General features: G+C 54.1%; 205 protein-coding genes, 5 tRNA genes, 3 rRNA genes and 5 pseudogenes (2 of these 218 only partly in view). 133 read left to right on the top strand and 85 right to left on the bottom strand.

Features of this window, described 5'->3' with window-relative positions:
• The 20 genes from cra to mutT all read left to right on the top strand — a co-directional run.
• Window positions 1-14 carry the 3' portion of a catabolite repressor/activator gene (cra, locus tag O1723_RS18070; protein ID WP_014168621.1) on the top strand. 994 nt of this gene lie to the left of the window's left edge, so only the last 14 of its 1008 coding nucleotides appear in the window; its start codon lies beyond the left edge, outside the window; it ends in the stop codon at window positions 12-14.
• A 598-nt stretch (window positions 15-612) separates the two neighbouring features.
• Complete coding sequence (gene mraZ / locus O1723_RS18065; RefSeq protein ID WP_014882537.1) at window positions 613-1071, top strand: division/cell wall cluster transcriptional repressor MraZ; 459 nt, start codon at window positions 613-615, stop codon at window positions 1069-1071.
• 2 nt (window positions 1072-1073) lie between these two features.
• On the top strand, window positions 1074-2015 hold the full coding sequence (rsmH, locus tag O1723_RS18060; RefSeq protein ID WP_014882538.1) for a 16S rRNA (cytosine(1402)-N(4))-methyltransferase RsmH: 942 nt from the start codon (window positions 1074-1076) through the stop codon (window positions 2013-2015).
• Window positions 2012-2377, top strand: a complete 366-nt coding sequence (gene ftsL / locus O1723_RS18055) for a cell division protein FtsL (protein WP_014068894.1) — start codon at window positions 2012-2014, stop codon at window positions 2375-2377. Before rsmH ends, ftsL begins: the two co-directional genes overlap by 4 nt.
• A gap of 15 nt (window positions 2378-2392) precedes the next feature.
• Window positions 2393-4156 carry a peptidoglycan glycosyltransferase FtsI gene (locus O1723_RS18050; RefSeq protein ID WP_479983845.1) on the top strand — a complete coding sequence of 588 codons (1764 nt, stop codon included), beginning with the start codon at window positions 2393-2395 and terminating at the stop codon, window positions 4154-4156.
• A complete protein-coding gene (gene murE, locus O1723_RS18045; protein WP_014882540.1) occupies window positions 4143-5630 on the top strand; it encodes a UDP-N-acetylmuramoyl-L-alanyl-D-glutamate--2,6-diaminopimelate ligase in 1488 nt (495 codons plus the stop codon). The genes O1723_RS18050 and murE overlap by 14 nt, the downstream gene beginning before the upstream one ends.
• The gene (gene murF, locus O1723_RS18040; protein ID WP_014882541.1) at window positions 5627-6985 is read left to right on the top strand and encodes a UDP-N-acetylmuramoyl-tripeptide--D-alanyl-D-alanine ligase; all 1359 of its coding nucleotides are present in this window, start codon (window positions 5627-5629) and stop codon (window positions 6983-6985) included. The genes murE and murF overlap by 4 nt, the downstream gene beginning before the upstream one ends.
• Entirely contained in the window at window positions 6979-8061 is a 1083-nt protein-coding gene (gene mraY, locus O1723_RS18035) for a phospho-N-acetylmuramoyl-pentapeptide-transferase (RefSeq protein ID WP_008501985.1), read from the top strand. Before murF ends, mraY begins: the two co-directional genes overlap by 7 nt.
• 2 nt (window positions 8062-8063) lie before the next feature.
• On the top strand, window positions 8064-9380 hold the full coding sequence (gene murD / locus O1723_RS18030) for a UDP-N-acetylmuramoyl-L-alanine--D-glutamate ligase (RefSeq protein ID WP_014882542.1): 1317 nt from the start codon (window positions 8064-8066) through the stop codon (window positions 9378-9380).
• The gene (gene ftsW / locus O1723_RS18025) at window positions 9380-10624 is read left to right on the top strand and encodes a cell division protein FtsW (protein ID WP_014882543.1); all 1245 of its coding nucleotides are present in this window, start codon (window positions 9380-9382) and stop codon (window positions 10622-10624) included. Before murD ends, ftsW begins: the two co-directional genes overlap by 1 nt.
• Complete coding sequence (murG, locus tag O1723_RS18020; RefSeq protein ID WP_014882544.1) at window positions 10621-11685, top strand: undecaprenyldiphospho-muramoylpentapeptide beta-N-acetylglucosaminyltransferase; 1065 nt, start codon at window positions 10621-10623, stop codon at window positions 11683-11685. The genes ftsW and murG overlap by 4 nt, the downstream gene beginning before the upstream one ends.
• Window positions 11686-11741: 56 nt before the next feature.
• Window positions 11742-13217 carry a UDP-N-acetylmuramate--L-alanine ligase gene (murC, locus tag O1723_RS18015; protein WP_014882545.1) on the top strand — a complete coding sequence of 492 codons (1476 nt, stop codon included), beginning with the start codon at window positions 11742-11744 and terminating at the stop codon, window positions 13215-13217.
• Complete coding sequence (locus tag O1723_RS18010; RefSeq protein ID WP_014882546.1) at window positions 13210-14130, top strand: D-alanine--D-alanine ligase; 921 nt, start codon at window positions 13210-13212, stop codon at window positions 14128-14130. The genes murC and O1723_RS18010 overlap by 8 nt, the downstream gene beginning before the upstream one ends.
• A 1-nt stretch (window position 14131) precedes the next feature.
• The gene (gene ftsQ / locus O1723_RS18005; RefSeq protein WP_014882547.1) at window positions 14132-14974 is read left to right on the top strand and encodes a cell division protein FtsQ; all 843 of its coding nucleotides are present in this window, start codon (window positions 14132-14134) and stop codon (window positions 14972-14974) included.
• Entirely contained in the window at window positions 14971-16227 is a 1257-nt protein-coding gene (ftsA, locus tag O1723_RS18000) for a cell division protein FtsA (RefSeq protein WP_006173845.1), read from the top strand. Before ftsQ ends, ftsA begins: the two co-directional genes overlap by 4 nt.
• 63 nt (window positions 16228-16290) lie before the next feature.
• Complete coding sequence (ftsZ, locus tag O1723_RS17995; RefSeq protein ID WP_008501978.1) at window positions 16291-17442, top strand: cell division protein FtsZ; 1152 nt, start codon at window positions 16291-16293, stop codon at window positions 17440-17442.
• A 101-nt stretch (window positions 17443-17543) separates the two neighbouring features.
• Complete coding sequence (gene lpxC / locus O1723_RS17990) at window positions 17544-18461, top strand: UDP-3-O-acyl-N-acetylglucosamine deacetylase (protein WP_014882548.1); 918 nt, start codon at window positions 17544-17546, stop codon at window positions 18459-18461.
• A gap of 279 nt (window positions 18462-18740) precedes the next feature.
• The gene (secM, locus tag O1723_RS17985) at window positions 18741-19244 is read left to right on the top strand and encodes a secA translation cis-regulator SecM (protein WP_072169721.1); all 504 of its coding nucleotides are present in this window, start codon (window positions 18741-18743) and stop codon (window positions 19242-19244) included.
• Between the two features lie 58 nt (window positions 19245-19302).
• Entirely contained in the window at window positions 19303-22008 is a 2706-nt protein-coding gene (gene secA, locus O1723_RS17980; RefSeq protein WP_038421283.1) for a preprotein translocase subunit SecA, read from the top strand.
• Between the two features lie 57 nt (window positions 22009-22065).
• Complete coding sequence (gene mutT, locus O1723_RS17975) at window positions 22066-22458, top strand: 8-oxo-dGTP diphosphatase MutT (RefSeq protein ID WP_023336758.1); 393 nt, start codon at window positions 22066-22068, stop codon at window positions 22456-22458.
• Between the two features lie 33 nt (window positions 22459-22491).
• Here the strand turns inward: mutT and yacG are convergent, their stop codons facing one another.
• The 3 genes from yacG to coaE are packed head-to-tail and all read right to left on the bottom strand — an operon-like array spanning window position 22492 to window position 24059.
• Window positions 22492-22686 carry a DNA gyrase inhibitor YacG gene (yacG, locus tag O1723_RS17970; protein WP_014882552.1) on the bottom strand — a complete coding sequence of 65 codons (195 nt, stop codon included), beginning with the start codon at window positions 22684-22686 and terminating at the stop codon, window positions 22492-22494.
• A 9-nt stretch (window positions 22687-22695) separates the two neighbouring features.
• Window positions 22696-23439 (bottom strand): cell division protein ZapD, encoded by a 744-nt coding sequence (gene zapD, locus O1723_RS17965; RefSeq protein ID WP_014882553.1) that lies wholly within the window; start codon window positions 23437-23439, stop codon window positions 22696-22698.
• Entirely contained in the window at window positions 23439-24059 is a 621-nt protein-coding gene (gene coaE, locus O1723_RS17960; protein ID WP_014882554.1) for a dephospho-CoA kinase, read from the bottom strand. Before coaE ends, zapD begins: the two co-directional genes overlap by 1 nt.
• Before the next feature lie 228 nt (window positions 24060-24287).
• Between coaE and O1723_RS17955 the strand changes: the two genes are divergently transcribed.
• Window positions 24288-25331: a GMP reductase gene (locus tag O1723_RS17955; RefSeq protein ID WP_014882555.1), complete on the top strand. Its 1044-nt coding sequence runs from the start codon at window positions 24288-24290 to the stop codon at window positions 25329-25331.
• 40 nt (window positions 25332-25371) lie between these two features.
• Here the strand turns inward: O1723_RS17955 and hofC are convergent, their stop codons facing one another.
• From hofC to nadC, 4 genes are all read right to left on the bottom strand, one after another.
• On the bottom strand, window positions 25372-26556 hold the full coding sequence (hofC, locus tag O1723_RS17950; RefSeq protein ID WP_023336759.1) for a protein transport protein HofC: 1185 nt from the start codon (window positions 26554-26556) through the stop codon (window positions 25372-25374).
• The gene (gene gspE / locus O1723_RS17945; protein ID WP_014882557.1) at window positions 26546-27928 is read right to left on the bottom strand and encodes a type II secretion system protein GspE; all 1383 of its coding nucleotides are present in this window, start codon (window positions 27926-27928) and stop codon (window positions 26546-26548) included. Before gspE ends, hofC begins: the two co-directional genes overlap by 11 nt.
• Before the next feature lie 10 nt (window positions 27929-27938).
• A complete protein-coding gene (gene ppdD, locus O1723_RS17940; protein ID WP_014882558.1) occupies window positions 27939-28376 on the bottom strand; it encodes a prepilin peptidase-dependent pilin in 438 nt (145 codons plus the stop codon).
• 173 nt (window positions 28377-28549) lie between these two features.
• A complete protein-coding gene (gene nadC, locus O1723_RS17935) occupies window positions 28550-29443 on the bottom strand; it encodes a carboxylating nicotinate-nucleotide diphosphorylase (RefSeq protein WP_014882559.1) in 894 nt (297 codons plus the stop codon).
• A gap of 87 nt (window positions 29444-29530) precedes the next feature.
• On the opposite strand from nadC, the gene ampD reads away from it, so the two are divergent.
• A complete protein-coding gene (gene ampD, locus O1723_RS17930) occupies window positions 29531-30082 on the top strand; it encodes a 1,6-anhydro-N-acetylmuramyl-L-alanine amidase AmpD (protein ID WP_014882560.1) in 552 nt (183 codons plus the stop codon).
• Between the two features lie 9 nt (window positions 30083-30091).
• Window positions 30092-30946 (top strand): beta-lactamase regulator AmpE, encoded by an 855-nt coding sequence (gene ampE, locus O1723_RS17925; protein ID WP_014882561.1) that lies wholly within the window; start codon window positions 30092-30094, stop codon window positions 30944-30946.
• Window positions 30947-30964: 18 nt separating this feature from the next.
• Here the strand turns inward: ampE and O1723_RS17920 are convergent, their stop codons facing one another.
• From O1723_RS17920 to O1723_RS17905, 4 genes are all read right to left on the bottom strand, one after another.
• A complete protein-coding gene (locus O1723_RS17920) occupies window positions 30965-31915 on the bottom strand; it encodes a glycoside hydrolase family 43 protein (RefSeq protein ID WP_014882562.1) in 951 nt (316 codons plus the stop codon).
• A gap of 10 nt (window positions 31916-31925) precedes the next feature.
• Complete coding sequence (locus O1723_RS17915; RefSeq protein WP_014882563.1) at window positions 31926-33323, bottom strand: glycoside-pentoside-hexuronide (GPH):cation symporter; 1398 nt, start codon at window positions 33321-33323, stop codon at window positions 31926-31928.
• A 163-nt stretch (window positions 33324-33486) separates the two neighbouring features.
• Window positions 33487-34857, bottom strand: a complete 1371-nt coding sequence (gene aroP / locus O1723_RS17910; protein ID WP_014882564.1) for an aromatic amino acid transporter AroP — start codon at window positions 34855-34857, stop codon at window positions 33487-33489.
• 45 nt (window positions 34858-34902) lie between these two features.
• Window positions 34903-35130, bottom strand: coding sequence for a hypothetical protein (locus tag O1723_RS17905; RefSeq protein WP_078309342.1), 228 nt, complete (start codon window positions 35128-35130; stop codon window positions 34903-34905).
• 263 nt (window positions 35131-35393) lie between these two features.
• Here O1723_RS17905 and pdhR point away from each other — a divergent pair, with 263 nt between their 5' ends.
• The 5 genes from pdhR (at window position 35394) to traT (ending at window position 43381) form a co-directional block, all read left to right on the top strand.
• Window positions 35394-36158, top strand: coding sequence for a pyruvate dehydrogenase complex transcriptional repressor PdhR (gene pdhR, locus O1723_RS17900; RefSeq protein ID WP_014882565.1), 765 nt, complete (start codon window positions 35394-35396; stop codon window positions 36156-36158).
• A gap of 123 nt (window positions 36159-36281) precedes the next feature.
• Window positions 36282-38945, top strand: a complete 2664-nt coding sequence (gene aceE / locus O1723_RS17895; RefSeq protein ID WP_014882566.1) for a pyruvate dehydrogenase (acetyl-transferring), homodimeric type — start codon at window positions 36282-36284, stop codon at window positions 38943-38945.
• Between the two features lie 14 nt (window positions 38946-38959).
• Complete coding sequence (gene aceF / locus O1723_RS17890; protein WP_014882567.1) at window positions 38960-40855, top strand: pyruvate dehydrogenase complex dihydrolipoyllysine-residue acetyltransferase; 1896 nt, start codon at window positions 38960-38962, stop codon at window positions 40853-40855.
• A gap of 175 nt (window positions 40856-41030) precedes the next feature.
• Entirely contained in the window at window positions 41031-42455 is a 1425-nt protein-coding gene (gene lpdA / locus O1723_RS17885; protein WP_014882568.1) for a dihydrolipoyl dehydrogenase, read from the top strand.
• A 194-nt stretch (window positions 42456-42649) separates the two neighbouring features.
• Window positions 42650-43381, top strand: a complete 732-nt coding sequence (gene traT, locus O1723_RS17880; RefSeq protein ID WP_014882569.1) for a conjugal transfer complement resistance protein TraT — start codon at window positions 42650-42652, stop codon at window positions 43379-43381.
• A 63-nt stretch (window positions 43382-43444) separates the two neighbouring features.
• Here traT and O1723_RS17875 read toward each other — a convergent pair whose 3' ends face one another.
• Together O1723_RS17875 and O1723_RS17870 are read right to left on the bottom strand one after the other, a co-directional pair.
• Window positions 43445-44236, bottom strand: coding sequence for a DUF2950 family protein (locus O1723_RS17875; protein WP_014882570.1), 792 nt, complete (start codon window positions 44234-44236; stop codon window positions 43445-43447).
• Between the two features lie 10 nt (window positions 44237-44246).
• Window positions 44247-45794, bottom strand: coding sequence for a DUF3300 domain-containing protein (locus O1723_RS17870; RefSeq protein WP_014882571.1), 1548 nt, complete (start codon window positions 45792-45794; stop codon window positions 44247-44249).
• Window positions 45795-46685: 891 nt separating this feature from the next.
• Here O1723_RS17870 and acnB point away from each other — a divergent pair.
• Window positions 46686-49283, top strand: coding sequence for a bifunctional aconitate hydratase 2/2-methylisocitrate dehydratase (gene acnB, locus O1723_RS17865; protein ID WP_014882573.1), 2598 nt, complete (start codon window positions 46686-46688; stop codon window positions 49281-49283).
• A gap of 191 nt (window positions 49284-49474) precedes the next feature.
• Window positions 49475-49837, top strand: a complete 363-nt coding sequence (gene yacL, locus O1723_RS17860; RefSeq protein ID WP_014882574.1) for a protein YacL — start codon at window positions 49475-49477, stop codon at window positions 49835-49837.
• Between the two features lie 47 nt (window positions 49838-49884).
• Here the strand turns inward: yacL and O1723_RS17855 are convergent, their stop codons facing one another.
• The 4 genes from O1723_RS17855 to O1723_RS17840 all read right to left on the bottom strand — a co-directional run bounded on the left by O1723_RS17855 (window position 49885) and on the right by O1723_RS17840 (window position 52787).
• Window positions 49885-50856 (bottom strand): hypothetical protein, encoded by a 972-nt coding sequence (locus tag O1723_RS17855; RefSeq protein ID WP_014882575.1) that lies wholly within the window; start codon window positions 50854-50856, stop codon window positions 49885-49887.
• An 18-nt stretch (window positions 50857-50874) separates the two neighbouring features.
• Window positions 50875-51324, bottom strand: a complete 450-nt coding sequence (locus O1723_RS17850; protein ID WP_014882576.1) for a lysozyme — start codon at window positions 51322-51324, stop codon at window positions 50875-50877.
• Entirely contained in the window at window positions 51317-52036 is a 720-nt protein-coding gene (locus O1723_RS17845; protein WP_014882577.1) for a DUF2589 domain-containing protein, read from the bottom strand. Before O1723_RS17845 ends, O1723_RS17850 begins: the two co-directional genes overlap by 8 nt.
• 79 nt (window positions 52037-52115) lie before the next feature.
• Window positions 52116-52787 (bottom strand): DUF2589 domain-containing protein, encoded by a 672-nt coding sequence (locus tag O1723_RS17840; RefSeq protein WP_248190944.1) that lies wholly within the window; start codon window positions 52785-52787, stop codon window positions 52116-52118.
• 312 nt (window positions 52788-53099) lie between these two features.
• Here O1723_RS17840 and O1723_RS17835 point away from each other — a divergent pair, with 312 nt between their 5' ends.
• Entirely contained in the window at window positions 53100-53720 is a 621-nt protein-coding gene (locus O1723_RS17835; RefSeq protein ID WP_014882579.1) for a LuxR C-terminal-related transcriptional regulator, read from the top strand.
• A 66-nt stretch (window positions 53721-53786) separates the two neighbouring features.
• Here the strand turns inward: O1723_RS17835 and speD are convergent, their stop codons facing one another.
• The 3 genes from speD to O1723_RS17820 form a co-directional block, all read right to left on the bottom strand.
• Complete coding sequence (speD, locus tag O1723_RS17830) at window positions 53787-54581, bottom strand: adenosylmethionine decarboxylase (protein ID WP_014882580.1); 795 nt, start codon at window positions 54579-54581, stop codon at window positions 53787-53789.
• A complete protein-coding gene (speE, locus tag O1723_RS17825) occupies window positions 54582-55451 on the bottom strand; it encodes a polyamine aminopropyltransferase (protein WP_014882581.1) in 870 nt (289 codons plus the stop codon).
• A 115-nt stretch (window positions 55452-55566) separates the two neighbouring features.
• Complete coding sequence (locus O1723_RS17820) at window positions 55567-55914, bottom strand: YacC family pilotin-like protein (protein ID WP_014882582.1); 348 nt, start codon at window positions 55912-55914, stop codon at window positions 55567-55569.
• Window positions 55915-56059: 145 nt separating this feature from the next.
• On the opposite strand from O1723_RS17820, the gene cueO reads away from it, so the two are divergent.
• Window positions 56060-57619: a multicopper oxidase CueO gene (gene cueO, locus O1723_RS17815; protein ID WP_014882583.1), complete on the top strand. Its 1560-nt coding sequence runs from the start codon at window positions 56060-56062 to the stop codon at window positions 57617-57619.
• A 133-nt stretch (window positions 57620-57752) separates the two neighbouring features.
• Here the strand turns inward: cueO and O1723_RS17810 are convergent, their stop codons facing one another.
• Window positions 57753-60143 (bottom strand): glucose/quinate/shikimate family membrane-bound PQQ-dependent dehydrogenase, encoded by a 2391-nt coding sequence (locus tag O1723_RS17810; RefSeq protein ID WP_014882584.1) that lies wholly within the window; start codon window positions 60141-60143, stop codon window positions 57753-57755.
• A 208-nt stretch (window positions 60144-60351) separates the two neighbouring features.
• Between O1723_RS17810 and hpt the strand changes: the two genes are divergently transcribed.
• The gene (hpt, locus tag O1723_RS17805) at window positions 60352-60888 is read left to right on the top strand and encodes a hypoxanthine phosphoribosyltransferase (RefSeq protein ID WP_014882585.1); all 537 of its coding nucleotides are present in this window, start codon (window positions 60352-60354) and stop codon (window positions 60886-60888) included.
• 129 nt (window positions 60889-61017) lie between these two features.
• Here hpt and can read toward each other — a convergent pair whose 3' ends face one another.
• On the bottom strand, window positions 61018-61680 hold the full coding sequence (can, locus tag O1723_RS17800; RefSeq protein ID WP_014882586.1) for a carbonate dehydratase: 663 nt from the start codon (window positions 61678-61680) through the stop codon (window positions 61018-61020).
• A gap of 107 nt (window positions 61681-61787) precedes the next feature.
• Between can and O1723_RS17795 the strand changes: the two genes are divergently transcribed.
• The 6 genes and pseudogenes from O1723_RS17795 to O1723_RS17770 all read left to right on the top strand — a co-directional run.
• A complete protein-coding gene (locus O1723_RS17795; RefSeq protein WP_248190943.1) occupies window positions 61788-62714 on the top strand; it encodes an ABC transporter ATP-binding protein in 927 nt (308 codons plus the stop codon).
• A complete protein-coding gene (locus O1723_RS17790; RefSeq protein ID WP_014882588.1) occupies window positions 62711-63481 on the top strand; it encodes an ABC transporter permease in 771 nt (256 codons plus the stop codon). Before O1723_RS17795 ends, O1723_RS17790 begins: the two co-directional genes overlap by 4 nt.
• Before the next feature lie 104 nt (window positions 63482-63585).
• Entirely contained in the window at window positions 63586-64026 is a 441-nt protein-coding gene (locus O1723_RS17785; protein ID WP_248190941.1) for a PTS sugar transporter subunit IIA, read from the top strand.
• A 63-nt stretch (window positions 64027-64089) separates the two neighbouring features.
• Window positions 64090-64986, top strand: a pseudogene (locus tag O1723_RS17780) (polysaccharide deacetylase family protein); the annotation flags it as partial.
• A gap of 33 nt (window positions 64987-65019) precedes the next feature.
• On the top strand, window positions 65020-65988 hold the full coding sequence (locus tag O1723_RS17775; RefSeq protein ID WP_000654804.1) for an IS5-like element IS903B family transposase: 969 nt from the start codon (window positions 65020-65022) through the stop codon (window positions 65986-65988).
• 58 nt (window positions 65989-66046) lie between these two features.
• Window positions 66047-66403, top strand: a pseudogene (locus O1723_RS17770) (polysaccharide deacetylase family protein); the annotation flags it as partial.
• Between the two features lie 2 nt (window positions 66404-66405).
• Here O1723_RS17770 and O1723_RS17765 read toward each other — a convergent pair.
• The 16 genes from O1723_RS17765 to thpR form a co-directional block, all read right to left on the bottom strand.
• Window positions 66406-67482, bottom strand: coding sequence for a fimbrial protein (locus O1723_RS17765; protein WP_248191246.1), 1077 nt, complete (start codon window positions 67480-67482; stop codon window positions 66406-66408).
• A gap of 25 nt (window positions 67483-67507) precedes the next feature.
• A complete protein-coding gene (locus O1723_RS17760) occupies window positions 67508-68110 on the bottom strand; it encodes a fimbrial-like protein (protein ID WP_014882592.1) in 603 nt (200 codons plus the stop codon).
• A gap of 13 nt (window positions 68111-68123) precedes the next feature.
• Complete coding sequence (locus O1723_RS17755; protein WP_014882593.1) at window positions 68124-68687, bottom strand: fimbrial protein; 564 nt, start codon at window positions 68685-68687, stop codon at window positions 68124-68126.
• 25 nt (window positions 68688-68712) lie between these two features.
• Complete coding sequence (locus O1723_RS17750) at window positions 68713-69285, bottom strand: fimbrial protein (RefSeq protein WP_014882594.1); 573 nt, start codon at window positions 69283-69285, stop codon at window positions 68713-68715.
• A 23-nt stretch (window positions 69286-69308) separates the two neighbouring features.
• On the bottom strand, window positions 69309-71906 hold the full coding sequence (locus O1723_RS17745) for an outer membrane usher protein (RefSeq protein WP_014882595.1): 2598 nt from the start codon (window positions 71904-71906) through the stop codon (window positions 69309-69311).
• A 77-nt stretch (window positions 71907-71983) separates the two neighbouring features.
• Window positions 71984-72727 (bottom strand): fimbrial chaperone, encoded by a 744-nt coding sequence (locus O1723_RS17740; protein ID WP_014882596.1) that lies wholly within the window; start codon window positions 72725-72727, stop codon window positions 71984-71986.
• Between the two features lie 81 nt (window positions 72728-72808).
• The gene (locus O1723_RS17735) at window positions 72809-73420 is read right to left on the bottom strand and encodes a fimbrial protein (protein ID WP_023336764.1); all 612 of its coding nucleotides are present in this window, start codon (window positions 73418-73420) and stop codon (window positions 72809-72811) included.
• 334 nt (window positions 73421-73754) lie between these two features.
• Window positions 73755-74135, bottom strand: a complete 381-nt coding sequence (gene panD, locus O1723_RS17730) for an aspartate 1-decarboxylase (protein WP_014882598.1) — start codon at window positions 74133-74135, stop codon at window positions 73755-73757.
• 32 nt (window positions 74136-74167) lie between these two features.
• A complete protein-coding gene (panC, locus tag O1723_RS17725; RefSeq protein WP_014882599.1) occupies window positions 74168-75019 on the bottom strand; it encodes a pantoate--beta-alanine ligase in 852 nt (283 codons plus the stop codon).
• Window positions 75020-75030: 11 nt separating this feature from the next.
• On the bottom strand, window positions 75031-75822 hold the full coding sequence (panB, locus tag O1723_RS17720; protein WP_023336766.1) for a 3-methyl-2-oxobutanoate hydroxymethyltransferase: 792 nt from the start codon (window positions 75820-75822) through the stop codon (window positions 75031-75033).
• A 121-nt stretch (window positions 75823-75943) separates the two neighbouring features.
• The gene (folK, locus tag O1723_RS17715; RefSeq protein WP_014882601.1) at window positions 75944-76423 is read right to left on the bottom strand and encodes a 2-amino-4-hydroxy-6-hydroxymethyldihydropteridine diphosphokinase; all 480 of its coding nucleotides are present in this window, start codon (window positions 76421-76423) and stop codon (window positions 75944-75946) included.
• Window positions 76420-77817 (bottom strand): polynucleotide adenylyltransferase PcnB, encoded by a 1398-nt coding sequence (gene pcnB, locus O1723_RS17710; RefSeq protein ID WP_072093610.1) that lies wholly within the window; start codon window positions 77815-77817, stop codon window positions 76420-76422. Before pcnB ends, folK begins: the two co-directional genes overlap by 4 nt.
• A 42-nt stretch (window positions 77818-77859) precedes the next feature.
• Window positions 77860-78750, bottom strand: a complete 891-nt coding sequence (gluQRS, locus tag O1723_RS17705) for a tRNA glutamyl-Q(34) synthetase GluQRS (protein WP_248191248.1) — start codon at window positions 78748-78750, stop codon at window positions 77860-77862.
• Between the two features lie 59 nt (window positions 78751-78809).
• The gene (gene dksA / locus O1723_RS17700) at window positions 78810-79265 is read right to left on the bottom strand and encodes an RNA polymerase-binding protein DksA (RefSeq protein WP_001155232.1); all 456 of its coding nucleotides are present in this window, start codon (window positions 79263-79265) and stop codon (window positions 78810-78812) included.
• A gap of 176 nt (window positions 79266-79441) precedes the next feature.
• Window positions 79442-80146, bottom strand: coding sequence for a DNA/RNA nuclease SfsA (gene sfsA, locus O1723_RS17695; protein WP_014882604.1), 705 nt, complete (start codon window positions 80144-80146; stop codon window positions 79442-79444).
• Window positions 80146-80691, bottom strand: coding sequence for an RNA 2',3'-cyclic phosphodiesterase (gene thpR / locus O1723_RS17690; RefSeq protein WP_248191249.1), 546 nt, complete (start codon window positions 80689-80691; stop codon window positions 80146-80148). The genes sfsA and thpR overlap by 1 nt, the downstream gene beginning before the upstream one ends.
• A 73-nt stretch (window positions 80692-80764) precedes the next feature.
• Between thpR and hrpB the strand changes: the two genes are divergently transcribed.
• The 10 genes from hrpB (at window position 80765) to fhuB (ending at window position 97263) form a co-directional block, all read left to right on the top strand.
• Complete coding sequence (gene hrpB, locus O1723_RS17685) at window positions 80765-83194, top strand: ATP-dependent helicase HrpB (protein ID WP_248191251.1); 2430 nt, start codon at window positions 80765-80767, stop codon at window positions 83192-83194.
• 182 nt (window positions 83195-83376) lie between these two features.
• A complete protein-coding gene (gene mrcB, locus O1723_RS17680) occupies window positions 83377-85902 on the top strand; it encodes a bifunctional glycosyl transferase/transpeptidase (protein WP_014882607.1) in 2526 nt (841 codons plus the stop codon).
• A gap of 344 nt (window positions 85903-86246) precedes the next feature.
• Window positions 86247-86819, top strand: coding sequence for a fimbrial protein (locus tag O1723_RS17675; RefSeq protein ID WP_014882608.1), 573 nt, complete (start codon window positions 86247-86249; stop codon window positions 86817-86819).
• A 42-nt stretch (window positions 86820-86861) separates the two neighbouring features.
• Window positions 86862-87575 carry a fimbrial biogenesis chaperone gene (locus O1723_RS17670; protein ID WP_023336768.1) on the top strand — a complete coding sequence of 238 codons (714 nt, stop codon included), beginning with the start codon at window positions 86862-86864 and terminating at the stop codon, window positions 87573-87575.
• Between the two features lie 20 nt (window positions 87576-87595).
• Window positions 87596-90073, top strand: coding sequence for a fimbria/pilus outer membrane usher protein (locus O1723_RS17665; protein ID WP_014882610.1), 2478 nt, complete (start codon window positions 87596-87598; stop codon window positions 90071-90073).
• A gap of 13 nt (window positions 90074-90086) precedes the next feature.
• Window positions 90087-91091 (top strand): fimbrial protein, encoded by a 1005-nt coding sequence (locus O1723_RS17660; protein ID WP_014882611.1) that lies wholly within the window; start codon window positions 90087-90089, stop codon window positions 91089-91091.
• Between the two features lie 205 nt (window positions 91092-91296).
• Entirely contained in the window at window positions 91297-93546 is a 2250-nt protein-coding gene (gene fhuA / locus O1723_RS17655; protein WP_014882612.1) for a ferrichrome porin FhuA, read from the top strand.
• 50 nt (window positions 93547-93596) lie between these two features.
• The gene (gene fhuC / locus O1723_RS17650; RefSeq protein ID WP_014882613.1) at window positions 93597-94394 is read left to right on the top strand and encodes a Fe3+-hydroxamate ABC transporter ATP-binding protein FhuC; all 798 of its coding nucleotides are present in this window, start codon (window positions 93597-93599) and stop codon (window positions 94392-94394) included.
• Entirely contained in the window at window positions 94394-95284 is an 891-nt protein-coding gene (gene fhuD / locus O1723_RS17645) for a Fe(3+)-hydroxamate ABC transporter substrate-binding protein FhuD (RefSeq protein ID WP_014882614.1), read from the top strand. Before fhuC ends, fhuD begins: the two co-directional genes overlap by 1 nt.
• A complete protein-coding gene (gene fhuB / locus O1723_RS17640) occupies window positions 95281-97263 on the top strand; it encodes a Fe(3+)-hydroxamate ABC transporter permease FhuB (RefSeq protein WP_023336770.1) in 1983 nt (660 codons plus the stop codon). The genes fhuD and fhuB overlap by 4 nt, the downstream gene beginning before the upstream one ends.
• A gap of 95 nt (window positions 97264-97358) precedes the next feature.
• On the opposite strand, the gene hemL is transcribed toward fhuB, so the two are convergent.
• Window positions 97359-98639, bottom strand: a complete 1281-nt coding sequence (gene hemL / locus O1723_RS17635; protein ID WP_023336771.1) for a glutamate-1-semialdehyde 2,1-aminomutase — start codon at window positions 98637-98639, stop codon at window positions 97359-97361.
• A 177-nt stretch (window positions 98640-98816) separates the two neighbouring features.
• On the opposite strand from hemL, the gene clcA reads away from it, so the two are divergent.
• Window positions 98817-100217: a H(+)/Cl(-) exchange transporter ClcA gene (clcA, locus tag O1723_RS17630; RefSeq protein ID WP_014882617.1), complete on the top strand. Its 1401-nt coding sequence runs from the start codon at window positions 98817-98819 to the stop codon at window positions 100215-100217.
• 79 nt (window positions 100218-100296) lie between these two features.
• On the top strand, window positions 100297-100641 hold the full coding sequence (gene erpA / locus O1723_RS17625) for an iron-sulfur cluster insertion protein ErpA (protein ID WP_008501923.1): 345 nt from the start codon (window positions 100297-100299) through the stop codon (window positions 100639-100641).
• Between the two features lie 59 nt (window positions 100642-100700).
• Here the strand turns inward: erpA and O1723_RS17620 are convergent, their stop codons facing one another.
• Genes O1723_RS17620 through mtnN form a run of 3 tightly spaced genes read right to left on the bottom strand, consistent with a single transcriptional unit; the run spans window position 100701 to window position 102842 of the window.
• Complete coding sequence (locus O1723_RS17620) at window positions 100701-101324, bottom strand: TRIC cation channel family protein (RefSeq protein ID WP_014882618.1); 624 nt, start codon at window positions 101322-101324, stop codon at window positions 100701-100703.
• A gap of 26 nt (window positions 101325-101350) precedes the next feature.
• Window positions 101351-102151 (bottom strand): vitamin B12 ABC transporter substrate-binding protein BtuF, encoded by an 801-nt coding sequence (gene btuF / locus O1723_RS17615; protein WP_014882619.1) that lies wholly within the window; start codon window positions 102149-102151, stop codon window positions 101351-101353.
• Window positions 102144-102842 carry a 5'-methylthioadenosine/S-adenosylhomocysteine nucleosidase gene (mtnN, locus tag O1723_RS17610; RefSeq protein ID WP_014882620.1) on the bottom strand — a complete coding sequence of 233 codons (699 nt, stop codon included), beginning with the start codon at window positions 102840-102842 and terminating at the stop codon, window positions 102144-102146. The genes btuF and mtnN overlap by 8 nt, the downstream gene beginning before the upstream one ends.
• 82 nt (window positions 102843-102924) lie before the next feature.
• Here mtnN and dgt point away from each other — a divergent pair, with 82 nt between their 5' ends.
• The 3 genes from dgt to cdaR all read left to right on the top strand — a co-directional run bounded on the left by dgt (window position 102925) and on the right by cdaR (window position 107311).
• Entirely contained in the window at window positions 102925-104439 is a 1515-nt protein-coding gene (gene dgt / locus O1723_RS17605; protein ID WP_014882621.1) for a dGTPase, read from the top strand.
• 131 nt (window positions 104440-104570) lie between these two features.
• Window positions 104571-106007 (top strand): serine endoprotease DegP, encoded by a 1437-nt coding sequence (gene degP, locus O1723_RS17600; RefSeq protein ID WP_014882622.1) that lies wholly within the window; start codon window positions 104571-104573, stop codon window positions 106005-106007.
• A 146-nt stretch (window positions 106008-106153) separates the two neighbouring features.
• Window positions 106154-107311: a DNA-binding transcriptional regulator CdaR gene (cdaR, locus tag O1723_RS17595; RefSeq protein ID WP_014882623.1), complete on the top strand. Its 1158-nt coding sequence runs from the start codon at window positions 106154-106156 to the stop codon at window positions 107309-107311.
• Window positions 107312-107403: 92 nt separating this feature from the next.
• On the opposite strand, the gene O1723_RS17590 is transcribed toward cdaR, so the two are convergent.
• Window positions 107404-107790, bottom strand: a complete 387-nt coding sequence (locus tag O1723_RS17590) for a DUF3461 family protein (protein WP_014168696.1) — start codon at window positions 107788-107790, stop codon at window positions 107404-107406.
• Window positions 107791-108110: 320 nt separating this feature from the next.
• Here O1723_RS17590 and O1723_RS17585 point away from each other — a divergent pair, with 320 nt between their 5' ends.
• Window positions 108111-108743, top strand: coding sequence for an ECs1377 family protein (locus O1723_RS17585; protein ID WP_014882624.1), 633 nt, complete (start codon window positions 108111-108113; stop codon window positions 108741-108743).
• Here O1723_RS17585 and dapD read toward each other — a convergent pair.
• From dapD to map, 3 genes are all read right to left on the bottom strand, one after another.
• Window positions 108740-109564 (bottom strand): 2,3,4,5-tetrahydropyridine-2,6-dicarboxylate N-succinyltransferase, encoded by an 825-nt coding sequence (gene dapD / locus O1723_RS17580; protein ID WP_008501915.1) that lies wholly within the window; start codon window positions 109562-109564, stop codon window positions 108740-108742. The genes O1723_RS17585 and dapD overlap by 4 nt on opposite strands.
• Window positions 109565-109596: 32 nt before the next feature.
• Window positions 109597-112272: a bifunctional uridylyltransferase/uridylyl-removing protein GlnD gene (glnD, locus tag O1723_RS17575; RefSeq protein ID WP_248191253.1), complete on the bottom strand. Its 2676-nt coding sequence runs from the start codon at window positions 112270-112272 to the stop codon at window positions 109597-109599.
• A 62-nt stretch (window positions 112273-112334) separates the two neighbouring features.
• On the bottom strand, window positions 112335-113129 hold the full coding sequence (gene map, locus O1723_RS17570; protein ID WP_014882626.1) for a type I methionyl aminopeptidase: 795 nt from the start codon (window positions 113127-113129) through the stop codon (window positions 112335-112337).
• 321 nt (window positions 113130-113450) lie between these two features.
• Here map and rpsB point away from each other — a divergent pair, with 321 nt between their 5' ends.
• The 20 genes from rpsB to tilS all read left to right on the top strand — a co-directional run bounded on the left by rpsB (window position 113451) and on the right by tilS (window position 136935).
• The gene (rpsB, locus tag O1723_RS17565; protein WP_003856207.1) at window positions 113451-114176 is read left to right on the top strand and encodes a 30S ribosomal protein S2; all 726 of its coding nucleotides are present in this window, start codon (window positions 113451-113453) and stop codon (window positions 114174-114176) included.
• A 117-nt stretch (window positions 114177-114293) separates the two neighbouring features.
• The gene (gene tsf, locus O1723_RS17560) at window positions 114294-115145 is read left to right on the top strand and encodes a translation elongation factor Ts (RefSeq protein WP_014882627.1); all 852 of its coding nucleotides are present in this window, start codon (window positions 114294-114296) and stop codon (window positions 115143-115145) included.
• A 150-nt stretch (window positions 115146-115295) separates the two neighbouring features.
• Complete coding sequence (gene pyrH, locus O1723_RS17555; RefSeq protein ID WP_023332129.1) at window positions 115296-116021, top strand: UMP kinase; 726 nt, start codon at window positions 115296-115298, stop codon at window positions 116019-116021.
• 167 nt (window positions 116022-116188) lie between these two features.
• Window positions 116189-116746, top strand: a complete 558-nt coding sequence (gene frr / locus O1723_RS17550) for a ribosome recycling factor (protein WP_014882629.1) — start codon at window positions 116189-116191, stop codon at window positions 116744-116746.
• 95 nt (window positions 116747-116841) lie between these two features.
• Complete coding sequence (gene ispC / locus O1723_RS17545) at window positions 116842-118041, top strand: 1-deoxy-D-xylulose-5-phosphate reductoisomerase (protein WP_023332130.1); 1200 nt, start codon at window positions 116842-116844, stop codon at window positions 118039-118041.
• A 186-nt stretch (window positions 118042-118227) separates the two neighbouring features.
• A complete protein-coding gene (gene ispU / locus O1723_RS17540) occupies window positions 118228-118986 on the top strand; it encodes a (2E,6E)-farnesyl-diphosphate-specific ditrans,polycis-undecaprenyl-diphosphate synthase (protein WP_014882631.1) in 759 nt (252 codons plus the stop codon).
• A gap of 12 nt (window positions 118987-118998) precedes the next feature.
• On the top strand, window positions 118999-119856 hold the full coding sequence (gene cdsA, locus O1723_RS17535) for a phosphatidate cytidylyltransferase (RefSeq protein ID WP_248191255.1): 858 nt from the start codon (window positions 118999-119001) through the stop codon (window positions 119854-119856).
• 11 nt (window positions 119857-119867) lie between these two features.
• The gene (gene rseP, locus O1723_RS17530) at window positions 119868-121220 is read left to right on the top strand and encodes a sigma E protease regulator RseP (protein ID WP_023336773.1); all 1353 of its coding nucleotides are present in this window, start codon (window positions 119868-119870) and stop codon (window positions 121218-121220) included.
• A 31-nt stretch (window positions 121221-121251) separates the two neighbouring features.
• Window positions 121252-123669 carry an outer membrane protein assembly factor BamA gene (gene bamA / locus O1723_RS17525; protein ID WP_014882634.1) on the top strand — a complete coding sequence of 806 codons (2418 nt, stop codon included), beginning with the start codon at window positions 121252-121254 and terminating at the stop codon, window positions 123667-123669.
• Window positions 123670-123791: 122 nt separating this feature from the next.
• Window positions 123792-124286: a molecular chaperone Skp gene (gene skp / locus O1723_RS17520; RefSeq protein WP_014882635.1), complete on the top strand. Its 495-nt coding sequence runs from the start codon at window positions 123792-123794 to the stop codon at window positions 124284-124286.
• A gap of 3 nt (window positions 124287-124289) precedes the next feature.
• Complete coding sequence (gene lpxD / locus O1723_RS17515; protein ID WP_023332132.1) at window positions 124290-125315, top strand: UDP-3-O-(3-hydroxymyristoyl)glucosamine N-acyltransferase; 1026 nt, start codon at window positions 124290-124292, stop codon at window positions 125313-125315.
• A gap of 102 nt (window positions 125316-125417) precedes the next feature.
• Window positions 125418-125873 (top strand): 3-hydroxyacyl-ACP dehydratase FabZ, encoded by a 456-nt coding sequence (gene fabZ / locus O1723_RS17510; RefSeq protein WP_010426706.1) that lies wholly within the window; start codon window positions 125418-125420, stop codon window positions 125871-125873.
• A gap of 3 nt (window positions 125874-125876) precedes the next feature.
• A complete protein-coding gene (gene lpxA / locus O1723_RS17505; protein WP_014882637.1) occupies window positions 125877-126665 on the top strand; it encodes an acyl-ACP--UDP-N-acetylglucosamine O-acyltransferase in 789 nt (262 codons plus the stop codon).
• Entirely contained in the window at window positions 126665-127813 is a 1149-nt protein-coding gene (gene lpxB, locus O1723_RS17500; protein WP_023332133.1) for a lipid-A-disaccharide synthase, read from the top strand. The genes lpxA and lpxB overlap by 1 nt, the downstream gene beginning before the upstream one ends.
• The gene (gene rnhB, locus O1723_RS17495) at window positions 127810-128406 is read left to right on the top strand and encodes a ribonuclease HII (RefSeq protein ID WP_023336774.1); all 597 of its coding nucleotides are present in this window, start codon (window positions 127810-127812) and stop codon (window positions 128404-128406) included. The genes lpxB and rnhB overlap by 4 nt, the downstream gene beginning before the upstream one ends.
• A 38-nt stretch (window positions 128407-128444) precedes the next feature.
• Complete coding sequence (gene dnaE, locus O1723_RS17490; RefSeq protein WP_023336775.1) at window positions 128445-131927, top strand: DNA polymerase III subunit alpha; 3483 nt, start codon at window positions 128445-128447, stop codon at window positions 131925-131927.
• A gap of 12 nt (window positions 131928-131939) precedes the next feature.
• On the top strand, window positions 131940-132899 hold the full coding sequence (accA, locus tag O1723_RS17485) for an acetyl-CoA carboxylase carboxyl transferase subunit alpha (protein ID WP_013095666.1): 960 nt from the start codon (window positions 131940-131942) through the stop codon (window positions 132897-132899).
• A gap of 100 nt (window positions 132900-132999) precedes the next feature.
• Window positions 133000-135132, top strand: coding sequence for a lysine decarboxylase LdcC (locus tag O1723_RS17480; RefSeq protein ID WP_023336776.1), 2133 nt, complete (start codon window positions 133000-133002; stop codon window positions 135130-135132).
• Window positions 135133-135197: 65 nt separating this feature from the next.
• Window positions 135198-135587 carry a VOC family protein gene (locus O1723_RS17475; RefSeq protein ID WP_023336777.1) on the top strand — a complete coding sequence of 130 codons (390 nt, stop codon included), beginning with the start codon at window positions 135198-135200 and terminating at the stop codon, window positions 135585-135587.
• Between the two features lie 58 nt (window positions 135588-135645).
• Window positions 135646-136935, top strand: a complete 1290-nt coding sequence (gene tilS / locus O1723_RS17470; protein ID WP_248191257.1) for a tRNA lysidine(34) synthetase TilS — start codon at window positions 135646-135648, stop codon at window positions 136933-136935.
• A 28-nt stretch (window positions 136936-136963) separates the two neighbouring features.
• On the opposite strand, the gene rof is transcribed toward tilS, so the two are convergent.
• Entirely contained in the window at window positions 136964-137224 is a 261-nt protein-coding gene (gene rof, locus O1723_RS17465) for a Rho-binding antiterminator (RefSeq protein ID WP_014882644.1), read from the bottom strand.
• Window positions 137211-137411, bottom strand: coding sequence for a YaeP family protein (locus O1723_RS17460; protein WP_008501889.1), 201 nt, complete (start codon window positions 137409-137411; stop codon window positions 137211-137213). Before O1723_RS17460 ends, rof begins: the two co-directional genes overlap by 14 nt.
• Window positions 137412-137606: 195 nt before the next feature.
• Here O1723_RS17460 and O1723_RS17455 point away from each other — a divergent pair, with 195 nt between their 5' ends.
• Genes O1723_RS17455 through nlpE form a run of 3 tightly spaced genes read left to right on the top strand, consistent with a single transcriptional unit; the run spans window position 137607 to window position 139304 of the window.
• On the top strand, window positions 137607-138152 hold the full coding sequence (locus tag O1723_RS17455) for a YaeQ family protein (protein ID WP_014882645.1): 546 nt from the start codon (window positions 137607-137609) through the stop codon (window positions 138150-138152).
• Window positions 138149-138571: an alternative ribosome rescue aminoacyl-tRNA hydrolase ArfB gene (gene arfB / locus O1723_RS17450; RefSeq protein WP_023336779.1), complete on the top strand. Its 423-nt coding sequence runs from the start codon at window positions 138149-138151 to the stop codon at window positions 138569-138571. Before O1723_RS17455 ends, arfB begins: the two co-directional genes overlap by 4 nt.
• A gap of 34 nt (window positions 138572-138605) precedes the next feature.
• Entirely contained in the window at window positions 138606-139304 is a 699-nt protein-coding gene (gene nlpE, locus O1723_RS17445) for an envelope stress response activation lipoprotein NlpE (protein ID WP_023336780.1), read from the top strand.
• A 47-nt stretch (window positions 139305-139351) separates the two neighbouring features.
• Here nlpE and proS read toward each other — a convergent pair whose 3' ends face one another.
• The 6 genes from proS to metN all read right to left on the bottom strand — a co-directional run bounded on the left by proS (window position 139352) and on the right by metN (window position 144931).
• Window positions 139352-141070, bottom strand: a complete 1719-nt coding sequence (gene proS, locus O1723_RS17440) for a proline--tRNA ligase (RefSeq protein ID WP_023332143.1) — start codon at window positions 141068-141070, stop codon at window positions 139352-139354.
• A 112-nt stretch (window positions 141071-141182) separates the two neighbouring features.
• Window positions 141183-141890 (bottom strand): tRNA (N6-threonylcarbamoyladenosine(37)-N6)-methyltransferase TrmO, encoded by a 708-nt coding sequence (gene tsaA / locus O1723_RS17435; RefSeq protein ID WP_014882649.1) that lies wholly within the window; start codon window positions 141888-141890, stop codon window positions 141183-141185.
• On the bottom strand, window positions 141887-142291 hold the full coding sequence (rcsF, locus tag O1723_RS17430) for an Rcs stress response system protein RcsF (RefSeq protein WP_008501883.1): 405 nt from the start codon (window positions 142289-142291) through the stop codon (window positions 141887-141889). Before rcsF ends, tsaA begins: the two co-directional genes overlap by 4 nt.
• Window positions 142292-142397: 106 nt before the next feature.
• Complete coding sequence (metQ, locus tag O1723_RS17425) at window positions 142398-143213, bottom strand: methionine ABC transporter substrate-binding lipoprotein MetQ (protein WP_014168729.1); 816 nt, start codon at window positions 143211-143213, stop codon at window positions 142398-142400.
• Between the two features lie 40 nt (window positions 143214-143253).
• Entirely contained in the window at window positions 143254-143907 is a 654-nt protein-coding gene (locus O1723_RS17420; RefSeq protein ID WP_479983844.1) for a methionine ABC transporter permease MetI, read from the bottom strand.
• The gene (gene metN / locus O1723_RS17415) at window positions 143900-144931 is read right to left on the bottom strand and encodes a methionine ABC transporter ATP-binding protein MetN (RefSeq protein WP_023332146.1); all 1032 of its coding nucleotides are present in this window, start codon (window positions 144929-144931) and stop codon (window positions 143900-143902) included. Before metN ends, O1723_RS17420 begins: the two co-directional genes overlap by 8 nt.
• A 188-nt stretch (window positions 144932-145119) precedes the next feature.
• Here metN and gmhB point away from each other — a divergent pair, with 188 nt between their 5' ends.
• From gmhB to dkgB, 8 genes are all read left to right on the top strand, one after another.
• Window positions 145120-145686, top strand: coding sequence for a D-glycero-beta-D-manno-heptose 1,7-bisphosphate 7-phosphatase (gmhB, locus tag O1723_RS17410; RefSeq protein WP_248191260.1), 567 nt, complete (start codon window positions 145120-145122; stop codon window positions 145684-145686).
• A 369-nt stretch (window positions 145687-146055) separates the two neighbouring features.
• Window positions 146056-147595 (top strand): 16S ribosomal RNA (locus tag O1723_RS17405).
• Window positions 147596-147665: 70 nt separating this feature from the next.
• Window positions 147666-147742: transfer RNA gene (locus tag O1723_RS17400), tRNA-Ile, on the top strand.
• 108 nt (window positions 147743-147850) lie between these two features.
• Window positions 147851-147926: transfer RNA gene (locus O1723_RS17395), tRNA-Ala, on the top strand.
• Between the two features lie 180 nt (window positions 147927-148106).
• A 23S ribosomal RNA gene (locus O1723_RS17390) occupies window positions 148107-151011 on the top strand.
• A gap of 64 nt (window positions 151012-151075) precedes the next feature.
• Window positions 151076-151191, top strand: a 5S ribosomal RNA gene (gene rrf / locus O1723_RS17385).
• The 16S, 23S and 5S rRNA genes sit together here with 3 tRNA genes alongside, the layout of an rRNA operon.
• A gap of 56 nt (window positions 151192-151247) precedes the next feature.
• Window positions 151248-151324, top strand: a tRNA-Asp gene (locus O1723_RS17380).
• A gap of 160 nt (window positions 151325-151484) precedes the next feature.
• Window positions 151485-152288 (top strand): 2,5-didehydrogluconate reductase DkgB, encoded by an 804-nt coding sequence (gene dkgB / locus O1723_RS17375; RefSeq protein WP_023336782.1) that lies wholly within the window; start codon window positions 151485-151487, stop codon window positions 152286-152288.
• Window positions 152289-152317: 29 nt separating this feature from the next.
• On the opposite strand, the gene yafC is transcribed toward dkgB, so the two are convergent.
• Entirely contained in the window at window positions 152318-153223 is a 906-nt protein-coding gene (yafC, locus tag O1723_RS17370; RefSeq protein WP_023336783.1) for a DNA-binding transcriptional regulator YafC, read from the bottom strand.
• 104 nt (window positions 153224-153327) lie between these two features.
• Here yafC and O1723_RS17365 point away from each other — a divergent pair, with 104 nt between their 5' ends.
• The 3 genes from O1723_RS17365 (at window position 153328) to O1723_RS17355 (ending at window position 156289) form a co-directional block, all read left to right on the top strand.
• The gene (locus O1723_RS17365; protein ID WP_023332149.1) at window positions 153328-154503 is read left to right on the top strand and encodes an MFS transporter; all 1176 of its coding nucleotides are present in this window, start codon (window positions 153328-153330) and stop codon (window positions 154501-154503) included.
• A 135-nt stretch (window positions 154504-154638) separates the two neighbouring features.
• Window positions 154639-155439, top strand: coding sequence for an endonuclease/exonuclease/phosphatase family protein (locus O1723_RS17360; protein ID WP_014882655.1), 801 nt, complete (start codon window positions 154639-154641; stop codon window positions 155437-155439).
• A 76-nt stretch (window positions 155440-155515) separates the two neighbouring features.
• The gene (locus tag O1723_RS17355; RefSeq protein ID WP_023336784.1) at window positions 155516-156289 is read left to right on the top strand and encodes a class I SAM-dependent methyltransferase; all 774 of its coding nucleotides are present in this window, start codon (window positions 155516-155518) and stop codon (window positions 156287-156289) included.
• Between the two features lie 52 nt (window positions 156290-156341).
• Here the strand turns inward: O1723_RS17355 and mltD are convergent, their stop codons facing one another.
• A complete protein-coding gene (gene mltD / locus O1723_RS17350) occupies window positions 156342-157706 on the bottom strand; it encodes a murein transglycosylase D (protein ID WP_023336785.1) in 1365 nt (454 codons plus the stop codon).
• A 68-nt stretch (window positions 157707-157774) separates the two neighbouring features.
• Window positions 157775-158533, bottom strand: a complete 759-nt coding sequence (gene gloB / locus O1723_RS17345; protein ID WP_014882658.1) for a hydroxyacylglutathione hydrolase — start codon at window positions 158531-158533, stop codon at window positions 157775-157777.
• A 32-nt stretch (window positions 158534-158565) separates the two neighbouring features.
• Between gloB and O1723_RS17340 the strand changes: the two genes are divergently transcribed.
• Entirely contained in the window at window positions 158566-159282 is a 717-nt protein-coding gene (locus O1723_RS17340) for a class I SAM-dependent methyltransferase (RefSeq protein ID WP_014882659.1), read from the top strand.
• Here the strand turns inward: O1723_RS17340 and rnhA are convergent.
• Window positions 159283-159860, bottom strand: a pseudogene (gene rnhA / locus O1723_RS17335) (ribonuclease HI). It lies immediately after the preceding gene.
• On the opposite strand from rnhA, the gene dnaQ reads away from it, so the two are divergent.
• From dnaQ to O1723_RS17290, 9 genes are all read left to right on the top strand, one after another.
• Complete coding sequence (dnaQ, locus tag O1723_RS17330) at window positions 159814-160545, top strand: DNA polymerase III subunit epsilon (protein ID WP_014882661.1); 732 nt, start codon at window positions 159814-159816, stop codon at window positions 160543-160545. The pseudogene rnhA and the gene dnaQ overlap by 47 nt on opposite strands.
• A gap of 132 nt (window positions 160546-160677) precedes the next feature.
• Window positions 160678-160754: transfer RNA gene (locus O1723_RS17325), tRNA-Asp, on the top strand.
• A 381-nt stretch (window positions 160755-161135) separates the two neighbouring features.
• A complete protein-coding gene (locus O1723_RS17320) occupies window positions 161136-161855 on the top strand; it encodes a FadR/GntR family transcriptional regulator (protein WP_014882662.1) in 720 nt (239 codons plus the stop codon).
• A complete protein-coding gene (locus tag O1723_RS17315; protein ID WP_014882663.1) occupies window positions 161852-162865 on the top strand; it encodes an ABC transporter ATP-binding protein in 1014 nt (337 codons plus the stop codon). The genes O1723_RS17320 and O1723_RS17315 overlap by 4 nt, the downstream gene beginning before the upstream one ends.
• Entirely contained in the window at window positions 162862-163944 is a 1083-nt protein-coding gene (locus O1723_RS17310; RefSeq protein WP_014882664.1) for an ABC transporter ATP-binding protein, read from the top strand. Before O1723_RS17315 ends, O1723_RS17310 begins: the two co-directional genes overlap by 4 nt.
• 2 nt (window positions 163945-163946) lie before the next feature.
• Entirely contained in the window at window positions 163947-165461 is a 1515-nt protein-coding gene (locus O1723_RS17305; protein WP_014882665.1) for an ABC transporter substrate-binding protein, read from the top strand.
• A gap of 18 nt (window positions 165462-165479) precedes the next feature.
• Window positions 165480-166421 (top strand): ABC transporter permease, encoded by a 942-nt coding sequence (locus tag O1723_RS17300; RefSeq protein ID WP_014882666.1) that lies wholly within the window; start codon window positions 165480-165482, stop codon window positions 166419-166421.
• Between the two features lie 2 nt (window positions 166422-166423).
• On the top strand, window positions 166424-167299 hold the full coding sequence (locus O1723_RS17295) for an ABC transporter permease (RefSeq protein WP_014882667.1): 876 nt from the start codon (window positions 166424-166426) through the stop codon (window positions 167297-167299).
• A gap of 9 nt (window positions 167300-167308) precedes the next feature.
• A complete protein-coding gene (locus O1723_RS17290) occupies window positions 167309-168910 on the top strand; it encodes a gamma-glutamyltransferase family protein (RefSeq protein ID WP_014882668.1) in 1602 nt (533 codons plus the stop codon).
• A gap of 54 nt (window positions 168911-168964) precedes the next feature.
• Here the strand turns inward: O1723_RS17290 and O1723_RS17285 are convergent, their stop codons facing one another.
• Together O1723_RS17285 and fadE are read right to left on the bottom strand one after the other, a co-directional pair.
• Window positions 168965-169735: an amidohydrolase gene (locus O1723_RS17285; protein WP_014882669.1), complete on the bottom strand. Its 771-nt coding sequence runs from the start codon at window positions 169733-169735 to the stop codon at window positions 168965-168967.
• Window positions 169736-169843: 108 nt separating this feature from the next.
• Window positions 169844-172288 carry an acyl-CoA dehydrogenase FadE gene (gene fadE, locus O1723_RS17280; RefSeq protein ID WP_248191340.1) on the bottom strand — a complete coding sequence of 815 codons (2445 nt, stop codon included), beginning with the start codon at window positions 172286-172288 and terminating at the stop codon, window positions 169844-169846.
• A 239-nt stretch (window positions 172289-172527) separates the two neighbouring features.
• Here fadE and lpcA point away from each other — a divergent pair, with 239 nt between their 5' ends.
• Together lpcA and O1723_RS17270 are read left to right on the top strand one after the other, a co-directional pair.
• Window positions 172528-173106 carry a D-sedoheptulose 7-phosphate isomerase gene (gene lpcA / locus O1723_RS17275; RefSeq protein ID WP_010427884.1) on the top strand — a complete coding sequence of 193 codons (579 nt, stop codon included), beginning with the start codon at window positions 172528-172530 and terminating at the stop codon, window positions 173104-173106.
• Window positions 173107-173152: 46 nt separating this feature from the next.
• Window positions 173153-173920, top strand: coding sequence for a class II glutamine amidotransferase (locus tag O1723_RS17270; protein WP_014882671.1), 768 nt, complete (start codon window positions 173153-173155; stop codon window positions 173918-173920).
• Here the strand turns inward: O1723_RS17270 and dpaA are convergent.
• Complete coding sequence (gene dpaA, locus O1723_RS17265) at window positions 173891-174631, bottom strand: peptidoglycan meso-diaminopimelic acid protein amidase (protein WP_014882672.1); 741 nt, start codon at window positions 174629-174631, stop codon at window positions 173891-173893. The two genes, O1723_RS17270 and dpaA, sit on opposite strands and share 30 nt — an antisense overlap.
• A 298-nt stretch (window positions 174632-174929) precedes the next feature.
• On the opposite strand from dpaA, the gene O1723_RS17260 reads away from it, so the two are divergent.
• From O1723_RS17260 to dinB, 8 genes are all read left to right on the top strand, one after another.
• Entirely contained in the window at window positions 174930-176273 is a 1344-nt protein-coding gene (locus tag O1723_RS17260; protein ID WP_023336788.1) for a Na(+)-translocating NADH-quinone reductase subunit A, read from the top strand.
• A 2-nt stretch (window positions 176274-176275) separates the two neighbouring features.
• Window positions 176276-177511: an NADH:ubiquinone reductase (Na(+)-transporting) subunit B gene (locus O1723_RS17255; RefSeq protein WP_014882674.1), complete on the top strand. Its 1236-nt coding sequence runs from the start codon at window positions 176276-176278 to the stop codon at window positions 177509-177511.
• Entirely contained in the window at window positions 177504-178298 is a 795-nt protein-coding gene (locus tag O1723_RS17250; RefSeq protein WP_014882675.1) for a Na(+)-translocating NADH-quinone reductase subunit C, read from the top strand. The genes O1723_RS17255 and O1723_RS17250 overlap by 8 nt, the downstream gene beginning before the upstream one ends.
• Window positions 178291-178929 carry an NADH:ubiquinone reductase (Na(+)-transporting) subunit D gene (locus O1723_RS17245; protein ID WP_014882676.1) on the top strand — a complete coding sequence of 213 codons (639 nt, stop codon included), beginning with the start codon at window positions 178291-178293 and terminating at the stop codon, window positions 178927-178929. The genes O1723_RS17250 and O1723_RS17245 overlap by 8 nt, the downstream gene beginning before the upstream one ends.
• Window positions 178930-178935: 6 nt before the next feature.
• A complete protein-coding gene (gene nqrE, locus O1723_RS17240; protein WP_006810004.1) occupies window positions 178936-179532 on the top strand; it encodes an NADH:ubiquinone reductase (Na(+)-transporting) subunit E in 597 nt (198 codons plus the stop codon).
• A 10-nt stretch (window positions 179533-179542) separates the two neighbouring features.
• Complete coding sequence (nqrF, locus tag O1723_RS17235; RefSeq protein WP_014882677.1) at window positions 179543-180766, top strand: NADH:ubiquinone reductase (Na(+)-transporting) subunit F; 1224 nt, start codon at window positions 179543-179545, stop codon at window positions 180764-180766.
• 2 nt (window positions 180767-180768) lie between these two features.
• Window positions 180769-180969: a (Na+)-NQR maturation NqrM gene (gene nqrM / locus O1723_RS17230; protein ID WP_014882678.1), complete on the top strand. Its 201-nt coding sequence runs from the start codon at window positions 180769-180771 to the stop codon at window positions 180967-180969.
• Between the two features lie 107 nt (window positions 180970-181076).
• Window positions 181077-182135 (top strand): DNA polymerase IV, encoded by a 1059-nt coding sequence (gene dinB / locus O1723_RS17225; protein ID WP_479983843.1) that lies wholly within the window; start codon window positions 181077-181079, stop codon window positions 182133-182135.
• Window positions 182136-182190: 55 nt separating this feature from the next.
• Here dinB and pepD read toward each other — a convergent pair whose 3' ends face one another.
• On the bottom strand, window positions 182191-183648 hold the full coding sequence (gene pepD / locus O1723_RS17220) for a cytosol nonspecific dipeptidase (RefSeq protein ID WP_014882680.1): 1458 nt from the start codon (window positions 183646-183648) through the stop codon (window positions 182191-182193).
• A 260-nt stretch (window positions 183649-183908) separates the two neighbouring features.
• Here pepD and gpt point away from each other — a divergent pair, with 260 nt between their 5' ends.
• The 3 genes from gpt to crl all read left to right on the top strand — a co-directional run bounded on the left by gpt (window position 183909) and on the right by crl (window position 186175).
• On the top strand, window positions 183909-184367 hold the full coding sequence (gpt, locus tag O1723_RS17215; RefSeq protein WP_003863205.1) for a xanthine phosphoribosyltransferase: 459 nt from the start codon (window positions 183909-183911) through the stop codon (window positions 184365-184367).
• Between the two features lie 104 nt (window positions 184368-184471).
• Window positions 184472-185716, top strand: a complete 1245-nt coding sequence (frsA, locus tag O1723_RS17210) for an esterase FrsA (RefSeq protein WP_014882681.1) — start codon at window positions 184472-184474, stop codon at window positions 185714-185716.
• 57 nt (window positions 185717-185773) lie between these two features.
• The gene (crl, locus tag O1723_RS17205) at window positions 185774-186175 is read left to right on the top strand and encodes a sigma factor-binding protein Crl (protein ID WP_014882682.1); all 402 of its coding nucleotides are present in this window, start codon (window positions 185774-185776) and stop codon (window positions 186173-186175) included.
• A gap of 113 nt (window positions 186176-186288) precedes the next feature.
• On the opposite strand, the gene phoE is transcribed toward crl, so the two are convergent.
• Window positions 186289-187341 (bottom strand): phosphoporin PhoE, encoded by a 1053-nt coding sequence (gene phoE / locus O1723_RS17200; RefSeq protein ID WP_014882683.1) that lies wholly within the window; start codon window positions 187339-187341, stop codon window positions 186289-186291.
• 305 nt (window positions 187342-187646) lie between these two features.
• Between phoE and proB the strand changes: the two genes are divergently transcribed.
• The 5 genes from proB (at window position 187647) to O1723_RS17175 (ending at window position 192732) form a co-directional block, all read left to right on the top strand.
• The gene (proB, locus tag O1723_RS17195; RefSeq protein ID WP_014882684.1) at window positions 187647-188750 is read left to right on the top strand and encodes a glutamate 5-kinase; all 1104 of its coding nucleotides are present in this window, start codon (window positions 187647-187649) and stop codon (window positions 188748-188750) included.
• Window positions 188751-188761: 11 nt separating this feature from the next.
• Entirely contained in the window at window positions 188762-190015 is a 1254-nt protein-coding gene (gene proA, locus O1723_RS17190) for a glutamate-5-semialdehyde dehydrogenase (RefSeq protein ID WP_014882685.1), read from the top strand.
• Between the two features lie 111 nt (window positions 190016-190126).
• Window positions 190127-190202: transfer RNA gene (locus tag O1723_RS17185), tRNA-Thr, on the top strand.
• 163 nt (window positions 190203-190365) lie between these two features.
• Window positions 190366-191571 carry a tyrosine-type recombinase/integrase gene (locus tag O1723_RS17180; RefSeq protein WP_023303126.1) on the top strand — a complete coding sequence of 402 codons (1206 nt, stop codon included), beginning with the start codon at window positions 190366-190368 and terminating at the stop codon, window positions 191569-191571.
• A 225-nt stretch (window positions 191572-191796) separates the two neighbouring features.
• Window positions 191797-192732: a hypothetical protein gene (locus O1723_RS17175; RefSeq protein ID WP_023303127.1), complete on the top strand. Its 936-nt coding sequence runs from the start codon at window positions 191797-191799 to the stop codon at window positions 192730-192732.
• A gap of 75 nt (window positions 192733-192807) precedes the next feature.
• On the opposite strand, the gene O1723_RS17170 is transcribed toward O1723_RS17175, so the two are convergent.
• From O1723_RS17170 to O1723_RS17160, 3 genes are read right to left on the bottom strand one after another with little or no spacing between them, the layout of a single operon-like run.
• Window positions 192808-194511, bottom strand: a complete 1704-nt coding sequence (locus O1723_RS17170) for a DUF2326 domain-containing protein (RefSeq protein ID WP_023303128.1) — start codon at window positions 194509-194511, stop codon at window positions 192808-192810.
• Window positions 194512-194784 (bottom strand): ABC-three component system middle component 6, encoded by a 273-nt coding sequence (locus tag O1723_RS17165; protein ID WP_350029641.1) that lies wholly within the window; start codon window positions 194782-194784, stop codon window positions 194512-194514. It lies immediately after the preceding gene.
• Entirely contained in the window at window positions 194768-195616 is an 849-nt protein-coding gene (locus tag O1723_RS17160) for an ABC-three component system protein (RefSeq protein WP_139152759.1), read from the bottom strand. The genes O1723_RS17165 and O1723_RS17160 overlap by 17 nt, the downstream gene beginning before the upstream one ends.
• 184 nt (window positions 195617-195800) lie before the next feature.
• Between O1723_RS17160 and arsR the strand changes: the two are divergent.
• A pseudogene (gene arsR, locus O1723_RS17155) lies at window positions 195801-196055 on the top strand (As(III)-sensing metalloregulatory transcriptional repressor ArsR); the annotation flags it as partial.
• A 140-nt stretch (window positions 196056-196195) separates the two neighbouring features.
• Here arsR and O1723_RS17150 read toward each other — a convergent pair.
• The 13 genes from O1723_RS17150 to O1723_RS17090 form a co-directional block, all read right to left on the bottom strand.
• Window positions 196196-196636, bottom strand: coding sequence for a YgiW/YdeI family stress tolerance OB fold protein (locus O1723_RS17150; RefSeq protein ID WP_135702047.1), 441 nt, complete (start codon window positions 196634-196636; stop codon window positions 196196-196198).
• Window positions 196637-196798: 162 nt separating this feature from the next.
• A complete protein-coding gene (locus tag O1723_RS17145) occupies window positions 196799-197935 on the bottom strand; it encodes a nickel/cobalt efflux protein RcnA (protein ID WP_023303132.1) in 1137 nt (378 codons plus the stop codon).
• A gap of 12 nt (window positions 197936-197947) precedes the next feature.
• Window positions 197948-198217 carry a metal-sensing transcriptional repressor gene (locus tag O1723_RS17140; protein WP_023303133.1) on the bottom strand — a complete coding sequence of 90 codons (270 nt, stop codon included), beginning with the start codon at window positions 198215-198217 and terminating at the stop codon, window positions 197948-197950.
• 104 nt (window positions 198218-198321) lie between these two features.
• Entirely contained in the window at window positions 198322-199608 is a 1287-nt protein-coding gene (ncrA, locus tag O1723_RS17135) for an MFS transporter (RefSeq protein ID WP_023303134.1), read from the bottom strand.
• Between the two features lie 235 nt (window positions 199609-199843).
• On the bottom strand, window positions 199844-200602 hold the full coding sequence (locus tag O1723_RS17130) for a hypothetical protein (protein WP_023303135.1): 759 nt from the start codon (window positions 200600-200602) through the stop codon (window positions 199844-199846).
• 53 nt (window positions 200603-200655) lie between these two features.
• Window positions 200656-201576, bottom strand: a complete 921-nt coding sequence (locus O1723_RS17125; RefSeq protein ID WP_023303136.1) for a class I SAM-dependent methyltransferase — start codon at window positions 201574-201576, stop codon at window positions 200656-200658.
• Window positions 201577-201639: 63 nt separating this feature from the next.
• Window positions 201640-202011: a hypothetical protein gene (locus O1723_RS17120; RefSeq protein ID WP_023303137.1), complete on the bottom strand. Its 372-nt coding sequence runs from the start codon at window positions 202009-202011 to the stop codon at window positions 201640-201642.
• Between the two features lie 140 nt (window positions 202012-202151).
• Window positions 202152-202841 (bottom strand): hypothetical protein, encoded by a 690-nt coding sequence (locus O1723_RS17115; protein ID WP_023303138.1) that lies wholly within the window; start codon window positions 202839-202841, stop codon window positions 202152-202154.
• Window positions 202842-202854: 13 nt separating this feature from the next.
• Window positions 202855-203592 carry a HupE/UreJ family protein gene (locus O1723_RS17110; protein ID WP_023303139.1) on the bottom strand — a complete coding sequence of 246 codons (738 nt, stop codon included), beginning with the start codon at window positions 203590-203592 and terminating at the stop codon, window positions 202855-202857.
• Between the two features lie 44 nt (window positions 203593-203636).
• Entirely contained in the window at window positions 203637-204014 is a 378-nt protein-coding gene (locus O1723_RS17105) for a hypothetical protein (protein ID WP_223259293.1), read from the bottom strand.
• A 140-nt stretch (window positions 204015-204154) separates the two neighbouring features.
• Window positions 204155-204457, bottom strand: a complete 303-nt coding sequence (locus O1723_RS17100; protein ID WP_237767850.1) for a putative zinc ribbon protein — start codon at window positions 204455-204457, stop codon at window positions 204155-204157.
• Between the two features lie 192 nt (window positions 204458-204649).
• Complete coding sequence (locus tag O1723_RS17095; RefSeq protein WP_023303141.1) at window positions 204650-205294, bottom strand: inovirus Gp2 family protein; 645 nt, start codon at window positions 205292-205294, stop codon at window positions 204650-204652.
• 357 nt (window positions 205295-205651) lie between these two features.
• Complete coding sequence (locus O1723_RS17090; RefSeq protein ID WP_023303142.1) at window positions 205652-205888, bottom strand: helix-turn-helix transcriptional regulator; 237 nt, start codon at window positions 205886-205888, stop codon at window positions 205652-205654.
• A gap of 429 nt (window positions 205889-206317) precedes the next feature.
• Here O1723_RS17090 and O1723_RS17085 point away from each other — a divergent pair, with 429 nt between their 5' ends.
• From O1723_RS17085 to O1723_RS17055, 7 genes are all read left to right on the top strand, one after another.
• The gene (locus O1723_RS17085) at window positions 206318-207583 is read left to right on the top strand and encodes a hypothetical protein (protein ID WP_023303143.1); all 1266 of its coding nucleotides are present in this window, start codon (window positions 206318-206320) and stop codon (window positions 207581-207583) included.
• Between the two features lie 308 nt (window positions 207584-207891).
• Window positions 207892-208326 carry a hypothetical protein gene (locus O1723_RS17080; protein WP_023303144.1) on the top strand — a complete coding sequence of 145 codons (435 nt, stop codon included), beginning with the start codon at window positions 207892-207894 and terminating at the stop codon, window positions 208324-208326.
• A 58-nt stretch (window positions 208327-208384) separates the two neighbouring features.
• A complete protein-coding gene (locus O1723_RS17075; protein ID WP_023303145.1) occupies window positions 208385-209224 on the top strand; it encodes a hypothetical protein in 840 nt (279 codons plus the stop codon).
• A gap of 689 nt (window positions 209225-209913) precedes the next feature.
• The gene (locus tag O1723_RS17070) at window positions 209914-210735 is read left to right on the top strand and encodes a DUF932 domain-containing protein (protein WP_023303146.1); all 822 of its coding nucleotides are present in this window, start codon (window positions 209914-209916) and stop codon (window positions 210733-210735) included.
• A gap of 65 nt (window positions 210736-210800) precedes the next feature.
• Window positions 210801-211271 (top strand): RadC family protein, encoded by a 471-nt coding sequence (gene radC, locus O1723_RS17065; RefSeq protein ID WP_023303147.1) that lies wholly within the window; start codon window positions 210801-210803, stop codon window positions 211269-211271.
• A gap of 12 nt (window positions 211272-211283) precedes the next feature.
• On the top strand, window positions 211284-211610 hold the full coding sequence (locus O1723_RS17060) for a type IV toxin-antitoxin system YeeU family antitoxin (RefSeq protein ID WP_023303148.1): 327 nt from the start codon (window positions 211284-211286) through the stop codon (window positions 211608-211610).
• A 20-nt stretch (window positions 211611-211630) separates the two neighbouring features.
• Complete coding sequence (locus tag O1723_RS17055; protein ID WP_023303149.1) at window positions 211631-211999, top strand: TA system toxin CbtA family protein; 369 nt, start codon at window positions 211631-211633, stop codon at window positions 211997-211999.
• 452 nt (window positions 212000-212451) lie between these two features.
• Here the strand turns inward: O1723_RS17055 and zorD are convergent.
• Window positions 212452-215559 (bottom strand): annotated as a pseudogene (gene zorD / locus O1723_RS17050) (type I Zorya anti-phage system protein ZorD); the annotation flags it as partial.
• A gap of 70 nt (window positions 215560-215629) precedes the next feature.
• Between zorD and O1723_RS17045 the strand changes: the two are divergent.
• Window positions 215630-216750, top strand: a protein-coding gene (locus tag O1723_RS17045) for an IS3-like element ISKpn34 family transposase (RefSeq protein WP_100245182.1) whose coding sequence is annotated in 2 segments (ribosomal slippage) — window positions 215630-215888 and window positions 215888-216750 — 1122 coding nt in all. Because the reading frame shifts where the segments join, the coding sequence is not laid out codon by codon here.
• A 225-nt stretch (window positions 216751-216975) separates the two neighbouring features.
• On the opposite strand, the gene O1723_RS17040 is transcribed toward O1723_RS17045, so the two are convergent.
• Together O1723_RS17040 and O1723_RS17035 are read right to left on the bottom strand one after the other, a co-directional pair.
• Complete coding sequence (locus O1723_RS17040; RefSeq protein WP_014882709.1) at window positions 216976-218193, bottom strand: L-dopachrome tautomerase-related protein; 1218 nt, start codon at window positions 218191-218193, stop codon at window positions 216976-216978.
• Window positions 218194-218238: 45 nt separating this feature from the next.
• Window positions 218239-219033, bottom strand: a complete 795-nt coding sequence (locus O1723_RS17035) for an SDR family NAD(P)-dependent oxidoreductase (protein WP_014882710.1) — start codon at window positions 219031-219033, stop codon at window positions 218239-218241.
• A gap of 98 nt (window positions 219034-219131) precedes the next feature.
• Here O1723_RS17035 and O1723_RS17030 point away from each other — a divergent pair, with 98 nt between their 5' ends.
• Window positions 219132-220031, top strand: coding sequence for a LysR family transcriptional regulator (locus O1723_RS17030; RefSeq protein WP_014882711.1), 900 nt, complete (start codon window positions 219132-219134; stop codon window positions 220029-220031).
• 35 nt (window positions 220032-220066) lie between these two features.
• Here the strand turns inward: O1723_RS17030 and O1723_RS17025 are convergent, their stop codons facing one another.
• Window positions 220067-221851, bottom strand: coding sequence for a diguanylate cyclase (locus tag O1723_RS17025; RefSeq protein ID WP_014882712.1), 1785 nt, complete (start codon window positions 221849-221851; stop codon window positions 220067-220069).
• Between the two features lie 118 nt (window positions 221852-221969).
• A complete protein-coding gene (locus tag O1723_RS17020) occupies window positions 221970-223079 on the bottom strand; it encodes an AI-2E family transporter (RefSeq protein WP_014882713.1) in 1110 nt (369 codons plus the stop codon).
• Between the two features lie 345 nt (window positions 223080-223424).
• Here O1723_RS17020 and mmuP point away from each other — a divergent pair, with 345 nt between their 5' ends.
• The 6 genes from mmuP (at window position 223425) to tauD (ending at window position 229378) form a co-directional block, all read left to right on the top strand.
• Window positions 223425-224825: an S-methylmethionine permease gene (gene mmuP, locus O1723_RS17015; RefSeq protein WP_248190936.1), complete on the top strand. Its 1401-nt coding sequence runs from the start codon at window positions 223425-223427 to the stop codon at window positions 224823-224825.
• The gene (mmuM, locus tag O1723_RS17010; RefSeq protein WP_014882715.1) at window positions 224812-225744 is read left to right on the top strand and encodes a homocysteine S-methyltransferase; all 933 of its coding nucleotides are present in this window, start codon (window positions 224812-224814) and stop codon (window positions 225742-225744) included. Before mmuP ends, mmuM begins: the two co-directional genes overlap by 14 nt.
• A 224-nt stretch (window positions 225745-225968) precedes the next feature.
• Window positions 225969-226931, top strand: a complete 963-nt coding sequence (tauA, locus tag O1723_RS17005; RefSeq protein WP_248190934.1) for a taurine ABC transporter substrate-binding protein — start codon at window positions 225969-225971, stop codon at window positions 226929-226931.
• Window positions 226932-226941: 10 nt separating this feature from the next.
• Window positions 226942-227709, top strand: coding sequence for a taurine ABC transporter ATP-binding subunit (tauB, locus tag O1723_RS17000; protein WP_014882717.1), 768 nt, complete (start codon window positions 226942-226944; stop codon window positions 227707-227709).
• A complete protein-coding gene (gene tauC / locus O1723_RS16995; RefSeq protein ID WP_014882718.1) occupies window positions 227706-228533 on the top strand; it encodes a taurine ABC transporter permease TauC in 828 nt (275 codons plus the stop codon). The genes tauB and tauC overlap by 4 nt, the downstream gene beginning before the upstream one ends.
• Window positions 228530-229378 (top strand): taurine dioxygenase, encoded by an 849-nt coding sequence (tauD, locus tag O1723_RS16990; RefSeq protein ID WP_014882719.1) that lies wholly within the window; start codon window positions 228530-228532, stop codon window positions 229376-229378. The genes tauC and tauD overlap by 4 nt, the downstream gene beginning before the upstream one ends.
• 88 nt (window positions 229379-229466) lie before the next feature.
• Here tauD and olsF read toward each other — a convergent pair whose 3' ends face one another.
• Window positions 229467-230686 carry the 3' portion of a bifunctional ornithine lipid synthase OlsF gene (olsF, locus tag O1723_RS16985; RefSeq protein WP_023336810.1) on the bottom strand. 484 nt of this gene lie beyond the right edge of the window, so only the last 1220 of its 1704 coding nucleotides appear in the window; its start codon lies beyond the right edge, outside the window; it ends in the stop codon at window positions 229467-229469.

Here is a 230686-nt window from a genome sequence, read left to right as displayed (position 1 = left end):
GCCGCCATAAATGAAATGACGGGGCGGTGAAAACGGCCCCTTATTGCGGGAATAATTCGCTGAGTTAATTCCCGCAATGAAATTAGGATAATTCCTGCAGGATCATAATCTCCTCATTTTCTTAATTCATTTTGGCTTTTAAACTGCCCTTTAAGGAGCCTGAAAGCGATTTTAAACCGCTATCTTTGTATTATTTTGTTACAAACCGGCTTCGGTCGATGAATATTCAGACGTTTTTCCTGGACCCTGACCAGCCAGCGTGGCAACGGCCGCCTTAACCACGCGTCTGAATGAATCTGGCGCTGTTATCCCCTGAGAATCTGTCATAAAATGCTGCCCGCGTCGCAAACTGACACTTTATATTTATCTGCGATGATATTGAGTGAGCTTTAACGCTAGTGTGCATATTCGGTTTTTTTCTTACAAATATTCATAACGTTAATTTTGCCTCGCCAGTTGTTCAGTTATTAGTCAGGTCTGTTTATCTCTGTAAATAGAGGGCTTTCGGGTCCTTATAGGGAGAGTCCTGGCTTGACAAGCTTTTCCCTCGCTCCGTAAACTCCTTTAGGTGGGAATTTGTGGGTTAAAGTGGTGAGGAGGGGTGAGACTGGCATGTTCCGTGGAGCTACGTTAGTCAATCTCGACAGCAAAGGGCGTTTATCGGTGCCAACCCGATACCGCGACCAGCTGATTGAGAACGCTTCGGGTCAAATGGTTTGCACTATTGACATCAACTCCCCCTGCCTGCTGCTTTACCCCTTACCCGAATGGGAAATTATTGAGCAAAAGCTGTCGCGACTGTCGAGCATGAACCCGCAAGAGCGCCGCGTACAGCGGCTGTTATTGGGACATGCCAGTGAGTGTCAGATGGATAGCGCCGGGCGATTACTGATTGCGCCTGTGCTGCGGCAACATGCCGGTCTGACTAAAGAAGTGATGCTGGTCGGGCAGTTCAACAAGTTTGAACTGTGGGATGAAACGACCTGGTATCAACAGGTCAAGGAAGATATCGACGCTGAGCAGTCCGATTCCGCAACTTTATCGGAACGGCTGCAGGACTTGTCTCTATAAATATGATGGAAAATTATAAACACAAAACGGTGTTACTGGATGAGGCCGTGAACGGCCTGAATATTCGTCCGGATGGCATCTACATTGATGGTACGTTTGGTCGCGGTGGTCACTCGCGTTTGATTCTCTCCCAGCTTGGAGAGGAAGGACGTCTGCTGGCAATTGATCGCGATCCGCAGGCGATTGCCGTTGCACAGACCATCAATGACCCTCGCTTTTCCATCGTGCATGGACCTTTCTCTGCGCTCGCCGATTACGTTGCCGAGCGCGGCCTGACGGGCAAGATCGACGGGATTCTTCTCGATCTTGGCGTCTCTTCACCACAGCTTGATGATGCTGAACGCGGTTTCTCCTTTATGCGTGATGGTCCGCTGGATATGCGTATGGACCCGACGCGCGGCCAGTCTGCTGCCGAATGGCTGCAGACCGCTGACGAAGCGGATATTGCATGGGTGATCAAAACCTTTGGCGAAGAACGTTTTGGCAAGCGCATTGCGCGCGCCATCGTTGAGCGCAACCGCGTTGAGCCCATGACCCGTACCAAAGAGCTGGCCGAAGTGATCGCGGCGGCGACGCCGGTGAAGGATAAGCACAAACATCCCGCGACCCGTACCTTCCAGGCGGTGCGCATCTGGGTAAACAGTGAACTGGAGGAAATAGAGCTGGCGCTAAAAAGCTCGCTCGACGTACTGGCCCCGGGTGGGCGGTTATCCATCATCAGCTTCCATTCGCTGGAAGACCGCATTGTGAAGCGCTTTATGCGTGAGCAAAGCCGCGGTCCTCAGGTTCCTGCGGGGTTGCCGATGACGGAAGAACAACTCAGGAAGCTGGGTGGTCGTCAGTTGCGAGCATTAGGCAAGTTGATGCCGGGCGAAGAAGAGGTGGCAGAGAATCCACGCGCCCGTAGTTCAGTGCTGCGAGTTGCAGAGAGGACGAACGCATGATCAGCAGAGTGACAGAAACCCTAAGCAAAGTTAAGGGATCGTTAGGAAGCAACGAGCGCCATGCCTTGCCTGGCGTGATCGGCGACGATCTTTTGCGGTTCGGGAAACTGCCACTCTGCCTGTTCATTTGCATCATTGTTACGGCAGTCACGGTGGTCACCACAGCCCACCATACACGTTTATTGACTGCGCAACGCGAGCAGATGGTACTGGAACGCGATGCGCTGGATATTGAATGGCGAAATCTGATCCTTGAAGAAAACGCGCTCGGCGATCACAGCCGGGTTGAACGGATCGCAACGGAAAAGCTGCAACTGCAGCATGTTGATCCTTCCCAGGAAAATATCGTAGTACAAAAATAAGGGAAAACGCGACGCATGAAAGCAGCGGCAAAAACGCTAAAACCAAAACGTCAGGAAGAACAGGCCAACTTTGTCAGTTGGCGTTTTGCGTTGCTTTGCGGCTGCATTTTACTGGCGCTGGGTTTCCTGCTGGGACGTGTGGCGTGGTTGCAAATCATCGCCCCTGACATGCTGGTACGTCAGGGGGATATGCGCTCTCTGCGTGTGCAGGAAGTGTCGACATCACGTGGGATGATCACTGACCGTTCTGGTCGCCCGCTGGCCGTGAGTGTGCCGGTAAAAGCGATTTGGGCCGACCCGAAAGAGCTGCACGACGCCGGTGGCATTACGCTGGACAACCGCTGGAAAGCGCTGTCAGATGCCCTGAAAATGCCGCTGGATCAGCTGGCTTCCCGCGTTAACGCCAACCCGAAAGGGCGTTTTATCTATCTGGCGCGTCAGGTTAACCCTGACATGGCGGACTACATTCGTAAACTGAAGCTGCCGGGCATTCATCTGCGTGAGGAATCCCGTCGTTATTATCCGTCCGGCGAAGTAACCGCTCACCTCATCGGCTTCACTAACGTCGATAGTCAGGGGATTGAGGGCGTTGAAAAAAGCTTCGATAAGTGGCTCACCGGCCAGCCGGGCGAGCGCATTGTGCGTAAAGACCGCTATGGGCGCGTCATCGAAGATATTTCCTCTACGGACAGCCAGGCGGCACACAACCTGGCACTGAGTATCGACGAGCGCTTGCAGGCGCTGGTTTATCGCGAGCTGAACAACGCCGTAGCGTTCAACAAAGCGGAGTCTGGCAGTGCCGTGCTGGTTGATGTCAGCACCGGCGAAGTGCTGGCGATGGCTAACAGTCCGTCCTACAACCCGAATAACTTTACCGGTACCGCAAAAGATGCGATGCGTAACCGGGCAATTACCGACGTGTTCGAACCTGGCTCCACGGTGAAACCGATGGTGGTGATGACGGCGCTTCAGCGCGGCATCGTCAATGAAAACACGGTTCTGAACACGATCCCTTACCGTATCAACGGCCACGAGATTAAAGACGTGGCGCGCTACAGCGAATTGACCCTGACCGGGGTGTTACAGAAGTCGAGTAACGTCGGTGTTTCAAAGCTGGCGTTAGCGATGCCGTCCTCAGCGTTAGTAGAGACTTACTCACGTTTTGGACTGGGAAAGGCGACCAATTTGGGGTTGGTCGGAGAACGCAGTGGCTTATATCCTCAAAAACAACGGTGGTCTGACATAGAGAGGGCCACCTTCTCTTTCGGCTATGGGCTAATGGTAACGCCGTTACAGTTAGCGCGAGTCTACGCAACGATTGGCAGCTATGGCGTCTATCGCCCGCTGTCGATTACCAAAGTTGATCCACCGGTTCCGGGCGAGCGTATCTTCCCGGAATCCATCGTTCGTACCGTTGTGCACATGATGGAAAGCGTGGCGCTGCCCGGCGGCGGCGTGAAGGCGGCGATCAAAGGCTATCGCATTGCCATTAAAACCGGTACAGCGAAAAAGGTGGGGCCAGACGGCCGCTACATCAACAAATACATTGCCTATACCGCAGGCGTAGCGCCTGCAAGCAATCCGCGTTTTGCGCTGGTGGTCGTCATAAACGATCCACAGGCGGGTAAATACTACGGCGGCGCCGTCTCCGCGCCTGTGTTCGGAGCTATCATGGGCGGCGTGTTACGTACCATGAACATTGAACCGGATGCGCTGGCGACGGGCGAAAAAAGTGAATTTGTAATTAATCAAGGCGAGGGTACAGGTGGCAGATCGTAATTTGCGCGACCTTCTCGCTCCGTGGGTGCCAAATGCACCGGAGCGAGCACTGCGAGAGATGGTACTGGACAGCCGCGTTGCGGCTTCTGGCGATCTTTTTGTGGCGGTGGTCGGTCATCAGGCGGACGGGCGTCGTTATATCCCGCAGGCGATTGCGCAAGGTGTTGCTGCCATTATTGCTGAGGCCAAAGATGAGGCAACCGACGGTGAGATCCGTGAAATGCACGGTGTGCCGGTTATCTATCTCAGCCAGTTGAATGAACGTCTTTCTGCTCTGGCAGGACGTTTTTATCACGAACCTTCCGACCAGCTGCGTCTGGTTGGCGTGACGGGCACGAACGGAAAAACCACCACCACGCAACTGATGGCGCAATGGGCCCAGTTGCTGGGTGAAACCGGCGCGGTAATGGGCACCGTGGGTAACGGCCTGCTGGGCAAAGTCAGCCCAACGGAAAACACCACCGGCTCGGCAGTTGACGTACAGCATGTTCTTGCCGGTCTGGCAGGGCAGGGGGCAACCTTTGCTGCGATGGAAGTTTCTTCGCACGGTCTGGTACAGCATCGTGTTGCGGCGCTGAAGTTTGCCGCCTCTGTGTTTACCAACCTGAGTCGCGATCATCTTGATTATCATGGTGATATGGAGCATTACGAAGCCGCGAAATGGCTGCTGTTCTCGACTCACCATTACGGACAAGCCATCATCAACGCCGATGATGAAGTCGGTCGCCGCTGGCTTGCGAAGTTGCCAGACGCGGTTGCGGTGTCGATGGAAGACCATATCAATCCCAACTGCCACGGCCGCTGGCTGAAGGCCGTTGACGTTAACTATCACGACAGCGGGGCGACGATCCGCTTTGCCTCTTCATGGGGCGAAGGTGAAATTGAAAGTCGCCTGATGGGCGCATTTAACGTCAGCAATCTGCTGCTGGCACTGGCAACGCTGCTGGCGCTGGGCTACCCAATGGCTGAACTGCTGAAGACCTCGGCACGTCTGCAGCCTGTTTGCGGTCGTATGGAAGTGTTTAGCGCGCCGGGCAAACCGACCGTGGTTGTCGATTATGCCCACACGCCGGATGCGCTGGAAAAAGCGCTGGAAGCGGCCCGCCTGCACTGTACCGGTAAACTGTGGTGCGTCTTTGGCTGCGGCGGCGATCGCGATAAAGGCAAACGTCCACTGATGGGCGCCATTGCGGAACAGTTCGCGGATATTCCGGTAGTAACCGATGACAACCCGCGTACGGAAGAGCCGCGCGCCATCATCAACGACATTCTGGCGGGCATGCTGGACGCCGGTCGCGCCCGCGTGGTGGAGGGCCGTGCGGAAGCCGTGACCAACACCATCATGCAGGCCAAAGAAAATGATGTGGTTCTGCTGGCAGGTAAAGGCCACGAAGATTATCAGATTGTTGGCAATCGTCGTCTGGACTACTCCGACCGCGTAACGGCAGCGCGTCTGCTGGGAGTCGTCGCATGATTAGCATCACCTTAAGCCGGGCCGCTGCGGTACTGCACGGCGAACTGTTGGGTCCAGATCTGACCATTGACGCGGTAACCACCGACACCCGCAAAGTGACCGCGGGTTGTCTGTTTGTGGCGCTGAAAGGCGAGCGTTTTGACGCGCATGATTTTGCCGGGCAGGCTAAAGAAAACGGCGCAGGCGCGCTGCTGGTCAGCCGTAAACTCGATATCGAACTGCCGCAAATTGTAGTGAAAGATACGCGTCTCGCCTTCGGTGAACTGGCCGCCTGGGTTCGTCAGCAGGTGCCAGCTCGCGTTGTCGCGCTAACCGGATCATCAGGCAAAACGTCAGTGAAAGAGATGACGGCGGCGATCCTCAGCCAGTGCGGCAATACACTTTATACCGCGGGCAACCTCAATAATGACATCGGCGTGCCGATGACATTACTTCGCCTGACCAACGAGCACGAATTTGCGGTGATCGAGCTAGGGGCAAACCACCAGGGGGAAATCGCCTGGACCGTGAGCCTGACGCGCCCGGAAGCGGCGCTGGTGAATAACCTGGCGGCGGCACATCTGGAAGGCTTTGGCTCGCTGGAAGGCGTGGCGAAAGCGAAAGGCGAGATCTACACCGGTCTGCCCGCTGACGGTATTGCCATTCTCAATGCCGACAACAACGACTGGCTGAACTGGCAGAACATCATTGGCTCGCGTAAAACCTGGCGCTTCTCGCCGAATGCGGCCAACAGTGATTTTACCGCGACCAATATTCATGTGACGTCGCACGGTACAGAGTTCACGCTCACGACCCCAACGGGTAACGTAGACGTGCTGTTACCGCTGCCGGGTCGCCATAACATCGCCAATGCGCTTGCGGCTGCGGCGTTGTCGACGGCCGTGGGCGCGTCACATGAGGCGATTAAAACCGGACTGGCAACGTTAAAAGCCGTGCCGGGACGCCTGTTCCCGATCCCGCTTGCGGAAAACAAGCTGCTGCTGGATGACTCTTATAACGCGAACGTTGGCTCAATGACGGCGGCGGTGCAGGTGTTATCTGAAATGCCGGGCTACCGCGTCATGGTGGTCGGCGATATGGCCGAGCTGGGCGACGAAAGCGAAGCCTGTCATATCCAGGTCGGGGAAGCGGCGAAAGCGTCAGGGCTGGACTGTGTGCTGAGCGCAGGAAAACTGAGCGAGGCGATTAGCCGTGCCAGCGGCGTTGGCGAACATTTTGCCGATAAAGCTGCGTTGATTGAGCGCCTGAAGGCGTTGATTACAGAAAAACAAATTGTGACTGTGTTAGTGAAAGGTTCACGTAGTGCCGCCATGGAAGAGGTTGTGCACGCATTACAGGAGAACGGGACATGTTAGTTTGGCTGGCCGAACACTTGGTCAAATATTATTCAGGCTTTAACGTCTTTTCCTATCTGACGTTTCGTGCCATCGTCAGCCTGCTGACTGCGCTGTTCATCTCATTGTGGATGGGCCCGCGCATGATTGCCCGTCTGCAAAAACTCTCTTTCGGCCAGGTGGTGCGTAACGACGGTCCTGAGTCGCACTTCAGTAAACGCGGTACGCCGACCATGGGCGGGATTATGATCCTGACTGCGATCGTTGTCTCCGTGCTGCTGTGGGCGTATCCGTCTAACCCATACGTCTGGTGCGTGCTTACCGTGCTGGTGGGCTATGGGATCATTGGTTTTGTGGATGATTACCGCAAAGTCGTTCGCAAAGATACTAAAGGCCTGATTGCCCGCTGGAAGTACTTCTGGATGTCGGTGATCGCGCTTGGTGTGGCCTTCGCGCTCTATCTGGCAGGAAAAGACACGCCCGCGACCGAGCTGGTGGTGCCGTTCTTTAAAGACGTCATGCCGCAGCTGGGGCTGTTCTATATCCTGCTGGCCTACTTTGTGATCGTCGGAACCGGCAACGCCGTCAACCTGACCGATGGCCTGGATGGTCTGGCCATTATGCCAACCGTCTTTGTGGCAGCCGGTTTTGCACTGGTGGCGTGGGCGACCGGTAACATGAACTTTGCTAACTACCTGCACATCCCTTATCTGCGACACGCGGGTGAGCTGGTGATCGTCTGTACGGCGATTGTCGGCGCGGGGCTGGGCTTCCTGTGGTTCAACACCTATCCGGCGCAGGTCTTTATGGGCGACGTCGGTTCTCTGGCGCTGGGCGGCGCACTGGGCATCATCGCCGTGCTGCTGCGTCAGGAGTTCCTGCTGGTGATCATGGGCGGTGTGTTTGTGGTCGAGACCCTGTCGGTGATTTTGCAGGTCGGCTCCTTCAAGCTGCGCGGTCAGCGCATCTTCCGTATGGCGCCGATTCACCACCACTATGAACTGAAAGGCTGGCCGGAGCCGCGCGTGATTGTGCGCTTCTGGATTATTTCGCTGATGCTGGTGCTGATTGGCCTGGCAACGCTGAAGGTACGTTAATCATGGCAGATTACCAGGGTAAAAAAGTCGTTATCATCGGGTTGGGCCTTACCGGCCTTTCCTGCGTGGACTTTTTCCTTGCGCGTGGCGTGACGCCGCGCGTGATGGATACGCGTGTCTCTCCGCCGGGTCTGGACAAGCTGCCGGAACAGGTTGAACGCCACCTTGGTGGTCTGAATGATGACTGGCTGCTGGCCGCCGATCTGATTGTCGCCAGCCCGGGGATGGCGCTGGCGCACCCTTCACTCAGCGCTGCGGCTGATGCGGGGGGGGAGATTGTCGGTGATATCGAGCTGTTCTGCCGTGAAGTGCAGGCGCCCGTTATTGCGATTACCGGTTCTAATGGTAAAAGCACCGTCACCACTCTGGTGGGCGAAATGGCGAAAGCCGCAGGCATGAACGTCGGCGTGGGCGGTAATATCGGTCTGCCCGCACTGATGCTGCTGGACAAAGGCTGCGAGCTGTATGTCCTTGAGCTTTCCAGCTTCCAGCTGGAAACCACCTCCAGCCTGCGCGCAGCTGCCGCGACGATCCTTAACGTGACCGAAGATCATATGGACAGGTATCCATTTGGTCTTCAGCAGTACCGCGCCGCCAAGCTGCGCGTGTATGAAAATGCCAAAGTCTGCGTGGTTAACGCCGATGATGCGCTGACCATGCCGGTGCGCGGCGCGGACGATCGCTGCATTAGCTTCGGTATCACCATGGGGGATTATCATCTGAACCGTCAGTTGGGTGAAACCTGGCTGCGCGTGAAAGGTGAGAAAGTGCTGAACGTGAAAGAGATGAAGCTCTCCGGCCAGCATAACTACACAAATGCTCTGGCAGCACTGGCGCTGGCGGATGCTGTTGGCCTGCCGCGCTCTTCCAGCCTGAAAGCGTTAACCACGTTTTCCGGTCTGGCGCACCGTTTCCAGCTGGCGCTGGAGCACAACGGCGTGCGCTGGATTAACGACTCCAAAGCCACCAACGTGGGAAGTACGGAGGCCGCGCTGAACGGTCTGCATGTTGACGGTACCCTGCATCTGCTGTTGGGCGGTGACGGCAAATCCGCTGATTTCTCCTCCCTGAAGCCGTACCTTTCAGGCGATAACATCCGCCTGTACTGTTTCGGTCGTGACGGCAGCGAGCTGGCTCAATTACGCCCGGAGATTGCCGAGCAAACTGAAACGATGGAACAGGCGATGCGGCTGATCGCCCCGCGCGTGAAGCCGGGGGATATGGTGCTGCTCTCTCCAGCGTGCGCGAGTCTCGATCAGTTTAAGAATTTCGAACAGCGTGGCGATATCTTTACTCGCCTGGCGAAGGAGTTAGGCTGATGCGTTTATCTCTCCCTCGCCTGAAAATGCCGCGCCTGCCAGGATTTGGAATTCTGGTGTGGCTGTTTGCGGCACTGAAAGGCTGGGTGATGGCTTCGCGGGAAAAAGACTCCGATAGCCTGATTATGTACGACCGCACCCTGTTCTGGCTTACGCTGGGGCTGGCGGCGATCGGCTTTATCATGGTGACCTCGGCCTCGATGCCCGTCGGACAGCGTCTGGCTAACGATCCTTTCCTGTTCGCCAAGCGTGACGGGCTGTACATCATTCTGGCGTTCTGTCTGGCGCTGGTGACGCTTCGTCTGCCGATGGCATTCTGGCAGCGGCACAGTACGGCGATGCTGATTGCGTCAATTATCATGCTGCTGATCGTACTGGTTGTCGGGAGCTCCGTTAACGGGGCATCGCGCTGGATTGCGTTTGGCCCGCTGCGTATTCAGCCGGCGGAATTCACCAAGCTTTCGCTGTTTTGCTACCTGGCGAACTACCTGGTGCGTAAGGTCGACGAAGTGCGTAATAACCTTCGCGGCTTCTTAAAACCGATGGGCGTGATTCTGGTGCTCGCGATCCTGCTGCTGGCGCAGCCTGACCTCGGTACCGTGGTGGTGCTGTTTGTCACGACGCTGGCGATGCTGTTCCTGGCAGGGGCCAAGCTGTGGCAGTTCATCGCCATCATCGGAATGGGGATTTCAGCGGTAGTGCTGCTGATCCTCGCCGAGCCTTACCGTATCCGCCGTGTGACCTCGTTCTGGAACCCATGGGAAGATCCGTTCGGCAGTGGTTATCAGCTGACGCAGTCGCTGATGGCGTTTGGTCGCGGTGAGGTTTGGGGGCAAGGGCTGGGTAACTCGGTCCAGAAACTGGAGTATTTACCGGAAGCGCACACTGACTTCATCTTCTCCATTATTGGGGAAGAACTGGGTTATATCGGTGTGGTATTGGCGCTATTAATGGTATTCTTCGTCGCTTTCCGCGCCATGTCGATTGGCCGAAAAGCGCTGGAGATCGATCACCGCTTCTCAGGTTTCTTAGCCTGTTCAATTGGGATCTGGTTTAGCTTCCAGGCACTGGTTAACGTCGGCGCCGCAGCGGGTATGCTGCCGACCAAAGGTCTGACGTTGCCGTTGATCAGTTATGGTGGTTCGAGCCTGTTGATCATGTCGACGGCCATTATGTTTTTGTTACGCATAGATTATGAGACGCGTCTGGAGAAAGCCCAGGCGTTTACACGAGGTTCACGATGAATCAACCGAAGCGGTTAATGGTGATGGCAGGCGGTACCGGCGGACATGTGTTCCCGGGGCTGGCGGTTGCGCACCATTTAATGGAGCAGGGCTGGCAGGTACGCTGGCTGGGAACCGCAGACCGCATGGAAGCCGACCTGGTACCGAAGCACGGTATTGAGATCGACTTTATTCGTATTTCCGGCCTTCGTGGCAAAGGTCTTAAGGCGCTGCTGCTGTCTCCGGTGCGTATTTTTAACGCCTGGCGTCAGGCACGCACCATCATGAAGCGTTTTAAGCCTGATGTGGTACTGGGCATGGGTGGCTACGTCTCTGGCCCAGGCGGGTTGGCTGCGTGGTCACTAGGTATTCCCGTCGTACTGCATGAGCAGAACGGTATTGCCGGTCTGACCAACAAGTGGCTGGCGAAAATCGCCACCAAAGTTATGCAGGCGTTTCCCGGTGCGTTCCCGAAAGCGGACGTGGTGGGTAACCCGGTGCGTGTGGATGTGCTGGCGCTGCCGCTGCCGGACACCCGCCTGACGGGGCGTGAAGGACCGGTACGCGTTCTGGTTGTGGGCGGCTCTCAAGGGGCACGCATTTTAAACCAGACGATGCCGCAGGTGGCTGCAAAGCTGGGTGATGCCGTGACAATCTGGCACCAAAGCGGGAAAGGCGCGCAACAGACCGTTGAGCAGGCTTACGCCGCTGAAGGCCAGCCGCAGCACAAAGTGACCGAATTTATTGACGATATGGCTGCAGCCTATGCCTGGGCCGATGTCGTGGTTTGCCGCTCTGGCGCACTGACGGTAAGCGAAATTGCTGCCGCCGGTTTGCCCGCGGTGTTTGTCCCGTTCCAGCATAAAGACCGACAGCAGTACTGGAATGCGCTGCCGCTTGAGAAAGCCGGTGCGGCGAAGATATTTGAACAGCCACAATTTACCGCCGACGCGGTCGCCACTACCCTGGCGGGCTGGAACAGAGATGCATTGCTGGAGATGGCACAACGCGCGCGCGCGGTGGCAATCCCGGATGCGACTGAACGGGTGGCAAAAGAAGTGAGCCTGGCAGCCCAGGCTTAACCCTCGCAGCGCGTGTTGCGCTGCACGAATTTTAAGTAGTCGATGGCGTTTAGAGAATGAATACACAACAACTGGCAAAACTGCGTTCAATCGTGCCCGAGATGCGTCGCGTCCGGCACATTCACTTTGTTGGCATCGGTGGTGCTGGCATGGGCGGTATTGCCGAAGTGTTAGCTAACGAAGGTTATCAGATCAGCGGGTCTGACCTGGCGCCAAACCCTGTTACGCAGCAACTGGCGTCGCTTGGGGCGACTATCTATTTCAACCATCGCCCTGAAAACGTGCGCGATGCAAGCGTGGTGGTGGTATCGAGCGCTATCTCCTCTGACAACCCGGAAATCGTTGCCGCGCATGAAGCGCGCATTCCGGTGATCCGCCGTGCTGAAATGTTGGCGGAACTGATGCGTTTTCGTCACGGCATCGCGATTGCCGGGACCCACGGTAAAACCACGACCACTGCGATGGTGTCCAGTATTTATGCCGAAGCGGGTCTCGACCCGACGTTCGTCAATGGCGGTCTGGTCAAAGCCGCAGGCGTGCACGCGCGTCTGGGTCACAGCCGTTACCTGATTGCGGAAGCAGATGAGAGCGATGCGTCGTTCCTGCATCTGCAGCCGATGGTGGCGATTGTCACCAATATCGAAGCCGACCATATGGATACCTACCAGGGCGACTTTGAGAATTTAAAGCAGACCTTTATCAACTTCCTGCACAACCTGCCGTTTTATGGCCGCGCGGTGATGTGTGTGGATGACCCGGTCATCCGCGAACTGCTGCCGCGTGTGGGGCGTCAAATCACCACTTATGGCTTCAGTGAGGATGCTGACGTTCGCGTGGAAGAGTACAAACAGGTTGGTGCGCAGGGGCATTTCACGCTGGCGCGTCAGGACAAAGAGCTGCTGCACGTTACGCTGAATGCGCCAGGGCGTCATAACGCCCTCAACGCCGCAGCGGCGGTGGCGGTGGCGACAGAAGAAGGCATCGATGATGAAGCGATCCTGCGCGCCCTGGAAAGCTTCCAGGGCACTGGACGTCGTTTCGATTTCCTCGGCGAATTCCCGCTGGAGGCAGTAAACGGTAAAGCCGGCACCGCTATGCTGGTGGATGACTACGGCCACCATCCAACCGAAGTGGACGCGACCATCAAAGCTGCACGCGCTGGCTGGCCTGAAAAAAATCTTGTCATGATCTTCCAGCCGCACCGCTATACGCGCACCCGCGATCTGTATGACGATTTCGCCAGCGTACTGTCGCAGGTGGATACGCTGCTGATGCTGGATGTTTATGCAGCGGGCGAAACTCCGATTCCGGGGGCTGACAGTCGTTCTTTGTGTCGCACGATTCGCGGACGCGGTAAAGTTGACCCTATTTTGGTTTCTGACCCGGTACAGGTGGCGGAAATTCTGGCACCGGTGCTGACCGGTAACGATCTGATTCTGATTCAGGGTGCGGGAAATATCGGCAAAATCGCCCGTACCTTAGCTGAAATCAAACTGAAGCCGCAAACTCAGGAGGATGAGCATCATGGCTGATAAGATTGCTGTCCTGTCTGGCGGCACGTCCGCCGAGCGCGAGGTTTCTCTGAATTCCGGCGCTGCCGTACTGGCGGGTCTGCGTGAAGGGGGCGTCAATGCGCACCTGGTCGATCCAAAAGAGGTCGACGTGACGCAGTTAAAAGCAATGGGCTTCGATAAAGTCTTTATCGCATTACATGGCCGTGGCGGAGAAGACGGAACCCTGCAGGGGCTTCTGGAGTTGATCGGCATGCCGTACACCGGCAGCGGCGTGATGGCGTCTGCCATCTCTATGGATAAACTGCGCAGTAAGTTACTGTGGCAGGGCGCGGGGCTACCGGTTGCACCGTGGGTGGCGCTGACGCGTCGCGAATTTGAATTGGGCCTGTCTGACAGCGTTAATACACGCATTGCGGCACTGGGCTTACCGGTTATTGTAAAGCCGAGCCGGGAAGGGTCGAGCGTAGGAATGTCAAAAGTAGATAAAGCTGAAGATATAGCGTCGGCTTTAGCATTGGCATTTCAACACGATGAAGAAGTTCTGATTGAAAAATGGCTCAGCGGGCCGGAATTTACCGTCGCGATGCTTGGCGAAGAAATTTTACCGTCAATTCGCATCCAACCCGCCGGAGTCTTCTATGATTATGAGGCGAAGTATCTCTCTGATGAGACGCAATATTTCTGCCCTTGTGGTCTGGAAGCTGAGCGTGAAGCAGATTTACAGTCCCTGGTGCTTAAAGCCTGGAATATTCTTGGGTGTCGCGGCTGGGGACGCATTGATGTGATGCAGGACAGTGACGGGCAATTTTACCTGCTGGAAGCCAATACCTCTCCGGGAATGACCAGCCATAGCCTTGTGCCGATGGCTGCGCGTCAGGCAGGAATGAGCTTCTCTCAGTTAGTCGTACGTATTCTGGACCAGGCGGGCTGATATGTCTCAGGCTGCATTGAACACGCGCAACCGCGATGACGAAGAAGAATATGCTTCTTCACGCCGGAGTAATGGAACGCGTCTTGCAGGGATTATTTTCCTGCTCGGGGTGCTGTGCACCGTGTTTATCAGCGGCTGGATGGTGCTGGGCTGGATGGAAGATGCGCAGCGGTTGCCTCTGTCAAAGCTGGTGGTGACCGGCGAGCGTCACTACACGCGTAACGATGATATTCGCCAGTCAATTCTGGCGCTGGGATCGCCCGGCACCTTTATGACTCAGGACGTCAATATTATTCAGAGTCAGATTGAACGTCTGCCCTGGATAAAACAGGCGAGTGTCAGAAAGCAATGGCCTGATGAATTGAAGATTCATCTGGTTGAATATGTGCCCATTGCGCGTTGGAATGATCAGCACATGGTTGACGTAGACGGAAATTCCTTCAGCGTCCCATCCGATCGTGTCAACAAGCAAAATTTACCGATGTTGTATGGCCCCGAAGGTAGCGAAAACGAAGTCTTGCAGGGTTTTCGTGAAATGGGTCAGGTGCTGGCGAAGGACAGGTTTACGTTAAAAGATGCTGCAATGACGGCGCGCCGCTCCTGGCAGCTGACGTTGACGAACGGCATTAAGCTCAACCTGGGGCGCGGCGACACAATGAAACGTCTGGCGCGTTTTGTAGAACTTTACCCGGTTTTACAGCAGCAGGCGCAGACGGACGGCAAACGGATAAGCTACGTTGATTTGCGCTATGACTCAGGCGCAGCAGTCGGTTGGGAGCCGGCTCCGGTCGAGGAACCTAATCAGCAACAGAATCAGGCACAGGTACAGGCAGAACAACAATGATCAAGGCGACGGACAGAAAACTGGTAGTTGGACTGGAGATTGGCACCGCTAAGGTTGCCGCTTTAGTAGGGGAAGTTCTGCCCGACGGTATGGTCAATATCATTGGCGTGGGCAGTTGCCCGTCCCGTGGTATGGATAAAGGTGGGGTAAATGACCTTGAGTCGGTGGTGAAATGCGTGCAGCGCGCCATCGATCAGGCTGAATTAATGGCGGATTGCCAGATTTCTTCTGTCTATCTGGCCCTTTCTGGCAAGCACATCAGCTGCCAGAACGAAATCGGTATGGTGCCGATTTCCGAAGAAGAAGTGACGCAGGAAGACGTTGAAAACGTGGTGCATACGGCGAAGTCCGTGCGCGTGCGCGATGAACATCGTGTACTGCACGTGATCCCGCAGGAATATGCGATCGACTATCAGGAAGGGATCAAAAACCCGGTCGGTCTGTCTGGCGTGCGTATGCAGGCAAAAGTGCACCTGATCACATGTCACAACGATATGGCGAAGAACATTGTAAAAGCCGTTGAACGTTGTGGCCTGAAAGTTGACCAACTTATTTTCGCCGGTCTGGCGGCAAGTTATTCCGTGTTGACCGAAGACGAACGTGAACTCGGTGTCTGTGTGGTCGATATTGGTGGTGGTACAATGGACATGGCTGTCTATACAGGCGGTGCGCTGCGCCACACCAAAGTGATCCCTTATGCCGGGAACGTTGTGACCAGCGATATCGCATACGCTTTTGGTACGCCACCGAGCGATGCAGAAGCGATTAAAGTGCGCCACGGCTGTGCGCTGGGTTCAATTGTTGGCAAAGATGAGAGCGTTGAAGTGCCGAGCGTGGGCGGTCGTCCGCCGCGTAGCCTGCAACGTCAGACGCTGGCAGAGGTGATTGAGCCGCGTTATACCGAGCTGCTCAACCTGGTCAACGAAGAGATTTTACAGTTACAGGAACAGCTTCGTCAGCAAGGTGTGAAACATCATCTCGCGGCGGGGATTGTATTAACCGGCGGGGCAGCGCAAATTGAAGGTCTTGCGGCCTGCGCTCAGCGCGTGTTCCATACGCAGGTGCGTATTGGTGCGCCGCTGAATATTACCGGTTTAACGGATTATGCTCAGGAGCCGTACTATTCGACGGCTGTGGGCCTGCTCCACTACGGGAAGGAATCTCATCTCAGTGGTGAAGCAGAAGTGGAAAAACGCGTTTCAGTGGGGTCGTGGGTCAAACGACTGAACAACTGGCTGCGAAAAGAGTTTTAATTTTTTTAAGAGACCGGAGAGAATTAGCGGTCTCGGGCGACAGGCACAACGGAGAGAGAAATTATGTTTGAACCTATGGAACTGACCAACGACGCGGTGATTAAAGTCATCGGCGTCGGTGGCGGCGGCGGTAACGCCGTAGAGCATATGGTGCGTGAACGCATTGAAGGTGTTGAATTCTTTGCAGTTAACACCGATGCGCAGGCACTGCGTAAAACAGCAGTTGGCCAGACTATCCAGATCGGCGGTGGCATCACCAAAGGGCTGGGCGCTGGGGCAAACCCGGAAGTCGGTCGCAACGCGGCTGAAGAAGATCGTGAAGCCCTGCGTGCTGCACTGGAAGGTGCGGACATGGTCTTCATCGCAGCAGGTATGGGCGGCGGTACGGGTACCGGTGCAGCACCTGTTGTCGCAGAAGTCGCTAAAGATTTAGGTATCCTGACCGTTGCTGTCGTGACCAAGCCTTTCAACTTTGAAGGCAAGAAGCGTATGGCTTTCGCGGAGCAGGGTATCACCGAACTGTCCAAGCATGTGGACTCACTGATCACCATCCCGAACGACAAACTGTTGAAAGTTCTGGGTCGCGGTATCTCCCTGCTGGACGCCTTCGGCGCGGCAAACGACGTGCTGAAAGGCGCGGTTCAGGGTATCGCCGAACTGATTACCCGTCCTGGCCTGATGAACGTTGACTTTGCAGACGTTCGTACCGTGATGTCCGAAATGGGCTACGCGATGATGGGCTCTGGCGTGGCAAGCGGTGAAGACCGTGCAGAAGAAGCGGCTGAAATGGCTATCTCTTCTCCACTGCTGGAAGATATCGACCTGTCTGGTGCGCGCGGCGTGCTGGTCAACATTACCGCTGGCTTTGACCTGCGTCTGGATGAGTTCGAAACCGTGGGTAACACTATCCGTGCGTTCGCCTCTGACAATGCCACCGTGGTAATTGGTACGTCTCTCGACCCGGAAATGAACGACGAGCTGCGTGTAACTGTTGTTGCCACCGGTATCGGTATGGACAAGCGTCCTGAGATCACCCTGGTGACCAACAAACAGACTCAGCAACCGGTAATGGATCGTTACCAGCAGCACGGTATGTCTCCTCTGACTCAAGAGCAGAAACCGGCCGCGAAAGTGGTGAACGACCCTACGCCGCAAACGGCGAAAGAGCCAGATTATCTGGATATCCCGGCGTTCCTGCGTAAGCAAGCTGACTAAGAATTGGCTGGAATTTGGGGATTTGCGCTCTTTGTGCTAAACTGGCCCACCGTTAGTGATATACACTTTCGGTTGGATAGTTAATTTGGCGAGATTATACGATGATCAAACAAAGGACACTTAAACGTATCGTTCAGGCGACGGGTGTCGGTTTACATACCGGCAAGAAAGTCACACTGACGTTACGCCCTGCGCCGGCCAATACCGGGGTCATCTATCGTCGCACCGACTTGAATCCACCGGTAGATTTTCCGGCCGATGCCAAATCTGTGCGTGATACTATGCTCTGTACTTGTCTGGTGAACGAGCATGACGTGCGGATTTCTACCGTAGAGCACTTGAACGCCGCCCTGGCGGGTCTGGGTATCGACAACATTATGGTTGAAGTCGATGCGCCAGAAATCCCGATTATGGATGGCAGTGCTGCTCCGTTCGTTTATCTGTTGCTGGATGCCGGCATCGAAGAACTGAACTGCGCGAAGAAATTTGTTCGCATCAAAGAGACCGTTCGTGTCGAAGATGGCGACAAGTGGGCTGAATTCAAACCGTACAATGGTTTCTCGTTGGACTTTACCATCGACTTTAACCATCCGGCGATTGATGCCAGCACCCAACGCTATGCGATGAACTTCTCTGCTGATGCGTTTATGCGCCAGATTAGCCGCGCACGTACGTTTGGCTTCATGCGTGATATCGAATATCTGCAGTCCCGCGGCTTGTGCCTGGGCGGCAGCTTCGATTGTGCCATCGTTGTTGACGATTATCGCGTACTGAACGAAGACGGCCTGCGTTTTGAAGACGAATTCGTGCGTCACAAAATGCTGGATGCGATCGGCGACCTGTTTATGTGTGGTCATAACATCATTGGTGCATTCACCGCGTTTAAATCCGGTCATGCACTGAACAACAAACTGTTGCAGGCAGTCCTGGCAAAACAGGAAGCCTGGGAATATGTGACCTTTGAAGACGAAGCGGAACTGCCGCTGGCCTTCAAAGCACCAAGCACGGTTCTGGCTTAACGGTTCACACCGTTTCGTAAAAAATCGACTGGTTAACCTGGTACTCTCTCCGACCAGGAAAACCAGTCGTTTTTATTTTTACCCGTCTTCGTTTGCCTCAGCATTCTCTCTTGTTTGTCTTGCGCAGAAAATGTGTGCGTTAGCTGCATTCTTGACCGTTTTTCCCTGCAACGATGCCTCATTCCTGCTGTTGTGTAGCGGCATTAGTGGTAATATCTGGGCGCTTAAAAAAAATAACTGAATTTAGCCTGTAACTGGCGGGCTTATGTGGTGGAGCAAGTGAGCGGAATACTGACGCGCTGGCGACAATTTGGCAGACGATACTTCTGGCCGCATCTCTTATTGGGGATGGTCGCGGCGAGTCTCGGCTTGCCTGCGCTCAGCAACAGTGCCGAAGCGGCGACGCCAGCGAAAACCTCCACAACCAAACACGATCTCAACACGCGGGTTAACTTTACTAACCTCGCGTGGCTTGAAGCCAGTCGTCGCCCGAATTTCTCCGTTGATTACTGGCACCAGCACGCTATCCGCACGGTCATTCGTCATCTGTCATTTGCGATGGCACCGCAGACAATGCCTGTTGCCGAAGAGACGTTGCCGGTACAGGCACAGCACCTTGCCCTGCTGGATACGCTCAACGCGTTGCTCACGCAGGACGGCCAGCCGCCGGTCATGGTTCGCCAGACGGCGCAAACTGTGCTCGCTCCGCCAGTCTCATTCTCTGTATCAACCTGGATTAGCCAGGCCCACGGCATCCGCGCCGGGCCGCAACGCCTCAGCTAAATTAACTTTTTCAATACCTTAATTTATCTGCCCACGATGGGGCGTTTGAGAATTTATTATGCTAATCAAATTATTAACTAAAGTTTTTGGTAGTCGTAACGATCGTACACTGCGCCGTATGCGCAAAGCTGTCGCTGTCATCAACGGTATGGAACCGGCGATGGAGAAGCTCTCCGATGACGAGCTGAAAGCAAAAACCGTGGAATTCCGCGCGCGTCTGGAAAAAGGGGAAACCTTAGAAAGCCTGATCCCGGAAGCCTTCGCCGTAGTGCGTGAAGCGAGTAAACGTGTGTTTGGCATGCGTCACTTCGACGTTCAGCTGCTGGGTGGTATGGTGCTTAACGAGCGCTGCATCGCGGAAATGCGTACTGGTGAAGGTAAAACCCTGACCGCAACGCTGCCGGCTTACCTGAACGCGCTGACCGGTAAAGGCGTTCACGTGGTTACCGTCAACGACTATCTGGCCCAGCGTGACGCCGAAAACAACCGTCCACTGTTCGAATTCCTCGGCATGACGGTCGGCATCAACATGTCCGGCCTGCCTGCGCCAGCCAAGCGTGAAGCGTATAACGCGGACATCACCTACGGCACCAACAACGAATACGGCTTCGACTACCTGCGTGACAACATGGCCTTCAGCCCTGAAGAGCGCGTCCAGCGTAAACTGCACTACGCGCTGGTGGATGAGGTGGACTCCATCCTGATCGATGAAGCGCGTACCCCGCTGATCATCTCCGGCCCTGCCGAAGACAGCTCTGAGATGTACCGTAAAGTCGACAAAATCATTCCGCACCTGCTGCGTCAGGAGAAAGAAGACTCCGACACCTTCCAGGGTGAAGGTCACTTCTCCGTTGATGAAAAAGCGCGCCAGGTGAACCTGACCGAGCGCGGTCTGGTGAAAATTGAAGAGCTGCTGGTCGCTGAAGGCATTATGGAAGAGGGGGAGTCCCTGTACTCTCCGAGCAACATCATGCTGATGCACCACGTAACGGCTGCACTGCGCGCCCACGCGCTGTTCACCCGTGACGTCGACTACATTGTGAAAGACGGCGAAGTCATCATCGTCGATGAACACACCGGCCGTACCATGCAGGGACGTCGCTGGTCTGACGGTCTGCACCAGGCTGTGGAAGCCAAAGAAGGTGTGGATATTCAGAATGAAAACCAGACCCTGGCGTCCATCACCTTCCAGAACTACTTCCGTCTGTACGAGAAGCTGGCGGGCATGACCGGTACTGCTGATACCGAAGCGTTTGAATTCAGCTCCATCTACAAGCTGGATACCGTTGTCGTTCCAACCAACCGTCCAATGATCCGTAAGGATATGCCGGACCTGGTGTACATGACCGAAGCGGAAAAAATTCAGGCAATCATCGAAGATATTCGCGACCGTACTGCCAATGGGCAGCCGGTTCTGGTGGGGACCATCTCCATCGAGAAATCTGAAGTGGTTTCCAATGAGCTGACGAAAGCAGGCATTAAACACAACGTTCTGAACGCCAAGTTCCATGCTAAAGAAGCGGATATCGTTGCTCAGGCGGGTTATCCGGCTGCCGTGACCATCGCTACCAACATGGCGGGTCGTGGTACCGATATTATGCTGGGCGGTAGCTGGCAGGCAGAGGTTGCTGAGCTGGAAAACCCAACGCCAGAACAGATTGCACAAATCAAAGTCGACTGGCAGGTACGTCACGACGCGGTTCTGGCTTCCGGTGGTTTGCACATTATTGGTACCGAGCGTCACGAATCTCGTCGTATCGACAACCAGCTGCGTGGCCGTGCGGGCCGTCAGGGGGATGCCGGTTCTTCTCGCTTCTACCTGTCTATGGAAGATGCGCTGATGCGTATTTTCGCCTCCGACCGCGTGTCCGGCATGATGCGTAAACTTGGCATGAAACCAGGCGAAGCCATCGAGCACCCGTGGGTCACTAAAGCGATTGCCAACGCGCAGCGTAAAGTGGAAAGCCGCAACTTTGATATTCGTAAGCAGCTGCTGGAGTATGATGACGTCGCGAACGATCAGCGTCGTGCGATCTACACCCAGCGTAACGAACTGCTGGACGTGTCCGACGTGAGCGAAACCATCAACAGCATTCGCGAAGATGTGTTCAAAGCGACCATTGACGGGCATATTCCACCGCAGTCTCTGGAAGAGATGTGGGATATCGAAGGCCTGCAGGAACGTCTGAAGAACGACTTTGACCTCGATCTGCCTATCAAAGAGTGGCTGGACAAAGAGCCTGAGCTGCACGAAGAGACGCTGCGCGAACGTATCTTTGAAACCGCGCTGGACGTTTATAAGCGTAAGGAAGAAGTGGTTGGCGCTGAGATGATGCGTCACTTCGAAAAAGGTGTGATGCTGCAGACGCTGGACTCCCTGTGGAAAGAGCACCTGGCGGCAATGGACTACCTGCGTCAGGGTATTCACCTGCGTGGCTATGCGCAGAAAGATCCGAAGCAGGAGTACAAGCGTGAATCCTTCTCCATGTTTGCGTCTATGCTGGAGTCGCTGAAGTATGAAGTGATCAGCACCCTGAGCAAAGTTCAGGTACGTATGCCGGAAGAAGTGGAAGCGATGGAACAACAGCGTCGTGAAGAAGCTGAGCGTCTGGCGCAGATGCAACAGCTGAGCCACCAGACTGACGAGAGCGAAGCTGCAGCGGCGATCGCCGCGCAGACTGGCGATCGTAAAGTGGGTCGTAACGATCCGTGCCCGTGTGGTTCCGGTAAAAAATATAAGGCCTGCCACGGCCGTCTGAGCTAAGTTCATAAGACAATGAAAAGGCGCAGATATCTGCGCCTTTTTTATGGAAGTGACAATATGAAAATACTGCAAATTGCCGTCGGGATTATTCGCAACCCGCAAAACCAGATCTTCATTACCCAGCGCGCTGCCGATGCCCATATGGCGAACAAATGGGAGTTTCCCGGTGGAAAAATCGAATCAGGGGAGACGCCGGAAGAGGCGCTGGTGCGTGAGCTTCAGGAAGAAGTAGGAATTACGCCAGTTGGCGCAACGCTGTTCGATAAGCTCGAATACCAGTTTCCGGACAGGCACATCACGCTTTGGTTCTGGCTGGTCGAAAACTGGGAAGGCGACCCCTGGGGAAAAGAGGGGCAACCCGGTAACTGGGTGGAGCTTCAGGCCAGTGATGCCGATAAATTCCCACCGGCAAATGCGGCCGTCATATCCCGACTGACGGACGACCTGTAGGCCTGCTAAGCGAAGCGCCAGCAGGCTTTAAAGCTATTGCTGCTCTTCACTCCAGTCATCGCTGTCCGAGAGATCGCCTTTGCTCGGAATGCGTTTCTCTTCCGCCGCCCATTCTCCAAGGTCAATTAACTGACAGCGCTTGCAGCAGAATGGACGGAACGGACTCATTTCGCCCCATACAACGGTTTTACCGCAGGTGGGGCAGTTTACGGTGGTCACTTCAGACATCGGCACTCCTTAACAACAGGCCAGTTCAAAATCGAGGCGTTCCGGCACGGTGCCATTCTCGCTGTCCAGAGGCATAAAGCGGATCGCAAAACGACTCTTATGCCCGGAAATCTGTGGGTAAAGCTGCTCGCCGAGCGATAAATTCAGACGCAGAAGATCGGCATCATCGCCGTTATCCTGATAGAAACCGTTCAGGCTGGTTTGCTTGCGGAACGGCGCCGAGTTACGGATGAGGTCGAGAATTAGCGACAGCGTCTGGTGCATGGGGGCGAGACTTTCCAGCCAGCTGTTCACCTGCGCATCACGCTGTGCTTGCGGCATATGCAGCCACATATGCAGCGTTGGCAGGTCGAAACTACAGCAGCCACCAGGAATACTCAGGCGCTGGCGCACCAGGCCGATCAGGCGATCTTCTCGCAAAAATTGCCCGACACGAGGTGCGGCCATCAGCGTACTGCTGCTGTTTTTAAGCTGCTGACGAAGTGAATCAATGCGGCTCTGATCCACGCCCGGCACTTCGGCCCAGGCCTGTAATTTACGCTGCTGGCGCTCCAGTTCTTTCAGAAGCTCTGTGCGGACGTCGCCCCGCTCAATGACATCCAGCAGATCCCCCACGTTGCGGAAGAAGTGCAACGCAGTGGCATGATCGCTGACGGGCAAATGTTGTGAAAGTTGTTGAATCAGAAATTCGATACGCAGCCAGGTACGCATTTTTTCGTTGAGCGGATGCTCAAAAAGGATGTGGGTCGACATTATGGTTTTTCCTGTGCAACGGCCTGCGCGGCGAACGCCAAATACTGCGCATGCAGGCGGGCAACATCCGATGCAATGGCATCTGGTGCGCCGTTATTATCAATAACATCATCCGCAACGGCAAGGCGCTGAGCGCGCGTGGCCTGAGCGGCAAGAATTTGTTCAGCCTGTTCGCGCGAGACACGATCGCGCGTCACGGTGCGCTGGATTTGCGTTTCAGGCGAGACATCAATGACCAGCACCCGATCGGCTTTATTGTGCAGCTGATTCTCTACCAGAAGCGGAACCACCCACAGAACATACGGCGAGCGGGCTGCGGCAATTTGACGCTGAGTTTCCTGGTGGATAATGGGGTGGAGCAGGGCATTAAGCCAGCGTTTTTCCGCAGAATCGGAAAAAATGCATTCGCGTAGCTTGCGGCGATTTAGCGTGCCATCTGCACTGATAATTGCCGGACCAAAATGGTTTTCGATGGCTTTTAGCGCGGGTGTATTGGGCTCTACCACCTGACGGGCAATGATATCGGCATCAATAATCGTGATACCCAGACGAGAAAATGCGTCCGCAACGGTACTTTTGCCACTACCGATGCCGCCGGTTAATGCGACGATATACCCCATTAAATCAAATCCTGGGAATTATTCATTATTAAAATCAGTTGGTTAAATTTCAAACGTGCATCAGCCACTGTTTAGCCCTGTTTACCGGCTTTTTACCAGGTAAATTTATAGGATTGTAGCGTAAAAAAAGAGAATTTCGCAGTCTTGCGGAGCAGGTATTAGTGCGTATGATAGCGTCACTGGAGTTGTGCTTTTAACATATTTGCCTCTAACCCCAGGAATCCGCACATGCGTATCGAAGAAGATCTGAAGTTAGGTTTCAAAGACGTTCTTATCCGCCCTAAACGCTCTACACTGAAAAGTCGCTCAGACGTTGAACTCGAACGTCAATTCACCTTTAAACATTCCGGTCAGACCTGGTCTGGCGTGCCGATTATCGCCGCCAATATGGATACGGTGGGCACCTTCGGGATGGCAACCGCCCTGGCGCAGTTCGATATTCTCACCGCAGTGCACAAACACTACAGCCCGGAAGAGTGGAATGCGTTTGTTGCATCCGCCTCTGCGGATGTGGTGAAGCATGTGATGGTCTCCACCGGCACCTCTGATGCCGATTTCGAGAAGACCAAACAGATCCTGAATGCGAACCCGGCGCTCAATTTTGTGTGTATTGATGTGGCGAACGGTTACTCCGAGCATTTCGTGCAGTTCGTCAGCAAGGCGCGTGAGGCCTGGCCAACGAAAACCATCATCGCGGGCAACGTGGTGACCGGTGAAATGTGTGAGGAGCTGATCCTCTCCGGTGCCGACATCGTGAAAGTGGGCATTGGCCCGGGCTCCGTATGCACCACGCGCGTCAAAACCGGCGTTGGGTATCCGCAGCTGTCCGCCGTTATCGAATGTGCCGATGCGGCGCATGGCCTGGGCGGCCAGATCATCAGTGACGGCGGTTGCACCATGCCGGGCGATGTGGCGAAGGCGTTTGGCGGCGGCGCAGACTTCGTGATGCTCGGCGGTATGCTGGCCGGTCATGAAGAGAGCGGCGGCACCGTGGTGGAAGAAAACGGCGAGAAATTCATGCTGTTCTACGGTATGAGCTCTGAGTCTGCAATGACCCGTCACGTTGGTGGTGTGGCAAAATACCGTGCGGCAGAAGGCAAAACCGTGAAGCTGCCTCTGCGTGGCCCGGTTGAAAACACCGCGCGCGACATCCTGGGCGGCCTGCGCTCAGCCTGTACCTACGTGGGTGCCTCCCGTCTGAAAGAGCTGACGAAACGTACGACGTTTATTCGCGTTCAGGAGCAGGAAAACCGCGTTTTCAATAGCCTGTAATGGCTTTCGCTGGCGCATGTCCGTGCGCCAGCACTATTGGCTATCCCGCGCTCATCGCATCCCCCAAATGGAAAATGGGCAAATACATTGCCACCACTAGCGTGCCGATGATGATCCCCGTGACAACCAGTAGTAACGGCTCCAGGAGTGCTGCCAGATTGTCGGCCAACTGAAAAGTTTGCTCCGTGTGATGACGAGCAAGGTTTGCCAGCATGATGTCCAGTGAACCTGACATTTCGCCCGTTCGTAAAAGCTGAATACAGAGCGGGGTAAACATTGCCGCTTTCTGAAAGGATGACCAGACGGGAAGCCCTTTTTCAATATCTTCGCGTATTCTGCGAAGGATCCCTTGCCAGTAGCGGCTTTCGACGGTCTCTTCTGCGCTCTCAAGCCCCTGTAAAAAGGCAATGCCTGCCTGCTGTGTGAGCGACAGTACGGTGAAGATCTGCCCCAGCTTTTGCCCTTTCGCCAGCGCCCCCATTACAGGTAGATGCAGAAGAAATCGCTGCCAGCGAGGCGTGTGACGCAGAGTCCAGGCTGCGGTTAACGGAACAAGCAGCACCGCGAACAGTGCGAGAGCGTAGGACTGCATAAACGCGGATATACCCATCACCATCCGCGTCAGCGCCGGAAGGGGAGTGTTAAACGTTTTGTAGATTGCGGCGAACTCGGGCAACACCAGGGTGACCATGGCGAGTACGACGAGTACCGCCAGCGTCAGGATGATCGCCGGGTAGCGCAGCGCTTTTTTCACTTTCTGACCGAGCTGCTGCTGCGCTTTTTGTTGCTGGGCGAGCTGGCGACAGCACTCTTCCAGCTTCCCTGTCAGCTCACCCGTTTTTACCATTGAGATATGCAATGGGGTAAAGACCGTGGGCCACCGCCTGAGCGCCTCAGAAAAAGGGCACCCTTCACTGAGTTCATCGGCAACGCTTTGCAGCAGTGCCCGCCACGGTTCTGATGGATGCTGGTCAGCCAGCATTTGCAGGCTATGCGCAAGCGTTAGTCCGGCCTGCAGCAGCGTGGCGAGCTGGCGAAACATCTCGTAGCAGTGATGAGGACGCCAGCGGTGTCTCTGAGGGCATCGGGAGAGGGCCAGAGGATGCAGGTCGTTCCGCATTAGTCTGGTGAAGGCCGCGTTGCGGTCTGTGGCCCAGAGTGTCCCGCTTCGGGGTTCTCCTTCTGTGGAGAGGGCTCGCCAGCGCCAGAGGTGATTAGTGGCCATCGGGCATCCCCAAAACACGCAATAACTCTTCGAGCGTGGTTAGCCCTTGCTCAATGGCCATACAGCCGTGTTCAAACAGCGAGATTAACCCTGCCTGCCGGGCACTGGCTTCTATGACCTCGGTGCCTGCCCCGCTGGCAATTGCCTGACGCAGAGGGTTGTCGATTGCCAGTACTTCAAAAATCGCCACCCGGCCGTAAAAACCGTGATAGCAACGATCGCAGCCTGTGGGTTGCCAGCGGGGAAGTGGTCGCGGCCAAACCGGGCGGGGTAAGCCCGAATGCTCCCCGTTTTGCTGTCGGCAATGTGGACAAAGACGCCGAACCAGCCGTTGGGCAATCACCATAGAGAGTGCGGAAGATATCATCCAGCGCGCGACGCCCATCTGCTCCAGGCGAATCAGGGTTTCCGTTGTCGAGTTGGTATGCAGCGTCGACAATACCAGGTGCCCGGTCTGCGCGGCATTAATAGCGATCTCTGCCGTTTCGCCATCACGAATTTCGCCGACCATAATGATATCCGGATCCTGACGCAGCAGCGCCCTTAGCACGCTCTGAAATGTCAGGCCCGCTCGCGGGTTAATCTGCGTCTGATTCAATCCCGCAAGCGGGATTTCAATGGGATCCTCTACGCTGCAGATGTTGACGTCAGGGGTGTTAAGCGCCTGTAACGCGCTATAGAGGGTGACGGTTTTGCCGCTGCCTGTGGGGCCGGTAACCAGAATCAGCCCCTGAGGCTGGTGCAGTGAAGCAGTAAAACAGGCCAGCTGCTCAGCGCTCATGCCGAGTGCTTTCGGTTCAAGAGCCTGCTGAACCTGATGCAGCAGTCGCAGCACAATTTTCTCACCGCCGTTGCAGGGAAGCGTGGCGATACGAAACGAGACCGGCTCGTTTGTCAGCTCAATGGTAAACTGACCATCCTGCGGTAAGCGGCGTTCAGCAATATCCAGATTACCCAGCACTTTTAACCGGGCGCTGAGCATCGTTGCCAGCGCGGCGGAAAGCGGAGGTTGCGGGCAAAGTACGCCATCGATACGTAAGCGAATCTGGCACGCGTGCTCCATCGGTTCAATATGGATGTCGGAGGCGCGCTGGTTTATCGCCTGTTGCAGCGTGTGGTTGAGGATATCCACCGCGGAATGTGCCTGCGAAACGTTAGGCAGATGCGATTGCGCGCTTAACTGCCGATGCTTTTCCATGCGTTCAGCGCTCCAGCACTCGATATCAATCCGTTTCTGCGTTGCGAAGCGCAGGGCTTCCATCAGTTCAGATGCGGGGCTTCCCACGACGGCGATGCTGACCATGTCACTGTCGCTGGTGAGCAGCAGAGCATGATGGCGAAGGCAAAGTGCCACGAGTTGATCGGTGTTCATTGTCCGCCCCTCAGTTATTGTCGAAGCGGAAGACGTCTTCACAGGCCTGCTTAAGCTCGCTGTCAGCACTGATGTTGCAGTCACGCGTCCAGCCTGTCATACCGTTGCCGTTATTCCACTGTGGCGTCATGGTCACCGTCAGTCCGTTGAGACTCTCCTGACCCGTCAAGGTCACGATCCCTTTTGCCACGTTCATTGCTGAGACGTAACGCGTCGTCGTCGGGGAAGGGATGCCGTTACTGCCTGCGTCACAGCTCTCCACGCCACCGTGATCGAGCGCGCAAAGCTCAATGGCAGTGCGATAGGGAATGAAGGTTTGCAGCATATCGGTGAGGGCGGCTTTACGCAGGTAGTTCTGATAGGCGGGAACCCCGATGGCGCTCAGAATCGCAATAATGCCAATGACCACCATCAGCTCAATGAGTGTGAATCCTTGTTGTCTGTCCATATCTGCTCCTTATGCAAAGTGGCGCTACTCTGGCAGCGCGAAAGGAGAGAAACGAGGGGCAAAAAAGGGAACGGGAAAGGGGCTTCAGAGAATTCATGCAGTGTTGCAGGGAAGAACAACGGATTTGCGAGCAGGACTGAAATTCCCCTCTCCGGGCGGAGAGGGGAAGCGTGTTATTTGAAGCGCATGGAGAGGTCAAGGGCGCGAACGTGTTTGGTCAGCGCGCCGACGGAGATGTAGTCCACACCGGTTTCGGCGAATTCACGGATCGTGTCAAACGTGACGTTCCCGGAAACTTCAAGCTGGGCGCGGCCGTTAGTCAGTTTTACTGCCTCGCGCATCTGCTCAGTTTCGAAATTGTCGAGCATGATGATATCGGCTCCGGCCTTAACGGCCTGCTCCAGCTCTTCCAGGCTTTCGACTTCCACTTCAACAGGGACGTCCGGGTGCAGCCAGAAGGCTTTCTCAACGGCCTGGCGCACGGAACCCGACGCAATAATGTGGTTCTCTTTGATCAGGAAGGCATCGGATAAGCCCAGTCGATGGTTGGCGCCGCCGCCACAGAGCACCGCGTACTTCAGCGCAGTGCGCAGGCCTGGCAGCGTTTTGCGGGTATCCAGCAGCTGAGTGTGGGTGCCGGCCAGGAGGTCAACATAGCGACGCACTTCGCTGGCGACGCCAGAGAGCGTTTGTACAAAATTGAGCGCGGTGCGTTCGCCGGTCAGCAAGACGCGCGAGGGACCGTCCAGCTCGAACAGCGGCTGATTGGCTGTAATCGCATCACCATCTTCAACGTGCCAGGTCACCTGCACATCATCGCCCGCCAGTTGAGTAAATACCTCTTCAACCCAACGCTTGCCGCAAAAAACGCCCTCTTCACGGGTAATAATGACCGCGTGGGAACGTGTCTCTTTTGGCAATAATTGTGCGGTAATGTCTTTATCGGCATTCACGTCACCCCCAAGGTCTTCTTTTAACGCATGGGCAACGCTTGCCGGAATATCCATATTAATACGTTCCAGAAGTGCTTCACGTCGGTGGTCGGGGTTGTAGCGGCGAGGCGGCATGATAAAACTCCAAATTGGTAACGAATCATAATATTGAAACATGCTACTCTGAACCGAGTCATTGCACCATACAGAAGGAGTTCCAGCATGTTGTTAGAAAACGGATGGCTGGTGGATGCGCGGCGTGTACCCTCGCCGCACCACGATTGCCGCCCGGAGGATGAAAAGCCCACACTGCTGGTGGTTCATAATATTAGTCTCCCGCCGGGTGAATTTGGCGGCCCGTGGATCGATGCGTTATTCACGGGAACGATAGATCCCAATGCCCATCCTTTCTTCGCTGAGATTGCGCATTTGCGCGTGTCGGCTCACTGTCTGATTCGTCGTGATGGTGAGGTGGTTCAGTATGTTCCTTTTGATAAGCGCGCCTGGCATGCCGGGGTGTCGATGTATCACGGGCGCGAACGGTGCAACGATTTCTCCATTGGGATCGAACTGGAAGGCACGGATACTACGCCCTACACCGACTCACAGTATCAAAAGTTAGCGGCTGTGACCCGTACGCTTATCGGACTCTACCCGGCAATCGCCGACAACATTACCGGACACAGTGATATCGCTCCGGCGAGAAAAACCGATCCTGGCCCGGCATTTGACTGGCCCCGCTTTCGCGCCATGCTCACCGCGTCGTCAGAATAAGGAGATAACATGACGTTGTTTACCATGCTGCTGGTTATCATCGCTGAACGTCTGTTCAAGCTCGGTGAGCACTGGCATCTGGATCACCGGCTGGAGGTGTTATTCCGCCGCATCAGGCACTTTTCCATGCTGCGCACGCTGCTGATGATGGCGGGTGTGATGGTGATTACCTTCCTGCTGCTGCGCGCGCTGTACGGACTCTTTTTCAATGTGCCGCTGCTGGTGGTGTGGATCCTGCTTGGCGTGCTGTGCATTGGTGCGGGCAAGGTGCGTTTGCACTACCACGCTTATCTTAAAGCGGCCTCCCGCGATGATGCCCACGCGCGCGGTGCCATGGCGAGCGAACTGACGATGATCCACGGCGTGCCGCCGGATTGCGACGAGCGCGAGTTCCTGCGCGAGCTGCAAAATGCGCTGCTGTGGATTAACTTCCGTTACTACCTCGCGCCGCTGTTCTGGTTTGTGGTGGGGGGCCCGGTGGGACCCGTCTTGCTGATGGGGTATGCGTTCCTGCGTGCCTGGCAGACCTGGCTTGCCCGTTATCTGACACCGCATGAACGTTTGCTCTCCGGCATTGATGCCATCCTGCATGTGCTCGACTGGCTGCCGGTGCGTCTGGTGGGAGTGGTGTACGCGCTCATTGGCCACGGTGAAAAAGCATTGCCAGCGTGGTTTGCGTCTCTGGGCGACCTACACACCTCGCAGTATCAGGTGTTAACCCGTCTGGCGCAGTTTTCCCTGGCGCGAGAGCCGCATACCGACAAGATTGAAACGCCAAAAGCGGCGGTTTCAATGGCAAAGAAAACGTCGTTTGTGGTGGTGGTGGTTGTGGCGCTACTGACCATTTACGGCACGCTGGTGTAGGCCAGCGCGCCGCAAACGCTATAGCGTATCCGCAGGCGGGATGCCGAAATCAGGCATCCCGTTTTCGTCCCAACGAACACGCTTCAGGCGGGTATGACGATTGGGATCGTAAAGCGGATCGCCTTCGATTTCGGTGTAATTTCTGGCGTGATACACCAGCACATCTTCCCCTTCTGAGGTCTTTGTGAAGCTGTTATGGCCCGGCCCAAACTGGCGGTTTTCATAACGGGTGGTGAATACCGGACGCGCAGATTTGTGCCAGTTCGCCGGCTGTTGCGGATCGGCATTCAGGTCTATCCACAATAACCCCATGCAGTAGTTCTCATCGGTGGCGCTAGCGGAGTAGCTGATAAACAGCTTGTCACCGTGAACCAGCACCGCCGGACCTTCGTTAACCAGAAATCCGCGGCATTCCCAGTCATATTCAGGTTTACTGAGCATCACCGGCTCGCCTTTCAGCGTCCACGGATTTTCCATTTCACACAGATAAAGGTTGGAGTTTCCGGCGATATCCGGCGCTTTTTGCGCCCACAGATACCAGCGTTTCCCCTGATGGACAAAGGTGGTGGCATCGAGGGCGAAAGTGTCGAATGGCGTTTTTATTTGCCCCTTCTCGACCCACGTACCGGCGAGCGGATCGCTGTCGGTACACTCCAGCGCAAACATTCGGTGCTGGAACATGCCGAGGCTATCAAGCGCCTGGGTGTGCGTCGCGGCAAAATAGATATACCACTTCCCGTCGATGTGATGCAGTTCTGGGGCCCAAATCAACTGGCTCATTGGACCGGTGTCGGGTTTGCGCCAGACCACTATCTCTTCGGCGCTGCGCAAGCCCTCCAGCGAGTCAGCACGGCGGATAGCCAGCCTGTCGTACTCCGGCACGGAGGCAATAAAATAGTATTCCCCCTCATGATGTAAAATGTACGGGTCGGCGCGTTGTTCAATAAACGGGTTTGGCCAGGTTTGCATGCAACTTTCCTTATTTTGTCTCTGCGGCTTTGAGTTCCTGATAAGCGTTCAGCTCGCGGTAGTTGGCGCGGCGCTTTTCCAGATCGGACTGGATCATCTTCATGGTTTCGCGGTCCACTTTCAGCAGGCGTACAACGCCCGCGGTAATTAAGTATCCAACGCCAGGAATAACGGTAAACAGCAGTACGATACCGTTAATGGCCTCCGCGCTTTGCGCTTTTGCGCCTGCGTCGTAACCGTACCAGGAGAGCAGAAAACCGACCATTGCCCCGGCAATCGCCAGACCCAGCTTCAGGAAGAAAATGTTGCCGGAGAAGCTGATCCCGGTGATGCGTTTCCCGGTTTTCCACTCGCCGTAGTCATCCACGTCAGCCATCAGCGACCAGTGCAGCGGAGACGGGATCTGGTGCAGGATGTTCAGCAGAACGTAGAGCACCACGATGGTGACGGTGGCTTTCGGGTCGAAGAAATAGAAGGCGCAGGAAAATATCGCCAGCACGATATTGGTCCAGAAGAAGACCTTCAGTTTACACCAGCGGTCGGTCAGCACTTTTGCCAGCACGCTGCCAAGCATCATGCCGATAACCCCCAGGCTGATAAACACGGTGGCGAAGTGGGTGCTCTGGCCCATCACCCAGGTGACGTAATACATGGTTGCCGCCATGCGGATAAAGCCCGGGCAGACGTTGCACAGGGTCAGGAGCAAAATTCGCACCCACTGGTCGTTTTTCCACACGTCTTTCAGGTCATTTTTCAGCTCGTCGTGGGTCTGCACCGCCGGGCGCACGCGCTCGCGCACGGTGGCGAAGCAGAACAGGAACATGCAGGTGCCAATCAGCGCCAGTACGGTCATTGCCATCTGGTAGCCTTTGGCTTTGTTATCCCCGCCAAACCAGTCGGCCATCGGCAGCAGCGTCAATGACAGCAGCAACGTGGCGATGCCGACCAGCACGAAGCGGTAGGACTGGCAGGCCACACGCTCTTTCGGATCGTTGGTGATCACCCCTCCTAACGAACAGTAAGGGATGTTGATGGCCGTATAGGTTAATGAGAGCAGGAAGTAGGTGACAAACGCATAGATAACTTTGCTGTTATAGCTCCACTCCGGTGTGGTGAACATCAGAATACTGAACAGCGCGTAGGGGAAGGCAATCCACAGCAGCCATGGACGAAAACGGCCATATTTACTGCGGGTGCGGTCGGCAATTGCCCCCATGATAGGGTCGGTGACGGCGTCAATCACACGGACCGACAGCAGTAAGACCCCCACCAGCGCAGGCGCGAGGCCAAATATGTCGGTATAAAAATAGTTAACAAACAGCATGATGGCGCCAAAGATGATGTTGCAACCTGCATCGCCCATCCCATAGCCGATCTTTTCTTTTACTGACAGTTTAGCGTTATCCATAGACTGCTCTCCGGGTTTCGGTATGGAGAGAATTATTTGCTGGCAAACGAATATATGCGTTGCAGTATCAGGGCGGTGATATGGATAAAAACGCTGTAGGGATGAAAGTGTGAGGGAGGTAACAACGCGCGGTACCCGCAAAAGCAGGTACCGCGGAGGAGACTTAGTGGGCCTTCATGGCCTTGCGGCTTTTCTGGCTGAAGAGATAGCCAACGCCCAGCACGGCAATCCAGACTGGGATCAGGTAGACGGAGATTGCCATACCCGGCGTGATCAGCATGATCACCAGCACGGCCGCCATAAACAGCAGGCAGATCCAGTTACCCAGCGGATAGAGCAGGGCAGGGAAGCGCGTCGTCACGCCCTGCTGCTGTTTCGCGCGGCGGAACTTGATGTGTGCCAGGCTGATCATCGCCCAGTTGATGACCAGTGCAGAGACCACCAGTGCCATTAGCAGGCCAAATGCGGATTCCGGCGCCATGTAGTTAATCAGCACGCACAGCGCCGTCACGATGGCTGAAACAATGATGGTGTTGACCGGCACGCCGCGTTTATCAACGTTGAGTAGCATCTTCGGCGCATTGCCCTGCTGGGCCAGACCGAACAGCATACGGCTGTTGCAGTATACGCAGCTGTTGTACACGGAAAGCGCCGCGGTCAGCACCACGACATTGAGCGCGTTCGCCACGACGGTATCACCCAGTTCGTGGAAAATCAGCACAAACGGACTGGTGTCGGCAGTGACGCGCGTCCACGGCAGCAGGGAGAGCAGGACCGCCAGCGAGCCCACATAGAAGATCAGAATTCGGTAGATAACCTGATTCGTCGCTTTCGGGATGCTCTGTTCAGGGTTGTCGGCTTCTGCGGCGGTGATACCCACCAGTTCCAGACCGCCGAAAGAGAACATAATGATGGCCATCATCATCACCAGACCGGTCATGCCGTGAGGCAGGAAGCCGCCCTGTTCCCAGAGGTTACGCACGGTTGCCTGTGGGCCACCGTTGCCGCTGAACAGCAGCCAGCCGCCAAAGATAATCATCGCCACGACGGCGATCACTTTGATGATGGCAAACCAGAACTCCATCTCGCCGAACACTTTTACGTTGGTGAGGTTAATGGCGTTGATAATGACGAAGAAAGCTGCAGCAGAAACCCAGGTTGGGATGTCGGGATACCAGAACTGAATATACTTCCCGACGGCAGTCAGCTCGGCCATGGCAACCAGAACGTACAGTACCCAGTAGTTCCAGCCGGAAGCGAAACCGGCAAAGCTGCCCCAGTACTTATAGGCAAAGTGGCTGAAGGAGCCAGCGACCGGCTCCTCGACAACCATTTCACCTAACTGGCGCATGATCAGAAAAGCAATGAAACCCGCAATCGCGTAACCCAAAATAATGCCCGGACCGGCAGACTGGATAACGGATGCGCTGCCCAGAAACAGGCCGGTACCAATAGCACCGCCCAGTGCGATGAGCTGAATATGGCGGTTTTTTAGCCCGCGCTTTAGCTGATCGCCGTGCTGTTGAGCTTCCATTTGAAACCTCGTGTGTGGTTGTTATGTCACGCTGTGCGTGTGTAATTATGAAAATCCATATTCTGTATTTATTTCTTTACGGTTAAACGAACCGAAAAAAGCGGAGATGACTTCCGTAAGCGCCAGAATAGTGGTAAGTGCCTGTGAATGCACCTGCTTTATGAAGGGCTGATGACGAGTTGAATAAAAAGAAAGCATTTGTAAATCACTCCGCTCTCGCTTCTTACCCCAACCTATAGAATAGAAATGCGCCTTAAGTGGGCGAATTTTCATAATTTGCCTTGTTGAATCGCTTCAGATTGCAAAAACCCTCGTTTCATTATGGTTAAAACTCCCACTTTGGGAGTAATCAACTCATTTGTGCAAAGTTACATTTCTGAAACGTTATTTCTGTAAGGTTGTTAAAATGTGCAGGGTTTACTGATTTCAATCAAAACCAATATGGACAGAAGGTGAATACTTTGTTACTTTAGCGATACGAAATATAAATTGGTAAGACCAATTGACTCCGGGCAAAAAGGCGTAAGACAGGGAATATGGCCTACAGCAAAATTCGCCAACCAAAACTATCTGATGTGATTGAGCAGCAGCTGGAGTTTTTAATCCTCGAAGGGACTCTGCGCCCGGGTGAGAAACTTCCGCCAGAACGCGAACTGGCAAAACAGTTCGACGTTTCACGTCCCTCTCTGCGTGAGGCGATTCAACGCCTCGAAGCAAAGGGCTTGCTGCTTCGTCGCCAGGGCGGCGGAACCTTTGTGCAAAACAGCCTGTGGCAGAGCTTCAGCGATCCGCTGGTAGAACTTCTCTCTGACCACCCAGAATCCCAGTTTGACCTGCTTGAGACCCGTCACGCGCTGGAAGGTATTGCGGCCTATTACGCTGCCCTTCGCAGCACTGATGAAGATCGCGTGCGTATCCGCGAGCTGCATCAGGCCATTGAACGGGCACAGCAGTCCGGCGATTTAGACGCCGAGTCCAGCGCCGTCGTCCAGTATCAAATTGCCGTCACCGAAGCGGCACACAATGTGGTGCTCCTCCATCTGCTACGCTGCATGGAGCCGATGCTGGCCCAGAACGTTCGTCAGAATTTTGAATTGTTGTATGCCCGTCGGGAGATGCTCCCACTGGTAAGCAACCATCGCACCCGAATATTCGAGGCGATAATGGCCGGGGAACCGGAGCAGGCGCGCGAAGCGTCGCACCGTCACCTGGCTTTCATTGAGGAAATCTTGCTGGACCGCAGCCGTGAACAATCGCGTCGCGAACGTTCATTACGCCGCATACAGCAACGAAAGGATTAAGCGCCAGGTACTTTTAGAGCGCGGCAACTAAACGCAGAACCTGTCTTATTGTGTTCTTGCTGAAGAGCACAATGGGACAGGTTCCAGACAAATCAACGTATTAGATAGATAAGGAATACCCCCATGTCAGAACGTCTCCAAAATGACGTGGATCCGATCGAAACTCGCGACTGGCTACAGGCGATCGAATCGGTCATCCGTGAAGAAGGTGTTGAGCGCGCTCAGTATCTGATTGATCAGCTGCTTTCTGAAGCCCGCAAAGGCGGCGTGAAGGTTGCTTCAGGTGCAGGGGCTAGCAACTACGTAAACACGATTGCCGTTGAAGACGAACCGGAATACCCGGGCAATCTGGATCTGGAACGTCGTATCCGTTCAGCTATCCGCTGGAACGCCATCATGACTGTTCTGCGCGCGTCCAAGAAAGATCTGGAGCTGGGTGGCCACATGGCGTCCTTCCAGTCTTCTGCGACCGTTTACGAAGTGTGCTTTAACCACTTCTTCCGTGCAGCGAACGAGAAAGACGGCGGCGATCTGGTGTACTTCCAGGGCCACATCTCTCCGGGCATCTATGCACGTGCATTCCTGGAAGGTCGTCTGACTGAAGAGCAGATGAACAACTTCCGTCAGGAAGTTCACGGTAAAGGTCTGTCTTCTTACCCGCACCCTAAACTGATGCCTGAATTCTGGCAGTTCCCGACCGTATCCATGGGTCTGGGTCCAATCGGTGCGATCTATCAGGCTAAATTCCTGAAATATCTGGAACACCGTGGTCTGAAAGACACCTCTGAGCAGACCGTTTACGCCTTCCTGGGCGACGGCGAAATGGATGAACCAGAATCTAAAGGTGCGATCACCATCGCAACCCGTGAGAAGCTGGACAACCTGTGCTTCATCATCAACTGTAACCTGCAGCGTCTGGATGGTCCGGTAACCGGTAACGGCAAGATCATCAACGAACTGGAAGGCATCTTCGCGGGTGCTGGCTGGAACGTAATCAAAGTCATGTGGGGTTCCCGTTGGGACGAACTGCTGCGTAAAGACACCAGCGGTAAACTGATCCAACTGATGAACGAAACCGTTGACGGTGACTACCAGACCTTCAAATCCAAAGACGGTGCCTACGTGCGTGAGCACTTCTTCGGTAAATACCCTGAAACCGCCGCACTGGTTGCAGACTGGACTGATGAGCAGATCTGGGCGCTGAACCGTGGTGGTCACGATCCGAAGAAAATCTACGCGGCACTGAAAAAAGCGCGTGAGACCAAAGGTAAAGCGACTGTTATCCTGGCCCATACCATCAAAGGTTACGGCATGGGTGATACCGCAGAAGGTAAAAACATCGCTCACCAGGTTAAGAAAATGAACATGGACGGCGTGCGTTATATCCGCGACCGTTTCAACGTTCCAGTGACCGATGAGCAGGTAGAAAACCTGTCTTACATCACCTTCCCGGAAGGTTCTGAAGAGCACAAGTACCTGCACGAACGTCGTCAGGCGCTGAAAGGCTACCTGCCAGCTCGTCAGCCTAACTTCACCGAGAAGCTGGAACTGCCAGCGCTGGAAGACTTCTCACAGCTGCTCGAAGAGCAGAACAAAGAGATCTCTACCACTATCGCTTTCGTTCGTGCCCTGAACGTGATGCTGAAGAACAAGTCGATCAAAGATCGTCTGGTGCCAATCATCGCCGACGAAGCGCGTACTTTCGGTATGGAAGGTCTGTTCCGTCAGATCGGTATCTACAGCCCGAACGGCCAGCAGTACACCCCGCAGGACCGTGAGCAGGTTGCTTACTATAAAGAAGACGAGAAAGGTCAGATCCTGCAGGAAGGTATCAACGAGCTGGGTGCAGGCGCATCCTGGCTGGCTGCTGCGACATCTTACAGCACCAACAACCTGCCGATGATCCCGTTCTACATTTACTACTCCATGTTCGGGTTCCAGCGTATCGGTGACCTGTGCTGGCAGGCAGGCGACCAGCAGGCTCGCGGCTTCCTGATCGGTGGTACTTCTGGTCGTACGACCCTGAACGGTGAAGGTCTGCAGCACGAAGATGGTCACAGCCACATTCAGTCTCTAACTATCCCTAACTGTATCTCTTACGACCCGTCTTACGCGTACGAAGTGGCAGTCATCATGCATGACGGTCTGCAGCGCATGTACGGTGAAGCGCAAGAGAACATTTACTACTACATCACCACCCTGAACGAAAACTACCACATGCCGGCAATGCCAGCAGGTGCCGAGGAAGGTATCCGTAAAGGTATCTACAAACTCGAAACTGTTGAAGGTAGCAAAGGTAAAGTTCAGCTGCTGGGCTCCGGCTCTATCCTGCGTCACGTGCGTGAAGCCGCACAGATCCTGGCGAAGGACTACGGTGTCGGTTCCGACGTGTACAGCGTGACCTCCTTCACTGAACTGGCTCGTGATGGCCAGGATTGTGAGCGCTGGAACATGCTGCACCCAATGGAAACTCCACGCGTTCCGTACATCGCTCAGGTGATGAACGACGCGCCAGCGGTGGCGTCTACTGACTATATGAAACTGTTCGCTGAGCAGGTTCGTACTTACGTTCCAGCTGATGATTATCGCGTACTGGGTACTGACGGCTTCGGTCGTTCAGACAGCCGCGAAAACCTGCGTCACCACTTCGAAGTTGATGCTTCTTACGTGGTTGTAGCAGCACTGGGCGAACTGGCTAAACGTGGCGAAATCGATAAGAAAGTGGTTGCGGACGCAATTACCAAATTCAACATCGATGCAGATAAAGTTAACCCGCGTCTGGCGTAAGAGGTAAAAGAATAATGGCTATCGAAATCAATGTACCGGACATCGGGGCTGATGAAGTTGAAATCACCGAGATCCTGGTCAAAGTGGGCGACAAAGTTGAAGCTGAACAGTCGCTGATCACCGTAGAAGGCGACAAAGCCTCTATGGAAGTCCCGTCTCCTCAGGCTGGCATCGTTAAAGAGATTAAAGTCTCTGTTGGCGATAAAACCGAGACCGGCAAACTGATCATGATTTTCGATTCCGCCGACGGTGCAGCAGCTGCTGCACCTGCGCAGGAAGAGAAGAAAGAAGCCGCTCCGGCTGCTGCTCCAGCAGCTGCCGCCGCAGCAAAAGAAGTGAACGTGCCTGACATCGGCGGTGACGAAGTTGAAGTCACCGAAATCCTGGTGAAAGTGGGCGACACCGTTGCGGCTGAGCAGTCACTGATCACCGTAGAAGGTGACAAAGCCTCTATGGAAGTCCCTGCGCCGTTCGCGGGTACCGTTAAAGAGATCAAGATCAACACCGGTGACAAAGTGTCTACTGGCTCCCTGATCATGGTCTTCGAAGTGGCGGGTGCTGCACCTGCTTCCGCGCCTGCTCAGGCTGCTGCTCCGGCTCCGGCCGCTGCACCGGCTGCTGCTGGCGGCGCGAAAGACGTTAACGTACCGGACATCGGCGGTGACGAAGTTGAAGTGACGGAAGTGATGGTGAAAGTGGGCGACAAAGTTGCCGCTGAACAGTCACTGATCACCGTTGAAGGCGATAAAGCTTCCATGGAAGTTCCTGCGCCGTTCGCGGGTACCGTTAAAGAGATCAAAATCAGCACTGGCGACAAAGTGTCTACCGGCTCTCTGATCATGGTCTTCGAAGTGGAAGGCGCTGCGCCTGCCGCCGCTCCGGCTGCCGCTGCTGCTCCAGCACCGGCTGCTGCACCGGCTCAGGCTGCTAAACCTGCTGCTGCACCTGCTGCGAAAGCAGAAAAATCTGAGTTCGCTGAAAACGACGCGTATGTCCACGCCACCCCGCTCATTCGTCGGCTGGCGCGCGAGTTCGGTGTGAACCTGGCGAAAGTGAAAGGGACTGGCCGTAAGGGGCGTATCCTGCGCGAAGACGTTCAGACCTACGTGAAAGACGCGGTGAAACGTGCCGAAGCTGCACCTGCTGCAGCCGCTGGCGGCGGTATCCCGGGCATGCTGCCATGGCCGAAAGTGGACTTCAGCAAGTTCGGCGAAATCGAAGAAGTGGAACTGGGCCGTATCCAGAAAATCTCTGGTGCTAACCTGAGCCGTAACTGGGTGATGATCCCGCACGTTACGCACTTCGACAAAACCGATATCACCGATCTGGAAGCGTTCCGTAAACAGCAGAACGCCGAAGCTGAGAAGCGTAAACTGGACGTGAAATTCACCCCAGTGGTCTTCATCATGAAAGCCGTTGCCGCTGCACTTGAGCAGATGCCACGCTTCAACAGCTCCCTGTCTGAAGACGGCCAGAAGCTGACGCTGAAGAAATACATCAACATCGGTGTTGCGGTTGATACGCCAAATGGTCTGGTTGTTCCGGTCTTCAAGGACGTGAACAAGAAGAGCATCACTGAGCTGTCCCGTGAACTGACCACCATCTCCAAAAAAGCGCGTGATGGTAAGCTGACTGCCGGCGAAATGCAGGGCGGCTGCTTCACTATCTCCAGCATCGGCGGCCTGGGCACTACCCACTTCGCGCCGATTGTGAACGCGCCGGAAGTGGCTATCCTCGGTGTGTCCAAGTCCGCGATGGAGCCGGTGTGGAATGGTAAAGAGTTTGTGCCGCGTCTGATGATGCCAATCTCTCTGTCCTTCGACCACCGCGTGATCGACGGTGCTGATGGTGCGCGTTTCATCACCATCATCAACAACATGCTGAGCGACATTCGCCGCCTGGTGATGTAATCGAAAAGCCGGCCAGTCGGCCGGCTTTTTTCTGGTAATCTCATGCTGTTTTTGAGGTTACTGGCGTAAGCAAAAATTCATGAGCCGTTTGTTGTTTCAAAATTGTTAACAATTTTGTAAAATGCGGGCGGATAGAACGACCCGGTGGACGACGGGTATAAATTAAGAGGTCATGATGAGCACAGAAATCAAAACTCAGGTCGTAGTACTTGGGGCAGGCCCGGCAGGTTATTCCGCAGCATTCCGCGCCGCGGATTTAGGTCTGGAAACCGTCATCGTAGAACGTTACAACACCCTCGGTGGTGTTTGTCTGAACGTCGGCTGTATCCCTTCTAAAGCGCTGCTGCACGTCGCGAAAGTGATCGAAGAAGCCAAAGCGCTAGCTGAACACGGTATCGTCTTCGGCGAGCCGAAAACCGATATCGACAAAATTCGTACCTGGAAAGAGAAAGTTATCACTCAGCTGACCGGCGGTCTGGCGGGTATGGCCAAAGGCCGTAAAGTGAAAGTGGTAAACGGTCTGGGTAAATTCACCGGTGCGAACACCCTGGAAGTGGAAGGCGAAAACGGCAAAACCGTGATCAACTTCGACAACGCGATCATCGCGGCAGGTTCTCGCCCAATCGAACTGCCATTCATTCCACATGAAGATCCGCGCGTGTGGGATTCCACCGATGCACTGGAGCTGAAAACCGTTCCTAAGCGCCTGCTGGTTATGGGTGGCGGTATCATCGGTCTGGAAATGGGTACCGTGTACCATGCGCTGGGTTCAGACATTGACGTGGTTGAAATGTTCGACCAGGTTATCCCGGCTGCAGACAAAGACATCGTTAAAGTCTTCACCAAACGTATCAGCAAGAAATTCAACCTGATGCTGGAAACCAAAGTAACTGCCGTTGAAGCTAAAGAAGACGGTATTTACGTTTCCATGGAAGGCAAAAAAGCCCCATCCGAACCACAGCGTTACGACGCCGTGCTGGTGGCTATCGGCCGTGTGCCGAACGGTAAAAACCTCGACGCGGGCAAAGCTGGCGTGGAAGTGGACGACCGTGGCTTTATCCGCGTTGACAAACAGCTGCGCACTAACGTGCCGCACATCTTTGCTATCGGCGATATCGTCGGTCAGCCAATGCTGGCACACAAAGGTGTTCACGAAGGTCACGTTGCCGCTGAAGTTATCGCCGGCATGAAACACTACTTCGATCCGAAAGTGATCCCATCTATCGCGTACACCGAGCCAGAAGTGGCATGGGTGGGTCTGACTGAGAAAGAAGCGAAAGAGAAAGGCATCAGCTACGAAACCGCCACCTTCCCGTGGGCTGCTTCTGGCCGTGCTATCGCTTCCGACTGCGCAGACGGTATGACCAAACTGATCTTCGACAAAGAGACTCACCGCGTGATCGGTGGTGCGATTGTCGGGACCAACGGCGGCGAGCTGCTGGGTGAAATCGGTCTGGCGATCGAAATGGGTTGCGACGCGGAAGACATCGCGCTGACCATCCACGCTCACCCGACTCTGCACGAGTCCGTGGGCCTGGCGGCAGAAGTGTTTGAAGGTAGCATCACCGACCTGCCAAACGCGAAAGCGAAGAAGAAATAAGTTTCTTTTGATTGCTAAACGCCTCTCCGGAGGCGTTTTTTTTGCCCTGAAACTACCCAAATTGGTAGTCATCTCGTTGATATTTCCGCTAAAAATTCCTCTTCATCTGCCGATACTTTTTTCACCGTTGTGTGGCTACTGGCTGCGCTGTTCAGGGGTTCTGGACTTTTAATTACACGAAAAAAGGAAAACGCATGTCTTTAAAGAAAGTTGTGGGAATTGGCTTACTGGCGTCAGTCATGACGCTGACCGGATGTGGCGCGATGACGACTGCCGTGAAAAAACGCAACCTGGAAGTGAAAACCCAGATGAGTGAGACCATCTGGCTTGAGCCTTCCAGTGAAAAAACGGTCTACATCCAGGTTAAAAACACCTCCGATAAAGACATGAGCAACCTCCAGACGCTGCTGGCAAACGATCTGAGCGCTAAAGGGTATAAGGTAACGTCCTCACCTGACAGCGCATACTACTGGGTGCAGGCTAACGTCCTTAAAGCAGACAAAATGGACCTGCGCGAGTCTCAGGGCTACCTGAAAACCGGCTATGAAGGCGCCGCCGTGGGGGCCGCTCTGGGTGCCGGTATTACCGCCTACAACAGCAACTCCTCTGGCGCCGCGCTGGGCGTGGGTCTGGCGGCTGGGCTAATTGGCATGGCGGCAGATGCGATGGTAGAAGATGTGAACTACACCATGGTTACCGACCTGCAGATCTCTGAGCGTAGCAAAGCGAAAGTCACCACCGATAACATTGCGGCGCTGCGTCAGGGTACGTCCGGCGTGAAGCTTCAAACCAGCAGCGAGCAGGGCGATCGCGCGAAGTATCAGACCCGCGTGGTATCGAATGCTAACAAGGTCAATTTGAAATTCGAAGAAGCGAAACCAGTTCTGGAAGCGCAGTTGGCGAAATCGGTGGCAAATATTCTGTAAGTAAAACAGCCGGGTGGCGGCTTCGCCTTACCCGGCCTACAAAACGTGGTCCGTTGACGTTACTCAGGGTTCGACGGGCTGCCAGGTTTTATCCGGGCTATACGCGGTCATCGCCCGGACTATCTGCTCAGAATCGCGGCCGAGATCGGACTGGTAAACCTTGTCGTTCTGGTTTATCACGAAGCTCATCACGCCGGTTTGACCATAGCTGACCGGCCAGGCTACCATCGCGAAACCGTTATTATCCGGCAGGATGCGGAATCGATAGCCGTGGTATCCCGCCCCAGGCTCTTTCGGACTGAACGCCGGACCAAGCGGGCTTGGCGTTTCGCCTGGCGAGACGGGCCAGTACAAACCATCCTTTTTCCCGTCCGCGCTGACAATTTTCTGCGCGTATTTCTGGTTCAGCGCAAAATAGTTCTGCTGGGCATCCACATAGGCATGTAAGGCTTCAATGGCGGCAAGCTCGTTACGCCCAATCTCGCGGGTCAGGATCTCCTCGGCCCCTTCTTTCATGTCAAATTGCCAGCCGGAAGCGGTTTTAACCACCGGGATGGGAAGCTGCCAGCCGCTGTCTCCGACAGCAAGATGTGCTGTGTTACCCTCGACAACCGTGTAGTGCCGGACTTTCCAGTCACGCAGGAAGCGAGCAACGGCATCAGGATCTACCCCTTCAGGCGGCAGAAAGTCGCGCCAGTTTTCACCGAGCAGATTGCTCATCGCACTTTCGTTTTGCTCGCTGATGGCGCTGGCCAGCGCATCTGTTGCCTGTTCTGGCGTGCTGAAAGATTGCTGCGCCATCGCGGCCGCCGACATCATGAACACCACCATTCCACAGAGAAGTTTATTTTTCATGTTTGCTCCCTTAACGATGACGGAATTCACGGTGTTCAACACGTCCGGCGGATGCCTGACGCGGCTGCTGATGACGGGCCGCCAGTTGTCTGCTTTGCGAACCACGCTGCTGCTGGGCTTGCCAGTTGGCGGAGCGACTGTCGTTACCGCTCAGCGCATTCGCCCGGGGCTGACTGGTTCGCTGCTGTAGCGCGTGTTGCTGCGCAGGTTGTGAGATTCGTTTCTCCTGTCGCTGCGTTGCGGTCTGGCGGTTTTCGCGATGCTGTGTGGTTGTCCGCTTCGCCGTCTGAGGTTTGGTGTCATAGCCACGGTAGTTACTGCGCTGAGAAATCTGCTTGAGCTGTTCGCTTGAGGCCTGCCGCTGTGCATCTTTAATCCCCGGGTGCGCTGTCTGTGGGAAGGTTTTGCCTGTCGATTTCTCCATCTGGCTGAGGGCGGCCTGACGCTGGCTATCGCGGCTAACCGGTTTTTGCTGTGTTGCGCTGAGCCCGGTAGCCGTGTTGGTGGAGTGGAAGCGCGTGTTGAGCTGGTTTGTCGGGTACGGCACACCTTCCCGATAGGCCGGGTTGTGCTGCCAGGTGCGGCTGGCGTCCGTCAGACGCTGACCACTGATTTTATTAAAGTTCTGAACGTTAATATTGATGTTGTTATCACCGTTGCGATTATAGCCGCCGTGATCCCAGTCATCGTCATGATGGTGATGATCCCAGTCATCATCGTCATCCCAGTCGATATTGCTGAAAATGGCGTAGGTTGTCGCCACGCCCAGGCTAAAGCCTAAGCCTTTCACCAGGCTGTCGGTAAATTGCTCGCCAGGCGAGGGCGGGAGATAGGTTGGCGGATACGCGCTGTTTGGCCAGGTACCGTAAACCGTATTGGGGTTATAGGTGGGGACGTAAACGACCTGCGGGTCAGCGGATTCAATTTTAATGACCGTGGGTGCGGGCGCGGTAGATGTGGTTGACTCGCTGGAGGTAGTTTTCGCTGGCGCCGGTTTTGTCACGGTGGTGACCGTTTGCTGAGGCGTGGATTGTAAAGCGCCGGTCTTCTGCGCCAGCGCGCGCAGGCGCTGAACGGAATCCATCACGTCCTTCGGCTGCGCGAGAAACGCATCGCCGAGGTTTTGTACCCACGGTGGATTCCCGCCCATCAGCGACATTAACTGAGGAAACGCCACCAGCGATTTCACGCTGGGATCCCACGGCTGGCTCGCCACCGCCTGAATCGCGGCATCGCCCTGCATGTTGGGGTTATCTTTTGACCACTGCGCGGCCTGGATAACGTTGGCCGGATAGGTCGATGCCATTAAAATTTGAGACAGCAGCGCGTCCGGATAGAGCGCAATCGGGGCGACCCACTGATCGATTTGCGCGGCCGTGTAAGCTGGTGCGACAACGGGAGCGGGTTGGGCCGCAGGTGTTGCCACCTGTTGTTGGGCGACAGGCGCGGGAGCGACAGGCTCTGATGCACGGCTTTTGACAAACATCACGCCAGAGGCGGCAAACAGCCCGGTACTGCACAGAAGGACGAGCAGATGTGGCTTAAAGGGCAACTTCATATAGTGACTCCAACGAGACAAGCGCTGTGCCGTGAGGCGTTACGGTTGGCGTGAGTATTATTCACCCGTCTTTTACGGTTTTGACTTTTCTTGGGAAGCGTCGATTTTGTCCGGACAAAGAGTGTGAATATTTATTACACAATTATATCGGATGGTTGAAAAACCGCCGGGGTTTCAGAAGGCCGCTCTTGCGAGCGGCCAGCAGCTAGTTGCCGAGGTTGACGACGAACAGCACCGTGATGTCGGATATGTTCCAGCCACCGTGTAGTGCGGTAAGCAGTAAACCGATCGCAACGATCAGCGCAGTGATTCGCATCTCCATTGCATGCGTTCCTGTACAGGCTACGCGGGTTCATTCTTCACCGGGAAAGGCAGAACCAGGCAAGTTGGGATTGCCGCGTAGGTTACGGAACTGCTCCCGGGCCCGGTGACTGGTTGCTACGCCAGCGAAGCAGGCCGGGGAGAAGAGTAATCGACTCAGCGGTCTTTCAGAAGACGAAAAATGAAGTTGAACGGATTTTTATTCGAAGCAGGAAGGCGCTACGCAAAATCGACATAATGGCTTGCAAGCCAGCGTGGCGTGATGCAAAATTCATCGCGTTGGGATTGCCGCAAATCTGCCAACCCGGTGTGCTACCACCGCAAGGCAACAAATTAACCGCTGTGAGGCGGTTTTTTTGTACCCCGAATTCGTCTCGTTTCCCCGCTACACCATGCTTAACGATTCAGCAAATATTTTAATGTTGCTTTTTTGTAAACAGATTAACACTGTGCAGAAATCCTGCTATGCTGCCCGACGCGGTATCGGGCATTTACCCTACAAACTGCTGTCTCACAGGAGCGTGAAGAGAACGCCCGCCGCATATGACAATGAGAGCGAGGAGAACCGTCGTGCTAGAAGAATACCGTAAGCACGTAGCAGAACGTGCCGCCGAGGGAATTGTACCCAAACCGTTAGATGCAACCCAAATGGCCGCGCTCGTCGAGCTGCTGAAGAACCCGCCTAAGGGCGAAGAAGAATTCCTGTTAGATCTGCTGATCAACCGCGTACCGCCTGGCGTAGATGAAGCTGCCTACGTAAAAGCCGGATTCCTTGCTGCTATCGCCAAAGGCGAAACCACCTCCCCACTGGTTACTCCTGAAAAAGCCATTGAACTGCTCGGCACTATGCAGGGTGGTTACAACATTCATCCGCTGATTGACGCGCTGGATAACGACACGCTGGCACCGATTGCCGCGAAAGCGCTCTCTTCAACGCTGCTGATGTTCGATAACTTCTACGATGTCGAAGAAAAAGCCAAAGCGGGCAATGTCTATGCGAAGCAGGTGATGCAGTCCTGGGCGGACGCCGAATGGTTCCTCAACCGTCCGGCCCTGGCTGAAAAAATTACCGTGACCGTCTTCAAAGTGACCGGTGAAACCAACACCGATGACCTCTCTCCGGCGCCGGATGCGTGGTCTCGTCCTGATATCCCTCTGCACGCCCTGGCGATGCTGAAGAACGCCCGTGAAGGCATTGAGCCGGATCAGCCGGGTAGCGTCGGCCCGATCAAACAGATCGAAGCGCTTCAGGAGAAAGGTTTCCCGCTGGCCTATGTGGGTGATGTTGTGGGTACCGGTTCTTCCCGTAAGTCCGCGACCAACTCCGTGCTGTGGTTCATGGGTGACGACATTCCGCACGTGCCTAACAAGCGCGGCGGCGGCCTGTGCCTTGGCGGCAAAATTGCCCCTATCTTCTTTAACACCATGGAAGATGCAGGTGCGCTGCCAATTGAAGTGGATGTCAGTAACCTGAACATGGGCGACGTGATTGACGTCTACCCGTATAAAGGCGAAGTGCGTAACCACGACACTAACGAACTGCTGGCAAGCTTCGAGCTGAAAACCGACGTGCTGATCGACGAAGTGCGTGCCGGTGGCCGTATCCCGCTGATCATCGGCCGTGGCCTGACCACCAAAGCGCGTGAAGCGCTGGGCCTGCCGCACTCAGACGTGTTCCGTCACGCGAAAGATGTTGCGGAAAGCAACCGTGGTTATTCGCTGGCGCAGAAAATGGTGGGTCGCGCGTGCGGCGTCGCGGGTATTCGCCCTGGCGCATACTGCGAGCCGAAAATGACTTCCGTGGGGTCTCAGGACACCACCGGCCCAATGACCCGTGACGAACTGAAAGACCTGGCGTGCCTGGGCTTCTCTTCTGATCTGGTGATGCAGTCCTTCTGTCACACAGCGGCGTATCCGAAGCCGGTTGACGTGACCACGCACCACACGCTGCCAGACTTCATCATGAACCGTGGCGGTGTCTCCCTGCGTCCAGGTGACGGTGTTATCCACTCCTGGCTGAACCGCATGCTGCTGCCGGATACCGTGGGTACCGGTGGTGACTCCCACACCCGTTTCCCTATCGGTATCTCCTTCCCGGCGGGCTCCGGTCTGGTGGCATTTGCGGCTGCGACCGGTGTGATGCCGCTGGATATGCCGGAATCAGTGCTGGTGCGCTTCAAAGGTAAAATGCAGCCGGGTATCACCCTGCGCGACCTGGTTCACGCGATCCCGCTGTATGCGATTAAACAGGGCCTGCTGACCGTTGAGAAGAAAGGGAAGAAAAACATCTTCTCTGGCCGCATCCTGGAAATCGAAGGTCTGCCGGATCTGAAAGTGGAGCAGGCGTTCGAGCTGACCGATGCCTCCGCTGAGCGTTCTGCGGCGGGCTGTACCATCAAGCTGAACAAAGAGCCGATTATTGAGTATCTGACCTCCAACATCGTGCTGCTGAAGTGGATGATTGCAGAAGGCTACGGCGACCGTCGTACGCTGGAGCGTCGTATCCAGGGCATGGAGAAATGGCTGGCGGATCCGCAGCTGCTGGAAGCGGACGCTGACGCAGAGTATGCGGCGGTGATCGACATCGATCTGGCGGATATCAAAGAGCCAATCCTGTGTGCACCGAACGATCCTGACGATGCGCGTCTGCTCTCTGATGTGCAGGGCGATAAGATCGACGAAGTGTTCATCGGTTCCTGCATGACCAACATCGGTCACTTCCGTGCTGCCGGTAAGCTGCTGGATACCCATAAAGGCCAGCTGCCGACCCGCCTGTGGGTGGCACCGCCAACCCGTATGGATGCCGCACAGCTGACGGAAGAAGGTTACTACAGCGTGTTTGGTAAGAGTGGTGCGCGTATCGAAATCCCTGGTTGTTCCCTGTGTATGGGTAACCAGGCGCGCGTGGCGGACGGTGCGACGGTGGTCTCCACCTCTACCCGTAACTTCCCGAACCGTTTAGGTACCGGTGCGAACGTTTACCTGGCTTCTGCGGAGCTGGCTGCGGTTGCGGCGCTGATTGGCAAGCTGCCCACGCCGGAAGAGTACCAGACCTTTGTGGCTCAGGTAGATAAGACGGCGGTGGACACCTATCGCTATCTGAACTTCGACCAGCTCTCTCAGTACACCGAGAAGGCTGACGGGGTTATCTTCCAGACCGCGGTATAAACGGCAAAACCGTCTCTGTTGAGACGGTTTTTAGTGTTTGCACCCTCTCCCGTGGGAGAGGGACGGGGTGAGGGCATCAGGCCGCTGGGTCTTGCTCTCACCTTTTTATTTTCATTCCTCCCGCCTCTCCCGCTTTTTTTCTTCCTCTCTGCTGCGATAATTACCCTAATGGCTTTGCAGAGGAAAATACTATGGATTACGAATTTCTGCGCGACATCACCGGAGTGGTGAAAGTGCGTATGTCGATGGGGCACGAAGCCGTTGGCCACTGGTTTAACGAAGAGGTGAAAGAGGATCTCGCGCTGCTGGATGAAGTTGAACAGGCGGCGAAGACGGTAAAAGGCAGTGAACGCTCCTGGCAACGTGCCGGACATGAATACACGCTGTGGATGGATGGCGAAGAGGTGATGGTGCGCGCCAACCAGCTGGAGTTTTCGGGTGATGAGATGGAAGAGGGGATGAGCTACTACGATGAAGAGAGCCTGTCGCTGTGCGGCGTTGAGGACTTTTTGCAGGTGGTAGCTGCGTACCGGGCGTTTATGAAACAGAAGTAACGGAAATTCCCTCCGGAGAGTACCGGAGGGAATCTGCGGGTTTTACGCTACAGTAAAAATCTCACAAAATTAGCGGTAGGGTTGGTCGCTTCAACGGGCGTTGCCCTCCCGGCGCTGAACGACCACGCCTGGCATTGGGAGGCGACTGGCATACCGTCGTTACGTACAAGGAATTTCACACCACCTGGGTTTTGCGGCGGATCGCTGACCGGCATTCCGCAGGCGATCAGAAAATCAATGTCGCTGTTTTTGCTCTGCAGCTCCGCTATCCGTTGCTCCCAGCCCGCCGGGCGAACATTCCCCTGCGTGAAGTAATCCAGACAGATATCAATGCTGAACGGCTTATCGCCCGCATAAGTATTGGTGAAGTAATCGGTGACAACGATCCCATGCAATGATTCTGCCGACACTTCGCTGCTGTCGCCGATATGAATGATCTGACCATCCGGCAATTGGGCAGAAATATGCCCCGGGATCGCGTGGCCGTCCGTCTGAGGAAAGAAATCAATCGTGGAAACGTAGCGTTTCGGCCACATCGTCAGGGATTTATCGCTACGGGTATTTTGCCCGCACAGCAGCCAGTTCACGGCGTGAAAAACGGCGTCGTGGCAGGGCGTCTTCTCACTCTCGTCATCGTCTCGATACAGGATGGCACAGGTTCCCGCCAGAAAGGTGATGGCAGAGGAGGGATCCCCGGAACGGGCAGGGAAGGCATCAATCAGTCTGTTAACGTAGTCGCTGACATTGCTCATGTAGAAATCACCGAGCTTCATGATGTCATCTTCACTGTGCACATTACTCCAGCGGGTATTCCAGAAGAATTCTGGAAGCGTGACAAAGGTATGGTCCCAGCTACCGGAGTCGGTTTCCAGTACCGTTTTGAGCTGAGCACTGACCTGACTCAGGCGGAATTCCATCCGCTCTTTGGCGTGTGCCAGCAGATCTTCATCCGCACCTCGCAGGTCGTCTGCCTCATGCGTAAAGGAGTCAGCACACCAGGAAAGAATTCGAATTGTCATGTTACACCTCGTGATTGATCAGGATAAAAACAGGTTTTTTTCAGCGTTCCGACGTGCAGTCAGGCCCGCCAGAACCTGGCCACCGGCATGGTTCCATTTCGGAAATTCCTCAGCTGCGCCGTTGAAGTCTCCGCTGTTCACTTTGCGCAACAGGGTTGAACTCTTCAGATTGGCTGGCCCCAGGTTAAAGGCGAAGCTCACCAGGGCATCGAACTGGTTCTGGGTGACTTCCACCGTCAGCATGTTGTTGACGTCATGCTCAAAACGCTGCAAGTCCTCACGTAGGATCTGCTCCGCGTCTTCAGCGGTGATGGTTCGCGTGCCGCCTGGTGGGATCGGGGTTTCGACATGGCCATAACCGATGGTTGGAATGCCGACGGCATCTTTGTAGGTGGTTAAACGCAGGCCTTCATACTGTTTGATAAGGGCAATGCCGCCATTGCCCGTTGTTTTCAAAGCATCACTCATGGTTTTTCTCCTTTACGGGGACGGGAGTCATACGGTGGATGAATTCATCAAGCAGGCGCAGCACCGCTTCTGGCGGCTCCTGAGCGACAAAATCAATTTCAATATCAATGTTTTGGGTGTCCGTTTTACCTTCATGGGGCTGGGGCGCCATGGTGACGAGGAAGTGGCCACGCTCTCCCTGTCCCGTTAGCGTGCTTATGGATTCGGTTGCATCACCGCGAACGGTCAGGCGCATCTTCATTCTCTCCATCGAGAGATTGCGCGGTGGTGCAAGCGTTACCAGCGGCACGTTCAAACGATGCTCATCATCCAGCTGAAGCTCGGCGTAGTCGGGTTTGTAGCTACCGTCCGGAGCCTGCTCAAACAACTGGGAGAGCACGGCGATGTACTGATGGGTCATATACTGGTTGGCACTGAAAGCCGCGTGCTGGAGCCCTTGTACCAGGGTATCTAAGCCCATAGCGTGGTTGCCCTTGTTGCCGGCAGGAGGCGGCGGCGTACCGTTATCGCCTCCACCGGCACCGCCGTTATTTCCCCCGCCATTGCCTCCGGTGTTGCCACTTTCCCCTGTGGGAGCATGGGACGGCGTTATGTCCGGTGGATCTTCTGATGACAGCGTTGTCGGTTTATCCGCCGGGGTTTCGGGACTGGTTTCAGGCGTTACAGCGTCGGGCGATTTACGGCTGAACCAGAATCGACGTGAATCAGGCATGCTTTTTCTCCTTCAGGCAGGTGTCCGTAAGCCGGGCACCTGCCAGGGGTATTAAATGCGTTTGAATGTGTGGTGTGGGTTAACCGTTACCCCCTTGAGGCGGCGCGACCGGGGCAGGGGCCGGTGATGGGGTAATCAGACCTGAACTGTTGGTGGCAGGCAGTGTGGCAGGTTGATCTTCTGCGCGTTGTGCCGGTTTGGTGGCAGCATTTGTCAGATAATCGACCACGCGGCTGAGCGCCTCCGGCATCGGCTGACGTTTTACAGAGGTATGGATGGAGTATTTGGCTCGGGTATCGGTCGAGCGGGTCTGTTCTGACTTATGGCTAACACTCCCCTTCACGCTGACGGAGAATGGACCCCAGCCGATTTTGCCCTCCAGGGAGCCTTCCTGGCTGCTGCTTTCGTTGCTGGCTGCGCTCTGGTGGATCTCAAGCTCGAAGTCGATAGTCCCTTCTTCGATACAGATGATGGGATGCACGACTGCCGCGAGCAGAGGAATACGCATGACTTTGGTCTGCGTACCGGTCGTCACGCCTTTCTCATCGACGAGCGTTTCCTCATAATCAAACTGTACCGAAACGGCCTTGCCGTCCTTAATACAGACACTTAATAAGAAATCGGTATAACTTTTTGCTGCCTGGGTTTGGGCTTTAATCATTGCCTGTAGTGGCGCAGAGATCATACTTTCTAGCGGCAATGAACTAATAACTGAACCTATAAATCCGGCATCAACATTTGCATCTGGCATAATTCATTCCTCGATATTTTGGTGGTTGCAGAATATGTCTGCCCCTTAATCATGGATATCGATGAATAAAGCATCTATGAGCGTAAAGTAATGTTTTCAGAAATCATTCCGTCTGTATGGGGTGGTCTGTATCGAAAGTTACATGGCGAAATGTGACGGGCTGTGCTTAATAAATTAAACCGGCATTACTCCTGCAATTGAAAATTTCATCTGGTGTTATTGCTTTTCATCGCACAGCAGCTCTCGCGTTGAGGTCTGTATGAGGTTTTTAAGTGCCGCTAACAAGATAACGATTATTTAAGTGGGACGACAATGAATATACTTATTTATGATGAATTGCCGCTGTTCATTCATGGCATCCGATGCCGTTGGGCTGAACTTGCGCCCGCACTACATATCACAGCAGCACATAGCGAAGATGAGGTCTGGAAAGGTTTAATAAAAAACCGGGCTGATATTATTATTCTGGATGCTGATTACGAGATTGAGAAAAAAATAGCATTATTAACGCAGTTAACATCACAGGCGGATCATGTTTTCGTGTTGATGAACTTTTCACGGCTGGATAATGTAAACCCGATTTATTTTTTGGAGAATGGCGCTGCCGGGATTTTGACAAAGAAAATGGAGTCGGAAGAGTTATTGCAGGCGATCGAATGGGTGCGGCAAGGGAGAATATATTTACCGGATAGTTGCCTGCGTGAGCATAAATTAATACGAATGCATAATTCCCCGCCCCCTTTGCGCACACTCTCACCCCGGCAGCGCGAGATCCTGCATCTTGTTGTGCAGGGACACAGTAATAAACAAATTTGTCGTGTGCTGGGGATTGCGGAAGGAACGGTTAAGAATCATCTCCATGCCTTGTTTCGTCAACTGGGTGTCAGAAATCGTACGGAAGCGGCGATGATACTGGCACAAACGCCGGTTTAAGAAACAAACAAAATAATAAAGAAGGAAAAATCATCGCTTTTCCTTCTTTATCCGTTTGCATGCGTGTTACACGGCAGGAATATTGCGGCCGTAGTAGATTTCCCGCATCTCTTTCCAGAGCAGGTCGGTAATGGCCTTGCGCTCGTCTTCGCTCAAATCTTCTGGCCGGGTGTGGAACATGTAGTGCTTAAGGTCAAACTCCTTAAGTAACATCTTGGTATGGAAGATGTTTTCCTGATACACGTTCACATCCATCATGTCATACAGCGACTTCATGTCGTCAGACATAAAGTTCTGGATGGAGTTGATCTCATGGTCGATGAAGTGCTTCATCCCGTTGATATCGCGGGTGAAGCCGCGCACGCGATAATCAATGGTCACGATGTCCGATTCCAGCTGGTGGATTAAATAGTTCAGCGCGTTCAGCGGGGAAATCACGCCACAGGTCGACACTTCTATGTCAGCCCGGAAAGTACACAGCCCACCTTCCGGGTGGCTCTCCGGATAGGTATGCACGCAGATATGGCTTTTATCGAGGTGCGCGACGACCACTTCCGGCAGCGGGCCCGGATGCTCCGTTTTGTCGATAAGCTTCGGGTCGACCGGCTCTTCGCTGACCAGAATGGTCACGCTGGCACCCTGGGGTTCGTAATCCTGACGCGCGATGTTCAGGATGTTGGCGCCAATGATTGAACAGGTTTCTGTCAGGATCTCGGTCAGACGGTTGGCGTTGTAGAGTTCGTCGATATAGGCGATGTAACCATCGCGTTCTTCCGCTGTTTTGGCATAGCAGATATCGTAAATACAAAAACTCAGGCTTTTGGTCAGGTTGTTAAAGCCATGCAGTTTAAGCTTTTTCAATTAGCTCACCCCCTTAGTGGATAATGCGTCTTGCAGGTACTGAGGCAGCGCAAACGCGGCGGTATGAATTGCCGGATTGTAGTAGCGGCACGTGAGCCCAGCCTGATGGAAGCGGGCCTGAATAATTTCAGTCGAGAGGTGGCGCAGCACGTCGTTATCCGTCGCCCAGGCAAAGGTCATGATCCCGCCGTAATAGGTAGGAATGGCCGCCTGATAGAAGCTGACGTCAGAAAAATAGGTGCTGAGCTTGCGATGGCTGTCGAGCGCTTCATCCTGCTGCAGGAAGCAGACGCCGTTTTGTGCGACAAAGATCCCGCCAGGGTTCAGGCAGCGCTTACAGCCTTCGTAGAACGAGGAGGTAAACAGCGATGCGCCCGGGCCGATAGGGTCGGTGCAGTCGGAGATAATCACGTCAAAGGTCTGCGAGGTCTGGTTAACGAAGTTAACGCCGTCGTCAATCACCAGGTTAAACCGCGGATCGTCATAGCTACCGGCATTGTGGTTGGGCAGGTACTGACGGCAGAAAGAGACCACACCCGCGTCGATCTCGACCATCGTAATGGTTTCAATCGATTGATGACGGGACACTTCACGCAGCATTGCGCCGTCGCCACCGCCGATAATCAGAACGTGTTTCGCGTGCCCGTGCGCCAGCAGCGGAACGTGGGTCATCATCTCGTGATAGATAAACTCGTCACGCTCGGTCGTTTGTACTACGCCATCCAGTGCCATGACGCGGCCAAAAGCGGCATTCTCAAAGATGATGAGATCCTGGTGATCGGTTTTCTCATGATAGAGCACGTTATCAACGGCAAAATACTGACCAAACTGGTCATGCAGTGTTTCATGCCACAACGTGTGGTCGGCCATACGCGGACTCCTCCTTTGTTAACATCCGTAACACTCATAAAAAATGAGCGAAACATGATAGCTAACTATAACCATGGTTGCACGGTTATAGGGTGAACAGGGGGCGTCGGGAAGATTATTTCACGTAGGCGAGCAGGCTGAGTGAATCGCGAGCCAGCGCTTTGCATTTTTTAGCCGTGGGAATGCCAATACCGCTCAAGTCACGGTAACTGTCTTCACCGAGCGCCTTCATGTCAAAGCTGTCGTAGTTGCTGAGATCCCATTGGTTCTGCTGGGCGAAAAAGACCAGCGCACGGCGAATTTGCCCGTTGGGTAAATTCTGGTAGCCACAATCATTTTTCAGGAATACAAAAACCGCCGTCAGGTCGGCCATATCTTCCGCTTCATTTTCACTGAGCGCATAGCTGTTCGCACACATTGCCATCAGGCTACCGAACAAAATTGTCCTGAAAAACGTCTTCATTGCTTCTACCACTTCTTCACGGAAAATTAACGTTAGCATACTTGATGCCAGTGCGACGATCTTTATTATTGCCGCCCGACTTGACCTTCCGGTAAGGGGAGGGTTTATGCTCAAAAGATCGCCTGCTGGAAATAAGGAAATGAACATGCAACGTCGTGATTTTTTAAAATATTCCGTTGCGCTGGGGGCTGCCAGCGCACTACCACTCTGGAGCCGCACCGTTTTCGCGGCTGAAAGACCTGCCTTACCCATCCCTGATTTACTGACCGCTGACGCCCGTAGCCGTATCCAGCTCGTTGTTCAGTCCGGTCAAACATCCTTTGGCGGGCACAACGCCACGACGTGGGGCTATAACGGCAATTTGCTCGGTCCGGCGCTTCAGCTACGTAAAGGGAAAGCGGTGACGGTGGATATCCACAACACGCTCGCAGAAGAGACGACGCTCCACTGGCACGGGCTGGAAGTGCCGGGTGAAGTCGACGGTGGACCACAGGGCATTATCAAGGCCGGTGGTAAACGTAGCGTGACTTTTACGCCCGAGCAGCGTGCGGCGACCTGCTGGTTCCATCCGCATCAGCATGGCAAAACCGGCCATCAGGTTGCGATGGGGTTGGCCGGGCTGGTGCTGATTGAAGACGATGAAAGCCGCCTGCTGCGTCTGCCGAAACAGTGGGGCATCGATGATGTGCCGGTGATTGTGCAGGACAAAAAATTCACCGCAGACGGGCAGATTGACTACCAGCTGGACGTCATGAGCGCGGCGGTCGGCTGGTTCGGGGATACGCTGCTGACCAACGGTGCGATTTACCCTCAGCACGCCGCGCCAAAAGGCTGGCTGCGTTTACGTCTGCTTAACGGCTGTAATGCGCGTTCCCTTAATTTTGCGACCAGTGATAAACGCCCTTTGTACGTGGTCGCCAGCGACGGGGGGCTTCTGCCCGAGCCAGTTAAAGTGGATGCGCTGCCGATGCTCATGGGGGAGCGCTTTGAGGTGCTGGTGGATATCAGCGACGGCAAGGCGTTTGACCTGGTGACCCTCCCGGTCAGCCAGATGGGGATGGCGGTTGCGCCATTTGATAAGCCGCATCCAGTGTTACGCATTCAGCCGTTACTGGTTACCGCGTCGGGCACGCTGCCGGATACTTTAACCACGCTGCCTGCACTCCCGTCGCTTGACGGGCTCACGCAACGCAAGCTTCAGCTCTCCATGGACCCGATGCTCGACATGATGGGCATGCAGGCGCTGATGAAGAAGTATGGCAATCAGGCAATGGCGGGAATGCATCACGGTCAGATGATGGGCCATATGAATATGGACCACGGCAAAATGGGCGGCATGGATCATGGCGGCCATGGCTTTGATTTCCACAACGCCAATAAGATCAACGGTAAATCGTTTGATATGAACACGCCGATGTTTGCCGCTACAAAAGGGCAGTTTGAGCGCTGGGTGATTTCAGGCGAAGGCGACATGATGCTGCACCCGTTCCACATCCACGGCACGCAGTTCCGCATTCTTTCTGAGAACGGCAACGCGCCGGATGCGCATCGCGCAGGCTGGAAGGACACCGTGAGAGTGGAGGGCGGCGTGAGCGAGGTGCTGGTGAAGTTTGACCACGACGCGCCGAAGGAGTTTGCCTACATGGCGCATTGCCATCTGCTGGAGCATGAAGATACGGGGATGATGCTCGGTTTTACCGTATAAAAAAAGCCGGGTGGCGGCTTCGCCTTACCCGGCCTACTTTTCGCTGGTGCGGCCTGATGCCCTCACCCTGACCCTCTCCCACGGGGAGAGGGAACAGACACTAAAAACGGAAACTTTCGTTGCCGTTTTGCTTTTACCTTGCGTCGTCAGGCAGCGCATACGCGACGATATAGTCGCCCATCTTCGTGCCAAACGAACCGTGACCACCCGCAGAGATGACAACGTACTGCTTGCCATTCACTTCATAGGTCATCGGCGTTGCCTGTCCACCCGCAGGCAGACGGCCTTGCCACAGTTTCTCACCGTTGGTCATGTTGTACGCGCGCAGGTAGTTATCTGCGGTTGCCGCGATGAACAGTACGTTACCGGCGGTAGAGATTGGGCCACCCAGCATTGGCATACCCATATTGAACGGCACCGGAACCGGCATTGGGAACGGCATGCTGTCCTGTGGCGTACCAATACGTTTTTTCCACACAATCTGGTTGGTTTTCAGATCCAGACCGGAGATGTAACCCCAGGCAGGCTGTTTACACGGCAGACCAAACGGTGACAGGAACGGGTTCAGGGTCACGCCATACGGTACGCCGTACTGCGGCTGGATACCGGCTTCGGTACCGCTGCCTTTCGCATCTTTCGGCTGCTCCATTGGGTTGCCCGGACCGCGTGGGATCAGGCGGGAAACGAACGGCAGCGCCATTGGGTTGGCGATAGCAACCTGACGGTTCGGGTCGACGGAAATACCGCCCCATTCGAACATCCCCAGGTTACCCGGGAAGACCAGCGTGCCCTGCTCAGAAGGTGGTGTGAAGATGCCTTCATAGCGCAGCTGATGGAACATCACGCGGCATACCAGCTGGTCAAACATGGTGGCACCCCACATGTCTGCCCCGCTCAGGTCTTTCTTCGGACGGAAGCTCAGGTCAGAGAACGGCTGCGTTTTAGAGACGTAGTCGCCTTTCGCCGCGCCCTGCGGAACCGGTTTTTCCGGCGCAGGCACAACCAGCTTGCCGTTGCTGCGATCCAGCACGAAGATGTTGCCCGTCTTGGCCGGAGCGTAAATCACCGGAACGGTTTTGCCGTTAACGGTAATGTCGGCCAGCGTCGGCTGGGACGGCATATCCATATCCCACAGATCGTGGTGAACGGTCTGGTAGCTCCATGCCAGCTTACCGGTCGTCGCGTTCAGCGCCACGATGGCGCTCGCATAGCGCTCCTGCTCCGGCGTACGGTTACCGCCCCAGATATCTGGCGTGGTCACACCCATCGGCAGGTACACCAGGTCCAGCTTCGCGTCATACGCGGCAGGCGCCCAGGAGTTTGGCGAGTTGAAGGTAAACGTGTGTTCGTCTGACGGAATCGCGTTAGGATCTTTCGCGCCCGGGTCGAAGGCCCACAGCAGTTTACCGGTATTCACGTCGAAGCCGCGGATCACGCCCGAGGTTTCACGCGTGGAGAAGTTATCCGTCACCGAACCGGCAATCACGATGGTTTTATCGGTGATGATTGGCGGAGAAGTCGGTTCATACAGACCCGGCGTGGTGTCCGGCATGTTGGTCTGCAGATTCAGGATACCTTTGTTGGCGAAGGTTTCGCACAGCTTGCCGGTTTCTGCGTTGATAGCGAACAGACGACCATCGTTGACCGGCAGCATAATGCGGCGCGGACAGTCGGCAATGACTTCCGGGCTGGCATTATCGGCACGCGCTTCATGGTAAGAGACACCGCGGCAGGTAACGTGCTGGAACGACGGGTTGGAGTTCAGCTGTGGATCGAAGTGCCATTTCTCTTTACCGGTGGCCGCGTCGAGCGCGAACAGGCGCTGGTGCGCCGTACACAGGTAGAGCATGTTGCCCACTTTAATTGGCGTCACTTCGTTGGTCAGTTCGCCCGGATCGTTTGGCATCTTCAGGTCGCCGGTGCGGAATACCCAGGCTTCCTTCAGATTTTTAACGTTGTCGGCGTTGATCTGCTTGAGTGGAGAGTAGCGTTGGCCTTCCTGGTTACGCCCGTAGGCTGGCCAGTCGCCATCCGCAACCTGAGAAATGGCCGCAGCAGGGGTGGCTTCCGTGTTCAGCGTACCGTTGATCTCCTGCGGGTCGTTAAAGCCGGCCCAGGTCAGGATACCGCCGCTGATCAGCAGCGCCACGACCAGTGCCGCAACGGCTCCGCTGGATGGCACAATCAGGCGACGCCAGACGAACGGCAGGATCAGCCAGATACCGAAGAAGACCAGGATGTCGCTGCGCGGCGTCAGTGCCCAGAAGTCGAAGCCGACTTCCCAGACGCCCCAGATCATGGTTGCGAGGAGTAAAACTGCATACAGCCACAGTGCAGATTGTTTTCTACGCCAGAGCAGGACGGTTACGCCAAGCATAACCAGGCCCGCGATTGGGTAGTACCAGGAGCCGCCGATCGCGACCAGCCAGACGCCACCGATTAACAGGTACAGGCCGCAGAAGGCGGCGAATAACGCTGTTAGTGTCACCAGTAGACGCGGCTGTTTAGAGTGTGTTTCAGCCATAGAAAGTGTACTCGTCAGTTTTTGTTAATAATTTGCTAGCAACTAATTATAGGTATTAACAAGTGTGATCGGAATCACAATATTTGCTTTTTATAACTCATACGCCAGGCTTATCCATTTGCTGATATAATGGCTGGCTTGCGTATCAATGCCTGAAGTGAGTTCATCTGCATTGAGAGATTTTCATTAAAATCATATGGTTAGTAATATGAAACATACTGTTGAAGTGATGATCCCGGAAGCCGAGATCAAAGCGCGTATCGCCGAACTGGGTCGTCAAATCACCGAACATTACAAGGACAGCGGCAGCGAAATGGTGCTGGTTGGTCTGTTGCGTGGCTCTTTCATGTTCATGGCGGACCTGTGCCGTGAAGTGCAGGTGCCTCACGAGGTCGATTTTATGACCGCCTCCAGCTACGGCAGCGGCATGTCCACAACCCGTGATGTGAAAATCCTGAAAGATCTGGATGAAGATATTCGTGGCAAAGACGTGTTGATCGTGGAGGATATTATCGACTCCGGTAACACGCTCTCTAAAGTGCGCGAGATCCTGAGCCTGCGCGAGCCGAAATCACTGGCAATTTGTACGCTGCTGGATAAACCTGACCGTCGCGAAGTGCAGGTCCCGGTAGAGTTTGTCGGTTTCTCCATTCCGGACGAATTCGTGGTGGGTTACGGCATCGACTACGCACAGCGTTATCGTCATCTGCCGTATGTGGGAAAAGTGGTATTGCTGGACGAGTAAACGAGTTGGGTGCGGCCTGATGCCCTCACCCCGGCCCTCTCCCACAGGGAGAGGGAGCAAACCCAAAAAACGGCAACCTGGTTGCCGTTTTGCTTTTACCTCGGCGCCACCCGGCTTTTTAACGTGCACTTATTTGTGGTTCACATGCTTAAGCTTGAGGTTGGCAATCCCTGAGCGGTAACGCTGTTCCAGCGTTTCGCGGTTGGTGGCGGTGACTTCCAGATTGCGCAGCAGACCATCGTGAATACCGTACGCCCAGCCGTGGATAGAGACCTTCTGCCCGCGTTTCCACGCTGACTGCATGATGGTCGAATGCCCAAGGTTATACACCTGCTCCATCACGTTGAGTTCGCACAGGGTGTCCATGCGACGCTCCTGCGGCATTTCGCCCAGCAGTGAGCTATGTTTGAACCAGATATCGCGGATGTGCAGCAGCCAGTTATCAATCAATCCCAGTTCCGGGTTTTCAACCGCCGCCTGCACGCCGCCGCAGCCGTAGTGGCCACAAATAATGATGTGCTCGACTTCCAGAACGTCAACGGCATACTGAACCACAGACAGGCAGTTGAGATCGGTGTGAATCACCAGGTTGGCGACATTACGGTGAACAAACAGTTCTCCTGGCTCAAGGCCAGTCAGACGTTCCGCCGGCACGCGGCTGTCGGAACAGCCAATCCAGAGAAAGCGCGGGTTCTGGGCTTGTGCGAGTTTTCCAAAAAATCCGGGGTCTTCCTCCACCAGCATTTTTGACCATAGTGCATTGTTGCTAATGAGTGTATCTATGTCGTTCATGGAGGTTAGCGACCTGTAACCAAGTAATTGCGTTGCGCTACTATAGGGTAACCCGACTTTTAATGAAACCACACAACGTGTGTAAGAACTGAAGGTAAGTTAAATTCATGGCAATTGCACTGGAGCTTGAGCAGCTTAAAAAAACCTATTCGGGTGGCGTTCAGGCGCTACGCGGGATAGATCTTAAAGTAGAGGCCGGGGATTTTTACGCGCTTCTGGGGCCGAATGGGGCAGGGAAATCTACCACCATCGGGATCATCAGCTCGCTGGTGAACAAAACCTCCGGCCGCGTTAGCGTGTTCGGATACGATCTGCAAAAAGATGTGGTTAACGCCAAACGCCAGCTGGGGCTGGTACCGCAGGAGTTCAACTTCAACCCGTTCGAGACGGTGCAGCAGATCGTCGTTAACCAGGCGGGTTATTACGGCGTTGAGCGCAAAGAGGCGCTGGAGCGCAGCGAAAAGTACCTGAAGCAGCTCGATCTGTGGGAAAAACGTAACGAACGTGCGCGGCTGTTGTCCGGCGGGATGAAACGCCGCCTGATGATTGCCCGTGCGCTGATGCATGAGCCAAAACTGCTGATCCTCGATGAACCGACCGCGGGTGTGGATATCGAACTGCGCCGCTCGATGTGGGGCTTCCTGAAGGATCTGAACGATAAAGGCACCACCATTATTCTGACTACCCACTATCTGGAAGAGGCTGAAATGCTGTGCCGCAACATCGGCATCATTCAGCACGGCGAGCTGGTGGAAAACACTTCGATGAAAAACCTGCTTTCCAAGCTGAAATCAGAAACCTTTATCCTCGACCTGGCGGCAAAAAGCCCGCTGCCGAAGCTGGAAGGGTACCAGTATCGTCTGGTGGATACCTCGACGCTGGAAGTGGAAGTGCTGCGCGAGCAGGGGATCAACAGCGTGTTCTCTCAGCTGAGCGCGCAGGGGATTCAGGTTTTAAGTATGCGTAACAAAGCGAACCGACTGGAAGAGCTGTTTGTCTCTCTGGTGCAGGATAAACAAGGAGACAAGGCATGACGCATCTTTATTGGGTCGCGCTGAAAAGCATCTGGGCGAAAGAGATTAACCGCTTTATGCGTATCTGGGTGCAAACCCTCGTGCCACCGGTGATCACCATGACGCTCTATTTCATCATCTTCGGTAATCTGATTGGTTCCCGGATTGGTGAGATGCACGGTTTTACCTATATGCAATTTATCGTGCCGGGTCTGATCATGATGGCGGTGATCACCAACGCCTACGCGAATGTGGCGTCGTCGTTCTTTAGCGCCAAATTCCAGCGCAATATTGAAGAGCTGCTGGTGGCACCCGTGCCGACGCATGTGATTATCGCCGGGTACGTGGGCGGCGGCGTAGCGCGCGGTTTGTGCGTGGGGATCCTGGTGACGTCGATTTCGCTGTTCTTCGTCCCGTTCCAGGTCCACTCCTGGCTATTTGTCGCGCTGACGCTGCTTCTGACGGCAATCCTGTTCTCGCTGGCCGGTCTGCTGAACGCGGTATTTGCCAAAACGTTTGACGACATCAGCCTGATCCCGACCTTCGTGCTGACGCCGCTCACCTACCTCGGCGGGGTCTTCTACTCCCTGACGCTGCTACCGCCCTTCTGGCAGGCGCTGTCGCACCTGAACCCGATCGTCTACATGATCAGCGGCTTCCGCTTTGGCTTCCTCGGTATTACCGATGTACCGTTGTTTACGACGGTGGCGGTGCTGGGGGTATTCATTGTCGCGTTCTACCTGCTGTGCTGGTATCTGATTCAGCGCGGTCGCGGTCTTCGCAGCTAACCTTTTGCCCGGCGACGCTCTGTTTGCCGGGCGCTTTCTTTGACAGTTATCACCGTAAGCTAACCTTCACTCCGCTAAACTACTTGCCTGCTAAGGAGAGAGTTATGCTGGGATTGGTTATCACCTGCCACGATGAACAGGCGCAGGAAATGCTGGACAAGCTTGAGGCCAGATTGGGTCCGCTGGTGCAATGCCGGGCGGTTAACTACTGGCGTGGGTTAAGCACCAACATGCTCAGCCGGATGATGTGCGATGCGCTGCATGAAACAGACACCGGTGATGGGGTAATTTTTCTGACGGATAAATCAGGCGCTGCACCTTATCGGGCCGCCGCGTTGCTGAGCCACAAGCACGATAATTGTGAAGTGATCTCCGGTATCAGTCTGCCTTTACTCGAAGCCATGTATCCCCTTCGCGCCTCATTAAGCAGCGCGGAGTTTCGTCACGCCATTGTGGGGGAGGGCATGCCTGGGGTGAGCAGCTTGTGGCACCAGCAGCAGAAGAACCCGCCTTTCGTTCTGCTTCACGATCTGTATAAACATTAAACATTGGTATTGATGTCGCTTTTGCTACAATGGCGACTGATTTTCCGTGTCGATTTATATCCTATGTTCATGCGCGTTATCTTTATCCTTTTGCTGCTGGTGTCCGGTGGGGCGTCTGCCAGCCTGGTGAGTCAGCAAGGTCTCCCTGCTCACTATATGCAAACCACTGAGGATGCAGCCATCTGGGCCCAGGTGGGTAACGACGTGGTTAACGTGGGCAATGTGCGCGCCGGGCAGATCCTCGCGGTCTTTCCCGCCGCGGCGGATTATTATGAATTTCGCTTCGGGTTCGGCACGGGGTTTATTGATAAAGCGCACCTTGAAAACGTGCAGGGCAAGCAGCGTGTAGAGGACAGTCTGGGCGATCTGAATAAGCCGCTCAGTAACCAAAACCTCATCACATGGAAAGATACGCCCGTCTATAACGCGCCCAGTAGCGGAAGTGCGCCCTTTGGCACCCTTAGCGCCAACCTGCGTTACCCCATTCTGAATAAGCTCAAAGACCGTCTGAATCAGACATGGTATCAAATCCGCATTGGCAATCGCCTGGCGTGGATCAGCAGCCTGGATGCGCAGGAAGATAACGGCATCCCGGTTCTCACCTACCACCATATTCTGCGCGAAGAAGAAAACACCCGTTTTCGCCATACCTCCACGACCACCAGCGTACGTGCGTTCAGCAACCAGATGACCTGGCTTCGCGATCAGGGATACGCGACGCTGACGATGTACCAGCTGGAAGGCTACGTGCGTAACAAGATGAACCTGCCCGCGAAAGCGGTGGTGATTACGTTTGACGATGGGCTGAAGTCGGTGAGCCGTTATGCTTACCCGGTTTTGAAAGAATATGGCTTCAACGCGACGGCGTTTATCATTTCGTCACGCATCAAAGGTCATCCGCAGAAGTGGGACCCAAAATCGCTGCAGTTTATGAGCGTTCAGGAAATTAAAGGCATACAGGGGCTTTGTTGAATAAATCGAACTTTTGCTGAGTTGAAGGATCAGATCACGCATCTTCCCGACAACGCAGACCGTTCCGTGGCAAAGCAAAAGTTCAAAATCACCAACTGGCCCACCTACAATAAAGCCCTCATCAACCGTGGCTCCATAACTTTCTGGCTGGATGATGAAGCTATTCAGGCCTGGTATGAGTCAGCAACACCTTCTTCACGAGGCAGACCTCAGCGCTATTCTGACCTTGCCATCACGACTGTGCTGGTCATTAAACGCGTATTCAGGCTGACCCTGCGCGCTGCGCAGGGCTTTATTGATTCCATTTTTTCTCTGATGAACGTTCCGCTACGCTGCCCGGATTACAGCTGTGTCAGCAGGCGGGCAAAGTCGGTTAATGTCAGTTTCAAAACGCCCACCCGGGGTGAAATCGCACACCTGGTAATTGATTCCACCGGGCTGAAGGTCTTCGGTGAAGGCGAGTGGAAAGTCAAAAAGCATGGCCAGGAACGCCGCCGTATCTGGCGTAAGCTGCATCTCGCCGTTGACAGTAAAACACATGAAATCATCTGCGCTGACCTGTCGCTGAACAACGTTACGGACTCAGAGGCCTTCCCCGGGTTAATCCGGCAAACCCACCGGAAAATCAGGTCAGCCGCCGCCGATGGCGCTTACGATACCCGGCTATGTCACGATGAACTGCGGCGTAAGAAAATCAGCGCGCTTATCCCTCCCCGAAAAGGTGCGGGTTACTGGCCCGGTGAATATGCAGACCGTAACCGTGCAGTGGCTAATCAGCGAATGACCGGGAGTAATGCGCGGTGGAAATGGACAACAGATTACAACCGTCGCTCGATAGCGGAAACGGCGATGTACCGGGTAAAACAGCTGTTCGGGGGTTCACTGACACTGCGTGACTACGATGGTCAGGTTGCAGAGGCTATGGCCCTGGTACGAGCGCTGAACAAAATGACGAAAGCAGGTATGCCTGAAAGCGTGCGTATTGCCTGAAAACACAACCCGCTACGGGGGAGACTTACCCGAAATCTGATTTATTCAACAAAGCCGCATACAGGACGTGTTCGACATTCAGTCGCATACTCACTTCCTGCATCGCGTGGATGGGTATAAACACCCGATTTTATTGAGCCGCAGCTATCACGTGATCCTGTTCGATTTTGAACGTTCCCGCCGTGCGCTGTCGCAGTTCAACCCGCGCGTGCTGTACCTTTCTTACCCGTTTGGCGGCTATGACAATAAAGCGATCAAGGCAGCGAACGATGCCGGTTTTCATCTGGCGGTAACGACGGTGAAAGGGAAGGTCAAGCCGGGGGATAATCCGTTCTTACTGAAACGCCTCTATATCTTAAGAACGGATTCGCTGGAGACGATGTCGCGGCTGATCAGCAATCAGCCGCAGGGGTAGGATTAATTGTAGGAGATGGTGAACACGCCGGAGGCGCTAAACGCGCCGGGGGTGATCATGCTGCCATCTGCGATCAGTTGGGCCACAAAGTTTATCTGCGTCGACGTGGGGACGCCTGTTTCCGTCATAACATATGACGAGTTCGCATCATTGGGAATAAGCTGCGAGTTCCCGTTGTTATACAAGATCTTCACGCCCGCACCTTGCGCCCCTGTCGAAAGCGTATTGCCGAGAAGGTCATGGTCTATACCCGTCAGCCTGGTTGTCGTGAGCTTAGTGGTATATTGCGCCACGCTGGCGCAGTCGTTGAAATTTATGCTAAAAGGCACGTCCTTGACGCGCTTGTATCTGATGTCTGAAACAAAATAATCTCCCAGATCCACCGTGTGCGTGCCGTTACCCAGCATGACGATATCACAGGTAGGCAATACGATAGGTACCTGGAATGAGTTCTCGTCCACTGTGAACGTCCAGGGCTTGTTATTGCTGTCCGCGGGATCGCCTATCGACATTTTCCCCAGAGTACCCGGTTTCGGTTTTATGACGGTTTCCCTGTTCGGGTTACCCTGGTAGTCATAACCGACGTAGAGGTATACGAAAGTGTTAATCCATCTGTCCTGTATAGGGGTATTTTGCCCCCATGCTGCAGTGGTATACCAGCCGGAAGTATTCGTTCCAAATAGGCCGCCGATTCCAGTGTCGGAGGTTTTTACCTTCACGCTGTAATAGATGCCGGGGATATTGGTCGCAAACATGCCCTCGTTGTACTTGCTGCCTGCCAGCAGCTCAGGGTTGGTTTGCGCCATCAGATTGTAACCGTCATTCCCGGGGCCACAATGTATCTGGATGCCCGGCGTGATGTTAACGGTAAAGATTTCATTGATATACGCCCCCTGATCGGGTAAGCGAATTGTTGCCCCCGAGTATTCAGAGTTGACCAGTTTTGTTGTACCGCCATCGCCATCATCCATTCGACATTCTGCTGCCCAACCTGACTGGCAAAAAGAGAAAAGCAGGCCGGTTAAGGCAACCTTCGCAGCACCGCTAATAAGGGGGCTGTGTGTGAATTCTTTGAACATTCTCATCCATTTCCTGTTCTGGTTATTATTCATAAGTGACGTCAACGCGTATTTTGCTGGTCACCGTCCCGCCAGTAACAACGCCTGTGTTTTGATATCTGACGTAGAATTCATAATCCGTTATATATGCAGAACCCTCACCACTCACGTCGTAAACGACTTTTGACGTTCCGTCGTTATTTAATACGTTGGCTTTATTTTTTCCGGAAAAAATCACCACGCCGACGTTTCTCGCCGTTCCTGCAGCAGTATCATCGCTTTTAAATACCTGGTTTTGTCCCGGCCAGAATCCTGATTGAGGAGAGAAGCTGAAATTCAGCTTTGCAGGGTTGCCGCTTTCACCATAGCAGTCATCGACATGAATCTTAAAAGGTGTGCCGCCTGCATCATCGCCAGGAACATAGCGATCGCTACCATCAGCGTTATAAAACCAACTACGTATAACCGTGGGGAGATAGATTTCTCCTCCATTATCAACGGTTACCTTACAACTGCTATTAACAATGTTGGCGGTAATGTTCGTATCCAGGCCTGAATTTGCCCGGCCTACGTCAGGTAAAAGCCCACCAGCCAGGCCGACAAGCAACACAAGACCGGGCTGGCGAAAGAGAATCGGTAATTGTTGCATGACAATTCCTGTATTACTGATAGGTTACGGTGAAGGTCACAGGCGCAGTTACCGAGCCTGTACCCACATCAGCGATGGTCTTATCCTTCGCGATCACGATACGGGAGTTCATCGGGAACTCACCCACGCCGCTGGTGATGGTAACCGCCTGCGCTGCGGGTGGTGTTTTACAGTTCAGTTGAAGGCCGGAATCCACCGCGCCAGACCAGAGCTCAAAGGCGGTGTTCTGGCCGGCGGCATAAGCGTCACCGTCCAGGTTATTACCTGAGCATGAGCCGCCTGTACCGGACGCCGCAGACACCATGGCTTTTTTCACGCCAGCGCAGCCCGTGAATGAGATTTTCAGCGGTTCTACGCGACTTTTGTTTTCCAGATCAGCTTTATACACATCACCAAAGTTCACCTCAGTGGCATCCGCGCCCGCGCTGTTGGTCACTTTCGCCGTACAGGTGCCAGCGGTGATGGTTGACTGGACGGTTAGCTTGGCGCTGGGGGTGCCTGTAATCGCTGCATTTGCCGTGCCGGTAGCGAAAAGGGCAGCAACGGACAGGGCGAGTAAAGTTGAGTTAAATTTCATTTGAGTGCTCCGTTATCTGCACAAATCATTCGTAGCTGAATTCAAACGTCACTATGGCTTCGAAATCGCCTGTGGTCATTTTGCCGGTTTGGGTTTCTTTCAGAGTCGCCACCAGGGGGATTTCCTTGCTGGTGATTTCCGCCGCGGACCAGACCAGACGCTGAGCATCGTTGGTCGAGTTAATGGTGAACGGTGCGTCCGGGGCGGATGCACGGGCAATGGTGACGGCTGCATAATCTGCACCGCCGCTGGCGGTCGTTTTCGAGTTACTTACGCCCGTTAACAGATCGGTGTTCTGCGTACCCTTCACCGTGGTTTTCAGGTCGCTCAGCGAGGACGGACATTCAACGATGGCCAGCTTGAATTCAGCTGTCGCTGTACCGGCCTGCACCTGGTCGAGACGGATTTTGCCTTGCGAGTCTCCGATTTTAAGCGTCTGCTGGGTATTGGAACCTGAGCCGCCAACCAGCTTCATATCACAGGTCGTTTCACGAAGGTTGGCGGTAAAGTTAACCGTAAGATCGGTACTGTGTGCCGTCCCTGAAAGCGTCAGCGCTGTCATGACAATGACAGACAGGCTGAGAAGCATCTTTTTCATATGATTTCTCTTAATTTCCCGGATTACATTTCACATGTTTGGTTATTGAGGAGGGTAATGAGCCCGGCTTTCTCTAAATCGGGTTTCAGCTGATAGCGCACGGTGCAGGAGCCGTCCTTGTCACCGCTCCAGACCACGCGGAGCACGCCGCTGTTCTCGATGCCGCGAACATAGGCCTGACCGGCCTGGCCCACGGAACCCACCGATTCATTTTTTTCATTCAGCACGTCAGCGCCCAGCGGAATAAAGCCGTTATCGTTACGCTTAAGCTCAAGAACGACCGAACGTCCTTCGTCGGTTTCAAAATTCACCAGCACGACAGAACCGCTGCGCGGTACGGTGGTGGTGGTGGTATTTTTCACTTCAACGTCGTTTTCGAGGGTCCTGATATCCAGCGAAACCCGGTTTTCCCGATACGCGGACATATACGGCAGAATGCCGTAGCCCGAGTCGTCAATTGTGCCTGCGCCGTAGCCCACACCCGCGCCCTTCGCACCGCTGGCCTTGACTACCGCGATGGCATCGTTATCGCCAATGCTGCCCGGTGCGAAGGCGATACCGCCCGCGTGTGCGACCATCCCGCCGCTGTAAGAGGCGGAGAACTGCTTGCTATTGTCGTCACCAAACGAGGCGGAAACGCCGAGCGGACCATAGCTGCTATTTAGCGAGCTATAACCACTGATTTGGTTCAGGTTGCCGTAGTTACCGCTGCTGGACGACGTACTGACGGAGTAGCTGACCTTGTTATCCTGAGTGTTGCCACTCGCGGAGCTGTTGAAGTTAGTACCGCCTTTAAGATCGGAACGCAGGCCCATGTTGACGTTCGAGAACCCAGCTAAACGCGAGTTGTCCTGCGAGAAGACGCTCAGCGGCACGCTCAGGCTGAGGTAAACGCTGTCATCCTGTTGACCGCGCTGGTCGTAAGTCCGCTGTAACGACAGGCTATAGCTACCGTAGGCGAAGCTGTTGTTGTAGCCCACGTTGTAGTTAGAGTTAGAGCCTTCCCCGTTCCAGTAGTCTTGCCAGGTTCCGCTGACGTACAGCGAACCGTAATCCTTTTCAGCCGCCCTCAGAGGCTGGTTGAGGCTGATTTGGATCTGGTTTTTAGTACGCTGGTAGTCATCGTAAAGAGCCGTATTTGACTCATAGCTACGGTTGGCATAGTTCTGCTGTTTGATGCTGTTACGCAGTTGCGCGGCATCGTTCAGGCTCAGATAGTCTTCGGTAGAGAAGCGATAGGCCGCCACGTTGAACGAGGTGTTCGTGGCTTCAATGCGCTTACTGTATGTCAGACGATAACTCTGCCCACTGCGCGTGCCCAGGTCTTCGATATCCGCGTGCGACTGGGTGATGTCCAGCGCGAAAGCACCGATGGGGGTGTTCATTGCCAGGCCGAGGATGCCTGCATAGAAGTCCATGTCGGTGTACTGGGCGCCAGCATAGCCCGTGAAGGTATTGTTGAGGCCGTAGTAGAGCGTACCGTAGCCTACCTGGGGCTTGTCGATCAGCGAGTCGTCGTTCAGTTCACCCATGCCAACGTCCCAGCGTGAGGATCCAGGGCGTAGCATCTGGGTCACGGACGAGAACGGCACCGTGAACGTGTGCTTGCTGCCGTCCGCCTCTTCAATGGTGACCAGCAGATCGTTACCGTAGCCCGTGGTGCTCAAATCGTTGATCTCAAACGCGCCCGGCGGCACTGAGGTCTCATAAATTTTATTGCCGCTCTGCGTGACGCTGACTTTGGCATTGCTGTTTGCCACGCCGCGAATCACCGGTGCATACCCCGTTGAACCGTTTGGCAGCATACGTTCGTCGCTATACAGACGTGTTCCGCGCAGGCTCAAGGAGTCGAAGGCTTCTCCGTTGGTAAAGGAGTCACCGAGTACCCATTGCGCGTCAAGAGAGGTGATGTCACGCTGAAGATAAATATCCTGGCTGCTGTAGTGCGTGCCGTTGTCTTTATCCCAGTTCAGACTGCCGCGCGATCGCAGGCGCCATGGTCCCATGTTGAGACCATAGCGCAGGCCCGCATAGGCGCTTTCAGAGGTTGAACCGCTGTTTTCGCTGTGCCAGCCGTTGAGATCGTAAGACAGAAGCGCCGCCGGAATGCCGTTATCCCAAAGGGACGGGTCGACATAGCCTAACGGGCGCTTAACCACGTAAATTTGCGGGAAGTTGAGGTTCAACACCTGCTTAGCACTGTCGTAGTTGACCGACGCTTCAGGATAGAATTTTTTTACATCGATGCAGGTCTCGTTGTCGTCGTCGTCCAGCTCGTCTCCGAGTGCGCGGGTATCCACACCGGACTGCGAGAGCAAAAGCCTCGTAATACAGGGTGTCGCGCGCGGCGTCCCGTTATCTTTAAAGATAATGTCAACCGTCGATTTTAACGTGCCGTTTAAATTGACCCTGGTACGGTACGTACCCGGCGCCACCGGGTTACCATGCGCAAAGCGGCTTACGTCAATATTTGTGCTTCTTGAGAGAAGAAACTGTTCGTTAAATTCGACCGCATCTTCGTTTTCCTGCGCGGTGTCATTAGCTGCGTGACTGTCTGCACAAACATGTAAGGGGAATGCCGTGCCGATCGCAAGGCATAAAAGAGAACGTCGGAACACCATGGCACATCCATTTATCAGTGCGGATAAACATATCCGCAGAGCTCATGCTATCTATTGTTATGTTGTCGGGTGGCAAATTACTTCAGCGTGGTTTCGTGGTTGTCGACCCCACCGTTATCGTTAATTGTTTCGTATGCCACTTTGCCGGTTGTGGTGGTGGTTAATCCTTTGACCAGCATGGCTTTCTCGCTGAAAGGCAGAACAGACTGGTGGGCTACCTCATAGGTCTTTTGGCCCGACTTAAGTTTGACCATTGAAATCGCTACGTTGTACGGGGACTCGTTATGGGCGACGAGGCTGACGCCGTTGCCGTCTTTCTTCATGGTCCAGGTGACATGGTCGGCGGCTTCCAGCGCTGAGCCTTTCAGTCCGTCTGGACGGAAAAAGAATTTAATGCGGGTGCGGAACGCCAGCTGAAGCTGGTTTGTATTTTCGGCGTTGGCATTTTTAGGTTTTGGCGGAATTTCTAATACGTTAAACCAGAACAACGATTCGCGGTCTTTTGGCAGCGACTGACCCATGTAGGTGATGCGCAAAGACTGACCTTGCTTAGGGTCGATACGTGAAACTGGCGGGGTGATCACGAACGGGAGCTTAAGTTCTTCCGGGCTTTTTTCGTCGCGACCGTCGTCCAGCCAGGACTGAACCAGCAGAGGTTTTGCACCACGGTTATCCAGGTTAACGATGACGTCTTTTGATGACTCAGGGTAAACAATGCGGGTGCCGGAAATAACAATATCGGCACTGGCGTGTGATGCTGAAAATAAAACAGCAGTAAACAGCGCGGTCTTTAATCCTTTAATTACGGATGCGTTAAACATAATTTTTCCACTTCCTGTTGGAATGATAAGAATAATCCCCCAGAAGCGGGGGATTATTTAAAACCTGCAAAACAAAGAGGTTTATTCGTAGTTCATGGTGAAGGCAACTTGTGCCTGCACGGTACCGGCGGATACTGGGTTAGTGGTTTGATCCCAACCCTGGCCCTGGGTATAAGCTACTTTGTAGTACAGCTTAGCCGCGCCGCTTGTATCAACAGTGGCCTGCTGAGTGTTGTTAGTCTGGTCGATTTTCACCAGATCGGTTTTGGTATTGCCATCGTTGCTCAGTACGAGGTTAACGTTCTTCGCAGAACCCTGAGCGTTTGCTGGTGGAACCAGCAGGCCGCCTTCGGTAGAAGTAGAACCCGCCCAGGAGTTGAACTGTGCAGATGCTTTAGCCACGGTAGCAGTATCACAACCGGTCAGCGCCAGGTTGAATTTTTTCTGGCCCAGGGTGCTGGTAGTACCCAGTGCAGTGGTGCCAAAATCAGCAACAGATACGGTGTCCAGGGTGACATCGAAATCATTACCACTCTGGTCAATTTTCTGATCCAGGGAAACTTTACAAGTGGTGTTAGACACCATGCCGTGGAAAGTAATCGTACCTGTGTCACCTGGAACAGCTGCAACTGCGGAACCTGCGCTCAGAGCCAGTGCAATTGCCATACCCATGCTAACTTTTTTAAAAGACATACCAATATCCATATTTTGAAGTTAAAACATTTAAATCAATAATTTTTTTTTGGAGCTATTGATTTAAAATCTGAAATGTTATTTCGTGGCGGATTCTAGAGATTTATTTGGGATAAGACTAGTCAACGGGGGTGATTAAAACTGCAGGTTGGTTTAAGTTTTTCTTAATGGGTGGGAATTATGATTTGGGAATTATATAATATAATTCTCTGAGATTTCTTTGGTTATTTATTTAAATCCTATTAAATGCGCTATAATTGATCGTGGCTTGCACAAAAAAGACTGGACTCATTTTGATAGTGAATGGGATAAAAATGAGTCCAGGGAAAAGAAATCAGGCGACCTGAACAGGAATAGCTTTTGCCGTGCGCTTCATTTCGTTATCGCCTTCAAAATAGGCCACTTTGGGCTGCCAGCGACGCGCTTCTTCGTCAGACATCATCACGAAGCTGGCGATGATCACGATATCGCCCACCTCTGCGCAGTGTGCTGCCGCGCCGTTGACGGAGATGATTTTGGACCCGCGTTCGGCGGCAATTGCATAGGTAGAGAAGCGTTTGCCGTTATTGACGTTCCAGATATCGATCGCTTCGTTCTCAAGAATACCCGCCGCGTCGAGGAAATCCTGGTCAATGGCGCAGGAGCCTTCATAGTGCAGGTCTGCCTGAGTCACTTTCACACGGTGAAGCTTACCTTGCAGCATTTTGCGAATCATTACGTTTACCTTTCATCTTCCGGGTAGAAAAACTACGCCAGCTCAACCACTTTGTTGTCAATCAGGCGAGCCTGGCCAAGCCATGCCGCCACCAGAATTACCGCACGTTTGCTTGTCTCTGCAAGTTCGAGCAGCGTATCAGCATCGCGGATTTGTACATCGTCAGCCCGGAGACCTTTGTCGTTCAGCGCCTGTTCCGCAAGAGCAATAATCTCTTCTGCGGTTAATGCTTTCGCCAGAAGCTGTTCTGCCATGCTGTTCATGACCTTGCTTAACGCGGGGGCGATTTTACGCTGCTCGGCGGTCAAATAGCCATTGCGGGAGCTGAGCGCCAGCCCGTCTTTAGCGCGCACGATCGGCACGCCCACAATCTCAATATCATATCCCATGTCCGCCACCATTTTGCGGATCAGCGCCAGCTGCTGGAAATCTTTCTCGCCGAAGCAGGCGATATCCGGCTGTACCAGGTTAAACAATTTGCTGACAATGGTAGAGACGCCGCGGAAATGGCCCGGACGGCTGGCGCCTTCCAGCATGGTCGAAATTCCCGGAACGTCCACGTAGGTTGCTTCGCCGGTTCCCTGAGGATAAACGTCTGCCGGAGACGGCGCGAAAACAATGTCCGCCTGACGCTTTTTGAGCTTCTCGCAGTCTTCCTGCAGGGTACGCGGGTAGCGCGCCAGGTCGTCTGCGCGGTCAAACTGCATGGGGTTTACGAAGATACTGACCACCACGATATCTGCACGGGCTCTTGCTTCGTCGACAAGCTTCATATGGCCGTCATGCAGGTTGCCCATGGTCGGGACCAGTGCGATACGTTTACCTTCCTGACGCGCGCGACGGATGTGCTGGCGAAGCAGCGGCAGGGTTTCAATGATTAGCACAACGAGACTCCTTAATGGAAACTGTGTTCTTCACCCGGGTAAACACCGGATTCAACGTCGGCAATATACTGCCTGACCGCGGCGCGCATGTCGCCCGCTTCGGTAAGGAAATTTTTCGCAAATTTCGGGATATGCCCACCGGTAATACCAAAGGCGTCGTGCATCACTAAAATTTGCCCGTCGGTCACGTTGCCAGCACCAATACCAATCACCGGAATCGACAGCGCTTCAGTGATACGTTTCGCCAGTTCAACAGGCACGCACTCCAGTACCAGCAATTGCGCGCCTGCAGCTTCCAGCGCCAGGGCATCATCAAACAGCGTCTGTGCCGCATCGCCACGGCCCTGCACCTTGTAGCCGCCAAAGATGTTGACGGACTGTGGCGTCAGGCCCAGATGGCCGCACACCGGCACGGCGCGTTCGGTGAGCATCTTCACCGTATCCACCAGCCAGGCTCCGCCTTCAATTTTGACCATATTGGCCCCGGCCCGCATGACCGCCGCCGCGTTTTCGAATGCCAGCTCCGGTGTGGCATAGGCCATAAACGGCAGATCGGAAAGCAGGAGGCAGGCTGGCGCACCGCGGCGCACGGCGCGGGTATGGTAAGCAATATCCTCAACCGTGACCGGCAGGGTGGAATCATGTCCTTGTACCGTCATCCCTAACGAATCTCCGACCAGCATGACGTTGATACCCTCTTCGGCAAACAGTTTGGCGAAGCTGTAGTCATACGCGGTGATGGTGGCGAAGCGTTTTTTTTCCTGTTTGCATTTCTGCAGTAAGGAGATGGTGGTTGGTTTCATACTGTTTCCTGATAGCCCAAAGCGAATCTTTGCGCATTCTAACAGTAACATTCCGGGGAACAATGATTTTAGGCAACCGATTAACCACAATTATTTAGCGGCCAACCGGTGGGGGAGAGGTTTACCAGCGAGCGGGTTTTTCCGCGTTCAGGTTGTCCAGAACGGTCTTTAACGAGGTACCGTCCGGGAAGGTGATATCGGGGGCGACTTCAAAGAGCGGCCAGAGCATAAATCCGCGATTTTTCATATCATAATGCGGTACGGTGAGGCGATCGGTATGAATCACCTCCTGGCCAAACAGCATGATGTCGAGATCGAGGGTGCGCGGTCCCCAGCGTTCGGCTTTGCGCACGCGGCCCTGCTGGAGCTCAATGCGCTGGGTATTATCCAGCAGCGCTTCTGCATCAAGGGCTGTTTCCAGCACCACGGCAGCGTTCAGATAATCAGGCTGATCCTGTGGGCCGAGCGGCGGGGTACGATAAAACGACGAGACGGCGACGATCCGGCTTTGCGGAATCTCGCCCAGCGCCTTTACGGCAGCGTTAACCTGCTCCAGCGGAGAGGCTAAGTTACTGCCGATGGCGATACAGGCGAGTGTCATGCTGAACCTTCACGACGCGGCGCACGTTTGCGCGGACGACGATGACGGCGACGCGGTGCGGGCTCTTCATCCAGCCCGGTCAGCATATCCTTCTGTTCCGGCGGAGCGGAAACCTGGAATTCAGCCCACCACTGGGCCAGACGCTGCAGCTCCTGATTGCGTTCAATTTCCGCACGCAGGGACAGCAGATCGAACGCGGCGCGGAACTTTGGATGTTCCATCAGTTTCCAGGCGCGTTTGCCCTGGCGACGGGACATGCGCAGCTGAAGCTGCCAGATGTCGCGCACCAGCGTGGTAATACGTTTCGGGATCGCCAGCGTACGGCACCCTTCGTCCAGCACGTCGTTTGCGGCCAGCGCAAAGGCATCGTAATAGGCCAGGCCGCTCTCCTGAGTAATTCTTTGCGCGGTTTCCAGCAGGGGATACCAGAACATCGCCGCAAACAGGAATGCCGGGTTCACGCGCATGTCATTCTGGATGCGGGTGTCGGTATTTTTCAGCACCTGCGCAATCATGCGCTCCATCGGGCTGTCACCGTTTTCGGTGAAGTAGCGCGTAATGGTCGGGAACAGCGGCTGGAACAGGTTGTATTCGCGCAGCAGCTTGTAGGTTTCAAACCCGTAGCCAGCCTGCAATAGCTTCAGCGCTTCTTCAAACAGACGGGCAGGCGGCACGTCGTTGATCAGCGTCGCCAGACGCGGGATCGGCTCTGCCGTCTCCGGGCTGATGCGCATGTTGAGCTTGGCAGCGAAACGCACGGCACGCAACATACGCACAGGATCTTCGCGATAACGCGTTTCTGGCGTGCCGATCAGGCGGATCAGGCCCTCTTTCAGGTCCTGCATACCGCCCACGTAATCACGCACGGTGAAATCCGCCACGCTGTAATAGAGGCTGTTGATGGTGAAGTCGCGGCGCTGGGCATCTTCTTCGATAGAACCGAAAATATTGTCACGCAGCAACATACCGTTCTGGCCGCGCTGGGAGGTCGTGCGATCGGATGCGCCCGCTTCGTGGTGGCCGCGGAAGGTCGCCACTTCGATAATTTCTGGCCCAAACATGACGTGAGCAAGACGGAAACGGCGGCCAACAAGACGACAGTTACGGAATAATTTGCGCACCTGCTCAGGCGTGGCGCTGGTCGTCACGTCGAAATCTTTTGGTTTTTTGCCCAGCAGTAAATCACGCACCCCACCGCCAACGAGATAGGCCTCGTAGCCCGCTTTATTCAGACGATAGAGCACCTTGAGGGCATTTTCACTGATATCTTTGCGGGAAATAGTGTGCTGCTCACGCGGAATAACCGACATGTGTGGCTGTGCAATAGCATCGTTCGCCATGCTCTCTTCGCGGCTTAGCACTTTACGGCAAAAATTAGCGACTCGGGTAAAAATGGTACACCTCGTAGTGTGTTTTGTTATGAAAAAAGCGGCTAATCATAGCTCAGCGCAACGCATTTGAGAATGCTGGATTTTTGGCACCGCCGTGAGCGTCCATTGCGCGATGGCCATTTTCAGCAGTTCGTCAATACGCAGATCCTGCCATTCGTGGGTTACATTTTGGTTGAGAAATCGCAGCGCGTCGATCAAAACAGGACGCGGATCGCCGTCTGGCAGGGCTGGGGCGTGGTTTTGCTTGGACAGTTTAATGCCCTGCGCATTGACCGCCAGCGGCAGATGAAGATAACCCGGTACCGTCCAGCCAAACTGCTGATACAGCGATATTTGCCGCACGGTAGGTTCGACCAGGTCTGCCCCACGCACAATTTCCGTGACGCCCTGGAAATAGTCGTCGACGACCACGGCCAGGTTATAAGCAAACAGACCATCACGACGGTGAATAATAAAATCTTCGCGCGCCAGACGTTCATCGGCACGGATCTCTCCGGAGAGCAGATCGTGGAAACGGGTGACGGGCGCACGTTGCAGCAGGCGCACGGCGGCGTTCTCCGGGGGATGATTGAGCGTACGGCAGTGCCCGTCATAGACGCCGCCAACGCTCTGGATACGCGCGCGGGTGCAGGTGCAGTTGTAGGAAAGCCCTTGCTCAGCGAGCCAGGCCAGACGCTCCCGATACGCCTCGTGGCGTTTTGATTGCCAGAGAACCTCGCCGTCCCAGTGCAGGCCGTAATGTTCCAGCTGACGCAGTATGGTCTCTGCAGCACCGGGAACTTCACGCGGCGGGTCAATATCTTCTATGCGGACGAGCCATTTGCCCTGGCTGGCGCGAGCCTGCAGGTAGCTGCCGAGCGCGGCAATTAATGAGCCGAAGTGTAATTCACCGGAGGGAGATGGCGCGAAGCGCCCGATATAGTGTGATTCAGACATATCAACGTTAACAAGGCGGGAGAGACTCCCGCCTTTGGAGTGGGTAAACAGCGCTGGTATTAACCGGCCATCTGTTTTTCGCGGATTTCGGCCAGCGTTTTACAGTCGATGCACAGATCGGCGGTTGGACGCGCTTCCAGGCGACGAATACCGATTTCAACACCGCACGATTCGCAGTAGCCAAAATCTTCGTCTTCGACTTTTTTCAGCGTTTTCTCGATCTTTTTGATCAGTTTGCGTTCGCGGTCACGGTTACGCAGTTCGAGGCTGAACTCTTCTTCCTGAGCGGCACGGTCTACCGGATCCGGGAAGTTTGCAGCTTCATCCTGCATATGCGTAACGGTGCGATCGACTTCATCCCTGAGTTGATTACGCCATGCTTCAAGAATACGCTTGAAGTGCGACAGCTGGGCTTCGTTCATATACTCTTCGCCCGGTTTCTCTTGATACGGCTCCACCCCAGCGATGGCGAGAATACTCAGGGACGATGTTTTACGGTTTTGCCCTTCTTGCATGTTGCTTCTCCTTAACACGCACTATCGATCCCCGTGTTGGGGGAAAAATCAGGTCGCTATAAATAGCAGATGCTTTTCCGTATGGCAATTATCTAAACGTAACACTTGACAAGCCTGTGAGGAAAAGCGTATTTGCGCACGCGGCCAGAACACATAATCATCAATCGTCTAATCCCTTATAAGACAATGGGAAGAGAGGATCTCAGAGTCATATTATCGGCAGAAAGTTCCGCCTTATAAGCGAAAACCTCTACCCCCTGCTTTTGTGCCTCATTCAACAATTGCGCGTATTTAGGGTCAATATGGCGGGCAGGTGAGAACCGTTCAATGGCTGAATGCAGTACCGCAAACAGCAGTACGGCGCGTTTGCCCGCCGCCGCAACACTCATTAGCTCCCGCAGGTGCTTCTGTCCACGTAGCGTAACCGCATCCGGGAAGTAGCCATTTTCCTGTTCCGCTAACGTCACTGATTTTACTTCAATATAGCACTCCGGCCTGTCTTCCGCCTGTAACATGAAGTCAATTCTGCTGCTTTCATCGCCATATTTCACTTCACTTTTATGCGTACCATAACCCACCAGTTCGGGAATAGTGCCATGGGTCAGCGCTTCCTTAACCAGTTGATTGGCGCGCAGGGTATTAACGCAAATAAATGCCCCACTTTGTGTCTCAGTTATTTCCCAGGTATGGGGATATTTGCGTTTAGTATTTTCTGAAGTGGAATACCAGACCGTGTCACCCGGCGTTGCGCAACCGGTCATGGCTCCGGTGTTGGGGCAGTGCAGAGTGAGCGTTTCCCCCTCAGGTGTCACCACGTCGGCGAGGAAGCGTTTGTAGCGTTGGATCAGCGTGGCGGGCTGGAGTGCAGGGCTAAACTTCATCAGGATTCCTTCATCGTGTCGCCCAGCGTCCAGCGCTGTAGCGGCGTATAGCGTGTGCGTCCTTGAGCAAAGACAGATTCATAAAGCGCGAATGCATTGACCTGGAAAGCCCAGTGAAAACCCGGGGCCGGGAGGGCAACGGCCTGACCGGCATCGCGCAGCAGCGTGATATGCGGATGAAATGGCTGCGGGCTCTGATAACAGCCGCTGCGCGCCGCCTGCGCGCGCAGCATATTCGCCAGCTGCAATAATCCGCGCGGTGGCTGGCGCGTGCCCAGCCAGACCACGCGCGAACGTAGCCATTGTCCTGCATCGTCGAGGTGCAGCGTAAACGGCGGCTGAGAAATCCGCCCGGCCATGGCGGCTAACGCCCGCTGTTTCCCGGCACTTACGTCGCCCAGGAATGCCAGCGTCAGATGCAGGTTCGCGGCCGCAACGGGCCGACCTGCTTCCAGTGGAAAATGTTCAGCGCGCCAGCGTACGATTTGCCGCTGAACAGGGGCGGGCAGCTCAATGGCAAAAAACAGTCGTTTTGACTCAGACATACGGGGGACTCGGTAATGATATGCGCCGATGCTACAATGTACGCCGACTAATGTTAACCCTCTGGAGCTGTTAGTGTCCTCATTGCCAGTCGCCGTCGTCCTTCCCGAGCTTCTTGCTGCCTTACACCACGCCCCGCAGGTTTTGCTTAACGCGCCTACGGGGGCGGGCAAATCCACCTGGCTGCCGCTACAGATCCTCAAAGAAGGGAAGATTGCCGGAAAAATCATCCTGCTGGAGCCGCGCAGGCTCGCCGCACGCAACGTGGCGCAGCGACTGGCGGAACTGCTGAACGAAAAACCGGGCGAAACGGTAGGTTATCGGATGCGTGCCGAAACCTGCGTTGGCCCGTCCACGCGCCTTGAAGTGGTTACCGAGGGCATTCTCACCCGCATGCTGCAAAACGATCCGGAACTGACCGGCGTGGGGCTGGTGATCCTGGATGAATTCCACGAACGCAGCCTGCAGGCGGATCTGGCCCTGGCGCTGTTGCTGGACGTCCAGCAGGGGCTGCGCGACGACCTCCGGCTGCTCATTATGTCGGCGACGCTGGATAACGCGCGGCTGCAGCAGACGCTGCCTGATGCCCCAGTGATTGCCTCCGAAGGTCGTGCATTCCCGGTGGCGCGGCGCTATCAGCCGCTACCTGCCCATCAGCGTTTTGACGAAGCGGTGGCTGTCGCCACGGCTGAACTGCTTCGTCAGGAGCCGGGGTCGCTGCTGCTATTTTTACCCGGTGTGGGAGAAATCCAGCGCGTACAGGAGCAACTGGCATCACGGGTGAGTAGCGACATTATTCTGTGTCCGCTCTATGGCGCGCTGTCGCTGGCCGATCAGCGTAAAGCGATCCTTCCCGCCCCGGCGGGGCAGCGCAAAGTGGTGCTGGCGACCAATATCGCGGAAACCAGTTTGACCATCGAAGGCATTCGCCTGGTGGTGGATAGCGCCCAGGAGAGGGTGGCCAGTTTTGACCCGCGCACCGGGCTGACTAAGCTGCTCACGCAGCGCATCAGCCAGGCGTCGATGATCCAGCGTGCGGGCCGTGCCGGGCGTCTTGCGCCGGGCATTTGTCTGCATTTGAGCAGCGCGGAGCAAGCTGAGCGTGCCGCACAGCAAAGCACGCCAGAAATTTTACAAAGTGATTTGTCTGGCCTGGTGATGGATCTCCTGCAATGGGGCTGTCCTGACCCTGCCCAGCTCACATGGCTCAACCCTCCGCCAGCGGTTAACCTCACGGCGGCGCGCAGCCTGCTGACTCAGCTTGGCGCGCTGGAAGGCGAGCGTCTGACGGCGCGCGGGCAGAAAATGGCGGCGCTGGGTAACGATCCGCGTCTGGCTGCTATGCTGGTGGCCGCGCAAGGGAACGATGAAATTGCCACGGCGGCCAGGCTGGCGGCTATCCTTGAGGAGCCGCCGCGCGGTGGCACTAGCGATTTGGGACAGGCATTTTCGCGTAATCAGGGGAACTGGCAGCAGCGGGCGCAGCAGCTGGCCAAACGCCTGAATAGCCGGGGCGGTTCACCTGGCAGCGATAAAATTGCCTCCCTGCTGTCAGAAGCCTTCCCGGACAGAATTGCCCGCCGCCGCGGGCTGGACGGGCGCTATCAGCTGGCAAACGGCATGGGGGCGATGCTGGACAGCGATGATGCGTTAACGCGTCACGAATGGCTGATTGCCCCGCTTTTGCTTCAGGGGAGCCACTCTCCTGACGCACGTATTTTACAGGCGTTTGCCGTAGACATTGATGCGCTGACCCGCGCTTGTCCGCAGCTGCTGCAGCAGTCCGATATCGTGGAATGGGATGAGACTCAGGGCACGCTAAAGGCGTTTCGCCGCAGTCAGATTGGCAAACTTACGCTCGGGACGAAACCGCTGGCGAAGCCGTCAGAAGAAGAGTTACACCAGGCGATGCTGAACGGCATCCGGGAAAAAGGGCTGAGCGTACTGAACTGGACGCCGGAAGCTGAACAGTATCGTATACGCCTGCACTGCGCCGCGAAGTGGCTGCCGGAACACGGCTGGCCAGCGGTGGATGATGAGACGCTGCTGGCTACGCTTGAGCACTGGCTACTGCCGCAAATGAGCGGCGTACACTCCTTGCGTGCGCTCAAGGCGCTTGATGTTAAGACCGCGTTACAGAATTTACTGGACTGGTCATTACGTCAACGTCTGGATAGTGAGCTGCCTGGGCATTACACTGTGCCCACCGGGAGCCGGATTGCCATTCGTTATCATGAGGATAATCCTCCGGCGCTGGCGGTACGGATGCAGGAGATGTTTGGTGAAGCCACCACACCGTCTATCGCAGAAGGGCGTGTGCCGTTGGTGCTTGAGCTGCTGTCGCCTGCGCAGCGTCCGCTGCAGATCACCCGCGATCTGGGCGCGTTCTGGGCGGGAAGTTACCGGGACGTGCAGAAAGAGATGAAAGGGCGCTATCCCAAACACGTCTGGCCGGACGATCCGGCGAATACGGCGCCGACACGGCGGACGAAGAAGTATTCGTGAATCAGGGGAAGAGGGGAGTGCGGCATGGATTGTGCGGCCTGGATTGTGCGGGCTGATGCCCTCACCCCGGCCCTCTCCCACGGGGAGAGGGAGAAAACTAATTTTGAGAGATTTCTTCTTTCACAGGTCAGTGGAAGAAATGAGAATCGGGCCTTTGCGCCTGAACGTTGCGGAGAAAAAGCATGGCGGGGAATGACCGCGAGCCAATAGGACGTAAGGGAAAACCCACGCGTCCGGCGAAAGAAAAGGTAAGCCGTCGTCGCCTCAGAGATGAGGACTATGACGATGACTATGAAGACGATTATGAGGATGAAGAACCGATGCCGCGTAAAGGAAAAGGCAAAGGGCGCAAGCCTCGGGGCAAACGCGGCTGGTTCTGGCTGCTGCTGAAGCTGTTCATTGTTTTTGTTGTGCTGATGGCGATTTACGGCGTTTATCTGGATCAGAAGATCCGCAGCCGTATCGACGGTAAAGTCTGGCAGTTACCTGCGGCAGTGTATGGCCGTATGGTGAACCTTGAGCCAGATATGTCCATCAGTAAGAACGAGATGGTGAAACTGCTGGAAGCGACCCAGTATCGTCAGGTGTCGAAGATGACGCGCCCTGGCGAATTTACCGTTCAGGCGAAAAGCATTGAGATGATCCGCCGTCCGTTCGACTTCCCGGACAGCAAAGAGGGGCAGGTGCGCGCGCGTCTGACCTTTGACGGCGATCGTCTGGATACCATCGAGAACATGGATAACAACCGTCAGTTCGGTTTCTTCCGTCTCGATCCGCGTCTGATCACCATGCTCTCGTCGGCTAACGGCGAGCAGCGCCTGTTTGTAGCGCGTAACGGCTTCCCGGATCTGCTGGTGGATACGCTGCTGGCAACCGAGGACCGTCACTTCTACGAGCACGACGGCATCAGCCTTTACTCTATCGGCCGTGCGGTACTGGCGAACCTGACCGCGGGTCGTACCGTGCAGGGGGCGAGTACGCTGACTCAGCAGCTGGTGAAGAACCTGTTCCTCTCCAGCGAACGCTCCTACTGGCGTAAAGCCAACGAAGCGTACATGGCCGTGCTGATGGATGCGCGTTACAGCAAGGATCGTATTCTTGAGCTGTACATGAACGAGGTTTACCTCGGTCAGAGCGGCGATAACGAAATCCGCGGCTTCCCGCTGGCAAGCCTGTACTACTTTGGCCGCCCGGTGGAAGAGCTGAGCCTTGACCAGCAGGCATTGCTGGTGGGCATGGTGAAAGGGGCGTCCATCTACAACCCGTGGCGTAACCCGAAACTGGCGCTGGAGCGTCGTAACCTGGTCCTGCGTCTGCTGCAACAACAGCAGGTGATCGATCAGGAACTGTACGACATGCTGAGCGCGCGTCCGCTTGGCGTGCAGCCGCGCGGTGGGGTGATCTCTCCTCAGCCTGCGTTTATGCAAATGGTGCGTCAGGAGCTGCAAAGCAAGCTCGGTGATAAGGTCAAAGATCTCTCCGGCGTGAAGATCTTCACCACCTTTGACTCCGTGGCCCAGGATGCAGCAGAAAAAGCCGCGGTGGAAGGTATTCCGGCACTGAAGAAACAGCGCAAGCTGAGCGATCTGGAAACCGCCATGGTGGTGGTTGACCGCAACACTGGCGAAGTACGCGCGATGGTGGGCGGTGCCGAGCCGCAGTATGCGGGCTATAACCGTGCCATGCAGGCGCGTCGTTCGATTGGTTCTCTGGCAAAACCGGCGACCTATCTCACCGCCCTGAGTCAGCCGAATCTGTATCGTCTGAACACCTGGATTGCCGATGCGCCAATCTCACTGCGTCAGCCTAACGGTCAGGTCTGGTCCCCGCAGAACGATGATAAACAGTTCAGCGGCCAGGTTATGCTGGTGGATGCGTTGACCCGTTCCATGAACGTCCCCACGGTTAACCTCGGTATGGCGCTGGGCCTGCCTGCGATTGTCGACACCTGGCAGAAACTGGGCGTGTCGAAAGATCAGCTGCATCCGGTTCCGGCGATGATTCTGGGGGCACTTAACCTGACGCCGATCGAAGTGGCACAGGCGTTCCAGACCATTGCCAGCGGCGGTAACCGTGCGCCGCTTTCGGCCCTGCGCTCGGTGATTGCCGAGGATGGCTCCGTGCTGTATCAGAGCTTCCCACAGGCAGAACGTGCGGTGCCTGCGCAGGCGGCCTATATGACGCTGTGGACCATGCAGCAGGTTGTGCAGCGGGGTACTGGCCGTCAGCTGGGGGCGAAATATCCGGGTCTGCATCTGGCGGGTAAAACCGGGACCACCAACAACAACGTCGATACCTGGTTTGCCGGTATTGATGGCCGTGAAGTGGTGATCACCTGGGTAGGCCGTGATAACAACCAGCCAACCAAGCTGTACGGTGCAAGCGGGGCGATGTCGATTTACCAGCGCTATCTGGCGAATCAGTCTCCGGTGCCGCTGAACCTGGTTGCGCCGGAAGATATCGTCGATATGGGCGTGGACGGTTCCGGTAACTTTGTTTGCGGCGGTGGGATGCGTACCCTGCCGGTCTGGACCACCAATCCGGACTCCCTCTGCCAGCAGAGCCAGCCTGAACAGCCAACGGGCAACCCGTTCGATCAATCTTCTCAGCCTCAGCAGCCGCAGCAACAACAGCCGCAGCAGCAGAATGAGAAGAAAGACAGCGATGGCGTAGCCGGCTGGATTAAGGACATGTTTGGCGGGAATTAATTAATTTCCTGAATAAAAGGCCGCTTTATTTTAAAGTGGCCTTTTTTATTTTTTACAGTCCGCAATCCTTTAAAAAAAGTTAATTCAAAATTAAGAATTCCTAAGATTCATTATTTTTTATTTAAAACATAGTCTTGTGCGCCATTATGTGCAGGAGGTTTTTAGGCTATCTGGACACTGGTAAGAATGATCTGATTTAATCGCCTCAAGGAATCACAGGCTTTCCTGAAACATGGCTGGGTTAATTACCCCTGTATGAGTGATATAAGCGCTTAAATAACATTCTGACGCACAGTATTGGGGCGGGAATGGATGACTGCATCGATATATATAAGGATATGATTATGAGTAAGTATGTTCTTTCTTCATTTTTGGCTGCAAGCATAATCGCAGCGCTGTCTCAGCCAGCATTTGCCGGAAACGATTCTGGCACGGTGAACTTTGCCGGGAAAGTGGTGGCCGACACCTGTGAAATTAATGTTGATGGCTCCGGTACGACCTCGTCAACCGTCACGTTCCCCGATACCTATGCGTCGGACTTTGGCACTGATGGCGCAGTGGGCACCAGCAAAACGTTTAATATTGAAGTGAAAAAATGTGACCCGCTGGTTGCCAAACTCAACCTCAAATTCAGCGGAACGACAACGGATGCCGCGCATAAACGTCTGAAGAACGACCTCAGCGGCGCCGGTAATGCCACCAACGTTGGCATCATCGTCAGCAATGAAAACGGCACGAAAGACGATGTGGTATTTGATGGCTCCCTGCCTTCGACGGGAACGGATGTGGCTAACGATGCGACGGGAACAAATGCGTCAGTCTTTAACTACATCGCGAAGGTGATTCAGATTGGTGATACTGCACCCACCGCAGGCCGCTATTCCTCTTCGGCAACTTTCGAGGTTGTCTATCGCTAAGTCATTACAGGCAGCCTTTATGGCTGCCTTTTGGAACGTTGTATGAAGACTTTATTTAAATTGTTATGTGGTTGTTTAATTATTTCTTGTCTGTCAGCGCAGGCCAGCGTGGTTCTGGGTGGTACGCGTATTATTTATCCATCAAATAAAGCTGAAGTACAAATAGCCCTTAAAAATAAAGATCCCCATACGCGTTATCTGGTACAAAGCTGGGTCAGCTACGCCAATAATGCAAAAGCGCCTTTCGTTATTACGCCTCCTGTTTATAAGCTGCAGGAAAACCGTCAAACCCTTTTACACGTTATTTTTACTGGCGATAAAAAAAGCCTGCCATCAGACCGTGAATCGCTGTTCCTGGCGAATGTGAAATCGGTCTCCGCGCTGTCGCCTGAGCTGAAAGAGAAAAATACCCTGCAGTTCGCGATGAAAACGCGGCTGAAGCTTTTCTGGCGCCCGTCTCAGTTAAAAGAGGCCGATGCGCTGGTGGCGGATGAAAAAATCACGTTCCGTCGTCAGGGCGACACGCTTATTGCTAAAAACCCCACGCCGTTTTACGTCTCCTTTGGCGAGCTGGCCGTGGGCGGGAAAAGCGTACCGGTGAAAGAGACCGAAACCACGCCGGGGGCTATTTCGATGATGGTTGCACCGTTTAGCGAGCAGCATTTTGCGTTGCCAAAAGGGGCGACGGGTGCGGTGACCTGGACGGCAATCAATGATTTTGGGGCGCAAACCCCTCAGCGCAAGCAGGCCCTTTAACGGGATCGTGTTGGAATGCTATGTCCTCTCCCTCTCGCCAAAAACAGGTATGGTCCGGGATCGTGCTCGCGCTGTTCGTCGCGATCCCGCCTGCGTGGGCTGATGACGAATTCAACCTGCGGATCCTTGAGCTGGATACGCCGCTGGAAAATACCGCTACGCTCAAAAACTTCATTAATGATAACGGATTGCTGGCAGGGCGCTATCTGACCACCATCATGTGGGATCGGGACGTCGTGGATAAACGCGAGGTCACCTATGTGCTTTCTGACGATAAGCAGCAGCTTCTGCCGGAGCTGACCAAAGCGGATCTGCGTGAATTCGGCGTAAACGTCGACGCGGTGCCGGATCTCAACGATCTGAACGACGCGGCCTGCATTCGGGATATCTCCCATTTCATCGAACATGCTCGCTACGATTACAATCAGGATAACCAGACCCTGACGCTGGTCATTCCCCAGGCCTACCGCAACCGCGCGGCTGCGGGCGCCATTAACCCGAAACTCTGGGATGACGGTGCTCCGGCGGCCTGGACAAGCTATCAGCTCAGCGGTTCTCAGCAGCACTACAGCACGGGTCAAACCTCATCAACCTGGCTTGGCCTGACGTCGGGTCTTAATCTGGGCGCGTGGCGGCTGCGCAACAACAGTACCTGGAGTGACTCTTCGGGCTGGGAAGCCATCGCCACCACCCTGCAGCGCGATATCAAAGCGCTGAAAAGCCAGCTTGAACTGGGCCAGACGTACACCAACAGCGAGCTGTTCGACAGCGTGCAGATGACCGGCCTGACGCTGGAAACGGATACGGCGATGCTACCGGTCAGCCAGCAGGGGTTTGCGCCAGTCGTGCGGGGGATTGCCAACAGCGATGCAAAAGTCACCATTAAGCAAAACGGCTACACCCTTTATCAAACCAACGTCTCGCCGGGGCCATTTGAGATCCGTGATTTAAGCCAGGTCGCCTCCGGCGCGGATCTGGAAGTCACCGTTGAAGAGGCGGATGGCTCGGAGCATAGCTTCATACAGGCCAGCGCGTCGGTGCCGGTCCTCCAGCGTGAGGGCGGGTTTAAGTATTCGCTGGCGGCCGGGCGTTATCGCGGCAATGAAGGGGAAGATGAGCCCACCTTTGTGCAAGGTACGGCTATTTATGGCCTGCCGTATGGCGTGACGGCCTACACCGGCGCTCAGGGGGCGTCGATGTATCATGCACTATTGCTGGGGGTTGGCGCGGATTTGGGTCACCTGGGCTCAGCCTCGGTGGATATCACCACCGCGAGAACCGCCTTTGATGACGGACGTGATGACGCAAATGGACTCTCATGGCGAGCGCAGTATTCAAAAGATATTCCCGACACAGATACCACCGTCACGCTTGCCAGCTACCGCTATTCCACCTCCGGGTTTTATACCTTTCAGGAGGCTATCGATCAGCGCGACAGCGAGATTGATGACGGCATTTATACCTATCGCAGAACCAACAACCGCCGAAGCCGCATGCAGGTAAACCTTTCCCAGCGGCTTTCTGACTGGGGTTCGGCGTATCTTAACGGCTATCAGCAGGATTACTGGGATATGGACGGCCACGAGCGTAGCGTCAGCGCCGGGCTGAGCTCCAGCTGGCGGAATATTACCTGGTCGATAAGCTACAACCTGACCCGCACGCCAGATGCCGATTCCGATCGGCAACTGGCGCTGAACGTCAATATCCCGTTATCGCACTGGCTCTCTAACGCGTGGGCAAACTACAGCGTAAATACCGCAAGCGGCGGGTATGTCTCGCACCAGGTGGGGATCGGGGGGACCGCGCTTGAGGATAACAAGCTGAGCTTTAACCTCCAGCAGACCTACGCCAACAAAGATACGGGCTATGGCGGCAGCGTATTCGGGCGCTATCGCGGCTCGTCCGGCGAAGTTGGCATGGGGTACAGCTACGGCGGGGATAACCGCCAGTGGAACTATAACGCTCAGGGATCCATCGTGGCTCACGGTCAGGGCGTTACGCTGGGGCAGCCCGTGCGGGACGCTTTCGCGATTGTACACATCAACGACGGAGAGGATGTCAACGTTCAGAGCGGCCGCGGCATTTATACCGATGCGTTTGGTAATGCCATCGTGCCGTCGCTTACCGCTTACCGACACAACACCCTCACGGTAAACACGCAGGAACGCAGCGATATTGATATTGACGCGGCAATGTTAGATCTCGTGCCGACAAAAGGCGCGGTGATACTGGCGAACTTCGAGGCCCGCGTTGGGCGCCGCGCGCTGGTCACGCTGCGTCATCAGGGTAAACCAGTGCCGTTTGGTGCCATCGTGGCGCTTGATAACACCAACGCGATTGTCGGGGATGATGGCGAGGTCTACCTCTCAGGGCTTAATGGACACACATCGTTCAGCGCGCAGTGGGGAGAGGCGGGCGACGAACAGTGTTATGGCGTCATCGATTTACCCGATGACAATGGCGAGGGAATCATTAATACCGCGGTCAATTGCCAATGAGGCTGGAGAGAAAATGCGCGTGACTATTCTGGTGAGAACCGTTATCTCTGCCGTACTGCTGGTCGCCGCCGCGCGGGTACATCCGGCATTTGCTCAATGTACTTTCAGCGGCGGGGATGGATCTGGCGGCATTGTTACCTTTCAGCTTCCAGCGGTCTTTATGCTCGATCCCGATACCCCTGTGGGGACCGTAATTTATGACAATGCCGTCGAATCCAATGAAATTACGGTGCACTGTGGCGGAGCTGACGCGCAAATCCGGCGCGGCTATTTGACCCTGACGGATGCCGACGCGCGTGAGGACGTTCTGCCGGGAGTCTATAAAACCAACGTGCCGGGGATTGGCATCCGTGCGGCGGCGTCAAGCGAACGGTTGCCCGACTATATAGAGGAGGACCTCATTCGTCCCTGGCAGTATTATGGCTACAAACATGGCGGGTCTGATGGCACCCACGTCTTTCGGGCCGCCGCTCAACTGGTGGTCATCGGCCAGGTCCAGGACGGGATGCTGGATACCTCGCGCCTGACCTCGCAGGATACGCTCGGCGGTGTCGTGGTCGGTGAAATGCGTTTTTCGCCCACCAGCGTCCATATTACGACCAATACCTGTAATCTGGTTGACCGTAACATTTTTGTTCCTCTCAAAACGGTCAATTCTCAGGATTTTGACGGGCAATACTCAGAGATACTGACTGACGGTGGTTTTAAGATTGCAATAAACGACTGCGCGGCGGGAACAAAGATTGACTATCAGTTCACCCGCACGGGGTCGACGGGGGTGACCAACGGCTCGATTTTGGGCATTGCATCCGGTGATGCTGCCGCACAAGGGTTGGGGATTCAAATTCTCGACAGCAACGATACCGTCCTTCAGTTTGACCAGACCTATACTGCGATATCCGCTACGCAGGACAAGGTGCCCGCAGAGATCCCCCTGAAGGCCCGCTACGTCAAAACGGGGGAGGTCAAACCCGGAAAAGTCGAGGCGGTCGCCACGTTCGAGCTGTTTTACCGCTAATGCTTCCCGCCCGCTCCGGCGGGTTTTGGCGATCCTTTCGCTAACATCATTAACCCCCTGTTTTCATCTGGTTAATTCTTAATCCCTCAATTCTCGTAGGGCCGCTTATTGCTTGCTATGCAACCGGCGTTTCGCCTATTATTCTTGCGCTCATAATAATAATTCTCGTTTACGTTATCATTAACCTTTCCATCAGAGATACAACATGGCGCTTTCCAATACTGCTCAGCCAATCAACACGTCGCTGCGAAAAGTCGCGGTCGTCGTAGCCACAGCGGTTGCCGGCATGTCGGCTTATGCACATGCTGCCGAAACCCCGAAAAAAGAAGAAACCATTACGGTAACCGCAGCGCCTGCGGCACAGGAAAGTGCCTGGGGACCGGCGGCAACTATCGCGGCAAGGCAATCCGCGACCGGCACGAAAACCGATACGCCAATTCAGAAGGTGCCGCAGTCTATTTCAGTCGTCACCGCCGAAGAGATGGCGCTGCACCAGCCGCGTTCGGTAAAAGAAGCCCTGAGCTATACGCCGGGCGTGGCGGTTGGCACCCGTGGTGCGTCGAATACCTATGACTATCTGGTGATTCGCGGCTTTGCGGCCGACGGTCAGAGCCAGAATAACTACCTCGACGGCATGAAGATGCAGGGCAACTTCTATAACGACGCGGTAATCGACCCTTACATGCTGGAACGCGCCGAGATCATGCGCGGTCCGGTTTCCGTTCTGTACGGCAAAAGCAGCCCTGGCGGTTTGCTGAACATGGTAAGCAAGCGCCCAACCACCGAGCCGCTGAAAGAAATCCAGTTCAAAGTCGGTACGGACAGCCTGTTCCAGACCGGGTTTGACTTCAGCGATGCCATCGACGACGACGGCGTATACTCTTACCGCTTAACGGGTGTTGCGCGTTCTAATAACGCTCAGCAGGAGCGTGCGGAAGAGCAGCGTTACGCCATCGCGCCATCGTTCTCCTGGCGTCCGGATGATAAGACTACCTTCACGTTCCTCTCTTACTTCCAGAACGAGCCTGAAACCGGCTACTACGGCTGGCTGCCAAAAGAGGGGACGGTTGATCCGCTGCCGAACGGCGATCGTCTGCCGACGAACTTCAATGAAGGCGCGAAGAACAATACCTATTCCCGCAACCAGAAAATGGTGGGATACAGCTTCGATCACGAATTCAACGATACCTTTACCGTACGCCAGAACCTGCGCTTTGCTGAGAATAAAACCTCACAAAACAGTGTTTACGGCTATGGCGTCTGTACCGACCCGGCGAATGCGGGCAACAAACAGTGCGCCGCGTTAGCCCCTGCTGACAAAGGCCATTATTTGGCGCGTAAATACGTTGTCGATAATGAAAAGCTGCAGAACTTCACCGTTGATACCCAGTTGCAAAGCAAATTCACTACCGGTGAGGTGGACCACATCCTGCTGACCGGCGTTGACTTTATGCGCATGCGTAACGACATCAACTCCTGGTTCGGCTATGACGACTCGGTGCCGCTGCTGGATCTCTACAACCCGGTGAACAGCGATTTTGATTTCGGTTCAAAAGATCCGGCGACCTCCGGCCCTTATCAGATCCTCAACCGTCAGAAACAGACCGGTCTGTACGTTCAGGATCAGGCGCAGTGGGATAAAGTGCTGGTTACGCTGGGCGGCCGTTATGACTGGGCGGATCAGGAATCGTATAACCGCGTGTTGAATACCACCTCCAAACGTGATGATACCCAGTTCACCTGGCGTGGTGGTGTTAACTACCTGTTTGATAATGGCGTAACCCCGTACTTCAGCTACAGCGAATCGTTTGAACCCGCTTCGCAGACCGATGCTCAGGGCAAACTGTTCTCCCCGTCTAAAGGTAAGCAGTACGAAGCGGGCGTGAAATACGTGCCGAATGACCGTCCGATCGTTGTCACCGGTGCGTTGTACCAGCTGACCAAAACCAACAACCTGATGGCGGACCCGGCTGGCTCGTTCTTCTCGGTTGAAGGGGGAGAAATCCGCGCGCGTGGCGTAGAGCTGGAAGCGAAAGCGGCGCTGTCTGCTAGCGTGAACGTTGTCGGTTCCTACACCTATACCGATGCGGAATACACCACCGATACAAATTACAAAGGCAACACGCCTGCTCAGGTGCCTAAACACATGGCATCCGTATGGGGCGATTACACGCTGTTTGATGGCCCGCTGTCCGGCCTGACGCTGGGTACCGGCGTGCGTTACACCGGCTCCAGCAAAGGCGATCCGGCGAACACCTTCACGGTAGGGAGCTACACCGTTGTCGATGCGCTGGTGAGATACGACCTGGCGCGCGTGGGCATGGCAGGCTCGAACGTCGCACTTCACGTGAACAACCTGTTTGATCGCGAGTATGTTGCCAGCTGCTTTAACACCTACGGTTGCTTCTGGGGTGCTGAACGTCAGGTTGTCGCCACCGCGACCTTCCGCTTCTAATCTCTCTTTGGGCACGGTTCGCCGTGCCCTTTTTATTTAAGTTGGCTGATATGCAGGATAATCAAACGCAATCCGACACCACCTTCACGCTCAATCATCTCTCCTTTCGCGTACCCGGACGCACGTTGCTCCATCCGCTCTCTCTGACGTTCCCGGCCGGTAAAGTGACGGGCCTGATTGGTCACAACGGTTCCGGTAAATCCACGCTCCTTAAGATGCTGGGACGCCATCAGCCGCCGTCTGAAGGGGATATCCTGCTGGACGGACAGCAACTGGAGAGCTGGAGCAGCAAAGCCTTTGCGCGCAAAGTGGCCTATCTGCCGCAGCAGTTGCCGCAGGCGGAAGGGATGACGGTGCGTGAGCTGGTGGCGATTGGGCGTTATCCGTGGCACGGGGCGCTTGGGCGCTTCGGTGTGGCTGACCGGGAGAAAGTGGAAGAGGCGATTGCGCTGGTTGGGCTAAAACCGCTGGCGCACCGTCTGGTGGATAGCCTGTCTGGCGGTGAGCGTCAGCGGGCGTGGATTGCAATGCTGGTGGCTCAGGACAGCCGTTGCCTGCTACTGGATGAGCCTACCTCTGCGCTAGATATTGCCCATCAGGTCGACGTGCTGGCGCTGGTACACCGGTTAAGCCAGCAGCGTGGCCTGACGGTGATTGCGGTCCTGCACGATATCAACATGGCGGCTCGCTACTGCGATTATCTTGTCGCGTTACGCGGCGGCGAAATGATTGCGCAGGGAACACCGTCAGAATTGATGCGCAGCGAAACGCTGGAACACATTTACGGTATTCCAATGGGTATCTTGCCTCACCCGGCTGGGGCTGCACCGGTGAGCTTCGTGTACTGATGCTGGACAACACATTTATCAGCCGTCGTCGCCTGTTGACGGCAATGGCGCTCTCACCCCTGCTGTTTAACATGACGACGGCGCGTGCTGCCGCAGTCGATCCTCACCGCATTGTGGCGCTGGAGTGGCTGCCGGTAGAGCTGATGATGGCGCTGGGCGTCACGCCCTATGGCGTGGCGGACATCCCTAACTATAACCTCTGGGTGAACGAGCCGAAGCTGCCGGACTCGGTGATTGACATCGGCCTGCGTACGGAGCCAAACCTCGAACTGCTTACCCAAATGAAACCGTCATTCCTGTTCTGGTCTGCGGGCTATGGCCCGTCAGAAGAGACCATGGCACGTATTGCGCCAGGGCGCGGTTTTTCCTTTAGCGACGGTAAAAAACCGCTGACCGTGGCGAAAAACTCGATCAACGAGATGGCGCATTTCCTCAACCGTGAAACGGAAGCCAAAAAGCATCTCGATGAATTCGATGCCCTGATTGACGCCCTGAAGCCGCGCTTTGCCGGGCGGGGCGATCGCCCGCTGCTGATGGTGACGCTGCTGGATGCCCGCCATATGCTGGTATTCGGTAAAAACTGTCTGTTCCAGGAGGTGCTGGACAGCTTTGGCATTCGCAATGCGTGGGAAGGGGAGATGACCTTCTGGGGCAGTACCGCCGTCGGTATCGATCGTCTGGCGGCGTTTCGTGATGTGGATGTGCTGTGTTTCGACCACGGCAACGAGCGCGAAATGCAAACGCTGATGGCGACGCCGCTCTGGCAGGCGATGCCGTTTGTGCGCGAGAAGCGCTTCCAGCGTGCGCCCGCTGTGTGGTTCTACGGCGCGACGCTATCGGCCATGCATTTTGCCCGCGTACTGGATAACGCGCTGGGAGGTAAAGCATGAGTACCCGTATCGCGCGTTTCCCGGTTCTACTGCTGTCCGTGCTTTTTCTGGCTGCACTGTCATTCACCGGGTTCAATCTCTCGACGGCGTTACCGCGTGCGCAGTGGGGAGTCGCGCTGGCCTCGCCGGATATCGACAATATTCAGCAGATGCTGTTCCACTACAGCCTGCTGCCGCGTCTGGCGATCTCCCTTTTGGTCGGGGCCGGTTTAGGCCTTGTAGGCGTTTTGTTCCAGCAGGTGTTACGTAACCCGCTGGCGGAGCCAACCACGTTGGGCGTCGCTACCGGGGCGCAGCTTGGGATCACGATCACCACGCTGTGGGCATTGCCCGGCGCGTTAACCTCGCAGTTTGCGGCCCTCGCGGGGGCGTGTGTCGTAGGGGCGCTGGTCTTTGGTGTGGCCTGGGGAAAACGCCTTTCTCCGGTAACGCTGATTCTTGCCGGGCTGGTTGTCAGCCTCTATTGCGGTGCGATTAACCAGCTGCTGGTGCTGTTCCATCACGATCAGCTGCAAAGTATGTTCCTGTGGAGCACCGGCACGCTCACCCAGACCGACTGGAGCATCGTGCAGCGTCTGTGGCCGCAGCTGGCGGGCGGGGTCGTGCTGACGCTGCTGCTCCTGCGTCCGCTGACGCTCATGGGGCTGGATGATGGCGTGGCGCGCAACCTGGGGCTGGCACTGTCGCTGGCACGCCTGGCGGCGCTCACGCTGGCGATTGTGCTGAGCGCTCTGCTGGTTAACGCGGTGGGCATTATCGGCTTTATCGGTCTCTTTGCACCGCTGCTGGCAAAAATGCTCGGGGCGCGTCGGCTGCTGGCACGTCTGCTGCTCGCACCGTTGATCGGGGCGCTGATCCTCTGGCTTTCCGATCAGATCATTCTCTGGCTGGCCCGCGTCTGGATGGAAGTGTCTACCGGGTCAGCAACGGCGCTTATCGGTGCGCCGCTGCTGCTGTGGTTGCTCCCGCGTTTGCGCAGCATCAGCGCGCCTGCGATGGACACGGGCGATAAGGTCTACGCGGAACGTCAGTCGGTACTGTGGTTTAGCCTTGCCGGTCTGGGAGTATTGTTTCTCGCCTCGTTTGCCGCACTCGCGTTTGGGCGCGATGCCGCAGGCTGGCACTGGGCAACGGGTGATTTACTCAACGAATTACTGCAATGGCGCTGGCCGCGGATCCTCTCCGCGCTTATTGCCGGTGTGATGCTGGCGGTTGCGGGCTGTATTATTCAGCGTCTGACCGGTAACCCGATGGCGAGCCCGGAAGTGCTGGGGATCAGCTCCGGTGCCGCCTTTGGCGTGGTGCTGATGCTGTTCCTGGTGCCAGGGAACGCGTTTGGCTGGTTGATGCCTGCCGGGAGTATCGGTGCGGCGGTGACGCTGATGATTATTCTGATTGCCTCTGGCCGCGGCGGATTTTCCCCGCACCGGATGTTGCTGGCCGGGATGGCGCTCAGCACGGCCTTTACGATGCTGTTGATGATGCTGCAGGCGAGTGGCGATCCGCGAATGGCGAAGATCCTGACCTGGATTTCTGGCTCAACCTACAACGCTACCGCCAGCCAGGTTGTGCATTCCGGGATCGTAATGATTGTGCTGCTGGCGATTGTGCCGCTGTGTCGTCGCTGGATGACCATTCTGCCGCTCGGCGGCGAAACGGCGCGGGCTGTGGGCATGGCGCTGACGCCTACGCGTGTCGCACTTCTCCTGCTGGCAGCGTGCCTCACGGCAACGGCAACCATGACTATTGGCCCGCTGAGCTTCGTCGGGTTGATGGCACCGCATATCGCCAGAATGATGGGGTTCCGCCGGACAATGCCGCACATTGTGATGTCAGCCCTGACGGGCGGAGTCATTCTGGTATTTGCGGACTGGTGTGGAAGGATGGTGCTGTTCCCGTACCAGATCCCGGCGGGACTGCTGTCGACCTTTATAGGCGCGCCGTATTTTATTTATCTGTTGAGAAAGCAGAGTCGGTAATAAAAGTAAACGGCAATCCTTAGATTGCCGTTTTAGGGTTTGCTCCCTCTCCCTGTGGGAGAGGGTTGGGGTGAGGGCATCACCCCGCACGGACCTTAAAGCTTCGCAAACACCTTACGCGCCGCGTCGATGGTGTTATTGATATCTTCTTCGCTGTGCGCCACGGACATAAAGCCCGCTTCAAACGCCGACGGCGCCAGGTACACACCTTCTTCCAGCATCAGGTGGAAGAAGCGCTTGAAGCGTTCAACATCGCACTTCACGACGTCCTGATAGCAGGTCACGGTTGGCGCATCGGTGAAGAAAATCCCGAACATGCCGCCGACGTGATTGACCACCAGTGGGATACCCGCCTCTTCTGCGGCTTCCAGCAGACCGTTAGCCAGTTGAGTCGTCAGGTCGGTCAGGGTTTCGTGAATACCTGGTTGCGCCACTTCTGTCAGGCAGGCGAAGCCTGCGGCCATCGCAATCGGGTTGCCGGAAAGGGTACCAGCCTGGTAGACCGGGCCCGTTGGCGCCAGCGCTTCCATCACATCCTTACGGCCGCCGAATGCGCCAACAGGCATTCCGCCGCCGATGATTTTGCCGAGGCAGGTCAGGTCCGGCTCAACGCCATAATAAGACTGGGCTCCCGCCAGCGCTACGCGGAAGCCGGTCATCACTTCGTCGATGATCAGCAGGGCACCAAACTCATCGCACAGGGCGCGCAGGCCCGGCAGGAAGTCCGGCTGCGGTGGAATGCAGTTCATGTTGCCCGCTACCGGTTCAACGATGATGCAGGCGATCTCCTGCGGATACTGCTCGAACGCCGCGCGAACGGTATTCAGATCGTTGTAGGTACAGGTCAGGGTATGCTTAGCGAAATCCGCCGGCACGCCAGGCGAGTTTGGCTGGCCGAGGGTCAGCGCGCCGGAGCCTGCTTTCACCAGTAAACAGTCTGCGTGGCCGTGGTAGCAGCCTTCGAATTTAATGATTTTATCGCGACCGGTAAAACCGCGCGCCAGGCGGATCGCGCTCATGGTCGCTTCGGTACCGGAGTTCACCATACGTACCATGTCTATGGTCGGCACCAGTTCGGTCACCAGCTCCGCCATCTTCACTTCCATTTCGGTTGGCGCACCGAAGCTCAGACCACGCTGAGCGGCTTCAATGACCGCGTTACGAATGGCTGGGTGGTTGTGCCCGAGCACCATCGGTCCCCAGGAACCGACATAATCGATATAGGCTTTGCCATCGACATCATACAGATACGCGCCGTCAGCACGTTCAATAAACAGCGGCGTACCGCCCACGCCGGTAAAGGCGCGAACAGGCGAGTTCACACCACCTGGAATAAGCTCCCGGGCTGCACTGTAGAGGTTTTCAGACTTGCTCATGGCGTCGTTCCTGGTTCGTATAAAATGATTAAGCACACTATTCTAAGTGATTCGCAGTAGGTTATGAAATTTTTAGCCAGATAATGCTTTAAGATTTGTTAAGTATTTTTAAGGGGACGGAGGGAAGGTCTCTGGTAAAATCTCCTCGGCTTTTTGTATGACGAATAAGAACAGGACATGAAATCAGAATCTCCGTCTTTTGAAGAACAACAGTTTACGCGCGCTCAGCACCGGATCAGTATTCGGCGGCTGCTCAATCGCGATAAAACGCCGCTGGCGATCCTGCTGGCTGCAGCCGTGGTGGGGACTCTCGCCGGTCTGGTTGGCGTGGCGTTTGAAAAAGCGGTCAATGCCGTACTCAACTGGCGAGTGGGCACCGTCGCGGGTTTTGCCGATAGCCGGTGGCTGGTCTGGGTCGGGGCATTTGGACTGTCGGCGCTGTTTGCCATGGTGGGGTATTTTCTGGTGCGTAAATTCGCCCAGGAGGCCGGCGGGTCTGGCATCCCGGAAATTGAAGGTGCACTGGAAGAGTTGCGCCCGGTGCGCTGGTGGCGCGTGATCCCGGTTAAATTCATCGGCGGTATGGGGACGCTGGGCGCGGGGATGGTGCTGGGCCGGGAAGGGCCAACGGTACAACTGGGGGGCAACGTCGGACGCATGGTGGGCGATCTGTTCCGGATGCGAAGCGCCGAAGCGCGCCATACGCTGCTCGCCACCGGTGCGGCGGCGGGTCTTTCAGCGGCGTTTAACGCACCGCTGGCGGGCATATTATTCATCATTGAAGAGATGCGCGCGCAGTTCCGCTACAACCTGATCTCCATTAAAGCCGTGTTTACCGGCGTTATTATGTCGAGCATTGTTTTCCGCCTCTTCAATGGCGAAGGGGCGGTAATTGAGGTGGGTAAACTGACCAACGCGCCGGTCAACACCCTGTGGCTTTACCTGATCCTCGGCATGATTTTTGGCGTGGTGGGGCCGCTGTTTAACACCTGCATCTTACGTGCTCAGGATATGTTCCAGCGTATTCATGGCGGCAATACGACGAAATGGGTGCTGATGGGCGGCCTGCTGGGCGGGATGTGCGGCGTGCTCGGCTTTATTGAGCCGAATGCCGCAGGCGGCGGCTTCGGGCTGATCCCCATCGCCGCAGCGGGAAATTTCAGCGTCGGTCTGCTGCTGTTTATGTTTATCTCCCGGGTTATCACAACGGTTCTGTGCTTCTCCTCCGGTGCACCCGGCGGGATTTTCGCCCCGATGCTGGCGCTTGGTACGCTGCTGGGCACCGCGTTTGGTATGGCAGCCAAAGTGGGCTTCCCGGCGTATCATCTTGATGCTGGCACCTTCGCGGTGGCCGGCATGGGGGCACTGCTGGCTGCGTCTCTGCGTGCACCGTTGACCGGTATCGTGCTGGTGCTGGAGATGACAGATAATTACCAGCTCATTTTGCCAATGATCATTACCTGTCTCGGGGCGACACTATTAGCCCAATTCCTGGGCGGGAAACCGCTATACTCCACCATCCTCGCGCGTACCCTGGCAAAGCAAGAGGCGGAGCGGGCCGCCGCGCAGAATACTTGAATGAATTACCAGGGTATTAGATAATGACGAAAAGAATTGGGTGAATTTTACCCAATAGCAGTATTCATGGGAGCATAAGATGAGTGATGACGTAGCTGTGCCGCTGGAATTTACCGAAGCAGCAGCCAACAAAGTGAAAACCCTGATTGCCGACGAAGACAATCCGGATCTGAAACTGCGTGTCTATATTACCGGTGGCGGCTGCAGCGGCTTCCAGTACGGTTTTACTTTTGACGATCAGGTGAACGATGGTGATATGACCATCGAGAAGCAGGGCGTTGCGCTGGTGGTTGACCCGATGAGCCTGCAGTATCTGGTCGGCGGTTCAGTGGATTACACCGAAGGTCTGGAAGGGTCACGCTTTGTGGTGACTAACCCGAACGCAACCAGCACCTGCGGGTGTGGTTCTTCGTTCAGTATTTAAGCCTGAATGCGGATTTGTAGGCCCGGTAAGCGAAGCGCCACCGGGCTTATAAACGACGCCTATCTTGAATTTTCATCCAGCGCAAACGTCGGCAGCTTCAGGTGCCAGCGTATTGCCGCCAGACGAATCACCAGCGTCACGACCATCCCCAGCATCGCAGCATTTTCCAGCGGCACCGCAAAGGTGTAATACGCCGTGGCGTGCACAATCCCGCCAATAATACAGGCAGTAGCATAGATCTCGGTACGCAGGATCATCGGTACTTCACGCGCCAGAATGTCGCGAATAATGCCGCCGCCCACGCCGGTTAATACGCCCATGCAGATCGCGACCATCGGGCCGGTTCCGGCATTGAAGGCTTTATTGACGCCAATACCGACAAACACGGCCAGACCCACGGCATCCAGCACCGGAAGTATCCATTTCGGTAATCTGCGGGGCTGGCGAACCAGCACAATGGTTAACAGACAGGTCACCATGGCTACCACCAGATCGGTCGGATCTTTCACCCAAAACACCGGGCCATTCGCCAGCGCCATATCACGGATAGTCCCGCCGCCAACGGCAGTGACTACGCCAAGCACCAGCACGCCAAACGGATCCATGCGTAGTTTTCCGGCGAGCAGAACGCCGGAGATAGCAAAAACGGCTGTGCCAAGAATATCCAGCCAATAAACGAGCATCGTTAAATCCTCGAAAAGGTCTTCTGTTAGTGACTCTCTGCCAGTGCGGCACAGAGCTGTTTTGCGGCGAGGATAATACGCGGGCTGGCGCGTTCAAACCAGTCACTGTTGAGTGGGATCACCGGAATTTTTAGCCGGCTTTGCCAGAATTGTTTAATTTTAGGAATCTCGCTCGCATTTCCGACCACGACGATGGCCTGCGGCTGGCGCGCCAGAACCTGCTCACGGCTAACCTGCGGCCACGGTACCCGGCTGGCAGCAAAAATATTTTCACCGCCACACACTTCCAGGACCTGGTTCTGAATTGACCCTTTACCTGTGGTAAACAGCGGCTGACTGCCAAACTGCAGGAAGATGCGCTTTTTAACGGACGTATCGTATTGAGCTTTCAGCGCAGCATAGTCATTGAGCATCTGGCTCGCCGCATGCCTGGCTTTTTCAGGCGCAGGGCTATAAGGGGCAAGGGCTCGCAGTGCCTGAGCGACTTGCTCAATACTTACGGCGTCAACCCACATGACCTTGATGCCAAGCGAGGTAAGCTGATTGACCTGCCGTTCGGCGTTACCGCCACGCCAGGCCAGCACGAGATCGGGTCTCAGCGCCACGATGCGCTCAAGGTTCATCCCTTGCCAGGTCGCAACGTGTTCAATGTTGGCCGCCTGGGGGGGGTAATCCGAAAAGCTACTCACGCCAACGGGGGTGATGCCAGCGGCAAAGGCCAGCTCGGTGTTAGCGGGAGAGAGCGTAATTACGCGAGGCGCGGCACAGAGCCACGCTGAAGCAAGCAGAAGCAGGGCGGCGAGCGCCCTGAGGGATGGTTTAGCCACGTGCCAGGTTCTGCACCAGGCGTTCCACCATCACGGTGGACTGTTTTGCCGCAACGGTCAGGAACTCGTCGAAGCTGATGTGAGACTGCTGGTCTGCGACGTCAGAGATGGCGCGAACCACCACGAACGGTACGCTGAAGTTGTGGCAAACGTGCGCAATCGCGGTCGCTTCCATCTCAACGGCAACCGCCTGCGGGAAGTTATGACGGATTTTTGCCAGACCGACGGAGCCATTGATGAACGCATCACCGCTGACAATCAGGCCGCGTACCGCGTTAAGATTGAGCTCAGCAATGCAGGTTTCAGCCGCCGCAATCAGTTTGTCGTCAGCTTTAAACCCTGCCGGGCAGCCCGGGAGTTGACCGTATTCGTAGCCAAACGCGGTGACGTCGGCATCGTGATAACGCGCTTCGTCGGAGACAACGATATCGCCCACTTTCAGCGTCGGCGCCAGGCCGCCAGCCGAACCGGTGTTCACGATCACGTCCGGCTTGCAGCGCTCAAGCAGCAGGGTCGCACCCAGCGCAGCAGCCACTTTACCGATGCCTGATTTCAGCAGAGCCACGTCAACACCGTTAAGCTGACCGGTGTAGATCTCACACCCCCCCAGAGAGAGGGTCTGACGGTTCTCAATTTTGTCACGCAGGAGCGTAACTTCTTCTTCCATTGCACCAATAATGCCGATTTTCATAGATTTACTCGCGATGTGCCTTGTTAAGATGCATAGTCTATCATGCGGTTAAGGGGAAACGCATTCTCACGCGGGGGAGCACATGTCACCAATCGATTTTCGTACCAAAATTAACTGGCACCGACGTTTCCGCTCGCCACAGGGCGAGAAGAGCGAACATGAGATCCTGCGTATCTTCGAAAGCGATCGAGGAAGGATTATTAACTCGCCCGCCATCCGGCGTTTGCAGCAAAAAACGCAGGTGTTTCCGCTGGAGCGTAATGCCGCTGTACGCACGCGCTTAACCCACTCAATGGAAGTGCAGCAGGTCGGGCGGTATATTGCCAAAGAGATTTTAAGCCGTCTCAAAGAGCTACGTTTACTGGAAACCTATGGTCTGGACGAGCTGACGGGGCCCTTCGAGAGCATCGTTGAGATGGCCTGCCTGATGCATGACATCGGCAATCCGCCTTTTGGTCACTTTGGCGAGGCGGCAATTAATGACTGGTTTAAACAACGCCTTCATCCGTCGGATGCGGCAAGCCAGCCGCTCAGCGATGACCGCTGCATCGTGCGGGATTTACGTCTGCGTGAAGGTGAAGAAGGGCTTAACGATCTGCGTCGCAAAGTGCGTCAGGATCTCTGTCACTTCGAGGGCAATGCCCAGGGTATCCGACTGGTACATTCCCTGATGCGCATGAACCTGACCTGGGCGCAGGTCGGCTGTATCCTGAAATATACGCGTCCCGCGTGGTGGACGGGAGAGACGCCCGCATCCCACAGCTATTTAATGAAGAAACCGGGCTACTACCTTTCCGAAGAGGCCTATATTGAACGGCTGCGTAAAGAACTTTCATTGACGCCAAACGGTCGCTTTCCATTAACCTGGATTATGGAAGCCGCGGATGATATTTCCTATTGCGTCGCTGACCTGGAAGACGCCGTTGAGAAAAGAATATTCAGCGTCGAGGAGCTTTACCAGCACCTTTATGCCGCCTGGGGAAACCACGAAAAAGGTTCACTGTTTGCTCAGGTTGTCGAAAATGCCTGGGAAAAGTCGCGCTCAAATACATTAAGCCGCAGCACGGAAGACCAGTTCTTTATGTATTTGCGCGTGAATACATTAAATAAACTGGTGCCCTACGCAGCCTCGCGCTTTATCGATAATCTGCCGCAGATTTTCAGCGGGGAATTCAATCACGCGCTGCTGGAAGATGACAGCAGTTTTAGTCAACTCCTTGAGCTCTATAAACATGTGGCGATGCGGCATGTATTCAGCCATCCGGATGTCGAGCAGCTCGAACTGCAGGGCTACCGGGTAATCAGTGGGTTACTGGAAATTTATTCTCCGTTGCTTCAGCTGTCGGTCGACGAATTCAGTGAGCTGGTGGAAAAAGAACGCGTGCGACGAATTCCTATCGAATCCCGGCTTTATCAAAAACTTTCAACCCGTCATCGGCTGGCCTATGTCGAAGCGATAAGTAAGCTGGATCGTCACGCTACGCAGTGGCCGGTAATGGAATTTTATTATCGCTGCCGTCTTATCCAGGACTATATCAGCGGCATGACGGATTTGTATGCCTGGGATGAATACCGCAAGCTAATGGCCGTGGAATAAACGCTGAGTTTTGTAAAGACGGCCAATAAATTTTTACCTTTTCCATAAACTTATGGCCGGAACTAAGCGGTATAAAATGAATCTGAGTTACACAGCAATTTTGCGTTACCTGTAAATCGAGATTGAGAAACATGAAAAAAACCACATTAGCAATGAGTGCACTGGCTCTGAGTTTAGGTTTAGCGCTGTCTCCTCTGACTGCTACCGCAGCCGAGACCGCGTCATCGGCAGCAACCGCGCAGCAGATGCCAAGCCTGGCACCGATGCTCGAAAAAGTGATGCCATCGGTGGTGAGTATTAACGTTGAGGGGAGTACGACCGTCAATACGCCGCGTATGCCGCGTAACTTCCAGCAGTTCTTTGGTGACAACTCACCGTTCTGCCAGGACGGTTCGCCATTCCAGAGTTCCCCGTTCTGTCAGGGCGGTGGTGCAGGGGATGACAGCCAGGGCGGCGGCCAGCAACAGAAATTCATGGCGCTTGGCTCGGGGGTCATTATCGATGCAGCGAAAGGCTACGTCGTGACCAACAACCACGTGGTTGATAACGCGAACAGCATTAAGGTTCAACTGAGCGATGGCCGTAAGTTCGACGCAAAAGTGGTCGGCAAAGACCCGCGTTCCGATATTGCGCTGATCCAGATTCAGGATCCGAAAAACCTGACGGCGATTAAAATTGCCGACTCTGATGCGCTGCGCGTAGGCGACTACACCGTGGCTATCGGTAACCCGTTCGGTCTGGGCGAAACCGTGACCTCAGGTATCGTCTCTGCGCTGGGCCGTAGCGGCCTGAACGCAGAGAACTATGAAAACTTTATTCAGACGGATGCGGCCATCAACCGCGGTAACTCCGGCGGTGCGCTGGTGAACCTGAACGGCGAGCTGATCGGTATTAACACCGCGATCCTGGCGCCGGACGGCGGCAACATCGGGATCGGTTTTGCTATCCCGAGCAACATGGTGAAAAACCTGACCGCGCAGATGGTGCAGTACGGCCAGGTGAAACGCGGCGAGCTGGGCATTTTGGGCACCGAGCTGAACTCTGAGCTGGCAAAAGCGATGAAAGTGGATGCCCAGCGCGGCGCGTTCGTCAGCCAGGTGATGCCGAACTCCTCTGCTGCGAAAGCAGGGATTAAAGCAGGTGACGTGATCACCTCCCTGAACGGTAAACCGATCAGCAGCTTTGCAGCCCTGCGTGCGGAAGTCGGCTCTATGCCGATTGGCAGCAAAGTGACCCTCGGTCTGCTGCGTGACGGTAAGCCGGTCAACGTGAGCCTGGAGCTGCAGCAGAGCAGCCAGAATCAGGTTGATTCCAGCACCATCTTCAGCGGTATTGAAGGTGCTGAGATGAGCAATAAGGGCGCAGACAAAGGTGTGGTAGTGAATAACGTGAAGGCGAATTCACCTGCTGCCCGTATCGGCCTGAAAAAAGGGGATGTGATCATGGGCGCTAACCAGCAGCCGGTGAAAAACATCGCTGAACTGCGCAAAATTCTCGACAGCAAACCGTCCGTGCTGGCGTTGAATATTCAGCGTGGTGATACCTCTATCTACCTGCTGATGCAGTAATCCTCTTAAGCCCCTGTACGCAGGGGCTTTCTTGTTTCTGTGACTTTTCCCACAACTCCATACTTCTTCCGCTCTCTTTGTGCATTCGCACAATGCAGCCGTCACTGAACTTCCCTATGCTTGAGCTCTGCTCAGAGGAGGGTGACATGGCTGGCTGGCATCTTGATACCAAAATGGCGCAGGATATTGTGGCGCGCACGATGCGCATCATTGATACCAACATCAATGTAATGGATGCCCGTGGGCGCATTATTGGTAGTGGCGATCGTGAGCGTATTGGTGAATTGCACGAAGGCGCGCTTTTGGTGCTCTCTCAGGGGCGTGTGGTTGATATCGACGATGCGGTTGCGAAACACCTGCACGGCGTGCGTCAGGGCATCAATTTACCGCTGCGCCTTGAAGGCGAGATTGTGGGGGTTATCGGCCTGACCGGCGAGCCGGAGTCCCTGCGTAAATATGGCGAGCTGGTCTGTATGACGGCGGAAATGATGCTGGAGCAGTCGCGCCTGATGCATCTGCTCGCCCAGGACAGCCGCCTGCGCGAAGAGCTGGTGATGAACCTTATTCAGGCGGAAGAGCTTACGCCTGCACTCAGCGAATGGGCGCAGCGCCTGGGGATCGACCTCAATCAGCCGCGCGTGGTGGCGGTGATCGAGGTCGATAGCGGTCAGCTTGGCGTAGACAGCGCGATGGCCGAACTGCAGCAGCTGCAAAATGCGCTGACGACCCCGGAACGCGATAACCTGGTGGCGATAGTCTCGCTGACGGAAATGGTGGTGCTCAAACCCGCGCTCAATCCGTTTGGCCGCTGGGATGCCGAAGATCATCGCCGTCGCGTGGAACTGCTGATTTCCCGGATGCAGGAGAACGGTCAGCTGCGTTTTCGCGTTGCGCTCGGCAATTACTTTTCCGGGCCGGGCAGTATTGCCCGCTCCTGGCGCACCGCGCGCACCACCATGATGGTGGGTAAGCAGCGGATGCCGGAGAGCCGCAGTTATTTCTATCAGGACCTGATGCTGCCGGTGCTGCTCGACAGCCTGCGCGGCGGCTGGCAGGCCAACGAGCTGGCGCGGCCCTTAGCGCGCCTGAAAGCGATGGACAACAACGGCCTGCTGCGCCGGACGCTGCAGGCGTGGTTCCGCCATAACGTGCAGCCGCTGGCGACGTCGAAGGCGTTGTTTATTCATCGCAATACGCTGGAGTACCGGCTTAACCGGATTTCGGAGCTAACGGGGCTGGATCTGGGGAATTTTGACGACAGGCTGCTGCTGTATGTGGCGTTGCAGCTGGATGAGCAGAGATGACTGAGTGCGGGCTGGTGCCCTCACCCCATCCCTCTCCCATGGGGAGAGGGCGCAAACATTAAAAACGGCAATCAGGGACTGCCGTTTTGCTTTTATTTCCGAGTTAACTTCTCAAGATCCGCTTCAATCTCGCTGATCTTATTGGTAACAACGCTTTCAAGGTGACGCAGATCGTCAAGGATCTTACGCTTGAGATCGACTTCAGTGCGGTCGCGCTGACAAATCTGATCGAGTTCATCGATCACATAGCGCAGGTTAGGGCTGATTTCCTGAACTTCTTTGTACCCCTGGCCTACGCCGTCCGCGACGACGGTCTTACGCTGGCGTGGATATTTAAACTTCACGCTTTTGGCGAAAAACTCGCCTTTATCCTTGTGAAAATAAATTTTTAAGATGTCGTTGTTGGCTTCCTGGCGGAGGCTGTAACGATCAATTTCATCAGGATTGGTAATGCCCAGACTTTTCAGATTATCGTACATAGCGGTACCCTTATCTCAACATAACCTTTGAATAATTAATGAAAAAATTCCTTTTTGCCACCCTCGGGTTCAAAAAAAGCGGGGTCGATCCTGATTACCTTTCACTGACATTACCGAGCAGGGAAAATAAATGCTCCCACTCGTTTATTGTTGTTTTTAACGACCACGTCAAGCGGAAATCAATGTAATAAGGTAATCATTTCTCTCAACGTTAATGCAGCATCGTGAGAGTCGTGAGAAAAGGCGAGCGAGACGGTATTCAAAGCCGGGGAATTCAGGCAAAGTTATCGCACGAAAGCGTAGGCTGCGGGGATAATGACATGTCAGGACGCATTGATTATCAAATCGAAAAATATAGCTTTGGTGCCGTAGAGGAGAACCAAAGACTCACGCATCAGTGGGCAGAAGTCGCCGCCGAATGCCGCCTGCTTCAGGCGGGGGCGGAGGAGCGTTTACGCATTGCCTTGCTCAACGTGGATTATGTCACCAGCTTCGAACTGCCATTTCGGCTGATACTGACCCGCGCCCCGCAGCTAATCGCCGGGCTGCGCGATGAGTTTCAGCTAAACCAGAAGAACGTCATCTTCAACGGCAAGCGCTTTGGCTGCGTTTACAGCCTGAAGGGCGATCTGGATGCGATCCCCGACGCTTTTCAATACCGCATGACGACCCGCATTCGACGGGTCGATCCCACCGGGCTTACGGCGGAGCCATTCCGGCAGATTGCCAGAGAGGTCAAAGCGCCGCGTGAGCGACTGAAGCTGGCGCTGGAATCGGGTCTGGCTGTGACTGCGCTTGACGGGCTTTTCTGGTTGGGGAGCCAGCGTATGGCGGCGGATATTGCAGGGTTGAGAAGAAAGGGAATGGCAATCGTGACTGCGGAAACGGACGTCTTTGATGATTACACCGGGACGCACAGGCGGGTCCCGGTGTATCAACGGGTCAGCGATTAGTCGATGGTGCGCAGCAGTTCGTTGATACCGACTTTACCGCGGGTTTTCGCATCCACTTTCTTCACGATAACGGCACAGTACAGGCTGTATTTGCCATCTTTCGACGGCAGGTTACCGGAAACGACCACGGAACCCGCCGGAACGCGGCCGTAGTGAACTTCGCCGGTTTCGCGATCGTAAATACGGGTGCTCTGGCCGATGTAAACGCCCATGGAGATCACGGAACCCTCTTCCACGATCACGCCTTCAACCACTTCTGAACGCGCGCCGATAAAGCAGTTGTCTTCGATGATGGTTGGGTTAGCCTGCAGTGGCTCCAGAACACCACCGATGCCCACGCCGCCGGACAGGTGAACGTTTTTACCGATCTGTGCACAGGAACCGACGGTAGCCCAGGTATCCACCATGGTACCTTCGTCAACGTAGGCACCGATGTTCACGTAGGATGGCATCAGCACGGTGTTGCGTGCGATGAACGCGCCCTGACGCACTGCAGCAGGCGGCACCACGCGGAAGCCTTCTTTCTGGAAACGCGCTTCGTCGTAATCCGCGAATTTCATTGGGACTTTATCGAAGTAGCGGCTTTCTGCTCCGTCGATAACCTGGTTATCGTTGATACGGAAAGAGAGCAGCACCGCTTTCTTCAGCCATTGATGAGTAACCCACTGACCGTCGATTTTTTCTGCCACGCGCAGCGCGCCGGAATCCAGCAGGGAAATCACCTGGTTTACCGCTTCACGGGTCACGGTATCCACATTTGCCGGGGTAATCTCGGCGCGACGCTCAAAAGCGGACTCAATAACGTTCTGTAACTGCTGCATTGTTTACTCTTTCCATTTCACTAAAAAACACGTCACCCTTTATCGTTTGGATTGAGGGCTGCTGTCAACAGTTGTTGCACTTCAAGTTGCAGGTCATTATTAAGGGCACGCCGGTCGGCGGTGGCGATTATAAATAAATCTTCTACTCGCTCGCCAATGGTTGTAATTCGGGCGCCATGAAGCGAAATTCCCAGATCGGCAAAAACCTGGCCGACGCGGGCGAGCAGCCCTGGCTGGTCGAGCGCGATCAGCTCCAGGAACGATTTACGGTCGGTGTGGGTCGGCAGGAAATTGACCTCGGTATCGACGGTAAAGTGGCGCAATTTCGCCGGCTGGCGACGCGGCTGCGGTGGCTGCCAGCTGCGCTGAGTGATCGCCTGTTCCAGACCGAAGCGTATCCCTTCATGTCTGTCCGACGAGAGCGGACTGCCGTCCGGCTCAAGCACGATAAAGGTATCCATCGCCATGCCGTCGCGGGTGGTAAAAATCTGCGCGTCGTGAACGCTCAGGTTACGCCTGTCCAGCTCGGCGCAGACCGCAGCAAACAGATAAGGCCGATCCGGGCTCCAGATGAAGATCTCCGTCCCGCCGCGCGTCGCTTGTGGGCTAAGCAGGATCATCGGCTGCGACAGATCGTGCTTCAGCAGATGTCGCGCGTGCCAGGCAAGCTGGTTTGGGCTGTGGCGGACAAAATAGTTGGCACGGCAGCGGGCCCAAATCTGATGCAGTGCTTCTTCATCAATGTTATCCATCCGCAGCAGCGCCAGGGCCTGCAGCTGGTGATGGCGCACGCGCTCGCGCATGTCCGGGGTGTTTTGCATCCCGCGACGCAGCTGTTTTTCGGTAGCGAAATAGAGCTCGCGCAGCAGGCTTTGCTTCCAGCTGTTCCACAGGGTTTCATTGGTGGCACAAATATCCGCGACCGTCAGGCACACCAGATAGCGCAGACGGTTCTCCGTCTGGACCTCTTCGGCGAATTGCTTAATTACCTCTGGATCCTGAATATCACGACGCTGGGCAGTGACTGACATCAGCAGGTGATGGCGTACCAGCCAGGCGACCAGCTGCGTTTCGCGCGAGTTGAGCACATGCAGCTCGGCAAATTTCAGCACGTCCTGCGCACCCAGCACCGAGTGGTCTCCACCGCGGCCTTTGGCGATGTCGTGGAACAGGGCGGCAATCAGGATCAGTTCCGGATGGGTGAGGCGCGGCCACAGTTCGACGCACAGCGGGTGGCGGGATCGCGTCTCTTCTTTCGCAAAGCTTTCTAGCTTGAGCATGACGCGGATCGTGTGCTCATCCACCGTGTAGGCGTGGAAGAGATCGAATTGCATCTGTCCGACGATGTGCGACCACTGCGGCATATAGGCCCACAGCACGCTATGACGGTGCATTGGCAGCAGACCACGGCTGACGGCGCCAGGATGACGGAGCATACTCAAAAACAGCGAGCGCGCTTCCGGGATATAGCACAGCGGCTGCGTCAGATGACGGCGCGCATGGCGCAGATGGCGCAGGGTGGTGGAGTAGATCCCGGTAATTGTGCTGTTGCGCACCATGGTGTAGAACATTCGCAGGATCGCTTCCGGCTCGCGGATAAACAGCGTTTCGTCCCGCAGGTCGATAAGCGTGCCGCGCAGCTGGAATTCGTCATCAATTGGGCGCGGCTTTTCGTCCGCCGTCAGGGCCAGAATGGCCTCGTCGAACAGCTGCAACAGCATCTGGTTCAGCTCGGTCACCCGGCGGGTGACGCGGAAGAAATCCTTCATCATCTGCTCAACCGGTTCGTTACCTTCGCCCTGATAATTCAATCGCTGCGCCACGCTGAGCTGGCGGTCAAACAGCAGGCGGTTATCGTAGCGGGTCACTTCCAGATGCAGGGCAAAACGGATGCGCCACAGCAGATGCAGGCACTCGTTCAGTTCGTTACGTTCGGCCTCGGTTAAAAAGCCAAAGCCGACCATCTCGTCCATTGAGGTGGCGCCAAAGTGGCGGCGGGCCACCCACTGTAGCGTGTGGATGTCGCGCAGGCCGCCGGGGCTGCTTTTAATATCGGGTTCAAGATTGTAACTGGTGCCGTGGTAGCGCTGATGGCGCTGATTTTGCTCCTCGACCTTCGCGGCGAAGAATTTTTCTGACGGCCAAAAGCCGTCGCTGAAGATGTGCTTTTGCAGCTCCAGGAACAGCGCCACGTCACCGATCAGCAGACGGGTTTCAATCAGGTTGGTGGCGACGGTCAGGTCAGATAAGCCCTCCAGCAGGCACTCTTCCAGGGTTCTCACGCTGTGTCCCACTTCCAGCTTAACGTCCCAGAGCAGGGTCAGCAGCTCGCCAATCTTCTGCGCCTGTTCGTCCGGTAGCTTTTTACGGCTTAAGATCAGGAGATCGATATCGGAAAGTGGATGAAGTTCACCGCGGCCATAGCCCCCGACGGCAACCAGCGCGATGTCGCTCACCTGCCCGAAACCGTAGTCGATCCACAGACGTTGCAGGAGCTGGTCGATAAATTCGGTGCGCGCTTCAATAAGTTGCTCGGCTGAGACCCCTGCGTCGAACGCGCTGCCCAGCCAGCGATGGAAAACATCCATATGGGCTTTGATATGCGCGCAGGTCAGCTCGTGCGACGGCCAGACGCCCGGGTTATCGGGCTGGTCGGGAAGGGTGGGAAGTGCTGTGTTAGCATACTGTTCGGGTAAGAGATTACTCATCGTGCGCCACCCATAAGAAAAAGCTATCGCCATTAAAAAAGCCGGCATTTGCCGGCTTCTTATCACTCAATGTTCGTCAGTATCGCCGGGATGGTGTCATCCTTGCGCAACGTCATAATTTCGCAGCCGTTGTCTGTTACCACAATAGTATGCTCGTACTGAGCAGACAAGCTTCTGTCTTTGGTTTTCACCGTCCAGCCATCTTTCATGGTGCGGATGCGGTAGTCACCGGCGTTGACCATCGGCTCGATGGTGAAGGTCATGCCCTTTTGCAGCACCACGCCGCCGTCATCGGCATCATAGTGCAGAACCTGGGGTTCTTCATGGAAAACGCGGCCAATACCGTGACCGCAGTATTCGCGCACGACGGAGAACCCTTCCGCTTCTACAAACTTCTGGATGGCAGCACCAATGGTACGCAGGCGAATACCCGGCTTAACCATTTTCAGCGCCAGGTACAGGCTCTCTTGTGTCACTTTGCACAGACGCTCGCCCAGAATCGTTGGCTTGCCGACAATGAACATCTTAGAGGTGTCACCGTGGTACTCGTCTTTAATGACGGTCACGTCGATGTTGACGATGTCGCCATCTTTCAGCAGTTTTTCGTCGTCCGGGATACCGTGACAAACCACTTCATTAATAGAAATGCAGACGGATTTCGGGAAACCGTGGTAGCCGAGGCAGGCGGAAACCGCGTGCTGCTCGTTCACGATATAGTCGTTACAGATGCGGTCCAGTTCACCGGTGCTGACGCCCGGCTTCACGAACGGTTCGATCATTTCCAGCACTTCCGCGGCCAGACGACCGGCGACGCGCATCTTTTCAATTTCTTCAGGTGTCTTAATAGAGATAGCCATGTAATCTGTCCATCGGTGTCGATTTTTTCGACAATACTAGTCTAAGTGTCGTCAATGGTATCAGTCAGGCACGCTCCGTGCCAAATTGAGAATCATTAACAGCACACTCCGCCAACAACTGTTGGTTTCTGGTCGTGTTTTGTGGTATAAAGCGCGCCGGACTTCCGATCCATCTCAGATACACAGGCTGGACGGGAGCGACAAATCTCACTTTGTGTAACAACACACACGTATCGGCACATATTCCGGGGTGCCCTTCGGGGTCGGTAATATGGGATACGTGGAGGCATAACCCCAACTTTCAATATAGAGGTTTTAAACATGGCAACTGTTTCCATGCGCGACATGCTCAAGGCTGGTGTTCACTTTGGTCACCAGACCCGTTACTGGAACCCGAAAATGAAGCCTTTCATCTTCGGCGCGCGTAACAAAGTTCACATCATCAACCTTGAGAAAACTGTACCAATGTTCAACGAAGCCCTGGCTGAGCTGAACAAGATCTCTTCCCGTAAAGGTAAGATTCTGTTCGTTGGTACTAAGCGCGCTGCAAGCGAAGCTGTGAAAGATGCTGCTAACAGCTGCGACCAGTTCTTCGTGAACCATCGCTGGTTGGGCGGCATGCTGACCAACTGGAAAACTGTTCGTCAGTCCATCAAGCGCCTGAAAGATCTGGAAACCCAGTCTCAGGACGGTACTTTCGACAAGCTGACTAAGAAAGAAGCGCTGATGCGCACTCGTGAACTGGACAAGCTGGAAAACAGCCTGGGCGGTATCAAAGATATGGGCGGCCTGCCAGACGCGCTGTTCGTAATCGATGCAGACCACGAGCACATCGCTATCAAAGAAGCTAACAACCTGGGTATCCCGGTATTCGCTATCGTTGATACCAACTCCGATCCGGACGGTGTTGACTTCGTTATCCCGGGTAACGACGACGCAATCCGTGCTGTTAGCCTGTACCTGAGCGCTGTAGCTGCTACCGTTCGTGAAGGCCGTTCCCAGGATCTGGCTTCTCAGGCGGAAGAAAGCTTCGTAGAAGCTGAATAATAAGGTTTTACCCCTTATTAGTACCGTGTATGAATAGGGGCCCATTACCGGCCCCTTTTTTCAATTTACACTGTTTGGCCCCCGGCCGGGCAGTTCACATCTCCCGAGGATTTAAGAATGGCTGAAATTACCGCATCCCTGGTAAAAGAGCTGCGCGAGCGTACTGGCGCAGGCATGATGGATTGCAAAAAAGCGCTGACTGAAGCGAACGGCGACATCGAGCTGGCAATCGAAAACATGCGTAAATCCGGTGCGATCAAAGCAGCTAAAAAAGCAGGCAACGTTGCTGCTGACGGCGTGATCATCACCAAAATCGACGGCAACTACGGCATCATTCTGGAAGTTAACTGCCAGACTGACTTCGTTGCTAAAGATGGCGGTTTCCAGGCATTTGCGAACAAAGTTCTGGACGCAGCGGTTGCTGGCAAAATCACTGACGTTGAAGTTCTGAAAGCACAGTTCGAAGAAGAACGTGTTGCGCTGGTTGCTAAAATCGGTGAGAACATCAACATCCGTCGCGTTTCTTCTCTGGAAGGCGACGTTCTGGGCTCTTACCAGCACGGTGCACGTATCGGTGTTCTGGTTGCGGCTAAAGGCGCTGACGAAGAGCTGGTTAAACAGCTGGCTATGCACATCGCTGCAAGCAAACCAGAATTCGTTAAGCCAGAAGACGTGTCTGCTGAAGTGGTAGAAAAAGAGTACCAGGTTCAGCTGGACATCGCGATGCAGTCTGGTAAGCCAAAAGAAATCGCAGAGAAAATGGTTGAAGGCCGTATGAAGAAATTCACCGGCGAAGTTTCTCTGACTGGCCAGCCTTTCGTTATGGATCCAAGCAAGTCTGTTGCTCAACTGCTGAAAGAGCACAACGCTGACGTAACTGGCTTCATCCGCTTCGAAGTGGGCGAAGGCATCGAGAAAGTTGAGACTGACTTCGCAGCAGAAGTTGCTGCAATGTCCAAGCAGTCTTAATGATTGAAAAGGAGCCGCCTGAGGGCGGCTTCTTTTTGTCACCCGTCATAGGAAATCAGACAGGCTCCAGTATCGCTGTGCTGATTTGCGGCATATCATGTCGCCAGAATTAACTTCCATCTTAATCGTTGACAGTCTCAGGAAAGAAACATGGCTACCAATGCAAAACCCGTGTACAAACGCATTCTGCTTAAGCTGAGTGGCGAAGCGCTGCAGGGATCGGAAGGCTTCGGTATTGACGCAAGCATCCTTGATCGCATGGCACAGGAAATCAAAGAACTGGTCGAACTGGGTATCCAGGTTGGCGTGGTCATTGGCGGTGGCAACCTTTTCCGTGGTGCTGGTCTGGCGAAAGCGGGGATGAACCGCGTTGTGGGCGACCACATGGGTATGCTGGCAACCGTCATGAATGGCCTGGCGATGCGTGATGCGCTCCACCGCGCCTATGTGAATGCCCGCCTGATGTCCGCGATTCCACTGAATGGCGTATGCGATAATTACAGCTGGGCAGAGGCGATCAGCCTGCTGCGCAACAACCGCGTGGTGATCCTCTCCGCCGGTACGGGTAACCCGTTCTTTACGACCGATTCCGCTGCCTGCCTGCGCGGTATTGAGATCGAAGCCGATGTGGTACTGAAAGCGACCAAAGTAGACGGCGTGTTTACTGCCGACCCGGCAAAAGATCCTTCCGCCACCATGTACGATCAGCTGAGCTACGGCGAAGTGCTGGAAAAAGAGCTGAAAGTGATGGATCTTGCCGCCTTCACGCTGGCTCGCGACCACAAACTGCCGATCCGTGTCTTCAACATGAATAAGCCTGGCGCACTGCGTCGCGTGGTCATGGGCGAAAAAGAAGGCACTTTGATCACGGAATAATTTCCGTCGGCGATAAATACAGGTAAGATTCCGCTTTATTTTGTAGTGGTATCTTACCCGGGCGCGCCTTTGGCGTTGTCATGAATTAAACGCGACTATACTTAGCACACCTGTAGCGCTGTGCTGGCGGATAGTCTGCCTGAGACAAGTTTTCAAGGATTCGTAACGTGATTAACGACATCAGAAAAGATGCTGAAGTACGCATGGAAAAATGCGTAGAAGCGTTCAAAACCCAAATCAGCAAAATCCGTACTGGCCGTGCTTCCCCAAGCCTGCTGGATGGCATCATCGTGGAATACTACGGTACGCCAACCCCTCTGCGTCAGCTGGCGAGCGTGACGGTAGAAGATACCCGTACGCTGAAAATCAACGTGTTCGATCGCTCTATGAGCCCGGCGGTTGAGAAAGCGATCATGGCCTCTGACCTCGGTCTGAACCCAAGCTCTGCCGGTTCTGATATCCGCGTTCCACTGCCTCCACTGACGGAAGAGCGTCGTAAAGATCTGATCAAAGTGGTGCGTGGCGAAGCTGAGCAGGGTCGCGTATCCGTGCGTAACGTTCGCCGCGATGCGAACGATAAAGTGAAAGCACTGCTGAAAGAAAAAGAGATCAGTGAAGATGACGATCGTCGTTCTCAGGACGACATTCAGAAAATGACCGACGCAGCGATCAAGAAAATTGATGCGGCGCTGGCAGATAAAGAAGCGGAACTGATGCAGTTCTGATTTCTGTCGTACACTGATAAACGCCGTTCAGAGGGACTTCGGGTCTTGCTGGCGGCGTTTTGCTTTTATCTGGTCTAACTTTTTTCGGGCATCCCATGAAGCATTTAACTCTCCTTGGCTCAACCGGCTCTATCGGTTGCAGTACTCTCGACGTCGTCCGCCACAATCCTGAACATTATACCGTGACCGCGCTGGTCGCCGGTAAGAACGTGCAGCGCATGGTCGAGCAGTGCCTGGAGTTTATGCCACGTTATGCGGTTATGGATGACGATGAGAGCGCGCGTCAGCTGAAAACTCTGCTGCTTGAGAAGGGCAGTCGAACCGAGGTGCTGAGTGGGTCGCAGGCGGCCTGCGACATGGCGGCGCTGGATGAGGTTGACCAGGTCATGGCGGCCATTGTCGGTGCGGCCGGGTTGCTGCCGACGCTTGCGGCAATAGATGCGGGTAAAGATGTTCTGCTGGCCAACAAAGAGTCGCTGGTGACCTGCGGACGCCTGTTTATGGACGCGGTGAAGCAGCGCGGGGCGCGTCTTTTGCCGGTCGACAGCGAGCACAACGCCATTTTTCAGAGTTTACCGCAACCTTTTCAACAGAACCTGGGGTACGCTGACCTGGAGCAGAATGGCGTCGTGTCGATTCTGCTTACCGGGTCTGGTGGCCCGTTCCGTGAAACGCCACTGTCTGAACTGAGCGCAATGACGCCGGATCAGGCGTGTCGTCATCCGAACTGGTCAATGGGACGTAAAATCTCCGTTGACTCCGCCACCATGATGAATAAAGGTCTGGAATACATTGAAGCTCGCTGGCTGTTTAATGCGTCAGCGAAACAGATGGAAGTTCTGATTCACCCGCAATCGGTCATTCACTCGATGGTGCGCTATCAGGATGGCAGCGTGCTGGCACAGCTGGGCGAGCCGGATATGCGTACGCCCATCGCCCATACAATGGCGTGGCCAAACCGGGTGAAATCGGGCGTGAAGCCGCTTGATTTTTGTAAGCTAAGTTCCCTGACGTTCAGTGAACCCGATTACGATCGCTATCCTTGTCTGAAGCTTGCGATGAACGCCTTCGACCAGGGACAGGCGGCGACGACGGCACTGAATGCAGCCAACGAAATTACCGTTGACGCATTTCTGCATCAGCAAATCCGCTTTACCGATATCGCAACGTTGAATTTATCGGTACTGGAAATAATGGATTTGCGTGAGCCTCAAAGTGTGGAAGAGGTGCTGGCGGTCGATGCTGCTGCACGTGATATTGCGCGTAAACAGGTGAGCCGCCTCGCAAGCTGGTGATAAAGCAAGCACTAGTCGTCGTGCTATTTGTTAGCTTTGGGCTTCAGTGATATAGTCTGCGCCACCTGATCGCAGGAATTTGACTTTATGTGGTCAGGTAAGCCGTGGTTTGACACGGCTTTTTTATGTACAGGCTTAAGTATTCCTGAGTACCGTTAAATCCTTTTCAGGGACAAAAAACGCGTTATGTTGTCTGCGAATCAACCAATAAGCGAAAACTTGCCAGCTCATGGCTGCCGTCATGTAGCAATCATTATGGATGGCAATGGCCGCTGGGCGAAAAGACAAGGGAAGATACGAGCCTTTGGGCATAAAGCAGGGGCGAAATCCGTTCGCCGCGCCGTTTCTTTTGCCGCGAATAACGGCATTGATGCGTTAACGCTCTATGCTTTTAGCAGTGAAAACTGGAATCGACCGCCGCAGGAAGTGACTGCGTTGATGGAACTGTTTGTGTGGGCGCTCGACAGCGAAGTAAAAAGCCTGCACCGCCACAACGTCCGCCTGCGTATCATTGGCGATACCAGTCGTTTTAACTCACGTTTGCAGGAACGGATTCGTAAAGCAGAAGCGCTGACTGAAAATAATACCGGTCTGACGCTCAATATCGCGGCGAATTACGGCGGACGCTGGGATATTATCCAGGGCGTTCGGCATCTGGCCGAACAGGTTCAGGAAGGGCTGTTGAGACCCGACCAGATTGATGAAGAGGCGCTGAGCAAGCAAATCTGCATGAATGAGCTGGCACCTGTGGATTTGGTAATTAGGACAGGGGGGGAACATCGCATAAGTAACTTTTTGATATGGCAAATTGCCTATGCCGAACTTTACTTTACAGATGTTCTTTGGCCCGATTTTGATGAACAAGACTTTGAAGGTGCGCTGCATGCCTTTGCCAATCGAGAGCGTCGTTTCGGCGGCACCGAGCCAGGTGGCGACAACGCCTGATGGGGGTAGCTTTTGCTGAAGTATCGCCTGATTTCCGCTTTTGTATTAATACCCATTGTCATTGCGGCGCTGTTTTTACTGCCCCCGGTGGGATTCGCTATTGTCACGCTGGTGGTCTGCATGCTCGCGGCGTGGGAATGGGGACAGTTTAGCGGCTTTACCTCGCGCAATCAGCGAGTATGGCTTGCGGTACTCTGTGGCTTTATTCTGGCCATAATGCTGTTTACGTTGCCTGAATATCACCACGATATTCATCAGCCGCTGGTTGCCGGTTCCTTGTGGATATCGCTGGCCTGGTGGGTGGCGGCATTGCTGCTGGTTCTTTTTTATCCAAGCTCTGCGGCGTTATGGCGTAATTCAAAAGTGTTGCGACTCATTTTTGGTCTGCTCACCATTGTGCCTTTTTTCTGGGGGATGGTCGCGCTACGCGCCTGGCACTATGACGAAAACCACTACAGCGGTGCGATCTGGCTGCTTTATGTGATGATTCTCGTCTGGGGGGCTGACTCCGGGGCCTATATGTTTGGTAAACTGTTCGGCAAACATAAACTGGCGCCGAAGGTGTCTCCAGGGAAAACCTGGCAAGGATTCATCGGCGGCTTGTTTACGGCTGCAGTTATCTCCTGGGGCTATGGCGTCTGGGCGGATCTGGCAGTGGCTCCGTCAATACTGCTGGTATGCTCTATTTTTGCAGCGCTTGCCTCAGTGCTCGGTGATTTAACCGAAAGTATGTTTAAGCGTGAAGCAGGGATTAAGGACAGCGGACATCTGATTCCAGGGCATGGCGGTATACTGGATCGCATTGACAGCCTGACAGCGGCTGTTCCAGTGTTTGCTTGCCTGCTTTTACTGGTATTCGGGACGATTTAACGGAAGGTTTTATGCTGAGCATTCTCTGGAATCTGGCGGCGTTCATTGTTGCACTGGGTGTGCTGATTACCGTGCATGAATTTGGCCATTTCTGGGTTGCTCGCCGTTGTGGTGTGCGGGTAGAGCGATTCTCCATCGGTTTTGGCAAATCACTCTGGACGCGCACCGACCGTCACGGCACGGAATTTGTCATTGCACTTATCCCGCTTGGCGGCTACGTCAAAATGCTCGACGAACGCGTCGAGCCTGTCGCACCCGAGCTGCGACACAGTGCGTTTAACAACAAAACCGTTGGACAACGCGCTGCCATCATTGCTGCCGGACCGGTAGCCAACTTCATCTTTGCAATTTTCGCTTACTGGCTGGTGTTTATTATCGGCGTCCCTGGTGTGCGTCCGGTGGTGGGGGAAATTGCGCCCAACTCTATCGCGGCGAATGCGCAAATTACGTCCGGGATGGAACTTAAAGCGATTGATGGCATCGAAACCCCTGATTGGGATGCCGTGCGACTGCAACTGGTAGCCAAAATTGGCGATGCGCAGACAACCCTCAGCGTATCGCCGTTTGGGTCAGACGCGCGTCAGGACAAAGTACTGGATTTACGCCACTGGCGTTTCGAGCCCGATAAAGAAGATCCCGTCGCAGCGCTGGGTATTCGTCCCCGCGGTGCGCAGATTGAGCCGGTATTAGCTGAAGTCCAGCCAAATTCGGCGGCGAGCAAAGCGGGTTTGCAAGCGGGCGACAGGATCGTTAAAGTCGATGGTCAACCATTAACAGAGTGGATGACCTTTGTTACTCTGGTGCGCGATAATCCGGGGACGTCCCTCGCGCTGGAAGTTGAAAGGCAAGGCAGTCCGCTTTCGCTGACGCTGATCCCGGATACGAAGTCGGTCGGCAAAAAGGCAGAAGGGTTCGCAGGCGTTGTGCCAAGAGTGATCCCGCTGCCAGATGAGTACAAGACAATACGCCAGTATGGGCCGTTCAGCGCCATCCTTGAAGCCACGGATAAAACATGGCAACTGATGAAGCTGACGGTCAACATGTTGGGGAAATTGATAACCGGTGATGTGAAACTGAACAACCTCAGTGGGCCAATCTCGATTGCTCAGGGGGCTGGGATGTCAGCGGAATTCGGGGTGATTTACTATCTCATGTTCCTCGCGCTCATTAGCGTGAACCTTGGGATAATCAACCTGTTCCCGCTTCCCGTGTTAGACGGGGGTCATCTGCTGTTTTTAGCGATTGAAAAGCTAAAAGGCGGACCGGTATCCGAGCGAGTTCAAGACTTTAGTTACCGCATCGGCTCGATTTTGCTGGTGCTGTTAATGGGGCTTGCACTTTTCAATGATTTCTCTCGGTTGTAAGAGAGTTAGTTAGGAAGAACGCATAATAACGATGGCGATGAAAAAGTTGCTCATAGCGTCGCTGCTGTTTAGCAGCGCCACCGTATACGGTGCTGACGGGTTCGTAGTGAAAGACATTCATTTCGAAGGCCTTCAGCGTGTCGCCGTTGGTGCGGCCCTCCTCAGTATGCCTGTGCGCCCCGGCGATACGGTTAATGATGAAGATATCAGTAACACCATCCGTGCTCTGTTTGCCACCGGCAACTTCGAGGATGTCCGCGTCCTGCGCGATGGTGATACGCTGCTGGTACAGGTAAAAGAACGTCCAACGATCGCCAGTATCACTTTCTCCGGTAACAAGTCGGTGAAAGATGACATGCTCAAGCAAAACCTTGAAGCATCCGGTGTTCGTGTGGGGGAATCTCTGGACCGCACAACCCTTTCAGACATTGAAAAAGGTCTGGAAGACTTCTACTACAGCGTCGGTAAATACAGTGCCAGCGTGAAAGCGGTGGTTACGCCGCTCCCACGTAACCGTGTTGACCTGAAGCTGGTCTTCCAGGAAGGTGTTTCCGCGAAGATCCAGCAGATCAACATCGTGGGTAACCACGCGTTTAGCACCGACGAACTGATCTCCACTTTCCAGCTGCGCGATGAAGTGCCGTGGTGGAACGTGGTTGGCGATCGTAAATACCAGAAACAGAAACTGGCGGGGGATCTCGAAACCCTGCGCAGCTACTATCTGGATCGCGGTTACGCCCGTTTCAACATTGATTCGACTCAGGTCAGTCTGACACCGGACAAGAAAGGTATCTACATCACGATTAACATCACTGAAGGCGATCAGTACAAGCTTTCCGGTGTTGAAGTCAGTGGTAACCTGGCCGGGCATTCAGCTGAAATTGAAGCGCTGACTAAAATTCAGCCGGGCGATCTGTACAGCGGTTCTAAAGTCACCAAAATGGAAGACGGCATTAAGAAGCTGCTCGGCCGCTATGGTTATGCTTACCCGCGTGTACAAACACAGCCGGAAATCAACGACGCGGATAAAACCGTTAAGCTGCATGTTAACGTTGATGCGGGTAACCGTTTCTATGTGCGTAAGATCCGCTTCGTAGGTAACGATACCTCCAAAGACTCCGTTCTGCGTCGCGAAATGCGTCAGATGGAAGGGGCATGGTTGGGTAGCGACCTCGTTGACCAGGGTAAAGAGCGTCTGAACCGTCTGGGCTATTTCGAAACCGTGGACACGGAAACGCAGCGTATACCCGGCAGCCCGGATCAGGTTGATGTCGTGTATAAGGTGAAAGAGCGTAACACCGGTAGCTTCAACTTCGGTGTGGGCTACGGTACTGAAAGTGGCGTGAGCTTCCAGGTTGGCGTCCAGCAGGATAACTGGCTGGGTACAGGTTACTCTGTCGGTATTAACGGCACCAAAAACGACTACCAGACCTACTCTGAGTTCTCTGTTACCAACCCATACTTCACCGTTGACGGTGTAAGCCTGGGCGGTCGTATCTTCTATAACGACTTTAAAGCAGACGACGCGGATCTCTCCTCCTATACCAACAAGAGCTATGGTGTAGACGGAACGCTCGGCTTCCCGGTTAACGAATATAACACCCTGCGTGCGGGCTTAGGTTACGTGCATAACGACCTGTCCAACATGCAACCTCAGGTGGCGATGTGGCGTTATCTGGACTCTATTGGCCAGTCTGCGAGTAAAACCGGCGATAACAATGGTTTTGCTGCGGATGACTTCACCTTCAACTACGGCTGGACCTATAACCGCCTCGACCGTGGTTACTTCCCAACGGAAGGTTCTCGCGTCAACCTGAACGGTAAAGTGACCGTTCCGGGCTCTGACAATGAGTTCTACAAGGTAACCCTGGATACCGCGTCCTACTTCCCAATTGATGATGACCACAAGTGGGTCGTTCTGGGTCGTACCCGTTGGGGCTATGGTGATGGTATCGGCAGTAAAGAGTTGCCGTTCTACGAGAACTTCTACGCGGGTGGTTCCAGCACCGTGCGTGGCTTCCAGTCCAACAACATTGGTCCGAAAGCGGTTTACTACGGCGGTAACGATAAAGATAACTGCTATAAATCTTCATCTTCCGAAGTGTGTAGCTCTGATGATGCAGTGGGCGGTAACGCCATGGCCGTGGCGAGCCTCGAGTTCATCACACCAACGCCGTTTATCAGTGATAAATACGCGAACTCCGTCCGCACGTCCTTCTTCTGGGATGCCGGTACGGTGTGGGACACCAACTGGCAGAATACTGCACAGATGCGTGATGCTGGCGTTCCGGACTACAGCGATCCGAGCAATATTCGCATGTCTGCTGGTATCGCATTACAATGGATGTCACCGCTGGGACCGTTGGTCTTCTCTTACGCCCAGCCGTTTAAGAAATACGATGGAGACAAAGCGGAGCAATTCCAGTTTAACATTGGTAAAACCTGGTAATAATCCGCTGCAAAGGAATGCGTTGGCAGTGTAGCGCTGACAACCGGCGATCGGTAAAACGGTCGCCTTGCCACGCAAAGAACGGTACCTTCTGGTGCCAATGGGATGGTAAGGAGTTAATTGTGAAAAAGTGGTTATTAGCTGCAGGTCTCGGTTTAGCGATGGCAACTTCTGCTCAGGCAGCAGACAAAATCGCAATCGTCAACATGGGTAATTTGTTCCAGCAGGTTGCACAGAAAACGGGTGTTTCTGCAACGCTGGAAAACGAATTCAAAGGCCGTGCGAGCGAACTGCAGCGTATGGAAGGCGATCTTCAGTCCAAAATGCAGCGTCTGCAGCGTGATGGTTCTACCATGAAAGCAAGCGATCGCAGCAAACTGGAAAAAGACGTTATGGCTCAGCGCCAGACCTTCTCTCAGAAAGCGCAGGCTTTCGAGCAGGATCGTCAGCGTCGTTCTAACGAAGAGCGTGGCAAGCTGGTCACTCGCATTCAGACTGCTGTTAAAGCAGTGGCTGCCGATCAGAGCATCGATCTGGTTGTTGATGCGAATGCCGTTGCTTTCAACAGCAGCGATGTTAAAGACATCACCGCTGATGTTCTGAAACAGGTTAAATAAGTAATGCCTTCAATTCGACTGGCTGATTTAGCTCAGCAGTTGGATGCAGAATTACACGGTGATGGCGATATCGTCATCACCGCTGTTGCGTCCATGCAATCTGCTAAAGCTGGCACGATTACCTTCATGGTAAGCCCTAAGTACCGTGAACAACTGGCTCAATGCCAGGCGTCAGCTGTTGTTCTGACGCAGGACGATCTTCCCTTTGCCACTGGAAGTGCACTGGTAGTGAAAAACCCCTACCTGACGTATGCACGCATGGCTCAAATTCTTGATACCACGCCGCAACCGGCTCAGAACATTGCTGCCAGTGCAGCAATCGATCCGACGGCTAAGCTTGGTAACAACGTTGCCGTTGGTGCGAATGCGGTTATCGAGTCTGGCGTTGTGCTGGGTGATAACGTCGTGATTGGCCCGGGGTGCTTCGTTGGGAAAAATACGAAAATCGGCGCAGGAACCCGTTTATGGGCCAATGTGTCCGTTTATCATGAAGTTGAAATCGGCGAAAATTGCCTCGTCCAGTCCAGCACCGTGATTGGTTCTGATGGCTTTGGTTACGCGAACGATCGCGGTAACTGGGTTAAGATCCCGCAGCTTGGTCGCGTTATTATTGGCGATCGCGTGGAGATTGGGGCCTGTACCACGATCGACCGTGGTGCACTCGACGACACGATCATTGGCAATGGTGTTATCATCGATAACCAGTGCCAGATTGCGCATAACGTTGTGATTGGCGACAATACCGCAGTTGCGGGGGGCGTCATCATGGCGGGCAGCCTGAAAATTGGTCGTTATTGCATGATTGGCGGTGCGAGCGTGATTAATGGCCACATGGAAATATGCGACAAGGTGACGGTGACGGGCATGGGCATGGTAATGCGTCCGATCACCGAACCTGGCGTCTATTCCTCGGGCATTCCGCTGCAACCCAACAAGGTATGGCGTAAAACAGCAGCACTGGTGATGAACATTGATGATATGAGCAAGCGACTCAAGTCTCTTGAGCGTAAGATCGATCAACAAGACTAAACGTCACCCGTTTAACGCTATCTTTCCCGGCCTGTCGGCTTTCTAATAAACCGGCAGGCCGTGTTATTATTGTTATCAGTACATTTTGACAGGAAGAGTATTTTGACTACTGACACTCATACTCTGCATATTGAAGAGATTTTAGAACTTCTGCCGCACCGCTACCCGTTTTTGCTGGTAGACCGTGTGCTGGATTTTGAAGAAGGTCGTTTTCTGCGCGCAGTGAAAAATGTTTCCGTGAACGAACCGTTCTTCCAGGGACACTTCCCGGGTAAGCCTATCTTCCCGGGTGTGTTGATTCTGGAAGCGATGGCTCAGGCTACCGGTATTCTGGCGTTTAAAAGCGTCGGTAAACTGGAGCCGGGTGAACTCTATTACTTCGCAGGTATTGATGAAGCGCGCTTTAAGCGTCCTGTCGTGCCTGGTGATCAGATGATCATGGAAGTCACTTTTGAAAAAACGCGTCGTGGCCTGACTCGCTTCAAAGGCGTAGCGCTGGTTGACGGCAAAGTTGTTTGCGAAGCGACGATGATGTGTGCTCGTAGCCGGGAGTCCTGATACGTGATTGATAAATCCGCCTTTATTCATCCTACTGCTATTGTGGAAACCGGCGCCATCATTGGTGCCAACGTTCACATTGGCCCGTTCTGTATTGTTGGACCCAATGTCGAAATTGGTGAGGGTACAGTACTGAAATCTCACGTTGTCGTGAATGGTCATACGACCATTGGCAGCAATAACGAGATCTATCAGTTCGCTTCCATCGGCGAAGTTAACCAGGATCTGAAATATGCTGGTGAGTCGACCCGTCTGGAAATTGGCGATCGTAACCGTATTCGCGAAAGCGTCACCATTCATCGTGGAACAGTACAGGGTGGTGGGTTGACGAAGGTGGGTAGCGATAACCTGTTTATGGTGAATGCGCATATTGCGCATGACTGTACCGTGGGCGATCGCTGTATTCTTGCCAACAACGCAACGCTGGCAGGACACGTATCTGTTGATGACTTCGCAATTATTGGCGGCATGACCGCAGTCCATCAGTTCTGCATCATTGGTGCACACGTGATGGTCGGTGGCTGCTCCGGTGTGGCGCAGGACGTCCCACCGTATGTGATTGCGCAGGGCAACCATGCCACGCCGTTTGGCGTGAACATCGAAGGCCTCAAGCGTCGTGGTTTTAGTCGCGAAGCGATTACGGCCATCCGTAACGCGTACAAACTGCTGTACCGTAGCGGTAAAACGCTGGAAGAGGCGAAGCCGGACATTGCCGAACTGGCGGATAAGTTCCCGGAAGTGAACGCGTTCATGGAGTTCTTTGACCGTTCAACAAGGGGTCTGATTCGTTAATGGTCGACAGTCGTCCGCTTACGATAGCCCTGGTCGCCGGAGAAACCTCCGGCGATATTCTTGGTGCCGGTCTCATCCGCGCGCTCAAAGCTCGCGTACCTAACGCCCGCTTTGTTGGCGTGGCTGGCCCGCTGATGCAGGCCGAAGGCTGTGAAGCCTGGTATGAAATGGAAGAGCTGGCCGTGATGGGCATTGTTGAGGTGCTGGGGCGTTTGCGACGCTTGCTGCATATTCGTGCCGATCTTACCCGCCGCTTTACCGAGCTCAAACCCGATGTGTTTGTCGGTATCGATGCACCCGACTTCAACATTACCCTCGAAGGTAATCTGAAAAAGCAGGGCATCAAAACCATTCATTACGTCAGTCCGTCCGTTTGGGCGTGGCGACAGAAACGCGTTTTCAAAATTGGACGGTCCACCAACCTGGTGCTGGCTTTTCTGCCTTTCGAAAAAGCGTTTTACGACAAATTTAATGTTCCGTGCCGTTTTATCGGTCATACCATGGCGGATGCGATGCCGCTGGATCCGGATAAAAACGCGGCGCGCGACGTGCTCGGTATCCCTCATGATGTGCACTGTCTGGCATTGCTGCCAGGAAGCCGTGGCGCAGAAGTGGAGATGCTGAGCGCTGATTTCCTGAAAACCGCGCAGATTCTTCGCAAGACGTATCCCGATCTTGAAGTGGTCGTGCCGCTGGTGAATGCCAAACGCCGCGAGCAGTTCGAACGCATTAAAGCGGAAGTCGCCCCGGATCTTCACGTCCGCCTGCTGGACGGGAAAGGTCGGGAAGCGATGTTTGCGAGCGATGCCGCACTGCTGGCCTCTGGCACGGCTGCGCTGGAATGTATGCTGGCGAAATGCCCGATGGTGGTCGGTTATCGTATGAAGCCGTTTACCTTCTGGCTGGCAAAACGTCTGGTGAAAACGGATTATGTTTCCCTGCCAAACCTGCTTGCCGGGCGCGAGCTGGTAAAAGAGCTCTTACAGGATGAGTGCCAGCCTCAGGCGCTGGCGGAGGCCCTGCTGCCGCTGCTCGCCAACGGCAAGACCAGCCACCAGATGCATGATACCTTCCGTGAACTGCATCAACTGATCCGCTGCAATGCAGATGAGCAAGCGGCCGATGCAGTTCTGGAGTTAGCAAAATGATGGAATTTGTATACCCTCACACGCATCTTGTGGCAGGGGTGGACGAAGTCGGTCGTGGCCCGTTAGTGGGGGCTGTTGTGACCGCCGCGGTGATCCTCGATCCCGCCCGCCCGATCGTCGGGCTAAACGACTCAAAAAAATTATCCGAAAAACGTCGACTGGCCCTGTTCAGTGAGATTCAGGAGAAGGCTCTGGCCTGGAGCCTGGGGCGCGCTGAGCCGCATGAAATCGACGAGTTGAATATTTTGCATGCTACAATGCTGGCCATGCAGCGCGCGGTAGCGGGCCTGAAAATTGCCCCGGAATATGTCCTGGTTGACGGCAACCGCTGTCCGGCACTGCCGATGCCTTCGATGGCGGTCGTCAAAGGCGATAGCCGTGTCGCCGAGATCAGCGCAGCATCTATTATTGCCAAGGTGACACGCGACGCTGAAATGGCCGCGCTGGATCTCACTTACCCTCAGTATGGCTTCGCCCAGCACAAGGGGTATCCTACGGCTTTCCATCTGGAAAAGCTGGCTGAACATGGCGCAACTGAACATCACCGGCGCAGCTTTGGCCCGGTGAAACGCGCGCTGGGACGGGTGTCCTGAATCAATACGCAAGCAATTAAGTAACGCGGAATCTGAAGATGGCTGAACCACGTTTCGTACACCTGCGGGTGCATAGCGACTACTCCATGATCGATGGGCTGGCGAAGACCGGGCCGCTGGTAAAAAAGGCGGCCGCGCTTGGCATGCCTGCGCTGGCGATCACCGATTTTACCAACCTGTGTGGCCTGGTGAAGTTCTACGGAACGGCACATGGCGCGGGGATGAAGCCTGTCGTCGGTGCGGATTTTCATGTGCAGAGCGATCTCATCGGCGATGAACTGACGCAAATTTCCGTGCTGGCTATGAACAACACGGGCTACCAGAACCTCACTCTGCTTATTTCGAAAGCCTATCAGCGCGGCTATGGTGCGCTGGGCCCGTGGATCGACCGGGACTGGCTGGCGGAACTGAACGAAGGGCTGCTGCTGATCTCCGGTGGCCGCATGGGCGACGTCGGCAAATGCCTGCTGCGTGGCAACAGCGCGCTGGTGGATCAGTGCGTCTCGTTTTATGAAGAATATTTCCCGGATCGTTACTATCTGGAATTGATCCGCACCGGCCGCCAGGACGAAGAGAGCTATCTGCACGCCGCTGTTGCGCTGGCTGAAGAGCGCGGTTTGCCCGTGGTGGCGACGAATGATGTGCGTTTCCTGGAATCCGGCGATTTTGACGCCCACGAAATTCGTGTGGCGATCCATGATGGCTTCACCCTTGACGATCCAAAGCGCCCGCGTAATTACTCATCGCAGCAGTATATGCGCAGCGAAGAGGAGATGTGCGAGCTCTTTTCCGATATCCCTGAAGCGCTGGAAAACAGCGTAGAGATTGCCAAGCGCTGTAACGTCACCGTGCGCCTCGGCGAATACTTCCTGCCGCAATTCCCGACGGGTGACATGACGACGGAAGATTTCCTGGTCATGAAATCGAAGGAGGGTCTGGAAGAGCGTCTCGAATTCCTCTTCCCGGATGAAGAAGAACGTAAAAAACGTCGTCCGGAGTATGACGAGCGCCTGGATATAGAGCTTCAGGTTATCAACCAGATGGGCTTCCCCGGCTACTTCCTGATCGTTATGGAGTTCATTCAGTGGTCGAAGGATAACGGCGTACCGGTAGGTCCGGGCCGTGGCTCCGGTGCGGGCTCGCTGGTGGCGTATGCATTAAAAATTACCGACCTCGATCCGCTGGAATTCGACCTGCTGTTCGAACGTTTCCTCAACCCGGAACGTGTTTCCATGCCCGACTTCGACGTCGACTTCTGCATGGAGAAACGCGATCAGGTGATCGAGCACGTAGCGGACATGTATGGCCGTGACGCGGTATCGCAGATCATTACCTTCGGTACCATGGCGGCGAAAGCGGTTATCCGCGACGTGGGTCGTGTACTCGGCCACCCGTACGGTTTCGTCGATCGTATTTCTAAGCTGGTGCCGCCCGATCCGGGCATGACGCTGGCAAAAGCGTTTGAAGCCGAACCTCAGCTGCCGGAAATCTACGAAGCTGACGAAGAAGTCAAAGCCCTGATCGACATGGCGCGCAAGCTGGAAGGCGTCACGCGTAACGCCGGTAAGCATGCAGGTGGCGTGGTTATTGCTCCGACCAAAATTACCGACTTCGCGCCGCTCTACTGCGATGAAGCGGGTGAGCATCCAGTCACTCAGTTTGATAAGAACGACGTGGAATACGCCGGGCTGGTGAAGTTTGACTTCCTCGGCCTGCGTACGCTGACGATCATCGACTGGGCACTGAAGATGATCAACCCGCGCCGGGAAAAGCAGGGCCTTGAACCGATAGACATTGCTGCCATCCCGCTGGATGACAAGAAAAGTTTCGACATGCTGCAGCGCTCGGAGACCACCGCGGTCTTCCAGCTTGAATCCCGCGGCATGAAGGACCTGATCAAGCGCCTGCAGCCTGACTGCTTCGAAGATATGATCGCACTGGTGGCGCTGTTCCGCCCGGGGCCGCTGCAGTCGGGGATGGTAGATAACTTTATCGACCGTAAGCACGGTCGCGAAGAGATTTCCTACCCGGACGTGCAGTGGCAGCATGAAAGCCTGAAACCGGTACTGGAGCCGACCTACGGCATCATCCTGTACCAGGAACAGGTCATGCAGATTGCTCAGGTGCTTTCTGGTTATACCCTCGGCGGCGCGGACATGCTGCGTCGTGCGATGGGGAAGAAAAAACCGGAAGAGATGGCCAAGCAGCGCTCCATCTTTGAAGACGGTGCGAAGAAAAACGGCGTTGACGGCGAGCTGGCGATGAAAATCTTCGACCTGGTGGAGAAATTCGCCGGGTACGGATTTAACAAATCCCACTCTGCCGCCTATGCGCTAGTCTCATACCAGACGCTGTGGCTGAAAGCGCACTATCCTGCTGAATTTATGGCGGCGGTAATGACTGCCGATATGGATAACACCGAGAAGGTCGTTGGCCTGGTGGATGAGTGCTGGCGCATGGGGCTCAAGATCCTGCCGCCGGATATTAACTCGGGGCTTTACCATTTCCACGTCAACGACGACGGGGAGATCGTTTACGGGATCGGTGCGATCAAGGGCGTGGGTGAAGGGCCGATCGAGGCGATCATCGAAGCGCGTAACAACGGCGGCTATTTCCGCGAGCTGTTCGATCTGTGCGCCCGTACCGATACCAAAAAACTGAACCGCCGCGTACTGGAAAAGCTGATCATGTCCGGCGCGTTCGACAGGCTGGGGCCGCACCGCGCTGCGTTGATGAACTCCCTCGGCGATGCCCTGAAAGCGGCGGACCAGCACGCGAAAGCGGAAGCCATTGGGCAGGCAGATATGTTCGGTGTGCTGGCGGAGGAGCCGGAGCAGATTGAGCAGTCGTACTCTAACTGCCAGCCGTGGCCAGAACAGGTCGTGCTGGATGGCGAGCGTGAAACGTTAGGCTTGTACCTGACGGGCCACCCGATCAACCAGTACATCAAAGAAATTGAGCGCTATGTCGGCGGCCACAGGCTAAAAGACATGCATCCGACAGAACGTGGTAAAATTACCACGGCTGCGGGGCTCGTGATTGCTGCAAGGGTTATGGTCACCAAGCGCGGCAATCGTATCGGCATCTGTACGTTGGATGACCGTTCCGGGCGTCTGGAGGTGATGTTGTTCACCGACGCGCTGGATAAATACCAGCAATTGCTGGAAAAAGACCGCATACTTATCGTCAGCGGACAGGTCAGCTTTGATGACTTCAGCGGGGGGCTTAAAATGACCGCCCGCGAAGTGATGGACATTGACGAAGCCCGGGAAAAATATGCTCGCGGGCTTGCTATCTCGCTGACGGACAGGCAAATTGATGACCAGCTTTTAAACCGACTCCGTCAGTCTCTGGAACCCCACCGCTCGGGGACAATTCCAGTACATCTCTACTATCAGAGGGCGGATGCACGTGCGCGGTTGCGCTTTGGTGCAACGTGGCGTGTCTCTCCGAGCGATCGTTTACTGAACGATCTCCGTGGCCTCATTGGTTCGGAGCAGGTGGAACTGGAGTTTGACTAATACAGGAATACTATGAGTCTGAATTTCCTTGATTTCGAACAGCCGATTGCTGAGCTGGAAGCGAAAATCGATTCTCTGACAGCGGTAAGCCGTCAGGATGAAAAACTGGATATTAACATCGACGAAGAAGTGCATCGTCTGCGTGAAAAAAGCGTAGAGCTGACGCGCAAAATCTTTGCCGATCTCGGCGCATGGCAGATCGCCCAGCTGGCGCGTCATCCACAGCGTCCGTACACCCTGGATTATGTCCGCCTGGCGTTTGACGAATTTGACGAACTGGCAGGCGATCGCGCATACGCTGACGACAAAGCTATCGTCGGCGGTATCGCGCGTCTGGACGGACGCCCGGTGATGATCATTGGTCATCAGAAAGGGCGTGAAACCAAAGAGAAAATCCGTCGTAACTTCGGTATGCCTGCACCTGAAGGCTACCGCAAGGCCCTGCGTCTGATGGAGATGGCTGAGCGTTTCAACATGCCAATCATCACCTTCATTGACACCCCGGGTGCATACCCTGGCGTGGGCGCGGAAGAGCGCGGTCAGTCTGAAGCCATCGCCCGTAACCTGCGCGAGATGTCCCGCCTGAAGGTGCCGGTCATCTGTACCGTCATCGGTGAAGGTGGTTCAGGTGGTGCGCTGGCCATTGGCGTGGGCGATAAAGTGAATATGCTGCAGTACAGCACCTATTCCGTTATCTCTCCGGAAGGCTGTGCGTCCATTCTGTGGAAAAGCGCTGATAAAGCGCCGCTGGCCGCAGAAGCGATGGGCATCATTGCCCCACGTCTGAAAGAGCTGAAGCTGATCGATACCGTGATCCCGGAACCGCTGGGTGGCGCGCATCGTAAGCCGGAAGTGATGGCTGCTTCCCTGAAAGCCCAGCTGCTGGCTGACCTGGCCGATCTGGACGTCCTGAGCAAAGAAGACCTGCTCAACCGTCGTTATCAGCGTCTGATGACTTACGGCTACGCGTAAGCTTCACAATTATCTGAAAAGCCGCACAATGTTGCGGCTTTTTTTATACCCGCCGTTTACCTTAACTATGCTTAGCTAATGTTTTTCAAGGAGGTAGACCGTGAACATCATTGCCATTATGGGGCCGCACGGCGTCTTTTATAAAGACGAGCCCATCAAGGAGCTGGAGCAAGCCCTTCAGTCGCGCGGGTATCAGCTCATCTGGCCGCACAACAGCGCCGACCTGCTGAAGTTTATTGAGCATAATCCGCGAATCTGTGGCGTGATCTTCGACTGGGACGAATACGATCTGGAGCTGTGCAGCGAGATCAACAAGCTGAACGAATATCTCCCGCTGTATGCCTTTATCAATACCCACTCGACCATGGACGTCAGCGCGCATGATATGCGGATGGCGCTGTGGTTCTTTGAATATTCTCTCGGCGTGGCGGAAGATATCGCGACCCGCATTCAGCAGTACACGGGTGAATACCTCGATAACATTACGCCGCCCTTTACCCGCGCGCTTTTTACCTATGTGAAAGAGGGGAAATACACCTTCTGCACGCCAGGGCATATGGCCGGAACAGCCTATCAAAAAAGCCCGGTAGGCTGTCTGTTCTATGATTTTTTCGGGGGCAACACGCTGAAAGCGGACGTGTCAATTTCGGTCACGGAACTGGGCTCTCTGCTGGATCACACCGGCCCGCATCTGGAGGCTGAGGAGTATATTGCCCGCACCTTTGGCGCTGAGCAGAGCTATATGGTGACCAACGGCACCTCGACCTCGAACAAAATCGTCGGGATGTACGCTGCGCCTGCGGGCAGCACGCTGCTGATTGACCGTAACTGCCATAAATCGCTGGCGCACCTGCTGATGATGAGCGACGTGGTGCCGCTCTGGTTATCCCCTACGCGTAACGCGCTGGGGATTCTCGGCGGCATCCCACGCCGGGAGTTCACGCATCAAACCATTGAAAAGAAAGTTGCGGCGATCCCTGGCGCAAGCTGGCCTGTTCATGCGGTGATCACCAATTCCACCTATGACGGCCTGTTATACAACACCAACTGGATCAAGCAGACGCTGGACGTGCCGTCGATCCACTTCGATTCTGCGTGGGTGCCTTATACCAATTTTCACCCGATTTATTCGGGTAAGAGCGGGATGAGCGGCGAGCGCGTGCCGGGCAAAGTGTTCTTCGAAACGCAGTCGACCCACAAAATGCTGGCCGCCTTTTCCCAGGCGTCTCTTATTCACATCAAAGGCGAGTACGACGAGGAGACCTTCAACGAAGCCTTTATGATGCATACCACCACTTCACCGAGCTATCCGCTGGTAGCATCTATCGAAACCGCGGCGGCGATGCTGCGCGGCAACCCGGGTAAACGCCTGATAAACCGCTCGGTGGAGCGGGCGCTGCATTTCCGTAAAGAGGTCCAGCGGCTGAAAGATGAGGCAGACGGCTGGTTCTTTGATATCTGGCAGCCGGAAGAGATCGACGAGGCCGAGTGCTGGCCCGTTGCGCCTGGGGAGAGCTGGCACGGCTTCCGCGATGCCGATGCGGACCACATGTTCCTCGATCCGGTTAAGGTGACGATCCTGACGCCTGGCATGGACGAGCAGGGGGTAATGGGTGATGAAGGTATTCCCGCCGCGCTGGTGGCGAAGTTCCTTGATGAGCGCGGCGTGGTAGTGGAGAAGACCGGCCCCTATAATTTGTTGTTCCTGTTCAGTATCGGGATCGATAAAACCCGGGCAATGGGTCTGCTGCGCGGGCTGATGGAGTTTAAGCGTGCCTACGATCTCAACCTGCGGGTGAAGAACATGCTGCCGGATCTCTACGCGGAAGATCCTGACTTCTACCGCAATATGCGCATTCAGGATCTGGCCCTGGGGATCCACAGATTGATCCGCCAGCACGATCTGCCGCGCCTCATGCTTCAGGCGTTTGACGTCCTGCCTGACATGAAGCTGACGCCTCACAAGGCCTGGCAGCGGCAGGTAAAAGGTGAGGTAGAAACCGTTGAGCTGGAAAATCTGGTCGGACGCGTGTCGGCCAATATGATCCTGCCTTACCCACCGGGTGTACCGCTGCTGATGCCGGGGGAAATGATCACCGAGGAGAGCCGGGCAGTGCTCGATTTTCTGCTGATGCTCTGTTCGGTGGGGCGTCACTATCCGGGTTTCGAGACGGATATTCACGGTGCGAAGCGCGATGAGCACGGCGTTTACTGGGTGCGAGTCCTAAAATAAGGGTGACCGCTTGCCAGGTGCGGGTTCTCGGTTGTAACGTTCAGGCATCATAAAAAGGAGAAGCTATGCTGGGTTTAAAAGCGGTTCACCATATTGCGATCATTGCTACCGATTACGCGAAAAGTAAGGCCTTCTATTGTGACATTCTTGGCTTTACGCTGTTGAGCGAGGCCTACCGCGAGGAGCGTGACTCCTGGAAGGGGGATCTCGCTTTAAACGGGCAATATGTGATTGAGCTGTTCTCTTTTCCCTTCCCGCCTGCGCGCCCGTCGCGCCCGGAAGCCTGTGGACTGCGCCATCTTGCCTTCAGCGTTGATGACCTGGATAACGCAGTAAAACATCTGCAAGCGCACGGCGTAACGTGTGAACCGATCCGTATCGATCCCTTCACCGACAAGCGTTTTACCTTTTTTAACGACCCGGACGGTTTGCCGCTGGAGCTTTACCAGCAGTAATGTTTGTCCTGTGTGATAATGCCCGCTCAGTTCGGGCATTTTTTATGTGTAATTTCCTATGACCTTACCCGCTATCGCACAAGCTGTTTCACCGTACCGCCAGCTGCTGGTGGGGTTTAGCGGTGGCCTGGATTCCACCGTTCTGCTCCATCGCCTGAAACGCTGGCGCGACCGGGAGCCTGACGTCCAGCTTCGGGCTATGCACATCCATCATGGATTAAGTCCTCACGCTGAGGAGTGGGTGGCGCACTGTGAAGCCTTGTGTGCGGCCTGGGCGATCCCGTTCATCGTTGAGCGCGTCACGCTCATTGATGAGGGGAAGGGCATCGAGGCACAGGCGCGGAAAGCCCGCTATGCCGCTTTTTCCGCGGCATTACTTCCTGGCGAAGCGCTGGTCACGGCTCAGCATCTGGACGATCAGTGCGAAACTTTTTTGCTGGCGCTTAAGCGGGGAAGCGGACCGGCGGGGCTGTCCGCCATGCCTGCACGATCTGAGTTTGCCGGGACGCAATTGCTGCGCCCGCTGCTGGGCGAGACGCGGGCGTCGCTGGAAGCCTGGGCGCGGGAATATCAGCTGAACTGGATAGAAGACGAGAGTAATCAGGACGACAGTTACGATCGTAATTTCCTGCGCCTGCGCATCCTGCCGCTGTTGAGCGAGCGCTGGCCGCATTTCGCCGACGCGACAGCGAGAAGCGCCATGCTGTGTGCTGAACAGGAATTGTTGCTGGATGAACTGTTGAGTGCGGATCTGGCTGACCTGATTTCTGAAGACGGAGCACTGGCGATAGCGCCCCTGGAGGCGATGAGCTCGGTGCGCCGCGCCGCACTGTTACGCCGCTGGCTGGCTACTCATCATGCAGCGATGCCGTCGCGGGCGATGCTGAGCCGGATCTGGGACGAAGTCGCGCAGGCGCGGGAAGATGCTTCCCCCTGCGTGTATCTGAATGGTTTTGAGGTCAGGCGCTATAAAGGCAAACTCTGGTGGATCAAATCCACGCCTTCACTGACCGAGGTGGTACTCAACTGGGCGTCGCCAGAGGTACCGCTGATATTGCCTTGTGATGCAGGGAGCGTCTCTTTGAGCCCGTCCGGTCATGTGCGTCTGCCGAAGCCTGGTGAGCCGGTAACCGTACGCTTCAAGGCTGGTGGTTTGCTGCATATTGTCGGGCGCAACGGGGGACGGAAGCTTAAGAAGATATGGCAGGAGTGCAGCGTGCCGCCGTGGCGACGTGATACCACGCCACTGCTGTTTTACGGTGAAACGTTGATGGCTGCTGCCGGGGTTTTCATCACGGAAGAGGGATGGTCAGAAGAAGGGGTCAGTTTTGATTGGCAGAAAATGTAACGGGCAGCCAGGCTGCCCGTAAGTGTCATCAGGATTCGCTCACCACGACGGTGCCGATTTGCGGGTGGCTGAAGCTGGCTATTTTATCCAGACGTAGCTCACGCGTTGCACTGCCGTCTTCAACAACCAGATATTCCACGTTCTTACGTGAAACCAGATCGCTGGCTTTTGCCTTCAATACTTCGCCATCTTTTAGCTCCAGCGTCAGTATTAAATGATGCTGGCAGGCGAGTTCGAGGTTGTCATAGTCATCACAATTGATGGGTTGATAAGTATCATTCATCGACATAATCGCTCACCAGTAAATTCGCCGCAGCGTACGCTGCTTTTTCCCTGACCGACTCTGAAAGGCTCTCATCAGAGGCCACTTCATTAAGCACTTTCAATACACAGCCCAACGCGTCCGGGACATACCCCAGATCTCCGCTGGCGATTTCCGCATACCGTTTGCGAATTAACTCACAATAATTATTCACATCCCCTCCCGCCAGCGCACTGACTTACTGTGAGATATCATTAAGCCTACGAAGATAAACTCGGTTTAGCAAGGTGACTATACCATACTCATTTAAGCAATATCAGCGCCTTGACAGGTGTGATTTATCACCGCGTGACAGCCTTTTGCCTCTGTTTTCGCTACAATGTGCCCCTGATTCGAATGGAGTTCTCTCATGGCGCTTAAAGCGACAATTTATAAAGCAGTGGTCAATGTGGCCGATCTTGATCGCAACCAGTTTCTGGATGCGTCGCTGACGCTGGCGCGCCACCCCTCCGAAACCCAGGAGCGTATGATGCTGCGCCTGCTGGCGTGGATTAAATACGCCAACGAGCGGCTGCAGTTTACCCGCGGCTTAAGCGCAGAGGACGAGCCAGAAGCCTGGCTGCGAAACGATCATCTGGGCATCGACCTGTGGATCGAGCTCGGTCTGCCGGACGAGCGTCGGATTAAAAAGGCCTGTACCCAGTCCGCTGAAGTGGCGTTATTCGCCTATAACCAGCGCGCGGCGGAGATCTGGTGGCAACAAAGCAAGAATAAATGTGCGCAGTATAAAAATCTCACCGTCTGGTATCTGGATGATGAACAGCTGGCGCAGCTCAGTGAGTTTGCCGGCCGGACGATGGCGCTGCAGGCAACCATTCAGGACGGCGCCATCTGGCTCTCTGATTCTCAGAATAATCTGGAAATTCATCTGACGGCCTGGCAGCCTGCGTCATGATTGTTTTGTCCCGAAACGTCAGCATCCCTGATAATGAGCTGGAGATCACCGCCATCCGTGCTCAGGGGGCGGGTGGACAGCACGTCAATAAGGCGTCAACGGCGATCCATTTGCGTTTTGACATTCGGGCATCAAGCCTGCCAGAGTATTATAAAGAGAGTCTGCTTGCTGCCAGCCATCATCTGATCACCAGCGAAGGTGTGATTGTGATTAAAGCCCAGGAGTACCGCAGCCAGGAGTCAAACCGGGAAGCGGCGATAGCCAGGCTGGTGGCCGTTATTAAAGAATTAACAGCAGTACAAAAAAGCCGCCGGGCAACGCGGCCAACCCGCGCATCGAAAGAGCGTCGGTTGTCCTCGAAAGCCCAAAAATCCACAGTGAAAGCACTACGCGGTAAAGTTCGTCGCCCGATGGAGTGACGAAAGGGAACACAATTTTCATAAGGAATTCATTGTGAAAAAAGCATTATTTTCAGCGCTGGCAGTGAGTACGCTGTTTGCGCTTTTCGGGTGTAACAACCGTTCTGAAACGCAGGTTTTGCAGTCCTCGCAGAATGAAGCGTTAAAGCCTATGCAGCAGAGCTGGCGCGGCGTATTGCCTTGTGCAGACTGTGAAGGCATCGAAACGTCCCTGTTCCTGCAAAAAGACGGCACCTGGGTTATGAACCAGCGTTATCAGGGCGCTAAAGAACCCTCTTCGTTTGCGACCTACGGAACCTGGGCGCGTACAGCGGAAAAGCTGGTCCTGACGGATACCACGGGTGAGAAAACGTATTTCCGCGCCAAAGGTGAGGGGATGGAGATGCTCGACCGCGAGGGCAACCCGATTGAATCCCAGTTCAACTATACGCTTGCGCCGGTGAAAGCGGCCCTGCCTGCTACGCCGATGCCAATGCGTGGTATGTATTTCTATATGGCGGATGCGGCGATCTTTACCGACTGTGCAACGGGTAAGAAAGTCAGCGTGGCGAACAACGCGCATCTTGAACGTGATTACGCCGTGGCGCGTGGCAATGACAGCAAGCCGGTATTGCTGACCGTAGATGGTCACTTTACGCTGGAGCCAAACCCGGATAGCGGAGAGAGCGTGAAAACGCTGGTGGTGGATAAAGAGGCGAAATTTATCGCAGGCAAAGACTGTAACAGTCAATAAGCTGACGATTATCCATTAAAAAACCCCGCCTGAGCGGGGTTTTTTGTTTAGCCTTTGATGGCTTTCACCAGGTAATCAAGAATATCGCCTGTCTTGATCATCTGTTTCTCGCCGCTACGACGGTATTTGTATTCGATCTCATCGCTGTCGAGGTTACGGTCACCGATGACCACCGTGTGTGGAATACCAATCAGTTCCATATCGGCGAACATCACGCCCGGACGCTCTTTACGGTCATCCATCAGCACTTCGATACCCTGAGCACGCAGCTCGGCGTACAGCTTCTCAGCCAGCTCCTGGACACGGTAGGATTTGTGCATGTTCATTGGCAGAATCGCAACCTGGAACGGAGCGATATTGTCCGGCCAGACGATGCCGCGCTCGTCGTAGTTCTGTTCAATGGCCGCCGCGACCACACGAGTGACCCCGATACCGTAGCAGCCCATGGTCAGGATCTGGTTACGGCCATCTTCACCCTGAACGGCGGCGTTCAGTGCGCGAGAGTATTTGTCACCCAGCTGGAAGATGTGACCGACTTCGATACCGCGCTTAATCATCAGGGTGCCCTGACCGTCCGGACTTGGATCGCCTGCGACCACGTTACGGATGTCTGCCACTTCAGGCGTCGCCACGTCGCGATCCCAGTTAATACCGAAGTAATGTTTACCGTCGATGTTAGCGCCGGCGGAGAAGTCGCTCATCGCAGCAACTGTGCGGTCAATAACAACCGGAACCGGCATATTAACCGGGCCGAGAGAGCCAGGACCTGCATTGACCACGGCACGGATTTCCGCTTCTGTTGCAAACGTCAGCGGGCTCGCGACCTGCGGCAGCTTCTCTGCTTTCACTTCGTTCAGCTCGTGATCGCCACGCACCAGCAGGGCAACCAGCGGGTAAGCGCTGCCTTCGGTAGATTTCACCAGCAGCGTTTTGACGGTTTTTTCAATCGGCAGACCAAACTGCTCAACCAGCTCAGCAATGGTTTTCGCGTTTGGCGTATCAACCAGCGTCATCTCCTGCGTTGCAGCGCCGCGTGGTTCTTTTGGTGCCAGCGCTTCTGCAAATTCGATGTTCGCGGCGTAATCTGAAGAGTCCGAGAAGATCACATCGTCTTCACCGCTCTGCGCCAGTACCTGGAATTCATGGGATGCGCTACCACCGATGGAGCCGGTATCAGCCTGCACAGCGCGGAAATCCAGACCCATGCGGGAGAAGATTTTGCTGTATGCCTCGTACATTTTGTCGTAGGTCTCTTGCAGCGATTCCTGAGAGGTATGGAAAGAGTAAGCATCTTTCATCAGGAATTCGCGGGAGCGCATCACCCCGAAACGAGGACGAACTTCATCACGGAACTTGGTCTGAATCTGGAAGAAGTTCAGCGGCAGCTGTTTGTAAGAGCTCAGCTCGTTACGGATCAGGTCGGTAATGACCTCTTCATGCGTTGGGCCGAGAACGAATGGACGCTCGCCGCGATCGACGAAGCGCAGCAGTTCTGGGCCATATTGTTCCCAACGGCCGCTCTCCTGCCACAGGTCAGCGGGCTGAACCACAGGCATGGACACCTCGATAGCACCGGCGTTGTTCATCTCTTCACGCACGATGTTTTCGACTTTTTTCAGGACGCGCACGCCGGTCGGCAGCCAGGTATATAACCCGGAGGCCAGCTTGCGGATCATCCCGGCGCGCAGCATCAGCTGATGGCTGATCACTTCGGCGTCGGCAGGCGTCTCCTTCAGAGTGGAGAGCAGATATTGGCTAGTACGCATGTTGTTACGGTTCCATTTCGACGATTGGAACAGGCTGAAACACCAGCCTGACACAAAAAAAGTGGTTTAGTTTACCAGTGTGGCAAAGATGCCAAAAGAGAGGAGAACAAAATTACCTGGGTTCAAGGGCAAACACTTCAAAACCTGCCCCGGTGACGCGCCAGCGCACGTTAAAATCCAGCAGCCAGACGGCGTATGTTTTTCCTGCTTCCTCTTCTTTACGGTAGGCTGGACGGGGGTCCTGTGCCAGCACTTCGGTGATGAAATTCCGCAAACGAGGATAGCGCTTCTCCATCTGGCTAAGCTGCGAGGCGATCTCAGGGGTAAAAGAGACAGGCATATCCGCCTGCGGTGCATCCTGAGCATAACTTGCGCGCGCGTCCGGGAGCGCTTCCGCGAAGGGCAAATAGGGTTTGATGTCGATAACCGGCGTGCCGTCCACCAGGTCCAGACTGCCTAATTCCAGTATCACCCGATCTTTCTGACAACGTATGCCTTTCAGTTCAACAAGCGACATCCCGATCGGGTTTGGACGGAAGGTCGAGCGAGTCGCAAATACGCCCATTCGCGCATTTCCACCCAGACGAGGAGGGCGCACGGTAGGTCGCCAGCCGCCTTCCATTGTCTGATGAAAGACAAATACCACCCATAAATGGCTGAAGGCCTCAAGCCCGCGTACCGCATCGGCCTGGTTGTAAGGCGCCAGAAGATGAAGTTCGCCCCCGCCGCTGGTCACCAGACCCGGCTGGCGAGGCACGGCGAACTTCTCTTTATAGGGAGAGTGGATAACGCCTATCTGCTCAAACTGAAATGCACTCATTTCGCCGTAATGTTCAGCGCAGAACCGATGCAAACCGCCTGACGATAGCAGCCCGGCGTGCCGCTGGTGACTTCACAGCTGTGCAGCAGAACCGCGTTGGCTTTCATTTTGGCAGCGTTAATCTGCATGCGTTTACGCGCTGTCGGGATATTCGGCGGAGAGTCCTGATTGGTTGCCTGACAGGATTCACCGCTTACTTCACCCAGTTCACGGAACGGTTTACCGACGAGTTCGTCAGCTTTCGTGATAATGCGAACCGGCGCAGGGCGAACCACTTTCGGTTTCGCAGGCTCTGTTTTTGGCGGGGTTGCCGTGCTTTGAACAGGTTCAACAGGAGATCTGCTTAGCATAGAACAGCCGCTCAGCATGAGTGCTAAAAGACAGATCGGTAAAGCACGCATAATAATTCCTCAATGGATAATCAAAACGTCAGATATTGAATCAGTTGACTGCACAAATGACAAGACGGGCATAAGCCCGTCCTGATGATATTACACTGAGGTGAGATTACCAGCCTTTAACCGCGCCGCCGTTAAACACTTTGTTGGCTTCCTGGTAAACTTCGTCAGACTGATAAGCCTGTACGAACTTCTTCACGTTTTCCGCGTCTTTGTTGTCTTCGCGAGTCACGATCAGGTTAACGTACGGGGAGTCTTTATCTTCAACGAAGATACCGTCTTTCGCTGGCGTCAGGCCAATCTGGCTGGCGTAAGTGGTGTTGATAACGGCCAGAGCAATCTGCGCATCGTCCAGAGAACGTGGCAGCTGTGGGGCTTCCAGTTCAACAATTTTCAGATTTTTCGGGTTCTCGGTGACATCCAGAACGGTTGGCAGCAGGCCAACACCATCTTTCAGTTTGATCAGGCCCACTTTCTGCAGCAGCAGCAGGGAACGACCAAGGTTGGTTGGGTCGTTAGGCACCGCAACCTGAGAGCCCGGCTGCAGTTCATCCAGTGATTTAATCTTCTTGGAGTAACCGGCAATCGGATAAACGAAGGTGTTACCGACACCCACCAGTTTATAGCCACGATCTTTGATCTGCTGATCCAGGTAAGGCTTATGCTGGAAGGCGTTAGCGTCGATATCGCCTTTGCTCAGCGCTTCGTTTGGCAGAACGTAATCGTTGAAGGTCACCAGCTCAACGTCCAGGCCGTATTTCTCTTTCGCCACTTTCTGGGCAACTTCAGCAACCTGCTGTTCTGCACCTACGATAACGCCCACTTTGATGTGGTTTGGATCTTTTTCGTCCTGACCGCAACCCACCAGTGCCAGAGAGCCAATAAGCGCGCCTACTGCTGCAAAGGTCTTTAATTTAAACGCCATGTTTTATCCTTAACTCGTCGAGTTTGTGTTGTGTGTAACGTTATTTGTGAGTAACAGCCCGGACGATGCGATCGCCAGAGAACTGGATTAAGTAAACCAGCACAACCAGCAATACCAGAACGGTATTCATTACGGTAGCGTTATAACCAATATAGCCGTACTGGTAGCCAATCTGGCCTAAACCGCCGGCACCTACGGCACCGCCCATAGCGGAATACCCCACCAGAGTAATAAGCGTAATCGTCGCCGCGTTCACCAGGCCTGGCAGTGCTTCAGGCAGTAGTACCTTGCGGACGATCTGCATAGGTGTTGCGCCCATCGCACGAGAGGCCTCGATCAATCCCGTTGGGATCTCCAGCAGGGCGTTTTCCACCATACGGGCGATAAACGGCGCAGCGCCTACCGTCAACGGAACAATGGCCGCCTGCAGACCGATTGACGTACCAACGATCACGCGGGTAAATGGAATCATCCACACCAGCAGAATAATGAACGGAATGGAACGGAAGATGTTTACCAGCGCAGAGAGCGTACGGTAGAGCTTCGCGTTCTCAATGATTTGACCCGGACGCGTGACATACAGCAGTACGCCGACCGGCAGGCCAATCACAAAACCAAAGAAACCCGATACGAAGGTCATTGCCAGCGTTTCCCAAACGCCGCGAACCATCAGCCACATCATCGGCTCAGACATAACCCAGTACCTCTACTTTTACGTGGTGTTCTTGCAGCCAGGCGATTGCCGCCTGGGTTTCTTCTTGTGTGCCGTGCATTTCCGTCAGCATGATGCCGAACTTCACGCCACCGGCGTAATCCATCTGGGCGCTGATAATGTTGTTGTTCACGTTAAAGCGACGCGCGGTTTCGGAAAGCAGAGGGGCATCAACGGACTGACCGGTGAACTCCATGCGCAGCATTGGGACACTGTCTGCCGCGGGTTCAGTTTTCAAACGCTCCAGATAATCTTCCGGAATATCCAGGTGCAGCGTCGACTGAATGAACTGCTGCGCCAGTGGGGTCTTCGGATGGGAGAACACTTCGCTGACGGTATCCTGCTCAATCAGTTCACCGTTGCTAATGACCGCCACGCAGTCGCAGATGCGTTTCACCACATCCATCTCGTGCGTAATAAGGAGGATCGTCAGGCCGAGGCGACGGTTAATGTCTTTCAGCAGTTCCAGAATAGAACGCGTGGTAGCCGGATCCAGTGCGCTGGTCGCTTCATCACACAGCAATACCTTAGGATTGCTAGCCAGTGCGCGGGCAATCGCCACACGCTGCTTTTGACCACCAGACAGATTTGCCGGGTAGCTGTCATGTTTGTCACCCAGACCCACGAGGTCGAGCAGTTCGGTAACGCGACGCTTCACTTCTTCTTTCGGTGTGTTGTCCAGCTCCAGCGGCAAGGCGACGTTGCCGAAAACGGTGCGGGAAGCCAGCAGGTTGAAGTGCTGGAAGATCATGCCAATCTGACGACGCGCTTTGGTGAGTTCTTTCTCTGAAAGAGCGGTAAGTTCCTGGCCGCCAACTTCTACGTTACCCTGGGTTGGGCGCTCAAGCAGGTTAACACAACGGATCAGCGTGCTTTTACCTGCACCCGATGCGCCAATGACGCCATAAATTTGACCAGCAGGAACATGCAGGCTGACATTGTTCAGCGCCTGAATAGTTCGGTTCCCCTGCTGGAACACTTTGGTGATATTGGAAAGTTTAATCATTAGATTATTTTTATCGTATGTAAGTTAGCCGTGGCATTTTGTTCTGCCAGATACGGGTGATGACCGTAAACAAAACGGATGTTAAGGCATCCAGACGTCTAAATCAATCCAACTCTGTACGATGAGCACTTTATTGCGCTGCGTTTCATGAGATACTAGCTCAACAGGCCTTTTTCAGGAGCAAACCGGTGGCAAAATCAGTACCCGCAATTTTTCTCGATCGTGATGGCACTATTAATGTGGATCACGGTTATGTCCATGAGATTGATGAGTTCGAATTTATCGAAGGCGTTATAGAGGCAATGCGCCAGCTGAAAGAGATGGGCTACGCGCTGGTGGTCGTAACGAACCAGTCTGGTATTGCGCGCGGTAAATTCACCGAAGCGCAATTCGAGACGCTGACAGAATGGATGGACTGGTCGCTGGCGGATCGCGGGGTCGATCTTGATGGCATTTATTATTGCCCACACCACCCTCAGGGAACCGTAGAAGCGTATCGCCAGACCTGTGATTGCCGTAAACCGCATCCGGGAATGTTTGTCTCCGCGCAAGAGTTTCTGCACATCGATATGGCCGCTTCTTATATGGTGGGCGATAAACTGGAAGATATGCAGGCAGCTGCAGCTGCAGGTGTGGGGACCAAAATATTAGTGCGCACGGGTAAGCCTGTTACGCCAGAAGCTGAAAATGCCGCGGATTGGGTGATTAATAGCCTGGCCGAACTGCCAAAAGAGATAAAAAAGCACCAAAAATAGCCGTTCTGGTGAAAAGGTGAGCGGTCGAAATAAAAATGCATATTTCCACTTGTCATTCCTCGGCAGCTCCCTATAATGCGCCTCCATCGACACGGCAGATGTGAATCACTTCACAGACAACCCGGTCGGTTGAAGAGAAAAAATCCTGAAATAACGGGTTGACTCTGAAAGAGGAAAGCGTAATATACGCCACCTCGCAACGGTGAGCTGAAAGCCGCGTTGCATTGCTCTTTAACAATTTATCAGACAATCTGTGTGGGCACTCAAAGTGACATGGATTCTTAACGTCGCAAGACGAAAAATGAATACCAAGTCTCTGAGTGAACATACGTAATTCATTACGAAGTTTAATTCACGAGCATCAAACTTAAATTGAAGAGTTTGATCATGGCTCAGATTGAACGCTGGCGGCAGGCCTAACACATGCAAGTCGAACGGTAGCACAGAGAGCTTGCTCTCGGGTGACGAGTGGCGGACGGGTGAGTAATGTCTGGGAAACTGCCTGATGGAGGGGGATAACTACTGGAAACGGTAGCTAATACCGCGTAACGTCGCAAGACCAAAGAGGGGGACCTTCGGGCCTCTTGCCATCAGATGTGCCCAGATGGGATTAGCTAGTAGGTGGGGTAACGGCTCACCTAGGCGACGATCCCTAGCTGGTCTGAGAGGATGACCAGCCACACTGGAACTGAGACACGGTCCAGACTCCTACGGGAGGCAGCAGTGGGGAATATTGCACAATGGGCGCAAGCCTGATGCAGCCATGCCGCGTGTATGAAGAAGGCCTTCGGGTTGTAAAGTACTTTCAGCGGGGAGGAAGGTGTTGTGGTTAATAACCACAGCAATTGACGTTACCCGCAGAAGAAGCACCGGCTAACTCCGTGCCAGCAGCCGCGGTAATACGGAGGGTGCAAGCGTTAATCGGAATTACTGGGCGTAAAGCGCACGCAGGCGGTCTGTCAAGTCGGATGTGAAATCCCCGGGCTCAACCTGGGAACTGCATTCGAAACTGGCAGGCTAGAGTCTTGTAGAGGGGGGTAGAATTCCAGGTGTAGCGGTGAAATGCGTAGAGATCTGGAGGAATACCGGTGGCGAAGGCGGCCCCCTGGACAAAGACTGACGCTCAGGTGCGAAAGCGTGGGGAGCAAACAGGATTAGATACCCTGGTAGTCCACGCCGTAAACGATGTCGACTTGGAGGTTGTGCCCTTGAGGCGTGGCTTCCGGAGCTAACGCGTTAAGTCGACCGCCTGGGGAGTACGGCCGCAAGGTTAAAACTCAAATGAATTGACGGGGGCCCGCACAAGCGGTGGAGCATGTGGTTTAATTCGATGCAACGCGAAGAACCTTACCTACTCTTGACATCCAGAGAACTTTCCAGAGATGGATTGGTGCCTTCGGGAACTCTGAGACAGGTGCTGCATGGCTGTCGTCAGCTCGTGTTGTGAAATGTTGGGTTAAGTCCCGCAACGAGCGCAACCCTTATCCTTTGTTGCCAGCGGTCCGGCCGGGAACTCAAAGGAGACTGCCAGTGATAAACTGGAGGAAGGTGGGGATGACGTCAAGTCATCATGGCCCTTACGAGTAGGGCTACACACGTGCTACAATGGCGCATACAAAGAGAAGCGACCTCGCGAGAGCAAGCGGACCTCATAAAGTGCGTCGTAGTCCGGATTGGAGTCTGCAACTCGACTCCATGAAGTCGGAATCGCTAGTAATCGTAGATCAGAATGCTACGGTGAATACGTTCCCGGGCCTTGTACACACCGCCCGTCACACCATGGGAGTGGGTTGCAAAAGAAGTAGGTAGCTTAACCTTCGGGAGGGCGCTTACCACTTTGTGATTCATGACTGGGGTGAAGTCGTAACAAGGTAACCGTAGGGGAACCTGCGGTTGGATCACCTCCTTACCTTAAAGAACCTGCCTTTGCAGTGCTCACACAGATTGTCTGATGAAAAAACAGCAGTAAAAATCTCTGCAGGCTTGTAGCTCAGGTGGTTAGAGCGCACCCCTGATAAGGGTGAGGTCGGTGGTTCAAGTCCACTCAGGCCTACCAAATTTTTGCTGATGCTGCGTTGCGGCGACACTCACATACTTAAGTATGCTTCGTGTCACCACGCGTTGCCTCAACAAAAATTACCGGTACAGAGGTTGGCAAAACGATGGGGCTATAGCTCAGCTGGGAGAGCGCCTGCTTTGCACGCAGGAGGTCTGCGGTTCGATCCCGCATAGCTCCACCATCTTTTACTGCGAACACAAGAAAACTTCAGAGTGAACCTGAAAAGGTGCACTGCGAAGTTTTGCTCTTTAAAAATCTGGATCAAGCTGAAAATTGAAACGACACACATATTATGTGTGTTCGAGTCTCTCAAATTTTCGCAAACCGATGATGAATCGAAAGAAACATCTTCGGGTTGTGAGGTTAAGCGACTAAGCGTACACGGTGGATGCCCTGGCAGTCAGAGGCGATGAAGGACGTGCTAATCTGCGAAAAGCGCCGGCGAGGTGATATGAACCTTTGACCCGGCGATGTCCGAATGGGGAAACCCAGTGTGATTCGTCACACTATCGTTAACTGAATACATAGGTTAACGAGGCGAACCGGGGGAACTGAAACATCTAAGTACCCCGAGGAAAAGAAATCAACCGAGATTCCCCCAGTAGCGGCGAGCGAACGGGGAGCAGCCCGGAGTCTGAATCAGCTTGTGTGTTAGTGGAACGGTCTGGAAAGTCCGACGGTACAGGGTGATAGTCCCGTACACGAAAATGCACAGGTTGTGAACTCGAAGAGTAGGGCGGGACACGTGGTATCCTGTCTGAATATGGGGGGACCATCCTCCAAGGCTAAATACTCCTGACTGACCGATAGTGAACCAGTACCGTGAGGGAAAGGCGAAAAGAACCCCGGCGAGGGGAGTGAAAAAGAACCTGAAACCGTGTACGTACAAGCAGTGGGAGCCTACTTGTTAGGTGACTGCGTACCTTTTGTATAATGGGTCAGCGACTTATATTCTGTAGCAAGGTTAACCGAATAGGGGAGCCGAAGGGAAACCGAGTCTTAACTGGGCGTTAAGTTGCAGGGTATAGACCCGAAACCCGGTGATCTAGCCATGGGCAGGTTGAAGGTTGGGTAACACTAACTGGAGGACCGAACCGACTAATGTTGAAAAATTAGCGGATGACCTGTGGCTGGGGGTGAAAGGCCAATCAAACCGGGAGATAGCTGGTTCTCCCCGAAAGCTATTTAGGTAGCGCCTCGTGAACTCATCTTCGGGGGTAGAGCACTGTTTCGGCTAGGGGGCCATCCCGGCTTACCAACCCGATGCAAACTACGAATACCGAAGAATGTTATCACGGGAGACACACGGCGGGTGCTAACGTCCGTCGTGAAGAGGGAAACAACCCAGACCGCCAGCTAAGGTCCCAAAGTCATGGTTAAGTGGGAAACGATGTGGGAAGGCACAGACAGCCAGGATGTTGGCTTAGAAGCAGCCATCATTTAAAGAAAGCGTAATAGCTCACTGGTCGAGTCGGCCTGCGCGGAAGATGTAACGGGGCTAAACCATGCACCGAAGCTGCGGCAGCGACACTATGTGTTGTTGGGTAGGGGAGCGTTCTGTAAGCCGTTGAAGGTGGCCTGTGAGGGTTGCTGGAGGTATCAGAAGTGCGAATGCTGACATAAGTAACGATAAAGCGGGTGAAAAGCCCGCTCGCCGGAAGACCAAGGGTTCCTGTCCAACGTTAATCGGGGCAGGGTGAGTCGACCCCTAAGGCGAGGCCGAAAGGCGTAGTCGATGGGAAACAGGTTAATATTCCTGTACTTGGTGTTACTGCGAAGGGGGGACGGAGAAGGCTATGTTAGCCGGGCGACGGTTGTCCCGGTTTAAGCATGTAGGCGGAGGTTCCAGGTAAATCCGGTACCTTTTTAACGCTGAGGTGTGATGACGAGGCACTACGGTGCTGAAGTAACAAATGCCCTGCTTCCAGGAAAAGCCTCTAAGCATCAGGTAACACGAAATCGTACCCCAAACCGACACAGGTGGTCAGGTAGAGAATACCAAGGCGCTTGAGAGAACTCGGGTGAAGGAACTAGGCAAAATGGTGCCGTAACTTCGGGAGAAGGCACGCTGATATGTAGGTGAAGCCCCTGCGGGTGGAGCTGAAATCAGTCGAAGATACCAGCTGGCTGCAACTGTTTATTAAAAACACAGCACTGTGCAAACACGAAAGTGGACGTATACGGTGTGACGCCTGCCCGGTGCCGGAAGGTTAATTGATGGGGTTAGCGGCAACGCGAAGCTCTTGATCGAAGCCCCGGTAAACGGCGGCCGTAACTATAACGGTCCTAAGGTAGCGAAATTCCTTGTCGGGTAAGTTCCGACCTGCACGAATGGCGTAATGATGGCCAGGCTGTCTCCACCCGAGACTCAGTGAAATTGAACTCGCTGTGAAGATGCAGTGTACCCGCGGCAAGACGGAAAGACCCCGTGAACCTTTACTATAGCTTGACACTGAACACTGGTCCTTGATGTGTAGGATAGGTGGGAGGCTTTGAAGCGTGGACGCCAGTCTGCGTGGAGCCGACCTTGAAATACCACCCTTTAATGGCTGGTGTTCTAACGTAGACCCGTAATCCGGGTTGCGGACAGTGTCTGGTGGGTAGTTTGACTGGGGCGGTCTCCTCCCAAAGAGTAACGGAGGAGCACGAAGGTTAGCTAATCCTGGTCGGACATCAGGAGGTTAGTGCAATGGCATAAGCTAGCTTGACTGCGAGAGTGACGGCTCGAGCAGGTGCGAAAGCAGGTCATAGTGATCCGGTGGTTCTGAATGGAAGGGCCATCGCTCAACGGATAAAAGGTACTCCGGGGATAACAGGCTGATACCGCCCAAGAGTTCATATCGACGGCGGTGTTTGGCACCTCGATGTCGGCTCATCACATCCTGGGGCTGAAGTAGGTCCCAAGGGTATGGCTGTTCGCCATTTAAAGTGGTACGCGAGCTGGGTTTAGAACGTCGTGAGACAGTTCGGTCCCTATCTGCCGTGGGCGCTGGAGAATTGAGGGGGGCTGCTCCTAGTACGAGAGGACCGGAGTGGACGCATCACTGGTGTTCGGGTTGTCATGCCAATGGCACTGCCCGGTAGCTAAATGCGGAAGAGATAAGTGCTGAAAGCATCTAAGCACGAAACTTGCCCCGAGATGAGTTCTCCCTGAGACTATAAGTCTCCTGAAGGAACGTTGAAGACGACGACGTTGATAGGTCGGGTGTGTAAGCGCAGCGATGCGTTGAGCTAACCGATACTAATGAACCGTGAGGCTTAACCTTACAACGCCGAAGGTGTTTTGGCGGTGAGAGACGATTTTCAGCCTGATACAGATAACAGAATTTGCCTGGCGGCTTTAGCGCGGTGGTCCCACCTGACCCCATGCCGAACTCAGAAGTGAAACGCCGTAGCGCCGATGGTAGTGTGGGGTCTCCCCATGTGAGAGTAGGGAACTGCCAGGCATCAAATTAAGTAGTAAGCCGGTGCATAAATCCGGTGGTTACAAGCAGTCTTCGGTGGAGCGGTAGTTCAGTCGGTTAGAATACCTGCCTGTCACGCAGGGGGTCGCGGGTTCGAGTCCCGTCCGTTCCGCCACTTATTGAAAGCCCTGAGTTAACGCTCAGGGCTTTTTTCTTATCTGCTGTTTAATTATTGCGAAATGAGCAAAAATCCTCTGCGTTTTACGATCTTTTTCAATATAACGACGCCAGCGATAATCCTCCTCAGTTTACGAACATAATGATTGAGGAATACTATGACTCTCCCTGCATTTGGTCTGGGCACTTTCCGCCTTAAAGACGACGTTGTTATCGCATCTGTTAAAACGGCACTCGAGTTAGGCTATCGCGCAATTGATACGGCACAGATCTATGAAAATGAAGCTGCCGTTGGACAGGCCATTGAAGAGAGTGGTGTACCGCGTAACGAGATATTTATCACCACCAAAATCTGGATTGAAAACCTCAGCAAAGACAAACTGCTCCCGAGCCTGAAAGAGAGTCTGAAAAAGCTGCGTACTGACTACGTGGACCTGACGCTGATCCACTGGCCATCACCAAACGATGCCGTTTCTGTAGAAGAGTTCATGCAGGCGCTGATGGAAGCGAAAAAGCAGGGATTAACGCGTGAAATCGGTATTTCAAACTTCACCATTCCGCTGATGGAAAAAGCCATTGCCGCAGTAGGTGCAGAAAATATCGCGACCAACCAGATTGAACTTTCACCTTATCTGCAAAACCATAAAGTCGTGGACTGGGCAACGCAGCACGGTATCCACATTACGTCATACATGACGCTGGCTTATGGTAAGGCACTGAAAGATGAGGCGATTATACGTATTGCAGAAAAACATAACGCGACTCCGGCACAGGTCATTCTGGCATGGGCAATGGGCGAAGGTTATGCCGTGATCCCATCGTCAACCAAACGTGTAAACCTGGCCAGCAACCTGTCAGCGGTCGACCTTCATCTGGATGATGACGATAAAAAAGCGATCGCAGCACTGGAGTGCAACGATCGCCTGGTCAGCCCGGAAGGTTTAGCGCCTGACTGGGATTAAATTTCACTAACCCTCTGTCGCCTTAACCCTCATACAGCTCCTCCGGGAGCTGTCTTTATATGTTCACTCAGGAAGTCAATAAAAGCACGAATCCGCGTACTCACCGCTCTGTCACTGTAATACACTGCGCTAAAAGGCATCTCGACCGGCAAACGTTTATCCGCCATCAGTTCCACCAGTTCACCTCGTTCAATCTCCTTATCTATCATATAGTCAGACAGGCACGCGATGCCGTTCCCTTCAAGACACAGTTGCTTTAGCGTTTCTCCACTGTTTGACGATAACCCACTGGTAATTTCATGAAGCTGACCATCACGACAGGCGACAGGCCAGGTGTTCAGTGATACCGGTTCCGTAAAGCCCAGACAAAGATGCTGCTTCAACTCTTCAACGGTCTCCGGTTTACCGTGCTCAGCAATGTACTGCGGCGACGCGATAATTTTGCGGTAGCTGGCAAACAGCGGGCGGGCGCGCAAGCTTGAATCGGTCAGTGTACCGGCCCGGATAGCCACATCCACTTTACGCTCGATGAGGTTGATAAACGTCTCTGATGAGACCAAAGAAAGCGTCATCTGCGGATAGCGTTCACGAAAAGGTTTGATCAGCGGCATCAGAAAGTGCAGTACTACCGGCGTGGCCGCATCAATGCGCAGCAATCCCCGCGGCGTGCTGCGGCTTTCCATAATTTCTGTCTCTGCTGCAGCCATCTCCTGCAGCACCGACTGCACGCGGCGGAAATAACGCTCTCCTTCTTCCGTCAGGCTCAGTTGCCGCGTCGTCCGGTTGAGCAGGCTCACCCCAAGCTTCATCTCCAGCTTTTTCACTGAGCGGCTGATGGCCGAGTTAGCCTGTCCCAGCTGTTCGGCTGCCCGGCTAAAGCTACCGCTTTCAACAACGGCGACAAAGATTGTCAGCTCTTCTGACGTTGCTTTCATTGTTGCACCACCTGCAAAATTCTATTGATATTTTGACCATTTTTGTTATTTAAGCACTGGCGCATACTGGCTGTCATCTTAATCCTGATGATACGGAGTATTTTATGCCACTGGCGCTACTTGCCCTGACGATCAGTGCCTTTGCAATTGGCACGACCGAATTTGTTATCGTGGGACTGGTTCCCACCATTGCTAACCAGCTTGCGATCTCGCTGCCTTCCGCCGGATTGCTGGTGTCAATCTACGCCCTGGGCGTCGCCGTCGGTGCGCCTGTGCTGACGGCTCTGACCGGACGTTTTCCACGTAAGCAGCTGTTAGTTGCGTTGATGGTGTTGTTCACCGCCGGTAACATTCTGGCCTGGCAGGCACCGGACTACACCACCCTGGTGATTGCCCGTCTGTTGACCGGCCTTGCACACGGCGTGTTCTTCTCAATTGGTTCCACCATTGCAACCAGCCTGGTCCCCAAAGAGAAAGCAGCCTCAGCTATTGCGATCATGTTTGGTGGACTGACCGTCGCACTCGTTACGGGTGTGCCGCTAGGCACGTTTATCGGACAGCACTTCGGCTGGCGTGAGACGTTTCTGGCCGTCTCCTTATTGGGGGTTATTGCCCTTGTTGCTAGCCTGCTGCTGGTACCGTCGACTATTCCAGGCCGGGCCAGCGCCAGCCTGAGCGATCAGCTAAAGGTGCTTACCCATCCGCGTTTGCTGATCATCTACGCGGTCACGGCTCTGGGCTATGGAGGCGTATTTACCGCCTTCACCTTCCTGGCACCGATGATGCAGGACCTGGCAGGCTTCTCCCCGAGTGCCGTGAGCTGGATTTTGCTGGGATACGGTATTTCCGTGGCGATTGGCAATATCTGGGGCGGCAAGCTTGCAGATAAACATGGTGCGGTTCCGGCGCTGAAATTTATCTTCGCCGCCCTGGTGGTTCTGCTGTTGATATTCCAGTTCACGGCGTCCATGCAATATGCCGCACTGATCACGGTACTGGTAATGGGTGTCTTCGCTTTTGGCAACGTGCCCGGGCTTCAGGTTTATGTTGTTCAGAAAGCGGAGCTCTATACGCCAAACGCCGTGGATGTGGCATCCGGACTGAACATTGCCGCGTTCAATATTGGGATCGCGCTGGGCTCCATTATTGGCGGACAAACCGTCGAACACTTTGGATTAACCCAGACTCCCTGGATTGGTGCGGTGATCGTCCTTGTCGCTTTCCTGCTGATAGGGCTGAGTGGCCGCCTCGATAAACCTACTCGCGTAGCACTGGGATAACATCAGTAAGTGCTTGCTTACAAAACTGGAAAGCGGTTTCTCAGAAATTGCGTTGAAAGTGTGACCTAAAGTCCCTATAACATTAGAACCAGTCCGTTTTCGGGCTGGTTCATGTTACAGAGGCCGTTTCCAAAAGTGCGAAAAAATACCTATGCCATGCGTTATGTTGCCGGAATGCCCGCGGAGAGGATCTTGCCTCCGGGGTCGTTTGCGAGCATAAGCCAGGCATTACCCGCAGGGACACCGTTAAGCAGCGATGACAAAATTCGGGTACTGGTCTGGAATATCTTTAAGCAGCAGCGTGCGGAGTGGTTATCGGTACTCAAGAATTTTGGTAAAGATGCTCATCTGGTTCTGCTTCAGGAGGCGCAAACCACACCTGAACTGGTTCGGTTTGCCACAACGAACTATCTTGCTGCCGACCAGGTGCCGGCGTTTGTCCTGCCGCAACATCCTTCAGGCGTGATGACCCTCTCTTCAGCACACCCGGTTTACTGCTGCCCGCTGCGTGAGCGCGAGCCTATACTGCGTCTGGCGAAATCGGCGCTGGTGACCGTCTATCCGCTGCCGGATACCCGGATGCTGATGGTGGTGAACATCCACGCGGTAAATTTCAGCCTGGGCGTGGATGTGTACAGTAAGCAGTTACTTCCCATTGGCGATCAAATTGCCCACCACAGCGGGCCTATCATTATGGCCGGTGATTTCAATGCCTGGAGTCGTCCGCGCATGAATGCGCTGTATCGCTTTGCGCGTGAAATGTCTCTGCGTGAAGTCCGTTTTAGTGACGATCAGCGTAAAAAAGCCTTTGGTCGACCTCTCGATTTTGTCTTCTATCGTGGTCTGAGCGTGCATGATGCCTCTGTTCTGGTCACGCGCGCCTCCGATCACAACCCTCTACTAGTCGAATTCAGTCCCGGCAAACCTGATAAATAATGGTGTGTCAGGTCTGCCGTGGGGCAGGCCTGCGCGGGTGCTGCCCTTTTATTTTTAACCAACAAAGGACAGTACGATGACAGCAACACACTCCCATCATGACAACGTAGAAAAACAGTTTGGCTCCCAGGCAAATGCCTATCTGACCAGCGCCGTGCATGCTTCAGGTCGTGACCTGCTGCGTCTCGGCGAACGTCTGGCAGCATTCCCGCAGGCGCACGTGCTGGATTTAGGCTGTGGGGCAGGGCATGCCAGCTTTACGGCTGCGCAGCAGGTGGCGAAGGTCACCGCGTATGACTTATCCAGTCAGATGCTGGATGTTGTTGCTGAGGCGGCGAAGGCGAAAGGGTTGAGCAACGTGGATACGCGCCAGGGGTACGCCGAGTCCTTACCGTTTGATGATGCCTCGTTTGAGGTGGTGATTAGCCGTTATTCCGCGCACCACTGGCATGATGTCGGCCAGGCGTTACGTGAAGTCAAACGTGTCCTGAAGCCGGGCGGGATCTTCATTATTATGGATGTGATGTCTCCCGGGCATCCGGTGCGCGATATCTGGCTGCAGACAGTAGAAGCGCTGCGTGATACTTCCCACGTACAAAACTACTCCAGCGGAGAGTGGTTATCGCTTATCACTGAAGCGGGGTTGATTACCCGAACGTTAACAACAGACCGTTTGCCGCTGGAATACCCTTCGTGGATTGCCCGTATGCGTACCCCGGAAGCATTAAGTCAGGCGATTCGCCTCTATCAGGAGAGTGCCTCTGCTGAGGTAAAAGCGTACTTTGAATTGCGGGAGGATGGATCGTTTACCAGCGATACCATCATGGCTGAAGCGCAAAAAGTGGGATAAACAAAAAAGGCACCGAGGGGAATCGGTGCCTTTTTATCTTTCGATCGTGTAATCAGGAGTCTGGCGTGGCGCTGTTCTTCACAAACAACGTCAACTGGTCGCCTGGTTTCAGATTGTCAGTATCATTGTTCCAGCGCATTACATCTTTGATGTTCACGCCATGTCGTTTTGCGATACTGGACAGTGAATCGCCTTTGCGTACGCGATAAGTGATGCTATCGCTGTTGCTGGCGAGACGCTGTGCGCTGCTACCTGCGCCTACCGTCAGAGTTTGACCCACTTTCAGACCTGAGCTGCGCAGATTATTCCACTGCTGCAGATCTTTCGCCGTCACGCCAAGACGTGATGCAATGCCAGAAAGCGTATCACCTGAACGCACCTTATAGCTGCGGCTGTTAACGGATGAAGCATCGGCGATCAGCGTTGACTGAACGGCGGCAATCTCACCCGATGCTAAAGACTCACGCAATTGCTCAGCATGTTTCTGCGGAACCATCACATACTGCGGGCCGCTAGCCCCCAGCGTTGAGCCTTTAACGCCTGCATTAAAGGTTTTAAGTTTACTTACCGACATACCCGTCATATCAGCAACCTGTTGAATATCCACAGGGTTGCTGAGGCGAACGCGCGCCAGTGCACGACTTTCGTCTGGTGTTGGCAGTTGTACACCGTAACGCTTGCTGTTCTTGAGAATATCGCTCAAGGCCAGCATCTTCGGTACGTAAATCTTCGTTTCCTGTGGCAGTGAGAGCGACCAAAAATCGGTGGATTTACCCCGTGCTTTATTCGCTTTCATTGCCTTCAGTACACGACCCTCGCCACTATTATACGCTGCGACCGTTAACAGCCAGTCGCCGTCAAACATCTTATTCAGACGTTGCATCATGTCGAGAGCGGCTGTCGTTGAAGCGACAACATCCCGACGCGCATCATAGTTGCGGGTCTGTTTCAGACCATAGTTTCGCCCGGTGCTCGGAATGATCTGCCAAATGCCTGCGGCATTGGCGCCAGACGTCGCGTGTGGGTCAAAAGCGCTCTCCACTATGGGTAGGAGTACCAGCTCCATAGGCATGTTACGTTTCTTAACTTGCCCGGCTATCCAGTACATATACGGCTCTGCCCGTAACGTTACATCGTGGAGATAGCTCTTATTTCTTAAATACTTCTGCTTCTGTTCGCGAATCCGGCTGTTTTCCGGAATTCCCATCTTTAGCTCGTCGCCAATAGAGGTCCACAAGTCTTGCTCCTGCGCGAAAGATGTCCCATCGTCCATCCAGCGCGCCGAACTTGTAAACTTCCCTGCTTCCCCTTGACCAGCTGCAGAAAGGCTCTGTGCGTGCTGTTGTACGTTGCTGCCGTTCTGCGACTGGCAACCTACAAGCAGGACAGAGGCGAGTAATATCGCTTTTGCCTTCATGTGTGTGTCAATAGTTGCTTAAAAGACGAGCGATGATAACGGCGAAATTTTGAAAAGGCAACCCGCATTTATCTGAAGTTATCTTTCTTTGACCTTAACCATGCAAATCGCTGTTCTGGTTGTTGCAAATTTGTTTCTTGGTTAATTTTATTAATTAAATCAATATCATCTGTTCGCAGAAATAAATTAATTCGGCGCTCATTTTTCAGAATTGCGGGTAGTGTATTTTGGTTTTTTGCACGTAACTCCTTCACTTTGTGATAATAATCCTGAATCGCCCGATCCTCGGGTAAGAGGCTCACCGCAAACTTCATATTTCCTAATGTATACTCATGGGCACAACAAATAAGTGTGTCATCGGGTAAAGCACTAATCTTTTGTAAAGACTGATACATCTGTTCTGGTGTGCCTTCAAAAAGTCTTCCGCAACCGCCTGAGAAGAGGGTGTCGCCACAAAAAAGATAAGGTTTACTGTAGAAACACAGATGTCCCAAAGTGTGACCTGGCGTAGCAAATACGGAAAACTCCCACTCACGGATGTGGATATTTTCGCCCTCCTGGACTACTTGCGTCGTTCCCTTATCTTGTGTCTCAGCTGGTCCGTAAACCACAAGATGCGGAAAATGAGCGCGCAGTTCCGGCACGCCGCCAGTGTGATCGTTATGATGGTGCGTCAACAGGATGGCTTCTGGCTGCCAGCCGTTCTCCTTTATTGCATCAAGCACAGGGGCGGATTCGCCGGGATCGACAATAACGCATCGACGATCGTTATCGACCAAAACCCAGATGTAATTGTCCTGAAAAGCAGGAATACTGATAAGATTCATACATTACCTCTTATAGCGTGGCGGGTGTTTTGATGAAACCGGCAAGGATACCTCAGACTGTCGCAGCACCGGAACGTTGGGCGGAATTGCCCTGGGGTGAATACTATCGCGAGGCGCTTGAGCAACAGCTGAAGCCCTGGCTCGCGAAAATGTATGGCTTTCACCTGCTTAAGATTGGCAATCTCAGCGCAGAAATCAATACCGAAAGCTGCGCCATCTCACATCAGGTCAATGTCTCTCTCGGCGGATCGCCGGTTCAGGTGAAGGCTGACCCATTGCATCTGCCGTTTGCGGAAAAATCCGTAGATGCTTGTCTTCTTGCCCACGCGCTGCCCTGGTGCAGCGATCCTCATCGTATGCTGCGTGAAGCCGATCGCGTGCTGATTGATGACGGCTGGCTGATACTCAGCGGTTTTAATCCGCTGAGTCTGATGGGGTTACGTAAGCTGGTGCCTGTATTGCGCCGAACGCCACCCTATAACAGCCGGATGTTCACCATGATGCGCCAGCTCGACTGGCTGTCACTGCTCAACTTTGAAGTGCTCAACTATGGCGGTTTTCAGGTACTGCCGTGGGCACGTCAGGGGGGAGTTTTATTGAGTACGCATTTGCCCGCATTAGGCTGCATGCAGTTTATCGTCGCGCGTAAGCGAACCATCCCTCTGACGCTTAACCCCATGAAGCAGAGCAAATCGAAAACGCCCATCCGCCAGACCGTTGGCGCAACGCGGCAGTACAGAAAACCCTGATCAGGATTCAGGCTGGTAGCCAGTATCCTCATGGGCCGGATTTGAGGCCGCCGCGCGCGCCAGTTCATCGCAGCGTTCGTTTTCCGGGTGGCCGGCGTGGCCTTTAACCCACTCCCACTTAATCTCGTGCTGGCCCAGTGCCGCATCAAGGCGCTTCCAGAGATCGACGTTCTTCACGGGCTTCTTGTCTGCAGTTTTCCAGCCGCGTTTTTTCCAGTTGTGGATCCACTGGGTGATACCCTGTCGCACGTACTGGCTATCCGTACTCAACACCACGTCGCAGTGTTCTTTTAAGGCTTCCAGCGCCACAATGGCCGCCATCAACTCCATACGGTTGTTGGTGGTCAGGAAATACCCTTCGCTAAAAGTTTTCTCATGCTGACGATAGCGCATAATCGCGCCGTAGCCGCCGGGGCCTGGGTTCCCGAGACAAGATCCATCGGTGAAAATTTCTACCTGTTTACGCATCTCTGGTAGACTTCCTGTATTGAAACGTTCAGTTAAACGATAAGTCTGACATAAATGACCGCTATGAGCACTGCAATTACTCGCCAGATTGTCCTCGATACCGAAACCACCGGTATGAACCAGATCGGCGCGCACTACGAAGGGCACAAGATCATTGAGATCGGTGCCGTTGAAGTGGTGAACCGTCGTCTTACGGGGAACAACTTCCACGTCTACCTCAAACCCGATCGGCTGGTGGATCCAGAAGCGTTTGGCGTTCACGGTATTGCCGATGAGTTCTTGCTGGATAAACCGACCTTCGCTGAGGTGGCAGACGAGTTTCTCGACTACATCAAAGGCGCTGAGTTAATCATCCATAACGCGTCGTTCGATATCGGCTTTATGGACTATGAGTTTAGTAAGCTCCATCGCGATATTCCGAAAACCAATACCTTCTGCAAAGTGACCGATAGCCTGGCGCTGGCGAGGAAGATGTTTCCCGGCAAGCGTAACAGCCTCGATGCACTCTGTTCACGTTATGAAATAGACAACACCAAGCGAACGCTGCACGGGGCACTTCTCGATGCCCAGATTCTGGCTGATGTCTATCTGGCGATGACCGGCGGTCAGACGTCGATGAAATTCAGCATGGAAAATGAGTCGCAGCAGACGCAGGGCGAAGCGGGCATCCAGCGCGTTGTCCGTCAGGCAAGCCGCTTACGGGTTATTTTAGCCAGTGATGAAGAGTTACTTAACCATGAATCCCGTCTCGATCTGGTACAGAAGAAGGGTGGCAGCTGTATGTGGCGCGCCTGAAAAAACGCCATAATGTCTGTAAAATCATCGGTTGGGCGATTTTTGCAGCAAACGATTCAAAACGTGAGAAAAAGCGTTGACGAGATCGGAGGCACACCGTAATATGCGCCTCGTTCCCCAAACGGGAACAGTGGAGCGGTAGTTCAGTCGGTTAGAATACCTGCCTGTCACGCAGGGGGTCGCGGGTTCGAGTCCCGTCCGTTCCGCCACTATTCAGAAGGCCTGAATCAGAAATGATTCAGGCCTTCGTCGTTTCAACAGCCTGTGTCTTTTATCCCCCCTTTCTTTTCATTAACAAAATGTTAATTTATGTGGTGCAATTAATTAACATTTGCACAACATTAGTGCGTGATTTGCACTGTGTTTGTGCATTCTTTCGCCCTGCCACTTTCCTGGCCTTCATCAGACTGTGTCGCTTTGTAAAAATAATTTTCATGAAATCATTCGCTTACAGTGGATATCGTGAAAGTTTTTGAACCAATAAATAATTGGTTCGGTTATTGCTTAATCATTAGCACGATAAGGTTCATTCCATATCAATAACTTATCGTTAATAAAAAGAAAATAATGATGATAGCGAGCGAACCAATATGGAAAAACCGTCACGGTTTCTGGCCAATTCCAGTACCGCGCTTGAGCAATTGCGCGGGCTTATCAACCAGCATGAGTCAACACCAGGCACTCCGCTGCCCACGGAACGTGAGCTGTCGGAAACTCTCGGCGTAGGACGACGCGAAGTGCGTCGCGCGCTGGATGTGCTGGAAGAGGAAGGACGGATCTGGCGTAAACAGGGTAAAGGCACCTTTATTGGTCCCGCAGCCCCTGTTGAACCGCTGGCGCTTCAGGGATTGGTTCAGCAAACCAACCTGCTGGAAGTCATGGAAGCTCGTCTACAGCTCGAACCCGGCTTAGCCCGGCTTGCGGCACTGCGTGCCACCAGGGAAAACCTCGCGCTCATGCAGCGCATGCTGGAACGCATCGACAAGGTCAGCCCGGATGACCGCGATCTCAACGAACTGTGGGATAGCGCCTTTCACCGCGCTATTGCCGAGGCTGCGGGCAACCGCCTGATGCTCGGCCTGTTTGACGCGATTGATGCCGTGCGGCGCGAACCGGGCTGGCAGCATCTGCGTGAATTAGCCCGCACGCCCGAACGTGTCGACAGCTATAACGACCACCATCACAAGATCATGTCTGCGATTATCCATCGCCAGCCTAATGAAGCAGCTGCCGCCATGCGCGAACACCTGCTTAGCCTGCAAACCGCCCTGATTCAGGCGATCCACCTTGAGGACGACTTCACGCTATGACGACGATCCCGTTTAAGGACACCACGCCTGTACTTCGGCTGAATAATCTCAACGTTAAATTTTCCGGCTCGCCGGTTAGCGTACTGGACGGCATTTCACTGACGGTCAAAGCAGGCGAGACGCTGGCGCTGGTGGGAGAGTCCGGCTGCGGGAAAAGTATCACCTCACTGGCGCTGATGGGGTTACTGCCCGCCAGCGCGCAGATTGTCAGCGGAGAAATGCAGTTTCGCCGTCACGATCTGCGAAAGCTCTCGCCGCGGGACTATGCCGATTTGCGCGGCAGCGAGCTGGCGATGATTTTCCAGGAGCCGATGACCTCGCTCAATCCCGCTTTCACATTAGGCGATCAGCTCAGTGAAGCGGTCATGCGTCACCAGAGCGTTTCCCGCACAGAGGCGATGAAGGTCGCGCTGCAGATCCTGGAGAAGGTGCAGATCCCCGCGGCGGAGATGCGCCTCAAGGCTTACCCGCATCAGCTCTCCGGCGGTATGCGCCAGCGTGTGATGATTGCCATGGCGCTGATCAACCATCCTAAATTACTGATTGCCGATGAACCGACTACCGCGCTAGACGTCACCATTCAGGCGCAAATCCTCACCTTGCTCAACACCCTCAAAGAAGAAACCGGCACGGCGGTCCTGATGATCACCCACGATTTAGGCGTCGTGGCCGAAGTCGCCCAGCAGGTGGCGGTAATGTATGCCGGGCAGGTGGTGGAGCAGGGGAGCGTCGAGGCCATCTTTGCCGACCCGCAGCACCCGTACACCATCGGCCTGATGGGCTCAATCCCTTCGCTGGGCGCACGTAAAGGCCAGCTCTCCACCATTCCCGGGTCGGTCCCGCTCCCGGAATCCATGCCTAAAGGCTGTCGTTTTGCGACGCGCTGCCCGTTTGCGCAGTCTCGCTGCCATGATGAAAAACCGCCGCTCAACACGCTCGGCGCGGGTCATCAGGTCGCCTGCTTCCGCGTGCCGCTCGAACACCACATTGCCCTGGGAGAGACCGCATGACTACGCCAATTCTTGAAGCCCGCGACCTCAGCAAGCGCTTCCCTGGTCCGAAAAAACTCTTTTCACCGGCCCGGTTTGTTACGGCGGTCGATCGCGTTTCGCTTGCCGTGATGCCGGGTGAAACGCTGGCAATTGTCGGCGAGTCTGGCTCCGGCAAATCCACCCTTGGGCGTCTGCTGCTGCGCCTGCTCGCCGCCAGTGAAGGGCGAGTGTTTTACCTGGGGGAGGAGATTACCGACGCCTCGGGCGCCCGTCTGAACCAGCTCCGGCGTGAGCTGCAAATTATTTTCCAGGATCCGTTTGCCTCGCTGAACCCGCGCATGACGGTGGAGCAGATCGTCGGTGAGCCGCTGTGGCTGCACCAGAATATGAAGAAAGCCGACCGACAGTATCGCGTCGCCGAACTCCTCAAAACCGTTGGCCTGCCTGCCGCCTGGTCCGGGCGCTATCCGCACGAATTTTCCGGCGGCCAGCGCCAGCGTATCGGCATTGCGCGCGCGCTGGCCTCGGGACCAAAGCTGTTGCTTGGCGATGAACCCGTCTCTGCGCTGGATGTTTCCGTCCAGGCCCAGGTCGTCAATTTGCTGGAAAGCCTGAAGCACCAGCTGGGGCTGACGATGGTGATCGTTGCCCACGGCCTGGCGGTGATTCGCCATATGAGCGACCGCGTGGCGGTCATGTATCTCGGGCAAATCGTTGAACTTGCGACCGTCGACGAGATCTTTGACGCCCCGCTGCACCCTTATACCCAGGCACTGATCGCCTCGGCACCACAGATGCAGCCGGGCATTGAACGCGACGCACCGCTGCTGCAGGGGGATCTGCCGAACCCGGCGAGCCCTCCATCCGGCTGCCGTTTCCATACCCGCTGCCCGTATGTTACCGATGAATGCCGTCAGGTTGAGCCAATTAATCAGGTGCTGGACGGTGGACGTCAGGTTGCCTGTCACCGCTGGCAGGACATCAATCGCGATCGCAGTGTTATTCAGATAGCACCGCCATCCGCAGCTTTTCTGCGCCGCCGCGCGCTGTTTGAACACGCGGCCACTCACTCCTCCCTTCCTTCAAGGAACTCATGATAATGACAATGCGTAATTCTCTTTTGACCGTACTGGGAAGTGTTATGTTGCTTGGCGCGGCGCTGCCCGCCCATTCTGAAAGCGTGCTGCGAATTGGTCTGGGAGCTGACCCGGACATGCTCGACCCGCATCTGGCGCGCACCTACTATGGCCGCTTTGTCTTTGCTTCCCTGTGCGACAGGCTGGTGGATGTCGACGAACATCTGAAAGTGGTGCCAGGTCTGGCGAAGTCGTGGGCCTGGAGCGATGACGGCAAAACGCTGACCATGGATCTCCGTGAGGGGGTGACCTTCCATGACGGCGAGAAATTCGACGCCGCTGCTGCGAAATACAACCTCGACCGTGCGTTGACCCTAAAAGGCTCCCTGCGCAAAAGCGAGATCTCCTCGGTGGAATCGGTAGAGGTCACCGGTCCGATGCAGATTGCGCTGCACCTGAAAACCCCTGACGCCGCGCTGCTGATGCAGCTGACTGACCGCGCGGGCGCGATGATGGCACCCGACGCGGCGAAAAAGCCTGACTTTGCCGCCCATCCGGTCTGTTCCGGTCCTTATAAGTTTGACAGCCGCGTGTCCCAGGACCGCATTGTTCTGACTCGCTTCGACAATTACTGGAATAAAGACGCCTACCACTTCGACAAAATTATTTATCTGCCGATCCCGGACGCCTCCGTGCGCCTCGCGAACCTGCGGGCAGGCGATCTCGACCTGACCGAAGGCATTGCGGCCAGCGACGTTAAAACCGTTGAAGCCGACAGCAAGCTGGCGCTGGCGAAGGTAACGGGTCTGGGTTACCAGGGTATTACCTTCAACATCAATAACGGCAAGGTCCCGGCGAACGATCCGTTCAGAGATGCCCGCGTACGCGAGGCATTTTCGCAGGCCATCGACCGTGATGCGCTAAATCAGGTGGTCTTTGAAGGGCTATACACGCCGGCAAACCAGGCGTTTTCCACGGTGAGCCCGTATCACGTCAATCTGCCGGTTCCGCCCCGTGACGTCGATAAAGCCAAAGCGCTGCTCAAAGCGGCAGGCGTCACCACGCCGCTGACCGTCAACCTGCTGGTGCCGAACAACCCGACCTCGCAGCAGGTGGGTCAGGTTCTGCAGGCAATGGTTGCCGAGGCCGGCTTCACGCTCAACCTGCAGATGACCGAATTCGCGACGCTGCTGGATCGTCAGCAGAGTGGTGATTATCAGCTCAGTTTCTCCGGCTGGTCGGGCCGCCCGGACCCGGACGGCAGCATCTACGGCTTTGTCCATAGCAAAGGCACTCTGAATGACGGACGCTACAGCAACGCGCAGGTCGACGAATGGCTGACTCAGGCGCGCCAGAGCACCGATCAGGCCGCACGCCAGCCGCTGTATGACAAGGTGGTGAAACAGCTGCAAACCGACATGCCGATTGCCTACCTCTACTTCGAGCCGCGCATTTTTGGTCTGAACAAGCGCGTGCAGGGCTTTAAGCCTTACCCGGACGGCATCGTGCGTCTGGCGGGTTTGACGCTGGCGAAATAAACGTCCTGAGGAGAACCCATGCTGGAACTGATTTGCAAACGTCTGCTGCTGGCCATCCCGACCCTGCTGCTGGTGAGCATGATGGTGTTTGGCCTGCAAAAACTGCTGCCCGGCGACCCGCTGATCGCCATGGCCGGGGAGGAGCGCGATCCGGCGGTTATCGCCCAGCTGCGTGCTGAGCTCAATCTGGATGCGCCCATTCCTGTGCAGTATTTCAACTGGTTAACGCGCGCATTGCAGGGCGACCTGGGGGTCTCCTTACGCACGCACGAACCGGTGACGCAGCTGATTGCCAGTAAGCTGCCTGTGACGCTGGAGCTGTCGCTGCTGGCGATGATTATCGCGCTGGTATTTGGCATTAGCATGGGGATCCTCGCGGCAGTGAACAAAAACAGTTGGGTCGATCACGGGGCGAACTTTGTGGCGATCTCGGGGATCTCGATCCCCCATTTCTGGCTGGGGATCCTGCTGATTCTGGTCTTCTCGGTGAACCTGCAGTGGCTTCCCGCGTCCGGCTATGTACCGTTCAGTGAGGATCCGGTGCAAAACCTGCGCACGCTGCTGCTGCCCGCAGCCGTTCTCGGAACAGGGCTGGCGGCGACGCTGATGCGCCATACCCGTGCATCGATGATTGCGGTCCTGAAAGCGGATTACATCCGCACCGCGCGCGCGAAAGGATTACTGCCGAAAGCGGTGATCTTAAAGCACGCGTTTCGCAATGCGCTGGTGCCGGTGATCACCCTTACGACGCTGCTGTTTGGTGAGCTGCTGGGCGGTGCGGTGCTGACCGAGCAGGTCTTCACCATTCCCGGCTTCGGCAAGATGATCGTCGATTCGGTATTTAACCGAGACTACGCGGTGGTGCAGGGCGTGGTGCTGATCGTGGCGATCGGCTTCCTGCTGCTCAACCTGCTGGCTGACGTGCTCTACGTTCTTATCAACCCGAAAATGCGAGGTTAACCATGGCGGAACTGACGACGCAAACCGCTGTGCCCGCGCTGCCGCGCGCGCAAAACCGGGTGCTAAAGAAATTCCTCGCCAATAAAAGTGCGGTGATTGGCGCGGTGGTGGTGGGCTTCTTTGTGCTGGTGGCGCTGATGGCGCCGTGGATTGCCCCGTTCGACCCGGTCAAAGCCAACTTCCTTGCGGTGCGTAAAGCGCCGTCGGCAATGTACTGGTTCGGAACCGACGAGCTGGGGCGCGACATTTTATCCCGCATTATCTGGGGGGCGCGAACCTCGCTGATGGCGGGCTGTATGTCGGTCGTTATCGCGGTAGCGATCGGCGTGCCGCTGGGGCTGGTAGCGGGGTATTTCCAGAAGATGTGGGATGGGGTGATCTCGCGCTTCATTGAAGCGCTGCTGGCCTGCCCGTTTCTGATCATGGCGATCGCGCTGGGGGCATTTTTAGGCCCAAGCCTGACCAACGCGATGATCGCCATTGGCCTTTCCGCGATGCCGATCTTCGCCCGTCTGACGCGTGGGCAGGTGATCGCCATCCGCAACGAAGAGTACATCGACGGCGCGCGGGCGATTGGCCTGCCGGATCGCTGGATCATCATCAAATACGTGCTGCCCAACGTGATGTCACCGATCCTGGTACAGGCCACGCTGGCGATTGCCTCGGCGATTATCGCCGAAGCCAGCCTGTCGTTTTTAGGGTTGGGGCAGCAGCCGCCCAATCCGTCCTGGGGGTCAATGCTCAACACCGCGAAAGGTTTTCTTGAGCAGGCGCCGTGGATGTCCGTTTTCCCCGGCGTGGCAATTTTCCTTGCCGTGCAGGGCTTTAATTTACTTGGCGACGGGCTGCGCGATGCGCTCGATCCGCGCCACGACTAAGGAGTCATGATGACTAAAGCGCTTGATTTTACGTCCGGTTACGAATCACGACGCCCGCCGATGATGGGCCATAACGCCGTTGCCACTTCGCAACCGCTGGCGGCGCAGGCAGGAATGAAAATGCTGCAGCTGGGCGGTAATGCCGTTGATGCGGCAATTGCCACCGCGATGGCGCTGACGGTAGTCGAGCCGACCGGTAACGGGATCGGCAGTGATGCCTTTGCCATCGTCTGGGACGGTGAAAAACTTCATGGTCTGAACGCGTCGGGGCGCTCACCGGCCAGCTGGCATGCGGATCTCTTTGCCGGAAAAACGGCGGTACCCGAAATCGGCTGGGACGCCGTGACCGTGCCCGGTGCGGTATCCGGCTGGGTCGCACTGGCAGAGCGTTTCGGCACGCTGCCGCTGACCACGCTGGCGCAGCCAGCCATTGACTATGCGCGAAACGGTTTCCCGGTTTCGCCGCTGATTGGCCATCTCTGGCAGCGCGGCTACAACAAGCTGAAAGATCAGCCTGGCTTCAGCGCCTGCTTCGCGCCGGAAGGCCGCGCGCCGCGAGTGGGGGAGATCTTCCGTAACCCGGCGCAGGCGAATTCGCTGGAACTGATAGCGAAAACCAACGGCGACGCGTTTTACCGCGGCGAGCTGGCGCAGAAAATTGCCGCCTTCGCCAAAGAACACGGCGCGCATTTGACGGCTGAAGATCTCGCCAGCCACCGCGTGGACTGGGTAGACCTGCTGTCACGCGACTTCGCGGGTGGTTCGGTGCAGGAGCTGCCGCCAAACGGCCAGGGGATCGCCACGCTTATTGCGCTGGGTATTCTGGAGCAGTGCGGCATCGAGCAGCATCATCCGGACTCCGTGCAGTCTCTGCATTTGTCCATTGAAGCGATGAAGCTGGCGCTGGCGGATCTCGACCGCTACGTGGCGGATGAAGATCATATGGCGTTCGCGGCCAAAGAGCTGCTGAGCGATCATTACCTGAAATCGCGTGCGGCGCTTATCAACCACGAAAGCGCCTCTGATTTTGTCTACGGTTCACCCACCCAGAGCGGTACGGTCTACATCAGCACTGCGGATGCCAGCGGGATGATGGTCTCCTTTATTCAGTCCAACTATATGGGGTTTGGTTCAGGGATCGTGGTGCCAGACACCGGGATTAGCCTGCAAAACCGGGGCTGTGGTTTTTCGCTGGATCCTAATCATCCGAACGCGCTGGCGGGCAGCAAGCGTCCGTTCCACACCATCATTCCGGGCTTTGCGATGGACGGCAACGGCAAGCCGTTGATGTCCTTCGGCGTGATGGGCGGCCCGATGCAGGCGCAAGGACACATGCAGATGGCGCTGCGCATTATGCTGCACGGGCAAAACCCGCAGGCGGCGATTGACGCTCCGCGCTGGCGCGTGGTGCAGGGCAGGGAAGTGATCGTCGAATCAACGTTCGATCGCAATACTATCGCTGCGCTGCGCGAACGCGGACACCAGATCGTGGTGGAAGATCCGCTGCAGGATTATAACTTCGGCGGTGCGCAGGTGATTTATCGCCTTCCGGAAGGGCATTACGTGGCGGCAACGGAGAGCCGTAAAGACGGACAGGCGTTGGTGAGTTAAACGCTCGAGCAACATTTGTAGGCCGGGTAAAGCGTAGCCGCCACCCGGCTTTTTTTACCCGATGCTAAACGGATCCGCATCCTGCCAGGCCGGAAACTTCTCCCGATACTCCTTCAGCGCGGTCAACGATAGCTCCGCATCAATTCGCGTTGCCTGATGCGGCTCGGCAGTCGCAATAATCTCGCCCTGCGGATTTACCACCCGGCTGTCGCCGCGGTAGTGATGCCCGTTGCCATCCGTCCCCACACGGTTACAGCCCACCACATACGCCTGGTTCTCAATGGCGCGCGCCACCAGCAGCGACTGCCAGTGCAGCGAACGCGGTGCTGGCCAGTTGGCGACATACAGCGCCAGGTCATAATCGTTGCGGTTGCGCGACCACACCGGGAAGCGCAGGTCGTAGCAGACCAGCGGCAGAATGCGCCAGCCGCGCCACTCGAATACCACGCGCTCATTACCCGCTTCATAGTGATGATGCTCATCCGCCATGCGGAACAGGTGGCGTTTATCGTAAAAATGCACTTTCCCTTCCGGCTCAACCAGCAGAAAACGGTTCACTGGCCCGCGCTCGGTTTGCAGGGCGGCACTACCCGCGATCAGCGCGTTTGTTTGCTGCGCTTTGGTATGCATCCAGGCGACCACGTCATCCTGAGGCATTGATTGCTTCGCTGCTTCCATGGCGAAGCCGGTGGTGAACATCTCCGGCAGGACAATCACATCTCGTCCGGTAATCTCTTCCAGTTGACGATCAAAGTGGCGCAGGTTGGCAGGGCCATCCATCCACACTAAAGGTTGCTGCAAAATCGAAATCTTCAAACCCGGCACGATACAGACTCCTCAAACGACCCCTTTTTGACACTGTAGCACGTCATTACGAGAAAATGTGGCAATAAAAAACCCCGCGCGCGGCGGGGTTTGTCAGAACGAAACGGGTTATGCCGCTTCAGGTTTGCGGTGCTTCTCTGGCAGCTTTACCGGCTGTGTTGCCAGCTCGTCCGGTTCGAAATCATCGACGTTAATACTGCGCAAACGGCTCTCTTCGGCTTTCACCAGAATTGCTGCTTCAGCATTATCGATAATGCCACCTGACAGCGCCTGTTTCGCCAGTTCATCCAGACGGGTGAACGGCAGGTTTTTGCCCAGTTGTTTGCAGATCTTCTGATGAATTGGGTCGGCGGCCATTACATCAAGCAGCGCCTCTTCCAGCAGACCCACCGGGTTATGAGGCGTAGGGGCCAGGTACTGACCACGGCCGATACGGGAGCGTGTCGCGCTCGGTACCTGCAGGATTTTCGCCACTTTGTGGTCCAGCTTGTCGGACGGTGCCTGGTGGTGACGACCGGTCGGGAAGATCACCACGCGCAGGGCGCCCGCAACAAAGCGGTTCGGGAAGTTCGCCAGCAGATCGTCAATCGCCTGTTCTGCCTGATACATCGCATCCTGAACGCCCCAGTGTACCAGCGGCAGATCTGCTTCCTGACGCCCTTCGTCGTCGTAACGCTTCAGGACCGCAGACGCCAGGAAGATCTGGCTCAGCACATCCCCCAGACGGGCAGATATACGCTCGCGACGCTTCAGGCTACCGCCGAGAACGGCCATGGAAACATCCGACAGCAGAGCCAGGTTGGCGCTCAGACGGTTCAGATGCTGGTAATAGCGTTTGGTCGCATCACCGGTTGGCGTCGCGCTGGTAAGACCGCGCGTCAGGCCGAGCCAGAAGCTACGCACCTTGTTGCTACCCACGTGACCGATATGTTTGAACAGCAGCTTATCGAAGGCATCCACGTCGTTGTTCTGCGCAGCGGCCATCTCTTCCAGCACGTACGGATGGCAGCGAATCGCCCCCTGACCGAAGATCATCATGCTGCGGGTCAGGATGTTGGCACCTTCAACGGTGATGGCAATCGGTGCGCCCTGATAGCCGCGCGCCAGGAAGTTGCCTTCGCCGAGCATAATGCCTTTACCGCCTGCGATATCCATCGCGTCAATGATCGACTGCTGTGCGCGGTGGGTACAGTGGTATTTCACAATCGCGGACAGCACGGCCGGTTTTTCGCCCAGCATAATGCCGTAGGTAATCAAAGATGCGGCGGCATCCATCACGTAGGCATTACCTGCGATACGCGCCAGCGGCTCTTCGATACCTTCCATCTTGCCGATGGAGATTTTGAACTGACGGCGGATGTGGGCGTATGCACCAATCCCCATCGCCACAGATTTCAGGCCACCAGTAGAGTTCGACGGCAGGGTAATGCCGCGGCCAACCGACAGACATTCCACCAGCATACGCCAGCCCTGACCGGCCATTTTCGGACCACCGATAATGTAATCAATCGGCACAAAGATGTCCTGACCGCGGGTCGGACCGTTCTGGAACGGCACGTTCAGCGGGAAGTGACGGCGACCAATTTCAACGCCCGGGGTAGAGGTTGGGATCAGCGCACAGGTAATGCCCAGATCTTCTTCGCCGCCCAGCAGTTTTTCCGGGTCAGAGAGCTTAAAGGCCAGACCCAGCACGGTGGCGATTGGCGCCAGGGTGATATAACGCTTGTTCCAGGTCAGGCGCATGCCCAGCACCTGCTCGCCCTGCCACTCGCCCATGCAGACCACGCCGGTATCCGGGATCGCGCCTGCATCGGAACCCGCTTCCGGGCTGGTCAGCGCGAAGCAAGGGATTTCCTGACCACGCGCAAGACGCGGCAGGTAGTGATCTTTCTGCTCTTCCGTACCGTAATGCTGCAGCAGTTCACCCGGGCCTAAGGAGTTAGGCACGCCAACGGTAATCGCCAGGATCCCGGAGACGCCCGCCAGCTTTTGCAGGACGCGAGCCTGAGCGTAAGCGGAGAATTCCAGACCGCCATACTCTTTCTTGATGATCATCGCGAAGAAGCGATGTTCTTTCAGATACGCCCACAGCTCTGGCGGCAGGTCCGCCATTTCATGGGTAATCGCGAAGTCATTTGCCATGCGGCACGCTTCTTCCACCGGGCCGTCAATAAAAGCCTGTTCTTCAGCGGTCAGACGCGGCTGCGGATAGTTATGCAGCTTTTTCCAGTCCGGGTTGCCCTGGAACAGGTCGCCTTCCCACCAGGTGGTACCGGCATCAATCGCTTCTTTCTCAGTCCGCGACATTGGCGGCATCACTTTGCGGAAGCCTTTGAACACCGGCGCGGAGATCATCGACTTACGCATCGGGGTAAAGTTAAACGGCAGAAGAATGATGGCCAGCGGAACTAAAAGCCAGATATTCCACAGACCAGCGACGCCAAGTGCAGCCGTCCAGGCCAGCAGAATCACACTACTCAGGAATAAACTGACGCGGTGATAGAACAACACACCGAGCAGTACAACAGTTGCGAGAATGCTCAAAATCATCATAAAGAAAAGCTCCCTTGCTTGTAGGAGGTCTGACCACTTGTGATGATATGGTTGTAGTTGATGTTATTTCCTTTAGCAATGTGTTTACAAAATAATTACAACCGGGCTCACATTGTTCGTGTTTTCGCCGGCACGAAAAAGCAAAACGCCGGAGGATTCGCATGGCTTTAGCTTCTCGCTTTTCCCGCTATCCGGTACACTCCACTGTGTTATTTCATCAATACTGAAGGATTATCCTCATGTACCAGGATCTTATTCGTAACGAACTGAACGAAGCGGCGGAAACGCTGGCTAACTTTCTGAAAGATGATGCCAACATTCACGCTATTCAGCGCGCGGCGGTCCTGCTGGCCGACAGCTTTAAAGCGGGCGGCAAAGTGCTCTCCTGCGGTAACGGTGGTTCCCACTGTGATGCCATGCACTTTGCAGAAGAGCTGACCGGACGCTATCGCGAAAACCGTCCGGGCTACCCGGCGATTGCGATTTCCGACGTCAGCCACATCTCCTGCGTAGGCAACGACTTCGGTTACGACCACATCTTCTCCCGCTACGTTGAAGCGGTAGGCCGTGAAGGCGACGTGCTGCTGGGGATCTCTACCTCTGGCAACTCCGGCAACGTGATCAAAGCGATCGCCGCCGCGCGTGAAAAAGGGATGAAAGTCATCACCCTGACCGGTAAAGATGGCGGTAAGATGGACGGTACGGCGGATGTCGAAATTCGCGTTCCGCACTTCGGTTATGCTGACCGTATTCAGGAAATTCACATCAAAGTGATCCACATCCTGATTCAACTGATCGAAAAAGAGATGGTTAAGTAAGACTTCGCTGGGGGCACTCTTGCCCCCGCTGTTGTGGAGGTGATGTATGTGCGAACTGCTCGGGATGAGCGCCAATGTGCCAACCGATATCTGCTTTAGTTTCACCGGGCTGGTGCAGCGCGGTGGAGGAACCGGGCCGCATAAAGACGGCTGGGGCATTACCTTCTACGAAGGCAAAGGGTGTCGCACGTTCAAAGATCCACAGCCCAGCTATAACTCACCGATTGCCAAACTGGTGCAGGACTATCCCATCAAGTCCCGCTCGGTGATTGCGCACATCCGTCAGGCAAACCGCGGCGAAGTGGCGCTGGAAAATACCCATCCGTTTACCCGTGAACTGTGGGGGCGAAACTGGACCTATGCGCACAACGGGCAACTGACGGGCTATAAGTCGCTGGAGACGGGGAATTTCCGCCCGGTCGGCGAAACGGATAGCGAAAAAGCCTTCTGCTGGCTACTGCACAAGCTGACGGAACGTTATCCTCGTACGCCCGGCAACATGACCGCCGTGTTTAAATACATCGCGACGCTGGCATCCGAGCTACGTGAAAAAGGCGTGTTTAACATGCTGCTGTCAGACGGACGCTATGTCATGGCGTTCTGTTCGACGAACCTGTTCTGGATCACGCGCCGTGCGCCGTTTGGCGTTGCAAAGCTGCTCGATCAGGATGTGGAGATAGACTTTCAGAAAGAGACCACACCGAACGATGTGGTCACAGTCATTGCGACGCAGCCGCTGACGGGCAACGAAGCCTGGCAAAAGATCATGCCAGGCGAGTGGGTGCTATTTTGTCTCGGGGACCGTGTAATTTGACGCCAGCTGTGGATGGACGACTTCGTGGCTCAGCGGTTTGCTGACCACGTAACGGCCATCTACGATAGAAACCACAGGCGGCTTGTGGGTCTGCTCAAAGTAGTCGTAACCCGGCTTCAGCTGTTTCCAGAAATCGGCGTAATAGGAGTACTTATGGCGGGCCATGTTGGCATCCGTCATACGGAACGGATAAATGCTGACCTGAACGTTAGGCTGCCCGAACACCAGCGCGCCTGTTACGAACTGGAAAATTTCATCAATGCCGGCATCGGTCATCGCATAACAGCCGATAGACACGCAGGCACCGTGGATCATCAGGTATTTCCCTTCATAACCGTGAGCACGGTCATAGGCATTGGGGAAACCGATGTTAATGGCTTTATAGAAGCGGCTGTCCGGTTTGAGCTGGCTACGCTGAACGTTATAAAACCCTTCCGGACTTTTAAAATCACCCTGGCGCTGTTTTGGCCCCAGCCCGCCGGAGTAATTACAAATTTTGTAGCTATCAAGCAGCTGATATGTCTCGCCCATTTTCACAAATAGATCGAGCGTGCGTTCTTCCTTGAAGATTTGAATATAAACCGGCGATCCCATTAACTGCTGTTTATATTCTTTGCTGATCGGCGTCGTGGAGCTGTTGCTGCTGAGCAGCCCGGCAAACGACATGCACGGAATCAGAAGCATCGCAATGAACAATGCGATTTTACGCATACTACAAGTTCCTTGATAAAACGTAGACCAACTTGCCAGGGCGGCAAAAGAGACCCGAAATCAGATTATTCTGTTAGGAGCGCTCACATTAGCACCGCTATAGATTTTCGCAAGAGTCGGGCGATGAGTTTACAAATTAGTTTTACTTTATAAACCATCAAAATCACGCTGGCTCCAGGAACTTTGCGTATTAGCTCGCAATTTGGCGCGCCCGAAGGCGGATCCCCTGCCCGTGAGAAGGGGAAAATGGTACACTTCGCGCCCACTGGATTGTTGTTTATGGAAACCTGCTAACCACATGTTTAAAATAAAAAAAGGACTTAATCTGCCGATTGCAGGCGTGCCCGAGCAGCACGTTTCGCCCGGTGCAAGTGTCCGTCATGTCGCCATCGTAGGCGACGATTATCTGGGAATGCGCCCCTCTATGCTGGTTCAGGAGGGCGATCGCGTTATCAAAGGGCAGGCGCTCTTTGAGGATAAAAAAAATCCCGGCGTGCTGTTCACTGCTCCCGCCAGCGGCACCGTTGTGGCGATCAATCGTGGCGAGCGCCGTGTCCTTCAGTCGGTGGTGATCCGCATTGAAGGCGATGAACAGCGTGAGTTTGCCCATTACGACGCCGCAGAACTCGCGTCGCTTAGCCGGGAAACTGTGCAGGCTCAACTGCTGGCATCCGGTTTGTGGACGGCACTTCGCACGCGTCCATTCAGCAAATCCCCCGCTCCTGATACGGCCCCGGCTGCCATATTCGTGACGGCCATCGACACCAACCCGCTCAGCGCAGACCCGCAGCCCGTTATTCTGGCGCAGCGTAAAGCCTTCGATGCCGGGCTGACGGTTTTAACGCGCCTGACGCCCGGGAAAGTTCACGTCTGCCAGGCCGGCGGTGGCAAGCTTGGCGGCCATCCGCAGGGGCAGGTCACGTTTAATGAATTTTCGGGTCCACATCCGGCTGGGCTGGTCGGCACACATATTCACTTCCTTGAGCCGGTGAGTATGAAAAAACAGGTCTGGCATCTTAATTATCAGGACGTCATTGCCATTGGTAAGCTCTTTACCACTGGCGTTCTCTGCGCTGAACGGGTCATCGCTATCGGCGGTCCGCAGGCTGCAAACCCGCGCCTGGTAAAAACGCTTCTGGGAGCCGATCTTAATGACCTGCTTTCCGGGGAAACGAAAGAGGGTGAAAACCGCCTGATTTCCGGTTCAGTACTCAGTGGGCGCCGTGCAGTTGATGCGCATGCGTACCTGGGCCGTTTCCATCTTCAGGTTAGCGTTGTGCAGGAAGGGCGTGAGAAAGAGCTGTTCGGCTGGGTGCTGCCGGGTGCAGAGAAATACTCCGTGACCCGCACTACGCTGGGTCACTTCCTGCGTCATAAGCTCTTTAATTTCTCCACCAGCACGAACGGCGGGGAGCGCGCAATGGTCCCGATTGGCAACTACGAACGCGTGATGCCGCTGGACATTCTGCCCACCGTGCTGCTGCGTGATCTCCTTGCCGGTGATACCGACGGCGCGCAGGCGCTGGGCTGTCTCGAGCTGGATGAAGAAGATTTGGCGCTGTGTACCTATGTGTGTCCAGGTAAATACGAATATGGACCCGTATTGCGCGAGGTGTTAACCCGCATTGAGCAGGAAGGATAACGATGGGCTTAAAACACCTCTTTGAAAAAATAGAGCCGCATTTTACCGAGGGTAAACTGAAGAAGTACTACCCGCTGTACGAAGCGACGACGACCATTTTCTACACGCCGGGTCTGGTGACGAAAGGGGCGGCGCACGTTCGCGATGCCATCGACCTGAAACGCATGATGATCCTGGTGTGGTTTGCGGTCTTCCCGGCCATGTTCTGGGGTATGTACAACGTGGGTCTGCAAACCATTCCGGCGCTGCATCATCTCTATGATGCGCAGCAGCTGGCGCAGGTCATTCAGTCTGACTGGCACTACCGCCTGGCACAGTCGTTAGGCGTGAGCTTCGCGGCGGACGCGGGCTGGCTCAGCATGATGACGCTGGGGGCGGTATTCTTCCTGCCGATTTATATGACTGTCTTTATCGTGGGCGGTTTCTGGGAAGTGCTGTTCGCCATCATCCGCAAACACGAGATTAACGAGGGCTTCTTTGTTACCTCTATCCTGTTTGCGCTGATTGTGCCACCAACGCTGCCACTCTGGCAGGCGGCGTTGGGGATAAGCTTTGGCGTCGTGATTGCCAAAGAGATCTTCGGCGGGACCGGGCGTAACTTCCTGAACCCGGCGCTGGCGGGGCGTGCGTTCCTGTTCTTTGCCTACCCGGCGCAGATCTCAGGTGACCTGGTGTGGACGGCTGCTGACGGTTTCTCCGGTGCGACACCCCTTTCCCAGTGGGCGGCAGGCGGCGGTGAAACGCTGGTCAATAATGCGACCGGCCAGCCGGTGACCTGGTTTGATGCGTTTATTGGCAACATCCCGGGCTCCATCGGGGAAGTGTCTACCCTGATGATTTTGCTCGGTGGGGCGATCATTCTCTTTGGTCGCGTGGCCTCCTGGCGCATCGTCGCAGGCGTGATGCTCGGGATGGTGCTTACTGCCACCCTGTTCAATCTCATTGGTTCAAACACGAACCCGATGTTCTCTATGCCGTGGTACTGGCACCTTGTGCTGGGCGGTTTTGCGTTTGGCATGATGTTCATGGCCACCGATCCCGTCTCGGCCTCGTTTACCGACAGAGGTAAATGGTGTTACGGCGCGCTCATTGGGGTGATGTGTGTATTGATTCGCGTGGTCAACCCGGCCTATCCGGAAGGGATGATGTTGGCCATTCTGTTTGCCAATCTGTTTGCGCCGCTGTTCGACTATCTGGTCGTGCGCGCCAACATTAAGCGGAGGAAGGCGCGTGGCTGAAGTCAAAAATAACGACAGCATCAGCAAAACATTGCTGGTGGTTCTGGTGCTTTGCCTGGTCTGTTCCATTGTCGTCGCCGGTTCTGCCGTCGGGTTAAAACCGCTGCAGCAGGAGCAACGGGCGCTGGATAAACAGCGTAACATCCTGGCCGTGGCCGGGCTGATGCAGGAAGGCATGACGAAGGACGACGTCTCAGCCGTGTTTGCTGAACGCATTACCGCACGGCTGGTGAATTTAAAAACCGGTGAACTGATGGATAAAGACCCGGCGAAATATAACCAGGCGCTGGCGCTGAAAGATCCGCAGATGAGCACTTCGCTTGATGCCTCTCAGGATCCGGCAGGGATTAAGCGCCGCAGCAATATTGCGGAGATTTATCTCGTTCGTGACGAGCAAAAACGCGTGCAGGAAGTGGTTTTGCCCATCTATGGTAACGGCTTGTGGTCAATGATGTACGCCTTTGTGGCGCTGGACACCGATGGCCGCACGGTCAAAGGCATTACTTATTATGATCAGGGCGAAACGCCGGGGCTGGGTGGCGAAGTTGAGAACCCTAACTGGCGTGCGCAGTTTGTCGGTAAAAAAGTACTCGACGATAACGGTCAGCCTGCGCTTAAGGTGGTGAAAGGGGGCGCGCGTCCCGGTGATGACTTCGCCGTTGACGGCCTTTCCGGGGCCACGCTCACCTCTAACGGGGTGCAGCACAGTTTTGATTTCTGGATGGGTGAACTGGGCTTTGGTCCCTTCCTGAAAAACGTACGTGAAGGAGCGCTAAACAATGGCTGATACGGGTGAACTGAAAGAAGTTAAAAAGGTGCTGATTGGCCCACTTTTAGCCAATAACCCGATAACGCTGCAGGTGCTGGGCGTCTGCTCTGCCCTGGCGGTGACGACCAAACTGGAAACGGCGGTAGTGATGACGCTGGCAGTTACGCTGGTGACAGCGTTCTCCAGCATGTTTATCTCAATGATCCGCCACCACATACCCAACAGCGTAAGGATCATCGTCCAGATGGCGATCATCGCTTCGCTGGTGATCGTCGTTGATCAGCTGCTGCGCGCGTTTGCTTATGAAACCTCGAAGCAGCTTTCGGTGTTTGTCGGCCTGATTATCACCAACTGTATCGTGATGGGACGCGCTGAAGCCTACGCCATGAAAATGCCGCCGCTGGCGAGCTTTATGGATGGGATCGGCAACGGTCTGGGCTACGGCGTGATCCTGCTGACGGTCGGTTTCCTGCGCGAGCTTATTGGCAGCGGCAAGCTGTTTGGCATCACGGTGCTGGACACGGTACAGAACGGCGGCTGGTATCTGCCAAACGGACTGTTCCTGCTGGCCCCAAGCGCATTTTTCATTATCGGTTTGCTGATCTGGCTGATTCGTACGTTGAAGCCCGAACAGCAGGAAAAGGAGTAACCGACAATGGCTCATTACCTGAGTTTATTTGTGCGCGCGGTGTTTGTTGAAAACATGGCGCTCGCCTTCTTCCTGGGCATGTGTACGTTCCTTGCCGTTTCCAAAAAGGTCTCGACGGCATTTGGTCTGGGCGTGGCGGTCACCGTGGTGTTGGGGCTTTCCGTTCCGATTAACAACCTGGTGTTCAACTTTGTGCTGCGGGACAGTGCGCTGGTGGAGGGGATTGATCTCAGCTTCCTGAACTTCATCACCTTTATCGGGGTAATTGCGGCGCTGGTGCAAATCCTGGAGATGATCCTCGATAAGTATTTCCCGTCGCTGTACAACGCGCTGGGGATCTTCCTGCCGCTCATCGCCGTAAACTGTGCCATCTTTGGTGGCGTCTCATTCATGGTTCAGCGTGATTACAACTTCAGTGAATCCGTGGTGTATGGCTTTGGATCCGGTATCGGCTGGATGCTGGCGATTGTTACCATGGCGGGGATCCGCGAAAAAATGAAATATGCCAACGTCCCTGCCGGGCTGCGTGGCTTAGGGATCACCTTTATCACCACCGGCCTGATGGCGTTGGGCTTTATGTCCTTCTCCGGTGTGCAGCTATAAGGGCTAAAAGATGGAAATTATTCTTGGCGTGGTGATGTTCACGCTGATAGTACTGGTGCTCTCAGGGCTGATTCTGGCGGCGCGCGCGAAGCTGGTCAATTCCGGTGATGTGGTCATTGATATCAATGACGATCCCCAGAATCAGATCCGTACCCCGGCAGGGGATAAACTGCTTAATACGCTCTCCGGCAACGGGATCTTTGTCTCGTCAGCCTGCGGTGGCGGCGGCTCATGCGGGCAGTGCCGTGTGACGGTGAAAGAGGGGGGCGGTGATATTCTGCCCACAGAACTGTCGCATATTACGAAACGTGAAGCGAAAGAGGGTTGTCGTCTGGCATGCCAGGTCGCGGTGCGTCAGAACATGAAGATTGAGCTGCCGGAAGAGATCTTCGGCGTGAAAAAATGGGAGTGCGAGGTTATCTCTAACGATAACAAAGCCACCTTCATTAAAGAGCTTAAGCTGCGTGTGCCTGAAGGGGAGAGCGTCCCGTTCCGTGCGGGGGGCTATATCCAAATTGATTGTCCGGCACACACCGTGGCGTATGCCGACTTCGACGTGCCTGAAGAGTACCGTGCCGACTGGGATAAATTTAATCTCTTCCGCTTTGTTTCCGAGGTCAAAGAGCCCGCGCTTCGCGCCTATTCCATGGCTAACTACCCGGAAGAGAAGGGCATCATTATGCTCAACGTGCGTATCGCCACCCCGCCGCCAAACGTGCCACATGCCCCGCCGGGCGTGATGTCGTCGTACATCTGGTCCCTCAAGCCTGGCGACAAAGTCACCATCTCCGGTCCGTTCGGGGAGTTCTTTGCCAAAGATACCGACGCAGAAATGGTCTTTATCGGCGGGGGGGCGGGTATGGCGCCAATGCGCTCACACATCTTTGACCAGCTCAAGCGTCTTGGGAGCACGCGTAAGATCAGCTTCTGGTATGGGGCGCGTTCCCTGCGCGAAATGTTCTATGACGATGAGTTCGAACAGCTGGCGCGTGAGAACCCTAACTTTACTTTCCACGTGGCGCTTTCCGACCCGCAGCCGGAAGATAACTGGACAGGCTATACGGGCTTCATCCACAACGTGCTGTATGAAAATTACCTCAAACAGCACCCGGCACCAGAAGACTGCGAGTTCTACATGTGTGGTCCGCCAATGATGAACGCCGCTGTGATCAAGATGCTGAAAGATCTCGGCGTGGAAGATGAGAACATCCTCCTTGATGATTTCGGAGGCTGATCATGTTGACCTTTCTGGCGACCTTTGCGGTGTTTGTGCTGGTGGTATTCGGCATGTCATTAGGCTGGATCATCAAGCGTAAAAGCATTCAGGGCAGCTGCGGCGGGATCTCTTCTCTCGGAATGGAAAAGGTCTGCGACTGCCCGGAACCGTGCGATGCGCGGAAAAAAAGAATGGCCCGCGAACAGCAGCGCATTATTTAGTTTTGTTAGTCGGGTAAGGCGAAGCCGCCACCCGACAATTCCCACGTACACTTCTCAACCCTCATTTGTTTACTGTATACTTATCCAGTGATGAGTGAGGGCTTACTATGCGCAAAATAATCCATGTCGATATGGACTGCTTTTTTGCCGCAGTGGAGATGCGTGACAACCCGGCGCTGCGGGATATCCCCATCGCCATTGGCGGCAGCCGCGTACAGCGTGGGGTGATCAGCACCGCCAACTACCCTGCGCGCAAATTTGGCGTGCGCAGCGCCATGCCGGCGGCGATGGCGTTAAAACTCTGCCCGCACCTCACCCTTTTGCCTGGGCGCTTTGAAGCCTATAAAGAAGCGTCGAACCATATACGGGAAATCTTCTCCCGCTATACCTCACTGATTGAGCCGCTATCCCTGGACGAAGCCTATCTTGACGTCACCGACAGCCTTCACTGTCACGGCTCCGCCACCCTGATGGCGCAGGAGATCCGCCAGACCATTTTCAACGAGCTGAATCTCACCGCATCGGCAGGCGTCGCGCCGGTAAAATTTCTCGCTAAAATCGCCTCCGATTTAAATAAACCCAACGGTCAGTACGTCATCACCCCCGAAGAGGTGCCTGCGTTTTTGAAAACGCTTCCGCTTGGTAAAATCCCCGGCGTAGGCAAAGTCTCCGCCGCGAAGCTGGAAAGTATGGGATTACGCACTTGCGAAGATGTGCAGCGAAGCGATCTGGCTATGCTACTCAAGCGTTTCGGAAAGTTTGGTCGCGTGCTGTGGGAACGCAGTCAGGGCATTGATGAACGCAGCGTAAGCAGCGAGCGGTTGCGTAAATCGGTTGGTGTTGAACGCACGCTGATGGAAGATATTCACGACTGGTCCGAATGTGAATTCATCATCACTGAACAGCTTTATCCTGAGCTGGAAAGGCGCTTAGCGAAGGTTAAGCCCGATCTGCTCATCGCCCGGCAGGGCGTGAAGCTCAAGTTTAACGACTTCCAGCAGACTACGCAGGAGCACGTCTGGCCGCGTCTGAACAGAGACGATCTTATCGCGACGGCAAAAAAAGCATGGGAAGAACGGCGGGCAGGGCGCGGAGTACGGCTGGTGGGGCTGCACGTCACACTGCTGGATCCGCAGTTAGAGCGTCAGTTGGTTTTGGGATTGTAGATTACGCCAATCGTCGGCCCGGTAAGCGTAGCGCCACCGGGCAACAGACGACGAATTACTTAGCAGGAATCGCCTTCAGCAACTCGGTCAGCAGGGTCCAGTAATGGCCCACGCTTTCGATATGAACTTGCTCATCCGGCGAGTGCGGCCCGGTAATGGTTGGCCCGATAGAGACCATGTCCATGTTCGGATACGGTTTCTTGAACAGACCACACTCCAGACCCGCGTGGATCACCTGAATGTTCGGCGTGCTGTTGAACAGACGCTGATAGGTTTCGCGCACCAGCGCCATCACCGGAGAACTGGCATCCGGCTGCCAGCCCGGGTAGCTGCCTTTAGCGGAGGTTTTGGCACCCGCCAGCGTCCCCAGAGATTCCAGCATGCTCACCACGTACTCTTTACCGCTGTCGATCAGGGAACGGATCAGGCAGATAATTTCTGCACTGTCGTCGCTCATGGTGACCACGCCCACGTTCAGTGAGGTTTCTACCACGCCTTTCGCCACGTCAGAGTTGCGGATCACGCCGTTTGGCGTCGCGTTCAGCAACTGAACAAAGGTGTCACGAGACTGCACGGTCAGCGCGGCTTTGTCGGTAGTAACAGACTCCAGCACCACGGTCAGGTTTTTCTCTTTCGCTGACAGTTCGTTTTTCAGGATATCCAGGTATACGCTGGAGAGTTTTTTCAGCTCGTCCGCTTTTGCTGCAGGTACTGCAACGGTGGCGAAGGCTTCGCGTGGGATCGCGTTGCGCAAGGTACCGCCGTTGAAGTCTACCAGGCGCAGATCCAGCTCAGCCGCGTGGCCCGCCAGGAAGCGTGCCAGCAGTTTGTTGGCGTTGCCCAGGCCCAGGTGAATATCGCCGCCGGAGTGGCCGCCTTTCAGCCCTTTCAGCGTCAGCTTGAAGGTCTGGTAACCCGCAGGCACCGCTTCGCGTGACAGTGGCAGGGTAGAGATGAAATCAATCCCGCCCGCGCAGCCCATGTAGATCTCACCTTCTTCTTCGGAGTCGGTGTTGATCAGGATATCAGCCTGCAGCCAGTTCGCCTGCAGACCGAATGCGCCGTCCATGCCCGCTTCTTCGGTCATGGTCAGCAGCACTTCCAGCGGACCGTGCTCAACGCTGTCATCCGCCAGCACGGCCAGCGCAGAGGCCATGCCGATGCCGTTATCTGCACCCAGGGTGGTGCCGCGCGCTTTCACCCAGTCGCCGTCGATGTAGGGCTGGATCGGATCTTTAGTGAAATCGTGAACGGTATCGTTGTTTTTCTGTGGCACCATGTCCAGGTGCGCCTGCAGGACAACCGGTTTGCGGTTTTCCATGCCTGCGGTGGCCGGTTTACGGATAAGAATGTTGCCAACCTGGTCGCGTTCAGCGTGCAGACCTTTTTCCTTCGCCCAACCCATAATATGTTCGGCAAGCTGTTCTTCATGGTAGGAAGGGTGTGGAATGGAACAGATTTTGGCAAAAATATCCCACAGCGGCTGCGGAGATAATTGAGACAGTTCAGACACGATAAGTCTCCTTGTCGATGCTCTGCAAACAAGGTTGCAGGTCACAGGGTTAGCAGGTTAATAGTTACCACAAGACAGGCTTGCGAGATGCAACTGAGAATACCACTTTCTCTGCGGGCTGGTAGCATAAAGCATGTAAAAACTCAGGCAGAGGGCGCTAAACACTGGTTTTTAGTGCGTCAGATCTCTATAATCTCGCGCAACCTATTTCCCCCTCGAACACTTTTTAAGCCGTATAAAAACAGGCTGGGACACTTCACATGAGCGAAAAATACGTCGTCACCTGGGACATGTTGCAGATTCACGCCCGCAAACTGGCTGCGCGTCTGATGCCTTCCGAACAGTGGAAAGGCATTATTGCCGTCAGCCGTGGCGGTCTGGTACCGGGGGCGCTGCTGGCACGTGAGCTGGGTATTCGTCATGTCGATACCGTTTGCATCTCCAGCTATGACCACGACAACCAGCGTGAGCTGAAAGTGCTGAAACGCGCTGAAGGCGACGGTGAAGGCTTTATCGTCATCGACGATCTGGTGGACACCGGTGGTACCGCGGTGGCTATCCGCGAAATGTATCCAAAAGCGCATTTCGTCACTATCTTCGCGAAACCGGCGGGTCGCCCACTGGTTGACGATTACGTGATTGATATCCCTCAGGATACCTGGATTGAACAGCCATGGGATATGGGCGTGGTCTTTGTACCGCCTATTTCAGGCCGTTAATTTCCGCACGTAACTTTACACGCCCGGCTATGTCGGGCGTTGTTCTTTTTATCCTGCCACGCGTTACAATGGACGTTATATGACGTATCCATGGAGGCAACGCAATGACGCAGGCGAATCTCACCGAGACACTCTTCAAACCCCGTTTCAAACACCCTGAAACGTCGACGCTGGTCCGTCGGTTCAATCCGGGTATCCAGCCTGCCGTCCAGTCTGCCTTAGACGGCAAAAACGTCCCCCACTGGTATCGCATGATTAACCGCCTGATGTGGATCTGGCGCGGTATTGATCCGCGTGAAATCCTGGATGTGCAGGCGCGTATCGTCATGAGCGAGTCGGAGCGCACAGACAGCGAACTCTACGACACGGTGGTCGGCTATCGCGGCGGCAACTGGATCTATGAATGGTCTAAACAGGCGATGCTCTGGCAGCAAAAAGCCAGCCAGGAGGAAGATGCTACGCGGAGCGGCAAGCACTGGCTCCATGCGGCCAATCTCTACGCCATTGCCGCCTACCCGCATTTAAAAGGTGATGAGCTGGCTGAGCAGGCTCAGGCGCTGGCGAACCGAGCCTATGAAGAAGCGGCTCAGCGCCTTCCGGGCCAGATGCGCGAACTGGAGTTCACCATTCCCGGCGGTGCGCCCGTCACCGGCTTCCTTCATATGCCTGAAGGAGACGGCCCGTTCCCGACCGTCCTGATGTGCGGCGGGCTGGATTCGCTGCAAATCGACTATTACAGCCTGTATGAGCGTTACTTCGCACCAAAAGGGATCGCGATGTTGACGCTTGATATGCCCTCAATTGGTTTCTCATCCAAATGGAAGCTGACTCAGGATTCCAGTCTGCTGCACCAGCATGCGCTAAAAGCGCTGGAAAACATTCCTTGGGTTGACCACACCCGCGTGGCGGCATTCGGCTTCCGCTTTGGGGCGAACGTCGCAGTGCGTCTGGCTTATCTTGAATCATCGCGCCTGAAGGCCGTCGCGTGCCTGGGCCCGGTAGTCCACGCCCTGCTTAGCGATCCTGCCCGTCAGGGCAGCGTGCCGGAAATGTACCTTGACGTGCTGGCCAGCCGCCTTGGCATGCATGATGCATCAGATGAAGCGCTGCGCGTTGAGCTCAATCGTTACTCGTTAAAAACGCAAGGTTTGCTGGGACGCCGTTGCCCGACGCCGATGTTGTCCGGCTTCTGGAAAAACGATCCGTTCAGCCCGGAGGAAGAGTCACGCTTAATCACTTCGTCATCTGCGGATGGCAAATTGCTTGAGGTGCCGTTCAGCCCGGTATATCAGAATTTCGACAAAGCACTGAAAGAGATTACGCGCTGGATCGCTCAGAGATTGTGTTAATAGATTGCTAAATTTTGCTGGTTTGGTAAAACAGTGGCTTCACAAAAGGAGATCGCAATGACGTTACCGAGTGGACACCCGAAAAGTAGGCTGATTAAGAAATTTATGGCTCTCGGCCCGTATATTCGAGAAGAGCAGTGTGAAGAGAATCGCTTTTTTTTCGACTGCCTGGCTGTTTGCGTCAACGTGAAGCCTGCACCCGAAAAACGTGAATTCTGGGGCTGGTGGATGGAAATGGAAGCTGAGGAGAAACGTTTTACCTATAGCTACCAGTTTGGCCTGTTTAATAAAGACGGCAACTGGCAGGCCACCACCATCAACGATCAGGAAGTGATTGATCGCCTGGAATATACCCTCAAAGAGTTCCATGACAAAGCGAGCGCACTGCTGGCCTCTCTGGAGCTGAAGTTCGAACCCGCGGATAACTTTTCCAGCGAAGCGGTGAAGCTGACCGCGTAATGCTTTTCTCCCTCTCCCTGTGGGAGAGGGCCGGGGTGAGGGCATCAGACCGCATTCATTTCGGGCAAAAAAAATCCCGGCACATCTGCCGGGATTTTCTTATTCGGATAATCTTAGAACTGGTACGTCATACCCAGCGCAACAATATCATCGCTGCTTACGCCCAGTTTATTATCGTCGTCAATCTGGTTGATTTTATAATCAACAAATGCGGACATATTTTTGTTGAAGTAATAGGTCGCGCCGACATCGATATATTTCACCAGGTCTTCGTCACCAATCCCTTCGATATCCTTGCCTTTAGACTGGACATAGCCCAGAGACGGGCGCAGGCCGAAATCGAACTGATATTGTGCAACAACTTCAAAGTTCTGCGCTTTATTAGCAAAGCCGCCGGAAATTGGCGTCATATTGCGGGTTTCGGAATACATGGCTGCCAGATAAATATCGTTCGCGTCGTATTTCAGACCGGTAGCCCAGGCTTCTGCTTTCTGGCCCTGACCACGCGCCAGCAGGTTCTGTGCGTTGGTGCGGTCAGAGTTGGTGTACGCACCGCTGACGGCGAAATCGCTACCGCCGAAGTCATAGGTCAGAGAGGTACCGAAACCGTCACCGTTCTGTTTTTTGGCGTCACGGTTTTCGTTTTTGCCCTGGTACTGCAGCGTCATGTCCAGGCCATCAATCGCACCGAAGAAATCGGTGTTACGGTAGGTTGCAAGACCGCTGGCACGCTTGGTCATAAAGTTGTCGGTCTGTGCGGAAGAGTCGCCGCCGAACTCAGGGAACATATCGGTCCACGCTTCGACGTCGTACAGGGCACCCAGGTTACGACCATAATCCAGGGAACCAAAGTCTTTCAGTTTCAGACCCGCAAACGCCAGGCGTGTTTTCTGAGAAGAGTCGCTTTCGGCTTTGTTACCGGCAAATTCGGCTTCCCAACGGCCATAGCCCGTCAGCTGATCGTTAATCTGGGTTTCACCTTTAAAACCGAAGCGAACGTACGTCTGGTCACCATCTTTGGTGTCATCATCGCTGATATAGTGCATCGCTTTAACTTTGCCGTACACGTCCAGTTTATTACCGTTTTTATTATAAACTTCAGCTGCGTGAACGGATGCAGAAGCCACCACGCCCATAACCACTAATGCCAGAGTGCTCTTTTTCATTTTCGATCCTGTCTTATAAACGCGCTAAAAAAATTCGCTGGACGATAAGCTCATGCTTAAGTCCCGTGAAAAAACAAGAAGGGTTTTATCGTTCTGGAATGAAACTTTTATGACAAACTAAGAATAATTTTAAAAAACTGTGATTTATTATTTCGGTAATAAATCCGTCAAATTTTGCCGCTACGCTTCCTGATCCCGCGCAACAAAGTGCTTTGTGATGTACTAAGGCAGTTGGCAACCGGGCTGACTCCTGTTAAAACGTTCGTTCGACATTACTTTCCCTTATCGTTGAACGGCAGAGAATCATGAGTGACAGCCAGACGCTGGTGGTAAAACTCGGTACCAGTGTGTTAACAGGCGGATCGCGCCGCCTAAATCGCGCCCACATTGTTGAGCTTGTACGTCAGTGCGCTCAACTGCATGCCGCAGGGCATCGTATTGTGATTGTGACTTCCGGGGCGATTGCCGCCGGGCGTGAACATCTGGGTTACCCCGAACTCCCCGCGACGATCGCCTCTAAACAGCTGCTGGCCGCCGTGGGACAAAGCCGACTCATTCAACTCTGGGAACAGCTGTTCTCCATCTACGGTATTCACGTCGGGCAGATGCTGCTGACGCGCGCGGATATGGAAGACAGAGAGCGCTTCCTGAACGCGCGCGATACCCTGCGCGCGCTGCTGGACAACAACATTGTTCCCGTCATCAACGAAAACGATGCCGTTGCCACCGCTGAAATCAAAGTGGGGGATAACGATAATCTCTCTGCGCTGGCCGCCATTCTGGCCGGTGCTGATAAACTCCTGCTTCTGACCGATCAGCAAGGGCTGTTTACCGCAGATCCGCGCTCCAACCCGGAAGCCGAACTGATCACCGACGTTCATGGCATCGACGATGCGCTGCGTGCCATCGCCGGTGACAGCGTTTCAGGGCTGGGAACCGGTGGTATGGGAACCAAGCTGCAGGCTGCTGACGTGGCGTGCCGTGCCGGTATCGACACCATTATTGCGGCGGGCAGCCGCCCGGGCGTGATTGGTGACGTGATGGAAGGCATCTCTGTCGGCACCCGCTTCCACGCGCAGGAATCCCCGCTGGAAAACCGCAAGCGCTGGATATTTGGCGCGCCTCCTGCCGGTGAGCTCACCGTTGATGAAGGCGCGACGGCGGCGATTCTGGAACGAGGGAGTTCATTGCTTCCTAAAGGAATTAAAAGCGTGACAGGCAACTTCTCCCGTGGTGAAGTGATCCGCATCCGTAACCTTGAAGGTCGCGATATCGCCCATGGCGTAAGCCGCTATAACAGCGACGCGCTGCGCCGCATTGCGGGCCACCATTCGCAGCAGATCGACGCCATTCTGGGCTATGAATATGGCCCGGTTGCCGTTCACCGCGATGACATGATTATTCGTTAAGGAGCCAGAACATGCTGGAACAAATGGGCGCAGCCGCGAAGGCCGCCTCTTACAAACTGGCGCTCCTTTCCAGCCGTGAGAAAAACCGCGTGCTGGAAAAAATCGCTGATTATCTGGAATCGCAATCCGCTGAGATCCTGCGAGCCAACGAACAAGATTTAGCTGAGGCGCGTGAAAACGGCCTGAGCGAAGCGATGCTCGACCGCCTGGCGCTGACGCCGGCGCGCCTGAAAGGCATCGCTGATGATGTCCGTCAGGTTTGTAATCTGGCTGACCCGGTAGGGCAGGTGATTGACGGTGGGCTGCTTGACAGCGGTTTGCGTCTGGAGCGTCGCCGCGTGCCGCTCGGCGTCATTGGTGTGATTTATGAAGCCCGTCCAAACGTGACGGTTGACGTCGCCTCTCTGTGCCTGAAAACCGGTAACGCTGCCATTCTGCGCGGCGGAAAAGAGACCTGGCGCACCAACGCCGCAACGGTAAACGTCATTCAGAAGGCGCTGGAAGAGTGTGGCTTACCGGCGGGAGCCGTGCAGGCAATCGAGAGCCCAGACCGTGCGCTGGTCAACGAAATGCTGCGCATGGATAAATACATCGACATGCTAATCCCACGCGGTGGCGCAGGTCTGCACAAGCTGTGCCGTGAACAGTCCACTATTCCGGTCATTACAGGCGGTATCGGCGTATGCCATATCGTTGTCGATGACAGCGCAGAGATTGCCCCGGCGCTGAAGATTATCGTTAACGCCAAAACTCAGCGTCCAAGTACCTGTAACACCGTGGAAACGCTGCTGGTGCATCAGGGTATTGCAAATACCTTCCTCCCGGCGCTGAGCAAACAGATGGCGGAGAGCGGCGTAACGCTGCACGCGGATGCCAATGCGCTCACACTGCTCCAGGATGGCCCGGCTAAGGTAGTGCCAGTCAAAGCGGAGCAGTACGATGACGAGTTCCTGTCGCTGGATCTGAACGTGAAGATTGTTAGCGATCTCGATGACGCGATTGCCCACATCCGTGAGCATGGTACCCAGCATTCTGACGCGATCCTGACGCGTACGCTGCGCAATGCCGATCGCTTCGTGAACGAAGTGGACTCCTCTGCGGTGTATGTCAACGCCTCAACGCGCTTCACCGACGGCGGCCAGTTTGGACTTGGCGCAGAAGTGGCGGTCAGCACGCAGAAACTGCACGCGCGCGGCCCTATGGGCCTCGAAGCACTGACCACCTACAAGTGGATCGGCTTCGGTGACGATACAATTCGTGCGTAAATAATCACGGGTGATGCAAAAATAGCCGTTTGATTCAAAAGGGCATTGACGCATCACCCGGTTAGATCTAACCTTTTGCCCCGTGGTTACACTCGTAACCGGACTCTCAGGGCCGATATAGCTCAGTTGGTAGAGCAGCGCATTCGTAATGCGAAGGTCGTAGGTTCGACTCCTATTATCGGCACCATTTCAAACTCTTCTCAAGTCTACCGAAATCAACTTAAAGCCCGTATAATGCGGTTTCTAGCCCGTATCTTATCTCCTGTTATCAACTGGACTCAACCGGAATCAAGTTACAGTTGGGGGCATAAGTGGGGGCATTCTGTGTTCGGTCCAGGGAGATGCCCCCAATGAAGCTAAATGCACGGCAGGTAGACGCCGCTAAACCCAGAGAGAAGGCCTACAAGCTGGCAGATGGTGCTGGCTTGTATCTTGAGGTTGTTCCCTCTGGTTCCAGATATTGGCGGATGAAGTATCGCTTCAATGGAAAAGAGAAGCGTATGGCTTTTGGTGTCTATCCAGCAGTGTCCCTTGCACAAGCGAGGGCACTACGAGATGAAGCCAAGAAAAAACTGGCCGAGGGTATCGATCCATCGTTTGCTAAGAAAGAAGAAAAGTTGGTTCGCGATGTCCAGCTCAATAATACGTTTCAGGCAGTGGCGCTTGAATGGCACGGAACGAAGGTGAGCCGATGGTCAGAAGGGTATGCTTCTGACATTATCGAAGCCTTCAATAAAGATATTTTCCCCTATATCGGCCAGCAGCCGGTGAATGATATCAAACCTTTGGTTCTGCTGAATGTGCTACGTCGAATGGAAAACCGTGGCGCGACAGAGAAGGCCAAGAAGGTTCGCCAGCGCTGCAGCGAAGTTTTTCGTTACGCCATCGTCACCGGTCGTGCGGAATACAATCCTGCAGCGGATCTAACCAGCGCGATGTCAGGGCATGAATCGAAGCATTATCCCTTCCTTACTGTTGAGGAGTTACCAGACTTCTTTAAAGCTCTCGCAGGCTATACAGGAAGCCCGTTAGTTGTTCTTGCAGCACGTCTGCTGATTCTTACGGGAGTACGCACCGGTGAGCTCCGAGGTGCTTTCTGGAGTGAGTTTGATCTTGAAAAAGCGGTGTGGGAAATTCCTGCCGAACGAATGAAAATGAAGCGGCCCCATCTTGTGCCTCTCTCTACCCAAGCGCTGGAAATCGTACAGCAACTCAAAGTTATGTCAGGGCAATATCCGCTGGTGTTCCCAGGGCGTAATGATCCCCGCAAGTCGATGAGCGAAGCGAGTATTAATCAGGTATTCAAACGGATTGGGTATACGGGGAAGGTAACGGGGCATGGTTTCCGTCACACGATGAGTACGATTTTGCACGAGGAAGGGTTCAATACGGCATGGATCGAAACCCAGCTTGCGCATGTTGATAAGAACGCGATTCGAGGGACGTATAACCATGCGTTGTATCTAGAAGGGCGAAGGGAGATGATGCAGTGGTATGCAGATTTCATCGGTCAAGTAGGCAAATTCCAGCTAACCCCTAGCTTATGCAGCTATTAGCTTGATTGCTTGATAGAGTGGTAAGGGGCAAGTAGAGCCTCTTCTCATCGAAGAGGCTGAACCAACGTGAGTTTATTTTTTGCCTTCGAAGTTAATGCTTTACGCAAATTTTTTGTTGTACCGTAGGATGTGAAGATCTGCGGAGGTTAGAGATGAAAATCATGCTATGTTAGTCACTGAGGAGTGAGTCAAAATGTTATAACTTTTTCAAAGAGGCGTTGTATCGTGAAAGTTGTCTTTAATGTTAATGGTAAAAAAGTCCCGCTCGAATCTCTGCAATATATAAGTAAAGCAAATCAACTTGAAGTTATGCGGAATTGGTTTTTTGAAAATTTCGAAGATCCCGCAAACTCTTGTCCGTATGAATCCCGTGAAGGCGGATATGCTTACATTTATGGTGGCCCATACGAAGCAAGTGAAGAGTTGCAAGCGATGTTTGAAGGGTACGTGAAATTTGATTATATCCAAGAACTAGTTAATGATTTACAAGAACAGTGCTACGAGTGGTCAGGTAATTCAAATAATATTAATGATTGGTACGACGAAGACTTGTACGATGCTGTTACATCTTCCGAACAACCCTTTTCTAAGTTCGTTGAAAGCATTGATGGAATAAAAATGCTGGCTAAAGGCGAATTTAAAGATAAGCAAAAAGAACATCTGCTTAGCATCTTATACATTAACGTCATTACAGCTTTGGAAACTCTTTATGTTGAGTTGTTTATTAACTCCATAGATAAAAATGACTCATACCTTAAAGATTTCATAGAAAAAGGTAAGACGGAATTTAAGGTAAGTAAAGAAATATTGGCTTTGCCATTCAAAGGAGAATCTATTGAAAACATGAGGGCGGAATTGATTAAAGCAATCAAAGAACATCTGATTAGTGCAAGTTGGCATAGTACAAACAAAGTTGTAGGTCGTTATAAAGCTACATTTGATATTAATGTACATAAAGAGTGGCCAATAGATGCGATAGAAATAGCTACACAAAAGCGTAATCATTTAGTCCATCGTGGCGGAAAAGATAAAGAAGGTAATTCGGTAGTGATCACCGAACAAGATTTAGAAATGTTGCTGGATCACGCACAAGCTCTTGGAGAAAAATTGTTTGATAGCCTTGGTGTGGCATTACAGAAAAAAGATGAGAGTGAATTTTGAGTCTCGAGGTCGGTTAATACTGCTACCGATAACGAGCAAGCAACTGATACTCGGCAGGCAGTGCCTGCCTGAGGATTACTTTTTACTTCCAAATTGAATGCCGAGAAGTTTATTCTCTGCTTTATCACCACGAAGAGTAAGGACAATTTTTGATTTCAGTTCTAACATTTCGATTTCAGATAAAGTTGTTTCCATAGCATTAAAGTTTTCAGTATTTAAAGATGCTATATATTGCTTTCCGCTTCGTTTTAATGACTGATTGACAAAAGAGAACCATCTTGCGCGAACACCTGGATCTATATCGGCAAAAAGACGATTATCATGCCATAGCATATCCATGGCATGGTTTTCGCCACATGTAAATACTAACCAGTCAAAGCATAATATCCTAGCATCATTGATCCCATCCGAATCATCACCCTCGATTTGGATGCTTAGATCATAACGGATTTTGTTGTCACCAGTATTAACATCTAAAACTATTCCTGCTGGTACCCTCGGGTACATTATTTCTGCGAGTTCAGCAAAAAATTTATCATATTCTGAAAGAGGATTTGTAGAAGCATAGTTCACCGCTAATCTGTCTTGTTCAACTTTTCTTTCTCTTAGATTTTGAGCTTTCTTTTGAAGGTTAATAGAGAAATTTAAATAATCATGCAGCCTTTCTTTTTCTTCTTTAAATTCAGCCAGTTGTCTCGCTATGACTGCGTATTCATCAAATGCTTTCTTGCCTTGCAGGGATTCCAAATATGAATCACGTAATGCCGAAATATCATTAATGTCAATTTTAAGAGATTCAATTTCTAACAAAAGTTTTATTTTATCATTTTCAAGTCTTTTCTTTCTGTTAAAAGATAATGATTTGTGAAAATTTTCAACTGACTCAAAATGGGCCAATGTTTCTGGCTTGAAAATCTCTTGTAAGCCATTGTACAGTTCAAGAAGATCTTCTCTTGAAATATCAGGGTGTGATAATAAAGTTTTTTCTATATTACTAACTTTAAATTCAGCTATATTTTTATTTTTTTCAACTTCTCGTAATTTTATAGTTAAACTGTTTGTTTCATTCTCAATAGCTCTGTATTGCTCGTGAACTTGAAATGTATTAAGTTCATCTTGCAGTCTTGGGATCTCTCTTTCTAGCCATTCATAGCGTACTTTAGGTTGAGAGCCTGCTCTAAACATGTCTTTAAGAATATCATCGTCTTGCCAATTTTTTAGGGATTGACTTACTTTATCCAGTTCTTGCTTATTATTTCTTTTGGATAATATTAAATTATGATCTATGCCGAGAAGAAATGCGGTGCGAAGCAATGCTTCAAAGTCTTGCTCCTTTTTTGTCCTAGTTGGACTGATGCAGTCATCTCTGGTATATCGCGAAAAACGCTTAAATAAAGATCTAAATGATAAATACGGAATGTTATTCTCAAGATTAAATATCCCTATTTTGTCTAATAGATCTTTAAATGCTTTTAGAGATATTGTTTTGTCATTTAATAATAATTTTTTCCCATTTCCCGTTCTAGATATTAAGTATTCAACTCCATTATGAGAAAAAAGTAACGAGAACCACCAATCTGGAACTGCTGAAGTTAATTTTTTATCAGCATTAGCGCCTAAGCAATGTTGAACGAGGCCGAGAATAAGTGTCTTGCCGACTCCGTTACTACTGCCTTCTTTTTCTTTAGAGCTATCACCAATAATCAACGTTAGCCCTGTGTCATTGAAATGCACTGGATGAAAGGTTGGCTGATCGCAAGTTAAGCGAATTAACTTCATTTAACTTTCCTTATTTTGTAATTTGTCATCAATGCTGCATATTGGCATTATTCTGTTTTCGTTATCTAGCATTATTTGTTTGATGCAAAAAAGAATGTCTACGGCAAGCATAAATTGTGTAAAAGAGGGCGTGATTATCGTTGATTTATTTTTTCGCTCTACTTTTGTCCATAGTTCTTCTATGGATACCGGTCCATCAATTAACGAACGGGTGTATCCTGCAATCGCAATTAGGGAGTTACTAAACCTAACATGCTTATGTGGCAGAAGCATTGCTTGGATGTTCATAAGCATCACATGTCTCAAAATATTTAGCTAAAATTAACTCTGCTGCAAATCGATAACTCGCGACCGCACTTGTGGTAACTTGAGGGGGAAGGAGTTTATCTATCATCCAAGTGTATCTTAAATCTGCATAATTGTGGTTATCTTCAGTTATCGCCAATTTGCTTTTTGCATAAGTTTCTTTAACTTCTTGAGCTATAGTTTGTTCAAGACCGCTATCAACAGAATCTAAAAATTCATTTATCAAATATAGTTGATAACTAAAAGATTCCAGCCTGCTCTTTATTGGTTTTGTAATACCATTTATTTTTATTTTATCTTCGAAGTCCGGGGCGGTTTCACTTAAAAAATTTATGGGTGAAGAAGATTTTTGTGCTAAAAAAGTCAACACTTCGCCAACAGCTCGACTATCTGTAAAATCCAAATCAACCTCAGGAATGAAACCTACAATATCTTGCTTTTCACCCTCAGATAATGACATAAATTTTTGAAGGAGCTCCATCCCGCCCATTGCACCTGCGTGATTAAGACTTTTACTGATTGCAAGCGAATTTAATGAAAGTCCAACAGGTGCTGGAATACCCTTAAAATAATCATTCATTACAAAAGTATATTTTGATACTTTCCCCCATTTGGCGACTAATTTATCAAAGTCGCCAATCGATTTATTAACAGCTTCTAGCTCTTTGGTTTGATTTGAAGGTTTAGGCCCATAAACTTGGAAGTAATGAGCTTCATGAGCAATCCACCCATCATTCCCGCCATCTCCCCAGTTTCCCCAAGGGGAAACAGCTTGAAAGCCAGGAGTTGCGTATTGCATAACCTTCGAAAAGAGCGCCTGAAAACTGTCTCCCATACATTCGTGTACTTTTAACCGAAAGAACTGTCTGTAGAGGTAATCTTGCTGTGTCGAACTCATTTTCCTCTCATCCATGATGAACACTCTTAGTGATAATATCCTCTCATTCATTGTTGTAAACCTATGATTAGCAAAATTGGAGATGATTTCACTTTGCACGGCGCTGGAACAGTCGCAGCCTAAGATCTCTCGTCATCTGGCGATGCTTCGGGAAAGTGGCCTATTGCTGGATCGCAAGCAGGGCAAGTGGGTTCACTACCGCTTATCTCCGCATATTTCTTCTTGGGCTGCTCAGGTAATTGAGCAGGCTTGGTTAAGCCAACAGGACGACGTACAGGCCATCGCCCGTAAGCTGGCATCAGCAAACTGCTCGGGTAGCAGTAAGGCTGTTTGTATTTAAAAAATTTGCCTGTACATATGTGTTTATTCAAATGTGAGGTATTAGAATGAAAGCGTTAATGGTATTTGAACTGGCATATGCTGCTATAAAGATAGCGTTCCATCGACCCGTTGAACTCACAGTTCTAATGACTCTTCACATTAAGGCTTTTTAATCACTTCAACATTAACGCTCGTGGTGCCATTCTCACGGCTTATCTGCCCGCTCACCCGCACCAGATCCTGCGCATCGAAGTGCTGCCCGTTCCAGACTTTCTGCGGAATACGAACTTTGATGGTTCCGGTTGGATCGCGGAAGGTGTACCACTCTTCCTGCTGCTGGCTGATGACATTGCCTTCCAGCGTGATCCACGCCCCTTCGTGCATTGACGACACGGCCTGAATGCGGCTTTGACTGTTTTCCTGCTGAACCTTATGACCGGCATACATGCGCTCAGTGGCGACTGGATCTTTCTCTGCGGAGAAACCGCCTTGCGCTGCCAGGGCTGGAATGGCGATGGATGAAGCGAGCAATACGCCGGTGACGTTGACGAACTGGCGACGAATATGACTGAAGTATTGTTTTTGCATAGCAGGTTCCATTTATGATTTCACATCCTCCCAGGGGGGATAACTTAATCATAAATGAGCGTCTATAAAAGCTCAATTGCTATCCCCTGCGGGGGGATAAAAATGTGACAGGCTTCAGAGATAAAAAAACCCACCGGTCGGTGGGTTCAGGCATGTGGCTTTTACAAGAGAAAATCAGCGGGTAACGCCGATCCAGCCATGGTAGCCCATGTAAATGCCGACAAGGGCAATCAGTACGCTTGAGAAGTATGGGGCTCGGCGTGCCAGAGTATCCAGACCGCTCCAGCGTTTGGTTGCCTGGCGAACGCTAAACGCCGCCGCTGCACCCACAGAAACCAGCGTAATCGCCAGGCCGATACTGAAACACAGTACCAGTGCAGCGCCGAGCGTAAATTCCTTCACCTGGATGCACAGCAGCAGAACGGTGATGGCCGCCGGGCAAGGAATGAGTCCACCGGTTAGCCCAAACAGGATAATCTGCCCTGTGGTTACGCTGCGATTGGCAAAACGTTTTTTGATGTCGTTAGCATGGGCTTTTTCGTGAGCGTCCTGGTATTCGCGGGAATTAACATCCAGCCCCTCCAGCGCGGAGTGGTCATGGTCGTGACCGTGCTCATGCTCGCGAAACTCCACATCATAATCGTGTACATGCCCACGATGGCCTAAAGACAGGCGCACATCGAAACTGTGTGGCTCAGGGATTGCCAGGACTGATTCCATAAACCCGTCTTTTTCAACGAAGTCGAAAACCTGAGAATACGTTCCAGTCCCCCGCCTTGTGGCCACAGAGATATTGCTGGCTTCCCATTTCCTGCCGCTGAGTGTGCGTAAACGCCAGTGAGGCGGTTGCCCTTCCTCGAAAATAGAGAGTTCAACGCTGCCGTGGCCGGTATCGATTATGCGGGTTTCGTCATGTTCGTGATGGCCGTGGCCATGTTCCTCTTCCTGCTCCATTTTCCACAGTTTTTCACCGCGCCAGGTGCGCCAGAACATCCATGCCGCCGTGACAAGAATGATGATGGCTGAAATCAGCTGGAACCAGGGTTCAGCGGACTCGGCGGTGAATTTCTGACTGATGTACATCCCGCCCATAGCAATGAGCCAGACCACAGACGTATGAGAAATGGTCGCGGCAAGCCCCAGTAATACGGCTTGTTTCACCGTTCCCCTGATAGCCACAATAAACGCGGCCATCATCGTTTTGGAGTGTCCCGGCTCCAGTCCGTGAAGCGCACCCAGCAGGATCGCACTGGGGATGAACAGCCAGGCATTCGCCACGCCTTGCTGTAAAAGAGCAGAAAAATCAGTCATGTTTCGCTTGCCTTAAAGATATTTAGTTATCTCTTTAAATTCGCTAAGCGTGTTATCAGACTCACTGTGGTCGGCATGAAGGGCGTCCTCCAGGCAGTGATCCAGATGGTCATGAATTAAGGTACGCTTCGCATTCGTTATCGCCTTTTCCACTGCGTGCAGTTGCTGGGCGATATCCAGACAGGCTCTTTCATCTTCGAGCATCTGGATGGTACTTTTCAGGTGCCCTGCGGCACGTTTAAGTCTTTTAATAATGTCAGGGTGTGATGCGTGAACGGTCATGATTTATCCTCTCCAGGTGGAGGGGATAAGATAATGTGTATCAACGCCAGGGTCACACTTTTTATCGGCTTATCCTCTCCTGATTCTTTGTCTTTTTGGGTTAATTACTTATCTTTCTTCGGCCATGACGGATGTTCATCGTCGATGACGAAATCATGCTCATGGGTTGTGTCTGAATCGGTATGACGGTGAATCTGAGCGTAAGCTTCATGCTCAGGACGCCAGATCAGTACGGCGGCAAGCAGCGACAGCACGGCCACAATAGTCAGGGCGACAAACGAAGCCTGTGTTCCCCATGTGGCACCTACCCACCCGGCCAGCGGATAAGTGACCAGCCAGCAGGAATGCGACAGTGCAAACTGGGCAGCAAACAGCGCAGGTCTGTCTTCAGCCGTTGATGAGCGGCGCAGCAGGCGACCACTTGGCGTCTGAGAAAGCGAATAGCCCACACCCAGCAGCGCCCACAGCACAACCAGCGTGACGTAATCCTTCAGGAAAATACCCAGCCCAAGTCCAATCACTAAAAGCGCGGTCCCCACAAGCATCGGCATGCGGTCGCTCATTTTGTCGAGGAGTTTTGGGAGAACCAGCGCCGACACCATGGAACCCACACCGAAGAAGGCCAGAGCAATGGCGGTAGATCGCTGTGAGAAACCAAAATCAGCCTGAACCAGAACAACGGTGTTGACGATAACCATCGCGCTCGCCGCTGCTACGGCCATGTTGAGTGCCAGCAGGCCACGCAGTCTTGGTGTTTTCAGGAAGATACGCATGCCTCGCGTCGTTTTGTCATAGATGCTGCGTTTAACCGTTAACGCTTTCATCTTTGGTAATGTGACGGAAACAACCAAAGCCGCAGAGGCGAGGAACCCGACCGCCGTCCCGGCAAACAGATTGTGGAAGCTCATGACCGTCAGCAGCGCCGCCGCCAGCATTGGGCTGATAACGCTTTCCAGATCGTAGGCCAGACGCGACAAAGACAGCGCCCGCGTATATTCGCGTTCGTCAGGAAGAATATCCGGGATAGTTGCCTGGAAGGTTGGCGTGAACGCCGCCGAGGCAGACTGAAGTACGAAGATCAGAATATAGATTTCCCAGATCTGGGTGACGAACGGCAGCGCAATAGCCACCAGAGCGCGAACCAGATCCAACGTCACCAGCATAGTGCGACGCGGGAATTTGTCGGCAAAGGCTGCCGCCACCGGCGCAACCAGAATATAGGCGCTCATCTTGATCGCCAGCGCGGTACCCAGCACAGCACCGGCCCTGTCTCCGGCGAGATCATAAGCTAACAGACCCAGCGCGACGGTCGCCAGACCGGTGCCGATAAGGGCGATAACCTGTGCCATAAACAGGTGGCGATAGGTACGATTAGATAGAATATTGAGCATCAGGAATTCTCTTGGCTTAAATTTATATCCCCCTGGGGGGGATATTGAAAGCATAGAGCGACCTGAAAAAAATGACAAGCATTATCCTGGTGGGGAGGATAGGAAGTTGACCAATCATCTGATATTTAGAATAAAAAAAGCTTCAGGTATCCCAGCGTTATACCTGAAGCAGCATAAAGAGTGTCGAAGGTGTTATCACCGCTTCCTTGCGAAGCCCCTTCTGACGAGAAAGGTGTTAACTCAGAAGTCCCAGGCAGGTTTTCAGACTCAGCCGCGTGGCTTCAACATCGCTATGGACGATGGTGCACCAGTCATCACGGTTAGCCCGAACGTCGTCCAGCCAGCTATTCAGCGCCTGATTGAAGGCCATGGTTTTCTCGCGCTGAGGCCAGCTCATCTGGTTAGCGCTGTAAATATCCTGACCGGGCTGTGGCATCTGTACGGTTTGCTGCGTCGACATCCGGGAGGTCACCGACCAGGTATCAGAGTTGCCATCCCAGGAAGGCATCACCGGGAAGCCCGCGCCGCGCAGGGCGATATCCCAGGTGGCATCAAACAGGCAGGTTTTCCCGTTTAACTCAAAAGTTACTGTGTCATGAAATCCCTGGGTTTGCGGCAAAATAGCCAGTATTTCCGGAGGAACGGGTAAATCAGCCCAGTCAAACTGCACCAGTTTTCTCTTCGCCGTAATCCCACCGGCAACCAGCAATCGTTCGGCCGCGGCGGCTTTATGACGACAGTCGCCAAAACCCTGCTCAAACAGGCTCATGCTTTGGTTATTCCATGACCCAAGCTGATAGGGCACGCGCCTGACCAGTTCAAAAATGGCTCTCCGCAGTTCCGTTGAGCCCGGCTGAAGCCCGAGCGACTGCAAAATCCAGCCCGGCGTTATCGTCTCCTTAGCAGTGCGGCGAGCAATAATTCTTTGCCATGTATCACTGACTTTTTCGGCCAGAGAGGCTGCCAGGGTTTCCCCCGGCAGTAATGTTGTCATCAGCAACGCTCCTGTGGTGGTGAGAAAATGTCTGCGCGTCAACATATCGGGCGTTACACCTCCACGCTGCGACGAAGTGCCGACATAACCAGTGATTCACAGACCACTTCATCGTCCTGTTCCCGGTTTACGCCGGGGAAAACCATTTGACTCACTGGGGATGAACGAAGCCGGTGATAACGGGCAATCGCGCCATTCATTCCGCCCATTTGCTTACGTCTGACCAGCCGCAGTCCGTGCTCCCACGCGACTTCATCCATCGCGCTCGCCAGAACAGGATCATGGTTGAAGATTAAGACGCCATCCCCTTTCAGCAGACGGGCTGCGCTGCGAAGGAACGTTGTGTAGTCCTGCTCGAAATAGGCTGCGGCCTGGGAATAAATAATATCGACCCCACCGGCCTGAACGCCGCGATTTTCCAGTGCGCAGAGACCGGCTGCCGTCACGTAGGGATGCTCAGTCACCCCCTTTGGCAGCGATTCGTGCCATGGCGTGAGATTGGTGAAATGCAGGAATGCACTCTCCCCAAGCTGCTCCCTGAAACTCTGGGCAAGCCCGGAAATCGTCGCCTGATGGCTGGTCGCTTCTTCAGCACGAAAACCTGCCCAGGCAGCACCAATTTCAAGGAAGGTGACGGTACCGTTTTTGTGGTGAATATTTTTCGCATGGTGGGCAATGTCGAACCCAATTTCTCGCGCCAGACGAAAAGAACCACCGCTGGAGGTCCAGGGACCATCGAAACCAAAAGCAAGAATAGCTTTCAGCATCGAACCCGTTTCTTTGTGCATCATTTTCAGGAACGGAATGACCTTACGCCGCGAAGGAACAGGGACGTTCGGACGCAGTTTTTTGGCCTGGAGATCGCGATTCACGCCCATGCACAGTGTCTGCCAGTGCAGAGGGTTAATGCGATAATTAAGTTCAGTAAAATTACGCGCAATCTCACGACGCGCCTGTATGGAGTCTGTGTACATAGCTTCTCCGCTAAATCTGAAGTTGGTAAACGCCAGGCAGCAAACTGCTACCGGCAACAGCGATCAGATCTTGCGGGTGCTTGGAGGGCGGTAAATTATGTCCGTAGCCTTAACCGGGCTGCGAAGATCGGCGAGCGGCAACCATCTGTCTGCTATAGGAGAGAGGGTGATCTCCACAGAGGGCGGCTGCTGAGGGGTTTCATGGAAATGGTCTGTCTGATGATGGCCTGCGTGACCAGACTGAGGGATATCCGAGTCGTGGGAGTGATCCTGCACTGTCATGGTGACTTCTGCATCATGCAGATTCATCTCGTAACCTGTCAGGCCGTTGGTACCGTGTGACGCAAACGTGCCCATCGACGACATCATCATGCCAACGGCCATGATGACAATCATCAGAATATAACGGGGTGAACGTTTAAACATCAGGTACATCGCTGAGTGCTTCTCTCAATGGACAGTGACAACGGTTTAAAAATATTAGCATCCCCCTGGGGGGGATGTAAGAGGCTGGAGTGTAAAGTCTTGTATTGCCGAAGTGTGTAAAAAGGCCCGCATAATGCGGGCCTGATTAATCAGATTACGCGCTTAATGCTCTGGTATTCGCCATTGGTATCAAGCTGGATAGTAATCGTTTGTGAACCACGATTTCGCCAGAACCAGCCGTGCTTACCGTCAAAGGCGGCCTGCAACACACCATCCCTTGAGGTTATCTGCCGGTCCTTACCATAGCCGTGGTAAAACCCTTTCGGTGCGTTAACCGGATCGCCGTGTGCATCCACGTTGACAGGTCCAGAGCTTGTCCACTGGTAAGTCACCCGGGCATCCTTACGCATTTCCATCTTAACTTCAGCCGCCTCATTCGGTTTCAGAGTAATTAACAGCTGATTGCGCTGAGAACCGGCAGTTGGGGCTTCTGGCGCACGAGTTGTCGCCGGAACGCTCAGCTCCGGATAGTTGTTTTGCGTGATTGTCGGCGGGTTATCCGGCACCGGACGTTCATTCACCGGAGTGGTTGACTGTCCCCACTGGCTCGTACTCGCCTGTTTGTCCGTGGCGGCTTCCTCCGCCAGCTGCGTTTTGATTTCGCCCATCTGTTTAAGGCCCAGCAGACGGCCAACGCCCGTTGGATCGATACCGTATTCTGAAGGCATCACGATGGTTATCAGCAGCGTCAAAGCGACGATAGCCGCCAGAATAGTGGACTGCATCAGCTTCATCGCAGACGGCAGCTCTGCGCGGGTCGGTAAATCGGTGTTATACATTCTCTTTTCTCCCTCAGGCTAAAATGTAGCCACAAATCTGGTAACTCATTAACAGGAAACCGGCGCTCATCATCACTACGTTGGCGGTGTAGGCATGGCGGAAAAAGCTCGCCGTCTGCCGCCAGTAACTCATGATGATAAGGATGGCGCTCAGCGCCAGAAGCTGACCTATCTCGACCCCGACATTGAAGGCAATCAGGTTGACGAAAAGGCCATCGGGGGAAATTTCGAACTCCTTGATTTTGGTCGCCAGGCCAAAGCCATGGAAGAAACCAAAGATAAGCGTAGCCATCTTCGTATTAGGCTGAAAGCCAAACCAGCGCTGGAATGCGCCAAGGTTATCAAGGGCTTTGTAGACCACGGACAGTCCGATAATGGCATCAATGAGATAGGCGCTGACGCTGATATCAAAGAACGTACCAATAAGCAGCGTCGTGGAGTGCCCGATAGCAAACAGGCTGACGTACAGCCCGATATCACGCATTTTGTAGAGAAAGAAAATCACGCCGAACAGAAATAGCAGATGATCGTAGCCGGTGACCATGTGCTTCGCGCCAAGGTAGATAAACGGGATGATGTTAATCCCGGTGATTTCCTGAATGTACCCTTTGTCGCCTTCGGCTACGCCATGTGCGGCCGCACCCTGGCTGTAGAAAAGCAATAACAATAAGAAAAACAGACAAGCCGAACGCGCCTGAGTCGAAAACAGGCCACCGCTCAACCGGCCTTGTAAATTAAGGCAGGTGTTCATACAAAATCCTTACAGTTTGAATAATAACGAATTAACAGCAGTTATTACGCAGACAGGGATCTCGGAGGGCGTTCGGGGGTGGCCTGTGGCATTCGCAGAATTTGTTCTGAACTCAGTGCAAACGTCGCGCGCATACCTGCGTTCCAGGCCTGCAAGGCAGTCAGAGTGAAGAGCTTGTTCAGATCGTGGGAATGATCGGCATTGAGGTGATGCACATTACCGTGCGAGTGGAACAGTAGCGGATCGTGTTCATTCAGCGGCTCATCGCTGTCGTGCTGATGCTCACTGACAGACGTTGTATCCTGAACGTTATACATAGCCTGTGGTTTTGCCATAAGCGAACTGCTCAGCACGGCAACAGCCATGATGATAAGCACGATTCTGGAAATGACTTCACGGCTAAAAAACACAGTCAACGACATCCTGGTGATACAAGGTAACAACGTGCGTAATGTATCTGTTTTGCTGACCGCATTTCAATAGGTCTTTTGGAGCCGGATGTTGTTTTAATAATTACTTGGCATAACTTCCGCTTTTTGGCGTCAAGCAATCGATACAGCTCTTACACATCAGTTGCATAGATCCAGTCAGCACATTGAGGACATATCTTCTCTCCATGCCAACAAACATGGCACCAGCAGCATCGCCATTGCCTTATCTTCGTGTTGGTAGGTCGAATGGGCTTTTCCGAAGTTGGGATGATTTTTAGCGAGGTTTGCTCTGGTGCTGTTTGTAGCTTGTTAAATCGACATGTTTTGAGCCGAGCAACATTGTTGATATGTCCCGGTAGGTGCACAAACGTTTTTGTAGATGTCAGTGGATCAACTTGAACGCCGATCTGCAGTTTGCAGTAAATACAATACATTGAATCAAAATCAACCTGTTGAACAGATTCTGGTGTAACCCATTCGCCCTTTGCGGTGACGGCATGAGTGGCTAAAACGAAGTAATTCATCATGAACTCCGGAGAAAAATAAAAAAGCCAGCATGGTTAGCTGGCTTTGTGTTTGGTTGAGAGATGTGGCTGGCGGTAACACCCTGACCAGCCCCTGTTCGATCAAGACTGGCTACAGCCAAATGACCGTTCCTCATTGCTGTATACTTTCGTACGTTCCTTTGCCAGATAGCTAAGGCGGTACATTAAACCGTTATATGACTCAGAGTAGGCTGGAGGATTATTGATATTCAGGTGATAACAGGGATTATCAGGGAAGTGAATCAGCGTTAAATATTCAGTAGCTAAAGGTAGCTTTAAAGCGCTCAACCATGCAGCCTGAATCATAGAGGCCACGTTATAATCATTCCCCGTATAATCACCGAGACCGAGAAAGGCATCCTTATTGAGGAATAACACCACATGCCAGTGTGGTTTATCACTTTTATCTTTATCAATTTCTTTAACCCAGGCGTAGCGTAAATGGCACGGATAGACTCTCATGCCATTTTTACTTTTGTTCTTCAGGAATATCTGTATACGGGCATCAAGTGCTTCAATAAAACGGGACATGAGTCCTTTATTCATATCGATGATGCAAGAAATGCTATCACCGGTATCTTTATAATTGGGTACATGAAGGTCAACACGAATGGCTGTTGTTCTTGGATGTTCACGCACAGCGTTATGAATGACATTCGACAATCGATGTAAGTAATGAGTGTTGAATGGTGCATGGTTCATATTGAGTGTATAGATATTATTCATTGTTTCTTTTCTCAGAATGAAGAGCATCATTGCTGATGCCATAATGTTTTAAAGGATGGGAGTGATATCACTTCAGATTGTTAGAGTGTAGATGCCATGTTTAACTGATAAACGTATCGGACATATATCACTGATGTGATATTAATGAAGTTTATGTGGTAATTATTGTTGCTTATTTTAGTGTGATACTTGGTGTTGATGTTTATATTACGCATGTATAGCAGGTATGTACTGATGAGTATATATTACCATACCAACACAACTGGTGTATTAAACGACCGCTGAATTCCAGGAGATATTCACATTCTATATTTAGAATTCACTCCGAAGTTAGCTGGTTTTTCATAAGGAAAGGGCTTACTTGTTTTCCTCATTAAAGATTACAATAGAACCAGAACGCGATAATTTAATCCTCTCCTCGATCCACTCTTTTACTTCACTTTCAATCCAGCGGGAGCTGCGACCAAACTTCACCGGCTTTGGAAACTTACCTTCATGCACCAGCTTATAAAACCATTTATCAGATAACCCTGTCAGTTCAGTAATGAACTGCATGCTAACGAATTTATCTTCGTGAATATTAATAGTGCTCATGACATGTTTCCGTAATTTATCAGGAGGACACCGGTCGGCATCCTTTCATGTCATTGGTCGCGTATGTACGATTTTACATTCCCAGTGATCTGGGCAGCATTTGAAAAGCTGCAACCTTTTACTGCAGATGCTCAGAAGTCACCCTGTCGTCACACTTTGATAAACTGGAAGCAGAAATCCATGCTGAAATCACATCCATAAATATGGTAAAAGCCCTGACGTTACGAGACTTACAGGCCAGTCATGTACTACATTTTTTACTACATAAAAAACTACGTTTATAGCTATGAAAATAACTAGTTTTCACTCTTCTTTTTTGACTATTTTTATACCTGACCTTATGATGATTGAAATTTAATCGAAACGTATTACAGGACGTAACTTGTGGAAAATTCACTGCACAGTGCAATAATAAATAACAGGAGGGCCATGAGATTATTCTTGTGGTATCTATCTGATCAGGATCTGGCCATACTGACCAATAAACTGGCATCAACTAAAAACATTTACAATGCAGATGACATATTTGGCAGTAATATTGAAATCGCTGAAGAGGCAATTAATCAGGCTGTGCGACTGATAAAAGATAATGAGGTTAAGAGGATCTACACAATAGATTTTAATGAGTTTAAATCACTCCAGATACCCGCATCTGAATTTTCTTGGGTAAAAAAATCACCTGATGCTTGCTACTTCACATGGCTGTTTATCAAAAGCCAGATACACGATTCATTCAAATTGCTTGAGTTGGACGTTTTTATAGTTGGTAGAATAAGGAACCAACGCTATCCCAATATACATGATTCCCTTTACAATAAACTGGAACTGGATGCTTACCCTGTCGATAATAAAGAGCGTCTATCAGTTATAGAGGATTTTTTTGACCGTGCACCTGCGACCCTTAAAGCCAGGCTCGATCTGATGCGCCAGATTCGTAACAAGTGGGAGGAAATTTATCCTTCGAGTATAAATTTCCCTCTTTCACCAAAAAGCAAGAAAAAATGCGACTGGGCATGGAAATACATTCAGAAAGATAGAAGTCGAATGAATACCCGGAGAAAAGACCGTGAGGGGCATTATACAGGAGAAACCAATCCGGCACCTTTTACTAACAGCAGTATGCTGTCCATGCTGAGGCCGTCAGGCTCCTTTGAAAAATACATGGCTGTTAAGTTTTATTTTTTGTTCATTTATTTGTTTTTAAAAGATGAACTATTTATGCAACGTTTTAAAAAGGCATGGCAGGTACATCAGTACAGAGCAACTTCTGATACCAGAGAAAGAAAAGCATCTTTGCGTGCCCGGATAAAGAATAAAACATCCGCGCCCAATCCCGTTTCTGAACCATTTACAGTCACAACACTTACCGAGCTTGCTACTATCAGTAACATGTCCTTCATACCGGAAATACAGTCCTATAGCCAATATGCTCCGGTCAATGAAATAACGGAAAAGGAAGAAAAGGACTGTCAAACTCATAATGCAACGGTACTGCACGCCTCTCCTACTGATAATTCCAGCGATGGCCAGGTTACGCATATTTCCATTGGGGAAGCTCTGAAACGTATGGGGAAATTACCTCGCAGTGATGAACACTCAGCACCGATGCCAGATAAAAATCCGGGCTCAACCTCAAAAAAAATCTGGACGAGGTTGCAAAAAGCGATGATGGAAGGTGACAAGGACGAAGACTGAGCATCCCCGCGTTCTGACGCATCCCATTTTTTTTCAGACCTGTATTACCACGGTGAGATCATTCCGGACAGATTCTGGAGTGTCTCACCGCATTGATCTGCAACACCGATCGATACTTCAAATAATGATAGTCACTACCTATCGATAGTGAATTATTGATCGTTATTTGCATAGATAATAACGATCAATTCCTGGTAACTGATCAGTAATAACGATTATCCCGCCCCGGACAAAATGCATACGATCGAATGGCCCTTTGTACTACAAAAGGCCATTTTTCGTTTGTAAAACAATAGTAAGGAATTTCTATGTTGAAGATCACATCTGTACTTCTTTTCGGTGCAACATTGTTTAGCTGTGTTGTGCACGCCATGGGCCAGGAGCAGCAATGGGGCAACTGGTTTGGCACTGTCAATGCGATGGAGTTTGAACTTAACGCCGACAATAGCGCCGGAGAACGTATGACGATCACCTGCCGGGACAGCAATTTGATAGTGAGCTACAGCGGGTCTGATAAGGAGCCAATGGATATACCAGATAATGGACAAGAATCCATGGGAATCAATATCAACGCTGTTCATTACCCGCTAGATGAGGCGGCTTTTATAGCGCTCAAAAACACAGGCAACCATGGGCAAATTGAAATCACCCGGATGAATAAACCCGTATCTCACCCGTTCAAAACCGCAGGGCTCAGGGACGCTCTGTCGGACCTCAACTGGGAAGACTGCATCAGCCATTAATCACCCCTTCCAGTAACTCATGCTCCCACATTGTTAATCATCAGTAAGGATATCTTTTATGGCGACATTCATTTCACGCCTGGTTTTAGTCTGCACCCTTTCGCTCCCGGCATTCAGCTCTGCTATCACTATTCAGGGGAACATTCATCCTGAGCGCTATACCTTCTTTCTGACAGAAAAAGGCGGCGAAATGCTGCGGGACATGAACAACGAGGCCGTGAACGTAAAACATAGCGGAAAGGCCAGTGCTTCGGTTGATGCGCAAAATAAGGCTGCGGCTGCAAACATATCGCCCCTGCTGTACCCGGGTGCACCGCTGGAGCAAAACTTTATCCGCTACGACGGTAAGCCAGTGAAAGCTCTGACCTGCCTTATTACCACCCGCACCATGCCGGGCCAAAATAAAGACTATGCATGGGAGGAAACTTACTGCCTGGATGAAACTGGTGCAGCCTACATTGGCACTAAAGGCTGGCCGTCTCGTACTATTTTCAGTAAGAGCTGTGCAGTGGGCGCTGCTGACTGCCCTGTTTACCTGAGCATGAACAACGACCCGCCAACCATGCGTAACGACGCTGTTCAATATGTTCCTTACAGCCGCGAGCGCGTAAGTGGGCAGACAGGACGTAGCCCTGAGCCAAAACTAACGACGACTGAAACCGTCGCTGAGCAGGACGGTTATGTAGTGAGTTTTGTTAAAGCCAGCAACTGTGCAGACAATAAACTGATTGTGAAAAATAAAAACTCAGGGAAAACTGCTGCAATTGCAGGATTAAATGGTTGCACTTTTGATCCGAAGAATAATGCAGTAATTATCTTCCCTCTAAATGAATACGTCGGCGTTTACAGTGGTCCCACAAACGCTTCTGAGGAAATAGCTTCCGTCGATCTCCCCTAATTATTTACCCGGTCCGGTATACGCTACCCGCGATACCGGACGTATTATGGACAGTCCTATGAAATACCCGAAATTCCCTGACGATATAGATACACAATCACTGGATCTGACCTGGCCCGTTGTTTTTAGCGTTGCAGGACTCACTCTGCTAAGGAGTAAGTCGGTCGTATGCCAAACATTGGGAGCCAGCCTGATGACCCTTAGCCTGATAAGGCTCATAAAAAAACTCGCCACTCTTGCCTGAAAAAGCCCCTATCTGGCAACACGGTTTGTGTGCAAGCTCCTGGATCACACGTACTATCGCCTTCCGACGTTCACCTGAAAGCTAATTCTCGACAAAAGCTGAAGCGCTCCTTTATCAAAGGGCTGGCTGCAATAGCAGAGGACAGAATTAATGATGATGCCTTTGTTTTATCGGTGTGCAGCAAAGCGTATGAACGCTTGCCTCTGATCATAAGGCGAGTCGTGAAGTACGAATGGTGTCTTCGATACTTCCAGTACAGTAAACCCTTTATTCTGCAGCGATTACAACATTACCAGATCGACAAGCTAACTCCGCCGACATTACCTGACAGTGAACTGTCGCCACAGCAAGACCAGCCACCAGCTTCTCCCTGAATAATTTATCTTCCATCCGAAGCCACTCCAGTGGAGTGGCTTTTTTATGCCCATTTTTAAAGGAATTAACTATGACACGTTTAGCCAGCCGCTTTGGTGCAGTCAACCTTGTACGTCGTGACCGCCCATTAACCCGCGACGAACTGGCCCATTATGTGCCAAGCGTCTTCAGCGAAGAAAAGCATGAATCCCGGAGCGAACGCTACACCTACATTCCCACTATTACTTTGCTGAATAACCTTCAACGTGAAGGGTTTCGTCCGTTCTTTGCCTGCCAGACCCGCGTCCGGGATGAAAGTAAACGAGAGCACACGAAACACATGCTTCGTCTGCGCCGGGAAGGACAAATTACCGGCAAACAGGTGCCAGAAATTATCCTGTTGAACAGCCATGATGGTTCCAGCTCTTACCAGATGCTGCCGGGGTTATTTCGTGCCGTATGCCAGAACGGGCTGGTATGCGGGGAGAGTTTCGGTGAGGTGCGGGTGCCGCACAAAGGCAACGTAGTCGAGAAAGTCATTGAAGGAGCCTACGAAGTACTGGGGATATTTGACCGCGTAGAAGAGAAACGCGATGCCATGCAGTCGCTTTTGTTGCCGCCACCCGCACAGCAGGCAATGGCGAAAGCAGCATTAACCTATCGCTTTGGTGAAGAGCATCAACCGGTGACGGAATCGCAGATACTTTCGCCACGTCGCTGGCAGGACGAGAGCAACGACCTGTGGACCACTTACCAGCGTATTCAGGAAAACCTGATTAAAGGTGGTCTTTCGGGGCGCACGATCAGCGGTAAGCGTGCTCATACCCGTTCGGTAAACGGTATCGACGGAGATGTGAAGCTCAATCGTGCTCTGTGGGTGATGGCCGAGAATATGTTGCATCTCGCGTCATGAAACTTTTTATCATTCTTCAGGCCCCGCTAAAAAACCAGCGGGGCCTTTTGTTTTAAGGAACCATTATGTCTGTATCCAATTTATCGCCGGTGTTTCCGGTAAACGAGCAGCGCGTAATGCGAAGGGCATTACGACTGGTTGAGAAATACCTGCGTCAACCGAGTGAGTCATTTACCTCCACCAGCCTCACAAAAACCTGGCTGCAACTGCAGATGGCGCACCTGGAGAGGGAAGTCTTCATCGTGATGTATCTCGATAATCAACACTGCCTGCTGGGACGAGAAACACTGTTTACCGGCACGCTCAGCCATACCGAAGTGCATCCCCGCGAAGTGGTTAAATCAGCCCTGAGACATAACGCTGCTGCGGTCATTCTGGCTCACAACCACCCGTCTGGTACGACAGAAATCAGCCAGCAGGATAAACATATTACTCAGAGGATTATGAAAGCGCTGGCACTGGTGGAAGTGCGCGTGCTGGATCATCTTGTAATCGGAAACGAGGTGGTGTCTTTTGCTGAACTTAGTTTGCTTTAAAGGAAGGTTTTCATGTCATTAATACCAGCCCATGAATGGGGGATAAAAAGCGATATTGTTCCACGGCTTGGAGTCAGATTAGTTCAGGAAGGCAACCGGCTGCACTATCTGGCTGACCGGGCTAGTATCACCGGTAAGTTCAGTGACGCCGAATGCCTGAAGTTGGATATCGTATTTCCGCATTTTATCCGTCAGATGGAATCGATGCTGACCACTGGTGAAATGAATTCTCGCCATGCCCACTGTGTCACTCTGTACCACAACGGTTTCACCTGCGAAGCCGATACCCTTGGTAGTTGCGGCTACGTATACATCGCCATTTATCCCACTCAACGCTAACAAATTTCACGAGAGCAAACATGAAAAATCTACCTGCTACAATTTCGCGGGCGGCGAAGCCCTGCCTGTCGCCCGTTGCAGTCTGGCAAATGTTACTTACTCGTCTGCTTGAACAGCACTATGGTCTGACACTGAACGACACGCCGTTCAGTGATGAAACTGTAATTAAGGAACATATTGATGCTGGGATTATCCTGGCCGATGCAGTCAACTTCCTGGTAGATAAGTACGAACTGGTTCGCATTGATCGCAGAGGATTTAGCTCACAGGGACAAGTACCATATTTGACCGTGACAGATATCCTTCATGCCAGAAGAGCATGTGGATTAATGAAAAGTTGCTCTTATCGGGAAGTAAGTAATATTGTTCTTAGTCATTCGCGGCAGTGAGGGGGTCTTCAAGAGCCGAGAAGATTTGCACGGTTTGTGAAGAAACTGGTGAGATTGGCGACTCAATGAAAACCTCATCGAGTCGCATGAAAAACAAGGTGGGGGCACAAAAGGGGGCATTTATAAAGATGAAACAAGAAAATATGTATATTTATCAATGGTTGGATGGGTTGTGTTATGTTCCTATTATCGCACCATCCATATCAAGTAGTTACGCTTCATTTGTACCTTCTTTATTTTCACTGTGGGACAAATCTGGGACAGCTCACCCGAAAATTAAATCAATTTGTCGCGTATTTTCGGTCAGGTGAGTATCGACGCTAAGGCGCCGATGTACCAATTCCTCGCTATGAAGCCAGTGCGATAACGCCACCTCTTATGGAGGTGGTCAGCAACAACTTTTGGAAGTGATATGGATGGAAACATCTTTTTGTTGTTTGAAAAATGAGTGCTTAAGACCCTTTTAAAATGTTCTCAAAATCAGCACTGCTTAAATCTGGTGCAGAGCACAACATATCCCTCGCCAATGCCCGGCGACGCTGAAGGAGTTCATCTAGCGTTTCTTCAAACGTCGTGATTTCAGAGTCCGTTACCGTGGGATAATACACATACACATCCTTTGTCTGGCCGATACGGTAAGCGCGGTCAGTTGCTTGATCTTCTTTTGCCGGATTCCAACAGCGGGTGAAATGAATAACGTGGTTTGCTTTCTGTACGTTAACCCCAAAACCAACCGCGACGGTGGAGAGAATGATCACGCCAAAGCCGGGTTGGGCCTGGAAATCATCAATCAGTCGCTGGCGGTTATTCTGACTATGACTTTTAGTGCTGGTGTCGCCGTTGATGATCACTGGACGGAAACCAAATCGCTGTTGAATAGCGTGTTGTATCTCGCGCTGAAGATCGCGCAGCTCAGTAAAGATGATTACTTTGTCTTTGCTGGTGTGCTTAATTTCATCCAATGTTTTCAACATCCAATTAAGCTTGGGTGAGGCTTCCCGATAGCGAGGTTCTGGGTTAACGACTGCCGGGTGTGCACAAATGAGTTTAAGACGATGCAATAACCCTAACATACCCGCGCCTGCTTGCTGCATTCCTTCACTAAGCGCCTGCTGTTGTTGCCAGTTCGCTATCGAAGAAAGATACAGTTGCCTTTGAGGGGCAGAAAGCGGCAGTTGCTTACAGCTGACGACTTCGATTTTTTGTGGCAAGTCACGCGCAACCTCTTCTTTAGTTCGGCGTAATGTTTGTGGTTCAATCAACGCTCGTAAACTTTCAAGCTGTCCTGTATCACGACCCGCTTCGTTCTCGATAGGGCGAACGTAGGATTTGCCAAATTCATTGAGCGCTCCTAAGAGACCCGGCTGAGCGAAATCAAAAAGGCTCCAGAGATCTACAAGCGTGTTTTCAACTGGCGTGCCGGTGCATGCCACTTTAAATCGTGCTTGTATCGCATTGGCTGCATGAGTAATTAATGCTGCCGGGTTCTTTATTTTTTGTGCCTCGTCACACACCATAATGGACCAGGGCTGGCGCCCCAGTGAAAATTCCTGATCGCGAAGTGTTTCGTAGGTTGTCAGAATAATTTTCGCGTCACCCTGCCAGCCGGGTTTAAGCAGATTTTTGATCCCCTGAGACTGCAGATGAGCAGGAATAGCCTGTTTCGGGTACTTCACCGCTTTGATGGTGTCGCCATACAATTTCATTACTGGAATGCCAGATGTATAGAAGAAATTGTCCAGTTCACGCTCCCAGTTATCCAGAAGAGAGACAGGGGCAACGATGAGGCTGGGTGGCTCGTCAGGGAATTTTTCAATGAACCAAACCAAAAAGCTCAGGATCTGCAGCGTTTTCCCCAGCCCCATATCATCCGCGAGCAGGCAACCTGTAGTTTCCTGAGGCGAACGAAGGAAAAGCTGTTGGAGCCAGGCCACGCCTTCACGCTGATGGTCTTTGAGCCGGATGTGTTCTTTAAGGCTCAGTGGAATTTCAGGCTCGGCATGACGCGCATTGAGGAGTGAATCTCGGCGCAGTTTAATGTAAACAGCTTCTTCAATATTCTGTTCAATTTTGAGCACTGCCCGGGCTGCTTTTTCAACAACGTTACTCTTTAAATCATGTGCTATATTTTGCTGCTTTTCCCAGTTCTTACTGAAGGTTTTCGCCGCATCCAATGGCAGTTCAGTCTCATTCCAGGGGAAGATGATATGCGTTTCGCCAGTCGCTTCTGCCTGAGTGATTCTTTCCTGCAGTTCATCGAAATGTTGCAGGTTATCTGGTTGCCAGCCATCCAGGGCTTCAACCGAAAATGCGGAGAAGTCGACCCCATCAGGGAGCCAGTTTTCACTTTGCGCCTTGGTCAGCCATGGCGAGGATATTTTTTCAAATTCACCAATGCCGATAACGCGATCGCCATATTTACCGAGATCAAGGACATCGTTAAATTCTTTACCTTCAACTTCCTGTTGCCAGCGCGACAACAGCGATTGGCAATCATGCCATTGCTGTTCAGTGAATTGACTTAGTTCCAGTTCGTAACCCTGCCAGGAACCTGCTGGCATTTGCGCAGCAACACTGATACCTAAGCTCTGAACAAATTTATCCAGTTCCCATGGTGCGGAGAAAAGAAATGTCACTTCCGGTTGTGGTATGGGAGAGATAGGCTCAAGTACCAGTTTAATATCGTCTATCTTGTTCTCATCATTTACACGGGGCTGAAGTCTGAAATGATGGAAGAAAATGTGGGCATCAAAAAGTGCTTGCTCATGTTCTTCAGGGGAAATAACACTGGCGGCATCTTCACCCAGGAAAGTATAGGGGTTGCGAACAAAGGAAAGCGCTTCACTACCGGCCACTCTACGCCCTGGGATTGCATGTATTGAATTCAGAACTTCTTTCACTTCAGGTGGGATGATGACATGGCTGAGTTCGCCATTCTCTCCGGGTATGCGATAGCTATCGTGAACCTGTGAGTTCTTGTCAAAACTGTCGAGCCAGTTAGCGGGCTGGTCTTGAAAGTGAGGTTCAATCTCGATAACCGCGGTATCAGCAACCGTAGCCTTACGAAGGCGTAATGACAACGACGTTGGTTTGATAACGTGCGTTTTTTCTAAATAGTCATCAAATTTTGCAGAGGCCTGTTTCGCACATTTGCGAATTGCGGCCCACCCCAACTGGTTAGTGGTTTCGCCTGGGGTCTGAATTTGCTGGGTACTAAGCTGCTCTATTGTCTGCAAAAGAGCCCAGTTTTCCCGTGATAACAAATGCTGTTGATTTTCATAATTAAAAATTGCGCCGGTACGATTGAAACGAATCGACTTACGGGTTGGAACCAAAGTCCATTCCGCAATCCAGACACGAAAATCACTATCGTTTAATGCCCCACGCGAACTCAGTCTTGCACGTAATGGTAATATCTCTGGAACGCCAATTAGAGGCAGACTGCTGGAGTGTTCCTCGTCCTCCAGTAGGCGATACAAATTATCCCAGCTCAATAACCAGCGGTCTGTTAGTGAAATCAGATAGTCTTCTTCGGCCAGTTGCTCAAGCCAGGATGCCATGACCTGCTCCCCGTTGATTAATACACCGTGATGTTAGTAATGTCTTCATAAGCCACATGAGGACATCCCCATGAAGAAGCGTTTTTCCGACGAACAGATCATATGTATTCTCCGCGAGGCCGAAGCCGGCGTTTCTGCCCGTGAGCTCTGCCGTAAGCACGCCATTTCCGACGCCACCTTTTACACATGGCGTAAGAAGTATGGCGGTATGGAGGTGCCTGAGGTTAAGCGCCTGAAGTCGCTTGAGGAAGAGAACGCCAGACTCAAGAAGCTGCTTGCTGAAGCCATGCTGGATAAGGAGGCGCTTCAGGTGGCTCTTGGGCGAAAGTACTGACGACAGACCAGAAGCGGGAAGCCGTGGAAGTCATGTGCGAGGCTAAGGGTCTGTCGCAACGTCGTGCCTGCGGGCTGGCAGGTCTGTCCCTGTCAACCTGCCGATATTCGGCTCAGCGTCCGGCTGCTGACGCGCAGCTGTCTCTACGCATCACAGAGCTGGCACTTGAACGCCGCCGTTTTGGTTACCGGCGTATCTGGCAGCTTCTGCGACGTGAAGGTCTTTGCGTTAACCACAAGCGGGTTTACCGCATCTATCAACTTAATGGCCTGAGTGTAAAACGCAGACGACGTCGTAAAGGGCTGGCAACAGAACGTCTGCCGCTGCTCCGCCCGATGGCGCCCAATCTGACCTGGTCAATGGATTTCGTCATGGACGCACTGGCCACAGGTCGCAGGATCAAGTGCCTGACCTGCGTGGATGATTTCACAAAGGAATGCCTGACGGTCACTGTTGCCTTCGGGATTTCAGGCGTGCAGGTCACGCGTATTCTGGACAGCATTGCGCTGTTTCGCGGCTATCCGGCTACGATAAGAACCGATCAGGGCCCGGAGTTTACCTGCCGCGCACTCGATCAGTGGGCTTTTGAGCATGGTGTGGAGCTGCGACTTATCCAGCCCGGCAAGCCAACGCAGAACGGATTTATTGAGAGTTTTAACGGACGCTTTCGTGATGAATGCCTGAATGAGCACTGGTTCAGCGATATTGTTCACGCCAGGAAGATCATTAATGACTGGCGACTGGATTATAACGAGTGTCGACCACATTCATCACTGAATTACCTGACGCCGGCTGAATTTGCAGCGGGCTGGCGAAACGGGAAATATGAAGAAAAACCAACCGACATTACTAACTGAAGGTTGTATCTAACTCTGGGGGCAGGTCAGATTGGGTGGTTTTGGGCTGGGGTGTTTGATTTGTGGATGGTGCTACTGAAATTTTGAGACAAACTAACGTTACTTGAATAAGCTCTTTTGCGTTTAAAAAATAATCGTTTTAAATGAGCGTTATTTTCTCACGACACAGATTTTACCTGCCCATCACAGCTAAAAAAGCGCCACCCATGGGGTGGCGCAGCCATATTAGCGAGTGTTCATCGGCGGGTTCGTGTCCTGTCGCAAGCGCCACAGATCGTACCGTTCATGGCCTGGTTTGACCATTCCAGCGAAGTGGTCATTAAGGCTACTTGATGTGAAGATCAGGTCACCGTCCGGGCGAATAGCCGGTGTGTCTGGCCACTTTATGGCTTCATTTGCAGCAATAAGTAACATTTTACGGGTCTTCGGATCATATCTGACAATGCCGTTATGGGTGACATCTGTAATATAGAGGTAGCCTTTTGCATCGGTCACCAAACCGTCAGTATTACCTCCCACCGTGCCCAGATTCTGAATTTGAGCGGCAATCTGCGCATCAGTTGAATCATGTTGCTTCAGCACGGCAGTGGGCACCGCGTATGCATGTGTTCCCGTCGTCACCGTCCAGTACAATGTTTCTGCATCGGGAGACAGCGCAATGCCGTTGATACCAATCAATAGCGGTTTACCTGGCCATACCTCCGCGCCATGGGAAATGACGTTTACCCCCGGTTCAATCTGCAGGGCAGGGTGACTATTCAGCACGCGTCGGGCTGTGCCGGTGGCGAAATCAACGACGATCAGGCCGACACGGTTTTCAGGCGCACTGCGCGACCCGCTGTCGGAAATGTATGCGATACGATGATTCTCATCGACAACGACATCATTAAGGAAACTTGCCTTACGGTCGGCCACGCCGTCCAGGGGGATACGTTTAACCGTTCGGCCCGAGTCGAGATCCAGTACGACCAATTTCTGCGAGCCTGAAGGGGATTCCGTTTCTCCCGCGATGAACCCCATATCCAGCGCCCATAACCAGCCGTTTTTACGATCAACATAAAAGCCGAGCACGTTGCGCAGGTTCTGATCGGGAGCGGAATCAACCGCATTACGCTCGCGGGACGGAAATGCTGTCAGGCGCGCGGGTCCGGACTGAGGATCGGTGTCGAGAATATTCAACGTGGCGGGGGCGCTGGCTGAAATCAGTCGGGGCGTGCTGACAAAGGCCCGGCCCTTTGCATCAAAGTGAATGCCTGCTAAGGGGGCATTCACCGACCCGGAAAACACGGCTGGCATTTGCACGTTTTCAGGTTTATCCCAGCTTACGCCTGAGTAGCTGCGCCAGTGCTCAAGAGGCATCTGATCCGCCGCGCTGGCGCAGCTTGCGAAAGAGAACAATGCCGCCATTGCAATGGCGGGGAAAGTACCGATACGGTAGGACATACATGCTCCGGTGATGTGAGTAAGACGCGGTTTCTTAATGCGGTATCAAAGAATGGAGCGGAACGTTCCGCCTTCGACGCGTACCGCAGCCCCGTTTGATGCCGCGCCGAGTGGGCTTGCCAGTAGCGCGACCATAGCGGCTATCTCGTCAGCCTCGATCATTCGCGCGATCAGGGAACTGGGGCGGTAGGTCTGGAAGAAATGCGCTTCAATCTGCTGGTCTGTCATGCCAGGTTCAGGCGCTGTCTGGCGCAGGTAATCAATGATTCCGTCAGAGCGGGTTGCCGATGGCAGTACGCTGTTGACCGTTACGCCGGTACCCTTCGTCAGCTCTGCCATTCCTCGCGATACGGCGAGTTGAGCTGATTTACTGACGCCGTAATGCACCATGTCTGGCGGAGTGAAAGCGCCAACTTCGCTTGACATAAAAATCACCCGGCCCCAGTTGCGTGCTAGCATGCGTGGGAAGTAATGCCGTGAAAGACGAACGCCTGACATCACGTTAATGTTGAACATGCGTAGCCATTCCTCGTCGGTGATATCAGCGAAAGGGGCGGCTTCATAAAAACCCAGGTTATTGATAAGAATATCGGTATCCGTACAGGCCTTAATCAGCGCTTCTGCACCTTCAGCGTTAGCCAGATCGGCGACAATGGCTGATACCCGGGCCTGGGGAGCTGCCTGAGCAATTTTCGCTACCGCATTGTGCAGTTTTTCCCGATCGCGTCCGGTAATCGTGACGGCAACACCTTCGCGCGCAAGGGTACTGGCGATAGCCAGCCCAATGCCTGCGGTGGCCCCTGTAACAAGTGCTGTCTTACCGTTGAGTTGAAGATCCATCGTTTTTGCCTTTTGGTAACAAGTGCGGCTACTTTACTCATCGCTCAAACGGAGATAAATTAGCGAAAATGAAAAACATTTGTTCCTGAAAGAGCAAGATGAGCAGAAAATTCGATTATCTCGGCGATGTTGAGGTCTTCATTACTGTTGTTGAACATGGCTCATTTACCGCTGCAGCGGTCGCCCTTTCAACCACGCCCTCAGTGTTGAGTCGTGCGGTCTCCCGCCTTGAAGTGCGTCTTGGACGACAGCTATTGCAACGCACCACACGTCGTGTGGGACTAACGGAAGCCGGACGGATTTATCTTGAGCAGGCGCGTTCTGCTTTTTCCCTGCTTGATGACGCCGAACGCGATGGCCGGGGGCAGGAGGGGGATCTGACTGGCAGGGTACGGGTCAGCGTCCCGACCACCTATGGGCATTATTGTCTGCCGCCCTTGCTGGCCCGCTTTTCCCAACAGTTTCCGCGCGTTCAGGTGGAGCTGAACATTACCAATCGCAATGTCGACCTGATCGCTGAGGGATTCGACCTGGCTATTCGCCTGGGTCAAATGCCTGACAGTGGATTCGTCGCGCGTAAATTGCAGGATGCGGCACTGCTGTTGGTTGCTTCACCCGCTTACCTTCATCGCATGGGAATGCCGCAGACGCTCGATGAACTGCGGCAGCATATGTGCCTGCCTTTTATTATGCCGCGTACCGGCCGTATTGCGCCCTGGGTATTTCGCGTGGATGAGCGGGATGTTGACTGGCAGCCAGATTCAACCATCGAGATTTCAGATGATGTCCTTGGCGTGGTTTCGCTGGCTGAACATGGAATAGGGGTCTGTCAGAGCTACGAATTCATTGTCCGCGAGAAGATACAGCGCGGCCAGTTAGTTGAGATACTTCCGCAACTTCGTGGACGATCGCGACCTTTCTCGCTCATCTATGCGCCCCATCGACGCCAGTCAGCAGCCACACGGGCCATGATTGATCTTCTGGCGTCAGAACAATGACATGAACATCATGCGTCATGAATAAGAGTCTAACCTTAACCCGCTTCCAGCATCCCAAAACTCACAATCCGCGCCCGGCCCAGCTCTTTCGCCCGGTATAAGGCGACATCCGCGGCGCGCAGCAGGTTGTCGCTCTGGGCATGCTCTGGATAGCTGGCAATACCAATCGAGACATCCACCGGCCCAATCTCTGAGAGGCCGTAACGAAGCGACAGCTCACGCACACCGTCATAAATTTTCTGCGCACAGGCATGCGCTTCTGCTTCTCCGGCGCCGGGAAGCAGTACCAGAAACTCCTCCCCCCCGAAGCGAAAGGCCAGACCGCTGTCATGCCCGGCCCGCTGAACAATCAGCGCCACGCTTTTAATGACCAGGTCTCCGGCCTCATGGCCGAAACGGTCATTAATGCTCTTGAAGTGATCGATGTCGATCATCAGGCAGCTAACCGGTTCATCGTTACGCATGGCTTGTGCCATCTGGGTGTGCAGGGTGTCTTCCAGATGATGGCGATTACGCAGGCCGGTGAGCGGGTCAAACAGGGCTTTTTCCAGTAACGCGTCGCGCAGACGTTGGTTCGCCAGCGCCAGTCCGAGCGCCTCAGCCATCAGTTCAAGATACGGGCGGGAAGGGGCATTGTCCGCGTTGATGTTCTGGAAAGAGAGCAAGCCAATGGCCTCACCCTGGGCGATAAGCGGCACGCACAGCGCGCTGTTCGCCGTCTCTTCCTGCAGGTGATAGCAGGCGATATCCGGCTCACCGTTGACCGGCGGATGGCTCTGACCACGACGCACGGCCCAGCACTCGTCAGGGTGGAACATCGTCTCGTCACCCACCGGCGCAAGCCATTGCGCGACGCAGCGCATCTGCCACGGATCCCGGTCGAGAACGTAGAGTCGGCCAGGGATCCCCGGTGCAATATTGGGCGCAAACAACTCCGCCACGTTAATCACATCGTTTACGTTCTCACATCCCTGCAGCCTCTGGGTCATGCGCGCCAGCAGCTCGCGGATGGCCCAGTCGGCATCGCGCTCTTTTTCCAGACGCTGGCGCGCAAGGCCGTTTTCACGGAAGATGCGGATGGCCTGCGCCATATCGCCGATCTCATCAATCTGGTTGAAGTTGGGCGTTTCCACCGCGTAGTCCTGTGATGCCAGGCGGTGCACCACGTCGCTCAGGCGCACGACCGGACGCAGCACGCGGCGTTTTAATATAAAGCCAAGCACAAACAGGAACAGCAGGGCGGTGAGGCCAACCATCAACTCAGAGGCCGTTCGCAGCGCTTTCGATTTTTTTGTCGCCTCCCGTACGGACGTGATTACACGTTTGTCGAGTATCTGGCGAAAGTGATCGATCTGGTTCTGGGCGCGCTCAAGCTCTTGCTCATAAGAGGCACCATAGAGCAGGGCGATGGCCTGAGCGTCTTCACCCCGCGCCGTGTTCGCCAGGGCCATTTGCTGTTCGTCCTGCAGCTCATCAACGATCTTTAAGCCTTCATGCAGCAGGGCAAGCTCGTCATCCGATGCGCCAGCGTCCTGCAGTTTTTCCAGCTTCAGCTCGATGTGCTTCAGGCTATTCTCTGACTGGTTATACTCTTTGAGGATTTGAGGATCTTTTTTGACGACGTACAGGCGCGCTAAATCGGACTGTACCCAGGCATCAGTTTCAATATTTTCCGTCAGCTCATCAAAACGTTGACGCTGTTCAATGGCCTGACGTTCCGCGGTGTCGGCGTCGGAAGCCAGCAGCATGATAATGCCGGACGCAATGGTCAGGCAGACCGTGGCACCATAGGCCCAGTTAGTAATTGTCGCGATTCGCACCTGGTGATCCTTTTACAACATGAAGAGGATGGCGTTCTTCAGATTATAGAAAACGGCTGATTTATGGCGAAAAAAAGGCGGCACAGTGCCGCCTGGTGGGGTCTATATCGTCACATCCTTACAAATCTGGAGGGTTTTTTCCCTCTTCAATGAAATCGGCATCCAGCTCTTCAGCATTTCCTTCGTGGTCGCGGCCGGAGAAGAGGTTCCAGCAGGCGATAAACAGCGCGGCAATCAGCGGCCCAATGACAAAGCCATTAATGCCGTACAGCTCCATGCCGCCGAGGGTGGAGATCAGTATCAGATAGTCCGGCATTTTGGTGTCTTTACCCACCAGCAGCGGTCGCAGGATGTTGTCCACCAGTCCGACGACAATCACAAAGAAGCCGACAATGAACAGCCCCTGCCAGATCTGGTGCGTGGCGAACAGGAAGATGGCGGCAGGGACCCAGACAATCGCCGAACCGATGGCAGGTACCAGCGAGAGGAAAGCCATCAGCGCGCCCCAGAGGACGCTGCCGTCGAGGCCCACAATGGCAAACGCAATCCCGCCGAGTATGCCCTGGACCACCGCCACCGCCGCCGTGCCTTTTACCGTGGCACGCGATACGCCGACAAATTTGGCGAACAGGTGTTGTTTGGCGAAATCAGACAGGGGCAGGGAGTCGAGGATCTGGCGCACCAGATACGGTCCGTCTTTCAGCAGGAAGAACAGCAGATAAAGCATGATGCCGAAGCTAATCGCAAAGCCAAACGTACCTTTGCCGATCAGAAACGCGCTACCCGCCAGATACTGCCCGCCCTGCAGCGCAACATCGGAGAGTTTTTTCTGGATCTGCGCCGCGTTGTTCAGGTTATGATCCGCGAGGAAGCCGCTGGCCCAGTCCGGCAGGTGGTTAAAGATGCTCGCCACCACTTCCGGGAACTGCGTGTTGTTCTCCTGAAGCTTCGTGTACACCACGTTCAGCTCAATGGCGAGTGAGGAGAGGATCACCATCAGCGGAATAAAGACGATCAGGCAGATAATGCCGATGGTCAGCAGCGAGGCCAGCCCGTTGCGATCCCCCAGCGCGGTGCGCAGCTTGTTTTTTACCGGGTTAAAAATCACGGTCAGAATAGCGGCCCACAGTATTGCGGAGAAGTAGGGCGACAGCACGTCGAAGAAGGCCCAGGTCACAAGGGCGAGGATGAAAATAAAGAAACCTTTGGTCAGTCCGTTAAAGCGCATCAGTCATTCCTGGTTACTAAGAAACTGTTCGACTATAGAACTGATTGTGAGAATTACCAACCTTTGCGCCTTACCTGTTCTGTGGACAGTGTTGCGGTATGAATCCACTCTTCACGGATCCCACTTTCGACTGACCGAAGATCGTCTCTTCCCGCACCATGATATACATATCAGCTTGCGGAGGTGCTTATGGCCTGGCGTCCTTTTCTCTATGTCATCCTGACATCCCACCCCAGACTCAGTGCGCGGCGCGCTCGTTTGCGTCTGGTCATCTAGCTTTTTATTAACAATCGCGGTATAACACCTTCTTTGGATGTTTAGATGTCCATACGTATAGAAGGTAATATGCAAACACAACAAGAAAATGGGCAGCTGAAGCGCACCATGAAAACACGCCACCTGATTATGCTCTCGCTGGGCGGCGTGATTGGGACTGGGTTATTTTTTAATACGGGCTATATCATTTCCACGACCGGGGCGGCGGGCACGCTGCTGGCATACCTGATTGGCGCGCTGGTGGTCTGGCTGGTGATGCAGTGTCTTGGTGAGCTTTCCGTGGCGATGCCGGAAACCGGCGCGTTCCACGTTTATGCCGCCCGTTATCTTGGCCCGGCGACGGGCTACACCGTGGCGTGGCTCTACTGGCTCACCTGGACGGTGGCGCTCGGGTCGAGCTTTACCGCCGCCGGGTTCTGCATGCAGTACTGGTTCCCGCAGGTGCCCGTCTGGACGTGGTGCGTGGTCTTCTGCGTGGTGATTTTTGGCCTTAACGTCATCTCCACGCGCTTCTTTGCTGAAGGCGAATTCTGGTTCTCGCTGGTGAAAGTTATCACCATCATCGCCTTTATTATCCTCGGCGGGGCGGCGGTCTTTGGCTTTATCCCGATGCAGGACGGTTCTCCTGCGCCGGGGTTAAGCAACATTACCGCTGAGGGCTGGTTCCCGCACGGCGGCCTGCCGATCCTGATGACCATGGTGGCGGTGAACTTTGCCTTCTCCGGCACTGAACTTATTGGTATCGCGGCAGGCGAAACGCAAAATCCGCACAAGGTCATTCCGGTCGCAATCCGCACCACCATCGCGCGGCTGATTATCTTCTTTATCGGCACCGTATTTGTACTGGCGGCGCTGATCCCGATGCAGCAGGCGGGCGTGGAAAAGAGCCCGTTCGTGCTGGTGTTTGAGAAGGTCGGTATTCCTTACGCGGCAGATATCTTTAACTTCGTGATCCTGACGGCAATCCTCTCGGCGGCCAACTCCGGGTTGTATGCCTCCGGGCGCATGCTGTGGTCGCTCTCTAACGAAAAAACGTTGCCGCGCTGCTTTGCCCGGGTGAACAAAAATAGCGTGCCGTTGACGGCGCTTTCGGTTTCCATGCTCGGTGGCGTGCTGGCGCTGTTCTCAAGCGTTATCGCCCCGGACACGGTGTTTGTCGCGCTCTCGGCCATTTCCGGCTTTGCGGTGGTGGCGGTCTGGATCAGCATCTGCGCGTCGCACTTCGTTTTCCGTCGCCGACATCTGCAGTCCGGCCAGCCGCTCTCCGCGTTGCAGTATCGCGCGCCGTGGTATCCGCTGGTGCCGGTACTCGGTTTTATTCTCTGCGTGGTCGCCTGTGTCGGCCTGTGGTTTGACCCGAGCCAGCGTATTGCCCTTTATTGCGGGCTTCCGTTTGTCGCCCTGTGTTATGGTGCGTACTACCTGACCCGAAATATGACATCGCAGGAGCCTGAACATGTCGCAGAATAATCCGCTTACCGCCCTTCTCGAAAAACAGCCGTTTGTGGTGCTGGATGGGGCGATGGCAACGGAGCTGGAAGCGCGCGGGTGTAACCTTGCAGACAGCCTCTGGTCTGCCAAAGTGCTGGTAGAAAACCCGGAACTTATCCGCGAAGTGCATCTTGATTATTACCGCGCAGGGGCGCAGGTGGCGATCACTGCCAGCTACCAGGCCACGCCTGCGGGCTTCGCGGCACGCGGGCTGGACGAGGCACAGTCCCGGGCGTTGATTGGCAAAAGCGTGGAACTGGCGCGTAAGGCGCGCGAAGCGTATCTGGCTGAAAACCCGCAGGCAGGTGCGCTGCTGGTGGCAGGCTCCGTGGGGCCGTACGGCGCGTATCTGGCAGATGGTTCGGAATATCGCGGCGACTACGTGCGCAGCGCCGAGGCGTTTACCGCCTTCCACCGCCCGCGTGTGGAAGCGCTGCTGGATGCGGGGGCGGACCTGCTGGCCTGCGAAACGCTGCCTTCGTTTGGGGAAATTAAGGCGCTGGCGGCGCTTCTGGCGGAGTATCCTCGCGCCCGGGCGTGGTTCTCGTTTACCCTGCGTGATAGCGAGCACCTGAGCGACGGCACGCCGCTGCGTGAGGTGGTCGACGTGCTGGCAAACTCCCCGCACATTGTCGCGCTGGGTATCAACTGCATCGCCCTGGAAAACACCACCGCGGCGTTGAAACATCTGCAAAGCCTGACGGCGCTGCCGCTGGTGGTCTACCCGAACTCGGGCGAGCACTATGATGCGGTGACCAAAACCTGGCACCACCACGGCGAAGCGTGCGAGACGCTGGCGGGCTATTTGCCACAGTGGCTGGCGGCTGGAGCGAAATTAATCGGGGGATGCTGTCGCACCACACCGAAGGATATTGCTGAGCTAAACGCAAAGCGCTGACTTCTCTGCCGGGTGGCGGCTACGCCTTACCCGACCTACGGATCGCACAATTTGTAGGCCGGGTAAGCGTAGCGCCACCCGGCACAAACCAACCGCACAATACTGACTATCCTTTCCCACTTTTTATCTAAAAACGAATCGTTATGAGCGATGCGTTTTAATTCCTTTATCAAAATTCCCGCGCCGGAAATACTGCCCTCATAACAACAAGGGGAGCAGATACTATGGCAATTTCATCGCGAATCACATTTCTCGGCGCGCTGGCGCTGTGGGCCTTTCAGGCGCAGGCGGTAGACGTCACCGTCGCGTATCAAACCTCTGCGGAACCGGCGAAAGTTGCGCAGGCGGATAACACCTTTGCCAAAGCGAGCGGCGCGAACGTCGACTGGCGCAAGTTCGACAGCGGGGCGTCCGTCGTGCGTGCGTTAGCCTCCGGCGACGTGCAGATCGGCAATATCGGATCCAGCCCGCTGGCGGTCGCGGCCAGCCAGCATGTGCCGATTGAGGTGTTCCTGCTCGCCTCGCAGCTCGGTAACTCTGAAGCGCTGGTGGTGAAGAAAAACATCACCAAACCGGAAGACCTGATCGGCAAGCGCATCGCCGTGCCGTTTATCTCTACCACCCACTACAGCCTGCTGGCGGCGCTCAAACACTGGGGCATCAAGCCGGGGCAGGTTCAGATTCTTAATCTCCAGCCACCCGCGATAATCGCGGCCTGGCAGCGTGGGGATATTGACGGAGCCTATGTCTGGGCCCCAGCCGTGAACGAGCTGGAAAAAGATGGCACCGTGCTGACCGACTCCGAAAAGGTGGGCCAGTGGGGCGCGCCGACGCTCGACGTGTGGGTCGTGCGCAAAGACTTTGCTGAGAAACATCCCGAGGTGGTGAAAGCCTTTGCCAAAAGCGCCCTCGACGCCCAGCAGCCCTATATCAGTAACCCCGATGAATGGCTGAAGCAGCCCGCCAATCTGGAAAAACTCGCCCGACTGAGCGGCGTGCCGGAAGCGGACGTGCCGGGGCTGGTGAAAGGCAATACCTATCTGACCCCTGCGCAGCAGGTGCAGCAGCTGACCGGGCCGGTGAACAAAGCGATTGTCGATACCGCCACCTTCCTGAAAGCGCAGGGCAAAGTGCCCGCGGTAGCGGCGGATTACAGCCAGTACGTCACCGACCGCTTTGTGAAATAAGGAGTCCGCCATGCTGAGCATAACGAACCTGTATGCCGATTACGGCGGCAAACCTGCGCTGGAGGAGATCAACCTGACGCTGGCCAGCGGTGAACTACTGGTGGTGCTGGGCCCCTCCGGGTGTGGGAAAACTACGCTACTGAATCTGATTGCCGGTTTTGTCCCTTATCAGCGTGGCACCATCCAACTGGAAGGCAAAAAGGTGGAAGGCCCCGGCGCCGAGCGCGGCGTGGTTTTCCAGAATGAAGGTTTGCTCCCCTGGCGCAACGTGCAGGAAAACGTGGCATTTGGGCTACAGCTTGCGGGGGTGAACCGCGAACAGCGGCTGGAAACGGCACGGCAGATGCTGAAAAAAGTGGGCCTCGAAGGGGCGGAAAAACGCTTTATCTGGCAGCTTTCCGGCGGCCAGCGCCAGCGTGTCGGCATTGCCCGTGCGCTGGCGGCAAACCCGCAGCTGTTGCTGCTGGACGAGCCGTTCGGCGCGCTGGACGCCTTCACCCGCGAGCAGATGCAAACCCTGCTGTTGCGTCTCTGGCACGAGACGGGCAAGCAGGTCCTGTTGATCACCCACGACATCGAAGAAGCGGTGTTTATGGCGACCGAGCTGGTGCTGTTATCGCCGGGGCCGGGGCGCGTGGTGGAACGCTTGCCGCTCGAGTTCGCTCGCCGTTATGTCGCCGGAGAACCCGTGCGCAGCATCAAATCCGATCCGCAGTTTATCGACCAGCGTGAGTACATCCTAAGCCGCGTGTTTGACCAACGGGAGGCTTTCTCATGAGCATCGTCTTCAGTGAAAAAACGCGCCGCACGCGTCAGGCGCTGCGCTGGCCGTTCTCCCGCCAGCTCACGTTGAGCGTCGGGACGCTGCTGGTGTTACTGGCGGTGTGGTGGCTGGTGGCGGCACTGCAGTGGATCAGCCCGCTTTTTCTGCCGCCGCCGGGACAGGTGCTGGCCAAACTTATTGCCATCGCCGGGCCGCAGGGGTTTATGGATGCCACGCTCTGGCAGCATCTGGGCGCAAGCCTGACGCGCATTCTGGTGGCGCTGCTGGCGGCGGTGATGATCGGCATTCCGGTTGGCATCGCGATGGGCTTAAGCCCGACGGTGCGCGGCATCCTCGATCCGCTGATTGAGCTTTACCGCCCGGTGCCGCCGCTGGCCTATCTGCCGCTGATGGTAATTTGGTTTGGCATCGGTGAAACGTCAAAAATCCTGCTGATCTATCTGGCGATTTTCGCCCCGGTTGCGATGTCGGCGCTGGCGGGCGTCAAAAGTGCCCAGCAGGTGCGGATCCGCGCGGCGCAGTCGCTGGGCGCCAGCCGGACACAGGTGCTGCTGTTCGTGATTTTACCGGGCGCGCTGCCGGAGATCTTAACCGGGCTGCGCATCGGCCTCGGCGTGGGGTGGTCCACGCTGGTGGCGGCAGAGCTGATCGCCGCCACGCGGGGATTAGGGTTTATGGTGCAGTCGGCGGGAGAGTTCCTGGCGACTGACGTGGTGCTGGCTGGGATCGCGGTCATTGCCGCGATCGCCTTCGGATTAGAGCTGGGGCTGCGCGCTCTACAGCGTCGTCTGACGCCCTGGCATGGAGAAATACAATGAGTGAACGTCTGACCATTACCCCGCTGGGGCCGTATATTGGCGCGCAGGTGTCGGGCCTGGATGTAACCCGTCCGCTGAGCGATAACCAGTTCGAGCAGCTGTATCACGCGGTGCTGCGCCATCAGGTGGTGTTCCTGCGCGAGCAGGCGATCACCCCGCAGCAGCAGCGCGCGCTGGCGCTACGCTTTGGCGATCTGCATATCCATCCGGTCTATCCGCATGCGGAAGGGGTGGAGGAGATTATCGTCCTGGATACCCATAACGATAATCCGCCGGATAATGACAACTGGCACACCGATGTGACCTTTATCGAGACGCCGCCCGCAGGGGCGATCCTCGCGGCAAAATTGCTGCCGGAGACCGGAGGCGATACGCTGTGGGCGAGCGGCATTGCGGCTTTCGAGGCGCTGTCCGCACCGTTCCGGACGATGCTGAGTGGTCTGCGGGCGGAGCACGATTTCAAAAAATCGTTCCAGGAATACAAGTACCGTAAAAGCGAAGAGGAGCATCAGCGCTGGCTGGATGCGGTTGCAAAACATCCTCCTCTGCTGCACCCGGTGGTGCGTACCCATCCGGTCACGGGCAAGCAGGCGTTATTCGTGAACGAAGGGTTTACCACGCGCATTGTGGACGTGACGGAAAAAGAGAGCGAGGCGCTGCTACGCTTCCTGTTTGCGCATATCACCAAACCGGAGTTTCAGGTGCGCTGGCGCTGGCAGGAGAACGATCTGGCGATCTGGGATAACCGCGTGACGCAGCACTATGCCAATGCGGACTATCTGCCGCAGCGTCGGATTATGCAGCGGGCGACGATTTTGGGGGATAAGCCGTTTTATCGCCCTTGATCCTGTAGTACCTGTAGGTCGGGTAAGGCGTAGCCGCCACCCGGCAATTGTGCACCGTTTTTGCCGGGTGGCGCTGCGCTTACCCGGCCTACAAAGAGTGTACCCCTATATACCGCTGATAGCGGTTCGTCTTCAGGTAGCACAAATCCACCAGCACTAGCCCGTCTACGCAGTTGTTGAACGCCGGGTCGCTGCCAAAATCAATAAACTGCACGCCGCCCGGTTCGCACAGCTCGGAATACTGCTTGTAGAGTGGCGGAATGCCGCAGCCCAGATTGCCGAGCAGGGATTTCAGCTTCGTCAGATCGTCCACGTAATCCACGCCGCCAAACTGTGCCAATACGTCCGGTAACGATGCAGGATAAGGCTGGCGCGACGCGGCCAGCGGATGGCTTGCCGGGAACCACAGACGGTAAAATGCCACCAGCAGATCCCGCGCCGCAGGCGGTAAGCCTCCGGAAATCGAGACCGGGCCAAACAGATAACGGTAGTGCGGATAACGTGCCAGATAAGCCCCAATCCCGGACCAGAGATAATCCAGGCCGCGGCGTCCCCAGTAGCGCGGCTGAATAAAGCTGCGACCCAGTTCAATGCCGTGCTCCAGCACGTCCTGCATTTTATCGTCGTAGTGGAACAGGCTGTAGCTGTACAACCCTTCCGGACCCCGATGCGCAACCTGCTTTGCGGTGGGCATAAAGCGATACGCCCCCACGATCTCCAGATCCTCATCATCCCACAGGATCAGGTGCAGATAATCGTCATCGTAACGGTCGGTGTCCCGGCGCTTGCCGCTCCCTTCCTCCACCGCACGAAACGCAATTTCGCGCAGGCGGCCCAGCTCGCGCAGCAGCGGAGCCTCTTCCTGGCCGTTGCGCTGCCACAGATAGATGAGCTTACCGTCGCCGGTTTTGCCCAGACACTCGGCCTGCGCCAGCTCGCGTTTCAGAGTCGCCCGGTCCTCTGGACGAGCAATGGCGCACTGGGTTTTAAAGACGCCAGGCATTCCCTTGCCAAGACGCATCACGTGCTGACGGCACTGCTCGGCCATCTCACGCGACGAAAGGGTGGCGCTGTGCCAGTGATGCCAGGCGATCTGCTGGCCGATTTTAATCGGCAGCTGGCTATGGCGGCGGCGGAACATCTGCTGCATTAACAGCAGCATCGACAATGTCGGCGACACCAGCGTGCTGGCATAAAAGAGGAGACTATTGTGCGCCTGAATATGCACCGGCAGCAGCGGCGCGCGCAGCTTGCTGGCGAGCTTGATAAAGCCCGGGTGCCATTTTTTATCGTGAATGCCTTTGCGCG

The organism is Enterobacter cloacae complex sp. HYC080_NIDB, assembly GCF_056673325.1.
The sequence above is the reverse complement of the archived record's forward strand: the minus strand, read 5'-3'. Positions and strand labels throughout refer to the sequence as shown.

Bases quoted from the DNA above. Each gene is read 5' to 3' on its own strand.
- degP (WP_014882622.1), top strand. From the start codon at position 104,571: ATGAAAAAAACCACATTAGCAATGAGTGCACTGGCTCTGAGTTTAGGT.
- O1723_RS17365 (WP_023332149.1), top strand. From the start codon at position 153,328: ATGCCACTGGCGCTACTTGCCCTGACGATCAGTGCCTTTGCAATTGGC.
- O1723_RS17310 (WP_014882664.1), top strand. From the start codon at position 162,862: ATGACTACGCCAATTCTTGAAGCCCGCGACCTCAGCAAGCGCTTCCCT.
- murF (WP_014882541.1), top strand. From the start codon at position 5,627: ATGATTAGCATCACCTTAAGCCGGGCCGCTGCGGTACTGCACGGCGAA.
- ftsQ (WP_014882547.1), top strand. From the start codon at position 14,132: ATGTCTCAGGCTGCATTGAACACGCGCAACCGCGATGACGAAGAAGAA.
- O1723_RS17085 (WP_023303143.1), top strand. From the start codon at position 206,318: ATGAGATTATTCTTGTGGTATCTATCTGATCAGGATCTGGCCATACTG.
- O1723_RS17105 (WP_223259293.1), bottom strand. From the start codon at position 204,014: ATGTCGTTGACTGTGTTTTTTAGCCGTGAAGTCATTTCCAGAATCGTG.
- dapD (WP_008501915.1), bottom strand. From the start codon at position 109,564: ATGCAGCAGTTACAGAACGTTATTGAGTCCGCTTTTGAGCGTCGCGCC.
- dinB (WP_479983843.1), top strand. From the start codon at position 181,077: ATGCGCAAAATAATCCATGTCGATATGGACTGCTTTTTTGCCGCAGTG.
- mtnN (WP_014882620.1), bottom strand. From the start codon at position 102,842: ATGAAAATCGGCATTATTGGTGCAATGGAAGAAGAAGTTACGCTCCTG.
- ftsA (WP_006173845.1), top strand. From the start codon at position 14,971: ATGATCAAGGCGACGGACAGAAAACTGGTAGTTGGACTGGAGATTGGC.
- O1723_RS17750 (WP_014882594.1), bottom strand. From the start codon at position 69,285: ATGAAAAAGATGCTTCTCAGCCTGTCTGTCATTGTCATGACAGCGCTG.
- hemL (WP_023336771.1), bottom strand. From the start codon at position 98,639: ATGAGCAAGTCTGAAAACCTCTACAGTGCAGCCCGGGAGCTTATTCCA.
- O1723_RS17290 (WP_014882668.1), top strand. From the start codon at position 167,309: ATGACTAAAGCGCTTGATTTTACGTCCGGTTACGAATCACGACGCCCG.
- O1723_RS17790 (WP_014882588.1), top strand. From the start codon at position 62,711: ATGACGCATCTTTATTGGGTCGCGCTGAAAAGCATCTGGGCGAAAGAG.
- nqrE (WP_006810004.1), top strand. From the start codon at position 178,936: ATGGCTCATTACCTGAGTTTATTTGTGCGCGCGGTGTTTGTTGAAAAC.
- tauB (WP_014882717.1), top strand. From the start codon at position 226,942: ATGCTGAGCATAACGAACCTGTATGCCGATTACGGCGGCAAACCTGCG.
- O1723_RS17145 (WP_023303132.1), bottom strand. From the start codon at position 197,935: ATGACTGATTTTTCTGCTCTTTTACAGCAAGGCGTGGCGAATGCCTGG.
- lpcA (WP_010427884.1), top strand. From the start codon at position 172,528: ATGTACCAGGATCTTATTCGTAACGAACTGAACGAAGCGGCGGAAACG.
- arfB (WP_023336779.1), top strand. From the start codon at position 138,149: ATGATTGTTTTGTCCCGAAACGTCAGCATCCCTGATAATGAGCTGGAG.
- O1723_RS17255 (WP_014882674.1), top strand. From the start codon at position 176,276: ATGGGCTTAAAACACCTCTTTGAAAAAATAGAGCCGCATTTTACCGAG.
- O1723_RS17870 (WP_014882571.1), bottom strand. From the start codon at position 45,794: ATGAAGTTGCCCTTTAAGCCACATCTGCTCGTCCTTCTGTGCAGTACC.
- dgt (WP_014882621.1), top strand. From the start codon at position 102,925: ATGTCACCAATCGATTTTCGTACCAAAATTAACTGGCACCGACGTTTC.
- O1723_RS17100 (WP_237767850.1), bottom strand. From the start codon at position 204,457: ATGTATTGTATTTACTGCAAACTGCAGATCGGCGTTCAAGTTGATCCA.
- sfsA (WP_014882604.1), bottom strand. From the start codon at position 80,146: ATGAAGTTTAGCCCTGCACTCCAGCCCGCCACGCTGATCCAACGCTAC.
- fhuD (WP_014882614.1), top strand. From the start codon at position 94,394: ATGCTGGACAACACATTTATCAGCCGTCGTCGCCTGTTGACGGCAATG.
- traT (WP_014882569.1), top strand. From the start codon at position 42,650: ATGTCTTTAAAGAAAGTTGTGGGAATTGGCTTACTGGCGTCAGTCATG.
- dnaE (WP_023336775.1), top strand. From the start codon at position 128,445: ATGGCTGAACCACGTTTCGTACACCTGCGGGTGCATAGCGACTACTCC.
- proS (WP_023332143.1), bottom strand. From the start codon at position 141,070: ATGCGTACTAGCCAATATCTGCTCTCCACTCTGAAGGAGACGCCTGCC.
- mraZ (WP_014882537.1), top strand. From the start codon at position 613: ATGTTCCGTGGAGCTACGTTAGTCAATCTCGACAGCAAAGGGCGTTTA.
- yacG (WP_014882552.1), bottom strand. From the start codon at position 22,686: ATGTCTGAAGTGACCACCGTAAACTGCCCCACCTGCGGTAAAACCGTT.
- mmuP (WP_248190936.1), top strand. From the start codon at position 223,425: ATGCAAACACAACAAGAAAATGGGCAGCTGAAGCGCACCATGAAAACA.
- nadC (WP_014882559.1), bottom strand. From the start codon at position 29,443: ATGCCGCCTCGCCGCTACAACCCCGACCACCGACGTGAAGCACTTCTG.
- O1723_RS17840 (WP_248190944.1), bottom strand. From the start codon at position 52,787: ATGCCAGATGCAAATGTTGATGCCGGATTTATAGGTTCAGTTATTAGT.
- O1723_RS17585 (WP_014882624.1), top strand. From the start codon at position 108,111: ATGTCAGGACGCATTGATTATCAAATCGAAAAATATAGCTTTGGTGCC.
- O1723_RS17245 (WP_014882676.1), top strand. From the start codon at position 178,291: ATGGCTGATACGGGTGAACTGAAAGAAGTTAAAAAGGTGCTGATTGGC.
- O1723_RS17305 (WP_014882665.1), top strand. From the start codon at position 163,947: ATGACAATGCGTAATTCTCTTTTGACCGTACTGGGAAGTGTTATGTTG.
- tsf (WP_014882627.1), top strand. From the start codon at position 114,294: ATGGCTGAAATTACCGCATCCCTGGTAAAAGAGCTGCGCGAGCGTACT.
- O1723_RS17160 (WP_139152759.1), bottom strand. From the start codon at position 195,616: ATGCAATACGCAACTCCTGGCTTTCAAGCTGTTTCCCCTTGGGGAAAC.
- rof (WP_014882644.1), bottom strand. From the start codon at position 137,224: ATGTCGATGAATGATACTTATCAACCCATCAATTGTGATGACTATGAC.
- clcA (WP_014882617.1), top strand. From the start codon at position 98,817: ATGAAATCAGAATCTCCGTCTTTTGAAGAACAACAGTTTACGCGCGCT.
- tsaA (WP_014882649.1), bottom strand. From the start codon at position 141,890: ATGAGTGCATTTCAGTTTGAGCAGATAGGCGTTATCCACTCTCCCTAT.
- O1723_RS17620 (WP_014882618.1), bottom strand. From the start codon at position 101,324: ATGCTCGTTTATTGGCTGGATATTCTTGGCACAGCCGTTTTTGCTATC.
- O1723_RS17660 (WP_014882611.1), top strand. From the start codon at position 90,087: ATGCGCGTGACTATTCTGGTGAGAACCGTTATCTCTGCCGTACTGCTG.
- ispU (WP_014882631.1), top strand. From the start codon at position 118,228: ATGTTGTCTGCGAATCAACCAATAAGCGAAAACTTGCCAGCTCATGGC.
- erpA (WP_008501923.1), top strand. From the start codon at position 100,297: ATGAGTGATGACGTAGCTGTGCCGCTGGAATTTACCGAAGCAGCAGCC.
- ampD (WP_014882560.1), top strand. From the start codon at position 29,531: ATGTTGTTAGAAAACGGATGGCTGGTGGATGCGCGGCGTGTACCCTCG.
- O1723_RS17055 (WP_023303149.1), top strand. From the start codon at position 211,631: ATGAAAAATCTACCTGCTACAATTTCGCGGGCGGCGAAGCCCTGCCTG.
- aceF (WP_014882567.1), top strand. From the start codon at position 38,960: ATGGCTATCGAAATCAATGTACCGGACATCGGGGCTGATGAAGTTGAA.
- O1723_RS17760 (WP_014882592.1), bottom strand. From the start codon at position 68,110: ATGCAACAATTACCGATTCTCTTTCGCCAGCCCGGTCTTGTGTTGCTT.
- tauD (WP_014882719.1), top strand. From the start codon at position 228,530: ATGAGTGAACGTCTGACCATTACCCCGCTGGGGCCGTATATTGGCGCG.
- O1723_RS17315 (WP_014882663.1), top strand. From the start codon at position 161,852: ATGACGACGATCCCGTTTAAGGACACCACGCCTGTACTTCGGCTGAAT.
- O1723_RS17850 (WP_014882576.1), bottom strand. From the start codon at position 51,324: ATGAGTGATGCTTTGAAAACAACGGGCAATGGCGGCATTGCCCTTATC.
- rseP (WP_023336773.1), top strand. From the start codon at position 119,868: ATGCTGAGCATTCTCTGGAATCTGGCGGCGTTCATTGTTGCACTGGGT.
- tauC (WP_014882718.1), top strand. From the start codon at position 227,706: ATGAGCATCGTCTTCAGTGAAAAAACGCGCCGCACGCGTCAGGCGCTG.
- gluQRS (WP_248191248.1), bottom strand. From the start codon at position 78,750: ATGTCTGAATCACACTATATCGGGCGCTTCGCGCCATCTCCCTCCGGT.
- O1723_RS17130 (WP_023303135.1), bottom strand. From the start codon at position 200,602: ATGACAACATTACTGCCGGGGGAAACCCTGGCAGCCTCTCTGGCCGAA.
- rnhB (WP_023336774.1), top strand. From the start codon at position 127,810: ATGATGGAATTTGTATACCCTCACACGCATCTTGTGGCAGGGGTGGAC.
- O1723_RS17340 (WP_014882659.1), top strand. From the start codon at position 158,566: ATGAAACCGGCAAGGATACCTCAGACTGTCGCAGCACCGGAACGTTGG.
- lpxD (WP_023332132.1), top strand. From the start codon at position 124,290: ATGCCTTCAATTCGACTGGCTGATTTAGCTCAGCAGTTGGATGCAGAA.
- panB (WP_023336766.1), bottom strand. From the start codon at position 75,822: ATGAAACCAACCACCATCTCCTTACTGCAGAAATGCAAACAGGAAAAA.
- dksA (WP_001155232.1), bottom strand. From the start codon at position 79,265: ATGCAAGAAGGGCAAAACCGTAAAACATCGTCCCTGAGTATTCTCGCC.
- speE (WP_014882581.1), bottom strand. From the start codon at position 55,451: ATGGCCGACCACACGTTGTGGCATGAAACACTGCATGACCAGTTTGGT.
- O1723_RS17920 (WP_014882562.1), bottom strand. From the start codon at position 31,915: ATGCAAACCTGGCCAAACCCGTTTATTGAACAACGCGCCGACCCGTAC.
- phoE (WP_014882683.1), bottom strand. From the start codon at position 187,341: ATGAAAAAGAGCACTCTGGCATTAGTGGTTATGGGCGTGGTGGCTTCT.
- gpt (WP_003863205.1), top strand. From the start codon at position 183,909: ATGAGCGAAAAATACGTCGTCACCTGGGACATGTTGCAGATTCACGCC.
- hpt (WP_014882585.1), top strand. From the start codon at position 60,352: ATGAAACATACTGTTGAAGTGATGATCCCGGAAGCCGAGATCAAAGCG.
- O1723_RS17165 (WP_350029641.1), bottom strand. From the start codon at position 194,784: ATGCTTCTGCCACATAAGCATGTTAGGTTTAGTAACTCCCTAATTGCG.
- O1723_RS17755 (WP_014882593.1), bottom strand. From the start codon at position 68,687: ATGAAATTTAACTCAACTTTACTCGCCCTGTCCGTTGCTGCCCTTTTC.
- O1723_RS17475 (WP_023336777.1), top strand. From the start codon at position 135,198: ATGCTGGGTTTAAAAGCGGTTCACCATATTGCGATCATTGCTACCGAT.
- O1723_RS17735 (WP_023336764.1), bottom strand. From the start codon at position 73,420: ATGTCTTTTAAAAAAGTTAGCATGGGTATGGCAATTGCACTGGCTCTG.
- hofC (WP_023336759.1), bottom strand. From the start codon at position 26,556: ATGGCCACTAATCACCTCTGGCGCTGGCGAGCCCTCTCCACAGAAGGA.
- O1723_RS17030 (WP_014882711.1), top strand. From the start codon at position 219,132: ATGAGCAGAAAATTCGATTATCTCGGCGATGTTGAGGTCTTCATTACT.
- O1723_RS18010 (WP_014882546.1), top strand. From the start codon at position 13,210: ATGGCTGATAAGATTGCTGTCCTGTCTGGCGGCACGTCCGCCGAGCGC.
- mrcB (WP_014882607.1), top strand. From the start codon at position 83,377: ATGGCGGGGAATGACCGCGAGCCAATAGGACGTAAGGGAAAACCCACG.
- fhuB (WP_023336770.1), top strand. From the start codon at position 95,281: ATGAGTACCCGTATCGCGCGTTTCCCGGTTCTACTGCTGTCCGTGCTT.
- dkgB (WP_023336782.1), top strand. From the start codon at position 151,485: ATGACTCTCCCTGCATTTGGTCTGGGCACTTTCCGCCTTAAAGACGAC.
- lpxB (WP_023332133.1), top strand. From the start codon at position 126,665: ATGGTCGACAGTCGTCCGCTTACGATAGCCCTGGTCGCCGGAGAAACC.
- zapD (WP_014882553.1), bottom strand. From the start codon at position 23,439: ATGTCGACCCACATCCTTTTTGAGCATCCGCTCAACGAAAAAATGCGT.
- O1723_RS17765 (WP_248191246.1), bottom strand. From the start codon at position 67,482: ATGTTCAAAGAATTCACACACAGCCCCCTTATTAGCGGTGCTGCGAAG.
- fhuA (WP_014882612.1), top strand. From the start codon at position 91,297: ATGGCGCTTTCCAATACTGCTCAGCCAATCAACACGTCGCTGCGAAAA.
- dnaQ (WP_014882661.1), top strand. From the start codon at position 159,814: ATGAGCACTGCAATTACTCGCCAGATTGTCCTCGATACCGAAACCACC.
- O1723_RS17075 (WP_023303145.1), top strand. From the start codon at position 208,385: ATGGCGACATTCATTTCACGCCTGGTTTTAGTCTGCACCCTTTCGCTC.
- mraY (WP_008501985.1), top strand. From the start codon at position 6,979: ATGTTAGTTTGGCTGGCCGAACACTTGGTCAAATATTATTCAGGCTTT.
- folK (WP_014882601.1), bottom strand. From the start codon at position 76,423: ATGACACTCGCCTGTATCGCCATCGGCAGTAACTTAGCCTCTCCGCTG.
- O1723_RS17320 (WP_014882662.1), top strand. From the start codon at position 161,136: ATGGAAAAACCGTCACGGTTTCTGGCCAATTCCAGTACCGCGCTTGAG.
- O1723_RS17355 (WP_023336784.1), top strand. From the start codon at position 155,516: ATGACAGCAACACACTCCCATCATGACAACGTAGAAAAACAGTTTGGC.
- rcsF (WP_008501883.1), bottom strand. From the start codon at position 142,291: ATGCGTGCTTTACCGATCTGTCTTTTAGCACTCATGCTGAGCGGCTGT.
- O1723_RS17120 (WP_023303137.1), bottom strand. From the start codon at position 202,011: ATGTACCTGATGTTTAAACGTTCACCCCGTTATATTCTGATGATTGTC.
- proA (WP_014882685.1), top strand. From the start codon at position 188,762: ATGCTGGAACAAATGGGCGCAGCCGCGAAGGCCGCCTCTTACAAACTG.
- O1723_RS17835 (WP_014882579.1), top strand. From the start codon at position 53,100: ATGAATATACTTATTTATGATGAATTGCCGCTGTTCATTCATGGCATC.
- mutT (WP_023336758.1), top strand. From the start codon at position 22,066: ATGAAAATACTGCAAATTGCCGTCGGGATTATTCGCAACCCGCAAAAC.
- O1723_RS17420 (WP_479983844.1), bottom strand. From the start codon at position 143,907: ATGTCTGAGCCGATGATGTGGCTGATGGTTCGCGGCGTTTGGGAAACG.
- O1723_RS18050 (WP_479983845.1), top strand. From the start codon at position 2,393: ATGAAAGCAGCGGCAAAAACGCTAAAACCAAAACGTCAGGAAGAACAG.
- O1723_RS17090 (WP_023303142.1), bottom strand. From the start codon at position 205,888: ATGAGCACTATTAATATTCACGAAGATAAATTCGTTAGCATGCAGTTC.
- nqrF (WP_014882677.1), top strand. From the start codon at position 179,543: ATGGAAATTATTCTTGGCGTGGTGATGTTCACGCTGATAGTACTGGTG.
- O1723_RS17080 (WP_023303144.1), top strand. From the start codon at position 207,892: ATGTTGAAGATCACATCTGTACTTCTTTTCGGTGCAACATTGTTTAGC.
- O1723_RS17955 (WP_014882555.1), top strand. From the start codon at position 24,288: ATGCGTATCGAAGAAGATCTGAAGTTAGGTTTCAAAGACGTTCTTATC.
- metQ (WP_014168729.1), bottom strand. From the start codon at position 143,213: ATGGCGTTTAAATTAAAGACCTTTGCAGCAGTAGGCGCGCTTATTGGC.
- O1723_RS17170 (WP_023303128.1), bottom strand. From the start codon at position 194,511: ATGAAGTTAATTCGCTTAACTTGCGATCAGCCAACCTTTCATCCAGTG.
- O1723_RS17745 (WP_014882595.1), bottom strand. From the start codon at position 71,906: ATGGTGTTCCGACGTTCTCTTTTATGCCTTGCGATCGGCACGGCATTC.
- lpxC (WP_014882548.1), top strand. From the start codon at position 17,544: ATGATCAAACAAAGGACACTTAAACGTATCGTTCAGGCGACGGGTGTC.
- O1723_RS17665 (WP_014882610.1), top strand. From the start codon at position 87,596: ATGTCCTCTCCCTCTCGCCAAAAACAGGTATGGTCCGGGATCGTGCTC.
- O1723_RS17590 (WP_014168696.1), bottom strand. From the start codon at position 107,790: ATGTACGATAATCTGAAAAGTCTGGGCATTACCAATCCTGATGAAATT.
- O1723_RS17115 (WP_023303138.1), bottom strand. From the start codon at position 202,841: ATGTATAACACCGATTTACCGACCCGCGCAGAGCTGCCGTCTGCGATG.
- aceE (WP_014882566.1), top strand. From the start codon at position 36,282: ATGTCAGAACGTCTCCAAAATGACGTGGATCCGATCGAAACTCGCGAC.
- can (WP_014882586.1), bottom strand. From the start codon at position 61,680: ATGAACGACATAGATACACTCATTAGCAACAATGCACTATGGTCAAAA.
- O1723_RS17270 (WP_014882671.1), top strand. From the start codon at position 173,153: ATGTGCGAACTGCTCGGGATGAGCGCCAATGTGCCAACCGATATCTGC.
- coaE (WP_014882554.1), bottom strand. From the start codon at position 24,059: ATGGGGTATATCGTCGCATTAACCGGCGGCATCGGTAGTGGCAAAAGT.
- cueO (WP_014882583.1), top strand. From the start codon at position 56,060: ATGCAACGTCGTGATTTTTTAAAATATTCCGTTGCGCTGGGGGCTGCC.
- O1723_RS17915 (WP_014882563.1), bottom strand. From the start codon at position 33,323: ATGGATAACGCTAAACTGTCAGTAAAAGAAAAGATCGGCTATGGGATG.
- glnD (WP_248191253.1), bottom strand. From the start codon at position 112,272: ATGAGTAATCTCTTACCCGAACAGTATGCTAACACAGCACTTCCCACC.
- O1723_RS17150 (WP_135702047.1), bottom strand. From the start codon at position 196,636: ATGGAACCTGCTATGCAAAAACAATACTTCAGTCATATTCGTCGCCAG.
- O1723_RS17875 (WP_014882570.1), bottom strand. From the start codon at position 44,236: ATGAAAAATAAACTTCTCTGTGGAATGGTGGTGTTCATGATGTCGGCG.
- O1723_RS17300 (WP_014882666.1), top strand. From the start codon at position 165,480: ATGCTGGAACTGATTTGCAAACGTCTGCTGCTGGCCATCCCGACCCTG.
- O1723_RS17040 (WP_014882709.1), bottom strand. From the start codon at position 218,193: ATGTCCTACCGTATCGGTACTTTCCCCGCCATTGCAATGGCGGCATTG.
- O1723_RS17455 (WP_014882645.1), top strand. From the start codon at position 137,607: ATGGCGCTTAAAGCGACAATTTATAAAGCAGTGGTCAATGTGGCCGAT.
- frsA (WP_014882681.1), top strand. From the start codon at position 184,472: ATGACGCAGGCGAATCTCACCGAGACACTCTTCAAACCCCGTTTCAAA.
- murD (WP_014882542.1), top strand. From the start codon at position 8,064: ATGGCAGATTACCAGGGTAAAAAAGTCGTTATCATCGGGTTGGGCCTT.
- tauA (WP_248190934.1), top strand. From the start codon at position 225,969: ATGGCAATTTCATCGCGAATCACATTTCTCGGCGCGCTGGCGCTGTGG.
- bamA (WP_014882634.1), top strand. From the start codon at position 121,252: ATGGCGATGAAAAAGTTGCTCATAGCGTCGCTGCTGTTTAGCAGCGCC.
- O1723_RS17820 (WP_014882582.1), bottom strand. From the start codon at position 55,914: ATGAAGACGTTTTTCAGGACAATTTTGTTCGGTAGCCTGATGGCAATG.
- pyrH (WP_023332129.1), top strand. From the start codon at position 115,296: ATGGCTACCAATGCAAAACCCGTGTACAAACGCATTCTGCTTAAGCTG.
- O1723_RS17795 (WP_248190943.1), top strand. From the start codon at position 61,788: ATGGCAATTGCACTGGAGCTTGAGCAGCTTAAAAAAACCTATTCGGGT.
- O1723_RS17785 (WP_248190941.1), top strand. From the start codon at position 63,586: ATGCTGGGATTGGTTATCACCTGCCACGATGAACAGGCGCAGGAAATG.
- O1723_RS17855 (WP_014882575.1), bottom strand. From the start codon at position 50,856: ATGACAATTCGAATTCTTTCCTGGTGTGCTGACTCCTTTACGCATGAG.
- mltD (WP_023336785.1), bottom strand. From the start codon at position 157,706: ATGAAGGCAAAAGCGATATTACTCGCCTCTGTCCTGCTTGTAGGTTGC.
- nqrM (WP_014882678.1), top strand. From the start codon at position 180,769: ATGTTGACCTTTCTGGCGACCTTTGCGGTGTTTGTGCTGGTGGTATTC.
- radC (WP_023303147.1), top strand. From the start codon at position 210,801: ATGTCTGTATCCAATTTATCGCCGGTGTTTCCGGTAAACGAGCAGCGC.
- O1723_RS17140 (WP_023303133.1), bottom strand. From the start codon at position 198,217: ATGACCGTTCACGCATCACACCCTGACATTATTAAAAGACTTAAACGT.
- O1723_RS17675 (WP_014882608.1), top strand. From the start codon at position 86,247: ATGAGTAAGTATGTTCTTTCTTCATTTTTGGCTGCAAGCATAATCGCA.
- O1723_RS17035 (WP_014882710.1), bottom strand. From the start codon at position 219,033: ATGGATCTTCAACTCAACGGTAAGACAGCACTTGTTACAGGGGCCACC.
- yacL (WP_014882574.1), top strand. From the start codon at position 49,475: ATGGATTACGAATTTCTGCGCGACATCACCGGAGTGGTGAAAGTGCGT.
- O1723_RS17095 (WP_023303141.1), bottom strand. From the start codon at position 205,294: ATGAATAATATCTATACACTCAATATGAACCATGCACCATTCAACACT.
- ftsW (WP_014882543.1), top strand. From the start codon at position 9,380: ATGCGTTTATCTCTCCCTCGCCTGAAAATGCCGCGCCTGCCAGGATTT.
- O1723_RS17295 (WP_014882667.1), top strand. From the start codon at position 166,424: ATGGCGGAACTGACGACGCAAACCGCTGTGCCCGCGCTGCCGCGCGCG.
- O1723_RS17740 (WP_014882596.1), bottom strand. From the start codon at position 72,727: ATGTTTAACGCATCCGTAATTAAAGGATTAAAGACCGCGCTGTTTACT.
- fadE (WP_248191340.1), bottom strand. From the start codon at position 172,288: ATGATGATTTTGAGCATTCTCGCAACTGTTGTACTGCTCGGTGTGTTG.
- tilS (WP_248191257.1), top strand. From the start codon at position 135,646: ATGACCTTACCCGCTATCGCACAAGCTGTTTCACCGTACCGCCAGCTG.
- O1723_RS17670 (WP_023336768.1), top strand. From the start codon at position 86,862: ATGAAGACTTTATTTAAATTGTTATGTGGTTGTTTAATTATTTCTTGT.
- accA (WP_013095666.1), top strand. From the start codon at position 131,940: ATGAGTCTGAATTTCCTTGATTTCGAACAGCCGATTGCTGAGCTGGAA.
- ispC (WP_023332130.1), top strand. From the start codon at position 116,842: ATGAAGCATTTAACTCTCCTTGGCTCAACCGGCTCTATCGGTTGCAGT.
- gloB (WP_014882658.1), bottom strand. From the start codon at position 158,533: ATGAATCTTATCAGTATTCCTGCTTTTCAGGACAATTACATCTGGGTT.
- murG (WP_014882544.1), top strand. From the start codon at position 10,621: ATGAATCAACCGAAGCGGTTAATGGTGATGGCAGGCGGTACCGGCGGA.
- O1723_RS17070 (WP_023303146.1), top strand. From the start codon at position 209,914: ATGACACGTTTAGCCAGCCGCTTTGGTGCAGTCAACCTTGTACGTCGT.
- O1723_RS17020 (WP_014882713.1), bottom strand. From the start codon at position 223,079: ATGCGCTTTAACGGACTGACCAAAGGTTTCTTTATTTTCATCCTCGCC.
- O1723_RS17810 (WP_014882584.1), bottom strand. From the start codon at position 60,143: ATGGCTGAAACACACTCTAAACAGCCGCGTCTACTGGTGACACTAACA.
- rpsB (WP_003856207.1), top strand. From the start codon at position 113,451: ATGGCAACTGTTTCCATGCGCGACATGCTCAAGGCTGGTGTTCACTTT.
- dpaA (WP_014882672.1), bottom strand. From the start codon at position 174,631: ATGCGTAAAATCGCATTGTTCATTGCGATGCTTCTGATTCCGTGCATG.
- O1723_RS17125 (WP_023303136.1), bottom strand. From the start codon at position 201,576: ATGTACACAGACTCCATACAGGCGCGTCGTGAGATTGCGCGTAATTTT.
- panD (WP_014882598.1), bottom strand. From the start codon at position 74,135: ATGATTCGCAAAATGCTGCAAGGTAAGCTTCACCGTGTGAAAGTGACT.
- metN (WP_023332146.1), bottom strand. From the start codon at position 144,931: ATGATTAAACTTTCCAATATCACCAAAGTGTTCCAGCAGGGGAACCGA.
- yafC (WP_023336783.1), bottom strand. From the start codon at position 153,223: ATGAAAGCAACGTCAGAAGAGCTGACAATCTTTGTCGCCGTTGTTGAA.
- secA (WP_038421283.1), top strand. From the start codon at position 19,303: ATGCTAATCAAATTATTAACTAAAGTTTTTGGTAGTCGTAACGATCGT.
- ftsZ (WP_008501978.1), top strand. From the start codon at position 16,291: ATGTTTGAACCTATGGAACTGACCAACGACGCGGTGATTAAAGTCATC.
- rsmH (WP_014882538.1), top strand. From the start codon at position 1,074: ATGATGGAAAATTATAAACACAAAACGGTGTTACTGGATGAGGCCGTG.
- gspE (WP_014882557.1), bottom strand. From the start codon at position 27,928: ATGAACACCGATCAACTCGTGGCACTTTGCCTTCGCCATCATGCTCTG.
- ncrA (WP_023303134.1), bottom strand. From the start codon at position 199,608: ATGCTCAATATTCTATCTAATCGTACCTATCGCCACCTGTTTATGGCA.
- murC (WP_014882545.1), top strand. From the start codon at position 11,742: ATGAATACACAACAACTGGCAAAACTGCGTTCAATCGTGCCCGAGATG.
- proB (WP_014882684.1), top strand. From the start codon at position 187,647: ATGAGTGACAGCCAGACGCTGGTGGTAAAACTCGGTACCAGTGTGTTA.
- O1723_RS17110 (WP_023303139.1), bottom strand. From the start codon at position 203,592: ATGAACACCTGCCTTAATTTACAAGGCCGGTTGAGCGGTGGCCTGTTT.
- pdhR (WP_014882565.1), top strand. From the start codon at position 35,394: ATGGCCTACAGCAAAATTCGCCAACCAAAACTATCTGATGTGATTGAG.
- ppdD (WP_014882558.1), bottom strand. From the start codon at position 28,376: ATGGACAGACAACAAGGATTCACACTCATTGAGCTGATGGTGGTCATT.
- ampE (WP_014882561.1), top strand. From the start codon at position 30,092: ATGACGTTGTTTACCATGCTGCTGGTTATCATCGCTGAACGTCTGTTC.
- map (WP_014882626.1), bottom strand. From the start codon at position 113,129: ATGGCTATCTCTATTAAGACACCTGAAGAAATTGAAAAGATGCGCGTC.
- thpR (WP_248191249.1), bottom strand. From the start codon at position 80,691: ATGTCTGAGTCAAAACGACTGTTTTTTGCCATTGAGCTGCCCGCCCCT.
- fhuC (WP_014882613.1), top strand. From the start codon at position 93,597: ATGCAGGATAATCAAACGCAATCCGACACCACCTTCACGCTCAATCAT.
- lpdA (WP_014882568.1), top strand. From the start codon at position 41,031: ATGAGCACAGAAATCAAAACTCAGGTCGTAGTACTTGGGGCAGGCCCG.
- O1723_RS17845 (WP_014882577.1), bottom strand. From the start codon at position 52,036: ATGCCTGATTCACGTCGATTCTGGTTCAGCCGTAAATCGCCCGACGCT.
- mmuM (WP_014882715.1), top strand. From the start codon at position 224,812: ATGTCGCAGAATAATCCGCTTACCGCCCTTCTCGAAAAACAGCCGTTT.
- O1723_RS17905 (WP_078309342.1), bottom strand. From the start codon at position 35,130: ATGAAAATTCGCCCACTTAAGGCGCATTTCTATTCTATAGGTTGGGGT.
- O1723_RS17180 (WP_023303126.1), top strand. From the start codon at position 190,366: ATGAAGCTAAATGCACGGCAGGTAGACGCCGCTAAACCCAGAGAGAAG.
- ftsL (WP_014068894.1), top strand. From the start codon at position 2,012: ATGATCAGCAGAGTGACAGAAACCCTAAGCAAAGTTAAGGGATCGTTA.
- cdaR (WP_014882623.1), top strand. From the start codon at position 106,154: ATGGCTGGCTGGCATCTTGATACCAAAATGGCGCAGGATATTGTGGCG.
- crl (WP_014882682.1), top strand. From the start codon at position 185,774: ATGACGTTACCGAGTGGACACCCGAAAAGTAGGCTGATTAAGAAATTT.
- O1723_RS17060 (WP_023303148.1), top strand. From the start codon at position 211,284: ATGTCATTAATACCAGCCCATGAATGGGGGATAAAAAGCGATATTGTT.
- aroP (WP_014882564.1), bottom strand. From the start codon at position 34,857: ATGGAAGCTCAACAGCACGGCGATCAGCTAAAGCGCGGGCTAAAAAAC.
- O1723_RS17260 (WP_023336788.1), top strand. From the start codon at position 174,930: ATGTTTAAAATAAAAAAAGGACTTAATCTGCCGATTGCAGGCGTGCCC.